The following is a 227,802-nucleotide window of genomic DNA, read 5'->3' as shown; positions in this document are numbered from 1 at the left end:
AGCGATGTTCCATACATTCTCCGATCTTACGGTTCCCGTTGTAGAATACGATAAACTGCGGTGCGGGAATTTTCTGCTGTCTGCTGGAGTATAAAGAAATTCCTTTTTCTTTTATGTACTTCTCGTATTCCTTGGCTATGTACATCAGATCACGCAGCGGGATATTAGGATTGTACGTAGATTGATGCTCCCACAGAAATAAATCTAGATCCAGGATAAATGCCAGATCATTCTTCATACTCATATATATGGCATTCTCCAATGTTACAATCTCCAGCTTGTCACAATCGCTGTAATTTTTCCCGTTCAACGCATTATACAATGACAACAGATTTTTCTTATCCGAAAAAAGCATTCGAAAAATAGTATCCTTGTACTTCCTGTTTGCTACCGGGAAGATGCTCTGCTCCTCCTGCAATCCATTACCAGCTTGTAGTTCCATCATAATAGGTACTCCTTTCCCGGGAGACCTGAACACGCTTATTTCGAAATCTCCTGCTCTTAAATGTTTTTGGATTAAAAGCATAGATTTCTGAAATGTGTTTAGATAATACAAGATAGTGCCAACGCACTTTGATAATTGAAAGAAATATGCTTTATGTTTATCTTAGCACAGTCTGGGCTTTTTGGAAATAAAAAATATATTAAAAATATATAAAATAAATTTTATAATTCAATATTTCTCTTTTTACCTTCTTTCAAAAAAGCATACAAAAAAATGCCTAAATAAAAAAAGCCCCGCAAGGCTATATGTTTCAAATGATAAAAACATATCGCACCTGGCGGAGCTTGTTTGGGTTGTGTTAGAGCGTGCCCCCAAAAGGCTTTCTGCAAGATGTGCGTCACAATTTGTGGGAGATTTTGTCCGGATGAGGGTGCCGTAGCGGGCTACGGCAACTGAATTCGGGCAAAATATACCGCAAAGTGGGGCGTGCAGATTGCGGGAATGATTTTTCAAACAGACTCTAGTTCAGTCTGTAGACGTCTGCGCTTTGCAGTCCGAATGCAAGAGCTTCGGAGTGGCTGCCGCAGTAGATGTCAACGTGGCCGTAAGGGGTTCCAAGATCCTCTACGGTGTATACAGTTCCGTTGATCAGAAGCTGGGTTCCGAATGGTACGCCTGCCATGGCAACGGTTCTGCCTGCTGTAGGAACGGTTCCGCTGGCGGTAAGGTTTCCGGCGGTTCCGCAGCACTGTGCACAGTTGCAGTATGCGGTCAGAGTAAAGTTGCCAAGATAGGTTCCCTGAGAGGAAGAGCTGCTTCCGCTCTCGGATATACTTTCGGAATTATCTGTACTATCGGAAGACGCTGTGTAAGAGTCGTCAGAGGAATCCTCATAATCGCTGTAGGAATCATCGGATTCTGTGTAGTCACTGTCGGATTCACTGTAATCGCTATAGCCGTTATCTGCCTCACTGTAATCTTCCTCAGAAGACTCAGACTGACTGTTATCCTCTGCACTATCGTAATTTTCCTCAGAAGCACTTTCTGCCTGTACAGCAGCCGCTGCTGCCGCTTCCTCTGCCGCACGCTCCGCCTCAGCAGCCTGCATCAGACTGTAGATGCTGCTGTCTGCACTGCTGATCTGTGCGTTCAGAGCACTAATTTCGTCCTGGCTGGCACTGATCTGATAAATGTAGGACTGGATATTGTCGTTTGTATTAGCAGTGAGTACCAGAACCTCCTGCTGCTTGGCGGATTTCTCCGCAAGAAGGTCATTGATGGACTGTGCTTCCTCCTCAGCCTGCTCTTCCTGTGCCTTAATGTCAGCCTGAAGCTTCTTATATTTGTCCAGCATATCACGGTCATACTGGGAAATCTGTGCAATATTCTCGGCACGGTTCAAAAACTGCGCCAGATCCTGAGAGGATAAAAGCAGCTCCAGCATAGATGCACTGCCATTCTCATACATGTAAACAATACGCTTCTTCATATCCTCGTACTGCTTGTCGGATGTGGCCTTGGCCTCTTCAAGCTGTGCCTGAAGAGTTTTCAGCTCGTCCTCTTTCTCTGCTGCCTGGATTCCAAGCTCGGACACGCTGTTGGTAAGCTCTGTATACTGCGCATTCAGCTCTGCCAGATAGCTCTCAAGCTCCTGCTTCTTGCTCTCCAGGGATGCCATATTGGCCTGCTCCTGTGCCAGATCTGCCTGTGCGGCTTCCTTCTGGGCCTGTACGTCTGCAAGCTGCTCTTCTGTGGAAGATGCATATACAAAAGCAGGTGCGGATACGCTCATAATTCCTGTCAACAGTAACGCAAAAACTTTCTTAAATCTCATATATGTAAACACCTCATTATCTTTTTTCTAGGTTTAGTATAACACACTTTGTAATTATTGCAACACTTTATTTAAATTTCGTAACAATTGTGTAATATTTAAGAATTTTCCAAAATGTCATAAGTGCATTTACAGCATAAAAAAATCCCCGCATCTCCTGGATTTCTCCCAGAAATGCGGGGTGTAAAAACCTCTTGTATTATACCGCTGCTTCCTCAGCAGCAGCTTCCTGATACTTCTCGAGAATGATCGTCTGAATCTTGTCACGAGTGGAAGAATTGATGGGATGTGCAATATCCCGGTATTCTCCATCGGTTGCTTTGCGGCTTGGCATTGCGATGAAAAGTCCCTTCTCGCCCTCAATCACCTTGATGTCATGTACTACAAATTCTTCATCAATGGTGATGGAAACTACGGCTTTCATCTTTCCCTCCTTCGCAACCTTTCTCACCCGTACGTCTGTAATGTTCATTTTTGCTGCCCCTTTCCTCTCAACCGCTTCTGCTGCGGTTGAAGTCTTTTTTATTATAAGGTATATCTTTCGTTTTTCTCTACGACGATCTTCACTTCTCCTTCGCCGCTGTAATAAGAGTTGGCACGGATGGTATCCCTGCTCTCTACGATACAATTCTCGATATGTGTATTATCCCCCAGATACACATCGTTCAGGATTACGGAATTCTTAATTACACAGTTGTTTCCAACAAATACATCCTTAAACAGAACGGAATTCTCAACCACTCCGTTTACAATACAGCCGCTGGAGATCAGACTGTTCTTCACCACTGCGCCAGGGTTGTATTTGGCTGGCGGAAGGTCATCGATCTTGGTCTTGATTCCAGGCTCCTGCTTGAAGAAATAGTTGCGGATCTCCGGCTTCAGGAAATCCATGTTGGTCTTATAATAGGATTCCACAGTGGAAATATTGCTCCAGTAGCTGTCGATCTTGTAGCCATAGATTCGCTTCAGATTCTTGTAGCGAATGAGAATATCTTTTACAAAATCATTGCGACCTTCCTGGGCAGCTTTCTCGATAAGCTCGATCAGCTGTCTTCTTCGGATCACATAGATACCTGTGGAAATGGTGTTGTACGGGGAAACCATAGGCTTCTCCTCGAACTCCTCAATCCTGCAGTCCTCATTCATGCGAAGAACACCGAAACGCTCTACCTCGGACGGATCCGGGCATGTGGTGCACACAACGGTAATGTCAGCGCGTTTCGCAATGTGATATTCCAGAACCTTGTTGTAGTCCATCTTGTAAACGCAGTCACCGGAAGCGATTACAACGTAAGGTTCATGGCTGTTTTTCAAAAAACTTAAGTTCTGATAAATAGCATCTGCGGTTCCCTGATACCAGAAACCGTTTTCTTTGGTGATAGTAGGTGTAAATACGAAAAGACCGCCTTGCTTTCTTCCGAAATCCCACCACTTGGAGGAGCTTAAATGCTCATTCAGGGAACGGGCATTGTACTGGGTCAGTACTGCAACCTTCTGGATGCGGGAGTTTGCCATATTGCTAAGGGCAAAATCTATACTTCTATAGCTTCCGGCAATCGGCATTGCTGCAATTGCCCTCTTATCTGATAATTCTCTCATGCGGTTGTTATTACCGCCAGCTAAAATAATACCAATCGCTCTCATGCTTTGTCACCGTCCTTTGCTGCAATTACCTGTCCGCTTTCCAGAATGCCCTCCGGATAATCCTCCGCTTTGGTCACGCCGGAAACCGCCGTGTTCTTTCCAATCTTAACATTGTCCGGAATCACGGAGCCTTCTCCTATGGTCGCAATGCCAAATGCATATACAGCAGGCTTCAGCACATTTGGTGCTTCCTCGCCGCAGCCAAGAACCACGTTATTGCCGATGGTTACATCCTCTGCTACAATAGCCTTGTCCATGTCTACATTCTCGCCGATGGTTGTATTTCGCATAATAATGGAATTCTTAATTACGCTTCCTTTACCGATTACAACGTTCGGCCCGATTACAGAATTATGTATCTCGCCATAAATTTCAGAGCCCTCGCCGATCAGACATCTGTCCAGAACAGCCTCCTCGGAAATATACTGCGGCTGGATAATATCGCCTTTGGTGTAGATTTTCCAGAATTCCTCATAAAGATTGAACTCCGGAATAATATCGATAAGCTCCATATTTGCTTCCCAGTAGGAGCCAAGAGTTCCTACGTCTTTCCAGTAGCCGTTGTACTCATAAGCAAAAAGACGCTGTCCCTTTTCCTTACAGTATGGAAGAATGTGTTTACCAAAATCACAGCTTTGCTGATCCTTCAATGCATAAAGAGCTTCTTTAAGAACCGGCCAGCTGAAAATATAAATACCCATGGAAGCAAGATTGCTGCTTGGATGCTCCGGTTTCTCTTCAAATTCCGTTACGCGGAAGGTCTCATCTGTTACCATGATACCAAAACGGCTGGCTTCCTCAATAGGTACCGGCATACAGGCGATGGTCACATCTGCCTTGTTCGCCTTATGGAAGTCGAGCATAACCTCGTAATCCATCTTATATATATGATCTCCGGAAAGGATAAGCACATAATCAGGATTGTACTGCTCCATATACGCCATATTCTGGAAAATGGCATTGGCTGTTCCTGTGTACCACTCGCTGTTTGTGCTCTTCTCGTAAGGTGGAAGTACGGTTACGCCGCCTTCATTTCTGTCCAGGTCCCACGGAACACCGATACCGATATGGGTATTCAGTCTCAGAGGCTGATACTGTGTCAGAACTCCTACTGTATCAATTCCTGAATTAATACAGTTACTTAATGGAAAATCAATGATACGGTATTTTCCTCCAAAAGCTACTGCTGGTTTGGCCACTTTTTCTGTCAGTACCCCAAGTCTGCTGCCTTGGCCGCCGGCTAAGAGCATGGCAATCATTTCTTTTTTAATCATGCTATCACCTCTTGTTGTAGTTATGATTTATCATTATACCATACTTCTCCTGTTTAGTGAACATTTATTACAATTTTTTTGGTCTCATTTTACTTTTTTTATCGTTATTGTACATGTTTTTTCGACAGCATTCGAATTTGGCTTGTTGCTTTTGGATATTTTGTACAGGAAGAAAGAAATACTTTTCATTTTTCATGGTTCGGGGTATAATAAATGAAAATAAAAACGCAGTTTTCTCATTATGGGAAGCTGTCACATTCATTTTATGAGGAGATTAATATGTATCAGATAGACTTTCATAAACCGCTTCATATTCACTTTATCGGTATTGGCGGAATCAGCATGAGCGGACTTGCTGAGATCCTTCTGGGTGAGGAGTTCAAGGTATCCGGTTCTGATGCCAAGGAGAGCCCCCTTACGGATTCTCTTACGAAGAAGGGTGCACGTATTTTTTACGGACAGCGCGCTTCCAATATTACAGACGATGTAGAGCTTGTGGTTTACACTGCAGCCATCCATCCTGACAACCCGGAATACGCCTGCGCAGTGGAAAAAGGCATTCCTATGCTTACCCGAGCCCAGCTTCTTGGACAGATCATGCGTAACTACGACACACCGATCGCTGTTTCCGGAACTCATGGCAAAACTACCACTACCTCTATGATTTCCCAGATTCTTCTGGAGGCAGACGCAGATCCTACCATCAGCGTTGGCGGAATCCTTCCGTCCATCGGGGGAAATATCCGAGTAGGACAGTCTGAGACCTTTGTCACAGAGGCTTGCGAGTATACCAACAGCTTTTTAAGCTTTTTCCCGAAGATCAGCATTATCCTGAACATTGACGCAGACCATCTGGACTTTTTCAAGGATATTGACGACATCCGTCATTCCTTCCGCAAATTTGCCCAGCTGCTGCCATCTGACGGAGCCCTGATCATCAATGCGGACACACCTCGCTATGAGGAAATTATCGAAGGACTTCCCTGCAAGGTCATTACATACGGCCTGGAACACGACGCACAGTATCAGGCTGCTGATATCACCTATGACAAATACGGTCACGCTTCCTTCACCGTTATGAAGGATGGTAAGAAAGCCGGAAGCTTCTATCTGAAGGTTCCGGGCAGCCACAATGTTTCCAATGCACTGGCTGCGATTGCACTGGCACAGCTTCTTCAGATCCCGGACGAGGTTACCGTGAAGGGACTTGGAAGCTTCACAGGTACAGACCGCCGTTTCCAGTACAAGGGTGAAGTGGCAGGCGTTACCATTGTGGATGATTATGCACATCATCCCACAGAGATCCAGGCAACCTTAAACGCAGCACACAATTATCCCCACAAGAAGCTGTGGTGCGTTTTTCAGCCGCACACTTATACTCGTACCAAGGCACTTCTTCCAGAGTTTGCCGAGGCACTTACCCTGGCTGACCATGTAGTTCTGGCTGACATTTATGCGGCAAGAGAAACCGATACTCTTGGAATTTCTTCCGAGGATCTTCAGGCGAAGATTAAAGAGCTGGGTACTCCATGCGAATACTTCCCTACCTTTGACGAGATCGAGACTTATCTTCTGAACAACTGCGCTCCTGGAGATCTGCTGATCACAATGGGTGCCGGAGATGTTGTGAAAATCGGGGAGCAGCTGCTTGGCAAATAAGATTTGTACGGTATTTCGCCGGTTCCAGCAATAAAATATAAAAATGTTATCCACATCAAAAGAAGCTTGTATTTGCAAGCTTCTTTTTAGTTATCCACATTATCCACATGCTTATGCACATTTTCACATTGTGCTGCATGTGGATTCTTTTGTGCATAATCCACTTAACATAATATTACGACAGAGTTCGACACGAATTGCTATTTTTCTTTATTTTTCAAGAGGTTACAGGTTTCCCATAAACATTATGCGCAACTTGATTTCCACATTATCCACATTATCCACACTGTAATCCACACACATTCCGGCGGAAAAATATTCTATTCTCTTTTAAAAAAGGTTGTGCTATAATGCAGACAACAACCGCAAGGAGAATATCACATGATCACGTTACATAGTACAGAGGCAAATGATGTCACTGTTTTATCCAATGTTTTTATCGACCGTTTTATGCCAAGAGCAGGCGGCGAATTTGTAAAAGTATATATTTATCTGCTGCGCATGCTTGGCAGCCCCCAGGAAGCCTTCGGGCTTTCCCAGATGGCAGATTCTCTGCTTTGTACAGAAGGTGATATTCTCCGTGCACTGAAATACTGGGAGAATGAGAAACTGGTTTCTCTTATATATGAAGGAAATGCGCTGACGGGGATTACACTTCTGACACCGCGGAACAAGGCAGATGAAATTTCTGTAAATGCAGAGCAGGATTTCCCTGTCCAGGAAAATCCTCTGTCAAATTTAGAGAATGCGGCTGCTGTCTCATCACAGGACACTGCATTCCCGGTCCCTGACAGAACTGGATCTTCTTCCTCTTCACCCGCTCCTTCCAAGCCCCTTTCCGAGAGCAGGCATCTTACCCCGGACCGGGTGAAGGAGCTGAAGCAGAACGAAGATATTGTCCAGCTGCTTTACATTGCGGAGCAGTATCTGGGCAAGACCCTTACCCCTACGGAGACCCGCAAGATCCTGTTTTTCTATGATGAGCTGCATATGTCTGTGGATCTTATTGATTATCTGATCGAGTACTGTGTGGGACGGGATCACCGCAGCATCCGTTATATTGAGACCGTAGCCATGGCATGGAAGGAGGAGGGAATCACAACCGTAGAAATGGCCAAGGATTCCACCTCCCGCTACAGCAAAGAATATTTCACCGTTCTCAAAGCCATGGGAATTACCAACCGCAATCCTGCCGACACAGAGATTGCCCTGATCAACACCTGGACCAAAGAGTACGGCTTTACCATGGACCTGATCCAGGAGGCCTGTTCCCGCACGGTTCTTCAGACCGGACAGCCCAGCTTCCCATATGCAGACAAGATCCTGCAAAGCTGGAGTAAGAAGAAGATCCGTACCCTGGAGGATGTACGCCTTCAGGATGCCCAGCACCAGAAGCGCAAGCTGGAAAAGGCAGCCAAGACACCAGCTCCGCTGCCAAAGGCCACCAACCGCTTCAATAATTTCCACCAGCGGGATTACGATTTCGCAGAATACGAGAAGAAGCTCCTGAATAACAGCACCAACTAGAAGGAGAAATTTACATGCCTTTACAGAATTACCAGTACGATACCATTATGCGTGAATATAATCGAAGACAGGCCCAGAACCGCCGCATTCAGGAGGAACACCAGGCAGAGGCCTACGAGAAGATTCCCCGCCTTCGGGAGATTGACGAGGAGGTTGCCACCTTAAGCGCAAGGAAGGTCCGTGCCCTGATCAACCGCCAGGAGAGCGGCATCGATGATCTGCGCAATGATATCGCCCTTCTTTCCCAGGAGAGGACTGCTCTTTTGCTTTCTTCTGGCTATCCGGCGGATTATCTGGAGATGCCCTGCACCTGTCCCATCTGCCAGGATACGGGATATGTAGGCAGCCAGAAATGCTCCTGTTTCAAAAAAGCAGAGATCGAACTTCTGTATACCCAGTCAAATTTGAAAGAAATTCTTGAAAAAGAGAACTTTGACCACTTTTCATTTGCCTTTTATTCTGATACAATAACAAATGATTCAACGGGGCTCACAGAACGCGAGACCGCCCGCCGTGCTTACAATCTTGCGAAGGACTTTGTTGCTGGCTTTGACAATACCTTTGAGAATCTGTTTTTCTACGGCGATACCGGTGTGGGCAAGACCTTTCTTTCCCACTGTATTGCGCATGAGCTTCTGGAGAGTGCACACTGCGTGCTGTATTTTTCCGCATTTGATCTTTTTGATTTTCTTGCGGGCTCTGCATTTTCCAGGAAGAATGATACTCCCGATGATGAACTGATTTTTGACTGTGACCTGCTGATCATTGATGACCTTGGAACGGAGCTGACCAACAGCTTTGTATCCTCACAGCTTTTCCTGTGCATCAATGAGCGGATCATGCGCAAAAAATCCACGATTATTTCCACAAACCTGAAACTGGAAGATTTCTCAGCTACGTATTCTGAGAGAACCTTTTCCCGCATTGCCAGCAATTACCGCATGACCAAACTTGTGGGAAAGGACATCCGCATTCAGAAAATTTTTTTAGGAGGAAAGTAAAGAATGGCACAAGAAGAATTGACTACACTTCCCGTCGGAAGGCTGGGATTAGTTCCTTTGGAAAGCTGCAAGAGTTTAGGACAGAAGGTGGACGAATGGCTTGTACAGTGGCGTAAGGAACGTGAGCATTCAGAAACAGATTCTTTCGCCTTTGAAGGATACAAAAGAGATTCCTATGTGGTAAAGGTTCAGAACCCAAGATTTGGCTCCGGCGAGGGCAAATGCGTTGTTACCGAGTCTGTGCGAGGCGACGATATTTATGTTCTTGTAGATGTATGCAATTACAATATCTCTTACCCCATCGGCAAATACACCAACCTGATGTCTCCTGACGATCATTATCAGGATCTGAAGCGTGTAATTGCAGCAATCGGAGGCAAGGCCCGCCGTGTAAACGTAATCATGCCTTATCTCTATGAGGGACGCCAGAGCAAGCGTATCGGAAGAGAGTCACTTGACTGTGCTACTTCCCTCCATGAACTTATCAATATGGGTGTGGAGAACATCATCACCTTCGATGCACATGACCCGCAGATCCAGAACGCTACACCGCTTCACGGATTTGAGACTGTGCATCCGTCTTACCAGTTTATCAAAGCTCTTCTGAAGAACGAGCAGGGACTTCACATTGACAATGAGCACTTTATGATCATCAGCCCGGATGAGGGAAGCATGAACCGTGCTATTTATCTTGCCAATATCCTTGGAGTCGATATGGGTATGTACTACAAGCGCCTTGACTATTCCAAGAATGTAGACGGCAGACATCCTATCGCCGCTTATGAATTCCTTGGACCAAATGTAGCAGGCAAAGATCTGATTCTCATCGACGATATGATTTCTTCTGGCGAGACTATTCTGAAGATTGCTTCTCTTCTGAAAGAAAGAGGTGCAGGCAAAATTTATCTGTGCTCCACATTTGGACTGTTTACCGACAGCCTTAAGAAATTTGACGAGGCACATGAGGCAGGGGTATTTGACAAACTTCTTACCACTAACCTGGTTTACCAGCCGGAGGAGCTGCTTGCGAAGCCGTATTATATCTCCTGCGATATGAGCAAATATATTGCGCTGATCATTGATACCCTGAATCATGATATGTCTGTCAGCCATCTGCTGAACCCGGTTGACCGAATTAAGCGCTGCGTAAAAAATTATATGGCTCAGTATGAGAAATAAGCTGTTATGTCAGGAGCAACGGGGATTTGGTTTCTGATATCGTAAGAGATAATTAGATTTGAAATCGTTTAAGGCTGAAGTTTTATCAGATAGTGATAAAGCCTCAGCCTTATTTTTCGTGACGGAAACGGGAAAGGCTTTGTTTCCTGTCACATTTTCGTATATTCAATGTGCTCTAGAAGTTCTGTGATTTTAGCATTGTCGGTTCTTATAAATATCTGTCCTGGCTGTTTTTTCAGCCATTTAAGAGCGGACAGTATTTGTTCTTCCGGGCAGCCGCTCCAGAGATCATCCAGCATTACAGGCAGTGTGGTCTTCGCAGCAAGCAGCTCTCCTGCTGCCATACGGATGGCGAAGTAAACCAGCTTCATATCAGCCAGGCTGAATTTCCCCAGTTCTGCCTGACCCTGTTCCGTATCGAGCATAATGTGCTGCTGGTTGTCGCGGAAAACTTCTATGAATTTACCATCCGTCAGCTCTCTTAAGATTCTGGAAGCACGTATGCGGATCTTCCTGCCGCTCTCCCTGTAAATATCCCCGGACAGCGTCCCGATGGTCTCCATTGCAAGATTCAGCGCCTGGATCTCAAGATCCTCAGACCTTGGCAGTGCCGTCTCCGTCTCGTATTCCTGGTAATCCTTCTGAATATTGGTAAAAGCAGTCAGCATCTCATTATAATTTTCATCAAGATCCTCCTGACTGAATTTCAGCTTGTCCTGATGAACCTGCATGCGGGCTTTTTTCTTCTTTTGCTTTGCAAGTTCGCTGCGCAGCCTTCTCCTCACGGAAAAAGAGTAGATGATGGCAATCACAGCGGCAGCCACGCAAACATCCATTCCAACTCTGGACATTTCATCTCCCATCTGGAAGTGTCCCACAAGACCTACAATTCCAACCACAGCTGCGATTACAGCAACTGCAATCATCTCCAGATTTTTCTTTTCCGTTGTACGGATCTGCTCGCCCAGAAGAGTCTCCTCTTCCCTGCTGGCAGAAGAATAGATTTCTGTCTGCTGCTGTGCAACCTGACCTTTCCTGTCCCGGAGCTCATCTAACTGGGATTCCAGTTCTTCCAGTCTGGCGGACATTTTATCCTGCTGGCGCTGTACGTCCTTCTGCCAGCGCTCCTTCTGGCTTAAATAGCCCTTTCTCCACATCTTCAGCATCTGGTCCGCTCTGCCAAGCTGCATGCTGCTGTCCCAGGATTTCTCCAGAGCGCCCAGATAATTGTGAAGCTCTCTTGCAAAATCCGCGGCGGAAGTGCCCTTCAGGGCTTTTACATCTGCTGCATTCTCATATAATTTCTCACTGAGCTTTCCAAAAATCAAGTGGGCAGGAGTGTCTGAGCCTAGTTCCAGAACATTCTCGTTCTCCTGGCAGAAAAGCTGGCAGACGTAGGTCTCTTTTCCAAAATCACGAGTCAGGCGGTAATTTTTCCCATGGTCCTCAAACCAGAGAATTCCACCGTATTCCTGGCCTTGTTCTGGCTGATACCGGGTATAAAGATCGTTTTCACAGCCTTTTCCATACGGGTCTGAAAATCCGAAAAACATGATTTTGATAAAATCAAAAAGGATTTCTCGTTCTTCTTCAGCACAGATCAGGTTCAATCCAGGAGCAAATTCCATTGTACGGTTATAAATGGCACCAAAATTATTGATTGTTATGCGATTTAAGATCATTTATGTGTTCCTCTGTTCATACGCTTGTTTCCAGCAAAGCCTGAAGGCCGTAATACATGGCCTTCTCTTCCACTGTGTTCCTGTTTTTCCCCTGGAAATAGCTGATGTAGTCACCGATCAGGGTACCTGCATACTGCCGCTGCAAAGCTTCCAGATCATAGGCAGGAACCGTCTCATCCAGAACCTCCGTGATATTTCCAAAAGCTTTCAGACGCTCGGGGATCAGAAGAAGCTCGGGCTTTCTTTTTCCCTGAAGGATCACGCGGTAGATATTCAGACCGCCTCTTTTAAAGAGCTCTTCTTTCAGGTTATCCTCAAGGGAAAGCTGTGTGCTTTCGGTATTCACATTCAAAAGAAGCTGCTGGTAGGTCCGCATGGAAAATGGAACAAAGCTGGTCTTTATTCTGCCATTCTCAGCCCGGCCTTCTATATATCCATGCTCTCCGAAATCATTTGGCTTAAGAGGTTCCGGGGCACCGCTGTAAAGGGCTCTATCCCGTATGAGAACCCTAGGCGCATGCGTGTGTCCCAGGGCAGCATAGTCAAAGCCTGCGGCAGCAAGCTTCGCTGCATCAAGGGGACAGTGCTGACGGTCTCCGCCGTGGGCCAGAAGGATATGGATTCCTTCCTTATTTTCCGGACGGATGCCAGCATACAGATCCTCTGTGATTACGGGATGCTCGTAGCTCATGCCATATACATACACATCCAGCTTCTCATCCTTCACACAGGCAACCTTCTCTTTTGCAAAAAACACAACATTGGAAGCCCAGGAAAAGGTTCTGTAAAAAGAGTCTATTTTCATGTAATCCTGATCCCCAGCCATAAGATAAACCCTGGTTTTCGGGATGGATGCAAACAGTTCATTGACTTCCTTCAGTTCGCTTAAAAGGGGCTGGCGGTGAAACAGATCTCCGGCTATAAATAACAAATCCACCGGATTCTCACGGATACCCGTAATAACCCGGCGGAATGTTTCCCAGATTTCATTCTCCCGCTTCTCGCTCCACGGGCAGCCTCTGTCAGGGACTGCCCCAAGATTTACGTCTGCAAGATGAATAAATCTCATTCTTCTACCTCATTTTATAAATCGCAGTTGTTAACTGTTCTCGGGAACGGGATTACGTCGCGGATGTTGCCCATTCCTGTCAGATACATAACGCAACGCTCAAAGCCAAGGCCGTATCCGGAATGGCGTGTGGAACCATATTTACGAAGATCAAGATAGAAATCATAATCCTCTTCTTTCAGTCCAAGCTCATCCATACGTGCTTTCAGTTTGCCGTAGTCGTCCTCTCTCTGGCTTCCTCCGATAATCTCACCGATTCCAGGAACAAGGCAGTCCATGGCAGCTACTGTCTTTCCATCCTCGTTCATCTTCATGTAGAATGCTTTGATTTCCTTCGGATAGTCTGTAACGAAAATCGGTTTCTTAAAGATCTGCTCGGTCAGATAGCGCTCATGCTCTGTCTGCAGGTCACATCCCCAGGATACCTTGTAGTCAAACTTATCGTTGTTTTTCTCAAGAAGCTTGATTGCCTCTGTGTAGGTAACACGTCCGAACTCAGAGTTGGCAACATGGTTCAGACGGTCCAGAAGTCCCTTGTCTACGAAGGAATTGAAGAAGTTCATCTCTTCTGGAGCATTCTCAAGTACATAGCGGATCACATATTTCAGCATGGACTCTGCAAGGTTCATGTTATCCTCGAGGTCAGCGAATGCACACTCTGGCTCGATCATCCAGAACTCAGCTGCATGACGTGTGGTGTTGGAGTTCTCTGCACGGAATGTAGGTCCGAATGTGTATACATTGCGGAATGCCTGTGCAAAGGTCTCGCAGTTCAGCTGACCGCTTACTGTCAGGTTGGTCTCCTTGCCGAAGAAGTCCTTGGAATAATCGATGTTTCCCTTCTCATCGGTAGGGATGTTATTCAGATCCATAGTCGTAACCTGGAACATCTCTCCAGCACCCTCACAGTCGCTTCCTGTGATAAGCGGTGTGTGTACATAGACAAATCCTCTCTCCTGGAAGAACTTATGGATTGCATATGCACAAAGGGAACGTACACGGAACACAGCCTGGAAGGTATTTGTTCTGGAACGAAGGTGTGTGATCGTTCTTAAGTATTCAAGGCTGTGACGTTTCTTCTGAAGAGGATAATCCGGTGCGGAAGCGCCCTCTACTGAAATTTCTGTGGCCTGGATCTCGAATGGCTGCTTCGCCTGAGGTGTAGCTACCAGAGTTCCTTTTACAATAATTGCTGCGCCTACATTCAGTTTGGAAATCTCAGCAAAATTATCCATTGTATCGTGGTAAACGACCTGAAGGGTCTCAAAATATGTTCCATCATGGAGAACAACAAATCCAAAAGTCTTGGAATCACGAACGCTTCGTACCCAGCCGCCTACAGTAATCTCCTGGTCCAGGTATTTCTCCCGTTCTCTGTAAATCTCTTTTACTGTTGTAAGTTTCATAATCTGCTCCTCTTTCTCCTCATTTTTCCAAACACTCGTTTCTCTATAGTATAGACTATTCCTCTTCTTCGCGCAAGGTTATTTTCACAAAAAGAAGACCGCAGATTTCTGCCGGAACTGCTGTTTCCCGGCATGATCATCCTGGTCTTCTTTGGTTCATTGCTTCGTGTTCTCTTGAATTCGTATTCTCTTGTTAGTGCTCGCTTAGATAGTCAAGACAATACTTGAATATCCGCTTATAGGTCTTGGTGGTGTAGTGGAGACCATCATCTACGGTAACATCCACGCCGCCAGCACCGCGATTGGTGCCAAATCCTGTGTTAAGCAGGTAGGAATAGGTATCAATGTAGGTATAGGTTCCATTCAGTCCCGCACTCACAACTGTGTTGAACTTACGCACAACCTCCTCTGTTCTCAGCTTGTTAAAGCCACGTACCTGGATTACCTTGCTGTTAACCGGATTCACTGACATGAAGAACAGCTTGCAGTTCTTTTTCTGCAGCTCTCCGGCAATCTGCTTAAGATACGTTACATAATTATACATCTGCCCCGGATCGTTTACACCCAGATTGAAGATGACTGCTGTCGGTCTCTGTACGGAATAGTAGGCCTGTGCCTTAGAAAGAATACTGTTCATTCCAGTCTCTTTCAGCCAGCTAAGTCCCTGCCCTTCCTGGCACACGAAATCGATATCCTGCAGAACATTGGAATCTGTGCCGAACTGTCTCTGCAGGGTCAGCTGCATGCGCACGGTTCTGGAATCACCCACGAATATGATATGATTATATCCTCTGCTGGTGCTTCCGTTTCCCATTCTCCATCCGCTGCTTGCAAGCAGATCAGAAGAACTTAGCTCTTCTTCTGCTGACCGGTTAAATACTACTGCGTATAATTTCACGTTTCCATTTACAGTAATGGATTCTCCCGCTTCATAACGCGGGGCAACACACTTGCCAGGCTGATAATCCCAGCCCATAAATGTATATCCGGAAGCGTTGCTTACGGAAGGAAGCTTATAAGAAGTTCCGGATCTGACGCTTATGGTCTTATAAACGGCTCCATTGTTCTTGCAAAGCGTTACTGTAGCATTCTTTTTATAAACAGCATAAAGCCTCTGCGATTTCTTGATCCGTATCTTCTTGCCGACTGCATAATTTGCACGGGAAGCATTCTTGCTGGTGCTCCATCCCAGAACCTCATATCCGCTCTTAGCCGGAACGGACGGCAGTGTCAGGTAATCATTCTTGGTAACCGTCGTCTTCAGCTTGGCAAAAGCTGTACTGGAGGAACCATTGCTGTTATAAAATGCAACTGTATAAGTTCCTACTTTTTTGCGGACTGCATACAGACTTAAATTCTTCTTCAAAGTGATCGTCTGACCAGCTTTGTAGGTGATCTTCGTCGCATTCTTTCTGGTAGACCATCCAAGATTCTGATACCCCTTGACAGATGGAACGGACGGCAACTTAATTCTCTTTCCCGCTGTGGTCTTGATCCGAAGCTGATTGTAAACAGGCCTGCCGTTTGTATTCCAGAATCTGGCTACTACATTGGTGGTTGCAGCCTGTACATTATAGGTACCTCCACCGGATCTGCCGCTTCCTGTCAGGCTTCCGTACCATACCAGCGCTGCCAGCAGCAGAACCCAGAAAATCCTTTGCTTTCTTTTATGCTTATCTCTCATAGACACTCCTCTGCTCCATAAATCTGTTTCCGTCACAATGTACACAAAGTGAATCGTTGCTTTTCTATTTCCTGTTGGCTTTAGTATAACGGAAATTCCTTTTTCTTTCAACCAAAATCCAACATGTTTTGTAGTTTTGTTACATTTTTGTTACTTATATGTTGCAAAAGAGCTGTTTCCCATCAAGATTTACAGTGCCTGAACAAATCTCATGAAGGCTTCTCTGCCCTCTTCCGTGCATTTGTATACACCTGCATCTTCCAGGACATGTACAAATACATTTCCCACTTCTTTGTGCAGAATTTCTTCAATGTTATCTTTGTTCAGATGATCGTATTTTGGAAGGAAGCCTTTTACCCAGTCCGCATGCTTCTCAATCTTCTCATTGGAGGAAATATCCTTACCTTCCAGAATGTACTCTGCAAGCAGCTCCAGTTCCTCTTTCAGTCTTGCAGGAAGAACCGCAAGTCCCATAACCTCGATCAGACCGATGTTCTCCTTCTTAATATGATGATACTCTGCATGAGGATGATATACGCCCAGCGGATTCTCCTCTGTAGTGATGTTGTTTCTTAATGTAAGATCCAGCTCGAACATGTCACCTCTTTTACGTGCGATCGGAGTGATGGTGTTGTGCGGTTCTCCGTCTGTTTCTGCATAAATAAATGCAGCCTCATCGGTGTAGCCTCTCCATACCTCCAGCACATGAGTGGCAAGATCCACCAGTCTCTTCTCATCCTTGTGGCGGATACGAAGAACGGAAAGCGGCCATTTTACAATTCCAGCTTCCACATCCTCATAGCCCGGAATCGTTACCGGCTTCTCGATTTCTGCTTTTGCCATAGCAAAGGTATAATGTCCGCCCTGGAAATGATCGTGGCTTAAAATGGAGCCTCCAACAATCGGAAGATCCGCATTGGAGCCAAGGAAGTAATGAGGAAACAGCTTCACGAAATCAAATAGCTTGATAAATGTGTTTCTCTCAATCTTCATCGGAGTATGCCTGCAGTTAAATACAATACAGTGCTCATTGTAATATACATATGGAGAATACTGCATTCCCCACGAGCTGTCATTGATGGTGAGCGGAATGATTCTGTGATTCTCTCTTGCCGGATGGTTGGCGCGTCCTGCATATCCCTCATTCTCCGGGCAAAGAAGGCATTTCGGATAGCTGCTGGATTTAATCAGCTTGGCTGCTGCAATGGCTTTTGGATCCTTCTCCGGCTTAGAAAGGTTGATGGTGATATCCATGGTTCCATAAGGAGAATCTACGGTCCACTTCTGATCCTTCTTTACACGATAGCGGCGGATGTAGTCACTGTCCTGGCTTAATTTATAGAAATAATCAGTCGCTTCTTCCGGGGATTCCTTATATTTTTCCCAGAAAGTGTTCTGAACCTGAGCAGGACGAGGCATAAGACAGTTCATCAGCCTAGTATCAAACAAGTCTCTGTAAACTACGCTGTCCTGAATCAGGCCGCGTTCTACAGCTTCGTCAAGAAGTTCCTTCAGAACCTCTTCCAGATTAATATTGGAGTATTCCTCTTCCGGTTCTGTGTACTCGTCTTCCTTAAAAACATCAAGCAGAAGATTTGTTGTGTAATTTTTCTCGCAGGCAGGAGTCAGTCCTGTCTCAATTCCGTACTGTACCAGTTTTTTGATGTTTTCGCTTAACATTTTTCTGTCCTTTCCTGTTGCTTTATTTTTTATGTCAGGGGGCAAAATGAATTTGCCCCAGCTGCTTCATTGCTCCAGCTCATCAGAAATCCGGATTTTCTATATAACTGATAAAAATATTGCCTGCTGCCTCAAATAATGCAGTGCTGTCATTCATACCATAAGGATATGTCTCTCCCTTCACAGGATCGTAAAGATAGGTGTTGTATTCATCATATCCGACGATCACCACACTGGTATTATCACCGGTTTTGGCAATGACAGGTCTTTGGGCACTGATCTCATAGAGTACGCTGTCCAGGGTACATCCGGAAAGATCAATTACAGTTCCCCCATCTCCAAGGCTTTCCTGTAAAACAGCCACATCCAGGGATGCGCTCTTCATTGCTTCCGGTATGTCATCAAGATTCAGCGTCAGCTTTGTCTTCTTGTTTCCGCGCTCCCATACATACTGCTGGGCGCGGTTCAGTACTACTCCAGTCTGTTCATCTGCCCTTAAAACTGCCTGGGCAGGATCTGTGTATGTGCTGTCCAGACCGCCTTTCGCATATACATAATATACGTTGTCATCCGGCATCTGAGTGTCCAGGGCAATATATTCATCCTTCACACTCTTCATCTTTGAATAGATTACTAATGGTTCCTGGATTTCCGGTGCTTCATCCAGGGACAGTCTGATCTGTGTTCCTGCTCTGGTGCTGCTTACCAGTTCTACAGATACTGTGTTGGCAGATGCCTTTGTATTGTTCAGGATATTATCTTTATCTACTGCCTGATAGCCGCTGCCTGTCTTCTGGGAAAGCTGAAACTCCATTATGGTGCTTCCCATTGTCACATTGGTTATATAAAGTCCTTCCTGATGATATTCCTTTTTTAGGGTTCCGTCAAATGCTTCTATGCGGATTGTATGAATTCCTGTGGTTTCATGGCCATTGCTGTCTGTCACAATATCGCCATCCACCACAATTCCATAAACCATATCCTCATTCATGAATCCGGAAAGCACAAGTGACTGTCCGTCTGACGGCGCAAGGGTTCTGGTTTCCAGGGTTTCAAAATCAATTTCCTTTATGTTTCCGGCACTCTCTCCCTTCTGGATCACCCAGGCTGCATGAGCATTTGTCTCTGAAACCGCGAACTCATCTGTATGAATTCCCTCATCCAGCACCTCGCTGGTTTCCTCTGAAATATTGACTCTGTACAGCTTCTGTGCAAACAAAAGAAACAGAAAATTATCTGTGCTTACGTAAGACAATGTTCCAAGGTCTTCCTTAAGGAACTCATAAGATTCTGTTGATGGAATGAAGACTTTCTCTTCCACCACATTCTGGTCATTGCTGTAGTGGTATACACAGACACCGCAGTATCCTTCCCGGACACCCCGGTTCATATATCCATACAGCACAAAATCCACATCTCCGTTGTCTTCCACACGAATGATCTTAATATCGTGCTTGTATCTTGCATCTCTGAAATCTCCATCATTCTCCTTACGGAAGCTGAAAATTCTGGAAAACTTACCATCTGTCGGAGAATAGGACCACAAATCACCCTCCTGAACAAATGCCAGAACTCCGGCAGTTTCATTCATCATATATTCCACATTCTTATCTCTTACCCCAAGGAGAAGTCCCTTGTCCGAAATATGAATGGAATTCTCGTTGAATACCTGGGATGCACTTCGCTTGAAATCCAGAAGCATAATTCTGGTTTCTGTGTAGCGCATTCTGTAAAACTCTGTTACATCATAAATTTCCTGATTTCCATTATCATCCAGGGCGGCAATCTGATATTCCAGGGAAACACTGGCAGTTGTCTCATTGATATCCTTCACAACCGGGATTCCGCTTCTGTATATCTGCGGGCTTAAATTTCCCCAGCTGATCTGGGCAAATGTGGAATTGATGTCCACATCTGTATAATTGACTGTAGTTCTGGAATTGTCCGGTTCCAGATAACTGGTCAGATCCTCTGCCGCCGCTTTATCCATGCATTTCTCATAAAAGCTTGTGACAAACTTAATATACTGGGATGCATTCACATTGGATCTGGAAACAACGCGGGTATAGTAGTAAGCCGTTCCTTTATTTGTTTCCAGCGAGATCTGCAGGGAATACTCCTGGTTCATCAGAAGGTCACTGCTGATCTTTATAGTCGTGGCCAGATAGCTGTCCAGCTTGTCCAGACTTTTGACCTTGCGGTTTTCCAGTACCTTGCTGCCGTCGGAAGTACGGATCTCATAGGAAAGACTTGTAACCTTCGTATCATAGGGATTCACCACCAGGGACAATTCCTTCGAAGTATCCAGCGGGGTTACACTGTCTCTGGTAAAATCCGACTGCATGGGCTGCGCATAACCGTACATCCTGTTTCCATAGTTTCCGTCAAAATTAACCATTACTTCCGGGAAAACCGGATCATTCATATCAGAGCGGTCATCCGTGGTCTCGCTGTTCAGCAGAAGTGAGCTTCCTGCCACGCCAAGAACAAAAATAAACAGGAGAATCACTGCTCTGCGTAAAAATTTTATCATTTTTTCTCCCCTTAATTTTCTGAATGTACCTCCCCCTCCGGGTACAGAAGTTTTTCCAGTGTCGGCCTGATATGCAAAGCATTCATAAGCTCTGCTGCATCATCCATTTTTCTTTTATTACCAGTTTTTACTGCACGGATCAGAAGATTCTTAGGCGTATGCTCCATGTCGATAAACTCCAGGATCTGAGTCTCATACCCCATACTTTCCAGCAGATTGGCACGAATTCCATCTGTGAGTAAAGCAGACATTCTTTCCTTGAGAATCCCATACTTCAGAATCGGTTCCAGCGTGTCATTCTTAATCTGGCGGTTCACCTCATGCTGACAGCATGGAACAGAAAGGATTACTTTGGCGCCCCACTCTACAGCTTTGGCAAGTGCGTAATCCGTGGCAGTATCGCAGGCATGAAGAGTCACTACCATATCTACAGAAGATACACCCTCATAATCTGCAATATCTCCCTGATAAAAATGCAGCTTCTCATAGCCGTATTTAACAGCCAGCCCATTACATTTCTCAATGACATCTGTTTTCAGATCCAAGCCGATAATATTTACATCATAGCCTTTAAGTTCTCTTAAATAATAATACATGGCAAAAGTAAGGTAGGACTTTCCGCAGCCAAAATCCAATATCGTAACTTCCTTCTGCTGATCCAGCTTTGGAAGAATGTCCTGGATAAATTCCAGAAAGCGGTTGATCTGCCGGAATTTATCATATTTCTGCGTGATGATCCGTCCCTCTTTATTCATAACTCCAAGGTCCACAAGGAATGGAACTGGAGTATTTTCTTTGAGAATATACTGCTTCACACGGTTGTGTGCCAGTATCTGTTTCTTTTCACCAGTCTGGGCAGGCTTGTCTTTCCCAGAAGTACTCTGGTTCTGTGCATTACCGGGATGACGTCTGGTCTTAATGGTTACTTTTCCCTTCTTGCTCACCAGAACAGTACCGTCCAGCGTCATCCCACTGGACTGAAGCTGTGAAAAGTGATGCTGCAGTCCCTCTTTCAGATACTGTATCAGTTCCTCACGGTGATAATTCCTGTGAAGTACTTTCGTTCCAACAGTCTCAGAAACCTGGTAAATCACCTGTCCTTTGATTTCTACAGGACGTATCTTCGCTTTGGAAGGCCCTTCTCCTTTGCTTCCGCTTAATACGGCCTGGCATAACTGCTCATTGATCTGTTCGTCTAAATATTCGTCTATTGTTTTCATCTTTTTAATATTATAAAGCTTCCACTATATCTATTGTAAAATTCTGTTATCATATTTTGCTTCGGTCAGGGCTTCCTTCTTTTAATACCAGCCCCGGCATCTGCGTCTCCGGCACCGTCTGCGTGATATTTCGTGAAATAAAAGCACCTGAACAAGATCCTCCAGAAGACCGTCTGACATAGCTTCCATACCTGCCTGCGGGCTGACATCATCCATGATCTTCCTGCCAAGATGATACAGCATGTAGCGGTCCGGATGTTCATCGTACAGCCTGCTGCCCTCGTAATCCAGAAGATCACATTCTTCTTCCACTTTCTCCTGAATCCTTCTGGCAGTCTCCGGATAATAAGATTTCATCAGGGAAAACTCTTCTTCCTGTTCTTTCTCCCCTCTGTAAAGCATGGGATTGGCATAGCTCGCGTAAAATGGATAAAAATCTTTATATATCATATCAGCATTCTGATTCCTTTTCCATTTCACTTCCAGTATATGCAGCATTCCCGGCAGGCGTTAATTATGCAAGTCTTGCAAGCATATTCAAAGTCAGCTTCACACTGTGCTCGATTGCTTTTTTCTCAAATTCACTGTAATCCATCTGCGCACTTCCGTCTGCCTTGTCAGAAATAGCGCGGATCACAAGGAATGGAATCTCATTGAGATAAGCAGCCTGTCCAATGGCAGCGCCTTCCATCTCGGTTGCGTATGCGGCAAACTCAGATACAATACCGTCCTTCACGCCCTGGTCGCAGACAAACTGATCACCGGATGCAATTCTGCCCTCAAATACCTGGATATCCGGGTTCACCTCGCGGCATACCTCTGCTGCTAACTGGCGAAGCTTCTCATCTGCTGCAAAATAAAATACCGGCATCTGTGGAATCTGGCCTTTGCGATATCCGAATCCGGTAGCATCCATGTCGTGCTGCACAACATCTGTAGAGAGAACAATGTCCCCAATATTGATGTCCTTATTCAGGCTTCCTGCGATTCCTGTGTTGATGATTGCTTCTACTGAAAATACGTCAGCAAGAATCTGCGCGCAGATTCCAGCATTTACCTTGCCAATTCCGGAACGCACTACAACGGCTTTTCTTCCAGCCAGAGTTCCCTCATAAAAATCCATGGAAGCTTTCTTGATAATTCTCACATCTTCCATTTTTTCTTTTAAAATGGCAACTTCTTCTTCCATTGCCCCGATAATACCTATGCTTTTCATTTTGTATTCTCCTGTTGTAAATATAATTTAACATTTATTGCCGCTGTCACAAAGTAACCAGCAGCCTTTTACCTCTTGATTCTTCTTTATTATAACAAAACTTCCCCTTATATCCAACTTAAATTTAGAATGGAAACTTATATTATGTTCTGCTATAATAATAGCTGGATCAGAAACTGATCCGATCCTGTTATTTTATAAAAAACAATTGGAGGAAAAATCAATGGAATATAAGACAAAAGGTGTTTGCTCTATGGCAATCCAGTATGATCTTGATGATGAACAGAAGGTTCACAATGTGAAATTTATCGGTGGCTGCTCTGGAAACACTCAGGGTGTAGCAAAGCTTGTAGAAGGCATGCCGGCTAAGGAAGTTATCGCACGTCTGGAGGGAATCCAGTGCGGCCGCAGACCAACTTCATGTCCAGACCAGCTTGCAACAGCTTTAAAAGAGGCACTTTCTTAATTTAAGTTTTGTATTTTTTGCCCCGGGATTTCCCCGGGGCATTTTTACATTTCATAGATTCGCTGTCTGCATCGGCAGACTCAATTGGCAAATAAAAATCAGATATCCGTTCTGTCCCACTTGTCGCACAGGGATTGAACTTCTCTGGAAAATTTCTCCAGGTCTTTATTAGGGCATCCTTCGTTCTTACGGATAACAGACAACAGACGGTGTCCAAGGGCAAGAAGCTTATTGTATGCCCTTGCAGCTTTAGAAGCCTTCTGAACTGCGGAAGGCTTCTGGATGCGAATTCCCTGCGCCTCGTACAGAAATTCCCCTGTGGCCAGGTCAAATTCCGTTCCGCTAAACGGTGCGTAGGCATCGTATCCCATTTCATCCCGCAGTCTTGCGGAAAATACTTCTGTTACACTGTCTTCTCCATGGGTAACAAAGACTTTCTGTGGTTTTTCTTCGAATGCCTTGATCCAGTCAATTAAACCATTTACATCAGCATGACCGCTGATTCCAGGCATCCGGCAGATCTTCGCCGCCACATGAACCGGCTCACCGAACAGCTTGATCTCCGTTGCCCCTTCGATCAGTGCACGTCCTGCTGTTCCCTCTGCCTGATATCCTACAAACAGAATGGTGCTGTCTTCCCTCCACAGATTGTGTTTCAAATGATGCTTAATTCTGCCCGCATCACACATTCCGCTGGCGGATATAATTACCTTGCAGTCCTCATCAAAGTTGATTGCCCTGGAATCTTCACTGGTAACAGAAATTTTCAGTCCCGGAAAGCTGATGGGATTGATTCCTTTATTGATCAGTTCCATGGCTTCTTCATCGAAGCAGTCATACTTATGCATTCCAAAAATATTGGTTGCCTCATTCGCAAGGGGACTGTCAACAAACACCTTAAAGTTTCCATGACCGTGAACCAGGTTCTCTGCTTTGATCTGTCGGATGAAATACAGCATTTCCTGGGTTCTTCCCACTGCGAAGGACGGAATCACAACATTTCCGCCTCTGTCAAAAGTCTCCTGGATAATGTCGGCAAGAAGCCTTACATAATCAGGCCGCTCTCCGTGGCTTCTGTCCCCATATGTGGACTCCATCACCACATAATCCGCTTTTTTGAAATAAACCGGATCTTTTATCAAAGGCTGATTTTTATTTCCAATGTCTCCGGAAAATACAATGGTCTTTTCCACTCCATCTTCCTGAATATTCACTTCGATGCTGCTGGAACCAAGAAGATGACCTGCGTCAATAAATTTTACCCGCAGTCCCTCTCCAAGAATGATTCCCTTGTCATAAGGACAGCCTACAAAGTTTCGGATCACGCCCATGGCGTCTTCCATGGTATAAGCCGGAACAAACTCCGGTTTCCCCTGGCGCTTCGCCTTACGGTTGCGCCATTCAGCCTCAAACATCTGGATATGGGCACTGTCACGGAGCATAATGTCGCAAAGATTGCAGGTTGCTTCAGTGGCATAGATTGGTCCCTTAAATCCTTTTGCGTAAATTGCAGGAAGATTGCCGGAATGGTCCATATGCGCATGCGTCAGAAGAACAAAATCCAAATCTCCCGGCGGCACAGGAATATCCTTATTCTCGTAGTAATTAGGCCCCTGTTCCATTCCGCAGTCTACCAGAAACTTTTTTCCGGCTGCTTCCAGATAATAGCAGCTTCCGGTAACCTCATGTGTTGCTCCAATAAAAGTGATCTTCATGCAGATTCCCCCTTTTACCCAGAACTTTATTTATTTTTCAGCCAGCCTTCACGGCATAGTGTTATGATCTATAATATGCTCAATGGTACTGACAAATTTCGCATTATCCGCCTGGCTCGCCATACTTCCTGCAAGAAGACCGATTGCTGCAAGAAGGATAAAGCCAGACGCTTTTGCAAGCTTGTACCATGACTTCGGTTTCTCAATTTCAATGGGATGTATCATATTCGAAAGCTCATTGACAAAATTGTTCTCTTCCTGAACAGGATCCTGATCATCCCAGGAATCATCCACAGTTCTGCCAATCTCCTCTAATTCTCTTTCCCATTTATCCATTCCCCGGGATCCGGGAAATTTCACAATTTCTGCTGTCTGTGTATCCTGGCTGTTTTCTTTTTGCAGGCCTTCTTTTTTTACGCGCTGCATAAACCTTTCATAAGCCTTATCAATTTCTTCATCAGAGACTGAAGGCTCATCTGCATGGTCTCCCAGAAGGCTTTTCTCTATCATCTTAGCCTCTCGGAACAGCTCATCTTCCAACAGCTTGTCTACTTCCTCATCCTTTATTTCTTTACTCATTATTTTCTCCCAGATTTTTTTCTTTTCTTGACAATTCCACTGCAAGGGTTCATATTTATTAAATAAAAAATGCTATTCAGGAGGATCCTATGAAACATATTATCCTTACCGGCGGTGGTACTGCCGGACATGTCACCCCGAATATTGCCCTGATTCCTGCTTTAAAGGAAAAAGGTTATGAAATCTCTTACATCGGCTCCTACGATGGTATCGAAAAGAAACTGATCGAGGAGCTTGGAATTCCTTATTACGGAATTGCTTCCGGTAAATTAAGACGCTACTTTGACTGGAAAAACTTTTCAGACCCATTCCGTGTTCTGAAAGGTTATTTTCAGGCAAAAAAACTTATGAAAAAACTGAAACCTGATGTGGTTTTCTCAAAGGGCGGATTCGTTACCGTCCCAGTAGTAATCGCAGCCGGAAAGCGTCACATTCCAGCGATTATTCATGAATCCGACATGACCCCGGGTCTTGCAAACAAGCTGTGTCTTTCTTCAGCTTCAAAAATCTGCTGCAACTTCCCGGAAACAGTAAACAGTCTTCCCAAAGATAAGGCAGTCCTTACCGGAACGCCTATCCGCCAGGAGCTTCTTCACGGAGACAAGGAACGCGCCCGCGCATACTGCGGCTTCACTTCCGAGAAGCCGGTTCTGCTTGTAATCGGCGGCAGTCTCGGTGCTGCTTCTGTAAATGAAAATGTACGGAAAATTCTTCCTGAACTTCTGAAAGAATTCCAGGTTATTCATATTTGTGGTAAGGGAAAAATGGATGAAAGTATCCAAATGACAGGTTATGTGCAGTACGAATATGTACAGGAACAGCTTCCTGACATGTTTGCACTGGCAGATGTAGTGATCTCCCGTGCAGGAGCTAACGCAATCTGTGAACTTGCCGCACTTTCAAAACCAAATCTCCTGATTCCGTTATCTGCAAAGGCAAGCCGCGGTGACCAGATTCTCAATGCCCGTTCCTTCGAACGCCAGGGCTACAGCATGGTTCTTGAAGAAGAGGAAATTACGGAATCCACTCTGATGGAAGCAATCCACAGGCTCTATCTGGATCGTGACAAATATATTTCGGCTATGTCCGCAGGTAAAAATCTGAATTCCATTCAGCATATTGTTGAGTTAATTGAAGAATGTACCCGTTCCTGATTGTTACTGCATACCTCTGCGATCCTGCAGAGGTATGCTTTTTCAGTCAAATTATTCTTTGTCCAGTCTTGCAAGCTCTTCCAAAAGCCATTTCTTGGCTCTGAGGACTCTGTTGTTAACATTGTTTCTTGTATATCCAAACTCCCGTGCAACTTCATCAGTGGAAATGTCAAGCATGACCACCCTCATAAAAATTTCATAATTCACTGGATTCTTCTGATGGAGATTCTCAAATTCCATGGTGATATACTGTGCCTTCTCCATACCGAGCAATGCTGCTTCTGCGCTTTCCACACTTTTATATTGCAGTTCAGACACTTCATTATCAAACATTACTTCCCGCTTCACATAAGATTTTCTGAGATAATCTCTGCCTTTATTGGTTGTTTCCGTGACTACCAGCGAATACAGCTTTCTTTCGCTGGACATATCAAGTCTGTCTTTGATTCTGTAAAAATATAAAAATACTTCCTGTGTAACATCCTCCGCTGTAAAATGACTCTGTACAATTCTGCTTGCAAGTTTAACTGAGACATCATAGTAACGCCTATAAAAAGCTCTGAATTCTTCACTATTCATCTCTCGTACCTTGTCCTGATCAGCAGTTCATTTTTTCCAGAATCTCATTCTTCATTTCGTCAGTTAATGTTCCTGGCTCCCAGGCAATTCCAACCTTGTCGCCCTTATATCTTGGAATCAGATGCATGTGAAAATGAAAGACAGTCTGTCCTGCCTGCTCACCATTGTTCTGAACAATGTTAAAGCCGTCGCAGCCCAGTGCATCTGTCATCTTCGTAGCCATTTTCTTTGCCAGAACCATTGCCTTGGCAGCCATTTCATCTGAAATTTCATAGATGTTGGCAGCATGTGCCTTGGGCAGGATCAGTGCATGTCCCTTGCTTGCCGGGCCCAGATCCAGAATTACTCTGAAATCTTCATCCTCGTATAAGGTTGCTGCTGGAATTTCTCCGTTTGCGATTTTACAAAAAATACAATTTTCCATAGTCTTTTCCTCCCAAAAAAGATATATAAATAATACGTTTGTGAATAGCTAAAATCACATTTTTTATTAAAAAATTTTATAGTTTTTCGTTGTCGAGTATTGTCGATTTTTTCAGTACGATTTTGTTTGTCATTTTTTCACACTGATGTTACACTTCCCATGAGGTGATCTTATGCAGAACAATACATTAAAGGAACCAGATGAATCCCGTCTGCTTCTTTCCAGATTTTCTCATGAAATCCGCAATCCCATTTCCCTGATCAACAGTGAGCTTCAGATGATCGAGGAAACACATCCAGAGGTTGCATCCTACCGTTACTGGAATGATATTATGGATAATCTGGAATACACAAAAATACTTTTAAACAATCTTTCTGAGTATAATAATGCTGACAGGCTTATGCCCCGCAAAACAGATTTCCACAGGTATCTTTCCTCGCTTATTTCCAGCATCCGTCCCACATGTGAGTATCTGGGAATTGCACTGGATGTTCAGATTCCGGATACACTGCCTGCCATTTTCATTGATCAGGTAAAATTGAAGCAGGCCCTTCTGAATCTGCTGCGAAATGCTTCCGAAGCCGTTTCACTTCCTGGTGGAAAAATATCCTTCCATGTGGTCTTGCAGGAAGGCTATATTCACATTTCCATAAAGGACAATGGATGCGGCATAGCAGGAAATCAGCTAGACCAGATCTTCCAGCCGTTTGTAACCTTTAAGGAAAATGGAACCGGGCTTGGTCTGGCAATCACCAGGCAGATCATACAGGCACATGGCGGAAGCATTCAGGTAGAAAGCACTCCCGGCCAGGGAAGTGAATTTCATATTCTTCTGCCGGAAACTTTTCCCGGATGATATAGAAGAGCTGCCAGTATAAATCCGCAGACCAGTCCGCCTACATGTGCTGCATTATCCACGCCCGTACTTGTAAAGCCAAAATACAGGGAAAATCCTGCCATAATCATCATCTGACGTACAGAAATGTCCTGAATGCGTCCGCGGCTTCGGATCACTACATAGAGCATTGCTCCCATCACCGCAAACACTGCGCCGGATGCGCCGGCTGATACTGCGTATTCAGCCTTTTTGGTCTCCATCAGGAGAGAGAAAATATTGCCGCCAAGACCGCCCAGCAGGTAAACCAGGATAAATTTCACTTTTCCCAACACCGGCTCCAGGCGCTGGCCAAGTACAAACAGAACCAGCATATTATTGGCAATGTGATAGATTCCAAAGTGAAGAAACATGCAGGTAAATAATCTGTATGTCTCGCCCTCTTCCAGAATCAGCGGCGGATATGCCGCTCCGCATGCGATCATATGTACAGTATTCTCACTGCCTCCTGTAAAATCTACAATCACAAATATCAGTATATTCAGAAGTATAAAAAGAACCGTCACAGGTTCTTTTTTTATTTCCTCCAAGCAATCACCCCGATGAAAATTTTTCAGTTTATCATAGCATAAGAACTTGCATTATTACTTTCTGATAATAACGTAAGTATAGCACAATTTCTCTGATACCTCAATATTTTTATGGCAGGTTATCCTGGACAAAATGCAGGAAATGTAAGGTTTCTTCATTTATTTCAGAAATACATATCTTGCCTGGGCAAAGTCTACCTCGTCCTGATCCTGAAGGCAGTATTCTTCGGAACTCTTTATCATTTTTCCGTTTACAGAGGTTCCGTTCCGTGAATTCAGATCCGTAAGATAATATTCTCCATCCCGTTTTCGGATTTTTGCATGAATTCGGCTTACTGTGGGAAGGTCTATGACTGCATCTGCTGCCGTTTCCATCTTTCCGATCACAGTCAGCTCTTCCTGCAGATAAATAGTTGCAAGCTCCCCTGGTTCCCGGCTGACTAAAGTTGCCGGGCCAGTGACAATGTTCGCGGACAAAACTACAGTTTCTCCAAAATTGGTTTTCTGGCTTTTGGAAGTACAGCTGCTGTTTTCTGTGTAGATTTCTTCCTGTTTCTTTCCAGTTTTTTCCTCAGTCCTTTCAGTTCCATATGTTTCATCTTCAGATATTTCCATATGCTTCAGGGACTGTTTTCCACACTTTCTGCTTTCCTTTGGCATTGGGGTTTCCTGATTTTCGGATATTTTTTGACCTTTTTTCTTCAACAGCGACAAAATCCAGACATACAGCATACCAATGCCCATAGCCACTATCACACATCCAAGCACGGCTGTCACAGAAATTCTGGGCAGATATCCCAGTGTTTCCGCAATAATCACCAGCAATGCCACGGCCGCAACCGAAAGACACCAGATAAAGATTCCTTTCTCCTGGGATTTTCCGGACTTTCTGCTTTCTTTGGCAGGTTCCTCCTGCCACATAACCTCTTCCGGATTTATATTTATTTCTTCTTGCTCCGTCTTCCCGTTTGGTCTGGCTGAAAAGTCAGTACCGGGGTGCGCAGCAGCAACATCCATAAAGCCCGTGTCTGTTCCCTCTTTGTCCGTCTTTTGCCGGGAAGCTGCATTTATGGCCGAGTCTGTTTTGGCAGTCTCAGAACGTTCCTGGTATAATTCCTGTTTAATGTGTTCCAGATGAAAGCTGTCCTCCAGCGCTCTTCTGTATATTCCGTATCCCAGCATTACAGCCCTGGAATCCTCATGATCAAGCAGCGGAAGAATATATTCTGTCAGCTCCTGAAATTCCTGCCGCACATCCTGGTCGTAACCCGGCAAATAACAGAAATACAGCTGTCTTTTCTCCACATCCACATACATATATTCCGGCTTTAGCAACAGCCTGGACGGATTCAGCAAATACTCCGCCATCTCCTCCATGACCTGCACAAAACCGCCAAGGATCATCTGAAGGTCCTCATATCCAATCTTCTTTTCCTCATATAACGAAAGTACAGACTGTTTCGAAGTAATGTCGAAGCAGACCATAAACTGTCCGTCCACGCCCTGCACCCTGCACTTTAAAACGGACGGAATGGTATTTCCCACCAGCATTCTCATCTGATAGGAGGAAGTGTCTGGCTCTTCTTCCTCGTACAGCACCAGATAATTCCCACTCAGGTCTCTTTTATATTCCGCTTTCATTTTTGCTTATTCCCCCTTTATACTTTCTGATGCACTTTTCACTTTGCGAATCCAGGACACAGGATCTATCACTTTCACAGCTTCCTGAACCTTCAGATGACTGCGAAATCCTCCATAAACGGAAAACGTATCCAAATCATACGTGACCTGTACCTTTTTGCCCTCCTCCGCCTGCACCTTCAGATTTTCACTCCCAAAAAAGCCTGTATTCCCAAGCTCATTTCCTTTTTTCAGCGCCGCTTCCCGGCTGTTTCCGTCTGGAACTGCTGCTTCCATACTTCCTGAAAGAGCAGCCTCGTATGCAGCAGCTGTAAGCCACGCCCTGTTATGTACATAAAAAAACAAATATAGCACCGTCATAATTACCAGCAGGATCACAGGCATTAAAAGTGCCGTTTCTATTGCCATGCTTCCCTTTCTCAACTGCTTTTTCAATAAATCAGTCCTCCTATATATCCAAGCAAAAGAAACGGAACAAAGGGAATCTCGGTCTTTCTTCCAGTGCGCGGCAATATGAGCAGAATGATTCCCCACACACTGCAGCACAAAAGCCCCATCATAAATACACCCAGCAGTTCTCCAAAGGTGAGCACGGTTCCAAGAGCTGCCAGAACCAGTCCGTCTCCCATTCCCACTGCTCCTTTTGAAACTACACTCAGCGCGATCAGTGCAGTGCCAAATCCTACGGCCCCAATCCACTCCCAGAATATAGTTCCGTGCCAGAGCGCATTTATGATTCCAATCACAGCAAATATTCCGGTTGCAAGCAGAGAAACCTCCCTTTTTCGGATATCCTTCCAGCTGTTTATTCCCAGAAACGCAAGCACAAAAATCTGTTCCACTTTCATCCCCTCCATGTTTTTCGTTTCTTTCACAAACATGCAGCACAGTACCTTATCCGCATCTTTTGCAGACAGACAGGTTCGCTGCTTTTGACTCTTTTACCAGACGCACCGTTCTTTTCAGTCCGCTGCAGGTTCTGTCATTGTGAAAACGGTTCCCGGATTTGGTAATGTAAACATAGCTTCCCGGCTTCTGGCCTTTGCTGCAGCTTTCGCAGGCATAATATTTCTCTCCGGAATCATTTCTCTTAGAGGAAACCTCTGACCCTGAAATCCGGGAAACCGACAGCTTCAAATGACTGCAGTCCAGGCTCTTGTGGTATACCGTTCCGGAAGCTGTCACATAGACCATTTTCTCCGGGCTTTCGTTTGGATCACTGGTCTCCTCCCAGCTGGCTCCTGTCCACGCATGGACTTTTACGGAATTGTAATTCCATTTGGCTGGGAGCGGTATGATTCCTGCCACAGGCTTATAGGAATAGACATCCGGAAGCGTAATCTCTTCTGTTCCTCCGCTTACTGCATAGGCGTACATTCCTGCATCCTTGGCATTCTGGCACAGCTTGCTCAGATGCTCTGTCTGAAGCTTGTATAAATCCATAAAAGAAATCATAGTTACCATTGTCAGGAAAAACAGAGGCAGTACCATTGCCGCCTCTACAGTAAGACTGGCTTTCTTTAGCTTTGTACTTAAGTTTTTCAAAAAGGCGCACAAAGACGCTTTGCCGAAAGGGTTCCGCACCAAAGCCGGGGATGCTTTTGCGAAATGGTTTCCCAGAGAACTATTCCTTCTTGTTCTTCGCTCTTTCAGAGTCTGTATATCTTTTTGCATAATCTCATCCAATATTCCCATCTCCTTTTCGGAAAAGCATCTCTCTGCGCCTTTTTCTTTATTTTTAAATATAGTGGTATGCTCTCGTAACCGTAAACGTTTTCCGCTTATTTGCTTTTACATCAGCAGACACTTCCATTGCTGTAATGCAGTGATCCAGCTGAAACCAGTTCCAGTTCTTCGCTTCCTGAACAGAAGTTTCCACCATATCCATGCCGCCATCTATTTTCTTTGCCTTGGAACAGGAAAACAGAAAAACCTGCAGGTAATCTTCGTACGATACTCCTGTCTCATCCGTCCTTCTTATGGTGTCCAGGCTGTCGAACAATGCAGGAAGATTCTGCAGGGACAGCTGCCAGTTTACAGCATTTTTTACAAGAGGGACTTTTCCTCCGTCAAAAAGCTCCCGGACATCCAATATACTTTCCGCAAAAGCCCAGCATAAGATCAGTGCACTTTTGATCACGCCAGCTGCCGGAGGAATAAGAAAACTGGCTGCTATAGCCGCTGCGACAGATGTCACCTGTGCCACTTTCACAGGGTCCGCCATAAGGCCTGCCACATTGATTCCTTCTCTCACACGCAAAAGCTTGTTCGCAACTGCTTTTAAATTGGCTTCATCATTGTCCTTTCCGGCAATTATATATTCGATCTGATAATCCAGGTCACCATTTCCCGGATTTATAAAATTCCCCAGCTTTTCCATCAGGTATTGCTGGTACAGCGCCTGGGACGTAATCGAGCAGTCTGCTTTGACTGAGTCTTCCATAGCAAATCCAGCTTCCAGGTTTCGCCCGGAAACCAGCTTCTCCTTGTCTGCCTTCTTATCTGAAATTGCCTTCCATGGAGATATTACCAGATCAAGGATCCCCATTTTCCGAATGCGGCGGATTGCAGGAATTGGATTATCAACCGGCTCAGGCTCATATCTTTCACCAGTACCAGAGGACGAAGTTCCATCCGAAAAGCCGCTTGAATCCACTGTACCCTGTTCATTATTCGTCATTTCGTCAAGCTTCGCCTGGCTTTTCTCCTGGGCCGAATTCATTTCAGATTCATAGCTTTCAATTGTCCCTTTGTCTTCCAGTTCATTTCCTTTCTTCTCCGCTTCGGTTGTTTTTCTTTCCGTATTCCGGATCTTGTTTAAAAGAAGAGCTGCCCCGTGGCTTCCGAGAGTTTCTTTCATATACTGAACCGCTTGCTGGTAAAAGACCTCACCATCTGCATCTGTCATCAGAAGATAACCGGATATACCGCCCTGCTGCACTGACAATTTCTGACTATTCTGATCCATCACAGGCTCCATATAAGATTCCAGATTATCATACACAGCTGCCAGATTCATTTCCTTTCCCCCGTAAGCCCCATCAACAGCAAACAGGTCATAGTCCTTTAAAAGGTACTTGTTGTATTGTCCAAACAAAGAATATAGTCCAACATCCATACCGTTTAATATTTGTGTTCTTGCCGCTGCCATTCTTACTGACTCGAGTCCTGAGCTCAGTAAAGACAAAATAAGGCCAAGCGTTAGTGCCAGAAAAACTGTAATACTTCCTCTCTTTACCATGGAGCACCTCTCCTTTTTTACTTCATTTTGTTACTGCGGGTTGCTTTAAATCGAGTTGCTTTGTTTGGTGATCTTTGACAGAATATTTTCTACAAGACTGGTAAGCTGGTCTTTAAAGATCATGACCAGACCAATAAGAACTACAAGAATCAGAATAATCTCAACCACACCTACAGCATCTTCCTCCTGCAAAAAATCTTTCGCAAATTCCCGAAGCTTTCTCATCCCTTCACCTCCCTCTGCCTGTAAAATTTCTTTGGGACTGCTTCGGATAAAGTCCGGTGCTTAAGTCCCTCAGATCGGATTTATCCATAAAAGGACAGACAGGCCGGAAGCATGATAATTGCCATTACCACACCAAGCATCAGAACCATGGGGAGCAGAAGCTTTGTTGTCGCTGCTTCTCCAAGAACTTTCGCCTTTCTTTTCCTGTCATCCCAGGCTTCCACAGATTCCTTTTCCAGCATTTCTCCCATCTGGCGGCTGCCTTTCTGGAGATTCTGGATCAGAAGCGTTGCAAAGGTTTTATACTTTACGTGTCCGCAGCGTTCTCCAAAGCGTCTGTAGGCTTCCATTTCGGAAATCCCGCTTTCCATTTCATTGCATGCGGTCACAAGCTCCTCGTACGCTGCTCTTTTTTCATTTTTGCGTTTATAATCTACCGTCATTTTGCGGAATGCATTTCTGACTGTCATACCTGCCTGTACCAGCAGGGTAAATTTCATGATCAGTCCTGGATAATCCATCATCAGTTCCTCATATCTTTTTGCCCTTGCACTCTGCTCTTCCCTGGCAGTCATGACAATGATAGCAAAAGCTGCCGCCATAGTCATAGCTGCAAGAAGATTTCCGGTATTATCGTAAGGAGTTTTCCATTCCAGATTTTTGCCATTCCAGCTGGACGGCAGGTAATAGTAATCTGGATCTGACTTCTGGCTGTTGTATTTCGCAATAAAATCCAGAAGCTTTTTTTCCAGTTTTTCTTCCTCTGTCAGCACTTCCTGCTGCTGGGAATCTTCCTCTTCCATTTCTTTTTCTGGGATTTGAACGTAGATACTGCCTGTTTCTTCTCCTTCCATGGATACCATGAATTTCTCTTCATAAGAATTTTCCTCCTTTTTCAGTTCATAACCATCCTGATAAATTTCTCCGCCGCCTTTGGTACAGGTCATGGCAAGTCCCATTATATTTCCAGTCAATGCAACTGCCAAAAACAGCTTTCTTCCCTTTTGTGTTCCGATTTGTTCCACATGCAGCCATCCAAGCCTGCTTCCTGCCGCAAGGAGAAATAATATAACAAAAATGACAATATGGAGCCACATCCGCTACACCTCGATTTCCACAATTCTCTTGCCCATCCAATACGCAGTTCCATATACAGCCAGGCAAACAGACATGGCGCCAATGCCAAAGGGATTGCCGTAAAGCATATCCAGAAATCCCGGAGATGCCAGCTGAAGATAAAGAATAATTCCTGCCGGCATAAGGCTCATGATCATCTGCTCGGATTTTTTTGCTGCCAGAGTGGATTCGATTTCTTTTTTCACATCAATCTTATCTCCCAGCATACGGGCTACCTTTTGAATGACATTTCCAAGATCACCGCCGCTTCTTTTGGCTGTGTACAAAATAGAAGCAAAATTCTCAATGTCCTCTACCCTGCATCTTTTTCCAAGGTCCAGGAACAGGTCTTCCACCGGAACGCTTACCTTCTGCTGATTTTCTATGTATCGGAATTCGCGCACAATGTCCGCATTTTTCTCATATAACTGCTCCAGATCCCGAACACATGCAGAAACCGCATTTTCTACCGAATAGCCTGCCTGCACTGCCACGCTCATAGAATTTAAGGCATCCCGGAACTGGTAATTCAACCGGCGCTTTCTCTCCCGGATCAGCTGTTTCTTTTTCCATTTCAGATAAAGGACTGGAAGAGGAACTGCCAGAAGCAGCATCCATATATTTTTATAAAACAGATAATCCACCACTAGGCAAAGAATAACACACTCAGACACATATCTGATGATTTCCTTTACCGAATACTGATACTTTTCATAATCCGTGTTTTTACCGTTCATAGTTTCACCCCCGCACGTTCCAGTTTTTCCCGGTGCATCAAAGGCTCCATCTTTACAAGACCTTTTTCTTCCTGCCACTGATATAAGGGCTGGATCTTGATCTCGCCATCTTCATAGCCGCACACCTCCGAGATTTCCAGAAGCTTTCGGGAGCGGTCCCGCATACGTCCCAAATGAATCAAAATGTCCACCCCTGATGCAATCTGCCTGCGCACTGCCTGTAAGGGAAGATCCAGTTCCGCCATCAAAGTCATGATTTCCAGTCTTGCCAGCATATCCCTGCTGCTGTTTGCATGAGCCGTTCCAAGGCTTCCCTCATGTCCGGTGTTTAGCGCCTTTATATGGACTCCCTATGTTCCCATCATGCAGAAATACAATATCTGTACTTAATATACACTGTATATAACGTTATTATCTTGCCATTCCACAGTTGCAAAAAGAAAAGAGAGCCTTTCACAGCCCTCTTTCATATTGACTTTCTCATTCATTTGTCATACTTAACAGTTTGGCAACCAATGTCTCTAAACTTTTTCCCAAAAATGGGACAAAGTCTGGTATTGCACCAAATGCCATCCCAATTATTATCATTCGCCCACATTCTCTTGCAGATTCCAATGCAAATCCATAACTCAAAACACCTGTCAGAATAAATATAATTGATAAAAAGTAAAGCAAAATATTTCCCAACATCATCGGAATTTTTAATAACCAGCGAATCAATGTCATTACTGCAAGAATTAAATATAAAAACACTTTTATTATGTACTTAACCAACATTTTTAATCCCTCACTTTTTTTTCTTTCCGGACAGCAAGAATCTTGCCATCCGGACTTCCTTTTTTTTGCTATCCGGACTTCCACTTTTTTGCTATCCGGGCTGCAAAATTCTTGCTATCCAATGCAGTTCATTATCCTTTTGTGTATATCATTTCCGTCAAAATCATCTCTTCTGCATCATGACAAATGGCATTCATCCTCCTTGTCCATTCCATGTTGTCCTGCCTTTTTAATTTCTCTGTAATTCCTTGTTTCTCCATCATCTGTTTTACTAATTGTTCTTCCCTATCCCTTGCTTCTGCATCAATCTGATTCAAATGCTCGACAAGTTTTCCTTGTAACAACAATATTTGATATTTTGCCTTTCTGTGTTCCTGTAAATAGCTTTTACGAAGCATCCCATATTTCCCATAAGTTGGTTCGATATCTGTAAGTGCCAATTTTGGCAAATAATAATCACCACATAACATATAAGTAAGTCCATTTTTCTCATCATAAATTTCGTTCTGCATAAAATATTCTCCTTTTCTTCCTATAATTGGTCGTACATCTTCAACAGTGTTCCCTTTTTCATTTGACTATATTTCACCTGTAATTCTTCATATTTTTTCTGAAGACTTTCATATTCGTTTTTCGGAACACTATCGGATAATTTCTGTTCTAAACTCTTAATCCGTGCTTCCTGTGCTTTTGCAATAGCATCACTTTTAGGATTTCGCAATATCATTCCCTGTTGTTTTTCCTTCAATTCCATCATGACCTGTTTCACATTCGGATTATTATAGAAAAAACCTCTGGAAAGTCCTGTTAGTTTTGTAAGTTCAGCAACTGAAATTTTTATATTTTTTCTATACATTGTTTCAATAGCTGTTATTGCTGTTTCCGTCATTTCCGCACTTTTTTCTTTTGCCAGTGCTACCATTTTATCGTGTTTCTGCATTTTCCTTTTCCCTCCTGTATTGTGCTAATAATTCATTCATTTCATCTCGTACAGCCTTTGTATCCTCCGCTAATGCTTCGTTTCTTAACCGCCGATAATGTGGTATGGTTCGTGTATCCTTATGCCCCAACAGCCTTGCAATGCTATCATCATCTAATTTCATTTCTGTAAGTTTTACTCCAAAAGTATGTCTAAAACGATGTGTACGAAACTCAAAATAATTTCCATTATCATCCCTGATATCATTTTCATAAATCATGATATTTACATGATATTTCAGCATTGAATCTGTATACAATTTTCCATTATCTTGCAGAAAAATATATTCTGAATCTGGATGCTCCTTTTCTGAAACTTCTATTGCTTTTCTAATCAATTCTGCCAGCTGATTGCTAACTGGTCTTTTATATTTCCTTGTTTTCTGCTGGATAATAGTTATAAAATAATGTCCAGATTTCTCAGATAAGCAATCCCTTCGCAAAGTCAACGTATCCTCTATTCTTGTACCGAGCATCTGATGTATTATTAAACATCTGCCTAACTGGGGCTTTAATTTTGTTAATGCACAATTAAATCTTCTGATTTCTGCATCTGAATACGCTTCTGGTAAAGCGTTGTCATATGCTCTGCAATCACTGGACAGAAAAAGGTTGCATATATTTCCTATTTCCAGTTCACGCCCTATTTCATCCAACAGATTATCCAAAACCGACAGCTCTGTCGTGTAACTGACTGATGTAAGACCAGTATCCGTTTTTACATAAACCAGATAATCTTCTATCATATCCCTGCTAATTTCTGTAAAGTGCTTTACTTCTGGGAATCGATCATACATGAAACTAGCAAACCGACGGAATCCACGCAATTCACCTTTTATACTACCCATTGCTTTTGTCTGGCAGTGGCTATACAATATTTTCTTTATTATCTCTTTAAATTCTTTCTGCCTGATCTCACGAAAATCTAATCTATATCTTCCACGAATCGGATTACTCCTTGGCACAATATCCAACTTTCTCATATCCCATACATCTTTTTCATTTTCTGGAATATCTGCTGTTTTACACTTCACAACATACTCATAATACATTTTCAGAAAAGAAATCTGAGCGCTACTTTGTTGCTCAACATTCCGCCTATCCGGTCTATTTCTTCTAACATACAGCGCCAATCCTTTTTTATATAAAAATGCTTTATAACTTCTCTCCAGTTCTTCCCATTTTTTATCAGTGATGCTACTACAACTTGTACACTTCTCATTCAGAAATTCTTTCAACAGATCAAATCTGTAAATATCATTTACTACTGTTGATAATGACAAACGTCTACATCTATCATCGATATACCCATAAATCTCATCCTGTATCTTTTCATTATGAATCTCTGATATGTAGTACACCCTGTTTTCCTTCCATTTCAGTCCTGCCAACTGTTTTTCTGTAGCTTGTTGATAACAGTCATACGAAATCAAATTAATATTACCTTTCATCATCTTCTGCTCCTTTCAATTTAAATGACTGATTTTTAGAGAAATATTTATCTTCAGCCGATACAATACGTTCCGGCATGAAATCAATGTACTGTTTTGTCATATTCTCACTTGAATGTCCTAGATAATCTCGTACCCCTTGTATAGAAACCCCATTTCCGTACATTGAAGTTGCAAGGTTATGTCTGTAATCGTGTGCTCTAAAGATATAATCTCCGCAGGCAATCCCACGAACCTTACACTCCCGAATCATCTGATTTGAAAATGTCTGTCCATTAAATGCACCACCCTTTTTATTTTTGAATAAATACTCCCCATTTTTTATTCCGTACTTTTTTTCATAATCATTCACCAGTCCAACCAATAAACTGGGAACAGGAATGACTTTTTCTCTCCGCATTTTGCTTTGATATATGCGCATCCAATTCTCATTGCCTTGTGAATAAAAGGCTCCCGATTTTATTGTACAAACCTCGCTTTTCCTAATTCCTGTGCAAAACAAAATCAAATACATCAACTGTAAATGCTCTGGGAATGCCGGCAGCTCCTTAATCAGATGAGCAATTGTTTTTTCTGGAACACTTCTTTCATTGTGTTCTGAAAAACCTTTTTTTAAAAATCGTTCCGGATAAAACTTCAACACTTCAATATTTTTCATTTTCAAAAACTGTAGAAATGTATGCATATGTGTGATATATCGGTTAAAAGTAGAATACTTAATATCGGACTTATCCAAAACAGACACATAACCCTCTATATCTTGTATCTCCAGTTCAGTTACTTTCTTACTCTGTCCATCCAGATATTTTAAAAATTGTGAAATAAAACTTATTGTATTTCGGATATTTGATAAAGACAGATCCGATATCCCGACCAAATATTTTGCGTATAATTGTAAATACCAACGATTTTCTTTTTCGTAAATATTAATAAATGAAAGGCTTTTAACAGGTGAACTAGCATTGATTCTCGATTTATCAAACTGAAACCTATCCATATACCAGATACACGCTCGCCAATTTGTCTCTGAATCTGTCAGAAATAACGTTCTTCTCGCAAACTCAACAATCTTAGAAGCCTGTTTTTTTATAATTTCCGACTCCTTGTTTAAATACAGATAAAATCTGTTTTCGTCTGCCTGTTCCATTTCTTCAATATCATCTATTCCGTACTTATCGCAAAATCGTATAAGTGCTTTTAATGGTTCTAAAAAATATCTTCGATGTCTTTGTACCTTATCCATATTCAGAATTTCACACAGCAATATTTTTGTCTGTCGCACCAACTGTGATGAATGTATCCTCGTTAAGTCCCATAACAAATCATTCTTATCAACCACCTGACGGAAAGATTGTGCTTTCTTCTTATTGGGGACATACAGCAAAAACAATTTGTCTTGCTTAAAAAACTCCTGTTCTACAGAGAAGGGCTTTCCTTGTGAATAGACATCCGGCATATTTTCTATTTTTAAACGATCAAATAAGCTCAGTAATTCCGCTTTATATTTTTCTGAAATATCCTCTTTTTCAAGAGAGTCCATATACATTTTTCTCGTTTCATAGTTAATATCTGCAGTACACTGTATATCTGTATACTGAAAAAATTTGTATAACCGGTTATAGTATTTTGCTTCTCCAGTCGTAACTAAAGATATTTCTTCCTTTAATTTCTCAGGTATTTTTTCCTGATATAACTTCGGAACAATTTTTAATACTGCCAAGGTAATCCCTCCTTCCTTTTACAGAAAATCTGCAATTTGGTATAAATTTTCATTATTTGAGTAGTATTGATCTGTCGCTTCTACCAATCGTTCATTATTTTCACCCAAGTATTTAATGGTAGTTTCAACTTTCTTATGCCCCAGGGCAAAACGAATGTCATTCAAATCCCATCCTTCTTTTCTTCTTTCCTCCGCAAAATAGTGTCGGAGCTGATGCGGATGGGAATTGATATCCGTTTTTTTGGATAGCCTTTTCAACATGCTATACACAGAATCCGCATCTAATGGCTCTCCTTTGTTTTTTCCAGTTAATTTTGTAAATAGATACTCCGAGTTCATCAGACTTTTTCGGTTATCAGAAATGTACTTAACCAAGAACTCAAAAGTTGTATTACTTAACAAAGCCATTCTATATTCTGCATTTTTTGCTCTTGCCAAGTTGGTATTGGATTCACGATACCTTACCCGAACCGTCCTTCTTTCAAAATCAATATCTTCGGTATAATGGATTCCTAGAATTTCCCCTAATCTAAGACCGGTTTCTGCCATCATTGCTATCAGCAATCGATCTCTATCATTCGTACAGGCATTTATCAGCTCCTGTATTTCTTCGGATGTTATTTCTTCCAGATTAGGTTCTTCTTCTTTGAAGAAACCTTTAAACGAATTCACTGCATTTTGATGATTTACTCCCATACTGTCAAAATATGATACTTTTTTTACTCGTAAGACTTTAAGCATTGACAAAACATCTTCCAGTGCCAAAAACTGGTAGTATCTGAAGACTGCACCAAGATACATATTGCAGGTCTTATTGCTCGTCTGTGTATTATGCTCAGTATGCTTTCCACTCTTAACCCAATACAAGAAATCAATAAAATGTTTATTCTGCTCTGAATAGGATAGCAATGTAATCTCATCCAATCCTATCGTTTGCTCCTGCAGATAATTGTAATAATATGAAAGTGCGAAGGCTGCGGATTTTACAGTATTCGGAGAAGTATTAATCTGATCCAGATGCTTCAAATACTTTGATGGAAGGATTTCAATTTCTTCAATATCAGAAATAATCAAAAAACGTGGTCTATTATCTTTCAAAACCGAAACAACCCTATATTTCAATCCACAGCCCTCCTTCCTTTCGTTTTGATTTGTTTGACTTCTTTGACTTCTTAATTCTACATTATACACAAAGAAGTCAAAATGTCAATTACGTTTTTGATTTCTTTGACTTTTATAAGAATATCAATAAAGCATTTTTTGATTTCTTTATGTTTTAAATTGATTTTTAGGGATATAATTGATAAGATAAAATACAAGAAGTCAATTTATACAAAGTCAAAGAAGTCAAGAGGAGATTTGCATGAACGAATTTATATCAAATTCAGGCACACTAATAAATCCTGACAGCGTTTACGATCAGGAAAGATTCATCAATATACTTCAAATCATTTTACAGAAAAAAACACAAAAAGAATTATCTGAACAAACAGGCTTAAATAATGCAACCATTTCACGAATGCTCAACGGTGCCCGATCTGGAAGACCATATAAAAGCACTATTGATAAAATTGCAAAAGCCATTGATGATCCAGAACTTATCCAAGAATTATATGATGCAACGGGATATTCTTCTAAGAAAATACAGGAACGGAAAAAGATAATTGCAGACAATGGATTTTCTCTGGATCTCTCTACTGTTCAGGTGCATGAAAAATTTTTTTCTACCTTAATGCGTGGACTTTCCATGATGACAAGTCTGCATAAAGTTGAATGGACAATAAAATCCGGAACACCCAGATCATACGATTATTTAATTGAATTAAAAGAGGGAACTATAGATTATTGGTATATTAGATATGTAGATAGAATTACTTCTGATGAAGAAAGAAAAAAAGCCTTAACTGCCATTTATGGAGAATTTGCAAAATTGAAATTGGACGGAAAAATCAAAGTTTCTTGCGCCACTCCTTCTTATGAAGATTATGATTATTTTGTTACAATTCCACCATACCAATTAAATACAAATGCTTCAATTATATATTTTGATTCTGAACTCGAAAGATTTGCAGACGAAACCTTTTTAGAGACAGCTTTACCACTTAAAGAAAATATTCCTGTTAAGGATTTTTGTAATCTTACCGAATCACTGATACTATAACTATTTGATTTTATCACAGAGAGAGTTACTTATGGCTCTCTCTTTTTTTACACTTCCTCCTCCCACGTTCCAACTCATTATGGCTAATCATTTTCTAAAGCAAGATCCGCCTGTGTTTAACAATATTGTCTTTCCGACAAATGTTCTTTCATCAGGTTTTTATCTTGCTGGGGATTCCCCAAACCCATTTTTCTATTTATGCCGAGGTCTCAGTATACACTAGAGCAAGATCCACCCCGGTAATACCATATCGCTATTTTAGCAATATGATATTTTCCGGACGTAGGATTCTTGCTGAGGATTGTGCTCCCCAGTTCCTCACATTCAGCATAAATATACACTTGGTTCCCCGAATTTTTCCGGTCACAACACAGGAATATAAAATAGACTAAATATCTCTATATCCCTGTGAAATCACTATGTGATTTTAAAAACAGCAAGGACAGGAAGTGTGGATACACTTCCGCAAAATTGCCAATTTCGGAGCCATATCCAAAATTGAAAAATACATAAAAAATCAAAAATCCGAAACTTTCCTTAATATCCAAATTTATAATTTTTGCAGATTATCAAAAAACCAATATGAAAATTTTACAAATTTTGTACCACCTGTAAAATTCTCATATTGGTTTTCATTCAACTTTTATGGATTTGGAATATTCTATATTTTCCAAATATTCTGTGCATTAGCTAAGAGCCATTCTGCACGATTTTCTATTTCATGTTCGTTCCAATCATTTTTTTGAAGTACGTCATGTAATGTATAAAGTCCGCTCGCACACAAAAGTAAACCTGGTTTATTTTGTCCCTTTCCCGCCTTTTTTACATTCCATGCAGCATCACGTATAGATATTTTTTATTTACCGTATCGTTTGATATCCACCTGTGACAGTGTATGAACAGTGGCTTTAAGCGTTCTCAAATTTACATTCTATTTTTAATACTGTCAAACTTGAATTTTACGGTAGTTAATTCAATTTCAAACGAAGAATTATTACCTGTTTCTTCTTCTCTGCAACCTTCATAGATACTTTTGTAACAAAAGAAAGTTTCTTCCCTAACATCTTCAATGCTTCTGGAAAGAATGTCTTTTCTTCCAATAATTCCATACTACATTTGTTTGCAAATTCTTTGCTATCGTTAATACCAAAATACATAATAGCACTTGCATTTCCTGTACGTTTGATAAACCAGTTCGTAAACTTTAATCCACTCTCACTTGTAGCGTCAAACAACATCTCACCTTTTGGAAATGCTTTTCCACACCCCTTAATAAATGCTATGATTTCTTCTTCATGGAAATATTGGAACACACCTGACACAATTAGCAGTGTAGGAAGCGAATTGTCTATTTCCTTTACCCATTCCAATTTAAACATATCGCCTGCAATGAGCGTTTCATTTTTTCGCTGACCAAATACTTTTTTTCTTGCCTCTATTACTTCTGGCAAATCAGCCTCATACCAATGTACAGTTCTGTTTTCAATCTTATCACTTAAACGGTCATAAGCAGTCTCTAATCCTGCACCAAGATATACAATATTACTTTCTGCGTAACTTTTTGCAAACGCAGTAACTGTTTTGTCCATATTGTAATAACGTGCTACCGATGCCATATTGCTATATTCAGAAGAACCTTTATCTGCACCTTGTGGTAAATACTTCTCCAACTCAAGAGCCTTTTCATCCATAAAATATTCTGGAAATTTTTTAGAGATATTGATTCTTGCCACTAACGGAACAAATAACGTATTTGCAACACCATCAAATTTATTCATAATCTACCTCTTTCTTTAGTTAGTTTTTGCTGACCAATCTAACATATGAAGTTTATTTTGTAAAGTATCTATCACTTAGAAAAATTCAAATTTAATAATTAGTTTTTTTCGCAATCAAAACTCCAACAGGAGCTAAACCGCCATCCACCAAATTCACTTTGACGACTATAAAGCCATAATCCGTAATAAACTCACAAAAATTTTCCTTGTTCCATTCTTTGTATGCTTTAAATCCTGTAATAGACATCAATCGCTTTCGTAAACCACTTGATTTTTTCTCTGCCCATAAGAAGGTTGGTGCGTACAAAATACCATCTTTTTTTAATACTCTACGAATTTCCTGCATTGCTTTTTCAGGCTCTGGCATAATGTGCAGTGCATTTGAAATTACTACACAATCAAAATTTTCATTCTCATATGAAAGTGCCGTTGCATCGGCTACGCAAAAACTAAGTTTTTCTGTTGTACCTCTCCTTTTCGCTTGCTTAATCATATTTTCCGAAAAATCGGTTGCCGTCCAGCTATTAGTACAATCAGACAATGGGAAAGATAGCTGCCCTGTTCCACAAGCTAATTCTAATACATTCATATCAGATTTGAGATAATCTCTAATATATCCGCAGATTGCATTATAAAATTTCTTATCTGACTCCATCAAAGGTGCATATATTTTTGCAAGTCGTTGCCAATAACCCTTGTTTGCCTTGTCTTTCATATCAAAATCTCCATTTTATTCAATAATACAACTTCCGATTTGAATGAGTCCAGCAAGGGGCTAATGCCCCTTATGCTTTTCTCTTTTCTTTTGCTGTTTCATTTCAAACTTTCGCAGTTCTTCTCCTGCAGTGTTTCCTTTGCATCTTCATTGAAATGATAACGGACAACATAGACTGTCTGCCCGATTTTCTTTGTAAATGTGTTCCCCTCTGTTTTTGTATTCATCATTTTTTCCTTTCCTTGAATCCCCGGCAAAGAGTCATTCCATTGTTCTCTGTCAGGACACTATTCTTTAAATCAGGCCCAAAATGGGCACTTCCAGTTTCGTAGGCTACCTATATATAGCCTTTTCATTTTTGCTTGCAAAAAGCCTTGTGATCACAGCACTTTTTTAACGTAAAAATCATTTTAATATGCTTCTATCGTGTTGTTATACTGAGAAGCCCGACAAGGAGTAGGCGCTTAAAGGTCACTTCCAGGCACTTTATAGGCATTAAATAGGCACTTAGAAATACCTGTTTTCCTACTCCTCTTACTTATCCTTGCATTTTTTGATATAGCTTCATCAATTCTGCAACACACTCTTCTTCTGTCATTTTTATGCCAAAGCCATAAGCTGCCATAACTGCCTTATCATTTGCAATATGTGCTTTTCTTAATTCCACTGGCATCGTTAAAGGATCATACAAATCTGCGAGACTACTGTCTGGGAAAAGTGCTCTGGCATCCAAAATTCCATGTGCTGTTTCTTCGATTTTCTGTTTCTGCTGTTCTGTTGGCTCCGGCCATGGAAAATTGTTATATACGATTTTTGCAGAATATCTATAGTCACTCTTTAATCTACCACACACTACTCGCGTCCATGCCATGTGTACGTTAGAGGTAATAATTCCAAATGTATACAAATCAGCGTTTGGAATACACTGGACAGAATCCGTTATAATCGTTTCTGGCGATTCATATCCCATCGGTATATATCTTCTATTTTCCGATGATACCCTTGGTACAATTATATATGGTTCATCTGGCTGTCTAATTTGTTGAAACAATGTTGGTGAATCCGCACTTTTTACAGTAACAGCTTTTGTGCTTTTCAATCGAAATTCACGAACCTGTTGAACACGCTTTTTTATCATCGGCAACTTGTTTAATTCTTTTGGAGAAATATCTCTCAGCCATAAGCAATATCTCTCTTTAGAATTTATAAATTCCTCTGCTCCATAAACCCTGCGAACGAACTTTTTAGATTCTGGCTCATTTTGTATGAGTTCATCTTTTTCGTCTGGTGACAAAAACAAATATCCCCCATCCACTGGTTTATTTCCATTTGTTATCTTAGGGACATTACATAATGGATTAGTACGACTGTTAATAAAAGTAATCGGAGCATCTATTAGGTACGGACTAATTTGTACCGTTTCTTCAAGCGCTCCATTATCATACAAACGACATTTTCCCTTTGACATTGATGTGCTAAAACCTATAATAACGCAATGAACCGCCGCTTTTAATTTTGCCTCACTTCCCCATACAAATGTCCTGTGTGCAAAATCTATATGAATATCAAACTGTTTATATAGTTCAGCCCAAACATAAGCCACCTGCTCTCCCTGTGTAATGGAATTAGTAGAAACAAATGCCGTTCTAACCTCTGAACCCTCCATCATTTTTGCAGCCTTAAAATACCATGCCGCAACATAGTCGATTTTACCTGCCGTTGAAGTTGATTTTCCATTTTCGTCTACATATACATTCTCAATGTCTTTCTTTTGGCTTTCTGATTGATACGAATATCCAACAAACGGTGGATTCCCCATTATATAGGACAATCGTTCTACCGGAACCACTTCATTCCAATCTATCCTAAGTGCATTACCCTCCGTAATATTTACATACGTCTTCAACGGAAGAAAATCATCATTGAAGCCATAGACAATATTTTTGGTTTCTTCCAACATCTGCGATTCTGCAATCCAAAGAGCTGTCTTTGCAACGGTAACAGCAAAGTCGTTGATCTCTATTCCATAAAATTGCTGGATAGACACTTTGATTGGGTTATGGACTTCTCCCAATGTTATCTGACCGCCAACTCTTTCACGAATCACCTCATTCTCCAGCCGCCGCAACGACAAATAGGTTTCTGTGAGGAAATTTCCAGAACCACACGCCGGATCTAAAAACGTGAGAGATGCAAGTTTATTCTGAAATTCATCCAACCTCTTTTCTTTTGTTCTCCGAACAGTAACCGCTTGAATCTCCTTAAATTCTTTTTTCAAATCATCAAGAAACAGCGGATCTATCACTTTATGAATATTCTCTATGGATGTATAGTGCATCCCGCCAGATCTTCTTGTTTCCGGATTTAAAGTAGATTCAAAAACTGCTCCAAAAATAGTCGGTGAAATATCACTCCAGTCAAAATCCTCAGATGCTTTCGTCAAAAGCAGGTCTTTGATTTCTTCTGTAAAAGGTGGGATTTCTATTGTTTCATCTGCAAACAGACCACCATTTACATATGGAAATTGTGCAACATCTTCTTCAAGATATTCATCCCGTTCAGCGATTGGAGTATCCAGCGTCTTAAACAGTTCAATCAATGCTCTCCGGCAATCTTTTACATCATATGCTTCTAAGTAATCATGAAAAATATCCCGATGTTCACCAAATATGCCAGCATCCTCTGCGTACAGACAGAATACTAAACGCACACAAAGAGCGTTCAAGCTCTTCAACTTATGTTCCCTTTTTTCTTTCTGTTCTGCTGATTCCTGTTTTTCATTTCCGTCCGGTATCTTGTATTGCTTCAGGAAAGCATCATAAATCAGACCAACAATATCGCCAGCCTTAATAGAAACTTCCATCTCATGAGATAACTTTTTTACATCCTGCTTTACCAGAAAATCAAGGAGCAGATACTTGCTCTGCAATTCAACCAACGCTATTTTAACAGGTTCCGGTACCCTGGCATTCATATCATATATCCAAATATCCGAAAAATTACAAGTTATGATCCATCTTGCTTTTTCATCATACGGAAGATTGTCATTATAGCGTTTCGCCTGTTCATATGGTGTTAAATCCACATCTCCAGAGTTATGTATTTTCTGATCAAGTGACTTTCCCAGACTTTTCTGTTCAATGATGACATGTGTTTCCGGGATATATACGTCAATCCGCTTTGTATTCCCATTTACGATTACTTTCTTCTCAAAATTTACACGCTCTGTGGGATTTTCCATCCCCATTACATTGGATAAAAATTCCAGCCAATAAGAACGACCATCTTCATCCTCATTGCCACGTCCCATCCATCTATTGATAAACTGGTGAGCCGCTTCTCTTTTTTCAGCGTCTGTCATGCTTTTTTCCTCCTAAATAATCGTGCATTCACAAATCTTTCTCCGACTATTTTTACATATCATATCCACAGTATATCATAAAATTATTACAGAACAGCATTCATATATCATTATTTGTATTGTGTCTGCACACAAGGAACTTCTACCGTCAAATCATAATAATATTGATACATGATCATGTTATCTTTTGCTTCTATATACACTCTCTGAGCTTCTTTCATCAAGTTATTCCAAATATCTTTCCATTCACTAGGAGCTGAATCTAAAAACCACATATTATTAAATGACATTTCTATCGTCCCCCATAAATCATCTTCTTTACGCTCAGTTTTTATATTCATCTGCATATTTCGTGCAATTTCCAATGCATCTTTTTGTAAAAAAGTGAACTTCACTACTTTTTGAGGATCTGGAACTTTCTTAAAACGACGCATATGAGCTTCTGCCTTTTTAATAATTGTTTCCAATTGTTCATCATGCCATTTTTTATCCTCTAGTATCTCTTCTTCTGACATTTGCGCTTTTTCTTCATTAATTTCTCTTTGCATTTCTTCCAATTCACGCTGTGCAATATCATAATATTTCTTTTCAATCACCATAATCTCCCAACTCCATAAAAAAAGAAACAGTCAACATTTTCGTTACAACTGTTTCCTTTATTTTTGAAGTCCCCGGAGCATTTGTATCACTACATTCTGTTCTTTTTCATCAAGATTATTCCAAATATTCAGAACCTCTTGTTGTGATTCTGATAAGCTTACTGGAACATCCATTCCGGCAAAGAATTGTGCCATTGTTACTCCCAGTGCATCACATATCTTTTCTACAGTAGGCATGGTTGGTAAACTTTCTTTAGCAATAATTTTTCCAATCGAAGATTGAGATATACCAGTCAATTGTGACAGCCGATATTTACTCATATCACGTTTTTTACATAAAGCTATAATATTGTCCGCAATATAATCCTCTGTACGCAAGTAAATACACCTCTTTCCGATAGTAGTTACCTTAATTGTAACTAGAAATCCGCAAAAATATTAGAGATGTATCTTACAAGTATTTACTAAGGGAAACAGTAGTATTAAAACAAAAAAAATAGAACTATATAAAGTTGTATTCCATTAATGTCAGCTTATTATCTAAATGCTCATATTCTCTTTGTACCTCTTCAATTTTATCATATAGTTTCAGCACTGTCGAACCCTTTATCATTTTATTTTCTTGGCACATCTGCCGGAATTTTTCTTTGTACCCCCGCAGTATTCTTCCTTTTTCCTCTAATTCCTCCAGTGTTTTAATTTCCTCTTTATCTGCCATGTATTTTCCTCTCAGACATAATTTTTAATACATAAATAATAACCTTTTTTTCACTGTTGTTCAATTATAACTTATCGCCTTTTTCTCCCATCAATCGACAATCTTCTTTTTGCTATATACATATGATATACTTCTTTTTATACAACCAATTACTATTGTATAGCTCACCATTTTTTTCTATCTACAACACAAAAAAGTCAAGTTGTGATGGAAAGGAGGTGAGGACATGGAAATAAATTATGCACTTATAGGCAAACGTATAAGAGAAACCCGCAAACAACGAGGATTGTCTGCCGAGGAGCTGGCTGAAATCGCTGATCTTTCTACTGTTTATATAAGCTATATAGAAAATGCCAAGCGTAAACCCAGTTTAGAATCTTTAATCAAAATTAGCAATGCCCTTGAAATTACTATTGATGAATTACTCTATGGAAACTTGTTATACAATCCTACGGAATATCAAACTGATATCGATTTATTAATGGCAGATTGTACCAGCACTGAAAAACGTTACATATTCGAGGTTCTTTCAGCCATAAAGAATATTTTACGAATCAATGATTGGCATCTATCCTCAAAACACAATTACGATGCTGATAACCCGAATGATTATTAAATCATTCAATAACAATCAAATATCTATTTCTACATAAACCATCCGTTAATCACTTAACTGATGGTTTATGTCTTTTTCAATCCAAAAATTCTATGATAGTTATATCAACTATAAAGGATGTCGCTATTGATGAAAGAAAGTGAAGAACGAAGCAGTAATATTGATGAACAGAAAGCCAGAATCCGGCAAAGATACAAAGGTATTGATCCAGAAGAACTGGAAGTAATTCCGGCACTTCCACCAGAGGATATTTTTAAAACAGAAAAAAAACTACGAGTAGCTGTATATGCAAGGGTATCTACGGATGATCCACGCCAAACATCCTCATATGAATTACAGAAAAATCATTATCAGGATGTAGTAAATAAAAATCCGAATTGGATGCTTGTCGAAATATATGCCGACGAAGGCATTTCAGGCACTTCGCTTCAACATAGAGATGCATTCAAAAAAATGATTGAAGATTGTGAAGCCGGAAAAATTGATTTAATCATAACAAAAAGTGTATCCCGATTTGCAAGAAACGTTGTTGACTGTATCCGATATGTACGAGAGCTTTCTTCACTCCGTCCACCCGTCGGTGTATTTTTTGAAACAGAGCATTTAAATACTCTTGATCCCAAAAGCGAAATGATTCTGTCATTCATGTCAACACTTGCACAGGAAGAAAGTCATACCAAAAGTGAAATTATGAATTCTTCCATTGAAATGCGTTTTCGTCGGGGAATATTCCTTACACCTCCTCTGCTCGGATATGACCAAGACGAAAATGGAGATCTTGTAATCAATCCACATGAAGCTAAAATTGTGCAGCTTATTTTTTATATGTATCTGAATGGAAGCAGTACTCAACAAATTGCCGATTCTTTGACAGAACTCGGTTGTAAAACAAAAAAGAATAATGATGTCTGGTCATCCAGTACCATACTACAAATCCTTCAAAATGAACGCCATTGTGGGGATGTTCTGGCGAGAAAAACATGGACTCCTAATTATCTTGACCATAAATCAAGGAAAAACAATCAAGACCGTAATCAATACAGAAAAGTCGGACATCACGAAGCTATTATCTCCCGAGATGATTTCATAGCTGTTCAAAAATTAATTACAAATGCGAAATATGGAAATAAAGAGATTTTACCAGAATTACATGTGATACAAGAAGGCTCTCTAAGTGGATTTATAAGCATTAATCCAAGATGGTCTGGATTTAAAGCTAGAGACTACTTTGAAGCATCTCAAAGCGTCCTTAAACCGGCAAATATGAATGTACCTGATACAATTACTGCTTCCGCCGGTTCCTTCGATTTAAGAGACTATGAAGTTGCCAGAGGACAATTTTTCTCCTCTGTTGGTCGGATTTCTGTTTCTTTTTCATATAAACAGATCTCTTTTAACAAAGATGCTATACGGAAATTTCCAAACATAAAATTTGTCGAACTGCTAATACACCCAAGCTCAAAACTACTTGCTATCCGACCATGTTCCTCTGAAACAAAAAATAAAGTGCAGTGGTCACGTCTCAAAGATGGTCAACTTATTCCAAAACCAATTTCCGGCGCTGCATTTTTGCCAACATTATACGAGATATTTAAATGGGACAAAAAATGCAAATATAGAATATTAGGAGTTGCCCACCAAAAAGGCAATGAAAATGTCCTTATTTTCAACATGGACGATACAGAAATACGAATACCGACAAGTACCAACGACGTATCCGCCCCCAATAACAACATGCCTGATACAATATCTGATTCTAAGAGTGTGTTAGCTTATCCTGCCGATTGGATGAATAGCTTCGGTAATAATTACTATACTCAGTCTCAAGCGCCAGAATTAACAGAATTTACAGCAGACAAAAACTGGCAGACTGCTTCAGAAAGTAAACCTTATAAAGAACCCGAGCTACAAACCACTCCCAAAGAAACCATTATACAAAATATAAAGAATATTATTACAGAAATTAAAGGAGACACCCAATGAGCGAGCAACCTATAAATCAATGGAATATGACTACAGAACCTTCTGATATGATGAAAATCAACACACCTATGCCAATAACAGTCGCGCCCAGCCCCTCAAATCAAATGGAAGTCATTAACGATGATTCTTTCAGCTATGACGGTTATCAAGTTGTACGTGGCGAATTCTTCGCTCATATTTACGAACCTTCGTTTACGTTTAATAACTACAAGGTATCTGTAAATACCGCCTGCATAAAAAAACTACCCGATGTCAAATATGTGCAAATATTAGTCAATCCCATTGAAAAAAAACTGGCTGTCCGTCCCTGTCGAGAAGAAGAAAAAGACTCTTTTCGTTGGTGTTCCTCTGGAAAAAAGCGTTCGCCAAAACAAATCACCTGTCGAATTTTCTTTGCTAAAGTGATATCTCTCATGGACTGGAATCCTAATTATCGGTACAAGATTCTCGGCAAACTAATTCGTTCTGGCAATGAAATACTGTTCATTTTCGATTTAACTTCACCTGAAATATTTCCTCGTACTCTAAAAGACAATGGAACTGTAACCACTGCTAGGACACCTTCTTATCCTGAAGAATGGAAGAATCAGTTCGGTATTCCAGTGGAAGAACATCAAAAATCAATGCAAGTCAATATATTTGAAGGCTACGCAGTATTTGACATACAAGAAAAGAAGAAGGCAACTGATAAATCCATAGAAAAAGCAAAAGAACCATCAACAGCAGAAAGTGAGGAAAAATCCTATGAACAACAAACACTCTTCCCATCCACTAATATGTATTGACTTTAAAAAGAATCGTATACGAATCCACCGCAATACACTCCGTCAAATTGGTAACCCAGAATATATTCAACTTCTTGTTAATCCTGATCAAAAAATGATAGGTATAAAGGCTAGTTGTGCGGAGGATAAATTGGCACATAAAGTTAAGGATTATTTTGTCATCAATGGTAACAGTTATGAATTGTACAGCCGAGAATTACTATATTCACTTTCCCAACTTAACCTTTCTTGGGAGAAATTTAACATTTTTCGTTTAGAAGGCAATATTTACCCAGATAAAAAAATAGCTCTATTTTCCATGGATAACATCATCACAAAACTGCCACAAACAGAATTCAAATCAGAAATAATGGGAGATGAGTATGCGCAATTATAGTATATATACATTAAAAACAAAACTAGAATTCACCAATTTGTATCAATATCTCAGTGAAAAAGATTATAAACAACTTGAACAACAGATATTATGTCATTCCTATCACACCCCCATCTGCACATGGAATGGTATTGTCATTAATGGTATAGAAGCATATGAATTATTTCGTAAACACAGTATTCCTTTCCGAATAAAAAGACTCCATTTTTCCAGTAAAGAAGATGTAATTTCATGGATATGTACTGACCAACTTAAACGAGAGGATTTAACCAATATCAATAAAAAATACCTGATTGGGAAAAAATATGATGCTGAAAAAATTATAGTTTCAAGACAACTTTCATCTACGAATAAATCTCATATTTCCGGTGCAAGCATCGCAGCAAAAAAAATATCCGAAGAATGTAATGTAGCAATGGCTACCGTTTACAAATATTCTGCTTACAGTAGTGCACTAGATATAATTGATGAAAAAGTTCCGGATTTTGTCAAACGGGTTCGTTCTGGTCAACTCTGGATTTCCCAAGCTAATATTATTGAGCTTTCAGGATTACCAAAAGAGCAACTTTTAAGTCTAAATAACTACCTTCTTGCCGAAAAGATAGAACATCTCAGTTATCATGATATGAAAAGGGAATTACTATGGAATAATTACGCCAAACCGATGTTAAGGAAAGAATCTTCCGTTTCTATTCCTTCAATACGCAACCTGCCACAATTTGATCCAGATGCGGAAATTGCAAGTCTTACATTGACGATTCCCTCGTGGAACAGTTCTATCGAAAGAGTATTAAAAGTTTCAGATTTTAAAATTGCATCTGATACAGCAAAATATAAGCTTAAATATCAGCTTATGTGTCTAATATCAACCACAAATAATATTTTAAAAAAATTGGAGGAAATATAATTATGGATGGAAATACCGAAGATTTACAAAAGTTTGTTCCCCAAGTGCATTTTGAGCAAATACCTATTAAAAATTTATGTTCAAATCAAGATTATCAACGTAATCTTTCCATCAAACACGTTCAGCGTGCTGCAGCTAATTTTGACCTTTATCAGATAAACCCTGTAAAAGTAAGTAGACGTGATGGGATAAATTATGTGTTCAACGGACAACACACTATAGAGATTGTTGCTCTCGTCTCTGGATCAAGAGAAACTCCTGTCTGGTGTATGGTTTATGATGATCTTGTTTACACCCAAGAAGCAGATATTTTTGCAAATCAGATGAAATATGTCAAATCGTTATTACCTTATGAAATATTCATGGCTAATATTGAAGCTGGTAATGATAGAGAACTTATTATTCGTGACCTTGTTGAATCATATGATCTTACTATTACTTCTTCCTCTCGCCCCGGAGGTATATGTGCTGTATCCACTTTAATTAATATCTATGAAAAATATGGTTTTCACACTCTTGATCGTGTTTTACGCCTTTGTGTTGCCACATGGGAAGGTGCGCCTATGTCCTTTAGTTCCAATATGCTTAATGCTATTGCCCGTCTGGATAATGCTTATGGAGAAACAATGAAAGATGACACCTTCAAAGAAAAAGTTGGGCGTGTCTCTGTCAGAGAAATCAGTCGTACTGCCAGAGAACGTCGTGCCGGTTCATTAGGATTCGCAGAAGCTCTTTTACTAGAATACAATAAAAAATCCAAGTATTCACTTCCTTTTGAGAAATTATACACTCATAAAACACCCAAAAAAAGAGAACCATCAACTGAAGATGAATCCGGTCAAAGTTCCACTCCAGAAGGTCAGTTAGATTTATTTTCTACGGATCAAGAGAATACTCAGGCTCTGCCAAACGAATAGCGCAGAGCCTTCAGCCTTTAATTCTATCCATACTTTCAAAAGAACACCCTGCTTTAAGGCTCTCTTTCATGCAATCACTATTTTATCTTATCCCAAATTCATCAACCGCTCCATCCGCCACCTTATATATGAATACCCATTCCAAATATTTGCTTTTACCGGATACTCTTTCCTGTAAACAAATACAGTGTGATATTTAACAAAATGTATTCTACACCAATTATGTATATCTTTCATATATATGTTATTTATACCATTCATCCACTGTTCTAAAGCCCATATGTCTTTATCTGACACTAACTCCATTATGAACAGTACATTATAATATTGAATGACACCTACTCTCTTCCTTTCCTCTATTAACCTTTTACACAATAACCTATACTTAATGTTCATATCGTTCCTATGCCCCTCCCTCTAATCTATATTTTCCATCCTTATATACGTTATATATATAATTATTATATAGTACATATAAGCGCCTGCAGCATGTCCATAGCTTCTCCGCCTCTGACCTCTCCAACAATGATCCGGTCCGGACGCATTCGCAGTGCAGAGCGGATCAGATCCCGGATGCTGACAGCCGGTGCACCGTTGACGGTGGCTGCTCTTGCCTCAAGGCGGACCAGATTTGCAATTCCCTGGATTTTCAGTTCTGCATTGTCCTCAATGGTGATAATCCGTTCATCCCTGGGAATATATTCAGACAGTGCACCGAGGAAGGTGGTCTTGCCGCTTCCGGTACCGCCGCCAATCACAATCGAGTAACGGGCCTTTACCAGCTTCTCCAGAAATTCGGCGCATTCAGGTGTCACGCTTCCCAACTCGATCAGCTTCTCCATGGTGATGGGCTTGTCTGGAAAACGACGTATGGTGAGTATAGGACCGTTTAATGCTACCGGATAAATAACCACATTGACACGCGCTCCGGTCTCCAGCCTTGCATCCACAATGGGACTGGATTCATTGACAATACGGTTGCATTTGCCTACGATCTGCTGGATCACATCCTCCAGTTTTTCCTGGTCCGTAAAAGACTTCGGCCATTTGGTAAGCCTGCCTTTTCGCTCCACAAAAATGGAATCCGGACCATTAACCATGATTTCCGTCACAGTCTCATCCTCGATCAGTTCCTGCAGTACATCTAGCTTCCGCACAGAATAGAAAAGTTCCTGGCGAAGCTGAACCTTCTCCTTCAGGCTTACGCCCGATTCCCGCAGACTGTCCAGAATCAGTTCGTCAATGGTCTCCAGGATTTCCTGATCAGTAAGTTCCTGGCAAACATCCAGTTTTTCCATCAGCATCTGTCTCAGTTTTCGAAATGTTTCCTGACTCATTCTCTTTCCTTTCTCAGAATCTCCCTGACATAATCTCCAAGTTCACTCCACAGAAGTCCCTCAATATAATTCTCCGGAGCTGCATTACCCCCGTGAAAGGGCAGATGCATCTTTGTAGTTCTGGCGAGAATCTGAGGATAATCCCAGATTCTCACCAGGTTCTCAAACTGGGAAATCTTGGATACGGATACCGGATCAGTCAGAACCGGCATATAAATTCTTTTACACATATCCAGCATTTGAAAAATACCGTCAATGGCTCCGCCTATATCCAGAATCACCACCTCATAGCTGCTGTGGCTGACAATTTCCTTTATCAGATTTTCCCAGTCTTCCCACTCCGTTCCCCGTATGTCCTCCGGCGTGCGCACAGGCGGTATGTAATCCAGATTATTCACTGTCTGTATCATTCCGTTCATTTTATAGATCAGATTGCCGTTCTCCTGCCGCACGAAATAAAGAAGATCGCTCAGGTTCTGGGAAAAGCCTTTTCCCATCAGCTCCTCAAAGCCTGCGTATTCTTCAAGGTTCAGGTACAAAACCGCCTTCTCCTTCGCCAGGATCTGTCCCAGTGTCAGCGCAAATGAAGTCTTGAGACAGCGCCCCACCGGGGAATAGATCCCATATATCACCGTAGTCTTCTTCAATACCGGAAAAGCAACTGGCGTCACTGCTTTCTCTGCTCCGTAGCATGCCATTACTTCCCTTACCACATCTGATGATGCCTGATACTTGTATACACTTGGATATCGGTCCAGTTCTGGCGGGTGCACTCCCTCCGAAAGTATAACAATCTTACCAATTTCCAACTCCTGCACCTGACGGCACATTGCCTTCTGGGAAATCAGCAGCAACTCAATATGAATGTTTTTCCCGTAGGCGATCAGACTCTCCACTGTGGTAAATGCCTGAATCTCAAATGGTATGTTTTTCTTCTGATTGAGATAATCCATAAAGTTCAGGGCATAGTCTACTTCAAGGTCACAGACTGCAAAAATGTTCTTTTTCAATAGACACCTCCTGCATAAAGCAATGCACTTAGAAATATGGGAACTGTAAAGTGAAAATTCTCCAGCGGCATGCCGCTTTTACCATAGGGTTTTCTTTTTCCTGTTTTGAAAAAATCGCTGACATAGCAGAATAAATATTGGATTCTCTGGCAAAGGATGCCGCCAGAGATCATAAGAGCCGCTGAAATTACAGCGCCGATCAGAAAGGAATACGCAATGCATCTAAGAATTGTCCCCGGTCCCAGTACGCTTCCCATAACACAGAAAAGCTTGATGTCGCCAGCGCCCAGCATTCTGAATAGAAACAGCCAGCCAAGTACCAGAAAGGGGGTGCATGCTCCGAAGCTCCAGGCTATGAACCCGCCCGTTCCTCTCTCCATAAGCTGCACGGTCAGGCTGATAACCAGACAGAACAAAAGCCACGCATTATCTACTTTCGCCCGCTGGATATCCATCACCACCGCACCTCCTGCGGCAATGGCAGGAAAAATCATATAAAAAAGCATAGATGGATTTCTCCCTTCTTTCCTGTCAGTTTTCTTCTCAACTACAGAAGGGTCCTCTTTGGTATTTCCGGTTCGTAATTGTAATCTTTCATCTTCAGTAGAATAGGGAATAGTCGGTCTGATCAGACGACTTTCGATACCAGATGACTTCTGGTGAGTCTTATTATAGGGGCTGGTTTTGTATTTGTCCAGTCCTTTTTTCCAAAATTTTATAAAAAAACTATAAATTCATTTTTAAAAGGAGTATACTGGTTTCGGGAGGTATTATTATGACAATAATGACATGTTTTGGGGATAGTATTACAGACTGCGGTCATTGCTTTTCCCCCGATTTTCTTGGAGATGGATATGTAAAGATGCTGGCAGAACGTTTTCACCGGGAGGGCTATGAGATCCAGATGCGCAACTGCGGAACAGATGGATTTACTGTGCAGAGACTGCTTCAGCGGGTAAAAACAGACAGTACAATTATTGGCAATCTTGCAGCCGTTTTGATTGGAATAAATGATATTGGAATGATGATGAACACAGACCGCACGCCTGCCCAGCAGGAAGAAATGATGGGTTCTTTTCAGGAACATTATCTTGAACTTTTAACAATATTGACAAAATCCAGTTGCAGCGTCATTCTTATGGAACCTTTTGTTTTTTTCCTGTCCTGCTTTTTATGAGAACTGGAAGCCTCTTCTTCAGAAAATGAGCCAGATCATCCGAACGCTTTCCATACAGTTCCGCCTTCCGTTTCTTTCTCTGCAAAAGGAGCTGGACGAAGAAGTGCGCAGATATGGATATTCCGCCATCACCACAGACGGAGTTCATCTTACCCGCCAGGGCCAGCAGTTCCTTGCTGACCGTCTTTACAGTTGCATTGCAGAGCACAATTATGTATAATTACCATCATAAATAAAACAAAGAAGGTTTTTTAAATGGATAAAATAATTAAAGAAATCGAAGATATGTCGCTGAATGCATGGCCCTCTCATAAAATGGAACTTTATGACGGATGGATTCTTCGTTTTTCTTATTTTTATACGCATCGTACCAACAGTGTGGAACAGTTCGGCACCTCCACGCTTTCCTGGAGAGAAAAGGTATCTTTCTGTGAGCAGGAATATGCCCGTCTTGGAAGCCCTGCTATTTTCAAGATCAGTCCGCTGGTTTCCCCGGATTTTGATTATGTTCTGGAAAACCGCGGCTATGAGATTCAGCATACCACCAATGTTATGGCAGCTGATCTGGAGCATGCGGATTTGTCCGCTTCCTATGATCTGGTAACGCTTACGGATGACATTCCGGATATCTGGATTGAGAGTCTTTTCGATTTAAAGGGAACCATAAATCCGGTTCACCGGGCAGTGGTTCCTTCTATGTATCATGCAATTGTGAAGGATACTGTCTGTGCTTCTATCTGGAATAATGGAAAAATCATTGCCACAGGGCTTGGCATTCTGGACCGTGATTACATTGGCTTATACGCCATTCATGTACGGGAGGATTTCCGCCACAAGGGATATGCACGCCAGATCTGCACTGCACTGCTCAAAGAAGGAAAGAAAAGAGGTGCCACACGTGCCTATCTTCAGGTCGTAGAGGGAAACACTCCTGCGCGCAGCCTTTATGAATCCCTTGGGCTGAATTTTGTCTATACATACTGGTTCCGCGTTCAGACCCAGACTGACCGTGTCTAAACAATCAAGTAATTATGTGATTTTGTTTCAATTTTTTTCAAATACTTAAATCGTAAAAGACTGTGAACCGTGCCGTCAACAGGGCACATCTTCACAGTCTTTTTTGGGGGAATCGTATTTTTATAAAATACTATATTTGATTTTTATTGGGTAATGCTGTTAAGTTATGTATTTATAAATGAATTACTCAGTCTTATACTGTCTTTTTCTGCAGATTGGCTGATCTTACATTTCCTACAACCATGCTGGTCAGCGGGCTGAAATAAAGAAGACTGGTCAGCACGCAGTAAATTGGAGTCATAATTGCAAACTGCACAAGACGTCCCGGCATGATCGCATAAAAATTAGAACCGATCATGACAAGACCTGCAGTGGTAAATCCAAGGGTTCCTACCACACCGGAAATTACGATTCCTGCGCACATGATCACAGTTTTCACCTTGCGGCTCTTCTCAGCCATCAGCTTGCCTGCTGCTCCGGCAACTACGCCCCAGGTGATTGCAGATAAAGTGATCAGAGGATTCACGCCATAGCCTTTCATGAAACATCCGATGATGTCTGCCACGCCGCCTTCTACACCGCCTGCAACAGGCCCCATCCAAAGACCGGCAAGTACAGTTGCGATAGTTCCAAGTGTAATACGGTATACACCAAGGTCAATTACCAGCACACGGGATAAAACCAGCTGGATTGCAACCAGCAGTGCCAGAAATACAAGCGTCTTAACGCTCCATGTCTGTTTGTTTTTACGCATAATAAAAACACCTCCATAATGATTAAAATAACAGAGTAGTTACCATAAATAATAATCCCTCCACATTATGAGATGTTCTCATATGTAGCAACGGGTGCGGAAAATATATCGTAAGCAGCCTACTGCTTTTCGTTTCACGGCGACTCCCCAGCCAGTGAACACTTGACGCATAAATTCCTACTTCGCTATTATTTATTTAAGCCGATTATAGCACAAAATATGGAAATTTCAATACGTTTTTGTTATAATATTCACACTGAATGACGGATTATAGTTTCGCAATTGACAGTGTATTTTGTGTATACTCCTTCGCTTTTGGCATATTCTAAAAGTAATCTCTGTTAAGAGTAAATTTCCAGAAAAAGGAGTCTTTATATGAGCACAAAATATTCTGTCCAATTACAAGAAAGCCAGCAGCCTTCCTGCCATAATCCGTACAATGTTTTTTATGATAATTACCTGAATACCAATGCCACTACAGAATGCACAGGACTGGGCTACCGTATGCCGCACACCCGCGAAGAATGGGATGCCTGCCGACAGGTTTTTGATTTTCTTCCTGTGCCATTTCTGGATTCGGAGGATATGAAACACTAATGAAAAAATTTACCCAGCTACTTGTTTGTTCCTGTGCACTGCTCTCACTATCCGGATGCGTAGTCCGCGATGCCATTACCGACTATGTAGACACTTCACAAAATACGGTCCAGGAAACTTCAGAAGCCCCAGGACAGCGTGTCTATATGGATGAAGTCAAAGGCATCCTTCAGGACTTTACCGGTGCTGCCCTGACTATGAGCAGCCAGGAACAGACCTATATCTTTGATTTATCTGAGGCCACGCTTGAGTGTGAAGACGGCATGATCACCGGAGATGAGATCAGCGTGATCTATGAGGGACAGCTTTCCAGCGAAGATACCAGCACAGTGAAAGCCCTAAAGGTCGTCGATGACTTCCACAAGAAAAATCAGCTGGAAGTACGCAAGGCTTATGGAGAAGTACAGGGACTGACACCGAATACCATCACCATAAAAGATGAACAAGGAAAGACAGCCACCTATCCAATAACCGGAACTGAACAGTATTATCAGGGCGGTATTCGGCAAGGTGCGTGGGTCTATATCAATTTTAAAGGAGAATTTTCATCCGGGTCTGATGGGGATGCGTCCCTGAATGCCAGCCATCTGAAGGTATTAAGTGTCTCCGACATTGACCCTCTGACTTTGCCGGATCCTACACCAACCCTGGAGCCAACTCAGGAGGCTTCCACAGATGTTCCCCAGGAGCAGCAGCTTCATGCAACTGTCCAGAATATTTCTTCCAATATCCTGACTGTATCTCCTCCTGGTTCTGACAGTTCCCTAAATATAGATTTGTCGCAGATCCCCTCTTACTTCAAAGGAGGTACTGCACCTGGCTCCTACGTGTCCATCACGTACCAGGGACAATATCAGGAAAATACCCTGGATGGCGTCACCGTCACTGCTGTCACAGGAGATGATCCGGATTCTTTCAGAAGCCGAGGTCTTACCTATACAGTCAACGGTACCATTATAGGGCATACCTCCAATACCGTAACCATTCAGACCGGGGACGGTGCAACGATCACCTGCTTTACAGAAGGAGCATCGGACACATCTACCAGCGGTCTTGCTGCCGGCGCCAACATCCTCATTACCTTTGATCCAACGAAATCAAAACAATCCAATATCTACACATCCATCAAGATTCAGGACGCTTAAAGGTGTCCTGAATTCTTTTTTCTCCGTCTCGCAGCCAGTCTTTCATTTGTTCCGTCTCTCCCAGAATTTCGCAAAACGCACGGTATTCTTCAAGAAGTCCGGTTCCATGAGGCACCATATAAGCGCCGGCATCACTTCCAAGTGCTGTTTTTACTTTATATTGATATGCCAGCTGCAGATTCTCTTCCGCAAGACTCACAATGGGCTGCAGGACCTGATCTTCATATCGTCCGCAGTTTCGAAGATTGCGTATAGTTACAAGGGTTGGTACCCATACTGTATTACTGTCTGCAAGCATTCGTATAGTTTCTTCGTCAATATAATTGCCATGCTCCACAGAATCCACACCTGCCTCTACAGCAGCCTGTACTCCATAAACTCCATTGGTATGACTCATTACTGCCATGCCTTCCCCATGCGCAATGTGTACCATCTCATGCACTTCTTCCCTGGAAAGAGGCGTTCCAGTCACCTTTCCATGGTTGTGAAAATCCAGAAGTCCGGTGGTCATGATTTTAATAAAATCAGCCCCCTGTTCTTTCGCTTCCCGGACCAGAGCTGCATATTCTTTCATATTATCAAAGCCTTTTCCTACAATGGAACCATAGTGCCCGTTTTTGTGGATGGCAAAAACAGGGGTGCGGTAATCGATTCCGTATTCTTCCGCCAGCATTTTGGCTCTTCTGGAAACACCAACGGCGTCTCCGCCGTCCCGCACAAAGGTGATTCCCTGTTCCTGATAAGCCTTAAAATTTCTTCGGATTGCTTCCTCGTTTACCGCTTCTTTGTGGAGTGAGATTGCTTCCTTGTAGTTTATTCCATCCATAATAATATGAGCATGACATTCCCCAAACATTGTATTCCCCTTTTTTGTCACTTATCATTCTTCGAAAAAAGCACGGATTTCTTTCTCCGATGCCTGGACAGAACCCTGAACGAAAAATGGCTTGCCGCCTCCGCGGCCATTCAGTGCAGCGTTCATATCTTTGGTAAACTGGCGAAGGTCTCCATCTTTCTCACCCATGGCATACTTATAGCTGCCATCTGCATTTCTGGAAAATACTGCACAGCGGCCCTTGCAAACCTGCAGAACAGCATCCGCAAGCTTCTGGACGCTTCCAGCTTCCATTCCGTTCTCAAACAGCAGCGGATTCTCGCAGTCATTCCATTTAGCAGCTTCATTCACAATAAAATTCTCTTCCAGACTGTGCACTCTTCCCTTCAGGGCAAAATTCTCATCCTGAAGTCTTGCAACTGCCTGCGCAGTCTTATCCATCTTGGCAGAAAGCTTCACGGAAATCTGACGGTTCTGTTCGTTTACCATGTTCAGATAGTCAAGCACCCTTCTGCCGGATATCATTTCCATACGCACACCCTCGCGGAACTTGACCACAGAAAGGAGCTTCACCATTCCAATCTCACCGGTACGAGTTACATGGGTTCCACAGCAGGCGCAGGTATCTGCTCCCGGAAATCTGACAATACGCACCCAGCCGGAAAGCTCTTTCTTGCTTCTGTATTCCAGTTCCTTAAGCTCTTCCTCTGATGGGTAGAAAATTTCTACTTCCTGGTTCTCCCAGATGATCTGGTTGGCTTTGGCTTCAATCTCTGCCATCTGTGCTTCGTCCAGCATTCCGCTGAAATCAATGGTAATCACATCGCTTCCCATATGGAAGCCCACATTATCATATCCAAAAGCTTCGTGTACCAGGCCGCTTACAATGTGCTCACCGGAATGCTGCTGCATAAGGTCAAATCTTCTGGCCCAGTTAATCTGGCCCTGAACTTCCGTTCCTGGTTCCAGAGCACGGTCTGTGTAGTGGATCAGCTCTCCGTTCTTCTCGTGAACGTCTGTGACTGCTGCCTCTCCTAAGGAACCTGTATCGCCTGGCTGTCCGCCGCCTTCCGGATAAAAGGCTGTCTGATCCAGAATTACCTCATATCCTTTCTTGCCCTGGCGGCATTCCAGTACTTTAGCTGTAAATTCTTTTTTGTATACATCTTCATAATATAATTTCTTTGTCTCGTACATGGCGGGTCCTTCTTTCTGTATTTCTAAACAGACTTATTGTCTGTGACGATTATAGTCTATTTCACCATTCCTCGCAATTCTGAAATTTTTATAAATTTTTTCTGAAAAGCTGAAGTACTTTTCTTTTCTGGCGCGTTATAATAAGAGAACGGACAGGAAGGGGGCTGATAGCATTTTACAGGAACAATATCTGGAATATCTGATTGAGCAATATCAGAATTTAATTTATTCCATTTGTCTGAAATCAGTAGGCAACCCCTTTGATGCAGAAGACCTCAGTCAGGAGGTATTCCTGTCCGCCTACAAAAATCTGATTCATTTCGATGGTCAGTATGAAAAAGCATGGCTCAGCAAAATTGCAGTACATAAATGTCTGGATTTCCTGAAAGCTGCCGGACGGCGGCAGGTTCCAACGGAAGACATTTACTTCTCACAGCTTCCGGATTCAGCACCCCAGGCATCACCGGAAGAAGAATGTCTGCTGTCTGATTCGGAACAACAGGTATTCAGAATGTGTGATAGTCTGAAAAGCCCTTACCGTGAAATTGCGATCTCGCATTTCTGCAAACAAATGTCCGTAGCAGAAATTTCGCAAAAGGAAGGAAAGAATCCGAAGACAGTTCAGACACAGCTTTACCGTGCCAAAAGTATGTTAAAAAAATTGTTAGCAGAAAGGAGCGATTAGATGCATATCAATAATAATGACCTTGAAAAATTTCAAAACGATGTTATGAATACAGACGAAATGATCTCATTTCTGGAGCATCTGGATCAATGCGATTACTGCCTTGAGCAGTTGATCGAACATTCTGAACAGGACACTCAGACAGTCGCTCCCGCTTATATGAAAGAAACGATCATGAAACGTGCCACAGCCCCTGATACCCGTGCCAGGAAGGCCGCTGTAGACACCACCCATAAAATGCGGATTTTCTATGAAGGACTTCGAACTGTAGTAGGGGTAGCACTGGCACTGGTTATGCTTCTTAGCCTGGGACAGGCAAATTTCTTCACGCCCCAGGTACCCAAATCGGCAACCGAAGCCACTGCCGCCAGACAGGAAGCCCGAAGTTCTCTGCGCAGCTTCTCCAACAGTCTCACAGACGGACTATGCAGCGGTTCGCAAAAGCTTGCTGAGTATATTAATAATCTTTCTAATACAATCACAAACGGAGGTAACTAACATGCCAAAACAAAAACGCGGATTCTTACTTTTTATCTGCTCCCTGATTCCAGGTGCCGGAGAAATGTACCTGGGCTTCTTCAAACAGGGAATCAGCATTATGACGCTTTTCTGGGCAATCGTTGCAATTGCAGGAGGATTCAGTGCAGAATTTCTGGTTATCTTTCTTCCTGTAATCTGGTTTTACAGCTACTTCCATGTACATAATCTGAAAGAACTTCCGGAAGAAGAATTCTACGCCATCGAAGACAGCTATATCTTCCATCTGGATCAGATCTTCTCCGGCTTCCATAATACTTCTTCAAGACAGCTGAAAGCAGCCTCTGTTCTTCTGATTGTCTTCGGAGCCGCGATCGTCTGGAACGGTGTCAGCGATCTGCTTTACTGGATTCTTCCAGACTTCCTTGGAGGCCTTGTACAAAGTATTATGTATCAGATTCCATCTATTGTCATCGGACTTCTGATCATACTCGCCGGCTATCAGATTCTTACCGGAAAAGTAAGATCTTTCCAGAAGCAGCCAGAGGATACCGCCAATGTCCCTACTGAGAATATTTCCGAAAAGCCAGTTCTTCCACATATAGAAAATACAGAAGATGCAGACAAAGAGTAAAGTTTACCGCCGATGATTTCTAGTTCATCGGCGGTAATTTTATGGAAATTTCTCCAAAAGAAAGCTTATTTCTGGTGCCGTCTGCTTCTTCTACAAGAAGCCTGCCATCCTCACAGATAGACAGCGCTCTGGCACTTCTCCTGTTCTTGTTATCTATAATTGTAATATCGTGTCCCGGAACAATATTATGTGCTGCGTATTCCTGAGACAGCTTCAGATCCTTAGTTTCACTGAGAAGGTGGTTCACAATCTGCGCCACCAGGCGGTTGCGGTCTGCACTTCGGGCGGCCTGCTGATCCGGATAAATACCTCCTGCCACTCCCCGGAGCTCTTCGGAAAGGGTTTCCTGGTTTACATAAAGATTCAGTCCAATTCCCACAATAGCAAACTCAATGCTGCCGCTCTCAAAATCTGTCACGGCCTCTGTGAGGATTCCGCAAACCTTGCGATCATCCTTATAAAGGTCATTCACCCACTTAATTCCAAGTTCAATGCCGCACACTTCCTTCACAGCCTTGTATACGGCTGTCGCTGCCGCAGTGGTGATCAGAAGGCTTCCCTCCAGGGTCTCATCTGGTTCCAGAATCACACTGAGATAAATCCCGCTTCCCTTCGGTGAGTAAAAACCTCTGCCTCTGCGTCCTCTTCCAGCTGTCTGCTCCATAGCTACCACAAAGGAACCATGTCCTGCCAATCCGCTTACTGCAGCCTGTCTGGCTTCCAGATTCGTAGAACTGATCTCATCAAATATTTTAATCTCTACCTTAGGCTGATCAAGAAAAAGACGAATACCCTCCGCTGAGATCAGATTGCTCTCCTTGGCAAGAACATAGCCTTTATTCGGTCCTGCCTCTATGGGGTATCCCTCCTGACGCAGGCTCTTCACAGCCTTCCACACAGCTGCTCTCGTACAGGAAAGCTCTCGTCCAATATCCTCTCCGGACAATGTCTCACCTTTGTGCTGCTCTAATAATTCCAAAAGTCTGGATTTCACCGTCATGCTTTTATCCTTCATAATTCTCCAGGGCTTTCTTCAGAAAGTCCCGGTATTCTTTACGCACATTCTCCGGTGAAAGTAATCTGACGCTGCTGCCAAGTGCTGCAAGCCATCCATAAAACTGGGTGCTCACATTTACCTGCACTCTGGTAACGGAGTACTCGTTGTCCTTGGCCATAACCATAATGTCCTGGCCAAATCTGTCGATCATGACTCCAACAAGATGATTCTCAAATTCCAGGCTGATATTCTCTTCCCGGCCGCCAAACATCCCGAAAGTACCGGCAGCAAATCTGGCGCTGTCAAACCTCTCGAAAAGCTCCTCCCCATTCCTGCTGTCCTTCTCCATGACGATCTTCAGCATTTTGTCAACACGATAATGCTTGACGATTCCGCTCTTCTCATCAATTCCAATGAGGTAGTAATTCTCGTCCTGCCAGATCATCTGCCACGGACTGATTTGATAGCGCGCTCCGCCCTTCTTCAGCTGACGCTCCTTGGATACGGTCCATTCTGTATACTGGAAGCTGATCTGCCTGTTCTGAGAGATGGCTCTGTGGATCTCATCTATGTTGTAGTAGATATTCTCATTTGTATTCTTCACACGGTTCTGTACGATCACCTGCCGCTGCAGATCCTTGGCCTGGTAAATACTGGTAAGACTCTCAAGCTTCTGGATAAGCTGACGGGATTTGCCTGTGGTAAGAAATCTGGAGGACTGGACTGCATCAACAAGCAGTTTCAGCTCTGCAACCTCAAACTCACGGCTGGCAAGATAAAACCCCGACGGTCTTTCCCTGCGATTCATAATATCCATACCGAACACGCGCAGAGTCTCAATATCATCGTATATGGTCTTGCGTTCTGCATGAATTCCGAAATTCTCCAGATAAGCAATCAGGTCCTTCACACTCATGGGATGGGCTTCGTCTGTCTTCTCCGCAAACACCCGCATGAGATATAAAATTTTCATTTTCTGCTGGAAAGATTTCGGCATGATCCTTACTCCTATTTATCCGTCAATACTGCTACGACTCCAGAATATAATACCATAAAAGCAAAGAGCAGAGCAATAATATCTGCCCCATGAAAATCATAATTAAATATCATGGCACCTCCTATCATGATCTCCAGAGTAATAAAGATGCCGAGCACCATCGCTGTGCTTCCTGAGAACTTCTTCGTACTGTCCTTCTCCTGCACAACATCCATATAGCCTTCTGCAAGTGCCGCCTTCCTGTGACTGGTTCTTCTCCCTAAATTCCACATAATCTCTTCCTCCTCTGATTCATGCAGTGTCTGTCCGCAAGCAACATGTATCGAACATATTTTCCGAACATGTTTTCTTTTATGTACTTAGTCTACCACAATATTAGTCCTATAAAACGGCACGAAATCATTTTATTCGAATATCTGTTCGTTTTTTTGTAAACATGGAGGAAATTCTGCAAAAAAATATCACCGCATACTGCTCTATACCTTAAAACAGCAAACGGTGATATCCCGCATATTAAAATATCCGAATCCTAAATGTTAGAATCCTGTTTTTACATAAATCCGGCAAAAACAGACGCTGTGATAACCGTCAGAAGACCGGCAACCGCAATTGCAAGGCTGCTCATGGCACCTTCTACCGGTCCCATTTCCATAGCCTTGGCAGTACCGATAGCGTGAGCGGATGTACCAAGCGCAAGCCCTTTCGCGATAGGCTCCTCGATTTTTGCGATCTTGCAGACTGCCTCTGCGATCACATTTCCAAGTACTCCGGTGATAATAATAACTGCAACGGTAATGGTCACAAGACCGCCCAGTTCCTCAGATACGCCCATTCCAATGGCTGTTGTAATGGACTTGGGAAGCAAAGTTACATACTGTGAATGGGAAAGTCCGAACAGCTTTGCAAAAACCAGAACGCTTACCATGCTTGCCAGCACACCGGAAACGATCCCGATAATAACCGCCTTCAGATTCTTGCGAAGAAGAGTAAGCTGTCTGTACAGGGGCACTGCAAGGCACACAGTAGCAGGAGTGAGCAGATAACTGATATACTGCCCGCCTGCATTGTAGGTCTTATAGTCCACCTGCATCAGCTGCAGCACGCCCATAACGCACAAAATCGCAATCAGAAGAGGATTAAACAATGCCATCTTGAACTTTTTCTTCAGCAAAAGTCCAATCTCATATCCTACCAGACTTACTGCTGCCCCGAAAAACAGGGAATTCTCAATAAAAGATATCATTTCTTCTCTTTCCTCCTGTCTTTTTTGATTACAAACTGGGTACTGCGTCCCGTAACTACCATTACGATCACAGTTGTCAGAATTGTAATGATCACAACAGGAAGCCAGATGGGCTGCAGGTCTCCCCATGCTTCCAGAAGGCCTACCCCTGCCGGTACAAACATAACCGGCATAATTTCAACCAGAAAATCTGCTGCGTCTTCCACCTGTTCCAGCTTCAAAATTCCGCTTGTCAGTGCACCCAGCATCAGTACAAGCCCATAAACGCTGGCTGGTACCGGAAGGGGCAGAAGGATATGTAATCCCTCCCCTAACGCTGAAATCAGCAGAATAATACAAAATTGCCTGAGATATTTCACTTTTTGTCTTCCTCCTCGCTGTCTCCACAAAGAAGTCCATTTGCAATTTCCAGATACGGCTGCAGTTCCTCCAGTGTAGCCCGTCCATTCCGCTTCATCTTCGTCACGCCCGGGTAGCTTGCCGGTATGGATTTGGTCATATTCCCATCGCCGTAGACCTTAACCATATCTCCGTTTTCCAGAGTGTCTCCGGCAATCAGCTTGTCATTTCTGTTATAAATTCCTTCCTTGGGAATATCTGCCTTGAAAACCGTCTTTTTGTCCATATCCACGAATACCATTTCTTTCAGTACATCTCCGGCTTCTACGTAGATCGCGCGGATGGCTTCCTGCTCAAGGCGGGCTTCCTCCTGCTTATCCTTCTCAGCCTGCTTCGCAACAAGATTCCAGAAGGATCCTCCTACTACGCCAAAGATTACCAGAAGAATGATTATTCCCACAATGAATTTCACATCGTTTTCTTTTTTCTCCACTGCAAATCCTCATTTCTTTCATGGCATTTTTTTGTCTGCCCCATTATACCTTTTCTACAGTTAAAATTTCAATGTCATCTTTCGACAATTATCAGGCTGCTTTTGGGCTTTTTTTCTACAGCCGTTCCTTTTGAAGCACGATTTTTTCTACTTCCCAGGAACCATTTTCCACAGTCATCACTGCCATTGTCACCTCGCCGCCAAATCGGTTTCTCCCGCAGCTTCCCGGATTCAGCCAAAGCCGTCCGTCAATTTCCTGACAGAAATATTTATGGCTGTGCCCAAAAATTACCACCTGAGTATCCCCAAGCTCCCATGCCGCATCCTTTCTGTCATGGACCATGAAAAACTTTACATTTCCAACGGAAAAGTTCAGGCTTCTCCTTAAATTCTGCGCCCAGTATCCGTCATTGTTGCCGCGCACCACATACAAGAATCCCATAGTACGCAGCTCATCCAGTATTTCCGGCCTGTCCACATCTCCTGCATGGAAAATATAAGTGCAGTCCTTCAATCGCTCTTTCACTTCTTCCCGAAGAAGCCCATGGGTATCTGAAATAATCCCCATTTTTATTTTTTCTGACATATCCGGTTCCTCCCGTTATGGTTTATTATCATTCCTCGAACAGACGGATTTTTCCATATTCTCCGTCAAATCCAGGTGTGCAGATTACCTTTCCATCTCTTAATCTTTGAATTCCGGACGCGATTCTGGTGCCGTTTTCCCGCTCTATATCTGCTATAGGAACTTTTCGCAAAATTGCAAATTCCGGACCAAATTTCTGAAGCATTTTCTCGTATTCTCCGGTTACGGTTTTGGTTGCAGGAGACTTTCCCACACAGGCGGAAATCACCTCCGGAAGGGGTACAATACTCTCAAAAGGTCTGGCATTTTCTTTCACAAATCCGGCATCCCGGTCTGCCAGTTCCATGATTCTATGGTCTACCCCTATGGTTAGTTTCTTCCCGCATACCGGACATTTTCCGTGGTATTTTTCTGCCTCCTCGGGACTTAAACAGATGTGGCATTTCCGATGTCCGTCGTAATGATATTTCCCCTCTTCCGGGAAAAATTCCAGGGTTCCTTCCAGGCCTTTTCCATACTGAATGGCACCGTGAAGCCCCTCATAGGAAAGATCAATGTCCAAAAGATTGGCCTCTCTTCCCAGCTTGGAAGGGGAGTGGGCATCTGAATTTGAGATAAGCTGAAGTCCGTCAAGAGCAGATAAGCGCCAGTTCATCAGCGGGTCGGAAGACAGTCCGGTTTCCACAGCATGCACATAAGGAGTCAGATCCTCAAAGCACTCTTCCATGGTATCAAAGCCGGAAAAAGCTCCGAATAATGCGAAATGCGGAGTCCAGATATGAGCCGGAACCAGCATTCCCCGGGGACAGTTTTCCAGAAGCATCTCAAGAAGATCATGGCAGTCCAGGCCGAGAATGGGCCTGCCGTCTGAATGGATATTTCCGATTTTTTCCAGGCTTTCTGCCATTTGATCTGCCGCTTCAAGGCCTGGCAAAAGCAGTACATTGTGAACCTTCCGGCACTTTCCATTCTTTTTATAAATAGAACTGATCTCACCTGTTACTACAAAGCGGGGTGCCTGTCCGGGAAGGTTTCGTGCCTCTTCCAGCACATATTCGTCCTTCAGGCGATATAAGCCTTCCTCTGCAGGGATCAGTTTTTCTTTTAGTTCTTCCCTCCATGCAGGGTGGGTAAAATCCCCTGTTCCAATAAGGGTAATCCCCTTTTTCCTTGCCCAAAGATCCAGATATTCCGGGGTTCCAAGCTTGCTGGTAGCCATGGAATATCTGGAATGAATGTGAAGATCTGCAATTACTTTCACTGTATTTTGCTCCATTTCTTATCTAAAATTGGTTACTTAGACTCCTGCATGCCAAGCTCCATCAGCTTCCAGCCGTTGTCCTTCAGCCATTTTTTCTGCTCCTTATAACCGGGCAAAACTGCGCTGACTTCGTTCCAGAATGCCTGGGAATGGTTCATCTGTCTGCGGTGGCAGAGCTCATGGACAACCACATAATCGAGCACCTCTGGCGGTGCCAGAATCAGCAGCCAGTTAAAGTTCAGATTTCCATTTGCACTGCAGCTGCCCCATCTTGTTTTCTGCTGGCGCAGGGTAATTCTTCCGTAGCTTACCCCTATTTTTCCTGCAAAATAGGCTGTGCGCTCTGGAATTTTCCGGCAGGCTTCCTGCTGCAGACGGGTTCGTTCTTCCTTTGAAAGTCCCGGAACTGTTTCTCTTTGCACTTCCCTTTTCTGGATTTTCTCCAGATTTTTCAAAATCCATTCCTGCTTCTGCTCAACAAATCTGCGGATTCTCACCTGGGATAATCGAAGAGGTGCACGGACGATGATCTGACCATCCGATTTGATTTCCAGACTCATGGTTTTTCGCTGGCTTCGGATGATCTGATAGGAAATCTTCTCATTTAGCATAAGATATTCTCCATATAATCATTCATCTGCTGATCCAGGATTTTCATCTTTTCCAGAGTATCTTTTTCTTTATAATCCAGCCGCCATATGATCCTGGAAATGTAATCCTCTTCCTTCATGATCTGCCAGGTTTCTTTGAAATTCAGGTCATAATACTGCGCCACATAGGACACCCAGTAGTCCACAGATGTCACACGGTCCGGAGACAAAACAGCTTCTTTTTTCAGACAGGATTCCCATACCTTTGGAGAGATCAGCCCCTCTCTGGCTTTCTCCTGGGGAACCCCGATCATTGCCTCAACGGACTCCTGCAGCTTAACCCGGCAGTTGTCCAGCTTATCTGCATCGCGGATCATTTTTGCATGGAAAAGGATTCTTTCATCTGTAATTCCTTCCAACTTAAAATCGCTGTGTCTGGCGATTGCTGTATGGATAATCTCATCGAATTCCGGGTCTGGAAGGAATCTGCGGATCATAGGGTTTTCCCCTTCAAAAAGAAGCTGTGCGCCAAACGCTGCATGATCCATCGTGTCCGGGGAAAAGCTGTTATACAGGCGCAGCTGCTCGAATCTTCCAATGTCATGAAGCAGCGCGATCAGCTCTGCCAGCTGCTGGTCTTCTTCATTTAAATGCATTCTTTTGCCAATTTCACGGGCACTTTTTACCACGCCATAAGTGTGAACAATCTTTAATTTTATTTTCTCATCTTCTCTGTCATACTCATCTAAATACGCTTCAAATGCGTCTCTTGCCTGTTTAAAATCCAGTTTCACGGTCATGTTCCTCTCTATCTTTTAGGCTTATTACAGTGTCATTATAAACTACCACAGTTGCTTTTCCAATACTATCCGCAGTTTTTCAAAATTATTTTCCCGGACACTTTACAGGGTGTATCAGGCTTGCACCTTCTTCACCTGTAACGTATAATGGGAGCAACGGCACATACTATAAGGAGGTCATGATGGCAGAGAAGAAAACAGAAATCTCCCCAAATGTTGACGAGACCATGAAGGAACTGGAGACTCATGGTTCTTTTGAGCTGCCTGTGGAAACCTATACAGATAACTGCGTGATTTTCCGCTCCCTTTACAACCACTGGCATAAGGAAATGGAGATCATCTGCATCGACCAGGGAAGCGGCCTTGCAAGGCTGAACCGGGAGACCCTGCGCCTGAAGGAGGGAGATCTTCTTATTGTAAACAGCGGGGTTCTTCATGGAATTAAATCCGATTCCCGGCATATTTTATATTACAGAAGCGTTGTGTTTGACCTTAGTTTTCTGGCCGGACCTGCAGGAGATCTCTGCCAGGAAAAGGTGATTTCCCTTCTTATGGAAAACCGGGCGGAATTCACTCACCTGATCACCCGTTCCCATGAAAACTACGGCAACATTTTCCATCTCTTCTGTGAAATCCATCAGTGCCATAAGGACAAGCCGCCTTTCTATTATATGAAATTAAAGGGGCTTTTTTACGGACTTTTTTATGAAATGCTTGCAGGAAATTATATTATTACCACGGATGCAGAGCAGAACAGAAATCTTTTATCCATAAAAAAGGTGTTGGACTACATCAGTGCCCACTACCGGGAGCCTTTGTCTGTTAAAGAATTATCAGGGCTTTCCAATTACAGTGAATTTTATTTTATGAAGCTTTTTAAGCAGTATACTGGAAAAACGGTAGCCGCTTATCTGAATGATTACAGGCTTGAGAAGGCAAAATCCCTTCTTCTGCATACAGATGCTTCGGTCACGGACATTGCTCTTGACGTGGGCTTTAACAATACCAGCTATTTTATAAAAAAATTTCAGGAGGCCAACCAGCTTTCCCCTCACAAATTTCGCAAAAAAATGTCATAACAGAACAGTTTTGTTGTATTTTTCTTTCATCTGCATATGCTAATATAACACCATCAAACACAGGTAATCGCTCTTGAAAGGAGAAAATTATGGAAGCTTTAAAAACTATGATTCAGGACATGTTTGGCAAAGACTGCAGCGCATGTACCAACCAGGAAGTATACGAAGCCCTTCTCACATACACCAAAAAACAGCTTGCTGCAAAGGGCTATCATGAGGGAAAGAAAAAAATCTATTATATCTCTGCAGAGTTCCTTATTGGAAAGCTTCTTTCCAACAATCTGATCAACCTTGGCATCTATGATGAGGTTGCAGAATTCTTAAAAGAGAGCGGCAAATCCCTTGCTGAGATTGAGTCCGTTGAGCCGGAACCATCTCTTGGAAACGGCGGACTTGGACGTCTGGCTGCCTGCTTTTTGGATTCTATCGCAACACTTGGACTTCCTGGAGAAGGTATCGGACTGAACTATCATCTGGGACTTTTCAAACAGGTTTTTGAGAACAACCTTCAGCATGAGGTTCCGAACCCATGGATCACTCCTGAGTCCTGGCTGACTGCTACAGATGTGACTTACATGGTTCCGTTCAGAGGCTTTTCCCTGAAATCTACTATGTATAATATTGATGTTGCAGGCTATGAAAACAAAGCAATCCATCTTCGTCTTTTCGATATTGACCTGGCAGATGAGTCCATGGTTCATGACGGAATTGCTTTCAACAAGAAAGACATTCTGCACAACCTGACACTGTTCCTGTACCCGGATGACAGCGATGAGGACGGACGCAAGCTTCGTGTTTACCAGCAGTATTTCATGGTAAGCAACGCTGCACAGCTGATTCTGGATGAGGCAGTTTCCAAGGGAAGCAATCTTCACGACCTTGCTGATTATGCAGTTGTTCAGATCAACGATACTCACCCGAGCATGATCATTCCGGAGTTTATCCGTCTCCTTGGAGAGAAGGGAATCGGCTTTGATGAGGCTGCTGATATCGTTTCCCATGTATGCGCATATACCAACCATACTATCCTGGCTGAGGCTCTTGAGAAATGGCCGATCCACTATCTGGAGGATATTGTTCCGCAGCTTGTTCCGATCATCCGCAAGTTAGATGAGAAGGTTAAAGCAAAATATCTGGCTGAGAATCTTGCTATTATTGACAGCAATAATCTGGTTCACATGGCTCATATGGATATTCATTACGGATTCTCTATCAACGGTGTTGCTGCTCTTCATACCGAAATTCTGAAGAACTCTGAGCTGCATCAGTTCTATGAGATTTATCCGGAAAAATTCAATAATAAGACCAATGGCATTACATTCCGCAGATGGCTGATGTACTGCAACCAGCCTCTTGCAAAATATATCTCTTCTCTGATCGGAGATGGATACAAGAAAAATGCAGATGAGCTGAAAAAGCTGCTTGCTTTCAAGGATGACCAGAAGGTTCTGGATCAGCTGCTTGCAATTAAGGCGGATGCGAAGAAAATCTGCAAGGATTTTGTTCTGGAAAATACTGGTGTCGAGATTGATGAGAACAGTGTTTTTGATATCCAGATCAAAAGACTTCATGAGTACAAGCGTCAGCAGCTGAATGCGCTGTATATTATCTATAAATATCTGGAGATCAAGGGCGGCAAGAAGCCGGAGAGACCGATTACTTTCATTTTTGGTGCAAAGGCTGCTCCTGCTTATTATATCGCTAAGGATATCATTCATCTGCTTCTGACTCTGGAGACTTTGATCCAGAATGACCCGGATGTGGCTCCTTATATGAAGCTTGTTATGGTTGAGAACTACAATGTGAGCGCAGCTGAGAAGCTGATTCCGGCTTGTGATATTTCTGAGCAGATTTCTCTTGCTTCTAAGGAAGCCAGCGGTACCGGAAACATGAAGTTTATGCTGAATGGTGCGGTTACTCTTGGTACCATGGATGGTGCAAATGTGGAGATCAGTGAGCTGGTTGGCGAGGATAATATTTATATCTTTGGTGAGTCCAGTGATGAGATTATTAAGCATTATGAGAAGGCCGATTATAATTCCCGTGCGATTTATGAGGGGGATGCTGATATTAAGAAGTATGTGGATTTCATTGTCAGCGAGCCGATGCTGAAGATTGGTAAAGAGGAGCATTTGAGAAACTTCTACAACGAGCTTCTGAATAAGGACTGGTTTATGACTTTACTGGATCTGAAGGATTATATTAAGGTTAAGGATCAGGTGTTTGCGGATTATGAGGATCGTAATGCGTGGGCGAAGAAGATGCTTGTGAATATTGGGGAGGCTGGATTCTTCTCTTCTGATAGAACGATTGAGCAGTATAATAAAGATATTTGGCATTTGAACTAAATAAAGTATTCAAGGCGGACGACATCCAGAAGCGGCAGGATTGTTATATTTTGTACAATCTTGACGCTTCTTTCTATTCTTGATTTTCACTTGTAGGAAAATGGAGTGTAGAGGGTTAAATGTCTTTATAATACTGCGGGGAAATTACATCGCATTCTTTGCAGGTGCAGCCGTTGCGGTAGCCGTCGCAGCAGGCGGAGCTGGAGCAGTACATGTGGGTGTCGTTGATGTAGAAAAGGCCGGCGTACTGGGCGGAGGTGCGGTAGGCTTTGGTTTGTTTCTTGTTGTCGGCGTAGTAGATGCCGTTGGAGATGAGCATGTTCTCCGGGGTATAGTCGGTAAAGTCGAAGTAGTCCGCCTGGATGCCGTGGTTGGGGACTTTGACGCACCAGTAGTGTTCGTGGAGGGGCAGGGCGTCATCATAGTTGGCGGCGATCATTTCCATGTATTTCCCTGGAATGTCTCCGGTGAAAAGAACGTTCATTTCTCCGTCTGTGGTGCTGTGAAAGACCAGACTGATCTTGTTTTTGAACTGGCGGAGGTTGAGTTTTGCAGCTTCAAAGGTCTGGAGCATCTGGATGACTGACGGGTCTTCTCTTAAGTCACGGAACTCGCATTCCAGAGCGTAAGCGTTGGTTTTGAGGGTTCCGCAGATAATCTGGCGCAGTTTGTCCGCGAAAGTTTCAAGGCGAAGCAAGGCTTCTGTAAACTCGTTTTCTCTGTTTGATACAGCGTTCTCTCTTTTCTCTAAAGACTGAATGTAGGCATAATTCTCGGCGGTTTCCTTCTCAATCACGCTGCAGTCTGGCCAGAGAACCTGGTATTTGCTCTCGAAGATATCTCCTCTTTTCAGAAATTCAATATTCTGGGGCTGTTTCACCAGGGCTTCCACGAAGGCATAAAGGCTGATCTGTTTGCTGGGGAGATACGTATTTTTCATAAGATCGGAAAGCAGAAGAAGGGTGAGGGTTCGGCTCATGGAGGAAGCAGAAAATATGTCTGGAAGGTAAATTTTGTTAAAGTCATTGCTTCCCCTGTACTTTTTCAGCATGTAAAGAAGGCCGGATATATGGTCCAGCTGAAAATTGGTCAGTAGAAGGCTTTTGTGGGAAATGGTGGTAAAATCTGAGATGATCACATCAAAGATATCACTTCTTGGGTGTCCGTCAATCCGGTTATTGCTGGTTCCGAAATCTACCAGAAGACTTCCCTTGCGGTCCCGCAGACAGAAGCAGTCGCCGCAGCCTACATTATACATACGTACTTTCATTTTGCATTTCCTCCCCCGTATTTCGCACACGAATTGCAAAGGCCGCTTTGCAGCGGAATCGTTCGTGAATATTTTCTATGTTACTGTTCACGGGTAATGTTCCGCGAGGTGTTTTTTGTGAACAAAGTTCACAGAAAACCCGAGGATTGCGGCGCGAAATCATGCAAAGCATGATTTCTGTGCATCGCGAAGCGTGTTACTGGGCACGGAGTGAACAGTGACTTTCCATAATTTTAGCATAAAAACAGGACAGCGTAAACTTGCAAAATTGCAATTTTCCCATTACAATATACACAGAACTTGCCTTAAAATAATAACGGAATCTGTAAGCATCCAGATTCTCAGAAAGGAATTTTATGACAAAAGAAGAACTTGCTCTTGAAGTGATAGATCGGTTAAAAAAAGAATATCCTCTGGCGGACTGTACCCTGGATTATGATGAGGCGTGGAAGCTTCTGGTAAGTGTGCGGCTGGCAGCGCAGTGTACGGACGCAAGGGTAAATGTAGTGGTTCAGGACCTGTACGCCAAATACCCGGATGTAGCCGCACTTGCATCTGCTACACCGGAAGAAATCGAGGCAATCGTAAAGCCCTGCGGACTGGGAAAAAGCAAAGCCCGTGACATCAGTGCCTGCATGAAGATCCTTCACGAGAAATACCAGGATAATGTTCCATGCGACTTCGATGCCCTTCTTGCCCTCCCCGGAGTTGGGCGAAAAAGCGCCAACCTGATCATGGGAGATGTGTTTGGCAAGCCTGCCATTGTCACAGATACCCACTGCATCCGCCTGACCAACCGAATCGGCCTTGTAGACAACATCAAAGAACCAAAGAAAGTGGAGATGGCACTTTGGAAAATCATTCCGCCGGAAGAAGGCAATGATTTCTGCCATCGCCTGGTCAACCACGGACGTGAAGTCTGTACCGCAAGAACCAAACCTTACTGTGACAGATGCTGCCTGGCAGACATCTGCGCAAAAAACGGAGTCAGCTAAAAAGAATCAAAAATCACCGGAAAGCCACGTCTTTATGGCTGCTCCCCGGTGATTTTTTTCAGGAAAAATAAAAATATTTTCTCAAAGGTCATGCTCACAAATATAATCACAATGGTCCAGGCAAACAAGTCCGGTGTTTCCAGATAGACCTTAGATTTGTATAATTTTTCACCGATGGAACCGGTGGGAATTCCGATGACTTCAGCGGCAATTCCAGCCTTCCAGCAAAGCCCAAGTCCAAGCTTGCAGGCCGTAGCTGCATAAGGCATAACCTGGGAAAGATAAACAAATTCTACCTTTTTCCCAAGCCCTGCGCCAAAGGAATCTGCCATTTCCAGAAGCTGCTTATCCGTCTGCCGCAGGCCCTCCAGAAGGTTGGTGTAGACCACTGGAAAAACCATAAGAAAGGAAATAAAAACGGATAAATTTCTGGATGGAATCCAGATCAGGCACAGGATAATAAAGGAGGCAACCGGAGTGGCTTTGATCACTGTAATCAGCGGATCCATGAGAATTTCCACTGCAGAAAACCCATAGGAAAGTGCCGCCAGCAAAGTTCCAAGAACCAGCGCCAGGGTAAATCCAAGAACGATCCTGCCAAAGCTGAATCCGATAGATCTCCAGAAATCTGCGGTCACAATCAGCTGCCCAAGCCTTCTTATAACAGAAACAGGAGATGCCAGAAGGATCTCCTGTTTCAGCCACATGCTGGCAAGCTGCCAGACCAGAATCCAGACGGCAGCTGCCAGTATTTTATAACATAACCGATGTTTTTTTATCTCATTAGCGTTTGTAGTAGAAGTCCTCATCCGGCAACTGGCCTCCGATGATCTCCGGATTCTGCTCGTTTAAGGTGTTCAGATAACCGGAAAGAATGGTCTGCATTTCATCACCCTCCATAAATACAATGCTGCACTGTGGAATGGCTTTTACTGCTACTTCAGCAGAAATAATGTCGTGGTTTCCAATAATCTCAGCGGCTGCCTCCGTATCAGAATTTACAAATTCCACAGAGTTCTTATATGCATCCATAAAGGCATCTACGTCTGCCTCATGCTCTTTGAGATAGTCATTTCTTGCAACTAAAACACCAGTTACCAGCTTGCTTCCATCTGTCACAGAAGACTCCCACAGATCGTTCAGATCCAGAGCAACGCGAAGGTTCTCATTCTTCATAAGCGCTGTGGTTACAAATGGCTGAGGAAGAAGTCCCACTGCGGTCTGATCCTCAGCAAGGGCTGCTACTACCTCTGCATGTTCGGACTTGTACTCAATGGTTACGTCCTTCTCAGGATCCAGTCCGTTGGCTTCCAAAACAGAGGTTAACGCATACTCGGGTGTAGCACCTTTGCCGCTGGCGTAAATGGTTTTGCCCTTCAGATCCTCTACAGACTGAATGGAATCCCCGTTCTCCACAAGGTAAAGAACTCCAAGTGTGTTCACTGCCAGTACGCTGATGTTTTTGTCTGTTTTCTGATATAAAACAGAGGCAAGATTGGAAGGAACTGCCGCAATATCAACCTGTCCCTGAACGATCATCGGGACGATTTCATCCGGTGATGCCACAATGGAAAATTCATAATTCTCATCATCCAGAAGCTGTGCCATTCCCATTGCGGTAGGCCCCTTAAGAGCGCCAATTTTCATAACAGAATCGTCTGTATCCGTCTGTTCTGTCTCCTCTTCACTCTCTGCATTCTGTTCTTCTGTCTGCTCTTCTGCAAAAACCAGATTTGCACTGCACATACTTCCGGTCAGTGCTCCCACACCAAGTGCTGCTGTCATAATCCATGATACTGTTCTTTTCTTCATAAGACTGTCCTTTCCGGGTCCTGTGAGGATCCAGCTTCCATATTTTTGATACATTTGACATGTGCCTGAAAGGTTTTATGACTTATATTGTCTGAAGAAAAGAGTCAGGCGGTCCAGAGCTTTCGCCAGTACAAGTGCTTCGTTTTCATCCAGAACATCCAGCACGGCATCTGTCATCTTACGGTGAAATTCCGCATGATGATGGTAGGCTTTTCTTCCCTTCAAGGTAAGATGGATAAATACCACGCGCCTGTCCTGTTCACTTCTCTCTCTTGTGGCGTATCCCTTCTTTACCAGACTGTTCATAGAGGTCGTCAAGGAGCCTACGGTGATGTTCAGCTTGGCAGCAATGTCAGACATTTTGTTTCCGCCAAGACCAACTGCCTCAATGATATGCATATCATTATTTGTGATATCCTTGTATTCCTCCGTAATGATTGCCTGCTCTTCCAGCTCCATGATCTCGTTAAACAGATGCACCAGTACATCATTAATAACTTCCCTGTTTTCCACTCTCTTCTCTCCTGCATATGCGCTGTCCGCTTCCGCCGGCAGCCTCCTGTATTTTCTGTAAAACATCCAAGCAAATATTTACGGTAAGTATATCACAATCTGGTATATTTTTCTACAATTTTACAAATTTCTAAAACGATTATAACGCTTATTCAGTAATTTTTCCAAATCATATGCACAATATGTATCCAGAAAACCACGGACTCGTTTCTCCAGAACTTCCATTGTCTCCATCATATTCTCTCTGGTAAGGGGCTCTTTTTCCGGAATGATCTGTTCAATCATTCCAAGATCTTTTAGGTCAGAAGCAGTCAGCTTCATCACTTCAGCTGCCTCTTTTGCCTTTGTGCTGTCTTTCCATAAAATGGTGGCAAAGCCTTCCGGGGAAAGAATGGAATAGATGGAATTTTCCATCATCCAGACCTCATCTCCTACGGCAAGTGCAAGGGCTCCGCCGCTTCCTCCTTCTCCGATCACAATGGACAGAATCGGCACTTTAAGACCGGATAACTCAAAAAGATTGCGGGCAATTGCCTCTCCCTGCCCACGCTCTTCTGCCTCAAGCCCGCAGAACGCACCTGGGGTATCCACCAGGCAGATTACTGGTCTTCCGAATTTTTCAGCCTGCTTCATAAGGCGCAGGGACTTGCGGTATCCTTCCGGGGAAACCATGCCGAAATTATACGCAATATTCTCTTTGGTTCCGTTTCCTTTCTCCTGTATGATCACGGTTACAGGCTTTCCATCGAAGTATGCAATGCCTCCGATCAAAGCAGAATCATCCCCGAAAAGACGGTCTCCGTGAAGCTCCAAGAAGTGGTCAAACAGCCATGGAATGTAGTCTTTTCCAGTTGGCCGTTCTTTACTGCGGGCAAGGAGAACATGCTCCCAGGCGGACTTTTTTGCAGGAGAATAGGACTCTTTATTTGCTTGCTCTGCCTTCTCATCCCTGTTATCTGCAGCATTCTCGCAATGCATTTTCAGAAGCTGTGCCAGTGTTTCTTTCATATCCTTTCGCTCTACAATCTGGTCGATAAAGCCGTGTTCCAGAAGAAATTCTGACTTCTGAAAGCCCTTTGGAAGCTTCTGACGGATGGTCTGCTCGATGACTCTCGGCCCTGCAAAACCAATGAGTGCACCTGGTTCTGCAAGAATAATATCCCCCAGCATGGCAAAGCTTGCCGTCACCCCTCCGGTGGTTGGATTGGTCAGAACACTGATGTAAAGAAGCCCTGCATCGCTGTGTCTTTTTAAGGCCGCAGAGGTCTTGGCCATCTGCATTAAGGATACGATTCCTTCCTGCATTCTCGCCCCTCCGGAGCAGGCAAACAGCACCACAGGAAGCCTTTCTTCCGTAGCTTTTTCCACTGCCCTGACAATTTTTTCGCCTACATTTTCTCCCATGCTTGCCATGAGAAAACGGCTGTCGCATACACCAAGAACTGCAGATACACCGCCAATTTTCGCCCTTCCTGTGACAATAGCCTCGTCAAGGCCCGTCTTTTCCTGAAGCTTTTTCACCTTATCCGGGTACCCTTTATAGGACAGAGGATTGCTTATCGGCATGACCGAATCCCACTCTTCAAAGGTTCCCTCATCTGCGATCATTTCGATTCTTCGCCTTGCATGAATGCGGAAATAATTGCCGCAGTGAGGACAGATGTAGTTGTTCTTTTTTACCTCATCTACAAAAACAGCGCCCTTGCAGGCATTGCATTTTTTCAGCATTCCATCCGGCACTTCCGGCTTCGTTTCCTGCCTTGCGCTAGCAGATGAATTTGTGATTGTACGTTTAAAGGCATACTTAAGCTTCATTTACCTTCACTCCTCCGATCTGGTGACTTTCCAGAAAACCAATGTCAAAAATGCCTTTCTGATAGTCCGGATCGTTCATGATTTCAAACTGATAATCTACATTTGTGTCAACGCCCTGGATGATCACTTCCCCAAGCGCACTCTTCATTTTTGCAATTGCTTCCTCGCGGTTATTTCCGTGTACGATCAGCTTTGCAAGCATGGAATCGTAATAAGGAGGGATCTGATAACCGCTGTAAATTCCTGTGTCCACGCGGATTCCCTGACCGCCTGGCAGGTGCAGATCCGTAATGGTTCCAGGGGACGGACGGAAGTTTTTCCATGGATTTTCCGCATTAATGCGGCACTCAATGGCATGTCCCTGTATCTGAATATCCTTCTGGGAAAAGGACAGCGGCTGACCGGAGGCGATCTTTAACTGCTCCTTCACAAGGTCCAGACCGGTAACCCATTCTGTCACCGGATGCTCCACCTGAATGCGGGTATTCATCTCCATAAAATAGAATTTTCCCGTCTTTTCCAGAAGAAATTCAATGGTTCCGGCATTCACATAATGAGCTGCTTTTGCGGCTTTCACAGCAGCCATTCCCATCTGGTTTCTCAGTTCTTCGGACACTGCCATGGAAGGGGATTCCTCGATCATTTTCTGATGGTTTCGCTGGATAGAACAATCCCGTTCTCCAAGATGAACCACATTTCCCTGACTGTCTGCAAGGATCTGAAATTCAATGTGTCTTGGGTGCTCCACAAAGTGCTCAATGTACATAGTTCCATCCCCAAATGCAATCTGGGATTCCTTCTGTGCGGTGAGAAATGCCAGTTCAAATTCCTCTGGGGAAAAGGCTGTACGCATGCCTTTCCCGCCGCCTCCAAGGGCTGCTTTTATGATGACAGGATAACCAATTCGGTCTGCTTCTCTTGCTCCTGTCTGCACATCCAGAATAGCCTCTGTGGTTCCCGGAATTACCGGAACTCCAGCTGCTTCCATAGTATTTCTGGCAATCTGTTTGTTTCCAAGATTCTGGATCACCTGTGAGGGCGGACCTACAAAAATAAGATTGCATTGCTCACAGATCTGGGCAAATCTGGCATTCTCAGACAGGAATCCAAAGCCCGGATGTATGGCATCTGCACCGGATATGATCGCCGCGCTGATAATGCTTTCCATATTCAGATAGCTTTTGGCAGAGGCACCTGGACCGATGCAGACTGCCTCATCTGCAAGCTGTGTGTGCAGGCTGTCTTTGTCCGCTTCTGAGTAAACTGCAACAGCCTCAATTCCCATTTCCCGGCATGCCCGGATGATCCTTACCGCAATCTCCCCGCGGTTGGCAATTAACAATTTTCTGATCATATTCTCACCCTTCTGAGCACCTTTTTACCCTACCATAAAGGTAAGCTCAGCCTTCACAACAAGCTTTCCATCAACTGTGGCAATGGCCTCGCCAACGCCCATAGGCCCTTTCTGCTTGATTACTCTCATTTCCAGCTTCATCTTATCTCCCGGCTGCACCTTGCCCTTGAAACGGCACTTGTCAATGCCGCCAAAATAGGCAATCTTGCCCTTGTTTTCCGGCTTGGAAAGGATGGCAACCGCGCCAGTCTGCGCCAGCGCTTCCACGATCAAAACACCTGGCATTACAGGCTCCTGGGGAAAATGTCCCTGAAAGAAATCCTCACGGAAGGTTACACATTTGTATCCTACTGCGAACTCTCCCGGCTCATAATCCTCAATATAATCCACCAGAAGAAAAGGGTGGCGGTGAGGAAGAATTTCCTCGATCTGTTTTATATTTAAACGGTTCATATCTGCTCCTTATCTGATGCAAAATAACGGCTGTCCATACTCCACAGGCTGCCCGTTTTCCACATAAATTTCTGCAATTTCTCCATCAAAATCACTTTCTATATCATTCATCAGCTTCATTGCTTCCACAATGGCAAGAACCTGCCCTTTTTTCACTTTATCTCCGATTTTCACGAAGGGATCTGCATCCTCGGAAGGAGCTGCATAGAAGGTTCCAACCAGGGGAGATTTCACAATATTCCCGCTGGATTCTGCCTGGAAAGCTTCCTCATGATCATTAGAATCTGTGGATTTTTCCACGCTGGAAAATCCCCCGCCAGACGCAGCCTTATTCACCGGAGCTTCCACAGTCTGTCCCTGCATTCCTGCAACGATCACCGGGGCAATTTTATTATTTAAAGACAGCTTCATTCCATCGCCTTCATAGCAAAAAGACTCCAGATGAGATGCCGATACATGGTCAATTAACTTTAAAATCTGTTCAAATTCCATTGTATTTTTCTCCTTTTGAGACAGCTTTTATTGGTACTTTTTCAGCAGAAGAACTGCATTATGTCCGCCAAATCCAAGGGAATTGCTCATGGCATACTTCACTTCCTGCTGTGACGGTCCATCGATGCAATAGTCCAGATCCAGCTCTTCTTCTGTTTCCTTTGTACCCACTGTCTGGTGAATAAATCCTTCCTCAACAGACTTGGCACAAACTACAAATTCCACTCCGCCGGCAGCTCCAAGAAGATGGCCGATCATAGACTTTGTGGAGTTAATTTTTACCTTTTTGGCGGCCTCACCAAGGGCTGCTTTGATGGCTCTTGTCTCAAAAAGATCGTTGTGATGGGTTCCGGTTCCATGAGCATTGATATAATCAATTTCCTCTGGTAAAGCCCCCGCTTCCTTCATTGCATCTGTCATGGCCCGGGCAGCTCCGCTTCCGTCTTCAATAGGAGAAGTAATGTGATAAGCGTCTGCAGTTGCCCCGTATCCAACTACCTCTGCATAAATCTTTGCATTTCTTGCTTTGGCATGCTCCAGCTCTTCCAGGACCACCACGCCGGCACCTTCTCCGATGACGAAACCGCCTCGGTCCTTGTCAAAAGGAATGGATGCGCGGTAAGGATCCTGGCTGGTGCTAAGGGCTGTCAGATTGGTAAATCCGGCTACTCCAACCGGACTGATTGCCCCTTCGGTACCGCCTGCCAGCATCACTTCTGCATCTCCGTACTGAATGGCACGGTATGCGTCACCGATGCAGTGGGTTCCGGATGCACAGGCCGTTACCACGTTGGTGCATTTGCCTCTGGCACCTGTTGCAATGGATACATTTCCCGCTGCCATGTTGCTGATCATCTTTGGAACAAGAAGTGGATCAACCTTAGAGGGTCCCCTTTCAGCCAGCCTTAACGCTGCATTTTCCATTGCCTGAAGGCTTCCGATTCCAGAGCCTACGATGACGCCAACACGGAAGGGATCTTCTTTTTCCATGTCAATTCTGGCATCTGTCATCGCTTCCTTTGCGGCCGCTACTGCATACTGGGAAAACAGCTCCATTCTTTTCGCAGACTTGAAATCCATGTAATCTTTTGCATTAAAATCCTTCACTTCTGCGGCAAGCTTTACCTTGAAATCTGCGGTATCAAACTTTGTGATTTCACCGATTCCAACCTTTCCTGCTTTCACGCTTTCCCAGAAGGCTTCCACATTATTTCCAACAGGAGTGACCGCACCAAGTCCGGTTACCACTACACGTCTTTTATTCATAACATTCCTCCGTCTACACACAAAACCTGTCCTGTAATGTACTTTGCTTCCGGGGATGCGAAAAAGGCAGCTGCTTTCGCCACATCCTCCGGCTCGCCAAAGGTTCCCATAGGGATATTTTTCAGGGTTTCTTCTTTTACCTTATCAGGAAGCACATCTGTCATGTCCGTTCTGATAAAGCCAGGAGCAATGGCATTTACCGTGATTCCTCTTGATGCAAGCTCCTTTGCCGCGGTCTTGGTAAGACCGATGATTCCAGCTTTTGAGGCTGCATAATTGGCCTGTCCCGGGTTTCCGCCAATGCCTACAACAGATGCCATATTAACAATACGGCCGCTTCGCTGCTTTAGCATTTGTCTTGCTGTATGGCGAATGCAGTTAAAGGTTCCCTTAAGATTTGTGTCCACAACCTTGCAGAAATCTTCCTCGCTCATTGCCATCAGAAGCCCGTCTTTGGTGATTCCTGCATTGTTTACCAGGATATCGATCCGTCCATATGTTTTCACGATTTCTTTGATAAAAGTACCGCAGGCATCAAAGTCTGCCACATTGCACTGGCTGATTTCTGCCTGTCCGCCGTCCGCCTGGATTTCAGCTTTTACCGCCTCTGCTTTTTCTTTGGAACCGTTATAATTAATGATTACAAATGCTCCCTGTCTGGCAAGCTCAAGGGCAATTGCCCTTCCAATTCCACGGGAAGCGCCTGTCACAACTGCGATTTTTTTCTCTGCATTCATGTTTTCTTTTTACTCCTGTATGTCAGTTCTCATATAAAAATGTTCGGGCAAAAAGACCACTTCGCCCTGCTGTTTTCCTGTTTTATCTGCTGCCTAAAATCTCTGCGATCTGATCTAAATCTTCCACTTTCTGAATGTTATAAGTTTTCACATCCGGTGCGATTTTTCTCATAAAACCAGCCAGGGTTTTGCCCGGGCCGATCTCTACAAAGGTGTCCACACCTTCTGCCAGCATCTTTTCCACACTCTGCTGCCAGCGCACGGAAGAAGAAATCTGCTTTGCAAGAAGCTCTTTTGTCTGGCTGATATCTGTTACACATTCCGCTGTTACATTGGTCACATACGGGATCTGAAGAGCGAAAAATTCCACATTTTCAAGCTCCTTTGCAAGCTCTTTTCCTGCATTTTGAAGCAGGGATGAGTGGAATGGGCCGCTTACTGCAAGGGGCAAAACCCGTCTTGCGCCTGCTTCTTTGAGCTTCAGGGAAGCCTCCTCTACAGCCGCCTTTGGTCCTGTAATTACGATCTGTCCTGGACAGTTATAGTTGGCAATTTCCGCTTTGGTATCCTTGATTGCGCTCTCGATTTCCCATGCGCCAAGCCCCAGAACCGCAGCCATGGAGCCTTCTCCTGCCGGCACTGCCTGCTCCATCAGAATGCCCCTTTTTCTTACGGTTGTGATGGCGTCTTTCACGCTCATTCCGCCGGAAACAGCAATTGCACAGTACTCCCCAAGACTTAAGCCAGCGGTTACATCCGGGTGAAGCCCGTATTCTTCCACTACTTTTTCCATGGCAAGGCAGGTGGTGACAAGAGCCGCCTGGGTATATTCGGTAAGGTCAAGCCTTTCATTTTTTTTGAAGCAAAGCTCCTTCATATCCAGGGAAAGCCACTGGCTGGCCTGGTCAAAAATCTCCTTTGCAGAAGGAAATTTCTCATAAAAATCCTGTCCCATTCCAGCCTTCTGTGCTCCCTGTCCCGGGAAAAGAAATGCGATCTTACTCATAAATTCCAGTTCCTTTCAGCAGTTCATCTGTCTCTTTTACCAGCTTCTGGATCAGGTCATGACAGCTTAACTGCTCTTTCACAAGCCCAGCGCTCTGGCCTGCCATAACGCTTCCCATTTTCACATCTCCGTCCACAACAGCACGGCGAAGACTTCCCAGTGTCATCTGCTCCAGTTCCTCAAAGGGTACTCCCTCAGCCTCTTTTTTCAGGTACTCCTGGGTCATCTGATTGCGAAGGGCACGAACCGGATGACCGGTGGAACGTCCGGTTACTTTCGTGTCAATGTCCTTAGCTTTCAGAATCATATCCTTATAATTCTGATGGGCCCAGCACTCTTCTGTGGCTACAAAATGAGTACCCATCTGCACGCCCTTTGCACCCAGCATAAAGGCTGCCGCAATGCCTCTTCCATCTGCGATTCCCCCTGCTGCAATCACCGGAATGCTCACTGCATCCGCAACCTGCGGCACCAGAACCATTGTGGTGGTCTCCCCGATATGTCCGCCGGATTCACAGCCTTCCGCCACAACCGCATCTGCACCGCAGCGTTCCATTCTCTTTGCGTGGGCAACGGAAGCGATTACCGGGATGATCTTCACGCCTGCTTCCTTCCACATTTTCATGTACTTTTCCGGGTTGCCGGCACCAGTGGTAACCACCGGAACCTTTTCCTCTACAATAACTTTTGCAATCTCATCTGCGTATGGACTCATCAGCATAATATTAACGCCAAATGGCTTGTCAGTAAGCTTCTTTACCTCCTGTACCTGCTGGCGTACCCACTCAGCCGGGGCACTTGCAGCACCGATCAGGCCAAGTCCGCCAGCCTCAGAAACAGCTGCTGCCAGGTGGTATTCTGCCACCCATGCCATGCCTCCCTGAATGATGGGATATTCAATTCCAAGTAATTTCGTCACTTCTGTTTTCATAAAAATCTCCATTCTGTAACCAGTACATCGAATATTAAGTAACCGTCATATTGACGCAGGATGATTACTGGCGGCTCTGAAGGTATGCTTCCACATCCCCTATCGTCTTAATATTCTCCAGATCCTCTGTTGGAATCTCCACCTCAAACTCTTCTTCCAGTGCCATTACCATCTCAAAAAGATCCAGGGAATCTGCTCCAAGGTCTTCCTTAAATGAAGTCTCTGCTGTCAGTGTGTTTACGTCTGCTCCTAATGAATCTGCTGTGATTTCTTTGATTTTTTCTAACATTTTATTATTCTCCTGTTCTGTTTTCTTCTATTATTTTATGCTGCAAAATGAGTATTTTCTCTCTTGCTTTTTTCTCTATATCAGCCATTTCAGCAGGCTTGCCCCATAGGTAAGCCCCCCGCCGAAACCGGAAAGAATGATCCAGTCTCCGGCTTTAAGTCTTTCCTTTTTCTTCCATTCATCCAGAAGAATGGGAATGCTTGCAGAAGAAGTATTTCCCAGATTTTCTATGTTCATGGGGAATTTTTCCAAAGGTTCTTTCATATGCTTTGCCACAGATGAAACAATTCTTGAGTTAGCCTGATGAAGCATATAATAACGGATTTCTTCCTTTGTTTTTCCTGCCTGCTCAAGGACCTCCTGGATCACCTCCGGCACCTTTGAAACTGCAAATTTGAATACTTCCTTTCCATCCATCTGCATGTAAGTGGGCGTAAGGTCTGCATTTTCTTCTGCAAATCCCGGCTGATTTCTGCTGGCACAGGTAAGCGCGCCGCCGTCATTTCCAATGGAATGAGTGGCCTGAACGTACACCGCCGACGGATCTGCTTCCAGCACCACAGCCCCGGCTCCATCGCCAAACAGCACGCAGGTGCTTCTGTCCTGCCAGTTGGTGAGATGGGAAAGCGCCTCCGCTCCGATCACCAGAGCTGTGCGGTAAATCCGTCCGCCCAGATAGGCCTGTGCCGTATTCAGCGCCAGCAAAAATCCTGTACAGGCACCATTTAGATCAAAGCAGGTTGCGTGAACCGCGCCCAGCAGTTTCTGCACCTCGCAGGCCGCACAGGGCATGATTTTTTCCGCGGACATGGTCGATACCAGAATCAGATCAATTTCTTCCGGCTTCATTTTCGCATCTGCAAGTGCAGCCTCGCCGGCCTTTGCCGCCATATAGGAAACGGTTTCTTCACCGGATGCAATGTGCCGCTGCCCGATTCCTGTGCGGCCGCGGATCCATTCATCGCTTGTATCCATCATGTGGGACAGCTTGTCATTGTCCCACACCTGAACCGGTATGTAGGAACCGGTCCCTTTTATTTTTCCAGTCATAATACCTCCTGGTATGTGATGCTTTAATTATTTTGCTTTAAAATAGTTTGATTATCAAAGTATATCACAGTTTTTTCATTTGTCAATATTTATTTTCAGCATAATTTCGGGTGGAAAAGGGGTTGTACCTTTTGGCATCCGCCGTTATAATGGTCGTATAAACGTTATTGTTCCTGCTGCATGGACGTGTGGCCAGACGGTCATATGCCATGTATTAAAAATCTCAGGAGGATGATTTCATGCGAAGAAAAAACAGTTTGATAATACCGGCTGTGCTGGCATTTTCCCTGTGTACCGTGACCGCAGTTCCTGTACTGGCAGAGGATGCGGCGCAGACGGAAGCAGAAGCTGATACCGCTTCTGATGAGGCTTCTGATGCCGCAGAAGACACAGCTGACACCCCCTACGAAAAAGGCACCATCACCGAAACAGACTATCAGAGCGAATGGCTGAATCTGAAGTTTACCCCACCGGAAACCGTTGTCATGAATACAGAAGAAGAATTAGAATCTGTTATGCGACAGGGCCAGAGCACGCTGGAAAAATCTTCCGGCATGGAGCTTGGTGAGGATGCTTTGTCCGGCACCGTTTATGAAATGATGGCTTCCTCTGTCTCCGGTTTTCCCAATGTTTCCCTGGTAGTAGAGGATGCTTCTCTGGAAAATATGACCGTAGACCAGTATTTCCTGGCTGCTCAGCAAATGCTGGACGCTACACAGATGGGATATACTTATTCAGAAGTTACAGACGCACAGATTGGCGGACAGGATTTCCGCGTTATGGAAACCAGCGTCACCATCAATGATTACGAAGTTCTTCAGAAATACTGCACACGTAAACAGGGAGGAAAGTTTGTCTCCATCATCTTATCCTACACCGCAGATACTCAGACAGAAGCAGATGAAGTCCTGGCAGCTTTTACTCCACTAAATGCTGATACGGAGGCTGCTCCCGCAGAATAAAAAAATGGTATATACTCCCCTAACCATCAAGGCCATGAAGCTGGCATACAAGGCTCATGAAGGCCAGTTTGACCAAAGCGGTGTCCCTTATATTTTTCACCCCATCCATCTTGCAGAACAGATGGAGGATGAAACCACCACATGCATTGCCCTGCTTCATGATGTCCTGGAAGATACACCCCTTACAGTCCAGGATCTGGAAAAAGATTTTTCGGAAGAAATTGTGCAGACAGTCCTTCTGCTTACCCATGCTCCTTCCGATGATTACCTGGACTATGTCCGCAGACTTTGCCAGAGTCCTCTTGCACGGAAGGTAAAGCTTGCTGATATTGCACATAATACAGATGAGACACGGCTTTCCGGCACCACGCCCGCGCCGGAGCAGCTGAAGCACTGGCGGACCAAGTATGCCGCCGCACTTAAAATTATCCGGGAATATGAAGCGGAACATGGTGTGTGAAATAAAAAGGTACCATATGCTTATTAGATTTTCATCCGATAAACATATGGTACCTTTTTATTTCACACCTAATATTTTCTCTACCAGTTCCCTGTGCGGCCGGTCCTTATCCGCCTGGAACACTGCCGCATGGTTCAGATCCGCACCGCCGTCTGTATATGCCGGGAACAAAAATCCGCATTCCGGCGCACCTGGCTCGTACTCATCTGCCAGCGGACAGATCACACAGATCAGATATTCAAAAACTGCCTCCGATTCCCACAGCCGTTCCTTGTCCGCGGCTTTCGCGGGAATATCGTACCTGTCGTGAAACATATAAACTGCATAGGACCTGCGGCTCTGGTAGTGCTCCATCACCAGATCATAGAAGCTGTCCATCAGAGCGTCATTTTTCAGTCCGCATTCCCGCAGCGCCATGAGAAGCTGCCACACTGTGCCCGGGCGCATATCCTCCTGGGAAAATTCATAACGCTTCAGATTCACATTGGTTGCCGCAAAAGGAACTGCTTTTGCCAGCTCTATATTCCGCTTCTTTTCTTCCGCGGACAGCTTCAGGAAATTCACATTAAAGCTGCCGTCAAAGTCGCCGTCCCCATCTACATAGCAGCCTGCAATGCGGGTAAACGAGCATCTGGAAACATTCATTCTTCTGGTCAGCGCCAGCATGTCCTCACGGTCAATTTTATTTGCCATAATTTTCTCCTGTGCGTGGGATAATCCGTTTTTTCCATTTTATCATTACGGCGTCCTTTACACAACAGAATTATCTGGTAGTTTCCAGCGCCTTCTTAATCCTCTCCAATGCCTCCGTCAGCGTAGCCCTCGGGCACGCCACATTGATTCTCTGGAAGCCCTCGCCAGCCTTGCCGAAAATCTTTCCGCTGTCCAGCCACAGGCCTGCCTTATAAATAATCAAATCTTCCAGCTCGTCCACGCTAAGCCCGATCTCCCTGAAATCCAGCCACACCAGATAAGTTCCCTCCAGGTCTGTCATTTTCACGCCTGGCAGGTTCTTCTCTACATAATCCTTAGTATAGACAATATTACTTTCCACATAGGCATGCATCGCCTCATACCACTCTTCCCCTTTGGAATAAGCGGCCTCCACAGCCACCAGTCCAAGCACTCCAAGCTGGCTGATTCCAGCTGCATCCAGCTGTTTCTGGAATTTCCTGCGCAGCTCCGGATTTGGGATAAAAATATTGGAGATCATCATACTTGCAAGGTTAAAAGTTTTGCTTGGAGAAGTACAGGTAATGGAAATGTCCTGAAACTCTTTTTTCACTCCGGCGAAAACCTGATGCTTTCCCTTAAACACAAAGTCCTGGTGAATCTCGTCACTCACCACGATCACTCCATGTTTCACACAGATATCTCCAAGCTTTTCCAATTCTTCCCTGGTCCACACTCTTCCAACCGGATTGTGAGGATTGCACAGGAAAAACAGCTTCACATGTTCCTCTGTAATCTTCTTCTCCAAATCCGCAAAATCAATATGATAGCGGTTGTCCTCTCCCTGGTAAAGATTGCTGCTTACCACTTTTCTGCCGTTGTCCGTGATTACCTCAGAGAAAGGATAGTACACCGGAAGCTGGATCAGAACGCTGTCCCCAGGCTGTGTGTACGCCTTCACCGCCATAGCAAGGGCAAACACAACGCCCGGCGTCTTGATCAGCCACTCTTCCTCTGGCTCCCAGTTGTGATAGGTTTTCATCCAGTTTGCCACGATTTCAAAATAAGGAGTCTGCACCTCGCTGTATCCGAAAATGCCCTCTTTCGCTCGCTCCACCAGCGCATCTTCCACGTAAGAAGAGGTCTCAAAATCCATATCTGCCACCCACAAAGGCAGCACATCCGCCGGCTTTCCTCTCTTTACCGCAAAGTCATATTTCAGGCATCTGGTATTTTTTCTGTTTATGATTCTGTCAAAATCAAGATTTCTTTCCGCCATTTAATTCTTCCTCTGTTTCTGCAAATACTTTCTCCAGTTCTTCCAAAAGATCCTGTGCATCCTCGATTCCTACGGAAAGACGAAGGGTACTTCTGGTGATTCCGTTGCGCTCGCGAATCTCCTCCGGAACGTCTGCGTGGGTCTGTGTGGTAGGATAGGTGACAAGAGTCTCCACTCCGCCAAGGCTTTCCGCAAATTTGATCATCCGAACCTTTGACAAAATAGAAAGGGCAAATTCCGGGCTTTCCAGCTGGAAGGTCAGCATGGAGCCGAAGCCTCTTGCCTGTTTTTTCATAATCTCATGGCCTGGGTGCTCCGGAAGTCCCGGATAGATCACCCTGGTTACTGCCTTCTGGGTTTTCAGCCATTCTGCAATTTTAAACGCATTTTTCTGAGCCTGCTCCATGCGGATTCCCAGGGTTTTGATTCCTCGAAGGATCAGCCAGCTGTCAAAAGGCGCCAGCCCGGAACCTGTTGTTTTGATCAGAAAACGAAGCTTCTCGCTGATATCCTCCCGGTTTGTCACCAGAAATCCAGCCAGGGTATCGTTATGTCCGCCCAGGAATTTGGTTCCGCTGTGCACCACAATGTCAGCTCCCAGATTCAGCGGATTCTGGAAATAAGGGGACAAAAATGTATTGTCCACAATAAGAAGCAGATCATGTCTCTTCGCAATGTCTGCCAGTGCTGCAATATCCGTTACATTCATCATAGGATTGGTAGGAGTTTCAATATAAATTGCCTTTGTGTTCTCATTCACATAGCTTTCCACGTCTTCTTTCCAGCAGTCGATCCTGGAAAACTGAAGCCCGTTTTTCGCGGAAACATTGTCAAAAAGACGAATGCTTCCTCCGTACAGGTCTGCGTCCACAATCAGGTGATCTCCAGGCTTAAACAGCTCCATTACCAGCGTAATGGCTGCCATTCCTGTGGAAAAGGCCAGCGCGTCGATTCCGTTTTCCAGAGTTGCCACGATTCTTTCCAGGTGCTCTCTGGTTGGATTCTGCAGTCTGCTATAGTCAAAGCCTGTGCTCTGTCCTACTGCCGGGTGTGCGTAGGTTGCAGTCTGATAAATGGGAAAACTGATGGAGCCGTAATTGTTGCAGCAGCCTTCCTCTTCTTCTAAATGTAAACACTTTGTATTGATTCCTCTTGCCATGATTCTCCTCCAGCTCCGTCTGATGTGATGTAAAAATTCCCAGCGAATGCTGAGAATTTATTTTCGTTTCTATCTGTACCTATCATAACAAAACAGGCGTATTTTGCATAATTCATTTTCCCTTGAGTTCGTTATAGAATATAGCTATACCAATTTATACTATATTAGATGGATTTTATTGCTAGAGCGTGTTTGAAAAAGGCTTTCTGCAAGATGTACGTCACAATTTGTGGGAGATTTTGCCCGGATGAGGGCGTCGTAGCGGGCTACGACAACCGAATTCGGGTGAAATATACCGCAAAGTGGGGCGTGCAGATTGCGGGAATGATTTTTCAAACAGGCTCTAGAATGCAGCTTCCTGCATCAAAATACCATCTGCACCAGCAGCATATACAAAACGGTTCCTCCGCCGATACTAAGCAGCGTATTCTTTTTCCATTTATGCAAAAAGACGATAAACAAAATCGCAATGGCTTCTGGCAGTCCGTAAGTTCCGCTTCCCGGCACATCCTTCAGGCAGTATACCACCAGAAGCCCGATTACCGCATAGGGAAGCACATTGCCAAGATGGCGGATAAATTCCGGCGGTTCCTTTCCTTCCGGAAAAATAAGAAAGGGAAGAAAACGGGTGACCATCGTTCCAAGAACCACGCATACAATGGTGATAATTCCCTGTGTAACTGTCATTGTCATGCTTTCTTCGCCTCCTTTTTCTTTTCCAGTCTGCGCTGGATCTCAAAGCACGCTATAATGGAAAACATTGCCGGAATGATGAAGTAGCTGCTACCTTAAATGCTTTTTTCTTCATATGTTAATCTTTCCTCTAGCCTGGCGTTACAGCAAAGAGCTGAAGGTTTCCCTTCAGCTCTGCGCAGCCAGTTCCTGAATTGCTTCTGTCAGGATGGTGTATTGTTCTTTCACCTGCTCATAAAGCTCGTCGCTGCCTTCTGTCTCTCTTCCTCTAAGTACCTCAGTCAGCTCTGCGCTTACCTTGTACAGGCTTGTAAATCCAAGATTCAGGCAAACACCTTTCAGTGTATGTGCTGCACGGAAAGCCTTCTCTCCGTCCTTGGCAGCAAGACCATCTGTCAGATCCTGAAAGCTTGGATCATTGAGGAATTTCACTGCAAAACGTTTCACAAGTGCTTCACTTCCAAGTCTTTTCAGGACTCCATCATAGTCTGAACCGACCTTCTCATAACATTCTTTTACTGTCATTTCAGCCTCCTTATTCTTTTGTTCCGGCTTTTCTTATGGGCAACTCCCGATCAATTCCTGCGGGGACAAAATTCGTTTCTTCACTTTATTATAGTGAAGAAACCGAAATTTGTCTACTGTTTGTATGCAAAACTCGTCGGATTTTGTTAGGAAAGCCTAATAACAAGCCACCTGCCACTTTATTAAGCGTCGGATCTGGAATAGGAATTTTTCATCTGGTTGCTGAGCTCATAAAGCACTTTATCCAGGGTTGCAGACGCCTCTTTTTTCAGCATATCTGCAATGGCCTGGTTGGCTTCCTGGCGAAGTGCCATTCGCTTGGCAGCGTCAGATTCTTTTTCCAGAAGGGCATCATACTGGTTGATCAGCTGATGGCCTTTTGCCATAACGCTCTCCTGGTAGCGCTCAATGTGAAATACAGAGCTTCTGTAGGAAGCATCTGCCATAGCTCCGATTATGCGGCTTACCCAGTAGAAATTGTCTGTTGTTACCTCTTTCGTTGTACTGGAAAGATAGTCCGGAGTGGTATCGATAGTGGCATAAAACGGCACCAGTACATTAAAGGCATTGGACGCAAACGCAACCCATTCCAGAATATTGCTATCTTTTTCCATTCCAGGACGCATCTGGATCACAGACAGGAAATCAGTGCGGTTCACGCCGATGGAACGAAATGCGCCTCTTTGTGCCTTGTCGCCATAGGATGCGTACGGATCGTAAGGAGTTCCCTGATAATGAGAGGACAGCACATATTTCACATCTTCCACAGTAATCTTTTTCTCCGGAACCATGCACCATGGCAGATCATCTGAATATGGGGTAAAATCAGCGTTTGGTCCGTCCCACACCTTTGTTCTCGGATTCAGATAGCGCTCCATAAACCACGCTCTGGGAGTGTTGTAAACGTGGTCTGCATCGTCATGGCTTCCGAAAGCATCTCTTGGATTAAGCACGCCGTCCATGGAAAGATCCAGGTGGTTTTTCTCTATAAATTCCCGCATGCCAGCAGAGCACATATATTCTTCCTGCTGGGAAAGAGCGTCCTCCAGGTCGAATTCGTCCAGTCCAAGCTGGTTTGGCATCACTACGTAAACGTCATCCGGCACTTTTCTTGCAATCCAGTGATGGCCGCCGATGGTCTCCAGCCACCAGATCTCGTCCTGATCCTGGAAGGCAATTCCATTCATCTCGTAGGTTCCGTACTGCTCCAGAATGCTGCCAAGTCTCTGCACTCCCTCTCTCGCGCTGTGGATGTATGGCAGAACCAGGGAAACAATATCTTCCTCTCCGATTCCTCCGGCTACCTCTTCTTTTCCATCTTCTGCCGGCTGATAAACCACCAGCGGGTCTGCTCCAAGCACACGGGGATTGGAGGTGATGGTCTCCGTGGCAGTCATGCCTACATTGGCCTCATTGACGCCGCTTGCCGCCCACACGCCTTCTCCTGCTACCGCATTTGGCACAGAGGTGTAGCGCATTGGATTGTCCGGAAGGTCGATCTCCACATGGGAAATTACGGATTTATATTTTCTCGGCTGTTCCTCTGGGTGAACTACCACGAATTTTTTCGGTGTATAATGTCCGGCTCCGGAATCGTCATTTCTTGCAATCATGGTGGAGCCATCATAAGACGCATTTTTTCCAACTAAAATTGTTGTACAAGCCATTTGTTTTTCCTCCTGAAGTTCCGATTCTGACCTTATTTTCACTTACTGCTCTGCAAGCATTTTCTCAGAATCTTCTGCAGTCTATGTTATCACAATCTGTGTTATTAGGGAATACTCCAAACCTTTCAGTGAAAAAGATTCTCGTTTCCCTGTTTTTTCCACTAATTTATCTGTTGTAACCTTCCCTCTCAGGCTTTATACTAAAGCTAGCTGCCACATTGACTTGGCTGATGTTTTATATTTTTCACCTATAAAAAAGGAGTTTCCCTATGCCAACCGCAAAAGAATACCTTCCTGTTTTTCTGGATATGGGAGACGCACTGCTTGGAAGCGGTGCGGAAATTTTTCGTGTAGAAGATACCCTGAACCGCATGGGCTATGCCTGCGGTGCAACCCAGATGAACGTTTTTGTTATTACTTCAAGCATTGTCGTCACCATGGAATTTCCAGGTGACGGAGCCAGAACCCAGACACGCCGGATTCGTGAAAATGGGGGAAATGATTTCACCCGGTTAGAACAGCTCAATGACTTAAGCCGCCATTTCTGCAGACAGCCTTTTTCCGCCAGGGAACTGGAGCGGAAGCTGGACCAGATCAAAGCCGACAAACCGCTGCCGCTTCTGAATCTGGCGGGAAGTATTCTGGCAGCCTTCAGCTTCGCCCTTTTTTACCAGGGAAGCATCCCGGATGCCGTAACTGCCAGTCTGGTTGCCATACTGATCTGGAGTTTCCAGCGGTATCTCCGTCCGGTGTGCATGAACGAAGTTACCTTCCAGTTCGCCGCATCCTTTCTTTCCGGCTGTGTGATCTGCGGGGCTGTCCTTCTTTTTCCAGGGCTTCATATGGACAAAATTATGATCGGGGACATTATGCTTCTGATTCCCGGACTGATGTCCACCAATGCCATTCGGGATGTTCTCATCGGCGACACCCTGTCCGGCATCATCCGGCTGATTGCGGCTCTGCTTCTTGCCGCAGCACTGGCGCTGGGATTTATGGGCGCAATTCTTTTATTTGGGAGGTTTGGACTTTGAATACACAGGCCATCATTCAGCTGATCACAGGAGCTGTGGGCTCCGTTGCCTTTGGAATGCTCTTCCATATGAAAAGCAAATATCTGCCCCTTGCCGGCGCAGGCGGATTTCTTAGCTGGCTGGTTTTTCTTATTGGGAAAACCATATGGGGAAGTGTTTTTTTGCCTACTCTTCTGGCTGGATTTATTGCGGATCTGTATGCGGAAATCCTTGCCCGGATCTGTAAGGAAACTTCCACTTCCTTTTTCGTTACTTCTGTAATCCCACTGATTCCCGGAAGCACGCTCTACTACTGTATGAACAGCATCATGGAGGGAAACACCATGCAGGCCCTGGCATATGGTCGGGATACTTTTTTGTTTGCATTTGGAATTGCGGCAGGAATGAGTATTGGATGGGCAATCTGTTATTTTTTCAGAACTGTAAAAAGCAAATGAGCCACTGGGATTTTTATCCGCGAGAGGCTCATTTGCTTCTACATTTTTTCTGTCAGCTTTTTAATTTCAACCTTACGGTTTCGCCAGCCTTTTTTCCATATCATGAGAAATACCTGAAAATCCAGGCTGTCTCTGGCTGTGGTAAAAGGCTCTTCCCGCAGCACTTCCGCTTTCACCCCCTGCTCTGCCAGGTTTTGCTGCAGCATTCTGGCTTTTTCCAGCAGGCTGTTTAGCTGTTGATCTGCTTTTTCACCAAAGGAACGGTTCGGATAAACGGCCGCTTCCTTTTTTAATTTTTCTGTGAGAAGATCAATGACAGCTGTATGGCGGTTCTGGTGCAGAGCTCCTGCCACCAAACGGGCAATCACTGGCTTTGGAAAACGTTTGTAAAAAGCCAGAAGCCGCAGCAAAGAACGGTCTTTCACCTCTTCTGCCAGCTCTTCCATAGTCTCAAAAGCTGCCTCAGAGGGAACCCAGGGCTCCTCTTTTGGCACAATGTATTTCGCCGGGACTGCCGGATAACAGCAATAATTCAGCGGAGGAAAATCAGCCAGCTGGACCAGCTTTTCCTCTTCTTCCGTGCAGAATTCCTCTCCAAGATATTCCAGCTTATCTCTTGCAATGGCAATCCGATATTCCAGCTGCCTTAAATATTCATAGCCGGGAACCCAGAAGTGGCCAATCTCCCCGTAGTTGTACAGATGCACTTCCAGATCCAGGTTTTCGAAAAACAGAGTCACCACATTTTCTCCCTGCCATACGGAAAGCACATATTGGTCATCTTCTTCGCTGAGGGAAGATTTCAGTGGGCCTTCATAACCCTCCAGGTAATTTCCTGTAAGCCGTACTTTATCAAAAATAAGAAAGCTTTCTACTGCATCATTCATCAAATATACAAGGCGAATTTTATTTTCCTCTATCAGAAGTTCAAACTGCTGTTGCTCCAGAAGCTCCTCCAGCATTTCAAATGTATCATACATAAATTTGTTACCTCTTTTTCCCAGGTTGATTTTCATTATAAAGACCTCTCCCATAATTGTCAAAAATTCCTGCGTGAAGGACTTTGGGCAGGTGCATGGAATGTTACAGTTCACTCCGTGCCCAGTAACACGCTTCGCGATGCACAGAAATCATGCTTTGCATGATTTCGCGCCGCAATCCTCGGGTTTTCTGTGAACTTTGTTCACAAAAAACACCTCGCGGAATATTACCTATGAACAGTAACCATGGAATTTCTATATAGTTATAAAATAGATAGCATACAATTTACAGCTTACATTTTTCATATAATTTCTATATACTTTATACTATGAATAAATAGCGTAAATACCCGGGGAATGCCATATTTTGCCCTGGTTGAAAACGGATTGGAGAATGAATATGAATCAGATCGACTATGAAAATTTAGGAACCCGAATGAAAGAGCTTCGAATCAAAATGAAGCTGACTCAGGCAGAAGTTGCCAGAGCTCTGAACGTAACCCCAGGCTACATCAGCAACGTGGAGAACAACCGTACCGCTATGTCTCTGCGTATCCTGATCTACTACGCAAGACTGCTGAATATTTCCCTGGATTCCCTCATCGGCAGAATTGATTCCGAATACCGCGAGACCGCTCTGGACCGTGAGATTTCCGAGCAGGTACATAAGCTTGAAATCCCACAGAAACAGAAGCTTCTCAAGACCATGAAGGTATGGATGGACGAGGATTAAATTTTCTGCTGCAATCTATTATCCCTTAAGTGTCTGCCCCATAAGCAGGCACTTATTTTCTTGTGCGAAAAGAGCCGCAATGTTATAATTTATCTGATTTCGTAACTGTACAGTTACCTGCTTTCATTAACAGGAAAGGAATTGTTTTCACTATGTTTCAGTGTCAACGCGGATATACGCTTCGAAAAATAAAAGGAGTCAGTCATCTCCTTCCTTACGGACAGCAGATGGCGGATCAGAAAAAGGGAATGATTCTCAACGAGACCGGGACTTTTCTGTGGAACGTGATCCAGCATACAGAAGGTTCGGACCCGGAAACGCTGGCGGAAATGCTGGCGCGGCTGTATGGTCTTGGGGAAGAAGCTTTCCCGGAGGTCTTAAATGATGTCAATGACTTTTTGTCGCAGATGACCGCTCTTGGAATGATAACCGAAAGCCTTAAGCCCATTTCCCATGCATGCACTGCCAGCATGAAAATTGCCGGGCTTTCTATCAATTTCTACGGTCCTGTCCAGCTTCTTGGCGACCGCTTTGCGGATTTTTATGTTAACCATCCGGCAGATGAACCAGATCAGGAAATTGAATTTATAACAAGGTCCCCTGCCAGCCACAATTATGGGCAGGTGCTTCTTCGCAATTCGGATATGACTATTTTTGAAAACAGCGACCGCTATGTGGTTTTGTTTCCTCAGATGTCAAATATTCATGAGGTACATATGACCCTGGACGGCAGCTATGTTCGGTTCTACTGTTCCAATGCAGTCACAGATCAGACGACAGAGAATCTTTTTCATGCTCTTCGTCTGTTTTTCTTGTTTCTTGCACAACAAAAGGGATTGTTTGCCATTCATTCAGCATCCATACTTTACAGAGAAAAGGCATGGCTTTTTTCCGGGCACTCCGGCATGGGCAAATCCACCCACACCGGGCTCTGGCATCAGCTTCTTGGCACACCCTTTCTCAATGGTGATCTGAATCTTCTGGGAATCCATGAAAACCGAATCATGGTTTACGGCATTCCCTGGTGTGGTACTTCCGGAATTTATACCATAAAGACCTATGTGCTTGGAGGAATCGTCCTTCTCGGCAAGGATCCTGCCAGAGATTATCTTGAAGAGCTTTCCCCCTCGGACCAAATCCTCCGGGTAATGCAAAGAATGATCTCCCCAGCCTGGAAAGAGAGTCAGCTGACCAAAAATCTTTTCTTTGCCGAAGAAATCGCAAATCGAGTTCCCGTACTCCATTTGTTTTGTACGAAAAACCAGTCTGCTGTAAAAGTCATCCGAGAAGAGATTGACCAACTGGAGGTGCTCCATGAAAAATAAGCTCCAGCTGATCTGGAAACATCTCAGGCAGGGAACACTGCAGAAAATGTGGCGGCAAACGCTCTGGATCTATCAATATGGAAGGCGTTACTGGAAATCCATGATTCTGTATACACTCCTTGGAATTACAGGCTCCTGCGTTTCTCTGGTTTCCAGTCTGATTTCCAAGGATCTGGTAGACATTATCACCGGACATCAAACCGGAAAGCTGCTCTCCACCTTTGCTGCAATGATCGGTTTTTCCATAGCTAACATTCTGGTTTCCCAGGCATCCGGCTATGCATCTACCTTCATCAGCCTTAAGGTGGATTCCGAGATTAAGAACGACATTTTTGCAAAAATACTGATTACTGACTGGGAATCCCTGACAGATTACCACACCGGAGACCTGGTCACCCGCTGGAGCTCAGATGCTTCCAATATCTCCAGCGGAATCCTGAACTGGATTCCCAACCTGATCATTTATACCTTCCGTTTCATCAGTGCCCTGGCTGTAGTCTTGTACTATGACCCCACCTTTGCCTTATTCGCCCTTCTTGGAATTCCTTTCAGTGCTCTGATGTCCCGTCCCCTTCTTAGGCGGATGCGGAACAATAATGAAAAAAGTGCTGCTATGAATGCCAAGATGTACGGCTTCAACCAGGAAGCCTTTTCCAATATCCAGACCATCAAGGCCTTTGACCTGATCCAGTTTTATACAGAAAAGCTGAAATCCCTGCAAACGGAATACATTGGCATGCGCCTGGAATTTCAGAGGATGTCCATTCTCACCTCTGTGCTTATGTCCATTGTGGGATTTATTGTATCTTACAGCTGCTATGGATGGGGAATTTACCGTGTGTGGAGCAATGTTATCAGCTACGGAACCATGACCATGTTTCTGTCTCTGTCCGGCACATTGACAAGCTCTGTAAACTCTCTTGCCAGCCTGGTTCCATCTGCTATTTCCCTGACGATTTCCGCCGGACGTCTTATGGACATTGTGGAAATGCCCCAGGAGGATTACAGTCAGGATGATGCTGTAAATACTTTTGAAAAAAAATATCGTTCAGAGGGCTTCGGTCTTTCCATGGAGCATCTGAACTATACTTATCGTTCCGGAACTCATGTGTTCGCAGACGCTTCTCTGGAAGCATACCCTCATGAGATCGTAGCTCTGGTAGGGCCTTCCGGCGAGGGAAAAACAACTATGCTGCGGCTGATTCTTTCCCTTTTGTATGCGCAAAGCGGCACCTTCCATATCTGTGCCGGGCAAAATCATGAAAAACAGGTTCCTATGTCACCGTCCACCAGAAAGCTGTTCTCCTACGTACCTCAGGGAAACACCATGTTCTCCGGCACCATTGCAGAAAATATGCGAAATGTAAAACCAGATGCCACAGATGAGGAGATTGTAGAAGCTCTAAAGCTTGCCTGCGCGTGGGATTTTGTGGAACAGCTGCCCGATGGTATCCAAAGCGTTGTGAAGGAACGGGGCGGCGGCTTTTCAGAGGGGCAGGCACAACGGCTTTCCATTGCAAGAGCACTGCTTCGCAAGTCACCCATTTTGCTTCTGGATGAGGCAACCTCCGCACTGGACGTAGCTACAGAGCGCAAGGTGCTTCGAAATATTATGCAGGATACTTATCCAAGAACCTGCATTGTGACAACTCATCGCCCAACCGTGCTGAATATTTGTACAAGGGTTTATGCTATAAGGGATAAAAAGTGTGAAGTGCTTGATGAAGTGGAAATTGAAAAAATGATGCGGGAATTTTAAAAGAGACGCAGAATCCGTAGTGGGTTCTGCGCCTCTTCTTTTTAGTTCACTGAATAAGTAAATCCTGTCATCTGAAGATCATCAATGCTTGTTCCATGATTCAGATGAATTCCGATAGTCAGCGGATTCGATGCTGTACTTGCAAATGTAAAGGTAGCAGTGTTACCGGACCAGGATGTCTGAACAGAAGCATTGTCTGTCTCGGCCTGATCTACAGTGTCATTGAAGGTAACATTTAATGTAATCGTTCCATTTATGCCAGACCAGTTAGCCATTGCAAGTCCCTTGCCGCCATTTGTTCCCCATCTGTCCCAAACACCGTGATAAGTCACATTCAGGGTTCCTGCAGCACCACTGGCTGCATACACACCCTCTGCCATTCCGGAATCTACAGATACTACAGGTTTCTTATATGTGTTCATCATAAATATCTCCTCTCTTTTGAAATACTTTTTTATTATTCTGATGCCTTTTTTTATGTTTTTATAATAATTACTAAATGTCTCAAAGTCAAGTATTTATAGGAATTTCTCACCATTTCCATATAATTTTTGTCTGTTTTTCAGACACGTTCCATCCCTTTTCTTGTGAATTCTTTTATCCAATGCTATAATGATCCTATCAGAATCTCCCTAAAAGTTTTAGAACATATTTGAAAGGACAGCTATGAATACAAAAGACAGCTCAAACCAAATAGATATGGAACAGCTTCTTCAGGATGGAAATATCCTGAAGCTCAAGCCTCAGGGCTACAGCATGTACCCTCTTTTCATTCCCGGCAGAGATGAAGCTCTGATCCAACAGGCAGCTTTGGAATCCCTTCGTAAAAATGATGTGGTTCTGTATCGCCGGGATCATAGTATTCTTGTCCTGCACCGCATCTGCCGCATTGCGCCTGAGGGGATCTACATGGTAGGTGACAATCAGTCTGAGGTGGAAGGTCCTCTTCGCCCGGATCAGATACGTGGAAAGCTGGTAGGCTTTATCCGGAATGGAAAAAATTTTTCTGTCAAAAATCCACTTTACCGTTTTCTTTCCTTTCTCTGGCTTACCATGCTTCCCATACGGCCTGTATGCTTCCGGCTGACAGCCTTACTGCGCAGACTGCTGCAGCACGCCCCTTTTGCATAAGGTTTCCACTACCATTTGCACATCCTCAAGAACCTCTTCCTTTTTTATTCCATATTCACGGCTCACCAGATCAGCCAGCTCTTCCACAGAAGCTGCCTGATCTGCATGCAGATAAATAAAGCCTGCTGTCTCGCTTAAAGAGATTACCTCATTTACCTGCTCTGCCAGTTCTCCTGTGGGCAGCAAAACATATTCCTCTTCCAGTTTTTTTATTACATACCCTGCTGTTTTTTTCACAATATCTACCTCTTTATTTTCATGATGTTGGGGTCAAAAGGTTTTTTGACCTTTTGACCCTGGTATCTTTTCATAACATTGCCAGTTTCCGGCAACCATGATATACTTTACTATCATGTAACTTAGGAGTCCGCTATGCAGTCCATCTACGAAACTTACCTGAAAATCATAAAAAATACCTGTTCCGGCTCTGCACTTCCTGTATGTGTTTCACCGGAAGACAAAGCCGATATAGCCCGTCTGGCAGAGGAAAACTGCACTGTACCATTTGTGCTTCCATACTGTCGGCACACCAGCATCTATCCAGTCATGCTTCAAAGAACCAAAAGCATGATGCTGAACTACTATCAGATTGAGCAGTTTACCAGACGCACCCTTTCTCTTCTTTTGGAGCATAACATCAGCTGCATTCTCCTTAAGGGAATCAGTCTGGCAAATTATTATCCGGTTCCGGAATACCGAAAGCTGGGAGATCTTGACCTCTATCTTCCAGAACCCGGCGATCTGGCCAAAGCCAAAAAGCTTCTTGAGGAAAATGGCTACAGAGATGAGCATGAACTCAGTGATCACCATATAACCTACCGTTACACCTTTCCAGCTACGGGACGAAGCTTTACCCTTGAGCTTCACTATCGCGTAGTAGGCATTTACCAGTATGCTCGCGCTAATCAGATTGTAGACCAGGTATTCTCAGCTGAGAATCTCCAACCTGATACAGACATCATAAACGGCCAGCCATACCCGGTTCTTCCCCCTACCCAGTATGTGTTTTACATGATCCACCACATGCTTAAGCATTACCTTTACAGTGGTTTCGGAATCCGTCTGCTCTGCGATTTCGTATTTTATCTCAGAAAGCATGAACAGGACATTCATTTTGATCAGCTTCATGCGTGGTGCAGGGAATCCCGGATCAGCCATCTTTATGAAATTGTTTTGGAAACCTGCCGCATCTATCTGGGCCTTCCTGACACAATAGATTCTCAGGTTCATTACAGTCCCCAGGACTGCGAAGCATTCATTTCCAGAATTCTGAAGGATGGGGATATGGGTACAGATGTTTCCACCACACTGGTGGGAAGCACCTCCTACCAGAAGGTCAACCTGATCACCTGCTTCCGGGAAGGTCATATACAGATGAAGGTCCGCTTTCCAAAAGCCAGCCACGTTCCGGTTCTGTGGCCAGCTTTGTGGATAATTACTTTTTTCTGTTTCATGAAAAACACTTATCTTGTAAGAAACACAACCCTTCGGGAAACACTCCGGGATTTTAAAAAAAGCAATCAGAAGACAAAGCTGATCAAAATATTTGAGAACAGTGATTCCTGAAACGGAGTCACTGTTTTTATTCTCTGAGACCGGTATCCGACAGCCGTTCATCCACTCTGTTATTAACCAGTATCTTAATACCAAATGCCAGACTCAAATAGCATTTTAGCTTCATTCCCACAGAAAATCCACGTACCATGATTCTCCATAAGCCTTGCTGCAAATTTCTTTTCTCCGCTGCAAGCTTTGCAAAGCTCTCTTTGGCAAGCTTATCCTGACCATATAGCTTCAGTATTTTTCGAATACGCCACACAGAGGGCTTTCCTTTTTGATATTCCGCTTTGGCATCAAAAAAAGAAGCAAAAAGAATCGTATACCATATCAGATCCTCATAGCGGGACAAATACCCTTCCCTGCCCTTCAGCCATTTCTTAAGTGTCCCGGCAATTCCCAGCCAGCACTTTCCGCAATCCGGATCATAACGATAGGAAACAGACGCCTCATTCCTTCGATAAACATATCCCACGTCCTCAATAAACCCATATCTTGCACCAGCGCAATAACACTGCATATTAAACAGCTTATCCTCCCCATACTGAAATTCAGAAAATTCCAGCTGCTTTTCTTCCAGGAATGCTCTCCTGTACAGCTTCCCCCATACATAAGAAAGGGTTCCCACTGAAAAAAATCCGCAAAATCGAAACTCCTCCGTGTCTCTGCTATACCTTGAAAATGTTCTGTGTGTTGCCGCCGGAAGAATTCGCTCCTTCCATAAACGTACGTAATTACTTACCAGAATATCGGTATCCGTCTGCTTTGCAATATTCACATAACGATCAAAAACCAGTTCATCAGGCAGATAATCATCGGAATCCAGAAACAGGATATACTCCCCTTTGGCTGCCTGCAGTCCCAGATTTCTGGCACTTCCGATTCCCTCGCAGCCATTGTACAGCGCATAGATATTTTCATATTTTTCTGCATAGGCCTGGGAAATTTCCAAGCTTTTGTCTTCGGAATCACTGACCACCAGATAAAGCTCCCAGCTTCGGTATTTCTGCAGGCGCACGCTCTCCACAGCTTTTTCCAGATACTGCTCGCAGTTATATACTGGTACGATCACAGATATCATTCCCTGTTCCCCTGTCATGACTGCCTCCTCCCACGAATCTGCAATATTTTTCTGAGAACATGATGTAAAAGCCCTTCCATTTTTTTCCAGTTTTCTGTTTTCCTGTAAACCACCCAAAGCAGCAGGTTTGGCACGGTCACACAGATAATCCCTCTGTAGATCAGGGAGACAAATGGCCCGCCTGTAAAAAGCCTGCATATAAGCTCTGTTATCCACCATACGAAAGCCATTACGGCAAGATATACACCATATTTTATAAAAAATGTGGATATCGGTTTTTTCAGCCTGTATTTGTATATCACATAGGGCTCTACCCACACGGAGGTAAGCACAGTACTGAAAAAGGTTCCTACAAAAACGCCAACAACGCCAAAGTGCGTAACCAGGGCAATTGATATTCCCAGGTTCAAAGCAGCCTCAGCAACGGCCTTATACCGGTCATACCAGAACAATCCCATGGATTCTTTAAAAATCAATACTGCACGTCTTGTTCCATTGATAAAAAAGTTAATACACAAAACCAGCACGATTTCCCGCTGGAACAGATACTGACTGCCAAATGCCAGCTCCACAAACGGATTCAGCATTTCAAACAGGCAGATTCCTGCAAAGCCAAAGACCCAGTAGCCCATGAAAAACAGCTGGTCAAATACTTTCCCTACACGTTCCTTATCCTCTGTAACTCCCAGGTTTCCCACACTGGCTGCCACTCCAAGAAGTGCCTGCTCCAGCACCTGTCTTATGGAACCGATTACCAGATAATAGTTTGAATAAATTCCGGCAGTCACAACACCTACAAAGCTGGAAATCAGAAGGTTATCTGTATTATTGACAATTACATTTCCCAGCTTATGCATCAGCATAGCCTTCACATTTTTCAGAATATCCTGGCGTTCTTCTTTGGGAAGCTTTTTGGTACAGGGCTCCTTAAGATAGGGAAACAGTGCATCAGCCTTTTTGGACATACATATATTGCCGGAAATGGTACATACTACAGCCACGATCAGAAACAAAACAAAATTCCCGGTAGTCAGAAGCACAAGAATCTGACAGATATCCTGAAGTACCAGAAAGCCATTATGATTCAGGACTGTAATATAATTCATCTGATGAGCATCCACCAGCGTTTTTTTGTAAATCAGCAGATAAGAAACTACAGAATTCAATAAATACAGCAGATAAATCAGTACAAGATGATCAACATCCGGCCGGTCCTTCATCAGTACATTGAGAAATGGAATGAGACAAAGACCTGCTGTCAGCACAAAAGCTGCTGTCATCCTGTAGAAGGTACGAAACATCCGCATCAGGATTTGCTGCTTTTCTATGTCCTTTTTCGCAATAGGTCCATAAAGGGCATAGGTAATAGCAGTCCCAACGCCAAGCTCTGACAGGGACAATATATTTAATATGTCCGTAAACAGGCCGTTAATCCCTACATATCCTTCACTTAAGGTTCTGGTAAAGATTACCCTGGTAAAAAAACCCATAAGGATTGCCGCGGCCTGCGCTGCAAATGCAACGGTTGTATTCATAACAGAATATTCTGTTCGGGATTTTGATTCCAACTTCTTCAATCCTTTCGTCTAAGCGCTGACACCGCCTAAAATTTTTTCAGATTACCTACTTCCTTGGTATCCATCTTCAAAAGCTTCTCCCGAAGCCATGCAGAGGATATGGAAAAAGTCATTCGAAACATATAGAGAAACGGTTTCAGTCCTGAATGCATACTTACTCCTGTTGTCCGCAGATGCATTACAGCAGGAATCTCCCTGATATGAAAACCAAGCAATAGCATCTGCATCAGCATATTTGCATCCGGATACTTGTCATCAAAATGATTGTATCTGGAATAAAAAAGAAAGGTTCTCCAGCTCAATCCCTGAAGTCCTGTAGTTGGATCTGTAATATCTCTGCCAGTCCCCAGCTTCAGAAGTGTCCGAAACCATACGATCGCAATCTTTTTAACTGTGGAAACAGGAAACTCCGTGCTGCCGTCCATGAATCTGGAACCCAGCACAATATCCGGAAAATTCCCATCTGCATCCGGGGTTTTCAATGCTTTATATAGTATAGGAATATTGCAGACATCATGCTGACCATCTGCATCCATCTGTATTACGTAACGATATTTTTTACGAACTGCATATTTATATCCAAGCTGCAGTCCGCTTCCATATCCAAGATTAAACACATGTGTGACAACTGCATGGTTTCTCTTCTTTACAACCCAGTTTGTAAAATCCGATGAAGCATCATTCATAACCAGTATATCTGCAATAGATGCAATTTCCGGCTGCTCAAGCTGCTGAAGAAGATTTACGATTGTCTTTTCTTCATTATAAGCTGGAATTATAATTAATAACTCTTTCTTGGTTTCCATCTATGTTCACTTCTTTCGTTAAAATTCAAAATATTTCATTACATCCGTCTGCTCCGGCATTAGCTTCACAGATGCCCGTTTCCCCAACTCTTTACGCTTCTTTTCGTCTTCCAGAAGCAGTTTTATCTGCGCACATACCGCTTCCGGTGTCAAACTGCACATCATTCCGTCAACACCTTCTACAACCTGCTCCCGATTTCCGCTGCAATCTGAGACAAGGATTGCACATCCAAGAACCTGAGCTTCCTGAATCGCAATGCTCTTCCCCTCAAATCTGGTTGCATGGACATAAAGATCGCACTGTGCATAATATGGGTAAGGATTCGCTGTTGCTCCAAGCAAAATAAATTCCTTATCTAGACCAAGCTTATGTATTTTCTCCTGAAGCTTTTCCCGCAGTTCTCCTTCTCCAAGCACATACCACCTGGCCTTTATTCCCTGATCCTTCAAAAGCTTCATGGCATCTATAGAGATCTCATATGCTTTCTGCGCTGTCAGCCTGCCAACAGTAAGTATTCTTTTTCCATCATAGGAATCTTCAAAGCCACCTGGAAGAAGCGATTTTCGTTTTATCTCTTCCTGATCAATCAAATTATGAAATACTCTTGTTTTTAATGTACATTCCGGATAAACGGCAAGAAAGCTTTGCATTACTTCTTTCGACACTGTAAAAATCCGGTCAAAATCCAGATAACATTCCCTGTCCAGTTCACGCGTATAGCCTGCATATCCGTAGTCTACATGCAAAAATGTGCACTTTTTTTCTGCCTGTACATGGTCATGGACAAAATAGGCAGAGCCACCCTCCAGGTACGCAATTGCTATATCATAGTGTTCTTTCAGCTGCTGCCCACTGTCTGACATTACCCTCCACAAAAGCTTGTCCGGATATATTTTTCTTTTTTTCCCCATTGTATAAACAGCCTTGATAAGATAAGAAAAATTTCGAAATACTGCCCCTCTGATAAAAAGCCGCTTCAGTATATTTTTATTCAGGATTTTTTTCCCTGAGCGAGATAAAACAGAAGCATCCCGATAGCTTTTGTTCAGAATCTTGACATACTCCGGAAGCTGATGGATCAGCTCGCCCTGGTCCATGAGAACATACAGTGACGTTTCATACTGATCTGGTGTAAATTTTTTCAAAAGCTCCAGAAGGGCTTTCTCAGCGCCAGCGCCTCCCAGTGTATTGATCACAAACAATACCTTTTTCATACTACCGCTCATCACTCCTTAAGGATTCTTTATTCATCGCTTCTTTTATCTCTTTTAGTTCTTTCATAAGCTTCTCGCTGTCCTGGTTCAGAAGGGACAGCTGCATAGCCAGCTCCTGATTTCTACGCATAAGAATGGATACCTGGGTACTGATAAACCACAAGCCCCACACAGCACTTAAAACCATAAGCAAAATCAGGATCAGGACTCGCTTACTCACATAATGATCCAGCTGATATGGCTGTAAAAGTAATCCGGCTATGATCATCAGGCAGGACAAAATAGCCCAGACCAGACAAAATGGTTCTGTCATTTTTCTTTTTGCCAGAGAGAACACAGCCTTCATAAGGAGAACAACTCCCAAAATAATTATAAAAGCCTTCAATAAATTACCAATATCCACTTCCTTATCCTCCTTTATCCTTCGTATCGGTCAAATACCTTTGGCGACGGGCACTCACCCTTCTGCTGCTTCAGCAAATGTCCGCTGCAAAAAATATGCACATCCAGATTTTTCTCCATCCAACGCAATCTCCAATATGCTACCGTCCATCCCGTAAAGCTTCCCGCAGTTAGTCCCATTCCATACCACACCTCCGAAAAATGTGTGGAAATCAGGCTTCCCACAAAGGTCACTGCACAAAATGACAATGCAGTCAGTACAGAACCTGTCAAGTCGTTAAAATAATATAGAAAAATAATTTCCGCATACATCAAAAACAAAATAAAATATCCTGCAGAAAGGCACGGATAAATCCTTAAGGTCATTCCTCCAAATCCAAGCTGTGGAAGAAAAATCATGCACAGCAGGAAAATCACAAGTGTAATAATAAACTGCACTCTGGCAAGACTCATCAGTTCTTCTGAGAGCATTCGGAACATTCTCTTTTTGGTAATCTCAATATCTGCCCCTCTGCCTCCAATCACCGCTTCTGAATACGCCTTATATCTTTCATGAAAATTCATTTCCACCCTGCTGATAAAAATAACACTGGCTGAAATATTTGTAAACATGGCAAGACAGGTGGCCATATCATATGTTGTCACACAAACAAAGCTTTCGACTACTATTTTGCGAAGGTCTGTTGTCCAGAATACAAAATTGTGCACGTATAGTCCTAAGGTATAAAGAAAATTGGTAGCTACCAGCGGCCAATAATCTCGGAAATATTTTAAGACCTCCCTGTATTTCCCGCTGTTTTCGCGGAAATAGCTGCGCACCACCGAAAATTCCAGGCAGGCAATCAGCCAGAATCCAATGGTTAATGCCAAAAGCATCCCATAAGTAATACTCCAGGAAAGAATCCTTACAAACCAAAAGGAAAGCAATACAGTAACTGTCATACCGATTATAAAGAAAAAGGAAATCTTCTTATAATCCTTGCATATGGAAAGATACAACATGGAATAAAACACCAGAACTAAGGCAATATAGCCGCAATACCCTGTAAACACATAAATAATGTCTACTTTTCCCACCAGATATTCATGTACACAGAAAGCAATTCCCACTAACGAGCTAAGCGTAATGTTCAGTATCATCCCAACATAATAACAGGGTAAAATATCCTCAAAGGTTTCCTGATAAATCACATCTGACATATAGCGGGACAATACAGAATTAAAAGGAGAGGCTGTAAGCAGCGCAAATATAAAAATGTAAAGCACCGTGCAGGAGAACAATTCTCTTGTTGTATAACCCACGGAATCAAATCCCAGAAGCTTTTCCATAAAACAAAGGGCACCGATCACGGTCAGCATAGGTGCAATCGTCACTACTGTACTATATCCAATTCCTATAATATCCGTTGTCAGTGTATTTTTTCCATATATATTATTTAACTTAACACCAATTCCAGCCATACATGTACTCCATCCTGCACTTTGTCAGTTTTTTATCTCAAAAGGCTCTTCTGACCAGGAAAGCCCGTGTTTCTTTGCAAACTCTTTATAAATATCTTTGTAAACCTCTTTCATCTGCTCAATCCTGTAAAATCCGTTTACCCGCCGCAAACCGTTTTGCCCCATTCGCTCACGTTCTTTTGGATTCTCGGCAAGCTTTATCATTGCCTGCGCAATCTCCTCAATATTCATAATGTGGGTAAGAATTCCGGCGTCACCCAGTCCGTCATTATTTCCAAAAATCAGTTCCCGGCAATTTCCCACATCAGTAGCAATTACAGGTATTCCTGCTGCATAGCTTTCCAGAATCGTAAGCGGCTGCCCTTCACTGATACTGGTCAAAATGGTGAAATCCATTCTTCCAATATAATCCCTCACGTTGATCCTGCCGGTGAATATAATATCCTTAATTCCAAGAGTTTCTACCAGATCAAAGCATTCCCCGGCATATTTCTCATCCTCATCGGTTGGGCCCATAATCCATAGCTTCAGCTTCGGTACCTTTTTTTTCGCAAAGGCAAACGCCTGAATCATCGTCTTTACATCCTTAATCGGTGTTACCCTAAGAACTGCTCCCACATTTATTGCATCCTGATCCTCTTCGGTTTTTCCCGGAATTTCAAGAAAACCGTTCACATTTATTCCATTTGGAGTTATACGTATCTTCTCTTCGGGACATCCCAGATCCATCTGAAGCAGTCTGGCGCGAGCATACAGGCAGGTAACAATATCTGCCCTTTCATAGGCAAGCAAAGACATCTTTTTAAATTGTTCAATCCAGATATTTTTGTAAGCTCCTTTTACCCACTCAGCCTTGATCAGTTCTTCTTCTCTCTCTCTGGTATAAATTCCATGCTCTGAGATCAACAGTGAACTGTCATGGAAATGAACAGCCATGCTTCCAAGGACTCCTGCATATCCGGTTGCCACACAGTGATAAAGATCCGCCTTTGGTATATTCATCTTTAATACCCAGAACATAGGAAGATAAATAGAGCGTAAGGTCCATAAAAAATCAGAAAATATAATACCAGAATATTTTCTGTTGTAGCATTCCCTGGCAATTTGAAAGAAATCCGGCCCCATCAGTAAATCATCTATGGACAGATTTTTGCGTTGAAACAAATCAAACAGAATATTCCAGTCTGTTTTTCTGTTCAGAACCATATTCAGCATCTCTGCATATTCTTTTTTCGACAAACGGATATGCTTCCTGTTTTTCTGTCTTTTTTTCCCGTTATTCCACTCACAATCCTCCAGATAAACTTCATACACCTGTGTTACATTTTTCGGAAGTTCATATACAAATTTACCTCTTGAAGATCTGTTCGCTATAATTGTTAATAAAATAAATTCAATATTTGGAAATGACTGAATCAGGCTGTTGATCCAACCGGAAACACCGCCGACCACATATGGATAACAGCCCTCTGCCACAATGCAAACCTTCATTTTTTTCTCCACCGTTCCTGCAATTTTATTTCCACCGTTGTATCTTCTGCGCAGATCAGATAGGCATCCTCCTGGATTTTTATCTGGCTTCCACCTTGTATATCTGCGATTTCCTCTCCATGTGTTCTGAGAATAAACCAACTTCCTGCCAAAGAGGTTTGCAGGATTATTTTATTTTCTTCTCTTTGCTCACTGTAATCCAGGTTCAGGAATGTTCTGGTTCTTGTATTACTCTCTGAAAGTGTAGTACTTGCAAAACAGGAAAACTCTTTCCAGTATGTGAGAAGGTTGCTGGAAAAACGCTTCTGCATTATTTCCCAGCGGTCGGTATCCTTCTGCGGCCAGAAGATATCATACATATTCAGCATAACATTTGTATATCCAAGCGCACTCTGAATACTTCTCATACGAATATCGTCACTGTATGTATAATTCATTCCATCGCTTGTAACAGACTGCAGCGTTACGAAATCTGAGCAGTAAGAAAGTACAGGTTTTTCTTCTGTGTATTCACAAATCAAAGTACTTACATTTTTCAGCAGTTCTGTATTCTCCAGCTGCAGAACATAATTGATATTTTTTGCTTCCGTAAAGGCAGTTCCATATATATAACTGCTATTTTCATTTTGAAAAAATTCGGCATCCTTTTTCAGTTTTTCTTCAAAAGAAGCTGTATTCTGATACTGCAAAGAAAGTCCTGCTTCCGCATTTTGTTCTTTCATCTGCTGAAGATAGAATTTCAGGTTCCGGGCATCTGGCTCTATGCCATCCTCATAATCTGCCTGCGGCTGAATAAAGCAAGTCATTTTCCTGCCGCTTTTTTCCACAATAGAAATCAGGGAAGACCACATAACATCTCTGGCAATTCCAGTCATAGACTGGCTGTAAAGCTTCTGCATTTCTTCATTATTTTCATCTGCAAAAACAGGAAAATTCACCATTGAAAGATTCTGTGCATTTACTACGGGATATAGAGTATACTCTGAGCCTTCCGCAAGCATACCGTCAAGAAGCCCAAGAGCTGTGCTGTCTTTCATATAATCTCCTACTACTGCGAATACACTGCTATTATTCAGTCCGTTTCTCCAGATCAGACTTGGAAGCTCTTCATTTCTCACATTTTCACCAGAGCTTTCATTAAGCAGTCCCATCATATAAGTTGTGGTTCCGCTTCCAAGCTGGTACCATGGAACCTTCAGCTGCAAATCCTGCCTTTCCTTTTCATCCTCTTCCTTACCAGCTTCATAAACCACACTTCCGCCAAGCAAAAGTCCATCAAACAGTTTTACCCCGGTTAGAGTCGTTTCATTAGCAGCAACTTTTTTAATTCCCAGGAAATCCATTAATTTAGGAATGGCTTGTATTAGTTCCGGATTTTCCAGACAGCCAAATACTACTATGACTCCCTGGCTTTCCATTTTTTTCAAAGCCTTCAGATCATTTCCAATCGCACGCTTTTCAGATTCCAGAATAATCATTTCCGGTAGCTCTTCTGCTCTTTCCTTCAGATCTGATGCAGATTTCTCAAAGCAAATTTCTCTTTTGGCATAGGTACACCATCTGCTTACTGCTACTGCCATATCACAGGATTCATCCCCTATAAAAACGATTTTTTTCCGCTTCTCAAAAGCTTCTGTACCCTCTTGTGCTGAAGCCTTCCATTCATTTTTTCCATCTGCTGCCTTTGGTGAAAAATAGGAGTTCGTATCATAGGCATTCTGCTGATCTCGCATAACAACTGAAAACTGAAATAAAAACAGCAGTACAAGCATCATAATTACAATACTGAAATATTTTCTTTTCGAAACCATTGTTTCTTTCCGTCCTTTTTATTTCACATAAATGTTCGGATCATTTCCAGAGTTTCATTATCAATGGCAATTTCTGATTCCTTTAGTTCATCCATTACACGAAAAAAATTATCCCGGTCATTGCAGGAATAAAACAGCTTCAGCTGACAAGTAAAGCTGGACAAGGCTCTTGGATATTGTTTCATGGAACGCTGGCACCATTTACCACAGGTCTCATATTCCTTTACGTCCAGAAGGCTCTGACATATCTTTTCATACATCGTACTGCTGATTTTCTGAGAATCCAAAATCCATGCCTTTTCCAGAACCTCATCCATACGTTCTGCCATAGAATGCTGTTCCAGATCTGTAAGTACCTTTTGCTCTATAATAGGATTCATATACTCAATCAGATGAATACAGTTCTCTGCCTGCTTCTCGTCCTCAACCAGGCACAGACGGTATCTTTCATGAACGCCTGTACGAAAATCATTTAATACCTCCTGAAGAACCGATGCCGCATAATGAGCAGTTTCTGAATCTTCACTGTTTAGCGCCAGGGCAATAGCGGAAAGAGAATGTTTATAGTCTCCTCTGATCACATTCATCATAAGTGTTCGCAGGCTTTTTTTGTCTGAAACCTCCAGAGCCTCTTCCAGTGCCACCATATTTTTTTCTACATCCTCATCAGGTCGTTGAAGGGTATCTGTCCGTTCCTTGCTAAATACCACATCCGAAAGATCCATTCCCTGCGAAGCAAAAAGCTTATATAGTAAAAAGGAGCCTGATAGGAACAGCGGTCCTACCACCGGACAAAGAAGCATCATTCCTGCCTTCATCCATATGCTGGCATATTTTTCTTTTCTTCTTAGGTTCTCAAAGATCAGATAAATCACAACAACCACCAGATTTATCAGCATTAAAAGGATAAAATATCTCATTCTTTGTGACATACTGCTATATTCTCCACAACCTCCGTATTATATCCGTTCCTGTCAAATCGTTCCTGAACAAAGACAGCATTTGCTCTGGTTGTGTTTGCAAGAAGCACATACAGATTGCCGTCTGTCATCATACCAAGATAATCACTGTCTCTAAGGTGACTTGTCATTATTTCATCAATTTCCATCTGGCGATCTGGTGAAATACATATCTTTAGTAATACACATTCTGCCAGATTTCTGGTTTCTGCATTCATATATGCCTGAACCAGCGGCTCAAAGGCCTCCGGGCTGAGAATTCTGGAGCCTTCTTTATACCTTTGCGCTTCAAGAGCCTGAATATAACGCTGAGCTCTAAGAACTGCATTCTGAATCATGTAGCTGACTACAGTAAGGAAGTTCGCCTGCCCCAGAGTCATTTTTTCCCAGCTCAGTCCCCACAGCATTATAATCATCTGAATTTCATCATCTTCAAAAATTGCACACGCCATCTGCGGATACTGATCATTCATCCTTTTATTGATATATACTCTTTTTTCACTCAGAGCCTCATAAACCTCTGTCATGTCTTTATATCTGATGGAATTCCCAAGACTCCTTGCTTTTTTCGAGCTTGCTGAAAAAATACGGGCATAATCTTTATTCACCACATTATAAATAGCCGCATCTTTCGTTTGCATCAGTTTCGTTAACATTTCTACAGCATAGAAAATTACTTCATCTGGCATATACTGATCCAGTTTCGATGTAATAGAGTAAATTTTACCAATACTATCCTTATGATCAATCAGCTGCTGCTCCATAACTCCCTTTACACGAACATTGCTCTCATTAATGTCCTTGATATCTGCAATCTGTCTGGATAAATGTTCCTCCAATTCCTGACTCTCCATGCGCATTGTTCGGATCTGATCTCGCATATATCCTACTACCAGTCCCAAAATAAACAGCTGTGCCACCCATACATAAGTATTATAATCCAGAAGGATCTCTAATCCACTTCTTGTATACATCTGGCGGAACATATATCCGGCTACTGCAAGTATGGCAGAAAAGGTAGCCTGCTGCTGTCCATATATAATAGCAAACAGAAGAACATATAAAAGAAAGGGATCCAGATTGGCAAAATACCTGCTTCCAACTGTTCGGTTATTCAACATAAAAAAGGGAATAAAGCATATCAGATTTTCTGCAAAGGGAACCAGCACACTTAACAGCCATTTCCATTTATTCCACAGCTTCTGCCACCAGGACAGCTGAAGCTGATCCTCCTCCACAAACACAGCCTTATGCTTCAGCATATATGCTGCCATTTTCTCAATGATCTCATCCGGCTTTGCAAACGCATGCACGCCATATTCTTTTTCAAAGCATTTCCCGGACAGTACACATCTGCTTATATCACCTGAAGTTGTAATAACATTTGCTGTGCTATTCATAGCTTTCTGAACCATTGAAGCCAGTTCCAGTTCACTTACCACATGATCAGAGGACAGCTGATACAAAAATTTCTCATGAAGTTTATTTTTTACCACCTGATAAATAAATTCTACTGCATCATCCTCATATAAAAGAGAAAAGGAATGCTTCTCATTGGCCTCTATATATCCATTGCGCATACAGTCCAGGCACATACGCGCACAAATATTATTGATATCTTTTTTGTCTCTGGGAATACTGTAAAGATGATCCAGTCTCAGCACTACAATATCCAGATTCCTTTTTTGTCTGAAATTATCACAGATTTCTTCAGCCTGGGCAATGGTATCTGCACGCAATCCAGCACTGGAGGTCGGTGTTTCTTCTATGATTTCATCCCTGTAATCTCCGCTATATACTTCGTCGGATGACAGAAAAATCACTTTTCCCTTCTTAGCTGCTGAGAGTGCAACCAGAATGTTCATCAAATGGGAAGTAAATCGAACCGTTTCCTGTTCTGCTTCATTCCAGGAATAGTTTGTATCAAATGCTCCCATAAGAATGGTCACATCCGGATTCACGCTTTGCACAATTTCCCCCAGATTTTCACTGTCATATGGAAATTCATATTTTTCGAATACTTTCTTGTATTTGTTGTGTCTGTATTTATCTCCGGTCAGTATATAGACTCTATGTCCTTCCTTGCGAAGCTTCAAAATCAGACTATCCACGAGACTACAGGAGCCTCCTGCCAAAAGAATATTCATCTTTTTCCTTTCTCATCTCATAAAGTTACATTTCAAATAAAGATTTCTGGCTCAGTCGTTGTTCCAAGGCCCCGTTGATTTCCTTCTGCACCTTCTCAAAATCAATTGCATAATTGCTGTCATTCAAACATACCATAGGAATTTTGTGTTTTTCAATTGTTTTTGTCAGTTTGAGATTTTGATTCTCCAAATTAAAGTAACCACATAGCTTCTGCACATTTTGCGGAACAAAATCCCCCTGCAGCTTCTGGTATTCCCTAAGTACATACTGGCTTACATCCTCTTTATGGCGGAAGGCATGGCTGCACACACTTGTAAGCAGCTCCGGCTCCAGATTCCATAATGTTTCATAGGTACTTTTCTTTAAAGGTGAAGGACCATGTACTGTATAGAATCCGGTAAAGCGTGGAAATGCCAGTTCCATAATATTATATAAAAAATATGCCGGTGGATATCCTATATGAAAATAAGCTCCGGGCTGTTTCATCATATTAGGCCGCTTTTGAAAATATTTTGCCAAAAGCATTGTATTGTTCAGATAAATGTAAGGCATAACCGGATCGTCAATATTCGCCACATCCGGCTGAAATGCCAGCATGTCAACCGGTTTTCCATCCTGAAAAAAGTCCGTTTCTTTAACCTTGTCTACAAAAAACATATCGTCATTGAAATAAACAAACTTTTCCGAAAGACCTTTTATTCTGTGAAGATTCCATTCAATAGTATGGGAATTAAAAGTAGGTAAAAAATCTTTCGGAATAAATTCGTCATGTCTGACAATATTCAGCTTGGGATGTGCTATATTCAACCAATCCGGAATATGTCCCCAGGTCACAAAGTGTACTTTCCTCACCCAGGGAGCAAACTGTTCCACTCCTCGGAACCAGTATTGCAGATTATCCCAATCCCGGTATCGTTCTTTTCTGTTGTCTGTTTTCTGTATCTGTTCAGATGCCTGTGCTGCCAGATTCCGCTGTCTTTTCCATGCCGGATCATTTCCGTCAACCCAGGTAATCACAAAATCAATCTCTGATTTCTCTTCTTGTTTTTTCATAAGTCACCACAAAAAATTCTTTCCAGATTTATATTCACACTGCATTGCAAATCGAACATTCATTTTTCCTGTCATTGGATCTTCCACGCCAACGCTTATGTTATATTTTTCTCCTGCAAGCTTCAGAAGCTCTTCTGTTTTCAATAAAGTAGAGGTATGAATTGATTCGCCGGGAAGAACCGATGGCAGAAGAATTTCAACCTGCTTCTTTTCTATTGTGTTCCCAGTTTCATCAGTTACATAAAGCCAAACCTTCCAATTTTTATAAAACGGTGCAGTTCCATTGTTTTCCCAGGTAAGCTCCAATTTGGCACCACCAGGACTCCAGGACAAAATTGCTTCTGAAATCCATAAACGATAGCCCATATTTTTCAAAACAGTTTCATATCCCTGCAAAAATCCGGGATTTGCTGCATTTGGTCCCAAGAAGGTAGTATGCGATTCCCGAATCAGCTCTACGGTTTGAGAAAGGCTGGCTTCCAACATTTCTTCCATTGAAAGCGAACTGGTAAGCTCTCCGCCTACAGGAGCCGTTTTCCAGAAATCTGTCATAGAAACCAGAGCTTTTTCTTCATTTGTCTGGCTAAGATCACCACCAGCTTCAATTTCATTAAGCCATGCCGCCGTCTCACTTGGTTCCCCTGTCATATCATTATAAAGACCTGTTTTGTATTTTGCAGCATGAGAAAAGGGTCTTCGCATCAGCAGCATTGCCTCAGGAAAGGCATCCACCCAGGGCGACACATACTGTTCCCTCACATCTTCCAGTGGAAGCCTCTGAATTCCTGCGCTATAATTCACATGCCATTCTCCCCAGTGTCCAAGACTTCCAAGCTCAATATAGCTAATCAATCCATCCTGTCCCCAATGTTCTCCCATCGCTTCCACAGCTTTTCTGTGATATGCAATAAATTGTTCCTTGTTATAATCCGGGGAAAATCCCTTTCCAAATTCCACATCATACCAGGTTCCTGCCTGATCTGTTTTTTTATACAGCCATTCAGGAATATCCATATGCTTCTCTGCTCCCGGCACATCGCAGACAAATCTTAATACAATGTGTTTTCCTTCTTCGCGCCAGCGGTCAAGCTGATTCTCTTTCTCAATTTCTTCCCAGTTGTACTTTCCCTCTTCCGGCTCCAGTTCTGCCCAGGTAACATCCATATATAGCAGAGAAACATCCTCACGAACCTCTGCATTCCATGCGCAAGGGGCATAACCCATAAGTGGGTTTCCAAAAACCTCTTCTGATGGTTCATATTTTTGGATATTCCGCTGAGACAATACACAAATCGCAATACCTGTTATCATAAGCAATACCGTGCCAAACAGCAACCACTTCCATCGTTTTATTTTCAATATTTCTTCGCTCCTGTTTCAGGAAAATTTTATTCTCCCAAATTATATAAATGTTCCGGATTTTGCTTCACTACATAACATATAAAATCTTCATCTTCATAATAAACCTTAAGTTCATAAGGAAAGTGCGTTTTAAATTCCTGACACCAGTAATACATCTCCGATTCCAGAATCCTTCGGTTTCCAATAATAGAATAAGCGTCAGAAGCTTTACCCATAATTGTAAGTGATTCGCCTACCAGCTCCTCTGAAATCTCTCCGTGTTCAATATTATCTCCTACGCTTAAAACCGCAGTAGTATATTCATAATACTTTGTATATTTATCTTGCGCAAGCCATCTTGGTCCTGAAAAGAAATGATACTGCGCATAATAAATAGGATTTTTCTCTATATAGAAGAAAAGATATTCTGTAGGAATATAATAATCTTCCTGCTTGGATCTGTTATAAAATTCAAGAACTTCCTCATGTCTGGCCTCTTCTATTGACTGGTACATTTCCTCTGTTGTAGATATAATTGTATAGCTGTACTGAGGATAATCATCCATAATTTTATTTGTCAGTTCCACTGCTGAATTGTATCGTGTCAGTTCATAATATAAGTAGCCGTGAAACACTCCGAAATAATTTGTCCCTGCATAAATAGCCAGCACTCCTGCGAAGCTGATCTGGGGCATAAAGCATCCGATCTTTGTTTTTTCCAGCAGAAAAAACAGTTCGTCTGCAGGAATTGCCATCATTGCCAAAAGCAGAATCTGTTCCGGTAAACATAATCTTGCTCCTGCAATGATTTCCGGCAGTCCAAGAAACGGTGCTGCATAAAGAATCATAAACAAAACAGATGCAAATGTGATCCCTGCATACATTTCAAAAGGAATTTTTTTGAAACGTACGATAGTAATTCCCATATTTATAATACTAAGTAGTACAGCTGCCAGCGTAAAACCAATCAGCCAGTTCGCTCGGTTACCTCTGTAAAGCTGCGCATAACCATACCGATAAACTGCCTTTATATTGTCCCAAACAGTCTGTATTATTTTTTCTGCGAGAGAAGTTTTTGTCACCTCTACGTCTGTTTCATTTTTATCTGTTGCTTTTACCTGATTATGAAGCTTTGACTGCCCTGATAAAGGAGCTTCATTACTATCAGCTTCTGCAGCCTTATTTTCCTCAGTTTTTTGGCCTTGTTCCGTAACAACCTGTGCAGCTTTCGTTCTGCCCTCTTTGGTATCTGTACCATTTATAATGTTCATTCCCCAGTTCAAAGAGCCCTGAAGGGGAATTCCAGAAGCAAATGCCAGCACCATAGGTGTTGTAGAAATAATCACTCCTACAAGTATCGCAGCAGCCAAAGACCAGAAATTTCTTTTCCTGAAAATTCTGTTAATGCCAAAAACAGCAAAAGAAGCGCACAGAAAAAATGCCATGATTGTAACATAAAAATGAAGTGCGAGAGAAGCGGCCAATGAGGTCATAAATAAAAACAGATTCTCATCAAAGCCTCTTTTTTTATTTCCGTTTTCGGTATTTCGCCTCATAAAACGGACAAGATACATTACACACAAAAACAGGGTATATAAACCAAATTCCTGAGGAATGGTATACTGCAAACGGGATATTCCATAAATCTCATCCACACAGACCACATCTATTGTAAGAAATGCAGCCAGTATCAGATAAACCGTATATTTGGATCTTAATGTCTCTCTGAACAGACAATAAACCGCTGCCAACAAGGCCGTCACATGAATCTCTCCCAGAAACAGCAGACAGCTGTATATGGATACTCCAAACAGCGCATCCATACAATAAACAAAACAGTGCATTGCCTCCGGATAGACTCCTGCCGAAAAAATCTGCCCTTCCTTCAATCCATAGATCCAGGCATGATGAACATACATATCTCCCCAGCCATAGGAGTGATTCTGAAAGGCTCCATAAGAAAAATAAATAATTGCAAAAACCATAAGAACACTTAAAATGCTGTATTCGATTTTTTTTCCTTTTGTCTTCTCATCTAATTTTCCAAGCAAACCTGCAATAAGTGCTTTACACTCTCTTAGCAGATCTGCCAAAAGGGATTTCCACCCCAGGGTTCCTGCAAGAAGAGTCTGAAGCTGCCTGGATACATACTTCCGTAATTTTCCCTCGCGCAAAATTGATGCTGCAAAAATCCCATAAAAAGCGGCAAATACAATCCACCCTTTTAATATATGAAGCAAGCCCAATCCCAGGACAAGCGTGTTAAGCAACAGAACAGAAACTGTAGAGCAGAAGGCAAAACGAAAGGTCAGGCTTTTCCCGGATAGCTTTTTCCGAAAAACCACAGATGGCCATACATACATCAAAAAAGCATATCCGATAAACACTTTGATAAATTCAAGGATCCAATAAGCCATTCTTTTGCGGTACTCTCCTTTGTTTTTAGTAAAATCCTCATTTTTTTGATTTAGTATACCACATATTATTTTCACATTAAATGTTTATATTGGCAAGGGAAATAAAAATTCCGCCTTTAAATCAGCGTAAAATTACATAAAAATCACAAAAACACCATCCTGTCAAAGGAAATGCTCATTCATTTATACCAAAAGATCTCCTGAGGAAATTTCCACCCACAAGAGATCTTTTTGTATATTTTTTCACACATTCTTATTTATTTCTTATAGTCCTCTACATTTTCCTGTGTGACCTTATGATATGGTGTCCGGACATATTTTCCATCAATTAATGGAATACTATCCTTATCTCCATTGGTTGCAATGGCAAATGCAAGATTCAGCATTTCCCGGGCCTGCCCTTCTTTATCATTATAAACAGTTCCCAGCATTTCGCCATTTTCAACTGCCAAAAGTCCCGCATCTGTGCCATCAATTCCCACAACCCCCGGCCAGTCTTCTCTGGGAATCTGGGAATCACGCAGCGCATCTGCACCAACATAATACAATTCACTCCAGCGTTCCAGATCCTCTGCAACCAGCTCACGGTTAAAAAAGATAATCGGCACCTGCTTGTTCTCTGCCAGATCAGTAATTGTTGTGGGCTCTGTGCGGTCAACCAGATTTACACATATCACATCACAGCCCTTCTCGATCAGACTTTTCACCTGCTCATTTTGTGTCAGCTGGCTCTGAGAAGCATCCATCACCTCCACATTGATTGCAACGCCGGTTGCTTCCTCTTTGTCCGCCGCGTACTCTGTAAACTTCGTCATCATTTCCGAAATAAATGTGTCATACTAATCATATGTGCGAGCTGTGAAATCAGCATAGCTGATTTCCCCTAAAGTGTGTTTGAAAAATAAAAGTTGCACAAAACATATATTCGTTTACCCTTTTTCATGTTAAAATAAAGAAAAAGGGGTGTTGATTATGTTGCGCCGATACGAATTAACCGATGATGAATGGAATCGTGTTGCTCCCTTACTGCCACCTGAAAATTCTGGAAAGCAAGGTCGTCCTTCAAAATGTAATCGGACAATTCTAAATGGAATTGTTTGGATTGCTCGCAGTGGGGCTCCCTGGCGGGACCTCCCAGAACGTTATGGGGCCTGGCAAACGGTTTATTCCCGTTTTCGTAAATGGATTGAAGATGGCATCCTTGATAATATTTTTCGTGTCTTGAGCTTAGAAGCTGAATTAACGGAACTATCAATTGATGCCTCTATCGTCCAGGCTCATCAGCATAGTGCTGGAGCAAAAAAAGGGGGCCATCAAACGAAATTGGACACAGCCGTGGAGGAGCCAGCACAAAAATCCATGCAGTTGTAGATGCATACGGTTATCCGGTTTATTTTATGATCAGCGAAGGGCAGCGTAACGATATTAATTACGCAATCCCTTTGTTAGATCATGTCGACACAAACGGAAGCAATGTATTAGCTGACCGTGGATACGATAGCAACAAGCTGATTGGCTATATTTATACCCACGGTGGAGAGCCAACAATTCCTTCTAGAAAAGGAGCTAAGTTTGATCGTTATTGCGATTGGTGGCTTTACAAAGAGAGACATTTAGTAGAAAACTATTTTCTCAAATTGAAAGCGTTCCGTCGAATAGCTACGCGTTACGATAAACTGGCTTCAACCTTCTTAGGAATTATATGCATTGCCTCAATATTAATTTGGTTAAAATGAACAACTTAGAATGTTTTTCAAACACGCTCTAGCTCTCGTAAAAAAATAAACCGTGTAGAACATAAGCGTTCAATTACACGGTTTATTTTTTACTATTCTTCTTAATGACAGCTGTGACTTCCACATCCATGCTCTCCGCATGTATGTCCTTCCCCGTGGCTATGTTCGTGGTGAGAACACTTCACATCCGGATTATACTCAAGTGTTTCATTGAGAAAAGCTTCCACCGCCTTATCCGCATCTCCGGAAACTCCTCCGAAAAGCTTAATGCCTGCTGCCGCTAATGCTGTCTGTGCGCCGCCTCCAATTCCGCCACAGATCAAAACATCTGCATGCAATGCATTAAGAAATCCTGCCAATGCACCGTGTCCGCTTCCATTCGTATCTACTACCTCTGAATGTACTACTTTTCCTTCCTCTACATCATAAATCTTAAATGTCTCTGTGTGTCCAAAGTGCTGAAAAATCTGTCCGTTCTCATAGGTTACTGCTATTCTCATTATACCTTCTCCTTTTTCTACTGCATATTTTTGATAAATCTCCTGCTTGTAACATTCTCCAAAGCTGCAGTTGTTACTTTGACCATCGCAGATTCTGAAATCCCCGCCTTCGATTCTAAGTGGATGTCCGTCAATGAGTGCATCTGCTATTTTCTTCCTGGCAATCTCGTAAATTCGTTGAACCGTTGTTCTTGCGATCTGCATAGATACTGCACACTGCTCCTGGCTATAGCCTTTCTTGTCCAGAAGGCGGATTGTCTCATATTCATCTACAGTCAGAACAATAGGTGCTTTTTTCTCAGTATCGTCTGCCGGAAGGAATTCTAAAACATTGGGAAAATGGCATACTTTTCTGCATTTTACTGGTCTTGGCATAAACTGCTCCCTTCTCGCTTTTCTTACATATTAACTCTATTATGGGCATATGTCAATTATATAATTGACGTTTCTCCCTAAAACAAGTATACTATACAAAAGGAGATAACTATTATGAGCTTTGAAAATTATTTTCCGATATGGAATGAATTAAATGCAGCACAAAAGAAACTAATTTCGAACAGTTTAAGCGCACGACAGGTAAAAAGAGGAACAATTATCCATAACGGCAGCCTGGATTGCACTGGATTATTACTGGTTAAATCCGGACAGCTTCGAACTTATATACTTTCAGATGAAGGACGGGAGATTACACTTTACCGCTTGTTCGATATGGATATGTGTCTCTTATCTGCCTCATGTATCATGCGTTCTATTCAATTTGAAGTGACTATTGAGGCAGAAAAAGATACTGATCTTTGGATAATCCCTGCTGAAATCTATAAAAGTATCATGCAAGAATCTGCTCCAGTTGCAAACTATACCAATGAGTTAATGGCTACCCGTTTTTCTGATGTCATGTGGCTGATGGAACAGATCATGTGGAAAAGCCTGGATAAACGCGTTGCTTCTTTTCTATTAGAAGAAACATCCATCGAGGGAACCAATGAACTAAAAATCACCCATGAAACCATTGCCAACCACCTTGGTTCCCACAGGGAGGTTATCACTCGAATGCTCCGATATTTTCAGGAGGAAGGGCTTGTCAAACTATCCCGTGGTAAAATCACAATTCTTGATATAAAAAGACTGGAGGTGCTTCAAAAATCATAAAATAATAAATACTTTCAATTTTTTAATAATCCATTCCACATGCATGGGCTCTTTCAATTAATGCACGATCATTAACCACTGCATCATAGAAGCGAAATCCGCCAGAGAAGTTGTATGTTTCATAGCCGTTCCCTTCCAGAATACGACTGGCAATATAGCTGCGCAGCCCACTCTGGCATATCAGATAAACGGGTTTTCCCTTCTCAATTTCATTGATACGTTCCCTTAGTTCATCTACAGGAATATTTTTGAATCCATCAATATGACCTCTGCTGAATTCAGCTACAGTTCTTACATCCAGTAACACAACACTTTTATCTTCAGGAATGGTGTCTACATCTTCCAAATGCCACTGTTTCAGGGTTCCTGCTGCTATGTTGTCTATCATGAAGCCAGCCATATTTACAGGATCCTTAGCAGATGAGTACGGCGGTGCATATGCAAGATCCAGATCTTTCAGCTGGGTTGCCTTCAGTCCTGCATGGATTGCTGTTGCCAGCACATCAATACGTTTATCGACGCCTTCATATCCAATAATTTGTGCACCAAGCAAACGATAGGTTTCCTTTTCAAAAATCACCTTCATAGTCATCACTTTGCCGCCTGGATAATAACCGGCATGACTCATAGGAGAAAGAATCACTGTATCTACATGTAATCCTGCCCTTTTGGCATTGGTTTCATTAATACCTGTAGTGGCTGCTGTCATATCAAATACTTTGATAACAGAGCTTCCCTGACTGCCTAAGTAACGACTATCGCCTCCGCAAATATTATCAGCAATGATCCTTCCCTGTTTATTGGCAGGTCCTGCCAAAGAGATCAATGCATCATCACCAGTAACATAATGTTTTACCTGAACTGCATCACCTGCAGCATAAATGTCCGGTACAGAAGTTTCCATCCTGTCATTCACTATAATACTTCCCTTGATACCAAGCTCCAGGCCAGCCTCTTTTGCTAATGCTGTGTCCGGTGTAACTCCAATTGCCAGCACTACCATATCCGCATGAAGAGATGGATTATCTTTCAACAGAATCTCTACTCCATTGTCCTTTTCTTTAAATCCTTCTACTGTATAGCCCAGAACCAGTTTTATTCCATGCTTTCTCATTTCACTATGAATCATGGATGCCATATCCGAATCAAAAGGATTCATCAGCTGCTTAGGACGTTGAACAATCGTAACCTCCATGCCAAGCTCCCTCAAGTTTTCTGCCAGTTCTAAGCCAATAAAACCACCGCCAGCCAGTACGGCAGATTTTGGATGATTCTTATTAATATATTCCTTGATTCGGAAAGTATCTTCCACTGTACGAAGTGTAAAAAGTTTATCAATACCTGCTCCTTGAAGCTTCGGCTGCGTAGGCTTTGCACCTGGAGAAAGAATAAGTTTATCATAATTTTCTTCAAATATTTCATCATTCGCCAAATTCTTTACTGTAACAGTCTTACGATCCGAATGTATAGAGATAACTTCATGATGAATCTTCATATTGATACGAAATCTTTTAAAGAAATTCTCTGGTGTCTGCAGTGTAAGTTTTTCCGGGTCTGTGATTACATCTCCAATGTAGTATGGAAGTCCACAATTTGCATAAGATACGTATCCGGATCTTTCAAATACAGTAATTTCAGCATATTCGTCCAGTCTTCGTATTCTTGCTGCGGCTGTAGCTCCACCGGCTACGCCTCCTATAATTACAATTTTCATCTTGTTTTTTCACCTTTCCTGAGTAAACAGAAATACCCATTAGAGCATTTCTAAAATTGTATTCTTTGGTCTCACGCCTGAAACTCTTTGGACAATTTTTCCGTTCTTCATGACTACTAAAGTCGGGATACTCATAATACCGAACTTATTTGCCAGTTCAGGTTGTTCATCTACATTAATTTTCCCAACTTTGATGTCAACACGTTCACTTGCAATCTCCTCGACGGTAGGAGCTACCATACGACAGGGAGCGCACCAAGGAGCCCAAAAATCGAGCAGTATAGGCTTATCGGAATTCATTACCTCGTTCTGAAAATTATTTTTATTGATATTAATTGCAGACATTTTACAGTCCTCCTATCTTTTTCTTTTATGGCTTTATTATAATCTGAAGTTCATTTGTTTTCTGTGATAACATCACCATACCTTTCCAGCTCGTTTCATCGTAAGCAGGAAATACAAAAACAAAGAGACCAGAAATGCCTGTTTTCAAGGCTTTCCAGTCTCTAAATGTGTGTATTTTATTATTCAAACTCGGCAAGTCCAAAGATATTCTTAAACATATTTATTTAAGTTTTGTATCTTTTTTGCCATTATTTTATTTCAGTTGCATATATTATTTTGGCTTGCTGATTTTCTGTTGCCAATTTGTTGCCAGCTTCATTATAACTGATGCGAAAATGTTGTACAACCTTTATTTTGAGAACACTGCATCATTTCTGGAAAGTAGATACACACAATATTGATTCATGCTGATTCCTTCCCGCTGAGAATGTTCTGCCAGTGATCTGTGCAGACTTCGTGGAATTCTCAATTTAAACTGCCCAGAATAATCTTCCAAACTATCTGGTTCATGAATCTCTACGCCTTCTTCTAATGCAGCTTCAATCCATGCTTTTTTTGCATCCAGTGCATTTGCTACCGCACTCTCCACTGTCTCACCACAAGTAATGCAACCAGGCAAATCCGGATAAGAAACTACAAATCCGCCTTCATCTTTGTCTTCCACAATTTCCATACGATAGGACATTGCCATATAATCATTCAGCGTCTTCATCATTCTTCGCCTCGCTTTCTACAATCTGCCTTACCATTTCCACATATACTTTCTTGATTGGTTCGTGCTTTGGTATTGTAATTGGCATACACCCTTGTTTTCTGAAAGTGTAATGACTGCTTCCACTTCTTGGTGCATTCATTTCGTATCCGTAGCTTTCCAATACCTTCCGTAACTCATCAAATCGGAGGTCTTTCGATAAATTGCATATACGTGTTATCAGTTTATCCCACTTTGACATTTGTTATACCTCCTACGTATATTATATGTGGTGTCGTATATGGTGTCAATCTTTTTATGTATTATACATTATTTTTATAAAAATCACTATGAGAATTTTGTCTTTAAATACCTTACAAATTCAAGTGCATCCTCATGCATTTGTTTTATATCAGAAAAAGATTTCCCTCTGATTCTATTACTTGTAAATTCAACAAAGGTCTGGTGAGCAATAAGATTACGAATTGCAAAAATTTCCTGAAATGCCTTTAGTTGTCTTTCTTTCTCTTCGTTACCATTTATTTCATTATATACTTTATCCTGAAATTTCTCTCCAAAAAATTTCAATGGTTCTAACATCCGTTTTACTTCCGGTAACTGTCTGCAATCTCCCGAATCTTCAATTCTTCCAAAAGAAAATTTCTGATATACACTTTTATCTCTTTTGTCATTATCAAACCCATGTGGTCTGTCTCCATATCTATCAGACTCTCGCTGTGCATAATTTGTATATGCCTCTTCGGCAACCTCGCGGCCTACATCAGTCAGATGGAGAAAATGATCTTCGTCCATAGTGAGAAAGCCGCCGTCCCGCAAGGTAGCCACTGCATTGCACACGCTGGGTTTTGACACCTCCATGTGCCGGGCTACATCTACGGAGCGCACCATACCGAGTTTCTTTTGGAGAACAAGGATAGTTCCCAGGTAGTCCTCCCCGGACGCATGAAGTTTCATCTGAACCTCCTTTACTGAGCCAGCTTCCAGCCGATGGCCTCCTGTCTGGCCGATACAAAATCGGCATACAGGCCCTTTTGCTGGATCAGCTCCGCATGAGTGCCGCGCTGGACGATATGAGCGTTGTCCAGTACAAGGATCTGATCGGCGTTGCGGACGGTTTTCAGACGGTGGGCAATCATGATGATGGTCTTGTCATGGGTCAATGCCTCGATAGCCCGCTGCAATTCATCCTCATTCTCCGGGTCAACGCTGCTTGTTGCCTCGTCCAAAATGATGATAGGTGCGTCCTTCAGCATGGCGCGGGCGATGGAAATCCGCTGTTTCTCGCCACCGGACAAAGTACCGCCTATGGTAATCTTTCCGGCATTCACATCCCAAAAACGGGCAATCAGGTTGCACATCGTTGTCTTTCCTGCCCCGGAAGGGCCGACAATGGCCGTAGTCGTTTTTTCGGTAATGGTAAAGCTGACCTGACTATGCCCAAACGCTGTATGAAAAGAAGCTGCTGACCTATCCGAGAACGGACAGCCAAAGCCCACGTTACGGCTTTGCATGACAGCCGGATTGAAACCGAGGCCCGGCGCATCGTGGATAAGCTGAAAGATCTGTCCGCGCCCAACAGCCCCAACAAGACACATTTTATGGTGGAGATCTCACCGCACTTTGACGCACTGGCTTCCACCAAGGACAATGACCGGCTCTTTGCCATGCTGCCCTATAAGTCCCTGTGCTTTACCAGCATAAAAGACCGACACGGGGTATATGCCATGATTAACAAAGATGAGCGCCGTGATGTGAGTATTCGCAAGCCCCGGCCATCTATCCGCAAGCAGCTTGCCGACAGCAAACAGGCCACCAGCCCGAAAAAGGCGGCGGCCAGAACCAAGAAAAATGAATTGGAGGTATGAGGAATGATGCACTTTACCGTGGAAGAAGAAAATTTGATCTGTATGTACCACAACGCAGACCGACGCAGGACGATAGGCAAGATTACCGCAGCCATGCCGGGTATGGACGGGGATAGGATAAAGTATTCGCCCACCTCTGCAAACGTGCGGGAGAAGCCTTGAAACTGGCGGTTATCAGCCCCGAAAGGCGTAGGTTACAGTCATTATTAGCCCCCGAAACAGGTACAGACGCGCAGCGGGTGTATCTGTTTCGGGGGTGTGCAGGTGATAGCCGCAAAGCGGCGTAAGAGGGTGCAGCCCTCTTGATCGTTATTCTTGTTCCAGCGGGAAGCTCGGCAACGCTTCCAGCAGCTTTTCTTGTCCGTCCATCCTGATACCCCCGTCAGATTGATTTTTTCCATGATACCATATCTGGGAGTATGGAGCCAGAGAAACCGGCGATTTTCTGCTGGTAAATTCTACGCATTTAGAGCGGCACTATGGCGGGGATAGGATAAAACACTCACATACCCCGCCGACTATGCGGGAAAAACCTTGAAATATAGGGCTTTTTAAGGCCCTAAATGCGTAGGTTGGTGCTTTGTTGCGATATGCTCCACGGTTACGGTGTATTGTTCATATTCTGTTTTCGGGAATCTTTATGAAATCTTCAAAATTGCCCGGTATGCTATCCGTAAAATCAAAGAAAGGACTTGATTATATGGATATGATTTTGAAAACGACTGACCTCTGCAAAAATTTCAAGGGGCAAATGGCAGTAAACAATGTGTTACTGAACATCCGGCGCAACTCGGTTTATGGTCTGCTGGGGCCGAATGGGGCTGGCAAATCCACGATCTTAAAAATGCTCACCGGCATTTTGCGCCCCACATCGGGAAGCATCGAGTTTGACGGCCACCCGTGGAAGCGGAATGATCTGGAGCATATCGGTGCTTTGATTGAGATGCCCCCGCTTTACGAAAATCTGACTGCATACGAAAATCTCAAAGTCAGAACTACATTGCTCGGCCTGGACGATGCACGAATTAACGAGGTATTGCAAATTGTCCAGCTCACGAATACCGGCAAGAAACGGGCCGGGCAGTTTTCTCTTGGTATGAAGCAGCGGCTTGGTATTGCTATTGCATTGCTGAACAGTCCCCAGCTTTTGATTCTGGATGAACCGACTAACGGCCTTGACCCTTTAGGGATTGAGGAACTTCGAGAGTTAATTCGCTCTTTTCCCTGCAAAGGGATTACAGTTATTTTGTCCAGCCATATTCTGTCAGAAGTCCAGCAGATTGTAGATCATGTGGGTATCATTGCTGGCGGCGTCCTTGGATATGAGGGAGAGCTTCGCGCCGGTGAAGATTTGGAACAACTCTTTATGGATGTTATTCGCAGAAATGGTAAGGAGGGATATTAAATGGAGATGGCATATATTCAGGCAGAGAACCTAAAGCATAAGAGAACTTTCACAAAAACGCTGATCGTTCTGGCCCCGTTTGTAACTGCGCTTATGAACTTTTTTGCCCCTCTTTGGTTCCAGCTCAATTCTTATAATTGGTGGTATAACCTGCTTTATCCTGGATTCCTTACGCTCACCTGTGCCTTGATTGAACAGCGGGATAATGGCAAACTAAAATATCGTGCCGTTGCTTCATTGCCTGTTTCGCAGAACAAAGTCTGGAAAGCAAAAATTGGAGTGGCCGGTATTTACTCCTGTGTGGGGAATTTCATTTTCCTGGCGCTAAATCTATTGGGCGGTTTTGCAATATTAGTTATCAACGAAATTCCCCTGACAATCGGAATTTGGCAGGCTGCGGCCGGAACAGCTTGTATTGTCATTGCAAGCCTATGGGAAGTTCCGCTGTGCTTATGGTTATCAAAAAAAGTTGGTATCTTTGTCACGGTTATTCTTAATGCCGGACTTGGAAGCGTTTTAGGGATTTTCACGGCTACAACCTCTTTGTGGATGATCTGCCCGTATAGCTGGGTGCCGCATCTTATGATTTCCGTGTTAGGTATTTTGCCTAATGGTGAGCCGGTTGCAGATCAGAGTACGGCAATGGCATTTTGGATGATTATACTTGTATTGGTCATTTCGCTGGCCTGGTTTGCGGCGCTGTCATTTTTAACTGCAAGATGGTTTGAGAAAAAGGAGGTGGAGTAACTATGGTATCTGTGGTTCGCTGCTGGAAAGCAGAATATCAGAAGTGTAAACATAGCATTTTGCTCTATATGCACAGCATGATTCCGATTATATGTGCGGCGATTTTTGCGGGTTACTATCATATATCCAGATGGGAACTGGCAACCAAAATCAGTGCCTATCTGGAAGTGCTGGCCGTTGCGTTCCCGTTTCTGATCGGCATTATTGTGGGTCTGGTTGTTCAGATTGAAAATCAGGCCGGGCATTATCAGCTTTTGTTGGGAACAATCCCATCTCGCATGGCAACGTATATTGGTAAACTTGGTTTTCTGATGATCTGTGCTTTTGGCGCAACATTTTTAGCGTTAGGAACATTCGCTGCACTATATAGGGATGCTCCGGCAAGCCTTTACCTGAAAGCAGGGATTCTATTGTTGATTACCATGCTTCCCATTTACCTGATTCATTTGTTTGTGGGAATGAGCTTCGGAAAAGGTGCATCTATGGGATTGGGAATTGCAGGGAGTTTAATAGCTGCCCTTATGATAACAGGGCTTGGTGACGCTACATGGAAATATATTCCCTGGGCCTGGGGCGTTCGTGCTATGGATTACACTGTGCTTGCATGGGATAGCCCCCAACTGTATGCACAGGTAAAAACCGATTTTTTCAGCGGTATAATTATTTCTGTATGCTGCACTGTTTGTCTGCTGATTGCCAGTTTGGTTTGGTTTCATGATTGGGAGGGAGGTAAAAACAGTGAATAAAAAGTGCCTGTTTACCGTGGTAATTGTGCTTGTAAGTCTTATATGCTTATCGGCCTGCGGTGCGCTCCGCGATACCGCCGATAAAAATAAGGCGTTAAATGAATCTCTGCCGTATTATGAGCTGAACGCCGCAAACTATGATGAAATTTCATATAACGGCCTGACATATACCATAACGGATGAATGTCTTGAAATGTCAGAACTGCAAGAAGAAATCGGGCAGGTATCGAAACGCTTCAAAAATGTGGCGGGGGAAGATTTCAGTTTCGGCTACGTTTACAGTATTGTGGATGTGGATATAAGCAATGCCGTAGCTGTAAATATCAACAATGAATATCGGAAAGCTGACATTAAAAATAATGATGAGTAACCTCGACAATGTGGTATAATAGGTCGGGAGGTGATTTTTTGACCCACTTACTTGTAGTTGACGATGAAGTTTCTATCTTGGAATTGATTAAGAACAGTTTGAGGAAAGATGGATATTTGATAACAATCTGTCAAAATGCGGATGATGTAGACATCAAAAAGCTGCATTTCTATGACCTCATTCTTTTGGATGTGATGATGCCTGGCACAGACGGGTTTGAGTTTTGCAAACAGATCAGGAATATGGTAGACTGCCCGATTCTCTTTCTGACCGCAAAGACATTAGAGGAAGATATATTGTTTGGATTGGGCATCGGTGCGGATGATTATATTACGAAACCTTTTCGTATTCAGGAGCTTCGCGCCCGTGTCGCGGCACATTTACGCAGAGAAAAAAGGGAGCATCACAGCACACTTTCATTTGAGCCTGATATAAGATTTGACCTTTCCGCAAAGGTACTGTATGTTTCAGAACAGCCGGTTCCCCTTACCAAAAGCGAGTATTCAATCTGTGAATACCTTGCGAAAAACCGGGGACAGGTTTTTACAAAAGAACAAATCTATGAAGCCGTTTTCGGGTTTGATGGAATAGGCGATAACTCTACGATCTCAACGCATATAAAAAATATTCGTGCGAAATTGGAGCATTTCAAAATAAGTCCGATCAGCACCGTATGGGGGATAGGATATAAATGGGAGTGAAAAAGAAACCTACATTGAAAATATTGTTTCGCCAGTTTGCTATCTCCCTCATTGTCATGCTGGTAGCGGCAATTATTGTCCCTTCTGGTTTGGAGGGACTTGCTGTAAATGCTGGATTAGCTACAAGAGCAAATCTAAGTGAATTGCAGGTAAAAGAGATCATTCCAACGCTGACGATTGCCCCGGATATTACAAAGGTTGTGATTCCACAGGGATGCGGCTACTTAATTCTGGACAAGAACTTTAATGAGCTTTACAGCAATATGGACGATGATGAAAAAGAAATTGCCCTGCTGTACGCAAAGGGAGAATATATTGAATATGCTACGGGGAGGCAGTTTGCACTTGTTGTCCGGGAAAACGAATTTTGCGTTTTAAGGTATTATATTGGTTCTCAATTTACAGTGTCATGGCTACCGGAATATTTTCCATCTCCTGACACGCTTGCGTTTATCCTGATGGCTGTAAATTCGCTGCTGGTCATTATCATACTGACCGCCAGATTTGCTAAAAACCTGCGTACACAACTGACCCCGCTTTTTGAAGCAACTGCGGAGGTTTCAAAGCAAAACCTTGATTTTGAAGTAGGACACGCCAAAATCAAAGAGTTTGAAGATGTCCTTGCATCTTTTTCAGATATGAAAGATAATCTGAAAATTTCGTTAGAACGGCAATGGAAAACCGAACAGACACAGAAAGAGCAAATCGCCGCGCTTGCCCATGATTTGAAAACGCCTCTGACGGTTATTCAAGGAAATGCTGATTTACTCACAGAAACAAATCTTGATGATGAGCAACGATTATACGCTGGTTACGTCGTGGAAAGCTCCGGCCAGATGCAGTCATATATTCAAACCCTGATTGATATATCACGGGCGGCGGTTGGTTATCAGCTCCATATTGAAAGTATAGACTTGCCAGCGTTCATGCAGCACTTGTTCGGTTATATGGAATCACTATGCCGGACAAAAGAAATCCGGCTGCAAATGAATACTGTTTCACTCCCTCAAATGCTGAAATTTGATAGGGTGCTGATAGAACGTGCTATTATGAATGTTATCAGTAATGGGCTGGACTACTCCCCGCAAGGCGGAACGCTTTATGTGGATGTTCAGAGTAACAACGGTTTCGTGGAAATTTCAGTCACAGACGAGGGAACGGGGTTTTCTAAAGAGGCATTATGCCACGCACAGGAACGGTTCTATATGGGCGATCAAAGCCGCAATTCAAAGTTACACTTTGGTATGGGTCTATATATTACAAATTCGATTATGGAACAACATAATGGTCAGCTTATTTTAGAAAATTCAAAAGAAACCGGCGGCGCAAAGGTTACTATGAAACTTCCTTGCTGATTTTCCGATAGTGTAATGGACGTCTTTTATGTCCGTCCATTTTTCAAATCTTTATGGAATCTTCAAAAATTCCTCTTATCATGTATCTAAAGAAAAAACATCTGCCCAGCGGCAGAAAAGAAAAAAACCGCTGCTTTCTTTCTGTCATTCCCAGCAGTTAAAGGCATGGCGGCCCACGGGAGGACGCCGCCATGCTGTTTTACTATCATTATAATCTAATCCACTTCTACCGCTTAAAAAAAGCCTTACCCCGCCACGGGAATATTCCGGCTATGAGTATGAACTATACCATGTAAGAAAACAACAAAACGCTTCAAATCGTCGCCCGGTAGGTTTACGACCTGCCGGGCGATTTTTGTCGATTTTCGCGGATTGTCATTTCCGGCAAAAAATCAGATGGAAAAGGAGGCGGTCAGCAGACCAGGGCCAGCATAGGTCCCTGACAACGGACAGGATCATCCTGCTCACTCCCCACGGAAAGGGGGTGAGAAGATGAAAGTTACCCCTGATGATTACGGGAGGCGCTGCCAGTTTGACCATTTTTGCAAGCTGGTACTGTACCATGAAGCCGTTGACTACTTCCGGGAAAGGAAGCGTCAGCGTGGCCGGGAAACATCCTTTGAAACGCTGCCGCTTTCGGAACTTGACACGCTATGCACGATAGATCAGTACCCCAGCGACAGTTTTATATTTCCGGCCTATGGCTGTGAGCTTCAGATCAGCGACGGGCTGGTGGCCGCTGCCTTTGCCAGCTTGCCCCAGCCGGGACAAAGCATCTTGATACTGCATTGTGTCCTGGAACTGACGGACTGCGAGATCGGCGCGGTGGTGGGAATGTCCCGCAGCGCCGTCCAGCGGCACAGGACTAAGACGCTGGAAACCATGAGAACAAGACTGACGGGAGGTATTGCAGAATGAAGCAGGCCAGATATAAGGAGCCTTTGCCCCTTGCAGTGATCGAGGCGGCCCGCGCCGGTGACGCCGGGGCCTTGTCCTTAAAGTGCTTGCGGGTCTTGAAATTGATGGTATGCCCTAAATACTCTCGTTTTTTTAAAATGTTCACGATGGTAGATGATCCCCATCCATAGGGGTCTTTGACCGGCTTTGAACGGTTCACACCCTCGGTGAAGCGGGCAAGGTGTACGACAGGAATTTCAATCCGGTCTGTGGATAATTTGCAGGCGATCTGGTAAGGCCCATATCACTCCAGCGTGAGGGAGAATATACGGCGTACCACTTCGGCAGCTTCCTCATCTACCAGCCAATGCTCCCGTTTTTCGTCCCATAAGTAGCCGTAAATCACAGTGCCGGTCAGGTGCTTGCCACTCATGCCTTTTGACTTAAACACAAAGCGGATTTTCCGGTTGGTATCACGGGCGTAAAATTCATTCATAATGTTGCGGAACGGGGTAAAATCGTCATCGCCTTTCAGACTGTCCACACCGTCGTTGATGGCAATCAGACGAACGCCTCGCTGCCGCAAAACCTCCATAACTTGACCGACCTTCAGATAGTCGCGTCCTAACCGGCTCATGTCCTTGATGACGATTGCCTCTACACGCCCTGCCTCCACTTCCTCCATTATCGCCAAAAATCCGGGGCGGGCAAAATCCTCTAACATCTGTTTTTGGTTGGATATGGAGTTGCTCTCGCCCTGTAACTCATTGTCCCGGCTCAGGTGCTCGTACAGTGGGGTAATTTTTTCATTTCTCATGGCTGTACCTCCTGAAACAAAAATGCTCTAAGTGATTGCTTCACTAACCATGACAAAATCATGATTAAGAAGTCACTTAGAGCATATATCACCCGATTTCATGATATCATTTCTAATACAGATTTTACCGTATTTTTCAGATTCAGTCCGTCTTTTAATCCCAACCGATAGAAAAACTCTTCTGTATCTGCTCCACTGCTGAAAATTGCATTACAGTATTCCGTAATCACTTCTTCCTGTTCTGGGGATAACGTTTCCAGTAATTTCTGGTATTTCTTATCAATCTCACTTACTGGCTCTTTATCCTGCATTAACTTCCATTCTGAATATGCTTTCCCCATATGCTCTGTAATTGTCAGATTCACAAATTCCTGCACTTCCTCTGGTATGGTACTCGTAGATTCCTGTTTATCTTTCTTTTTATCATTTGATTTTTCAAGTGTCGTGTCATCAATATAACGAATGATTTCTCGAATATTTGACTTCATCGACTGCAGATATCCTTTCATCAGCACAGCTACTTTTCTAGCATCCGATTTTTCGGTTTCTTTTTCCAGCATATAAAACTCTTCCAGTTCTTTCAGGATATCGCTGAACCATGGAGTTAATATCATTGAAAAAAGGGTATAAAAAAACAGTCTGCCCTGACGGAAAATATTTCCATCAAAACAAACTGTTCTTCATATTCACACTAATTATATTTTCTGAGCATAGCTACTTTTTGCGAAAATCTCAGATAACTCCGGAAAGAAAACAAAGAAAAAAAATATTTTTTAACTCCATTTGCACTCCACTGGAACATCCAGACAGCCCGCAAAACCTTTATTTATGGGCTTTTTCGCAATTTAGTCCGCTACTCAAACTCGGCAAGTCCAGAGATGTTCTTAAATATATTTGTTTAAGTTTTATGTCTTTTTTGCCGTTATTTTATTTCAGTTGCATATATTATTTTGGCTCGCTGATTTTCTGTTGCCAATTTGTTGCCATTAGATTGATTATAACCCTGTTTCTCTTTGAAAGCAACTACTATGTAAATTTTTCCACGCCTCTTGTAATTCTTCTTTATTTGTTTCATACCAATCTTTTATTTCAGTGACCATTTGGTATGTCCATTTCTTCTTACCATCTTTATATAAGTTTCCATCACTCATTTTAAATACTGCTGAAAACTCATTACAACTTACATGAAAATGTGGTGGGTGATATTCAAATTCATTGGCACGTACCTCAACAAGGTACTTTCTTCCAATTCTCCATGTCTTTATTTCTGGCTCACGCTTCCACCACTCTAAAGAATATATATTATCAATATTATACGTACTCTCTGTATCATTATATTCAACACAAAGAGGAAGTTTCATACGAGAATACGCTGGATGAATAAACGATATTATAATTCCCTCGTTTTCTATTGCATTTGTAAAACAATTTCTCTCTTCAAAATATTCTCTATACTCTTCATCAAATTGATACTCTTTTACCTTTAAATCAGAAGCAGAATCGGCACCATAAAAAGGTTCTTCGTAAGCAATCTTCATTAACTGCATTTGTAACTGTGCAATTTCTGATGAACGTTCATTCCTCTTTTTAGGTATATTCGTCAAGCATACCCCTTTACAGATTTCTGATTGCCAAAATGTATCCTTCTTCCATATGATATTTTCATTTTTGTCTTTTATTTTATTTAAAATAGGAAAAGTATAATTTCTAAGAGATTCAAAAAAATCTTCCACACTCGCAAATTGTCCTCTCAATGAATATTCATTCAAATAATAATCCATTTTCTTTCGTAGACTCCTTTTCCTACAATCCAAACATTCTATTCAAGTCAATTTCAAACTGATCAAACAAATCATCTATATCCATGTCTTCATTGGTTCCTACTATTTTTCCATATTCTTTAAATATAATTGGATTGCACTGTGTCTCATATTGTTCATTCATTGCAAAAAAATTAACAGAAATATCTTCTTGTTTCATACTTCCATTGGCAACGCCTACTCTTAATCCATTAAAGATATGATCACTATGTGTTTCAATGAATAATTGACGGCCTGATTGACTAACAAAATACAAAAATTCACATAATTTTGACTGAGCTTTTGGATGCAAATGAATTTCTGGATTTTCTATAATTATAACAGAATCACTTTCCGCACCCAGACACAAAATTATAATACTTATTAAATAACTAATTCCAGACCCAACATTTACCGGTCTACAGTACAACGCTTCGGAGACTGCATTAGCGGGATTATTGTTATATTTTACCTGTAGATAATTTGTTTTTTTTAAATCACTTATATACAATGTAGTACCTATAATATCATTCAACCAATAATTTACTTGATCCAATAAAGTATTAGTAAAATCTGTATCCTTTACAACAAGATTATCATCAACTATCATACCCTCGTTTTGTAATAAATAGGCTAATGCGTACTCTCCATCTATTCCAAAGTCACTATCATTTAACATATTTTTAGCATATATGTCATTGACACCCATTCGATGACAAGACAAATAATGAAATCCAAAATCCTCCAATAACAAATCTGATTGTTCTGGATCATCATATTCTCCACCCAATAAAAGTTCTGTCACAGATATATCGTCCGAAGATGTACATACTTTATATGCCTCATTTTCCTTGTCCTCAACAAATTCTACCCAAGCTGGCTTCGTTTTGCCCTTTTCTAATATTTCAATCTTTATTGAGGAATTTGGCATATAATAATTTCTTACTTCTCTAAAATCTCCTATGGAAATATATTTCCCATTAAGACTCCTTTGAGTCAATGCTAATAATGCATGTAAAAATGTGGATTTTCCAGATGAATTTGTTCCCACAAACAAATTTAATTTTGAACATTCAACACTCAAATCTTTGATAGATTTTAAAGCCAGAATATGAACTTTATCAATCATCGCTTATCTCCTTACATAATTTTTCCATCAATTGAAATCTTCCATATACTTTCATAGTATTATCCCTACTATTTCCGATATAATACAAAAACTCTTCACTACTTATTACAGTTTTTATTTTCTCTAACAGTTCTTCTCTTGATACTGCAATATTATTCTTTGGTAATAATGTCATAAAATATAGTGTAGTTTCAAAAATATTCATATTAATTGGTTTTGATTCATTGTTTTCTTTTCTAAATGCACCTTTTCCTAAAATATCTCTTGCCATTTCTAAACTCTTTATAGTAACTTGTCTAATTTCTTCTAATTCTTCCAATGATGACTGATTTAACTTTGTCAATGTAGTTTCTATCAAATCGTCCAGATTGCCTGTATATTCATATTTTTTTCCATCTTTAAATAACAAGTCATTAAAAAACAAATAAAATGCTAAAAATCTTGTAACTAAATAAGAGCCTTTCATCCTTCGATCTTTTTTATACTCAATACGTGTAGTTTGCAAAAATTCCTGTGATGCAACTACTTCAGTTATCATATTTAACCCTCTGCCATGATACAGAGCATTTCTAATTTCTTGCTTATTTAATTTTGTTCCCCCCCTATTAACTCTATCAAAAATATCAAATAATATTTTGTCCGGCGTAGGTGGTAAAATCACATGTGAATATACTTGGTAATCTTCCAACTGAGACTGATATATTCCCAATTCATCTACCAAATCCTTGAATTTTTTTCCATTCAAAAATTTCAATATCTTTAATGATTTTAATGGAAAACCATCACTTAAAAAATCAAATAATGTTGATAATCTTTGCTTTCCGTCAACCACTACATATGTAGAATTGTTCTGCTGTTTGAAATAAAATATTGGTAATGGTAAGCCCATTAAAATACTTTCTATCAATTCACACTTCTGTTTAGGACCCCAAACTTCATTTCTTTGAAAATCAACTTCTAATATCAATTGCTTTTTCTTATATTTCCTGTAAAGTTCATATATTGAAAAATCCTTTTTTGTTACCCTAACAGACTCAAAAATTGGCTTTTCCTCATCTCCAAAGTACTCTAACTCATTTAATTCTTCTTCATTTTCCAATAAAACTTCATCTTCTATTGACATTTGACTCATCCCTGCCTCCCATTTTAATTAAAAAACACAATGTATCAGAGCACCCGAATCGTTATCATCTCATCAAGTCCAATCTCTCCAATATCACATTCTTCTTTTCCACGAAGATATGTCTGCATATGGTAAAACATCATACACTCCCTAAGGTATTTCAACAACTCTTGTGTCCGACGTTTATATCCATATGCTTTTAATAATGTCCGTAGTTTCATTCTCACATAATCTTGTCCGTCCAAATAAAGAATCTGCACTCGTTTCATTTTGAAAAATAAATCAATATCAAAATAATCCGTAATGAAGGCTTCTTCTTCCATATCCTTACCAAAAGAATGAAAATCTTTCTGAATAGTTGGAAACTCCTTATCTATTTCTGGTTTGTCGCACAAATAATCTGTCCAATAATGCACATCCAAATATAATTGACGCAAATTTGTTCGATAATATGGACTTAAATATTGATTATCTTCTTTCCAAATTTTTTCCAACATGATACTCGCTGTCTTAGTTCCAATATCCAGACTATGTATGATACAAGCAAAATCAAATGAATCATAATATAGCTCAATCAATTTTATCCCCCTTCAACCCATTACATTGTCTACAAAGTATCTGCAAATTCTCTGCCACAGTTTTTCCACCTTTATTCATCGGTATCACATGGTCTACCTGAAAGAAAATACGGTCTTTGCCTTTTGCTCCACAACAGGCACAGGTATAATTTCCATCTGTATCTTCTGATTTAGCAAATGCTGTATCCCGAAGATTTTTTTCCAGTTCCGGATTTACCTTTCCAATCTCGAACAATGGTAAATCCTCCAGTTTTCTAATACCTCGCTGCACGTTTTCTTCTTCGTCATAAATATGCGGATTAGACAGTTTTGTTAACTCTATATCCAGTTGTCTCCAGAAATACAATTTTCGTCCAAAAAACAATTTTAACAAATTATCATCACTATTTTCCCATAAGGCATTTACATATTCTGTTTTCTGTCTCTGCCCCATATCCTCATCCCAAATATGTTTTGCAATCGCAGCAACATCTAACTTGCTTCTGTCTATATCATCAAATGAATAGAACTGTGGCGAAGTTTCGTACTGGGCATAATATTTCAAAATTCGTATCACATCTTTTTCTTCATATGGTGGTATCATTTCGCCTAAGAAAAACGTGTTTCTACATTGCTCTGCCATTTCTTCAAGCAATTCTTCTGCCGGATATTCCTCTTCACACTGAAAACTTTGGAACAGACTTGGTAAGCCTTTCATCAATTCTTCATATGCTTTTTTCGTACTGTCATATACCATTACTTGATAGGAAGAATCCACTCCATTTTCTTCTAAATAGGCAAACGCATACATTCCAATCGGAATTCTTTGTACAAATGGTACTTTTTCTAATACTGTGGTATCTACAGAATCGTCAAGCACAGAAGCAAACTCTTCTATTTTAGAAATCGCTATCATGCGTAATTCATGCTTCATATGCTCTGTTGAATTATCTGTAAATTCATTATTTCCACTGAACAGACTGTCTGGATTTACCCATGCAATATGTTCATTCCAATTATCTACAAAAGAAACTATATATGCTGAAGAAGTTCCGCCAGCAGCTTCTCCTCTAAGTGCCCGTCCTATCATCTGTGTCATAAGGATTGTAGAAACAGTTGGTCTTGCTAAAAATACTGTTTTGGTTTGTGGCAAGTCCACTCCCTCTGTCAAAATATTTACATTCACAAGTACCTTTACTTTTCCTTCTCTATATTCTTCTAATTTCCTCTCGTTGTCTTCTCTGCTGATTCTCACTCCTGTCACAGAATCTTTTACATCAGACACAATGAACTCCGACTTTATTCCCTCTTTATTAAACAACGCACTTAGATGAATTGCATGAACTACATTGATTGCAAATACTATCGTCTGTCCATACTCTTTCTCTTTTGCCTTGTATGTCTGGACAATCAACTTGTTTCGTGCTGCACTATCTGCCATTTGTCCTGCTACATCTTCCGGCAATACGTCCAATCGTTGGATACTCTCCCAACCATTCAAACCTAATGATTCTCCATACATTTCATCTGTGTAATAACTTTCAAAAATAGGTTTTGATAAAATGCGTCGATTTATCAACTCTTTTAACCCTATCTGATATGTAATACCTATGTTTCCATGAACCGCCTTTCCACCTTGTAAACCGTCCTCATAAATTTTTGCCAAAAGTCCCTGTTCCCCATCAGCAGTACGGAATGGTGTAGCAGTCAATCCAATCAATTTTACATTTGATACCTTTGTTTTTACATAATCAATTACTTTTCGATAAGTTTTAGCAGTAGAATGGTGTGCTTCGTCTACAATTAAAAAGATTTCCTTTTCGCCCTCGATCCATACATCTAAGCACTGTAAATTTCTACCTATGCTATCCTTGCTCATAATCAACAAATTGTCCGTGGGTTGAATATCAATAGTTCTATCATGGGTAGATGCACCAGATATAATCCTATACTGGAAGGACGGAATATGTGGTATTACCTCTGAATACGCAAACTTCTGAAAAGATTCTGCTGCTTGGTCAAGTAACATCTGACGATGTGCAATCCATAATATTTTCTTTTTCTGATCCAGTGCATTTCTTAAAAGCCACATAGAAGCTGTGTACGTTTTTCCTCCACCAGTAGGAAGTACAATCATAGTGCTGTACTTCGCATTTTTATTCATAATATCGAGATTTTCCATTGCACATTTTTGATGTTCATATGGTATTCTTGCATTTGCTCCCTTTTTGGGAAACACTTTTCCAAATGACTTTACTTCTATGTAATCTTTTTCCATCATTCGTCCCCTCCAAATTTATTATATTTTACGCATTTACCATTCGTTGCCTTTTCTGTGCTTCAATCAAGGTATCTCGTAAATCAGTCTCTATCTCTATCATTTTCACTTCAATATCGAATTGTCTGATACATTCCGCAAGAACAGATGTACCTTTTAATTTTTTCATCTCATCTTCATCACATACTACAATAATTTTTCTGTATATCTTTCCCTCAATTTTTTCAAGGAGAAGCATTTTCAGAATATCATTTGAAATCTTATTATCCTGAGCTTTCTTGGGTTTTCCAATATGTGCAAAAATTTCTCCAATTATCCCATCCGCTTTAGAATAAAAATCGGGTTGCATAAATGTATTGCCTACAAAGATTTTCGCATTTTCTACCAGCTCTATGCCCAACCAGTCATTTACCTTCTGAAAAATTACCTGCTCTGCCATTTGTTGCTCAATAGAACTTGATTTTTCTTCTTTTTCCATGACAACCCTCCTCAAAATTGTAATAAATACATAAATAGTTTACCACATACATTTCCATAGTTCCATTATAATGCGCCATAAAATCGTAAATAGGGCAGTCACTGACCGCCCTCTAATCTACGCATATACAATTTCTTTCAGCACTACTTCCTCTGCACAATGTCGGATATTATTACACATCCTCACCCACAACATCTGATTCTCCGCTTTCAACTGTTCCGTCGCTCCCTGCTTTTCTTTCATCTGCTCCACCAGTCTGTCCATCATCTGATTACACTCCTCATCAATCTGATGCAGATGTTCATTTAACTTCCCGGCAAGTACCAGCTCCAAATACAAGCCTTTCCGATGCTCTTTCAAGTAAGCTTTTCTCAACATTCCATATTTTCCAATCGGATACTCTGTCTCTTCCGGGAGATACAGGTCTGGATAATACAGATCGTCCTCTCCTAAAGTATAGCCAATTCCATTTTCTCCCATAATGTGTTTTTCCATGATTGTCCTCCTACCTTGCTCCCCGGTCTTTATTCTGTTTGCGGGTGTGCTGTTTATTTTTCTGTTCATTCTGTATTTCCTGTTTCTTTTCTGCCAGCTTCGCCCTAATACTGTGTGCTAATGGCTCTTTTCCTGTTTCTTTCTTCCATTTTTCTATTGCAGTTCGATACTCGCTATACTCAGTTTGAGAAACTTTAAAATCTTTCAAAAATTCCTGTACGCTTCTGTAACCGATTTTCTGTACAATCCTTGGAAGATAGTCTTTCATATTCCTGATCTGGCTTGTCAGTTCATCAATTTCTTCCTGCAATGCTTTTTTCTTCCTTCCCTTAAACCATCCCTTGACTTCTGACAGTTCTTTTTTCTTTGCAGAAAGCTGTTTTTGTTTCTGTTGAATTGCAGTATTTTGTTCGTCCAGTTCTTTCTTGACTTTGAAAAATTTCGGATATTTTGATGCAAGCCTTGTCATTTCTGGCTGCTTCGGTTCTGCCTTTTCTTCTTTTATCTTCACACTTTCTGGTACGATATTTTCTGCAATCCTCTCTGTTTGCTCAGGTTCCGTTGTTCCTGCCTGTGCCACGTTAATCTGTTCCGACACTTCTCTGGATTTTTTAAACAGCACACTTTCTATCAAAAATTCCAGTGTTTCAACCGCCACTGCTATAACTCTGCCAAATAATCCCGGACTGTTTCCATGACTGGCAATAGATTTCTTAATTGATTCAGTAATTTGTTTTCGCTTCACTTCCAATATCTGCGGTTCTGATACTCCGCTGATCAATGCCATATCAACAGCTCTGTTCCATTCCTGACGTTTCCGATTATCGACTTCTATCTCATACGCTTTTGGATTGTTCTTTCCAATTTTCTTCGTTGCAAGATACACGCCACCACGCTCAAATACCTGTAGTTTCTGTTTCTCGTCCTGCACATAAATATTGATTAAATCTGTATAAGAATGCTTTACCTCATCCAGAAATGAATTACTCTTGAAGCGTTCCTCTTTCACTGTAAACAATTTTTTCTCATATACTTCACCTTTTTTCACGATACTGCAGCCTTCTCGGATCTCGCCATCTTCTCCTAATATCTCTTTCTTGGTTCGGACATGTTTTCCATTTTCATCATAAAACATATTTCTGCTGGCAATCTTAATGATTGGTTCATCCAATAGCTTCCGTTCTGCAAATATCAAATGAATGTGATAATTGGTCTTTCTTTTATTGTGGTGTAAAGCAGCAATACACTCTGTTCCATAATTCTGTTTAAAATGATTTGTAAAAAGTTGCAACAATCTGTCTGGCTGAAATTCTGTAAAGCTCTCTGGCAAAGCAATGATCAATTCTCTTGCCTCAATACATTTTCCTTCTGTTCCGCTTTTTTTAAATTCTTCCTGATTACACTTTGCAAGTTCTCTCCAGAATTTCCGTTCTGTAGTTTCATAAACCGCATAAAGATTTTCCTGTTTTGCATGACTGGATATATAAGTGATTCTGCCTTTTACATTGCTTAGTTTTGTCATTTGAATAAATGAATTTCTTCCGATAGGCACTCCCTCCTTGTCTTCGGCAAAGTAAATTCTGCCATATTATTTGTGAGTGGATGCATCGGCATCCGTTTACGAACTATCCGCCTGTCGGTGGAACAGCTCCCGGCAGGGCGAAATACCCTGAGTACAAATCTTTGATTTGTGCGATGGGTGTATTTCGCTCTCAAACGCCGAGGGCTTTGTGAGATGCTTCTTACATCTACCACAACTTGGCTTTCGCTTTTCATTTTGGGCGTATCCGCCCTCTTTTTTGCCCGTATCCGGGCTTATTTTTTCACGAACAACAAACCGACTATTACTCTTCCTGTCTGCTTTATTCCGGTATCCTTGCCCGTACATACTCCAGATCTCCACAATACGGTGTTCCAACCAAATACCATTCCCTCGCCAAATTCATTTCCATTCGTGTCTTTACCCACTGATCATCAACCAGAACTTCCAGGCATTCTCCACAGTGAAATCCCGTATCAATCCATAAGTCTGATGACAATAATCCATATCTTTTGTTATAACTGTTGTAACCTAATCTTCCTTCTCTCATTGTGTCATTCTCCCTTCATTTATCTTTTCCGCAGGGACGCCCTGAATCAGGGCCCCCTTTTGAAAATATCCTTGCTTCGCCAGCCAACTCCCGACTGCACCTTCCCTGTTTTCTCCTTGTCTGCTATCTACAGGTGCGTGCCACGCTCCTGTCATTAGGTAATCAAGCAGAACCTTTACCATCGAAAGTCCTCATGCATTCCGCACTTATCCAAATACTCTTGTCTTGCCTTTTCCCGTTCTTCTTCTGTTGCTGCTGTTTTAAAGGTTGTATAAAGTTCTCTTTTTACCATACTGTCTAATTTTTCCATCAATGCATTTTCTATCTCCGGCAAATATTCCTCGTTCCCGGCAAGATGATACTGAAACAATGCCAGCAATAAATCTTTTGGTATCTGTACCTGTGATTTTCTTTCCATGTTTCTCCTTTCCGTGACGGTCGTGACGATAGTGACGATATTTTCACTACCGTCACGCTATAGAAAATACCGTCACAACCGTCACATATCGTCACGCTTGTTTTCCGACAAAGGTTAATCTAATTTTTCTTCCGTCGTGTCCCCGCTCTGTTTTATACTGGATTCCATATTCCAGAATCAGTCGTTCCAGGCTGACATTTAATTTTCGTGATAAGGCGTTCGGCTGCATTTCCACTTGCAATACTTCCACAAGCTCTGTTGCTGTTCCTGCCCACTCTGGCGTAATTTCTGTTACAAGTTCTTTGATTTTTTCCAATAATGGATCTTCTGGTTCTTTCCAAAGTTCTGTTTCTGTCTTGGTAAGTTCCCAGACACATCTCTCCCGGTTAAAGTTCAACCACAGTTTCTGATCCTGCTGGTCACGCCCTGCCACTTCCAGAACTGCTTTATTATCTGTCCGTTTTTCTTTCTGCATGACGAACGCTCCATCCGCAGCCCCCAGCAATCCATTCGTACCGGAAATCATATCAAAACTATCGGAAGATTCCATTTTTCTTGTATGATGCACTACCAGAAAACAGATCCCATATTTATCACTGAATGCTTTCAGCTTTGTTACAATCTCGTAATCGCTAGCATAACTGAATTTATCTCCACCGACCTCTCGAACCTTCTGAAGAGTATCAATGATAATCAATCTTGCATCTTTATGCTCTGTCACAAACGTTACAAGCTGTCTTTCCAGTCCGTCATTAAGCGATTTGGATTTTGTAGCGAAATAAAAATTCTCACTGCCTTCCATTCCAAACATCTGTGATAATCGCTTCTGTAGTCTTGCATAATCATCTTCCAGTGCCAGATAGAGAACCGTTCCCTGTCTGACTGAAAAGCCCCACAATGGAAGTCCTTTACTGATGTGATACCCGATCTGTGCCATGAAAAATGATTTCCCGATTTTCGGTGAACCCACAAACAGGTAAGTTCCGTTATACAGAAGTCCATCTACAATCGGCAGTTTTGGCGGATATGCGGTATCGTATAATTCCATCATAGAAACTGTTTCCAGATCATTCGGATTCTTTTTATTTGCTGATTTTGCTGTATTTTCCGCACTATTTGTGGCTTGCAGATTGCCCTTGCCGGGCAAATCTGCTATACTTTGGTTGGTTTTAAAATTTTGTAATGGCTGTTCCACATCTGCGCCAACAGATGCAATCGGAGCAGTCATTTTTTCTTTTGCTGTCATTCATTTTCCCCTTTCAATCCATACAATGTCTCTGCGACCAATCTCAGGGTACTTAACAACTCTTCATTTTCTTCACTGCATTTTTTCAGACGTTTCAGTTCTTCATAAATCTCTGCCATCTGATTTCGCAATGCTTTATACACTCTTGGGTTCCCCTGTACCACAATTTCTCGATCAGTTAATCGTTTTGTGATATAATCCTGCTTGCTAAGTCCTGATAATCGGACACATGCATCAATCTGCTCTGCTTCTTCCGGTGATACCCGGAATGCTACGATTTTGTTTCTCCATCTTCCTTTACTGTCCAGATTTTTCTCCATTTGATTTTTCCATCCTTTCAATATCCAGCTGTGCTGCCATCTGTGTCTGCTCACTTGGAAACAGATGCGCATATCGGTAACGGTATCTTTATACACGCCCTTTGGGAACATCAGTAAATCTTTCTGTAAATCAGTAACCCATGACGCCGTGTTTGGATCCGGAAAAAATACGTTCCCGGCCTCAAAATATGGTGTCACTGAAATAGCTCTCTCTTCCTTGCTGCCGCGTGGATTGAACGGTACCAGGCCAGAGACTTCTTTCCCCAGCACATCCATAACCGCCGGGCCGTTTGCCTTGTCCTCAACAACCTTTGCCCTGGCTTTTGGCCACTTGGCTGTCATATCCCGAACCGCTTTCACAGACTGGGTAAAACTCATTTTCTCGTTTACCAGGTCAAATACATAAACGTTGGGTCCGCTCCGTCCCATCACGTAACCGGCAACCTTAGCGCTGCCGTCGCTGTTTTTAAATGCCATGTCCCAGCTCTGTATGATCATGTTACAGTGTGGGGCTGTTGTGTAATAGTGCTGCAACCAGGCCTTTTTGAAGACGTTACCGTCTGCCGGTGCCGGCCGCTGCTGCATCTGTCCGGAATACTGTAAAGAGCCCATGCTCTTTTTTAGTCCGGCCAGGGATTCCTTGTCGTATCGTTGGGGGTTCAGGATGTCCCCCTCTTCCCTTATGAGCTGCTTGCCGCTTTTTGGGAATGTTATTATTGTCTTTTTCTCTGCCTCAGCTGGTAAACACAAATGTTCATAGCCCAGGTTTTCTGCCAGCACATAACCGGTCAGGTCCATTTCATGTAATCGCTGCATAACGATAATGATCGCGCCGTTCTTTGGGTCGTTCAGTCGTGTCTGCAGTGTGTTCTTGAAAAAATCTATGGTGTTTTGCCGCTCTGTCTCACTGTTGGCCTGCGCTGGGTTCTGCGGGTCGTCAACTATGATTATGTCGCCACCCTCACCAGTCAGTGCACCGCCGACAGAAGTTGAAAACATCATACCTTGATGGGTGTTCTTAAATTCGTTCTGCCGGTTTACGTCGTCTTTCAATTTTACAATGTCGCCCCAGTTCTCAGTGTACCAGGGAGACTGTATAATATCACGGCTCAGTACGTTGTGCTTACGGCTCAGGGAATCACTGTACGAAACCTTAATAAATCTTTTCTCAGGTGCCTGGGTCCAGGCCCAGCAGGGGAAGCACACCGTTACATTTATGCTTTTCATGTGTCGGGGCGGGATATTTATCACAAGCCGCTTTATTTCCCCGTCCCTAACAGCGTGCAGGTACTCACATATCAGATCAATGTGCCAGTTCGGTATATACGTGGTGCCCGGCTCAATAATCGGCCAGGACTGCTGTATAAACTCCGATAGGGACCGCTCTGCCCGTTCCCTGCGAATCCCTTTTAACAGGGTTCCTGGGTCAAACTGGCTGCTATTTATGTAGCTTTCCCAGTATTTGCTCAAGGTTTTCCAGCTCCTCGTCTGATAGGTCGGACATGTCCGGAATGCTGCCGCTCAGTTCCAGGCCGCCGCTGTGCTCAACGGTTGCCTTTGCGCTCACGGCTATGCTCTCCGCACTGTCGCCGCGGCTCATTCTTTCTATCTTCACGCCGACGTCTGCCAGTCGGGCAATGTCCTGTGCAGACAATTCATTATCCGGGAGGGCTATCAGGCCACGGGTGGCTTTATTCAAAAGCTGCACGCCCAGTTTTGCGTGTAGATCGTGCATTTTCTTGATTTCCTGCTCATTCTTGAAGCGTTCCAGCTCGGTCATGTAAACATCATAGGCCGCTGCGCGTTCTACCCAGTTCCACTGCGTACTCAGCTTTTCAATGCTGCTTTTGCTTTTCATTCCCATAGCATCTGCCAGGCGTCGAATGCTTCTTTTCTCCGGTTCCCGTCCCTGGGTTCCGTATGGCATATCTCTGTACTGGCAAAACTTTTGGTAATGCTGCGACTTCTCGCCCTCCTGCTGCTCCCATAGTTCAGGCGCGTCTCTCTTTGCTGCCATGTGCTGCTCCCTCCTTTCTCCAAAACATAAAAAGAACGGCCATGGTGGCCGCCCTCTCAGGTGTTACTCTTTGCCAGGGACATTGATGTCCTCAGCAGCTTCCGGCGTTTCTTCCGGATCCGGCATATTTGCCTTTATATTTTCCTCATTCAGCTGCACGTATGCGTATTCTTTTCCGTCCCTGGTGCATGTAACGCCAGCATTGCCGGTATAGCTTACATACCGCCGAATAATTCCATCACAATAGGTTGGGCTTAACTCTACCAGCCTGGCCTGTCTCTCAGTCATTTCTGCGCCGATCAGCGTGAAGCCAGAACCGCCGAACAGGTCCAGGATAATGTCTCCCGGATCCGAGCTGTTCAGTATCGCCCTTGTGGCCAGCTCCACCGGTTTCTGTGTCGGGTGGAACGTCGCCGTATCTCTTGCCACTTCCCAAACGGCTCCCTGCTTATCTTCCGGGTATAAGAAAACGCTTTTATCTTCCTGCAGTCTCAGGTACCGGATTTTCTTTCCCTTTGGTACCTTGTCAGAAATAAAAGCCTTGCCTCCTGCTCCGTCAGTTACAACAATGCCACCGCTCAGGGTGGTTGCCATGCCTGCATCATCCCGGAGGGTTATCTTCCAGCAGGTGTTGTTGCTACGATCCCCGCACCACTTGGCCGTATGTCCTGCTTTCTCTGCATAAAACATAGGCTCGAAGTCTCTCAGGTAATCGGTACCGCTCAGGTTGTGGTTGTTCTTCAACCAAATAAGATATTGCTTTTCTAACAGGCCTGCGGCTGTCATAGCGTCCTCAAAGTCCCTGCGGGTATCAGTCGCATGATAAATGTAAAATGCAGCATCTGGCTTGCTGTACTTCACGGCGTTCTTAAATGCCGGAATCAACAACTTTCCGAGGAGGTCGTCGTCGGTCAGCTCGTCGTTTGCGATCATGCCGTTGTTTTCAATCTGCTGTTTCTGTCTCTTCCCGTTTCCTCCGCCACCATCCAGGCTTATGCCATACGGTGGATCAGTGTTCACGCACTGCGCCAGTTCATCCCCCAGCAGCTTCTGCAGGGTTTCTGGCTTGGTGCTGTCTCCACAAATCAGGCGGTGCTGCCCCAGGTGCCAAATATCTCCGGCATGGGTCATGGGAATGTTTTTCGGTGGCGGTACGGTGTCCTCTCCGTTGTTCTCCGTATCGTCCACACCTCCCAGGGCGTTGAGCAGATCTTCCAGGTCCTCCTCTGTGTAGCCACTCATTTCCAGCGGTATCTCCCCGGTGTCCATCTGCTGCAGCATGTCTGCCAGCGCCGAGGTGTTCATTTCACTCAGTTCCGCCAGGCGGTTGTCTGCCATCAGATCAGCGTACTCCTCTGCCTCCGAGGCGTATTCCTGGTATTCAACAGGCACAACACTGGCCTGCATGGACTGTGCAGCTTCCAGGCGTCCGTGGCCGGTCACAACAAAGCCGCTGCGTTTGCTCACTGTAATAGGTTTCCTCCATCCCTGCCCCTTGATAATGGCAGCCAGCAGTGCGACCTGCTTAGGTGGATGGGTGTTTGGGTTTCCAGGGTTCGGAACCACTTTGCCAATAGGTACCAGCTCGTCAAAAGCACAAAAGACCTTTACACCCTCCGGCGTAACGGCCCTTGCTTCCGCTTCGGTCTGGTAGTTGGCCACGTTGTTGAAATAGTTCTCAACCTCGTCTTTTTTCTTCTTTCTTGCCATTTCTCCAATTCCTCCACTCTATCATTTTAACATCTATGTAGTGCATTGAAAATGTCTACTTTTTGCACCGTGCAGGCACTATGCAAGTCTTATGCCATCAATGCCGAAAATCAGGGCAGACAGCGGCTTTACAGCCTTTCCCAGGTCACTGTAATAGGTGCGCTTTTCTACACAATTTTCGCGTGCAATTTCTTCTGCACTCTTCTTTTCCGGCGCGATATATGCAGCGTGCAAAATCCGGTACCGGCGCATTTCCTCTGCCTTGCCGCTCTGCTCGCATGATATCCGGTACAAGTTCAGCATTTCGTCAATGTGTGTCAGTATGATCAATGTGCGCTGCTGACTCTGCTTAATGCTGCCAATATAATAATTGTCCTCGTACTCGAAGCTGTCCAGGCCGTCCAGAATGTCCAGGGCGCTCTCTTTTGCCTTGCGGCCATTAAATACTGCACCGCTCACATGTTCTTTCAGATTCCGGTAATTTGCCAGCAACAGGCGTGTGTTGTGCAGTCTCCGGCTATATCTTCCTTTTGTCTGCTCCTTTTTGCCCTCTTCCAGGCGTCTCTCCGCCGCTGCCGTGCCTGCTTCTACGCCTATGCGGATAGCTTCATCAATAGCCCGCTGGCTCAGCACCTCGTACACCCCTGCCAGTGCGCCAGGCTCTCTGCTGGTTCCTCTTACCTCTTCTTTCTCTTCCACGCTCTGCTCCATTACTCTCTCCATTCTGGATCAGCCTCCTCTCCTAACCATTCATCAATACGTTTTTCCTGCGCCTCCCTCAATAAAGGGCTTAAATACATTGTCGTTTTCCAGCACATCCGTTTCAGTGCTTTTCTCAGCTGCTCGCGGTCTGCCAGTTTCAACATATCCTCATTTGTCTTGACCTTTTTCAGTTTTTCCTCATACATGGTATTGGCTGCGCACAACGCCCATGTGATCAGGCTCCCGGCTCCCAGCAATGCGCCGGCCACAAATGCTGCTATAATTTCCATGTCGGCCTCCTCTCCGATATGTTCCCGACATAAATGTCGGGATCAATCTATGTCCCAGTTTCTGTTGTCCCATATCTTTATGCCGTGTACCATTCTTCGGACGGTATAGCACACGCCCCAGCATTTCAATTTCTTAAAATACGCCTTTTCTCTCCATGTCAGCGGCCAGATTCTGCCTTTCAGCAGTGTAACCTCAACGGTACCACGATTGTTATCAACCATAACCCGCACCCGTTTAAATCCCAGCGCCTCAAAGAAATCTGTCATATACATGGCTTCCATAGCGCAATCCATTTTTCCCATAATTCTCATGCTCTCCTGCCTGTCCGGGCGGCGTGTTTCCACGCTCGCCCATAATATTTATTGACTTATCCACACTATCCCAAATTCTTAGGGGGATAACTAAATGGGAAATCCTGCACCAGTTCCCCGGTAAAATAAGGGGCCAGGTTATTTTTCAAAAATACCTTGCTACCGTGTGCCTGGGAAAATTCAAGGATATGCTGCACCCATTCTGCCTGTGGTATCGTTTTATTTTTCTGCTGGCCAGTCTCAGCTCCGACAATGATCCAGGGCGGCGCATAAGTTCCTTTTGTTTCACTGCGTATAACCCACGATGCATCAAAAGTAAAATCCTCCTGTATAGGCTCAATGCTTAAAAACCAGTTATACGTGCCAGGCTCAAACCAGGCATACTGCTGATCTGGTCTTGTTACTGTCGTGCCATACCAGAAATTTCCCTGCTGCGGCAGCTTTCCTGCTTCTGCCAGCTGTATGTATCTCTGTGGGTTCTTTGTCAGAAACAAATACGTGTGCCACGGCGCGGCTTGCGCCGCCCCGAAAACTCTCCGGATCCATTCATCCGGTACCCACTCCCCGAATAGGTCGCCCATGCTTACCACAAATATAACCGCCGGTTTCTTTTTCTGTGCCGGCATAGGCAGGCAATACTCCCGAAACATAGGTTCGAACTTTACCGGGAACGGCGTCACTTTCCCGATCTCGTTTTTAAAAGGCTTTTCCAGCACCCAGCGGGTTCCTCTTTCGTCCCACTCTTTTCTCAGCTGCTCAGATGTTTTGTTGATCAGCACATTACCAGAAAATCTGTTCGCCTGCTTAGCTGCGTAACAATACAGGCAGCCATGCTGACATCCTGTCACGGGATTCCATGTGAAATCACACCATTCAATCAGGCTTTTGTTCATCATGTCTGCTTTCCTCCTTAAATATTAAAGTTACATTTATGTATTCAGCCTCCGCAACAGGACGGACTGTAATACTATATCCCTCTTGTGGCTTCTGCTTTCTGATAAACGAAAATGTTTCTGTTAGTGTATTTCCGAAATAAACTGCATATTCCACACCCTCGTCTAACTCCAAAATAAGCGGTAAAAACTGAATTACTTCATCCGGGTGTTCAAAAGCATTTTTGTTTATTCGGATATTCCCCCGTAAATCTGTGTAAACATAGCTGTATATCTGTGGAGCGTAATGTACCAATGCTTCCTGCACAAACTGTTCAATCCCCCACGTGCTACGAGAAACCGATATGTTTGCTATATTCGCAATAGTTGTTTTCAGGTCAATCAATGTGCCATTATATACGATCATCGTCTTGCCCTCCATATCCCACGTTTCCTGCTATTTTGTCCACATCGTCGCGGGCTTTCTTACTGTTCTGGTAGTCCTCGAACCTTTCCAGGTCCATTTCCTGCCGTTCCGGATTGTATGTAATGTGCAAAAATGTATCGCACCCCAGGCACCTGCCTACGCCGGTATTGATTCCCATCTCCATTGCCAGGCTTTTGCAGATCCAGTTTTCTTTACCGCACACCGGGCAAATTCCTTTATATCTCTGTCTTGTGTCCTTTGGTTCATGGCTTTCTGTGTCCTGTGCCATGCGATCAATAATTTCTCCCATGCTCAACTGCTGCTCCTTTCCGGCTCTCTCCATGCTCCTGAAGCTTCTCCGCACCACACACGGCGCCCTTCTGCTGTTTCCATGGTTATAAGCCCATCACGGAAGCGGTACCCGTTTACAACCTTGCCGCGGGTCCATTTCCCATCTATAAACATTTCAATTTCTGCGCCCTCAGTATAATAAAACGGCTCTTTCATCCGGCTCCTTTCCCAGGCAGCTTGCGCTGCCTGTGTCTTATTGTGTGATATATTTTGGATTTTAGAATAGCACCCTATCTGTATTCTTTGCCGGTTCCTTTGTCTCTCAGTGTGATCCGGCCTACAACCTCAAAACCAGCAAGCTCAGCTGTCTGCTTCATTACCGGTATAAGATCGTTTATTTTTGCCATACGTTCAGCTTCTCGCTGTTTTTCTTCCCTGCGCATGTTCCCCCAGGCCCCTCCGAATGTTGGATCTGGATAACCTTCCCCGTTTTTATTTACTCTATCTGTACCCACGTTTCTCCGCCTCCTCTGCTATCGGACAACCTGTGCAGGTTCCCCTTTCCATTACAAAAATACAATTTTCATCTGTCAGTGCACAAATTGGCTGCTTTTCTTTGGTCTCTTCTTTCTCTTTCTTCTTCTCTCGGTGTGCGTCCATGGCAATGATCACAATTACCCACGCAATGCTCAACACGGTCAACGCTCCGATTCCGGCCAAAATATTGATAATTATCTGCATTACTCTTTTACCTCCGCCAGGTTTATCTTTGTTTCTTCCACCAGCTTGTCCCGGAGGCTCTTAATCGTGTGCTTGCCGTCCTCAAATTCTTTCAACAGGTCCATGCAGCCATCATAATAATTTTCCAGTCGCTGCTTTCCCCAGCCTTTCTGCTCATGCAGGTATGTCATGCCGAACAGGAGAAGCATGTCCAGAGCAGTCTCCGCTCGCTGCTTTTCCTTGCCTTTCTCGATCTCCTGCACTCTCCGGACGGCTTCGTTGGCCGTTTTCTGTTTCAGTTCATAAATACGATCCGGCGTCATGCGGATACTTTCTTTTCTCTCTTGCCGCTCCTTGGCTCTGCGTTCTTTTCTTCCCATAGCCGCCTCCTACTCTACCAGGTGGCTTACATCCTCAATATTCAGGATGTTTGCGTCGTGCAATACCAGGCTGCTGCCAATTCTCTCCGGAGTGCCGTAATACTCAACAATTTCTTTGCGGCTTCGATCATATACCAGCACGTTTTTTGGTAATCTGCTCAGCTCCTCTACCTGCTTTTGCAGGCTCAGGCACATCAGGCCTGCGCTGATCACAATCGTCCAGACTGCTTTTAATATTCCCGCTGCCTTTTTTCTCATGCTTGCTGCTCCTTTCTGTTAGAGCCAGGCTTCCACAATTTGCAGGCTGTCCTGTTCTATCCGATTTACGATCCGCATCCGCTCCGGCTTTGCCTCTCTTATGTCCTCTAATGTGTCCGCCAGGGCTATCAGGTGCGTACTTTTCCGGCCATCAAACAGGCGTGCCACAAAAAGACCCGGATAGTCTTTCGGATCCTCATACACGACTATCATAGGCGCCCCCTGTGGCATCACTGCCCGGATTAATCTCATGTTAAATTGTGTTATTACCTGGTCCTCTGTTCTCATTTTTCGTTTCTCCTCCTGCTATTTTGTCAATTATTTGCAGGTACTGGAGGCCATAAAAACCGCCTGTATCAACTTCCCAGTCTGGAAGCAAATCTTCTGCCTTTGCGCTGGCTGTTCCCGGTGTCTCCCAGGTCCATCCATACTGCTGCACAATGGCAATTTCTTTTTGCTTTGTTTTCTTGTGTCTCTCCCGACAATCGCGAGCTGCTTTCCAGAAGCTCCACGGTACCATAAAAAACCGATTCATGCCAAAACTTACGGCCACAAAAGCAAGTTGCCTGCCCTCTCCCTCCATCCATGCGTCTAAATACTCCGCCTGGTGGTCCTGGACGGCCGAGAAATCAATTCTAGCTCCCTGGGTGTGCTTTGCCTCGACCGCCACTGGGATGTCCCGGAAACGGCCCAAATAATCCACACAACTCTTGCGTTCTACCTTGCAGTTTGCAACTTGGCCATGTGCCCCGCGGAGCGGTATAAACTCCGTGGGGACCTTGTGCATGACTGCTATGCCTTTGGCCTGGTATTTCTCGTTTGCAAAATTGATAAAATCCTCAAATGGTTTGCCGCGGTTCGCCTTGCTGGCGTCCCTCCTGTATGTACCAGAATCCCATGCCATTGATCACGCCTCCTTTTCTGCGAAATCGTCCGGCATTGTGTCCAGGATTCTCTTTAATTTAAAAATTGTACCGTTGCCGATTCCATTGCCGGATCCGGTCTTTTTTTTCAGCTCCTGGAGGAATCGCTCAACCGCTGCTTTTCCTCCGGTGCTTTTGCCCTTAATGGCCTTTACTGCATTTTCTGCATTTTTTCTGGCCTCTGCTTCCGCTTTGTTGGCTTTTGCTTTGTACTTAGCGACCTCAGCCTCCAACTCTTCGATTTCTGCCTTATGTACGGCCTCCTGGTCTTTAGCTGGCCCCGCCTGTTCTTTCTGGCTATTCACATAATCAACCAGCTGCTGGTCTGTCATTTTACGGAGCTTAGTGGCTTCCCTGTGCGTTTCTCGCTCCTGCTGTGTCATTCTACAACTCTGTTTTTTCATGTTCTTTCTCCCTCTGACTTTTTTCATAACATTTATCACACGCGAACCGGTTTCCTTTTCCGGATACGCTGATCACAATCGGTATTCTGTTCATGGCCAAATGCCGGCCACAAATAAAACAGGTCTTAAATCCCTGTGTTGGAACTCCCAGGCGTTCCCGCTGCTGTATAAATTCGCCCACCGTGCAGTCAAATACGCCTGGGTAAAATTCTACGTTGTACGTTCTTTTGGCCGTTACTGTCTTTGTATACTCCATAGCTCAGTCCTCCCTCTTTCCTTTCGGGTGCTTCCGGCCAGTCTGCCCTTTTGGTCGCCTCTTGCTTCTGCCTGGGTGCTTTGTTATCCGCTGCGGTTGTTGCGGCTCTGGTTTGTGTTCTGGCTGCTTTTTCTTGCTTCCTGCATCCAGGAGTAGCAACGCCCCGCATATGATCAGGACAGCCAGGGCGACCAGCTCTAAAACAAAAATTATTGTTGTCAATGGTTCTTCCTCCTCAATGTCCGCTCCGCAACATGCAAAATAACAATTCTGTCATGGAGCGTTTTCTCGGTCCATAGCGGCACGGTAATATGACCGCCAGTTTCCACTGTCTTACCTCTGCGTCTAACGGTGTGGGTTTCTCAAATTCGTCTGTCGCCTCCGCCCAGTCCGGTATTGCAACCATTACGCCGAAGTAGTTGGAGGATTCTGGAAACTGTTCACGCATGTGTTTGGAAAATTTCCCGCTGCGTAAATCCGGTAAAATATCCTTGTAGCACTCCATTGTGGTTACAATATAGTTTTTCTCTCCCAGGAAGTTTAGGCCGTTCCCACTGTAAACATCTTCTTTGCAGCTCTTTATCTCGTAACAGGTAAATATGCCCTTTTCTATCCCGGATATGGAGCACTGATCAGCTGGGGAAAATTGCATGTAATCAACTCTTTTTGCTTCTCGTCCCCATGGGTCAATGCTTACCTCACTGGCCCAGTGCTTCCCAGCTCCTCCAAAACGTGTGTTTATAAGTAACTGGCCGAGGAACTTTGTTGTTTCCTTTCTGTCCATCTTCACACCACCCTCATAAATCTCTCGCGGATCCGGTCAGCCCAGGTACTGTTGCGAATTGTAGTTCCTGCCACGCGGTACCTGCTGCAGGTTTCGACGGCCATGCCGCCGTATTCACATTCTGGAAACGCCGTCACAAAGCCGGGGAGGTTTGGGTCTACTGGTATGCAATATTCACATGTGCAACACCATTTCCCTGCCAGCGCTTTCTCATGCAGCTGTCTGGCTTGCTCCTCCATCTTCTTGTTGTATTCCGGATCCAGACCAAAAATCTGTTGTATCTTGTTCAAAACAATCTCCTTTTCTTTTTCTTGCCGCCGTTCCTGGCCATGATCCCGCCGTGCATTTTTAACCAGTTGTTTGTAATTCTCATGCCGTACATAAGACTTAACACATCCAGGTGGCCGATCTGCAGCTTGCCCTCAATAGTTCCGGTTGTGTTCCTGGTGACCGTTGCCACCGATTTTGTCGGGACTTCCGCTGTTACCTGTACGCCCCACTCAACAATGCCGCTGTCAATGTCGGCAAGTTTACGGCCATCCTTGGTATATAAAGCTCCGCTTTTAAAGTTCATGCTCGCTTTTCTCACGCTTCCGCCTCCCGTCTCACGCCTCGGATACCCAGGCTTCCGTTGTACCCTGCTGTTTTCAGGTCTTTTTTCATGGCCTTGTATTCTCTATCCAGTGCCGCGCCGGTTGCTCTGCTTCTCAACATTACGACGCCATCTTCCAGCGTCGCGTCTTTACCCTGTTCGATCAGGTGTTTCACTGCCTCATACTTGTCCATTTTCCTGCGCCTCCAATATCTTCCGGGATTCTGCCACCGCCTGGCGATCCACATCATTGTTGTGCTGGTTCTTATCGTGTCCCTTTACCCATATAAACCGGATACTGGTAAATTTCTGCCGTTCCCTCATAAGTTTCCGCCAGAGGTCCCGGTTCTTTTTCATAGCAAAATGGCCGTTCATGGTTTCCACCACATAGTTGCTGTCTGAATACACTTCAACCGGTATCGTTTTATCAGTTATACTTTTCATAGCTTCCAAAACCGCCTGCATTTCCATACGGTTGTTAGTTTCTCCTATCGCTCCGCCGGACTTCATGCGAGCCTGGCCTTTATACATCAGCTTGCAGGCCCAACCGCACCCGGAACCAGGGCGACCGTTGCTCAGGGCGGAACCGTCGGTGTAAACGGTTATTTTATCCATTGTCCCGTCCCTCTCCAGCTCCGTTTGCGTACTGTTCGAGCTTGTCTCTCATTCCCAGGCGCTGCACTGCGGCCACCAGGCCGTATGCCAGGCGTACCAGGTCAAACGGTTTCACGTTCAGCATTTCAACCGATAAATCGTCGCTGCCCTTTTCCAGGTCCACACAACACCCGCTTTGAATTTCCTTTGTGCTGCCGTCACTGTATCTCACTGTAATGCCGGCAATATCACGGCTCTTTTCTTCTCCCATGACTCTCATTCCTCCGTTTCTTTTAACTGTCTAATTTTCGCTTCCAGCGGTATTGCAGCATATTTATTTTTGGGGTATCTCTGATACTCAGCTCTAACCGCTTCGCGATTGTAAAGGTTGTCGTATTTCATTGCTAATCGAAGCGAAATGTCAGAACCTTTTCCCGTTAATGTAATTTCGGACTTGTCCATATATTCAAAAAATATTTTCCACATGCTGCTCAATCCTTTCTTTTGCAATCTGGTAATATTCCGGATCCAGCTCTATCCCTACAAATTCCCGTCCGGTATTCAGGCAGGCAACGCCGGTGCTCCCAGCTCCCATGCAGTTGTCCAGGACTGTCTCTCCTGGGTTCGTGTAGGTCTTGACCAGGTATTCCAGCAGGTCCACGGGCTTCTGCGTCGGGTGTAGGCGCTTGGACTTGTCCCCGGTGCTGTATTGCAGCACATCCACCGGATACCGGTCCGTGGAGTCATATGTATAGTTTCTTTCCTCCCGGCCATAGCAGCTGCTGCCGTCCGATTCCCTGGTTCCGTATGCCGTCGCTGTCTTTCTCTGGTGCCCGTGCGTCATTTGCGGGTTATAGGTCGGCGGCTTCCGGTAAAATATTTCTATGTTTTCGTGGGTTCTCAGTGGCATTTTCTTGGCGTTCATAAATCCGCTGGGCTGTGTTTTTCTCCATATCCATTCATAGCGGTACATGGCTTTGTTGCTGCTGATCAGCTCTGTGGTAAAAGGTTGTGCGCTAAAAAGTGCAATGGCGCCGTTTTCCTTTACCACTCGCCGGTACTGTTCCCACAACTCCTGCAAGTTGATCGGAGCGTCCCACCGGCAGCGTGTTGTGCCATATGGCAGGTCACTCAGTACCATGTCAATGCTGCTGTCCGGGATCCGGTTCATAAGTTCCAGGCAGTCGCCTTGTAATAGTGTTGCTTTGCTCATTAACAAGGCCCTCCCTCTGCTCCATGGAATGCTCCGGCCGGATACATCCACGGGCCATCAACAAAAATGTCTGCTGTTTCAAATTCTCCGCTTACCAGGCTATGCAGTGCCTTGGCGTCTCCGTGGTATACGCAAGACTCCGCGTCTCCCACAAAGCTATCCAGGTCCTTTTTATTGTCCAGGGTAAAGCCGAGGATTTCTTCATCTTTCTTTAAAAGCTCGTATTCCTCCGGCATTATTTCCCGAATTCCTGCAAACAATGGCGGCGTTGAGAATATGCACATTGCACAACTGCACCGGTTCCAACCGGCTCTATAACACGGGTGTGGGTTTACCTTGTGGCGTTTCAATACTTCCCACACGTCTTTTTCCGAGTAATCAATAACCGGGCGCCACTGGTGTACCAACCTGTGGGCTTTGGTTGTGGCATTGGTTCTGTGTATTTCCATTTCATTGTACTTGGAGCGCCCTGCTGATTCTCCGCGGCGTTCTCCGGAAACAACCAGTATTTTTACATTCTTGCTGGTCTTATCCAGGTTTGCTGTAACACTGTCCTGCACGACGGCTTTCAAGTTTCCACTGCACCAGCGGCCTTGATGGGTTCCGCCCTTGGCCGGGAACTTCTGGCGTTTCTCGCCTATTTCTTCAAGCTCTCCCAACTGGCTCAGGTTGCTCATAACAGAATCTGCAACCATAATTTTCAGATATGCACTGCACCAGCGGCGGCTTAAATCTCCCGTTTTCGCTGGGAACTTCATTCTGTAACCGTATTCTTTGAGCTTCTCCTCCATTTCCTCGGTGGCGCTCTCTTTCAGTTCCCGGCACTGTATGTATTTCCTGGATAACTTGCACCGGCATATCTCCCCGGTGTCCGGGTCCATCCACTCGACCGGTTCGCTTGCGCCGATCCTGTAAAGCTCTCCAAAAAATCCATTTACCCGCCACGATAACCTCAGCGGTACCTGCTCAGCTTCTGCAAATGCTTTTACATAATTTTGTGTACAGCGCCAGTCCATTCTCCGGGATGGGTGCCCGCCGTCTATGTCGTGGTGCCATAGCTCAATTTTTTCTTTCGGCACGCCCAACTCAATGAGTTTGTAATAACATGCTATGCTGTCTTTTCCACCGGATAATAAAACCGCGATCATGTCGTACTCTTCCAGGGGGAGAAGTTCTTCCAGGCATATTTTTTTCATGTGTTCGGAGTCCTGTCGGCCTGGCACTCTCGGCTTTATCCGTATGCCCTGCCCGTATATCGGCGCATCTTCATGGCCGTATATAACAGGAGTGTCCTTTGTACAATCCAGGTCTTTTATATATCCTGTGTTCTCCATCAGCGCGCCCTCCAACTCTCCCACGTCATATCAATCCCGACGCATGTCTCTTTCAGGCGGTCCAGGGTTTTCTCTGCGTTCCTGCTGTCTCCGCTCTCCGGAGTCATACGCTGCACCAGCTCCGGGCCGCTGTAATTTGTTGTGATGATCGTCGGCATATATCCCTCATACCTGGCGTTTATAATGGCAAATATCTTGCTCACGCCCCACTCCGTCGGCTGCTCGCTGCCTATGTCGTCAATGATCAGGAGCGGCACATCCTCGTACTGGCTCAGGATGTATGCTTCGTCTACGTCACTGCCAGCTGCCTTGTATGTTTCCCGGATCCTGTCCAGCAGGTCAATCATGGTCATGCAGATGCAGGCCGTTCCCTCACTGATCAGCTGGTTTGCAATGGCCGCTGCCAGGTGGGTCTTTCCGGTACCATACCCGCCTGCCATAAACAGGCCGTTGCGCTCAATCTCCGGCGGCGTTACGTGGTTGCGGTCGTTCTTGACTGGGCGCATACGCTGGAAGTTGTCGGCGTACTTCTTTGCCTGGGTGTATGCCTGGCGGCGTCCCTGGGTGTCCTGGACAAAATTCTCAAAACGTCTGTTCTGGAATCTTGCTTTCATGCCGCTGCGCTCCATCATACTACGGAACCGCTGCATTTCTTCCTCCCTGGCTTTCTGTTCTGCCTCAGCTGCCTTGCGGGCCTCTTCCTTTGCATCCCAGTCTTTCCAGAAGTCCTGCGCCTTGCTGCATGTGCAGCGCTCCGGGCGACTCTTCCATATGATCACATGTCGCGGCGCTACCGGGCTAACCAGGCCGTAATATTCCAGCTTTCTGCCACAATACTTGCAGCTTACTGTTTCCGGTACCGGCTCCGGCACGCTGTACCCCTCTCTCAGAGCTTCCGCGGTGCTTATGCTGTACTTGTCCGGCTTAGTAGTCTCCGACTGTGTGGAACCCTGCTGTATGGCTTCCTGCGGCATTGCTGCCATTGTTGCTGTGCTCATTTACGCTTACCTCCTCGCTTATATCCTCCCAGCGTCCTTGATTCAACCAGGTCAACGGCATAGGCACATACCCGCGTTTCCAGTCGCTGCTCTGCTTGCTTACCTCAATGGCGTGGAGTATATGCTCAGTCATTTCCTCGTCTGGCTTGATCAGCTTCCACTTCTTCCAGCACGCCGGTTTTGCTCTCTTCCGCACTGCCGGAAAGGCGTCCCAAAATCTGCAAAAGCTCTTTTCCAGCGGCGTCTTGGCTGTTTTCCAGTCAGGACTCTGCTGTCTTTTACCTGGCTTTGCCTCTTCCTCGTTGTCAAGCTCCTCCGGTTCCGGGGCGGTCTGTTGCTCGGCAACGACCGTATGTTTTTTAGTATCAGGTATCAGAGAATCCGGTATCAGAGAATCAGCAGGGCTTTTCTTGTGCTGTTCTTGTGTTTGCACTGTACTTGCACCGTGCATGTATTGTGTTTTTGTGTTTTCCTGCTCTTTTTCGGTCTGATAAGTCCGGAGGTCTTGGCTGTTTTCAGCTGTTCCCGTGCGCCCTTTTACGTGGATTCCTGCCACAACGCCTAGGCCCATATCCTCGCCGGGTGCAGGTATTACACTGGCCTGCTCTTTACAGTGCGGATTCTGGTGTTTCAAGAAGTTTATTACCTGTATGTATTTCTCTCCTGCGATCTCGTATCGCTGTATAAATCCGTTGTCATTCAGCTGCTGCAGCATGGTGTCAACATCATCTGCAGTCACATCATCATAGCCCAGCAGCTCCTTTTTTATCCGCTTGGGGCGGTCCTGTAAACGCCCCTCACGGTCCGCCAGGCACCACAAGCCTATAAATAATAGGCGGGTCAATGCCGGCAGTTCTCCCAGGATTTCATTGTCAAAAAATCCAGGCTTAATGTTCCTTGCTCTTGCCATTGTTCAGACCTCCTTTAGCACAAGTACACTTCTTTGCCTGTCAGGGCCTGCACGCGCCGCTTGAAGTCTGCGGCCTGGCTGTTGTCATTGCTCAGGTGTAACAGGTAAACCTGCTGCAGCCTGCTTAAATCAAACGATTCCAGCGTTTTTATAACTGTTTCAATGTTCATGTGCGAGCCTATGGTTCTTTTGGCTCTGGCAGCATGTATACGGCCCTCTTTTACGTTCTGCTCCATTGTCTCAGGGTCGTAATTGGCTTCCATCATTATGTGAGTCAAGCCTATAAAGGTATATTTGATGTAAACCGTATCAGTAAAGTAAAGTACCTTTTCCCCGGTCACTGTGCTCCGGATCAGGAAGCCCAGTGGCTCCGGTACGTCATGCTCAACATCAAAGGGAAGTACCTCAAACGTTCCTGCATGGAAGCTTTCCAGTGCTCGCACCGTGCAAATTCGGTGCCCGGTTAGGTTTGCCATGTCTGCTGTTCCCTGGCTGGTGTAAATATTCACGCCCATGCGAGCCAGCGCCTTTGCAGCTTTTACATGATCCCCGTGGCCATGTGTCACAAGACAGCCACTCAACTGTGACACCTTATAACCACATCCGGCTTGTATCTGTGCCAGCGGGATCCCCGCATCCAACAGCAAACTGCTTTGCCCGTCACTTATGTAATAGGCGTTGCCGCTGCTGCCGGATGCAATAGGGTTAATCAGCATTAAAACGTTGGTCCTGCTGCGCGGGTTGCTGTGTTGCGTGCCGCGGTGGTGTTACGTGCAGGCTGTGGCTGCGCCTGCTGCTTTGTAGGGTTTCCCAGGTCAAGAGCCTGCTGTCCTCCGTCGTCGGTCAAAAAGGCCGGCTGTGCTGGCTTCTGTGGTGTTTCCTGGGCTTCCGTGTCAATTACAACCTGGTTTGCTTCTGCATCGATCACTTCCTGGGTTTCCATCTGCGCCAGTCTGATCTCCTGCATACGCATGTACTCATAGGCGTCGTCAATCTTTTTCGGATCCCTTGGCATGTTCTTGGCGCTGTAAACCTCACGCTTTACGGTCTTGAGACACATTTCTTCAAACCAGCCCTCTGTTTCAACTTCCACTTTCTGGCCTTTCTCCCAGGCTGTTTTTTTGCCTCCCCAAAACTCTCCGGAAGCCTTTTCCGGCTTACGTTTTAAAATATCTTTCAGGGTCATGATGATCAGCTTGTTCTTGGTCGGCTCCGTATACTCAATATAGCCAAATCCTCCAACGATTCCCCCGCGGTCAAATGCGTTGTTGATCTCAAAATCATAGCTTTCAACTCGGTTTTCTCTGTTCTTTTTCAGTGGCTTAAAGGTATCTGTGCTGTAAACCAGCTCTACGGTAACGGATACCGGCTTTTCCAGTGCGTACTTTTCAGCAATGTACTGGATTCCGTTATATCCAGGCATCAGGTTGACCACGTACATCTTTGTGCCGGTTCTGGTTGCGCGATTGTTATCTTTAAACGGGATAGCGCTCAGGTGGTTGTCCTGCATCATATCCAGCCCCATGCGAGCATAGTGCACAACGTCCAGCGCCAGGGCGTTCAGGTCTACCGTGTTCCAGTTGATCGGATCCGGATTGTCCCACTTGTGATCCTTGTTATTTTCATTCTTGCTTACGCGCTTCTCCTCGGCCATCTTTAATGCTCTGTCAGTCGCAATAAAATAACCCTGGATCAGCTGTCTCTGGTAATCAGTTACCTGGATGCTTCCGGCCACGTTGCTGCCGAACTCCTTTAAAACCTTGTTTGTAAAAGCCTCGCTGTTGCTCAGGCTCTCTGTTTTCTGTACTGTCATTTCGTTTGCCATGTTCTACTCCTCCATATTCTTAAATAAATCGTCAAAGGTCATTTGTCCGGGTATCGGTTTCTTTTCATCTTCCTCAGCTTGTGCCTTTGCAGCGCACTGGCAACCATACCCTTTTTCTACTGCTTCCGCGCTGGTCAGGAGTCTGCCGCACCGCTTACACCTGCGGGCGCGGATTGTAAAAATTTCGCCGTCCATTAGTTGCCTTTCGGTACTTTCGTCATAAACACAATGCTTTTCGTGTTCTTGCGGAAAGTATCTGCAATATTTCCTGCGCCAGGTACCGTTTTCTTGTAGGTACTCGCCAGTTCTTCCAGTGCGGCAATGATCAGCGGTGCCTCGTCCGGGTCCAGTGCTCCAACCTCTGTATTAAACAGGTTTGTCCAGTAATTCATGCCGTTAGTTAATTCCTTGTTAAATTCTCCAAAATCCTGCTTTTCTACGGCTTTCTTAAAACCATTCATTAAAAACTGCGGGTGTACTCTTGTCATGCTCACTTGTCTCCTCTCTCAAATCTCAGGGTCTTGTCTGGTTCGGATACCACCAGGCGGATAACCTGTGTTTCTGTATGTGTCAGCTTTGTAACAGACTCCGCATTGTCCACAAAGACCGGAAGCTCTACGCCGTAATACTCGGCCAACGTGTCAATCAGTTCCAGGCCTGCATTGATACGTGCTGCGTTGTTCGCGCTCTTAAATGGCACCAGGCCAGTTTTACAAGGTACCAGGGCCTCACAATCGTCTGCAATGCCGCCGTTCTGCTGTTCGATAAACAACCGGAAACGCAAGGTTTTAAAGCGGCTGTTGATTTTCTCGTCCAGGAGCTTTGTTTTCGCTTTTACAAACTGCTCGCAAAGGTAAATGCCTTTCTGAAGCTGCTCATATTTCGCTGCCAGCTCCTCCTCTTTCTTTTCCAGCTGGGTGATTCTCTCGTCCTGTTTCTTAACCATTGCCAGCTGTGCCTTTTTGCTCTGTTCAGCTTCCAGGCGAGCGTCCAGTTCTTTCAGCTGTCCGCTCAGCACATTGTCTGCCTCAGCAGCTGCCGCTCTGACATCTTTCAGTTTTTCCTGCAGGCTCTCAATCTGCTCTGTAAACTGCCTGTACTCGGCTGTGTCCTTATAGTCCGTTGTTGCAAGTACCGCTTTTTCAGCTGTTGCCAGGTTCTGCGCTGTTTCTGCTTTCTTCTCTTTCAGTTCCACCAGGCGAGCGTCCAGGGCTTCAATTTCGTCCTGCTCTTTCTTAATCATGCCGCTGCTGCACTCTGTCATGCCGCGCTTGTTGATTGTTTCCAGGTTCTGTGCCTTGGCTGTATTGAAGTTTTCCTTTGCTTCCTCAATTTGCTCTGCCGGAAGCTGCTGGCCGCATGTCGGGCAAATCTCCGATCCGGTCCATTCCTTTTCATTTTCCTCATTCCACTCCGCCAGGAGCTGCTCTCTTCTGCGGTTCAGGCGCTGGATTTCGTTTTCATGCTCGCGCTTGTCCTGCTCGGTGTGCATGATATCCGTTTCAATGGTACTTGCCATATAGCGGAGGTTGCTGATCCGCTCGTAGGCTCCTTTGTTTGCCTCGGCTTCTGCTCTCACATGTTTGGCCTCTCCGGCAGCTCTCTGGCTTTCCAGTTCTGCGATCTGCTGTCGGATGGTTGTTGTCGCTCCGGATTCTCTGGCAGCCCTCTGGCTTTCCAGTTCCCGGCGCTTCTCTTTAATCTCTGCCATGGTGTTGTCAATGGTCTGTGCATCCAGGCCCGCAACGTCCGGCTTTGCTTTCTCTGCCTCGTCAATACGCTGCGGGATGTCGTCCAGTTCTTTGTCTGTCAGGTTCTTCTCCTTTGCGGCAATGGCTCTGTATTCGTCCACGGTATAATAATTTTCTGCCTTTCCAGGCTTGCGGAGCATTTCCGGAAGTTCTCTCAACAGGTCGCCCTGGCTCTCAATAACCTCATTAAAATCCGCATCCCCGCACACCTGTAACAGGATTTTGCGGCGGTCTGCTACTTTCATGTTTTCCAAAAAGTAGTTGTAAGAGGTCAGCATCTTTGCCAGTTCTTCATCATGGTAAATTTCCAGCAGATTCTTTTTAAACTGGGTTTCGCTTACCGGTACCCCGTCCATGCTGTAATCTGTTGTGTGTCCGGATAACACTGGCTGCGGGTTTCCTTTAATGGTCTTGTAAACTTCGTGGTAATCTTTTTTCAGTACCATTTCTGAACCGTCTGCCAGTTCCACGGTCATTTCCACGCTATGGTGCAGGTTATGGCTGCCGGTGGTTTTTGGTGTGTAGTTCTTTTCTGTGGTGCTCGGCTTGCCGTACATCAGCCAGGTAAAGGCATTGTATACGGTGCTCTTGCCGGTTCCGTTATCGCCATAGATCGCGCTGCTTTCGCCCTGCGGGTCAATTTCCAGTTCTTTCACGCCCTGGAAGTTTTCCAGTCTCATTTTCAATATCTTCATGCCTTAGCTCCTTTCATGCTCTGCACGGTCGCTTTCATGGCCACCGCCATATTTTTCAGTTGTTCATGCAGCTTTTCAAATGTCTCCGGCTCAATGCCTGTGAAGCTGATCCCGTCGCCCTCGTACACATCCGTAACAAAAAGCACGTTCCCAACAATCCGCTGGCCATGCTGGTCAACTCCGTACAAATAGCTGCCGATCAGGTTTGTCTCATTGTCCTTGAGCAGTCCCTCCTCGTCGATCAACATGCTCACGCACTTGCTATTGCTTCTTTTTACGTGGTTGCTGTGTCCCAGCTCGTTGTACAGTCTTACCGGCATAACGTGCTCGATCATGTCGCACCCGTTCCCGATCAGCTCGTACAATGCTCGATTTTGTTCTCTCATGTTTCCCTGCGGAAAATCATGTACAGTAACTTCTAAATCTGTGCTAACCTTAATAATTTTGCTCATTTACGATTCCTTTCTCTCATGCTATAATAAGCACAAGCGGTTATTTGATAACTGCGGGTTTCATGCCTCGGACGCTTTGGTCGGTGTCACCGGGGCATTTTCTTTGCACAATTCCATAAAAGCAAGGCTAAAAATTTCCCAGCTCAACGCTGCCTTTGCCTCCTGGATCAGCTGCTCTCTGTAATATGGTTTGCGGCGTTCTCCGTTCGCATCCCCGTATCTGCTTATTATGTACTGCAGCTTTCTGTCTGCGCGTTCCTGCGCTTTCTGCTCAATACTCTCCTCCATTGTCCTCAATAGCTTCTGCCTCCTGTCTTGCTTCTCTCAGGCCAATTTCACGGCCCCATAAAAACATCATTGCCAGTGCCGGAAATACTAAAACCTCGCCGCCCAGGCCTCCGGTTCTGCTGTCCATCACTGCAAACACCATAAGCCCGATCTTTACCAGCGCGCCCCCGGTCAGGATCATTGCTCCCAGGTTAATGCCTGCCGCAATACATCTTTCCAGCTTTACGCGGCGCTTGATGGCTTCCTTTCTCGGTGCCAGCTTTTCCTCAACTACAAAGACCTCTGTTTCTCTGTGCATTACTGTCTTTCTTGTCATGTTGTTCCTCCTTATACATCCAGCAGCGTTTTCTGCTCCGGTTCCTCAGCTTCTGTTCTCTGTGCTGCCTTTCCGATGATCGTCTTGGCTCTGTCCTTAAATGCCTCAATCTCTTCCAGTGGTACGTTTACCGCTGTGACCATTCCCTGGCTTGTGTTGTCCGGGCTTACCACTGCAATATCCACAATGTCGCCAACCTCAACCGGTGCCGGTGTGTAAAATGTGTACTCTCTTCCGGATGGCTGTCCGGCTCTTAAATATTTGAGCTTAATTACGTTTGTTTTCTCCATCTTCCTTGCCTCCTGCTTTTCTGTATTTCATAAATGCCTTCCAGTCGTCGCTTAATACCAGCGCCGCGGCCTCGCATATAATGACATGTTTTACAAGTTCCAGGCTGTCCAGCTGTGCGTTTTCAGCTCCTGCAAATCCCTTTTTCTTTGTGTACCCGATCAGGGTATCAACTGCCTGCTTCAATGCTTCCGGGTTGCTTTCCTGGTGCTCTAAAAACTTCCATGTGTTATCTGCCATCAATACATCCTTTCTTCCAGGTACCTCCTGGATACTCGGCCGGCTGTTACAATCTTGCCTTTTGCTTCCAGCTCTTTATTTAGCTGTCGCATAATCTTGTATGCGTGGCTTTCTGATATATCCAGCATGGCTGCCACGTCTGCCACTCTCAAAAACTTAGGTGGTTCTTTTGTAGCTGCTGCCGTTCTTCCCATGCTCCTGCACCTCTTTTCTTAATCCGGATACCCTTTGCGGGCTTCAATCTTTTCTATGGCGGCCAGCATTTCATCAACCTTTTGCCGGGCTTCTGTAAACCGTCTTTTTATTTCCGGTACCATTTCAAGCTCCTCCGGTGTTATTACCCCGTCCTCAACAATCTCTGCAAATTCTGTGAGGGCGTCTTGCATGTCGTCCATGTGTCTCCTCATTCGGAGCACGCATCTTTCTGGCGGCATGTCGCTGATCTCCGCGATTCTGTCTTTTCCCAACGGGCACTCATTAGCACAATACCAGGCTCTCAATTCCGGCTCCGCGTATGCGTCAGCCATAAGTGCCACAACCGTGTTTGGGGTTTTTGTTATGTCCAGCTCGTACTTTTTCAGGCTGTCCTCTGTAACCCCTGGCAAGTAGTCAACAACTCCGGCTCTCGTCAAGAGCTTTTCGTTGTACTTTGCCGCTTTCAGTCGTGCCTGGCAGTACCTGTTGCCCGCCGCTTTTGTTACTCGGCTTTGCATTTATTCCTCCTTTTTCCAGTGGTATCATATTCTTAAAGCATGAACTTAATCTGGAAAAAAAACCGCCAATTTTTCTAAATCTGTCATATGCAGAAAATCTGCGATTTTATTTGCGGTTCCTGTATCAATGGCATACAGGCCTACTTCCATAGAGCAGTAACAGCTTTTGCTTTTATAGCCAATAGCCTCCGCCACTTCTGCCTGTGTCTTGCCTCGATTTTTCCGGATTTCTCTCAGTAGTTCAAGGTTTGCACGCTCTTTACTCATTCTTTTCAGCTCCTCTCGCATTCTTGTTTTGAGATTCTATTTTGTTTTTAATCTTTGTATTGCGAACCTCTTAACTGTAAGATACATCTTATTTTAAGAACTGTCAAGCGTTATTTATCTTGTTTTAAGATATTTTTATAGTGCTATTGGATTTTCATGGCGAATATGGTACATTATTCATAATAGTTCATGTTTTAAGAACTTAATAAGGAGGTAGCGTTATGGCTACTATGCAAGAAAGAATTAGAAAATTGCGCGTTGACGCCCATCTTACTCAGCAGGAACTTGGTGCCGTCTTAGGTGTTGCAAAAAATACTATTTCTCAATACGAAACCGGGCGGAATGCTCCTAACGACGATATAAAAATAGCCATGGCAAACTATTTCAATGTTTCCATGGACTACTTAATGGGCAAAACAGATGTTCCAGGGTTTGATTCTCGCACTCCTCCGGTAATCGCAACAAAAGTTACTGAATCAGGTATAAACATGTTTCACACATACCTAGATCTGTCCGCTTCTAATCAATTAAAAGTAAACGACTACGTTCAAATGCTCAGCGAATGGGAGTCTGTATACAACGGCAAAAATGGTAAAAAATAATAGGAGGGCTACTATGAAAAAGAAATTATTATTTGTTTCCTTAACAGCAGTATCACTAACTTTATCTCACCCTATCGGTGTCATAGCCTCATCAGAAGTAAAAAACGAAACTTCTGATTCTGCCAATCAGAGCGAAATATCTTTTAGAGGCCTCCCTTGGTGGGGCACAAAGCAGGACACAGAAAAAGTTTTAGTTGAAAGCGGAGCGGAAATACTGTCCGCTGCTTTTGAAAATGATATTCTTCGAATGGGTGGGATAGACTTCATAAATACCACTTCCGGCAAGGACAGGGTTGATGGCGGCGGAATAGTAAGCCGATATTCCGGAATTGAAGTTGCAGGTTATAAACCTAGTGATACATATGCATGTTATATATACCAACTGAACTCCGATGGCTCCATCGACAAAACAAATGAAAACGCTTTATTTTACTTTGGCTGGTATACTTTCAGTTCTAACGACTACATTGACGGCGAGGGTGTTTATAATGATTTAAGTCAAAAGCTCACCTCTTTATACGGTGATGGCGAGGTTAATGATGAAAGTGATTATAACACAACCACAACTTGGCAAGACTATTCCAATAATCAAATCCGTTTACTACTTGGCGGCAAAACTAATGATGCTAAATATGTAACATTAGGTTACATGGCTGCGGACGCTGATTCAAAATTGGATGAAATGCAAGCATCCCTTAATGCAGAATCCGCATCTCAAGAAGCGCAACTACGCGAGGAAAACAAAAATAATACTTCTGGTTTATAAAAAATAGAAAACATTTGCTGAATATTCAAAAAATGCTCGCGGGCACCGGTCGGCTGCTCAGCAACGACCGTATGTTTTTTAGAATCAAGAATAGGGAATCAGGATTCAGGATTCAGCACGGCTTTTCTAGTGTCTGCATTGTACTTGCACCGTGCTTTAATTTTTAACATGGAGGTTCGTATGGAAAATTTAGAAATGCTTACGGGCACCTTTCCAGTTGCTCCGGATCAGCTGGCGCATGATCTGGCCGTCGCAAAGCTCATTAAAAGCGGCACGGTACCGGCCTCAGCTTCCGGCTATACTTATTATGGTGCCTATATTAAATATTTACGGGAATTTGAAACAGTCATAGCCAACCGCATCCCGGAGGAGTCCGAAAATGTCAGTGGCTAAAGATCCCAAAACCGGCAAGTGGTACAGCAAATTCAGGTACACCGACTGGACCGGTAAAAGGGTGCAAAAGAAAAAAACGGGCTTCATAACCAAACGGGAAGCCCAGGAGTGGGAACGCGAATTTCTTACAAAAGCGGCTGCATCTTGTGACATGTCGTTCGCTTCCCTGGTAGAGCTGTATATGGCAGATTGTAAAACCAGGCTGCGCGCCACCACCTGGGAAAATAAGCAGCACCTTATTACAAAAAAACTGCTGCCCTATTTCGGCAGCACACCAATAAACCAGATCACGCCGCTCATGATCCGCAACTGGCAAAACACACTTATGGAGCTGCGGCAGCCAAATGGTAAACCGTACTCAAAAACGTACCTCAAAGCTATCAACAACCAGGTTGCTGCCATTCTTAACTATGCCGTCAAATACTACGGCCTCCCAGGCAGTCCGGCGGCGGTTGCTGGCAGCATGGGAAAATCAAAAGCGGATACAATGCTGTTCTGGACCGAGGACGAGTTCAAAACTTTCATTCAGGCCATAGACAAGCCAACGCCATACTGCGCTTTTAATGTCCTGTTTTATACCGGCATCCGCGAGGGGGAATTGCTGGCGCTCAGCTTGTCCGACTTCGATTTCACTAATCAGGTGCTGCATATTACTAAAAACTTTGCAGTGGCCAATGGCCAGGAAGTCATTTACGAGCCAAAAACACCAAAAAGCAAGCGCGATATTACCCTGCCGGATTTTCTTTGTGCTATTGTTCAGGATTATGCTGGCCGGCTTCTGGAATACGATCCGGACGACCGGCTGTTTCCATTTACAAAAAGCTGGGTAAACTCCCAGCTCCGTGCCGGCTGTAAAAAATCCGGCGTCAAGAAAATTCGTGTGCATGATTTCCGTCATTCTCACGCCAGCCTGCTCATTCACATGGGCTTTCCTATCCTGGCCGTGTCGGAGCGCCTGGGACACGAAAAGGTACAAACCACACTTGAACTTTATGGCCATCTGTACCCGGATGTGCATGGTAATGTGGCCCAGCAGCTTCAGGACAGTGCCGCCGCTGATCTGTCTCCGGCAGCATGGCAAAATGCACAAAAAAGCCTATAATTTTGGAATGTGGTACACTTCTGGTACACTTGAACAAAACAAAAGCCCGGAAACCCTTATTTTTCAATGGTTTCCAGGCTTTTTGCAATTATTCAAACTCCTTTGCGGACAGCATTTCATGACACGCAAAGGCTGTTATTAGAGACTTACGCTTCGAACATGTGTTCTGATTTTGTACTTTTCGCACAGCTTATGAAGAAATAAACTCCAAAATAACTCCATTCTACTCTTTGTTATTTTGTTGTTCTTCTCTTGCGTACAGGAGATCCAATGCCTGACATACAACACCACTCATGCTCTGATAGTGTCTTTCTGCATACTCAACAAGTCTCTGTTTTTGTTCTGGAGTCACCCGTACTCGTATGTTTTCTTCTTTGCCATCTTTTGGTGTTTTTCTAGCCAAACATATCACTTCCCTTCCACAAGTACAGTTTACTACTGATTACTACAAAATGTCAATCTGTTTTTGTTATTTATATATATATTCCCTTGGACTAATCTTGAGATATCTTGGACTAGTCTTGGACTAATTTACTTCTCACTCCTGTAGATCTTTATCTACAATCTCCCAGTAACCATTCTTTGGAGATCCATGTCTTATAAGAATACCATACTCTTTTAACTTCTTAATATTGTTCTCAATATTTCGACTGGCAACCCCAATTTTTTCAGCTAACTTAACTGCTGATAATTGATGATCTTCTGAAAGTAACTTTATAATCTTTTGCTGTGTATCGTTGAGGTCTGTTCTCCACACTACCTCCGATGCTTCTCCGATGCTTCTCCGATGCTTCTCCGATGTTTCTCTGATGTTTTCTTTTTCATTTGTCATCGGAAATGAATTACGGAACAGCTCTACCCGAAACATATTATCGAATTCCTGAAATCTCGGCTTCAAAAGTCCATACTCTTCTGCTGCATTAAGGATTCTTTTTATTCCGCTTCCCCATGCCTCTACAAGTCCCATCTGACTGAATATATTGGCAATGCCTTTATTCCGGATCTTCGAATGACCATTCATGACTTCCTCATAAGTCAATCCGTTATATAATCCACCCGGAGAAGTCACCTCCAGTCTGTCATCATAAACTGCGACCTGAATACAGGATTCGTCTAACAGGTTACGGTGACAATGGGCATTAATAATCATTTCCCTAATTGCTTCCGGCGGTAGCTCATATTTCTCTTTTCGCACCAATCCATCAATCGTTGCTCCAAGCCGAATATTTCTCAATACAAAATCTACTGCTTCTTCGATTTGTGTGTAAATCGGTCCTGTAAATTCTCTCTTATCCAGAAACACTGCACGATCTGTTCCCTTGAATACCGCACATTGTGTTTTAGAAAATGAGAAATAATCTGATGTCAGCAATGCATAGGCATTCGTTGCCAGAAGCTGTCCCTCACTCTGCTTTAAGATTTTCCAGTTTATCAGCTGCTCTTTCTTTACAGAATGTTCTGACATTCCTGCTTTCTTCCGGAACTTTTCGATATCCAGACAAAGTTTCTCTGTTGCTTCCTCTGAAACAGGATAACCCACACAAGTAAGCTCATCCCATGAGATTCTGGCACCTTCCATTTCCAGCTCTTTTATCTTCTCTGGAAATGCCTGTCTTGATGTACCTGCTACACGGATATAAGTGCCATTATCTTTTCCCTTTGATTTCAGATAATATGGTCTATTCTTTCCTGCTTCTACTGATACAACAATAACTGTTTTCCCATTTACCGTCTGCGGCTCAATATCAGGAATGATCTGCGGCACACAGGAATCAGAAACTGCATTGGCAATTCCATCCATCAGCTGAAACAACACATCATTTTCCACACCAACAATCTGGTGTGTTTTATCATCTACTCCAACAATCAGCTTGCCACCTTGTGTATTGGCAAAAGCTACGATTGTCTTCATGTACTTTTCACTTTTATCAGGTAAGGATACCTTGTACTCAATATTTTTCGATTCCCCGGAAAACATAGTATCTTCTACCATTCTTTCACTCCTACTCTATACTCGCACCACTGGTACGAATAATTCTATTTCCAGAGCAATCTTCTCTGGATCATTAACACTATTATACGTTCTATTCTTCTTTTCTATCAAGCAAGAAAACAAAACAGTTCATTTCTTCTTACCATTTTCTTCTGTTCTTTTTTGATGCCAGATAAAGTCTCGTCATCTCATCCATGAAAATAGTTTTGTCCTCATTGGTCATAGTTCCACTGGCAAATAAAGCAGCTACCTGTTCAAGAATCTGCCTTGCCTGTTTAGCACCAGCATATTCACTTGGCTCATCATTACCCAAGCACACGGTTTCATTATCATTCATAAGATAAGAAACCTGACACTGAAATGCATCTGCCAGTTTTTGATATAAACTACTCTGCTTCGGATATCGTCCTTCAACTTCCCAAGATCGAATTGTTCTATGAGAAACGCCCACCATATCACCCAGCTTTTGTTGAGTCATTTTTTTCTCTTTTCGCAACTTCCTAATTTTATCACCAAATGTTGTCATAAGTATACATCTTTCTCCTATGAGTTTTGTACATGCTTTATTTTTCTAACCACAATAAAAGTATATCATTATGCAAATAAAAAGAGAACCCGACATCACAAGCAAATTTGATGATGCGGGTTCCCTCTTTATAGATCAATACCTTTTATTTTTTCATCTTATGATCCGATGGCAATCTCACTTCTTAATGACAACTGTGGCTTCCACATCCATGCTCGCCACATGTATGTCCTTCCCCGTGGTTGTGCTCATGATGAGAACATTTCACATCCGGATTATACTCAAGTGTTTCATTGATAAAAGCTTCTACTGCTTCATCCGCATCTCCGGAAACTCCTCCGAAAAGCTTGATGCCTGCTGCCGCTAACGCTGTCTGTGCGCCGCCTCCAATTCCGCCACAAATCAAAACGTCTGCATTCAATGCATTAAGAACTCCTGCCAATGCGCCATGTCCACTTCCATTCGTATCTACTACTTCTGAATGTACTACTTTTCCTTCCTCTACATCGTAAATCTTAAATGTCTCTGTGTGTCCAAAGTGCTGGAAAATCTGTCCATTTTCATATGTTACTGCTATTCTCATGATACCTTCTCCTTTTTCTGCTGCATATTTTTTGTAAATTTCCTGTTTGTAACATCCTCCAAAGCTGCAGTTGCCGCTCTGACCGTCACAGATTCTGAAATCTCCGCCCTCAATTTTGAGTGGATGCCCGTCGATAAGTGCATCTGCGATCTTTTTCCTGGCGATCTCGTAAATTCGCTGGACCGTTGTTCTTGCGACTTGCATAGATGCTGCACACTGCTCCTGACTGTAACCTTTCTTGTCCAAAAGACGGATTGTCTCGTACTCATCTACCGTTAGAACAATGGGTGTTTTTTTCTCAGTATCATCTGCCGGAAGAAATTCTAAAACATTGGGGAAATGACAGACTTTTCTGCATTTTACTGGTCTCGGCATAAACTGCTCCTTTCTCGCTTTTCTTATATAATAGCCCTATAAAAGGCATATGTCAATAATGTTTTTGACATATGCCTTTTATGAATCACCTTATAGTATTACTTCTTTTCATTATTTTTTAATTTACAGATACCCTGCGTCATTGTTCCCATTGGACAAAATGTACACCAGGTTCGTGGCTTATATAACACCATTACGATCAACCCTAACAACAAAGATGTAAGCATCAAACTATAAAATCCAAAACTAAACTGTGCCACCCAATCAGCTACTGTTCCGGCAGTGTATGTCCATCCCCACGGAACACGGAAGGTCCAGAATAATTTGATGGCTTCACGCAAGGATGATGATCCGGCACCAACTAAATATGTCTGAAATACCATATTCCCAAACATTGTAAGGAAAAATATCAAAAAGCCGTATCGGAACCATTTTGAACTCATCCATCGCGGGGTTGGTTTATTTCTTGAGCATTTTAAATCCCCACCGAGCTTACTAAAAAGCTGGCCACGTCCACACAAATGATTACAGAAAAATTTATTTCCACCGAATATCGCTATTCCTAACGGCAACAGGAAATCAATCATCCCAAACCAAGCAAACAAAATATTAAAAAAACCGAGAGCAAAATAAAGGATCGCCCATATCCATAAATAATCATACCAATGTTTCTTTTTCTTCACATCGCTGTCCTCTCTTTCATTTCAATACAACCTGCCGGACAGGACTTTGCACATTTTCCACATCCTACACACACTGTTTCTTCTACCACAGCATAACATCCATGGTAAACTTTGACAGCTGCCAGCGGACAAGTATTTTCACATACTCCGCAGACAACACATCTTTTTTTATCGACACTTGCCATTCTTTTTGCCAATGCTTTGTTCCCCTTTCAAATTTTGTATCTCTATTGTACCTGAAAAAGGTAAATCCTTCTGTGATATTATTACATAAGAATTTACCTTGAACGCTAATCATTACAATGACATATTTTTATTATACATTACCTTTATATTTATATATGATGTTTAGAATTTCCTCAGTTGTTCGAATAATTTCTTTTTGTTTTTCTTTCATTGTTATAGATTTGCTTTCTTCTTCAGCTAACGAAGAGTAAAGGTGAATGGTATTAGCATGATTCCATATCTCATCGTAAATTTTCTCGATTTCATCAGCACTCCGAAATGCCTGGTCTGTTTGCATTTGCAAGTGTTCTCGTTGCTCTTCCAGATGATTCATCCGTTCTTGTAACTGATCCCTTTCTTTCTGCAATCGATCATGTTGTGCTTGCAGTTGATCTATTTGTATTTTAATTTCGCTCATCTTTTCTTTCTGTCTCCGCATAAGCATCATCAAATATACAACTACAACTACAAATACAAATAATAGTATTATGTACAGCATAAACTTCTCCTCACGACACATATATTTCGACGGTTTTCCGCAAATCAACTATTGATAATGGCATAGAAAGAACAGTTAGTTTTCCTGAATTCTTTTTAATTTCAACAGCATCAGGATTGCCTGTGATTAAAATTACAGGTGTTGTCCTGTCCGCACGCCATGGCTGATTCGGTTGGCTCGTCATATCTTCGGTAACAATCCAAAGATCCGGCTTATGTCTGCCTAATCTTGTTTTAGCACTTTCCGGTGTGTAAAACAGCATGATCTGATCTGAAATAAATTGCAATGTTTCTTTTAATCCTTTTGCATAACGTTCACTGCCACAGACCAGTGCAATAATAGAAGCAGCTTTCTTTTTTTGTGTTACCTGAATAAAATCCAAAACTGGTGTATTATAGAGACTAAAGTCTTTTTCCAAATGAACTTTATCATAATAATTCTTTGCTGCCTTGCACATCCTCAGACAAAACTGTTCTATGTCTATACGAATATCGTTTCCGTTCTCCTGTATGTTCATACTTTCCAACTGACAAACTGACATTCCACAGTTTAGTCCAAGATGAAAGCGTATATTATTTTCATCATTCAAAAATCCTTTATTTTGATGAAGATATTCACATCGAAGCTGCCAACAGCGTTCTCCGCAAATATATGGCTTTTCATCGGATTGAGATAGTTTAAAGTAGTCCCCTGCATATTCATCAAACCAGCGAATATACTGGGTTCCCACATCACGGGTCGGATTCTTTTGCCGATCCAGCATAACCCGGCCATCTCGATAATGTTTAACAATTTCCGGGAAAGCAATACCTCCGCAAATATCTGGCAAAGTCAATGCCAATGCCAGTGCAGACTGCCATCGTCTATCTACAATATTCAGTTCTACTTCTTCAATTCGGTCCAAAAATGTAAAACTGACATCTCCCTGCATTATTTATCCCTCCCTCATATTCACAACAGTCATGTACTATAGTCAGTATATTTTTATTTATGGCATATGTCAATTATGTAATTGACGCATCTAAAAAAAGTAAGTATACTATGTTCGTAAAGGAGATAACTGTTATGAGCTTCGAAAATTATTTTCCACTATGGAATGACTTAAATACAGCACAGAAAAAAGTAATTTCAGACAATTTGATTACACGGGATGTAAAAAAAGGAACGATCATTCACAACGGAAACCTGGATTGTACTGGATTATTACTGGTTAAATCCGGGCAGCTTCGAACTTACATACTTTCAGATGAAGGACGAGAAATTACACTTTACCGCCTGTTCGATATGGATATGTGTCTTTTATCCGCCTCATGTATCATGCAGTCCATTCAATTTGAAGTAACCATTGAAGCAGAAAAAGATACTGATCTTTGGATCATCCCTGCTGAAATCTATAAGGACATCATGAAGGAATCGGCTCCCGTCGCAAACTATACCAATGAATTAATGGCTAGCCGTTTTTCTGATGTCATGTGGCTGATTGAACAGATCATGTGGAAGAGTTTGGATAAGCGTGTTGCTTCATTTCTTTTAGAAGAGACCTCTATCGAAGGAACAAATGAACTGAAAATCACTCACGAAACTATCGCAAACCATCTTGGTTCCCACAGGGAAGTGATCACTCGAATGCTTCGATACTTTCAGGGCGAGGGTCTCGTCAAACTCTCACGCGGCAAAATCACCATCCTTGATTCGAAAAGACTGGAAACACTACAAAGATCATAAAACTGTTTTTCTATGACATCTAAAGAATCCTCCATTTATCAGAATTGTGAAAGTCATTCTAATAAATGGGGGATCTTTTTACGCTACAAGTAAATTATAAAATTATTGTGATTATTTTTTAATAATCCATACCACATGCATATGCCCTTTCAATCAGCGCACGGTCATTAACCACTGCATCATAGAAGCGGAATCCACCGGAGAAGTTGTATGTTTCATAACCGTTTCCTTCCAGAATACGGCTGGCAATGTAGCTGCGCAGACCACTTTGGCATATCAAGTAAACAGGCTTTCCCTTCTCAATTTCATTGATACGTTCCCTTAGTTCATCTACAGGAATATTTCTGAATCCATCCATATGCCCCCTGTTAAACTCACCTACAGTTCTCACATCCAGCAATACAACACTTTTATCTTTAGAAATCTTATCCATATCTTCCAGATGCCATTGTTTTAAGGTACCTTTTGCTATATTGTCTATCATGAATCCTGCCATATTTACAGGATCCTTGGCAGAGGAATACGGCGGTGCATATGCAAGATCCAGATCTTTCAGCTGGGTTGCCTTCAGCCCTGCATGAATTGCTGTTGCCAGCACATCAATACGTTTATCAACTCCTTCATATCCAATAATCTGAGCACCAAGCAAACGATAAGTCTCTTTTTCAAAAACCACCTTCATGGTCATCACTTTTCCACCAGGATAGTAACCGGCATGACTCATAGGAGAAAGAATTACTGTATCTACATCTAATCCTGACTTTTTGGCATTGGTTTCATTGATACCTGTAGTGGCTGCTGTCATATCAAATACTTTGATAACGGAGCTTCCCTGACTGCCCAGGTAACGGCTGTCACCACCACAAATATTATCAGCGATGATCCTGCCCTGCTTGTTGGCTGGTCCGGCCAAAGAGATCAGCGCATCATCACCCGTAACATAATGTTTTACCTGAACTGCATCACCTGCTGCATAAATATCCGGTACAGAAGTTTCCATTCTGTCATTCACTACGATACTTCCCTTGATGCCAAGTTCCAGACCAGCTTCTTTTGCTAATGCTGTGTCTGGTGTAACTCCGATTGCCAGCACCACCATATCAGCCTGAAGGGATGGATTATCTTTTAATAGAACCTCTACTCCATTGTCCTTTTCTTTAAATCCTTCTACTGTATAGCCCAGTACCAGTTTTATCCCATGCTTTCTCATTTCATTATGGATCATGGATGCCATATCCGGGTCAAATGGGTTCATCAGCTGCTTAGGCCGCTGGACAATTGTAACATCCATGCCAAGCTCCCTCAAATTTTCTGCCAGTTCCAGACCAATAAAACCGCCACCTGCCAATACAGCCGATTTTGGATGATTCTTATTTATATATTCCTTTATCCGAAAAGTGTCTTCTACAGTACGAAGTGTAAAAAGTTTATCCATACCTACTCCGGGAAGTCTCGGCTGTGTTGGCTTTGCACCTGGAGAGAGGATCAGCTTATCATAGTTTTCTTCAAATATCTCACCATTCTCTAAATTTTTCACTGAAACCGTTTTTCGTTCCGGATGTATGGAGATAACTTCATGATGAATTTTCATGTTAATACGGAATCGTTTAAAAAAACTCTCTGGTGTCTGTAGTGTAAGTTCTTCCGGGTCTGTGATCACGTCTCCGATATAATATGGAAGCCCACAATTCGCATAGGATATGTATCCGGATCTTTCAAACACAATAATTTCTGCATGTTCATCCAATCTTCGTATTCTTGCTGCAGCTGTAGCTCCTCCGGCTACACCGCCTACGATTATTACCTTCATCTTATTTTTCCACCTTTCCTGAATAAGCAGCAATGCCACCAATATTATTTACTTTAGAATATCCCATTCGTTGCAACATCCCAGTTGCTTGACGACTTCGGGCTCCGGAATAACAGTATACAAACAGCGGTATTTCTGTATTCTTCACTACCGAAACAACATTGTTAAGTTGTTGCAATGGCACATTTTTACTTTCTGGTATATGCCCTTCCTGATATTCCTGCGGCGTACGAACATCCAGCAGAACTGCACCAGCAGTCTTTTTATATTCCTCTATCCCTTGATTAATATTCGCCTGTTTTAAAAAATCAAAAAATCCCATTAACGCACCTCCTTAAAGCATCTCTAAGATTGCCTTCTTAGGTCTTGCCCCTGAAACTTTTGTTACAATCTTCCCATTCTTCATAACCACCAAAGTTGGAATACTCATAATACCAAATTTACTTGCCAGTTCTGGCTGCTCATCCACATTGATCTTTCCAACTTTGATATCAGGGCGTTCACTTGCTATCTCCTCTATGATAGGAGCCACCATACGACAAGGAGCACACCAAGGAGCCCAAAAGTCTAAAAGAACGGTTTTCTCGGAATCCATTATTTCATTCTGAAAATTATTTTTATTGATATTAATAGCAGACATTTTACAGTCCTCCTTGTTTTTTCTTTTGTGGCTTTATTATAATCTGAAATTCATTTGTTTTCTGTGATATCATCACATTATTATCATGATTAATTTTTAACTAATTTATTTTTTCATCTTATGATCTGATGGCAGTCTCACTTCTCCGGTCCTTTTCTTCATAATAGAATTCTGTGTTTCCATCTGTGTTGGAATATAATCGCTTTCCTGCAGAAATGCACCAGCCGCCTCAGCATATGATTCATATCCAGCTGCTTTCATCCTCTTTAACATTTTTGCCAAAGCACTTTTCTTGTCTCTACTTACCTGACGTGTGCTGATGCCCAGTTCCTCTGCTGTTTCCTTAACCTGTTTTCCCATGATAAAATAATCGCTCACGATTTTCTTTTCTTTCTCTGTCAGATCACTGAAGAGTTCTTTGAAGAAGATCTCAGTTGTGATATCCGATGCAATATCACGTCCACTATCTGCGATAAAGTCTGTCGCACAACCGTTCTCTGATTCTAATCCACAAAATAATACTGTATTATTTCTCTGATGCTGCTGATCGAACATATAATGTTCCTTATTATAAGAAATATTAAGAACTTCCAGCTCCTCTGCAGTAATATTAGCGTATTTCACCTTCTGGTATCTGTCGTAAAATGTGTATTTTCTTTTTTCCATGATTGTTCCTCCGATTTGTCGTTTTTGTTGATTTGTGACAAATCGAAAATCATGGATATCTGGCATAATGCCTGCCTCTTCCCTGCATCTTGATATGCTCTTCCTTTCCGGCATCTACCTGTTAAAAAGGAAGCTTTTTCAAATCTGCAACCTGTTTTTGGGTATAAAAAAAGGCCATGCCCTTCCGGGCACAGCCTGACGCCTTATAATTTGAGAAAAGAAAAACCTCCGCAAACATTACGTCTGCGAAGGTCTATTTCTCTCAGCATATCAATTCTAACATGCACGTATTTTCATTGTAATACCATTCACATGCCAGTTTACTGTCAGTTCACTGCCACTTTACTTCCACTTTTCTTCCAGTTTATTTCCTCCATCTTATTCTGTATCTTTTCCGGTCGTGTAAATGCCCAGAGCATTGTTGCATACAACCGGATTGCTTTCTTACGGTTTCGATAGTAAGTGGTGCTTGGCATATCATCCAGCATCAGCATCACATCTTCATTGGTATTTCCTGCTTCAAAATATCTATATTTCAAAAGCCGATAATACAGCTGTCCATTCTTTGGATAATCCCTCAAAGCTATCAGGGAATCTCTCATTATTTCCAGCAAACAGAGATTCATATCATTATTCAGAAGCTTTTCCTGAATTCTGCGTTTCTCTGCAGTCGCATCGAAATCTACCAGATCATATAACATTTCCTTCAGATGCTTCCCTTCTTCTGCATACATTTCATAATCTATATCCACAAGATTCTTCTCAATACGGAACATTACCTTGGTATACTGACTCAGCAATAATTCCGTATTCTTATAAGCATCCTCTGCCACTTCTTCCATATTGATAAACATATCCTGTATTCTCTGCATAATTGTCCTCCTTCCCGACCGCTTCCGCGGCCAGACCAATCATTGTATTGTTTGTTCCATTCACAGTCTGTCACTGTCCTAACATCTCTTCATGCAGATTCCGCAGAAATATCCGCTGTGGGATAGCTTCTATTTCTGGCTGACCGGCAACTGTATGATCTATTGAAAGCAATCGGTTCTCACGGGAAAGGATGTATCCCCGACTGCTGATGTTCTCATCGAATATCTATCTCTCCAAAGGGGGCCCTGATTCAGGGCTCCCTTTGGAGCACGTTACAATATTTTGTATTACAACTATTTTGTTCGTTTAAACATTGTAGCTTTATTGTATCTTGATTTCTTAACATTACCGTTTGCAATATAAACTCTTTCCACATTTTCAAATGGTTTTTTGCCAATAGACTGACCAAACAATCTACCAAGCTTTGCCCGATTAACATTAGGCTTCCCCTCTTTTGTCATCGGAATATTGCGAAATGTTTCAGATGCATCATATAACTCGAATTCATCATTGATATTTAATGTTGAAATATATTCTTCTATTTCTTTAAAAACAATATCTTTAAGTGCAATATAATCTAGTGTTTCGCTATTCTTTGTTTTATAATTTTTTTTCAATATTCTAATAATAATTTCTGATACATTAACACCTGCTTTTTTAGCATCATTTAACAACACCTCTTCCAGTTCCTTTGGAATGTAAACCTGACATCTCATATTATCTACCTCATTTTAAAGCTCACATCATCACTACCACATTTCCAATGATACCAAAAGTAAAGCTAGTGTCAATACTACTTTTTAAATCTATTTAAATCTATTTACGTTCCATAAACCATCTGTAATTTTCTTCATAAGTCAGATGACAGATTTTCCCGCCCACCTGACAGGTATAACGATATCCGGTTCCACCAGCTTTTCGACTGGCACAACGCTCCGGTTTTGAAACCTTATCAATCGCATACTTACGTCCATCTTCCCAGACAAACGCTGTAGGGATCAATTCTCCTTCCCGGCTAAATACCGCCAGGACATCTACATACACTTTAGCTGTCATTACAAAACACCTGCTCTCTCCTATCCATGAAAATATGCTTGTGGATGAACCGTATGTTCCTTAGCATTCAGCTGTGCCAGTATCTTATCCTGATACATAAATGCTCTCTGAATACTCTGATAGCCAAACCTTCCACGGATCTCATCTACCACCTGGTCCATCTTTTTGATTTTTTCTCTTTTTGTTTCATCCATAAATAAATCAAGCTGATAAGGCATCTCTTCTGATACCAGATCACATCCTCGAACACCAAGACTACGAATCGGATGTTCCCAGTTATAATTTTTCTGAAATAACTCAAATGCAGTTCTGGCAATTTCTTCTGTAAGATTACTTGCCCTGTCCAGCTTGCACTGTCTCGTGAAATGATACAGACCATTATCCCGAATCGAGATTTCTACTGTCCTGCATTGAAAACCATTTTCACGCAGCCTGGCTCCTACACTCTCTGAAAGAGCCATCAAAATAATCTTGACATCCAATTCACTAACAAGATCTCTTGGCGTTGTTGTGCTGTTCCCGATAGACTTGATTGGTGCTTTATATCCTTCTACCGAAACTGGAGTTTCATCCCATCCATTTGCAAAGGTATGAAGTACCAATCCCATCTTTCCAAGATATGTTTCTAATATAGAAGATTCTGCTCCTGCCAAATCTCCAATCGTACAAATGCCAAGTTTCTTCATCGTCCGTTCAGTACTTCGTCCGACCATAAGTAAATCTCCTACTGGAAGTTTCCATGCAATATCCTTGTAATTGTCTTTGGAAAACTCTGTAATGGCATCTGGCTTTTTATAATCAGAACCGAGCTTTGCAAATATCTTATTCCAGGAAACACCAATACTTACGGTAACACCTAGTTCATATTTAATCCGACTGCTGATCTCTTTTGCAATCTTCATTCCGTCTCCCTTGACAGAAGTGCTGGCAGTTACATCCAGCCAGCTTTCATCAATCCCAAATGGTTCTCTCTGATCTGTGTATTCACTGTAAATCTCCTGTGCCATTCTGGAAAACCTCAAATAAAGATCCATGCGAGGCGGTACAAAAATTATTTCCGGGCAAACCTGCCTTGCCTGCCACAATGCCATACCTGTTTTTACTCCGGCTCGCTTTGCAATATAATTCGCAGTCAGCACAATTCCATGTCTTGCTTCCGGATCGCCCCCAACTGCCATCGGCTTTCCGGCAAGTTCCGGATGATGCAACATCTCGACACTTGCGTAAAAGCAATTCATATCTGAATGAAGAATTGTCCTGCTCATAACATTCACCTACCAGTCTAAAAATCGTAATAAAACTTCTTTGCTTCATATTGACTTTGTGAAGTTTTTGAATTATAATTTCTACTAACTTCACGAACATTTGTTTGTATTTTATACGTGATAATGAACTCTGTCAATAGTTTTTATAAAGTTGATGAAGTTACGATTTCAAAAACTTGGAAAGGATCCCACTATGAATTTTTCAGACAAGATTAAATTTCAACGAGAACAGAATCATCTGACGCAGAAAGAACTTGCAGAACTGGTCGGCGTATCACAGCGTGCAATCGCAGCTTATGAAAGTTCCGGCACCATCGCACGAATCTCTACTATGAGAAAGCTCGCTCATGCATTAAATGTCTCTTATGATTATTTAAAACATGACGAGATTACAGATCCTTCTTATGGAATTGAAAAAATGGATTATATTGATGAAGTCAATGGACAGCTTGGTGAAAAAGGAGCCAAGGACATCAATGAGATTCTCGAAGCCAACCGTGCTCTTTTCGCTGGTGGCGAACTTGACGAAGAAGCAAAAGATGCTTTCTATCAAGCTGTAACCAAAGCATATCTTTCCTGTAAGATGGAAGCTAAAAAGACATTTGGACGGAAAAAGAAAAACACTGAAACGGAAAGTGATTCATAGGTGTCCGTATTTTCGTACAGCACTTTTGCTACTCTATACTTGTAGCAAACTATCTTATGAAATATCGAGGTGTTTTTATGAGTTCAAAATGTATAAGAGACACTGTTAATAAAGTAAAAACAAAATATCAGGAAAGTGATCCGTACCGCCTTGCAGCCGCTATGCATATTATTGTTAAGAAGCTTCCGCTTGGAACTGATCCAAACTGTTGTAAAGGCTTCTGTATGCGGGAATGTCGAAAGACCTGCATCGTCATTAACAGCGATCTGCCGGAAATCATACAGCAGATTATCCTGATCCACGAGATTGGGCACGCACTCCTTCATCAGAAAACCCTTCAGATCAAGTGTTTTCATGATTTTGAATTATTCGATGGAGTATCACAATGTGAATATGAAGCGAATTGCTTTGCCGCTGATTATCTTCTGGAGGATGAAGATGTCCTGGAGATGCTTAACGCTGATATGTCATTTTTCCAGGCTGCAGCTGAACTGAAAGTTCCACCGGAACTTCTTGATTTCAAATTCCGAATGATGAAACGTAGCGGTGTTCAGATTGTAGATTCTCCGATTACTTCCAACAGTGACTTTTTAAAAGATATCCCTACTTCGGGAATAATAGAAAATTACTAAATATGCTATTTTTGAAAAAGGAGATTTTTGAAAATGATCAACTTAAATAAACATAGAATAGACTTTGGAAAAGGGGATGTAGGCATTGGTGTCATCGGTAACACTACAGATTCCGCACAACTGGCATTTTATAATCAGAGTGCACGTCCCATCCATATACTCAAGAATCCAGATCAGAATCCTGGGTTCGAACCCATGGAATTTAAAGAAGAACCTTTTATCATGAGCTTCTCCAATCCTGAAAGCATTGATGCAGTTATTTCAATTTTACAACGTGCCAAATATATTAATTTCACTTCCAAAAACGAACCGCAAAAAACAGAATAGATGAATGATGTATCTTATAAAGAATGGCTGTCTTTTCTCCAATGAGCAGGCAGCCATTTCTCATGTAATTCTTTAATACAAGTCTCCCACATATCCATCTGCTTCCAGATGCATATAGCACTCGTCCACCTTCTCTGATTCCAGAATCCGCAAAACGTGTTCCATACCTGTAGCAAGTTCTTTTGTTTTTAACTCTTCCAGCGGAATCCAATAAACTCTTCCTTCCTCAGAACTCTTTAATTCTCCGGTAAACTTATCCGCTTTATACAAGGTAATAACATAGTGCACTCCGCTCTTATGCCAATGATATAATCCTCCAAGCTTCGGTGCTTCAACCGTAAGTCCTGTTTCTTCCCAGACTTCCCGAATCATAGATTTCTGAAAAATCTCATTTGCTTCTACGTGACCGCCTGGAAAAGTTGTACCGGTATAGCTATCATTTACTTTATCCAGAGCCAGTACATTCCCTTTATGATCCTGAATCATACACATATTCATAAAACAGACCTTCTCAATCTGACTCTCTTCTTTTTCATTCAGAGATTTTCTGACACGTTTGTTGATATCCGATCGTTTGGATTTATAATGCTTGAAGACCTCTCCATACGGAATCCAGATTTCTGCATCTTCAATTTTTTCATAAACAGAATCCACCACTTCTTCCAGATGTTTGTCACTCGGAAAAGTACATTTTTTCATATAATAATCTCTGGTTGCCTGAAACATCCATTCCGCAATCTTTTCTTTCTGCTTCATTTTTAACTGGGAATACTTCTTATTCGTTTGCAGTAATCTCCCATCTATCATCTTATGGTTTTTCCGTGACATCGGTTTGACCTCTTTTCTTCTTTTTCATTCAGATTTTACTATACCACAGAATCATGCTTGCGTCATACTTCTGAGCTTCGATGTCCTCTTTTTCTTCTCTCAGTACCTTATTTATAGAGGGTTCTTTTTTAAGACTCTCTTCCGGCGGCTGTGCCACCGGTAAATAGCAAGGACAGGAAGTGTATATACACTTCCGGAAAACCAGCAATTTAGGGAACCCTGCCCTAAATTAAAAACACAGAAGTCACTACTTCGAAGAACCAAAGAAAGGAGAATCTGCCTATGGCAAAGAGAAAAAGAAATATACAGATTTTGTTTTGTGTTTCCCCAGAAGAAAAAAAGCTTATTCGTAGAAAGATGATTGAATCAAAGACAAAAAATATGGGAGCTTATCTTCGTAAAATGGCAATCGACGGTTACATCGTCAACACCGATACCACTCCACTGAAGAAACAGTATGAGGAAATGCATAAGATCGGTGTGAATATTAATCAGATTGCCAAAAAAGTAAACAGCACCGGTGATCTGTATCCGGAAGAAAAGCAAGAATTAAAAGAGATGGTGAAAGAATTATGGCGTATCTTAAGATCTTCCCAATTAAAGTAACAGACAAGAAAGCTCTGGACTACATCACGAATCCAGATAAAACAGATGAAAAACTGTTAGTTTCCAGTTTTGGCTGTTCCCCGGAAACTGCAGATCTTGAATTTTCTATGACAAGAGAAATGGCAAAAAAGAATGGAATGGACAAAGGTGATAACCTGGCATTTCATCTGATCCAGTCATTTAAACCTGGAGAAGTTGATGCCGAAACTGCCCATCGCTTAGGGCAACAATTTGCAAACGAAGTACTGAAAGGAAAATATGAATATGTGATAAGCACCCATGTTGATAAAAATCATATCCATAACCACATCATCTTTAATGCAGCAAGTTTTGTTGATCATCACAAGTATGTTTCCAATAAGCGGAGCTACCATAAAATCTGCCGGATCAGTAATCGTATCTGCCATGAAAATGGACTTGCCACCAGTATGCCAACCGGAGAAAAAGGCAAAAGTTATAAGGAGAACATGGAATATCATCGTGGCACCAGCTGGAAAGCCAAGCTACGTGTTGCAGTTGATAAAGCAATCTGGACTTCCATCAACTATGAGGAATTTTTACAAAAAATGCAGTTAGCCGGATATGAAGTCCGACAGGGAAAACACCTGTCCTTCTGTGCACCGGAACAGAAAAACTTCACTTATATGAAATCTCTTGGAAGCTATTATTCAGAAGAAAATGTCCGCATCCGTTTGGCAAAAAACCGTAACAAAATAAAAGCTCCAAGGCATCTGTCCAGAGAAGCTCGCCTGTATATCAATATCTCCACTTATGTTACGACCGGCAATCGAGAAGGATTTGAACGATGGGCAAAACTAAATAACCTGAAAGAAGCGGCACGCACCTTCAACTATCTTTCCGAAAATAACCTGCTGAATTATGAAGATTTCCAACAGCATGTTTCTGATGTTGATGCTTCTGTTAAAGCGGCTGATCAAAGAATAACGCAAATCAACAGTGAGCTGAGCACACAGAAAATCATTCAAAAACACTGTGATTCTTACCGTCTCTGCCGAAAAGTGATTGAAGATTGCAAATCTGCTAAAAATCCAAAAGCATACCGAACCAAACATCAAGCAGAATACCAACTGCACGATTCACTAAAAAAAGAGCTTCAGGATCTCGGTGTTACCAAAATCCCAAGCTCTAATAAAATCCAGAAGAGGATAGAAAATCTTGAATCTGAACAAGCTGCTACTGTCCGGGAAAAACAAGAATTGCAGAAAAAGCAGAAGACACTGAATATCATTAGACAGAATTTCACAGCACTACTTAATGCTCCGGAGATGCAAATTCCCATATCAGAAAAAGAGCTAACTCTCTAAAAAGAAGGAGGTACCTACTTTAACGGTGCCTCTTGCTTTTCGTCTAATCTATTTATATCTTCCTCTTTATGCAATTTCCCATATTACAGTTGCCGTATCAATAACATTAATATCGTCTGCCTCAATATCTATATCATATGCTCCCGGTGCACTCATTTCACATTCCGTACACTCCATTAATCTCATTTCATTCAATGGCTTTGTTACAAAATCTATCTCTCCCCAAGAATAATCAATTGCCTGTATTTCACCCAATTTCACATTTGCTGCTGTTGTAAGCACCTGTGCCTTTTGAATGGAATCCTCGATTGCTTTATGTAACAGCTCATTTTTACATTTTTCTACATCTGCCACTGTATACTCAATAGAAAACTCTGGCCTTAATGAGCTATGAGCCAAAGCGTAAAGGACTTGCCCTAATCTTTTATTATCAGCTGCAAACTCTATTTTCATATGGTGATTATACTTATAACCTTTAAATCTTCGCTTCCAGCTCTTATCTCTGTCCTGATAGCTTTCATATTCTGTATCGACATTAAAATATACTGTTTTAAGGTCTTTTCTCTGAAAACCAAGTTTCTCAAACAAATCCTTGAGAAGCTCTGTATCTTCTGTTGACCTTCGGAGAGTATCTTCATATTCTTTGCAAAGTTCTTCCTTGTTGACATATAACCGGATTTTATCCGGCTTTACTGCTATTTTCCCTTTTCCTGTAACTTTAATTGTTCTCATCATCTTTGCTCTTCCTTTCATTCTCATTATATTCATACCCATTGATTAAAAGCTCTATCATCTTCTTTGTCATCTGAATATACTTACCAAACGGATTAATCACAATTCCATTCACCTGTTCCCAATTAAGTGCCAGACGAAGTATTGATTCAATAGACTGATTCATCTGCACATTTCCAGCAGAACCCTTATGCATCTCTTCAGAAGATGTAAATACTCCAATCCATTCTTTTTCATCAAAATCTTTTACAGTCTCTATTTTAAGTCTTACATCATGGTCAAGCGAAATCGTGTCACCAGCCTTTACTTTACTTATCTGTTCTTCCGACATAAAAGGATTTTCCGTGATATATGGAACAATAACTTCTCCTGCCTGCTGCATTCTTGTTACCATAACTTCCATAAATAACAGCATTCCATTTTTATCCTGCTGAATATAATACTGGTCGATTGCTGCCTCAATCATCTGATTTGCCTGTGTCTCATCCACTTCATCTGAATAAGTATCCACGCTCCTGCCAAGTACATGATCAAATTCATCAAGAACATCCGTCATCAGTCCCTTATCAATCCGGCTTTTACACTCTGCAATCAGCACAGCTGGGATCCCATAAAATGCTTCTGCAATACTTCCTGTAATAGCACCAAGCGTATCCGTATCTCCACCAAGTGATACTGCATTCCGTATGGCATCCTCAAAATCTTTGGATTCCAGAAATGCGATGATTGCCTCTGGTACTGTTTCCTGACAGCTTTCAACATGATGGTAGTAGGTTCGGATATTATCCAATGTTCTACTCAGATCATAATGAAATTCCCTCTCGATATAAGTTTTGATTTCTTCTTTTGAAGATCCATTCCTTGCCATATATATTGCACTTGCAGTTGACTCTGCACCCTTTATACCTTCTGGATGATTATGTGTCACATTCGCTGTAGCTCTAGCTACCTCTCTGGTTCTTTCCATCGAATCATAAAGCCAGCCTACTGCTGACACTCTCATGGCTGAACCATTTCCATAGCTTCCGTATGGCTTCGGATTATTTTCTTTAAGCCAATGTCTGAAGCTTCCACCATAGCCTGCATGTGGATATCTTTTTCCCCAATCCTGCATATTGGATGCTACCGCATCTTCAATTTTCTTTACTGCTGCTTCCGGTCCGACTGCCAGGAGAGCTTCTCCAACTGCTATTGTCATAACAGAATCATCTGTAAAGCCACAGCCTTCACTAAACAAATCAAAATTCTTTGTTTTATCACCTCTGTCAAACTCAAACGGACTTCCTATAATATCTCCTAAAATTGCTCCGTACATATATGCCTCCAATTCCCGGATTACTCCGGCACCTCTCTTTCTCTGTTACAATATGAGTATAATTAAAAGGCATCTTCATATGGTCGCTGTTTGGGCGACACTTTCAGAAAATAAAAATGCCGGTACAATATTGCACCGACACTAATTTCTCTAATATTTTTCATTTTGTTCTGACCATACTGGCGTACCATATTTTTTTCTTGCCACATCGCAAATTGCCATTAAAGCATAATAATTAACCCGATTAGGATAATGCACAGCAGGGTGATAATAATCAAGCACCAATGTATCCTTCCAAAGCGCCAACATATTATCCCATGTATCATCATTCTGTAATTCTTCCCCTAATACAAGTTTCAATAGACTGAGATTATTCCCACATACAATGATATCCGGTTGTATAATTTCCAATTCACGCTTTATTTCCAGCCTGTCTTCAAGTGCGTATTTTTTCAAATCTTCATATTCAGATTCGCTTCCGCCATTGCTTTTTTTCACATTGACCACTGCAATACGGTCTATGATTTCTTTTTCCTTAGAACGTAATACTTCATCGTCATACTCACAGATATTATCGTTAAATGCATTATATATTGCCTGTGTCCATATTGCTACCTTTCTCCACATAGTCCATGGACGTTCACAATCATGCAAATCTTCTACCAGATTATAACCATTTTCATTAGAAGTGTATGCTTCCTTTAAGAAATAACATACTCTTGGTGTATGCTGTGCTTCCCATTTTTCTTCACACACTATACCATCTCTGATAAAACGCTTATATCCATTATTTTTATGTTTTTCTTCCCAATTGTCCATTAAAAGTTTTATATCTGTCTCTCTACTCATGAATATTTTCTCCTATACTCCAAGAATTTCATTCGTATACTTAAACAATGTTACATTCAGCTGCATAATATCATACTGCTTATCTATAATAGCCTTCTGCACGATCAGATCCACCTTACTGCTTGGACTAAATGCCCAGTCCGCTCTGGCAAGTAAATCTCTTGACTGTTCCAGATCAAGCTGAAGTGCAATACAGAGTGCCATTACTGTCTTTTTCTTTGGATGATAATTCTGATCACACTGAATCTTTGAAAAATGTTTCCTATCAAGGTTTCATGGCATCCTGTTTCTGTGATGCCAGCATAGTTTCTTTTTTATTGAGGACACGAATCTCATCCCCATTTTCATTGACACTCTTATCATAGATACGAACATCTTTCAGATTCAGTGTATCTTCCAGAATCCGGTAAGCATTTGCCCTCTCGGTTCCATACGTTGCATAGGCAAACGCATTTCTTGGACTGTCTGCATTTTTCCCGGTAATCCGCCACTCACCATTCACCTCAGAATATTTTACCTGTATCTCCTTCTGTGCAAGATACCACGGAGTATGAAGCAGTTCCCTCATAAAGTCCTGATAATCCGATGGTTCAATCCAGGTTGCTCCAATCCTTACTTCGATTTCAGATGCTTCCAGTTCTCTTGGCTGAACTGCTTCCAATGCACGGACATTCGGTGTGAATTCCGGGTGATTCTCTGCAAAGGTTCTTGCTGTGTTTAACTTCTCCCTGACATTTCCAGATAAATACTCATCTCCACTCTCCCACTGGTCTGTCAGTGGGTTCTTAAATATAACTCCAACCAGTTCCTCCGTGATTTTTTCTTCTGTCTTTCCTGTCAGCTGTGCCATATAGGACAGATCCACCTTTGCTCTTTCATTCAATGATAATGCTAAGGCTTCTGTCGCAGTTTCCACACTGGTTACCGCCACTGCCTTTTTGATGGTTCGTTTCGTAAACATGTCTGCTTTTCGCTTCAATGTTCCATCTTCGTTCAGGTCTTCCAGAGAACACAACAGACAATAAGAAGCGTCATCAGAAAACGCCCGCTTGTTTGCATTACTTCCGATGACTCCATACTTTGCTGTGTAAGCATCATATACTTGATTCAATTTCTCCTGCTGTTTGTGAATTTCTTCATCTGTTACGGATTCTTCCATCTGCATGGCAATCAGTTCACGCACCGTGTCTCGGATCTCCACCATACCTTTTACACGTTCTGCAGTAGCGGCAGGCATCTTTACCTGATTCATCAGAGAGTTAACACGGTAATATACCTGATCATCTACAACCGCATAACTGTAATTACGAACATTCGGATCTGCCGGGATACTCTCTGGTACATCATCCAGTTCTGCATCCACATCAACTGCAGGTGCCATATTTCCATGAATATTCCTGACAGCTTCTGCAAGCTGGACTTCAAGATCAGCACCTTCTATCGGCATACAGGTTGTTTCCATACCATACGGACCGGATACCTCTTTCATCTCACCCAGAATCATTTCCGGATGGTCTGCAAAATACTGATTGACCGTAATTCCATTGGCATCACTTCCAAGATTCACCCACTCCGGCATCTCTTTTGTCATGCTGTCACGCTTCTGGAAGAATAAAATATCTGCACTGACTTCCGTTCCTGCATTTGCTTTGAATGCTGTGTTCGGCAGGCGGATGGCTCCAAGGAGATCGGCACGTTCTGCCAGATACTTTCGGACTTCCGGTGATGCTTTATCCATGGTTCCTTTTGTTGTGATCAAAGCTGCCACACCACCCGGACGCAACTGGTCGATTGTCTTTGCCAGAAAATAATCGTGAATCATAAAATTATAGCGGTCATATTGCCTGTCATTCACTTTATAAGCTCCAAATGGCACATTTCCGATTGCCACATCGAAGAAATCATTCGGATAATCTGTCTTCTCAAAACCTTTAATCTGGATATTGGCATCTGGGTAAAGCAGTTTTGCAATTCTACCGCTGATACTGTCCAGTTCCACACCATAGAGTTTTGACTGGTTCAGCTTCTCAGGAAGCATTCCAAAGAAGTTACCAACACCCATGGATGGCTCCAGGATATTTCCTTTTGTAAATCCCAGATTTTCCAACGCCTGATACATACTTTCAATCACGATTGGCTGTGTGTAATGGGCATTTAAGGTAGAAGCTCTGGCTGCTGCATATTCTTCCGGTGTAAGGACTGTCTTTAATTCCAGATATTCCGTCTCCCATGCGGATTTTGTTTCATCGAAAGCATCAGCAAGACCTCCCCAGCCTACATATCGGGATAAAATCTCCTGTTCGTCTGGTGTGGCATTGCGGTTTTCTTCCTCGCATTTCTTTAAAAGCTGGATTGCCATGATATTAGCACGGAACTTTTCCTTTGGTGTTCCCTGTCCCAGTTCATCATCTGTGATATGGAAGTTTGTTGCTGAAATATCAGACTGTTCTGGTGTTATATCTTCCTTTTTTTCTGCATCTTCTACTGCTTCCGGTTGTGTCTCAACTTCCGACGGTTCCTGATTTTCCTCTCGTATTTCCTGCTGATCAGAGCCTTCCTGCTCCACTTCCAAAGCCTGCTGAGCTCCTTCCAGATCCGCCTGTCTCTGTGCTTCCTGCCGTTCTTCATACTTTTCCAGTTCTTCCGGTGATAAGAAATCATCGGTGCGAATCAGCTGACGGACACGTTCTGCAACCTTATTCCACTTTAATAGAACTTCTACATCTGGACTGCCAATCTTCCCTTTCGCAAGTTTTAATCCTTTCGCATCATGGGAAGCATCGGATTCATACGCTCCCGGTATCCCAGGTGCTGCTCCACCTGTACCATACTCATTTTTCAGAAACTCAGCTGCATCCTTTATATCGTGATGTTCCATGAAATACTCATAGATCCGATTCCGTCCTCCGGCAGTGATCCCGCCTCTTCTAAGGACTGCATCTATCTCATCCTGTGTGATAAAGGAAAGGGCCGGACGTTCGACCGTAAATTTCTGGTCTACCCAGGAACGCTCCCTCTGGAGATCCTGAAAACGCTGGAAATATTCCGGATTATGCTGAATCTCCCACCTGCGATAATCTTCTGGATTCTCATCCATATCTTTCTGCAGCCATTCAAAGCGATGGGCAATTGCATCTGCTTCCGCTGAATCTGTCCAAGCTTCCCGCACGACATCCTGCCAATCCGAATATGATTGCTGCTCCTCCCGGTTTCTGCTGGTATCCCGAAAATGGAGTGCAAGAAGATTGGTCATTTCTTCCTGCTCCTGTTCAATGGCGTTATTGGAAATCAGATTATCCACGTAACTTCTATCCTCATACATATCCCGGATTCTGTCCGCCGCTTCTTCCCACGTAACCATGCGATCAAAGTTTCTTCTGGCGGAATCTCCCCGTCGGATACGGATACCATCATTGTCATACCAGATACTGATTTTCTGTCCATCTATGGTAAATCCTTTTCCACCTGTTTCATATTCCTCCTTCAGGAAGTTCTGCATTTCTTCATTATCCAGACCTTCAATCAGTCTTGCCGTAATATGAAACAGTGTATTTTTCTGTCCACTTCCCGTGCGGAGAATATCATCTACTACTTCATCAGAAATAAGAAAAGCGGCTGGCTGTTCTAATGCAGCTGCCGCTTTCCTTATTTCTCCTAACTGTTCCTCTTCTGTCGGGAACAGACTTAATTGTAAATAATCTCCTGAATTACCAGTTCCTCTGCCTGTGCTTTGATCTGGTTCATGTGTCTGGTCCATGCCATCCCGTCTGCCATTTTGTCCGGTGCCGGGTTTTTCTCCAGAAGTTCTGACATCAGGTTGTCTACTCTCTGCCTTGCCTGGCTGTCGATTTCCATCAGATGACTGTCCAGACGGTTCTGTAAGGTCAGAATGTTGAATCTGGCTACTTTGTGGTTTCTCAGATACTCTTTCCTCATCAATCCGTACTTCCCGATCGTTCCTCTCGTCTCCTCCAGACTGATATCCGGAATCTGGTACTCTCCATTCTGGCTGTAAGTGATCTCTCTCATGCTCTGTTTCCTCCTTATTTTCTCCTCTATCTTCTGTGTTCCTTGTTTTACTTTCACGAATTAACGTGTTAAATTCATTATAAGCTACTTCTTTTTCTTTTGCAACCGTTTTCAGATCTTTTTCCAAGTCATTCAACACATATCGTCCAATCTGCATCAATACCGGTCTGCTGATCTCATTCACAGAACTTCCAAGGTGTCCAATAACCTTTAACTGGTTAAAATCTGTAATATGACGAAAATCCTCTGCATCAAGATATTCCTGCACATCCAGTCCGCATCGGTTCAGTAACACATACCAGACACTGTTTGTCATCAGTTCCCGGAACTCCACTTTCTGATTCTGTTCATCCAGATCTTCCAGAAAAGTGCCGGCTACATCCATTTGCAGTTCGTCGAAAGCATCCGGCAACCAGGCCTGCACACTTTCTTCTGCCGCCTGGTGAAGAACCTCTGCTAATCCTCCCTCTGTTGCTTCCAGTGCCAGCCGCTCCTGCAGATAATCTGCCACCAGTTGTTCTCCTTCTGGATTAAGATTCCATAACTGCGGATCTCTGCCCAGATTTTTTACCTTATAAGTATCCTGCACATCAAAAACATATCGGAGTTTCGTTTTTGGTCCGGATGTGTTATCTATCAGGGCAATTCCTTTAGACCCCTTTTTAATCCATCGGTACATCTTCTGGTTCCAGATTTCCATGGATGCCACGGCTGTTGCTCCCGGACGCTGTGCATAGATCAAGAGCTGTTCCGGAAAAGTGTACCGGTACAGCCTGGATGCAGTATTTAGAAACCGCATCCATTCCTGCGGATTGGCAGCAACATCCTTTGCCACTTCCTCCGTCAGAAGTTCCATTGCATATAATTTATTTGCCATCTGTTACTCCCTTTCTTCTTCCCACTTTTCTTCTACAACATCGGCAATCCGTTCCATTGCCCTTGTCATAGAAGGAAAATTACTACTGTTACTTGCTTTTCCAATCTGATCAATAAGAAATTCCGGCATATCTGCAAGTGCTCCGGCAATCATAGCCTTTACCCGGATATCCTCCAGCATAAGAAGCTCTTTTACACCAAATTCTTCACCAAATACATCCTGATATCTCCGTAAGTCATCCAAAAGATATTCCGGTTTTAAATCTCTATCCATTTCCTTTCTTTTATCATCACCATATAAACACCAGTCCATATTCTTTTCTCCTCCATCTTCATAAAATTAGGGACTGCTCACACAGTCCCCTCAAAATCATCGTTATTTCTCGTTATAATACTGAGGCAAGGTCTTTCGCCCTATTCTTTGGGATTGTATCTGTCCCTTTTGCTTTGATCTCCGCCTTGGCTTTCTCCAGTTTTCCATGGATTCCACCTTTTGCTTCTGTTCTCCCAGTTGCTTTTTCTGCTGCTTTTTCTTTCTCCAGACGTGCTTCCCTGCGTTCGGCATTTTCCATAACTGCTGTCTTTCCATCACAGAACTGAACCTTATCCGAAAGCTGTTCCTGCCTCTCTACCTGCGTCTCATTGACTTCCTGTACCATGGCATTTAATTCCGGTACTTCAAACATTCCGTTATCAGGAAGAATCAGCACCTCATGAATTGAAGAGGGAAGAACAAAATAATCACTTCCCAGGCATTCACCGATCTGCTTACGAATATCTTCCTGCAGTAACAGTGATGCACCATTCATTTTTTGTGCATTTGAAAGACAGAACATTGGATTTTCCATTGCTTCAACATTCAGTTTTTCATTCAAAAGATTTTCTGCTTCTTCACCAAAAATCATGGATTTTATCATTTCATTCATGTCCATCAAAACAACACCACGATTTCTGTCTGCCGCCACTGCATCTGCCTGGATTTGTTCTGCTGTCACACCCCATTCATTCATAAGATTGACAGTAACCGGAATACTACCAATTCCTCCCTCGTTTTCTTCCACATTCACTGCGTAATATGCTGCAAAATCTCCATGTTCGGTAACAACTTTATCAGCCAGGCGTTCTTCATTCCATTCCCGGTCACAGATTCTCACCTGTAATTTGTCCTTCATTTTTTCATAATCCAAAATATCCGGAAGACCCATATTGATAAATGCCGCTTTGTCCTGCACTTCAATACGCATATCTGCCACATCACCCACACAGGAATCCAGATTTTTTCCATTGACATATTCCATATAAAGAGAATCCAGATATACCATCGGCACAGCTCTTTGATCACCCTGTGGAATTGAAATGCCAGTCAACCTTAATCCATTATTTTTTGCAACTTCTTCAATACGGATTTCTCCATTCTGATATGAATCCGGCAAATAGTCTTTTACATTATCTTTGACATATTCATAAAATTCTTTTCTGTTCATCATACGCTTTTACCCCTTTCTGATCATGTGATGGTTCATTCTTTTCCTGCTGACCATCTGCTCGGCTTTTTTCTGATAAGCCATCATTCTTTTTAAAGTTCTCTCCTGGTTCTTTCTTGCTTCCTGTCTCTTTTCCATTGTTTTCATCATATTTTTCTGTCCCTTTCTGTGAATTTTTGTATTTTAAAGGGAGCCCTGATTCAGGGCCCCCTTTACTGAGGATTACTGTTTTCTGATTTTCTTTCTGCTGATATAAAGTCCTGCCATGCCTCCGGTAGAGATAAGCAGAAGCAGAATCGGCAGCCAGATATTTGTGTTATCTCCTGTCTTCGGTGCATCTGATACCTTCGTCTCTTCATGGGACTGCGGCACATCTGGTGTGCTTGGTGTTTCCGGAACTTCCGGTTTCTCATTTGTCAGATTGAAAGTAACTTCTACAACCGGCGTACTGTCGTCTGCGTAGGCAAATGTCACTTCATGCTTGGTCTGATCCAGTGTGTATCCATCCAGTGTTTTTGTCTCCACCAGATAATACTTGATTGCTGTATCATATTTGCCGTTCTTGAATGCGGCAATCTCATACAGCTTACTCTCGGCATGACCGGCAGCATCTGTTTTTAAGGTTTCCAGGACCTTTCCTTTGCTGTCACGGAATTCAAATTCTACTCCTTTCAGCGGTTCCCCAGATGATTTATCTGTCTTATTGAGAATGACTTTTCCCTTGGCAGTATCATCTTTCATAACCACTTTCTGGATTTCTCCAGTATCCTTCACCTCAAATGTCACATCCGATGTCAAAAGATATCCTTTTGGTGCCTGTTCCTCTCGTAAGGTGTATCTACCAATTGGCAGTTTTTCAATATAGTGTGCCTCCTCTGTGGAAGTCCAGCTCTCTACTACCTGATCGTCCTTATCAAGAATCGTTAGTTTTGCACCAGGAATCTCTGTATCTCCTGTGATATCTGTCTTGCTGATCTGAACCTTGGTCACATCATCTTTCATCTCATGCTTCTGAATCTCAGCTGTATTCTCAACCGTAAAGGTAATGCTCTCTGCAGTAACATATCCGTCTGCCGGTTTTGTTTCCGTCATGGTATACTCATTACCTACAACAAGTTCTTTGATCACATGAGATTCTTCTGTAGAAGTCCATTCATCCACAACATTTCCATCTGCATCCGTCACTTTCAGGTGTGCACCTGGAAGTTCTTTGCCTGTGGTCAGGTCTGTTTTTGTCAGTTCCACTGTGGTCGGCTGATTTTCAAACGTAAAATCATAGCTTACTTCTGCCTGATCTTCTCCGGCATATTCAAAGGTAAACTCCTGCACTTCTTCCGTTGTCACAAATCCGTCCGGTGCACTGTTCTCTTTTACATAATATTTTCCATCTACTGGAAGATCTGCCGCAAAAGTGATCTGTCCTTTCTCATCGGTTGCTTTCTGCTCGATGAGGGAATCTTTCTCAAGCAACACATCTCCGTTTACATTTTTGATATCTTCACTGGTATAAAGGCCGAAGACGCCGCCTGCAAGAACACGGTCTGTATCTTTTTCTTTCTTCAGAACAGTAACCTTTACTTTCTGACGGGTATTCTGCCATTTTTCATCATAAGTGATTACCGGTGTGTCCTGATCACGGTAGGAAAGATCAACATATCTCGGTTCTCCATCCAATACATAGCCATGGGCAGTTTTAACTTCTTTCACATAGTATTTGCCTGCCGGGAGATTATCCATCTGTGCAATACCATTGGAATCTGTAGTAATAGTTCCTACTTTTTCATCTGCTTTGTAATAATCTTTGCTGACACCATCTGCCGCTTTGATATCTTCCGCAGCAAATACATCGAAAGTCACATCTGTAAGGCTTCCGGTTACATATTCGAAGAGATGCTCCACAGTGCCTTTTACATTGTCCAGAAGTGTCACTTTATCCAAAAATTCTCCATTTTTGTTGATGATTAAAAGTCCTGTCGGCACTTCATCTTTCATCTCTACCTTCTGAATCTCTGCGGTATCTTCCAGTGTGAACTTCACATCCGTTGCTTTCAGATATCCATACGGTGCGATTTCTTCACGAAGGGTATATTCCTCCCCAACGGTCAGTCGTTTAATCACATGTGGCTGGTCTTTTACAGAAGTCCACTGATCTACGACATTCCCCTCTCTATCAAGAACGGTGAGTTTTGCTCCATCCAGTTCCACACCTGTTGTCACATCTGATTTTGTAATTTCAACCGTTGTCGGCTGATTCTTCTTCACTGTTTTCAGTTTTACTGTCTTCACGTCCTGTCCCTGATAAGAAGCATCCAGATTCAGAACTTCATCGGAAGAAACGAATCCTGCCGGTGCCTTTAACTCTTTTACATAATACTGTCCGAGTGGCAGATCCAGCGTACAGGAAGCAATTCCATCTTTATCAGAAGTCATTTCCTGTAACAGGGTATCAGCGTTGACAATGACTTTGCCTTCTGCTTTGATATCATCTTTGTTATAAATGCCAAAGACTGCACCTTCTACCGTTGCTCCGTTTTCTGCATCCTGTTTTTCTACCTGGATTGCAACTTTCTGTCTGTCATCACCAACAGTCACTTCCTGTTCGATCACAGGTGTATCCTGATCTGCATAGACAAATGCTACATCCGATCTGTCATGGTTCAGAACAAATCCTTCCGGTGCTGTTTTTTCTACCACATAGTAAGAACCAAGCGGCAGGTTATCTGCAACTGCTTTTCCGTCTTCCCCGGTCGTTACCGTTGTTACCAGAGCATCTTTTGCATAAATCAGCTGTCTGTTTCCATTTTCATCTTTCTGATAATCCGGTGTGTAGATATTTTCCGCTGCATAGACGTTAAACTCTGCACCTTTCAGATATTTTTCTTCATAAACAAAATCCTTTTTGAATCCACTCAGCATCTCACCTTTTTTATAGATCGTCAGCTTTCCTTTTACCGGATGATTCTCGTAATCAACTGTGATAATGGCATCGCCGCTTTCTGAATCCATCTGATAAGCAGTGTTTGCATCAACAGCAATCTCCATATAATTCTTGTTGATTGTGTACCCTTCCGGTGCGTTGACTTCCTCAATCCGGTAATGTCCGATTTTCAGGTTCTTTGGCATGATCAGATAACCCTGACTGTCTGTAAAATAGGACTTGTGTGTGGTTGTCACAGGATAAGTAGTTACCTGCTCCACATATTTTTTGTTATCCAGGTCATATACCTTAAATTCTGTTCCTGCAATCAGGACTGATTTCTTTGTTTCATCGTCTTTTTTCACAATTTTCAATTTTGCCTTGAACTCTTTGTCCAGAAGCACACGCCAGATCTGTGGCTCATTCGGATGGTTCTCTGTGATATTCACTTCAAAATCATCGACTGGCTTGTAATTGTGTGGTGTTGTTGTTTCACGGACAATATAGCTTCCAAATGGTAATGGAATACTGCAGGCATAACCTTTTTCATCTGTAAAAATCTCAGTAGCTCCGTTTTCTCCACTCACTACTGGTTTAGCAGAATCAAAATCATAGCTTCCATCTGCTTTCTTTGTAAGGGAAGATTTCAGATAAACTGTAAATCCGGCTCCGGATAACAGATCTGCATCGGTCTTTCCATTGTTGGCTGCTTTGATAATCTGGAACGGCTGCTTGATCACCTGTTCACTGGAAATGCATTCTCTTTTTACTTCTGCAGTCATATCACCTTCATAACTACATTCAAGATCATGTTCTTCTGTATCTGCCAGGTATCCGGTCGGTGGTGTGATCTCCTTGACGTAATATTTGCCAAGATATAAGCCATCTACAGAAGCCTGTCCTTTTTCATCCGTTGTAAGAGAAGCCACCTGTTCCCCTGCTTTATAAATCACACCGGTTGCTCCATCCGGATGCACGATATCTTCACGGGCATATAATCCGTAGACTGCACCTTTCAGTGTTGCATCGCCCTGCGGAACGGCTTTTCCTGTTTCTTTATCAACTTTGAATAAATTGATTTTTGCTGTCACACGGTCATTGCTGAAGGTATGGGCGAAAGATACGGTTGCTTCTTTATCATTGGTGTAAGAGAACTTGAACGTATACACGTCTTCTGTATTTCTTACATAGCCTTCTGGTGCCTGGTCTTCTTTTACGGAATAGGAATGATTGATAGGCAGATCTGCTGTGAATTTTGCCTTTCCATCCTCACCGGTAGTGGCTTTCTCAATCAGGGTGCCTTTCTTTACAACAACTACACCATCTGCATTTTTGATATCGTCTGCCGCATACAGGGCGAAAATACCACCTTCCAGCGGTTTCTTTGTATCTTTATCCTGTTTTACTACAGTGACTTCTGCTTTCTGACGCTCATTGTTGAAGGTGACATCCGCAAATACAACTTCTTTATTCTGTCCGGCATAAGTCAGCGTCACTGTCTTTTCTTCGCCGCCATTATAGAAGTTGTCCGGTGCTTTTGCTTCTTTTACCACATAAGTTCCTAGATGGAGATTCTTCAGGGTAACAGAGCCATTCTCACCTGTTGTCAGATTTTCTTTCACCAGATCACCTTTGCTGTACACTTTTGTACCATACGCAGTCACAATATCTGCTCCGGCATACACGTTGTAAACAGCATTTTTTTGTCTGCGGTTCTCATAATGGAATACGGTTCCACTCTCACTGACTTCTGCTCCGGTAAGCACCTGACCTTCTTTATAAACAGTAAGCTCTGCAAGCTGCTCCTTATTTTCCACGGTTACAGCTGAGGTCTTACTTGCTACCAGTTTTACATTTGTTGCCGTTGCATTTACTACATATCCCTGTGGTGCTGTGATTTCTTTCAGATAAACGGTATCCTGTGTCTTGATAATCGTAACAGAGGATTTTCCATTCTTATCTGTTGCAGGCATCTGAGTGATCAGCTTTGTACAAGCCTCATCGCTGTAAACGCCAAATACTGCACCTGCAAGATTGACATTCGCTGTATCGTCTTTCTTTACGATTTCGATCGTAGCCTGTTCAATCCATGAGACCTTTAAGCTTACATATTTTTCATCAGCAACACCTTCTCCAAATACAAATGCCAGATCCTGAACACTTGCATTCGTAGTCAATTTATATGCTGAATAATCTTTTGTAATACTTCCCTTCATTTTTGCAGAAAAAGTATCACTTACATCTCTTGTCTGTGTCAGAGGAGCTGAGAGATAAAACGTGGTTCCTCCTCCAATTGTTACGCTTGCACCTGCCGCACTTACGGTTCCAGTAGATACATTATGGAGCTTTACTCCTTTTGGTAAGTCCATTGTGATTTTCTGCTGGGAAGATGCGTTGAACTTAATGTTCTCCGTTCTCTGAACATTTCTATCTACATAAGCTTTTACATCCGGCTTTGAAAATGACATCGCTACATCTGGTATTTCCGGCTTATTCACACAATAATTATAGAGTTCTTTTGCCAAAGCCTCTCCTGTAGCATTGGTTCCGTAAAATGCATCACTGCTTCCGTTGGCATATGATGCAGCCATGTGAATGATGATGAATCTTTTTCCTTCTGAAAAATCCGTGTGTTTATTCGCAAAAAAGCTTTCGCTCCCTGCGGCATCTGTGCCGTAATAACACACTTTTGCTAACGCCTGATTGTCTCCAATCTTTGTAATTGTATAATTTCCAGATCCAGGTCCTGGCTTAGCTGGCTGTACACAATACGCAATTGCTCTGACGTTTCCGTAGCTGATATAGTACGGCTCTGTCAGATAGGTTCCAAGATTATAATCTGCATATCTATACAGTGGTCCTTTTTCAATTGTTACCTGCTGTGTACTTCTTGCTGAATAAGCTGAAACTGCTTCAAATGTTGCAATCTCTCCCTCTTCCATAGCATCAAGATCCACACCTTCGTCTCCTGCCTGTTCCAAAACATCATGAAGCTCTAACCCTGATTCTTCATCATAGGTATCCTGATTCTGTGCCTGCTCTACTAAATCATCAAATTCATCAGCGCCAATATCGGTAATCTCCGAGTCTGATTCTGACTCCTCCGCTTCTTCTGTCTGCTGTTCACTGCCAGCTGTTTCGGACTCAGTCACTGCTTCACTCCCTGCCGCCTCTGTCTGTACTTCTGTTTCTTTATCACGCACAATCAGTTTTCGGCTGATCTGGTACTTCGGATGCTCCTGATTTACCGGTTCCACATAATAGACCGCTTTGTAAGTGTCCACATGATCTGTCGTAAAATCCTCATTCTTGTCATTCTTTGCTTCCTCAAATGTCACTTTGACCTTGTTATCATCCTTGATTTCCAGTCCCGTGTAATCTGATTTCACATCAAATACACTGCCTGTTTCAATTTCATAATCTTTGGCAGTCACCACCTCATCTTCATCCAGAAGGTCTTTCACTTCCTCATAAAGTGGAGGTTTTTCCTCTGGTTGGATCTCCGCTGCATATGCAGTCATCGGAGATAACACTGTACTAAGCATTGTCATGCCTGCCAGCAAGCCAGATACTACTTTTCTAAAATTACCTTTTTTCTTCATGCTAAGGTCCTCTCTTTCATATATTTGTATTAAAACAGACAGTCCTTAGACTGCCTGCAATACACTGCTTATCGTTGCGGGAAACTCAGATTGAACTGCACATTTCCCTCGCCGGGATCAACCATCTCCACTGTTGCTTCATACTGTCTCCCTGTTTTTCTGGATACCAGATCCTTATAATGGATTTTTCCTTTAGACAGGAACTTCTTTGCTGCCGCCTTATCCATCTTTTTCCCCTGGCTTGCAAGGAATTTATCATTCTTCCATAAGGCAAAAGCACAGTTCCGGTCAGAACAGTAAAAGTTTACTTTTCCTTCCCTGACATCAGCTCCACAGCGGGGACATTTGCCAATGACTTCTCCTTTTGCTTTTCCCTGAAACTGCTCTTTCTTTTCTTCTGAAATCCCCTGATATCTGGCAACCAGTTCCTGCATCAGCTCTGTAATCCCATTTAGGAATTCATCTGCTGTCCCTGTATTCTGGGCAATGTGATTCAATGCCATTTCCCACTCTGCTGTCATCTTCGGAGATTTAATCTCATCCGGCAGAACCGTAATCAGTACATTGCCATCATCTGTTGGCACCAGATTTTTCTTTTCCCTTTTCACAAAGCCAGACTGAATCAGTTTTTCAATGATTGCTGCCCTTGTTGCCGGTGTGCCAAGTCCTTTCTTTTCTGTATTTTCGGTCAGTTCTTCATTCCCTGCACGTTCCATCGCAGAAAGCAGGGTATCTTCTGTGTACTGTTTCGGTGGCTGTGTAAAATGCTCCGATACAAAAGAATCACAAGGACCGTAATGCTTGCCATCCCAGATATCCAGCTCCGGCTCTTCTTTTTCACTCTTTACGCCAAAGAACTGTTTCAATTTATTTTCGATCGACTTGAATCCTTCCTGCTTTGTTTTCTTTGCTGAGAGATAAAACGTATGATAATTACAGGTAATCTGGCATTTATGGCTTTCATAAATATAAGGATCTGCGGTTGCTGTCAGTACCCTGGCACTGATCAGATACAAAATCTTGCAGTTTCGTTCTTTCAGTTTACCTATATCTGCCTTTGCTACTTCCACGGTCGGGATAATCGCATGGTGATCGGATACTTTCTTTGAATTTAATACCTTACTCACGTCCGGTTGATATTCCAGACCTTCAGCATAAGGCATTTTCCCAAATAACATCTGAATCAGAGTTTCTGTACTTTCTCCCATCTCATCTGTCAGATACTGGCTGTCTGTTCTCGGATAAGTGACAAGCTTCTGCTCATACATCTCCTGCACAGCATCCAATGTCTGCTGTGCGGTATAGCCAAACATTCTGTTAGCTTCCCTCTGCAGGGTGGTCAGATCATAAAGCTTCGGAGGGCGGACCGTTTTCTCTTTCACATCATCCTTCTCCACTTCGCACATGCGCTCCTGACACTCTGCAGCCACTTTATCTGCATCTTCTTTTTTCTGAAAATTCTCTGTGACCGCATCCATATCGTCAAATTTGATATGAGCCATATAATATTTCTCTTTGGTAAATTCCTTGATCTTCTGATTTCGATCCACGATCATGGCAAGTGTTGGTGTCTGTACTCTTCCAACTTTCAGATTCTGGTTATACAGAACAGAAAAAAGACGGCTCGCATTGATTCCCACCAGCCAGTCAGCCTTTGCCCTGCAAAGAGCTGACTGATAGAGACTGTCATAACACGAACCGTCTTTTAATGACGCAAATCCATCTTTAATTGCCTGTTCTTCCATGGAAGAGATCCAGAGTCGCTTCATCGGCTTTTTACATCCTGCCTGCTCATACACCAGACGGAAGATCAGCTCACCTTCACGTCCTGCATCAGTGGCACAGATCACTTCATCTACTTTGGAATCTCTCATAAGTTTCTTTAAGATTCCAAACTGCTTTTTCGTACCTTCCAATACCTTATGTTTCCAACATTCTGGCACAATCGGCAGATCATCATATCTCCATTTTTTATATTTTTCATCGTATTCCGATGCATCACATAATCCAACCAGATGTCCTACGCACCAGGAAACGATATAACCGTTTCCCTCCACGTAGCCATCTTTTCTTGTTCTGGCTCCAAGCACGGAAGCCAGTGCCATCGCAACCGATGGCTTTTCTGCAATCACTAATTTCATTTACTCCTGCTCCTCTTCTTCATCTTCTAGTACCTCATCATTGAAATCTTCATCTTTCAAAACTTCTGTCCCTGCATTTTCCTGTTCTTCCTGCTCATCTGCATCGTCTACCTCCCGTTTTTCTGACTCTGAATCTTCGGATTCATTTTCATCCTCTTCCATCTCATCTTCATCATCATATTCATGTTTCGGTTTGTAGACTTTCAAGTAATAACCACCTGCCGCAGCTCCAACAGCAACCAATCCGATCAGTAGATAAGTCCCTGCCAAACTTTTGTCTTCTGGCATCTGAATTTCATCCTCTACCTTATCTTTCTCATCTGTCTCTGTCGTTTCCGGCTTTTCTTCTTCAGCCTGTTTCTCTGGTTCTGCATAAACAATATCTACTTCCGGAAGTGTCACAGAATCAGAAAGTGTGAAGTTCATCAGGTCTTTCTCACTGACTTCGGTAAGGAAATACACATTATCCTGAGATTTTGAATTGTCGATGATCAGATAAAAAATCTTACCACTCTTAGTTGAAATGGTATAAAACTCTTTTGTGCCTTCCGTAGCTGTTTTGGTAACAGAATCTGCTGTCTCGCCTTCTTTATTAAGCTGTTCCTCAATACCTGTCACTGTCCGATCATCCACAGTTCCTTTTGCATCTGTTGGCTCAGAAGCCTGTGCATCCTGCGGAAGTGGTGAAGTCGTTGTTTTCTCAGTCCCAGTTGCATCTGCACTGGTCGTGGTTGCCATCGCACCATTGCTGTCACCTGAAGTTTTCTGTTTCTCTGCCTGCTTCTTTGCCCATTCATAATAAGGATTCTGCAACACATACTTTTCAGAAGTATTTCCGGCACCATCCGTTACCGTGATTTCAATCTGTTTTGTTGTAAAATCTTTCTGTGTCAGTTGCACTCTCAGCATTCCATCCTTCAGATCTGTATAAGTGGTGCCATTAACTGTCACAGAAGTAATGCCGGAAACGGTATCATTTCCCTGAATCGTCAGTACACCATCTGTCAGAGATGCAGAAAGCGTAGGCTTTTCTGTGTCATAACACTTAATAGAGCGATTCTGCTCATAGACCTTCCCCTCACCATCTGTCACACGCACATAGACCGTCTGATTACCAGTAATGGAAATACTTCCATTCCCTGTCACATCCTGCCAGCTTCCGTCTTTCCCAGCTTTCGCTTCAATTTTTGTGATAGAAAATCCTTCTGGCATATGACTGGCATCCACAGTAATTGCGACTGCCGTTTCCCCCTGTCTCCAGCCATCTGGCTTTTCAATCGTAATTGCGGGTGCTGTATTCTCTGCCGCTAACACACTCTGTGTCTGCAACATAGGCGATGTCAAGCAAAGAATCGTTGTTGCCGCAAGCAATCCTTTTTTCACGCTATTTTTAGATTTCTTCTGTTTCATCTTCTCTAAATTCATCATCAGACCTTGTTTCCTCCTTCTGTATTTCTACCCTGCCGGGCAGTTCATTTTTCATTCTCTTTTTGAAAGCTTCCAGCTCTGGAATGCTCATATCCATTGCACGGATAATTTTTACAATTTCCAGATTTTCCGCTTCTGTTTTTGCTATCTCCGCAGCCTTGAAACGCTTTAAATCTGCTTCATATCTGGCTTTGGATGCTTCCATTTTTTCCTTGGCTTTCTCATAATCTGCCGTTGCTTTTTCAAGACTTTTCATCGCTTCTCCTTTCCGGACGGCTGTTACACCGCCCTTTTCCTTACCATCGTCCGAATCCATAGAAATGACTCTGCCAGTATGGAGAGTTGATGGACGTATACTGCACCGGATGCCCACAATGGATCATCTGACCATTGCCCACATAGATTCCGATATGCGTTACCGGAACTCCTGCATCGTAAGTACCTGTAAAGAAGATCAGATCTCCTGGCTGTGCTTCTGACTGAGATACCGGCGTACAAATGTCATACAATCCCTGTGCCGTTAATCTTCCTGTATTCCTTACACCTGAATGTGTCAGGCAGTAACTTACGAATCCAGAACAGTCAAATCCACTTGGCGAATATCCACCCCACACATACGGTGTCCCAAGATATCTCGCTGCTTCATTTAACAAACGCTGTGCTGCTTCACTGGTATATTCATTGCCGCCAAATCCTGCCCCTTCTCCTGTTTCCAGATAAAAGATCGGGTTTAACCGCTCTCCATTTTTCAGAAGTTCAATGTGAAGATGGCTTCCTGTAGAATTTCCAGTATTTCCTACAAGCCCTATCTCATCACCTTTCGTGACGGATGCTCCTGCAGATACACTCCGGCTGCTTAAATGTGCATACCGCAGTTCATAGCCTTTACTGTCCTTGATCACAACATAATTGCCATAGCTGTCGTTATAAGCAGAAGTTGTAACCGTTCCGGTCAGCCCTGCCATTACTTTTGTCCCTTCCGGTGCTCCGATATCCATACCATTATGAAGCTGATTTGCTCCTGATATTGGATGAATCCTGTATCCATAATAGCTGGTCACACTGGAATACCAGTTAAAATCAACCGGTGTTGCAAACATCTGCAAGTTGCCTTTTGTATCGTTGTAGGCACTGAACAGTTCTTTCTGGAAAAATCCCAACCTGTCCTGACAGATTGACATCAGGTTTCCACTATTTAAGGTGACATTCAGCACATCTACATCTCTTGTCCTGGTCACTTCCACTTCATTGCTTCCATTATCATCTGCCAGATAACATTCCCATGTTTGATGTCCATGTGCAGATGCTGCCGCATGACTGTCATAATAGACATCAAACTGTACACCGTATCTTGCGAAAGCTCCGGTATCTTCTACGGTATATTCGACACCATTCATAACTACCTTTGTTCCCATTGGTACAAACGGATTGGAAGCATCTACCGCTAAGGTATGATTGGCAGTTGGATATGCTCCACTGGCAGTCGGTCCTCCGCTCCAAATACCACAACAGATTGGGCAGTTGCAATAGCCACTGGTAACAACCTGTCCCAAAGATTCTCCAACCCTTACTGTCGCAGTCTCTGTCACAGTCTCATTCACTGCTTCAGTAGTCAGATGGTATTGCTCTGCAAACAACGCATCCAGTTCTGGCTTCACCTGCTCAAACGTAAACTCCTCATATTTTGCAGACAGGTAACTGATCAGGATAAACGGATCATGCTCTATCGGACCAATATCATAGCGGTACTCATCATGCCCCGGTTCTTCCGATTCCATGTTGTTGATCCGCTCCTGCAGATTAGCTTCCAGCTGTGTGTAATACAGTTCCGCTTCCCGGATTGCCTGATCCGATGACAGATAACTGGTTCCGGTATAAGTGATCACATTTTGTAAAAACACTGCAGAGCAAGACGTGACATTCGTTATGATCAGAAACATCAATCCGATCAGAACTGCTACACTGATATACACCTTCCGGTTTTCTTTAAAGAAGTTGGTGACTTTGCCGCCAATCTTCTTGATATAATCAATCGTACCTTTTGTAGCTGTTCCTACTGTCTGTTCACTTCTCTTCGCTTTGGCATAATCCCGTTTGATCTGTTGCTTCTGAATCTGTTTTTTCAGTTTCTTCTGCTCCTGACGGGCTGCAGCCTGTGTCTGTTTCTCTGCCTGTCTTTCAAGTCTGCTTCTTTTTCTGGATGCCCTCTGTTTCCTGCGTCTGGCACTTCTCTGTTCCAGCCGGTAAACACCTTCGCCGCTTTCTTCTAACTTATGGGCACCTTCTACCGCCGCATTATCATCTTCATTTTTGCTGATCTCACGGTGCAATGCTGCGGAAGTTGCACTTCCTGCTTTCTTGACAACAGAAGTTTTTTCAGTTTTCACAGATTCCCCTTCTCCAAACTTCAAGCGGGATTTCTTCTTTCCAGGAGCTTCCCCTTCATTTGCCTGATAGACCTGTGCTTTCTTGGAATGCTGCTTTGCTTCCTTTTTCTTTCTTGCTTCTTCATAAGAAAACTTTTTGGCTTTTTCTTTCTGTTTCTGATGGCGGAAATTGACTCCATCCGTATCCATCTGGTTCAATTTCTCCATATCTTTGTCATTTTTCACAGAAGCACCAGTTTCCTCATAAGCAAACTTCAAACGTTGTTTTTGTTTTGGCTTTTTGCTGCCACCTGTCTGATTTCTCCGGCTGTCTCCTCTGTTTTCTGATAGATCAGCACGTTTTTCTTTCAGTCTCCCTGACTGTCCGGCTTCGGATTTTTCTGCAAGTCTGGATTCTTTTCCGACTTCAGCACGGATTCTTTTTCTATTTTGCTGTTTACTACACTGTCCAAAATCCTCACTTTGCTTCTCTGTCCGTATCAGTTCCGGTGCATCTCTGGATTTTTGCACAGAGGGTCGAATATTTTTCCCACTCCGTTCAGACTGGCGGGGAGACTTATCCACAAGGTTTTCTTCTTTTTCCCCCTGTTTTCTTCCCATCTGCACATCACCGACACGGTTACTGACACGAACAGAAGATTTATCTGTCAGGTTTTCTTCCACCAGACCATCCTTGGTCATCTTCTGGACTTTCTTGTCTCTGACTTTCATTCTCTGTTCTGCCACTGATTACTCCTCCTTCTTCGGATACCCTTTCCCTGCCTGTAATAAACAGAGAAAAGCGATGCCAAATACAGCACCGCCACTAAAAGTTAATACATATGAAATTGCTCGTACCATTGCTTTCTCCTTTGATTTAACCTGCTTCAGAAGTCTCCTCTAAGCGGGTTGTCATGATTTTATAGAGGGAATTCTTCGGGAATCTGTCTACAAATGGGATAATGACATTTCCATAGAACAGAAGTCCTTCACCCTCATTGCTGTTGGTTACATAGGACAGCTGAGTTGGTGAGATATTCAGCTGTTTTGCCAGAATCTGCCTGTCTCCGGAAGCCTGGTTCAGCATATAAATAAAATCTGAATTTTCAAATATATTCTCGATTTCCCTGGAAGACAGCAAATCCTTAATATTCTGGGTGATGCCCGTTGGAATACCACCCCATTTACGGAATCGCTTCCAAATCTCCACGCTGTAGGCTGCAGTTTGTTCTTCTTTTAAGAGAAGATGGAACTCGTCCACATAGTATCTGGTGGATTTATGGGCAGAACGGTTCATCGTTACCCTGTTCCAAACCTGATCCTGGATGACGAGCATCCCAATCTTTTTCAACTGCTTACCAAGTTCCTTGATATCAAAGCAGACAATGCGGTTATTGATATCCACGTTTGTCTGATGGTTAAACACATTCAAAGAACCTGTAACATAGATTTCCAACGAAGTGGCCAGTCGCTGTGCTTCTGGCTCTTCCTGTTTTCTCAGAAGGTTATATAAATCCTCTAGGATTGGCATCTTCTCCGGTACGGGATTGGCAAGATATTCCTGATAAACCAACCGCACACAACGGTCAATGATAGTTTTTTCTACCGGCTCCAGTCCATTCTTTCCTCCAACAATCAGCTCACACAACGACAGAATAAAATCTGCTTTCAATGACAGTGGATTATCTTCCTCGGAATAGTTCAGGTTCAGATCCATTGGATTGATATACTGGTCAGATACCGGAGAAACCCGTACCACCTGCCCGTGCAGTGCCTGCACAAGTGCCGAATATTCGGCTTCTGGATCGCAGACGATGATATCATCTTCTGTGATCAGGAAGCAGTTTGTAATTTCTCTCTTTGCTGAGAAGGACTTACCGGAACCTGGTGTACCAAGAATCAGTCCATTCGGGTTCTTCAAACGTTTTCGATCAACCATAATCATGTTGTTGGATAATGCATTCAGTCCATAATAAAGAGCCTCCCCTTCCTGAAACAGTTCCTGTGTCGTAAACGGCACGAAGATCGCTGTTGAAGATGTGGTAAGCCCTCTCTGAATTTCAATCCGATTGACTCCCAGCGGAATACAGGACATGAGTGCTGCTTCCTGCTGATAATCCAGCTGTTTTAAGGAACAGTTATATTTCTGTGCGATTCCCTGCACCTGGAAAATATTGTTATCCAGCTTCTGACGCTTCTTTGCGGTATTCATTACCAGAACCGTCACAAGGAACATTCTCTCATTTCTGGACTGCAGATCTTCCAGCAGGTTTTTCGCCTCTTCTCCATAGGTTATAAGGTCCGATGGAAGCACGTCCATATCATAACCGGAACGTACCGCCCGTTTCTGCTCTTCAATCTTCATCTTATCCAGATCTGAAATCTTACTCTTGATCATCTTGATTGCAGAACTCTGGTCAATGGACTGGATATGAATGTTGACATTGATGCTGTCATCCACATCCAGGAAATCTGCAAGCATCCGGTCTGTAAGCTCCGGTGCAAGAATCTGCAGGTAACTCACACTTCCCAGCGTTCTTCCCATCAAAAATGTCTGATTCTTGGAAAAGTTAAAGGAAGTCGGTGCAATAAAATCTTTGGTCTTTAATCCGGTTTCCGGAAGCATCTTATACTGGAACTTAAATGGTTCAATCCGATCCTGGTTGAACACATGATACATAATCTCCAGCCTTTCCAGACCATTCAGGGAATGTGCCTGTGCTCCCAGGACCTTAAAGTTATTTAAGATATCTGTTTCGACTCTTTCAAGCCTTGGCCTTGCCACCTTCAGGCTTTCTGCTTCGATTCCAAAAGTGATATACTTTGTCTTCACCAGACCATTATTTCCCTTGGAAAGCTGATTCTTCAACATGGTACGGTATTCTTCACGAATGGCATTGAAGTCATCGTTCTGATCCGGAATGTCAATGCTTTTCTCAAATTCTGCCACATCCACCTGCTGATTGATAAAAGACAGCTGCACACTGATGGAAGAATCAAAGTAATTTAAGAAATCACAATAATTCTCAAATATCGTAGTCTTATCCTCATTTAAAGCAAGCTGATAGTTGATGTCATAAAACTGAATCGTCTTGGAGAAAAAGGTCTTTGTCACCTGGCAAATACCATCCTGCAGCATCCGAATATACGGAATACTCTGCTGTGCTGTTGTAGGAATGTTTTTCTGTTTCCTGCGGTCCCGTTCCTGCTTCTTCCTACGCTTTTCCTGTTCTCTTTCTTTTCTGCTTTTTTTGTTTCTTCTTTCCTGACGGTTTCTTTTTTCCGCCAGGGACAGACGCTCCTGCTGAGCCTCCTGCTTTGTCTTTTTTGCCATCCGGCACACCCTCCTTTTTTACAAGGGTGGAAATCTCCTGATAAAAATTTTCTGTCTTATATGGTCTTACTGCCGGACAGATAAACTTCTGTCGAATGATATTTGCCACCACTTTTTCAAAGGGAAGACCGTCTTTTTCATACATTGCCATGAAGAAAAACGGAAGCATGATCGTTACCATCAGGATGGCTGCGATACTGGAACCGATTGGTTTTCTCATGAACAGATAAAACGGAATTCCCGCAACTGCGGCAAGTGAAAAGAAAATCAGCTGCCGCTTTGTCAGATTTAACGCTACTTTTGTTTTGACCTTTGTAAGGTCTTTGGGTACTGGTACATACGCCATGTATGTGCTCCTTTCCTGCCCGTTAGTGGGCATTGAATATTGATTTGCTAAGGCTTCCGGTCTTGAATAATGAAAATGCAAGAATCACGGTATAAGCCGCTACTGAAAACATTGCTGCATGAAGGTCACTGGATATGGTCATTGCATTTACTAAAACTGCATAAATTCCCACACAGACCATCATGAAGAATCCCTGAAATGCCAGTGCGAACAAGCCTTTTAAATAGTTGTTTCCGATATTGCCCCATTCCTTATTGGTCATGGTGGCAAACGGAATTGGTGCTATGGAAGTATAAAGGTAAATCTCTATCATTCTTCCGTATAAAATAACGGTTATAATGATCGACAGAATCCGCATGGTAATACTGATCAGCAGCGTTTCCATGGATAACAAGAACAAATCCCCCAGTTCCATATCTTCCAGTGCATCCACAATCCTTGTGATTGCTTCCGATGCGTCCACTGCTGTGTTTCCGGAAATTACTCCGGCGGCATTGTTGACCACATGCTGGCCAACGTCAAAGACCGCCATCGTGATATTGAACGTATTCGTCACCAGATAAATGGCTACATACGCCTTAAAGATCCAGAGGAAAATGTTGTAAGTCTCAAATTCATGGAAATTGTTTTTCTGCGTTACCATCGTAATCAGTTCATAGCACAGGACAAATGTGATGATCAGTCCCGCAATGGGGACAATCACCGTTTGGGAAATGTTCTGGATCAGATTGAAGATTCCGGCATTCCATCCCTGCGGTGTCTGTCCCACCTGCCCGGCTATGGTTCCCACCTGCTCATTGACAGACGTGAACATGTTATCCAAACAGGACTTGATAAGCCCGATCAGGATATCCTTTATCGCTTCCGTAATTCTCTCAATGATGGTGTTCATCTACCACTCCTCTTAAGAGAACAATGTTGCCAGCTGTGGAATCAGGGTAGTTCCCAGCAGCATGATTCCGGCACCAGCCATCAGCTGTTTGATGCCCTGGCTCTTAGCACCGGGATTGTCGTTTCCATATCCTTCCAGAAGGTTTACGACACCCCACACGCCAAGACCTGCGCCGATTGCGACTACAAGAGTTTTTAAAGTTGTAATTGCACTGCTAAAAAATGCCATATACATTCACCAAAACTGACTTCTTTCAGGTGTTTACGGGAACGAAAATACACCGACTAAAAAGCCGGTGCACCTAATGTCAGTTATTCCTTTCCTCATTATTTTCTGTTCATTCCCAAGGTTACTCCGACAGTTCTACATGAATTACTTCCACCTCTTCTTCAGATTTCGGTGTGTACTGCGGATTTAACTCTTTCTCTACTTTGTACCGGTTCTTCTCGTTTTCATCTGCAAGAAGCCGATAGTTTTTGTGTTTCGTGATATCATATTTGTCCGAGAAAAATGGTCTGGCCCCACGGATCTGCAGGATACATTTTCCACCATCCATGACTGCAATCTCATCTTCTGTCATCAGCTGTTTGCCTGTTTTCTGGTAATTCAATCCAAAGGACTTCTGATTGCTCCTCGTTTCCGAAGTGTTATACAGGTCAATGGTTTCCTTACCCAGAAGCTCGCTCATTTCCTTTAAGGTAGTTTTCTCTTTTCCTCCAAGAAATAGTGTGGTATCACAGTTACCCAGAATAGTATCTGCACTATCCTTATACATTGCCTTTAGCTGACTCTGTGACTGCAAAATAATAGAAGCAGAGATTTCCCTGCTTCGGATGGTTGCAATCAGCTTGTCAAACTGAGGAATTTGTCCAATATTGGCAAACTCATCAGCAATGACACGCACATGAACTGGCAGTCTTCCACCATATTCATCATCTGCTTTGTCACAAAGCAGATTGAAAAGCTGTGACTGTAACATGGCAATCACAAAGTTAAATGTTGTATCTGTATCGGACATAATCAAAAACAAGGCTGTCTTCCTGTCCCCGATCTTATCCAGTTCCATTTCATCATAAGACATGATCTCACGAAGTTCTGCTATATCAAATGGTGCCAGCCTCGCACCACAGGAAATAAGAATACTTTTGGCTGTTTTGCCAGCCGCCATTTTGTATTTTTTATACTGTCTGACCGCAAAGTGCTGCGGATCTCTTTCTTCCAGTTCCTGGAACATCATATCCACTGGATTCTGGTAAGTTTCATCCTCTTCACGGGTTTCGCTTTCATTCAAAAGATCCAGAAGGGTATTCAGATTCTTTTCCTCTTCATCTCCTTCATACCAGATAAAAGCAATCAATGCCGTGTACAACAGCTTCTCTGCTTATAGTGATAGGTAAGGTTTTGATATTATCTCCACCTTTTCCCCCACTTCACACCGGACATGCGACTTTCACCGCATCCGGCGCTCCATCGATTGTCTTCACGAGACATTTAATCAGTCACCAAATTTAAGTTTTATATTATTGCTGACAGGTTCGCCTGCTCTCGCAGACTATTGATTTTCACGAGCATCTTTTTTGTGATATTGAGTGTTTTTATCAGGTCTTTTATTACTGCTTGGGGCAGTTCTTGTAACAGAATCAGATATTTTTTGTGAATCAGAACCATGTTTTTATATCTTTCAAATCCACCAAGTGCTCTTGGTACTTTGAGCCATACAGCTACATGTTCCGCATCTGCGAATTCTTCTCCACTGATTGCACATTTTCCCTTTTGAGCAGAAAATAAAGATATTTTACTGTCATGGTATTCTGTGCTATGACCAACGGATATTTTTTCTCTCAGTCCTTTCAGAACATACTGATTAAGGTTAAGTTCTGTATGAATCGGAGCACGACCTTCTTTTGTATAACTACAAACGATTGATCGCTTCGCCATCGGTATTTTATTTTTGATGAATGCAATCGGATAGATCATCTGGTCAATTCCTGAAACATATCGAATCATTTTTGACTGTCCGAATCTTTCCTTTTCTGCTTGGGTGATAGTTCCACCCTCATGTTTTAGCATACTTCCTGTTTCTGTATTTAACCTGTTCGTCAAAACTGTCATTACTCGCCTATGGAGTTCTCTGCAATCAATACTGATACAGGTGGCAAGCTGATAGTAATTCTGTATGCCTAACACCATAGAGTTATATAGCTGAATTTCTGATAAACAACTTTTTTTCTCTCTGGGTTTTGCGATGTTTTTCGCTTGTTCCACTAGCTTTGCTCTTTCAATTTCAACCTTTTTGTCACAGATTGCCGACTGCACCACATATTTATGATGCTTCAGCCTTACCCTTATTTTGAATCCAAGAAACTCTGACCACCGTTTTCTGGTGTTCACAATCCTTGTTTTCTCAGGGGACACCTCTAATTTCAACCTCTCTTCAATCCACGCCGTAACCGCTTCTTTTGTCCTGACTGCGTCCTCTTTCGTTCTACAGAAAATCCTAAAATCATCCGCATACCGAATGATATGCATTTCTTTCATTTCTGTGTTTTTCATAATCCTATAACCATGGCTTTTATCAAAAACTTTAGTTTTTCCGATTATTCTTTCTCGCCCTCTGCTTATAGCAATCGGATTTTCCTCCCATTGACTAGCTATCCACCAATCCAATTCATTTAGAACGATGTTTGCCAGTAGTGGTGAGATAATTCCTCCCTGTGGTGTACCCTTGTTGGGCAGTACCGTTGTATTATCGGGCATTTTAATTGGAGCTGTTAGTATTCGCTTGATAATAAAAATCAGCGTTTTATCATGGATACCCAGCGACCATATCTGTCTGATTAACTTGCTATGATTTACGTTATCGAAAAATCCTTTAATATCAAACTCAATAACATAATGAAGATTCATCATTTGAAGCATGGTGTAGGTTCTGTTAATGGCATGTTCAACGGATCTATTCGGACGAAATCCATAACTATTATTGCAGAACTTTGCTTCGCAGATTGGTTCCATGATCTGCTTGATACATTGCTGTATCAACCTATCCCATATGCATGGGATTCCCAGCGGACGTGTTTTTCCGTTTGGTTTCGGGATATCTTTCCGTCTTACAGGCTTTGGTCTGTAGCCGTGTTCGCTTCCCGTAACAATAAATCTCACTCTTTTTACCACATCATCAGGAGTTTGACTCCCAATATCTGTGATGTTCTTTTTGTCTGTTCCTGCCGTGTAGCTGCCTTTGTTCGCTTTGATGTTTCGGTACGCAAGTAAAATGTTATCCCTGCTCAGTATCAAATCCATAAGATTCTCAAATACTTCACCGTTCTGACTTTTTTGATATAGTTCATCAAAAGTACCTTGCATTCCGTAGTACTCCGCATGACGCAGGTCATCTACACATAATGTTTTACTTTTCTTTGGCATAAGGCATCACCTCCTCTCGAAAGTGACCCTTTTGGTCTTACTCGTAATCCTTATCATTAGACTGAATAATGCCTGTTTATTTCAACCGACTTGTGACCATTCCTCCGAGTTCCTCTTTTTCGCAGAACTCATCATAAGTTCGATCACGGCTTTTCAGCACCAGTTCACCTGCTTATTTTCTTCGTCAGGCTATCCTCTAATGGAATCTGGTGCCTTTCCACGTTCCGATAATCCTATCTGTACATATATCCTTAGATCTCTGCTATAGTCCTGTCAGCTTGGATGTGCCTGTAACACAACATGGTCGTTCGTAGGGCGAATTTCTACTGAACCACACTGACTGCGCTTTAACGCACCCATACATTTCTATATGGTCTTCTTTTAGAACCGTACATTCGCAGTTTTCGTCAGTTTACTCGCCAAAGTAAACATTCTAATCATAGATATTTTATAGATCCTAGACCTATAGGTAGCGCACCCCACCTCTGGGGCGTTTTCGAGAATCTTTTGGCAGATTCCTACGACTACTCTCGGTCGTTGTCACGGAGCTTCTCACCCCAACCATTACAGCTGACGCAAGTCCGTCAAGGATAGACGTTTCAGGGCGTTACCCCATCATTCCACCTATCGGATTACCAGTTCACAGACTGGTTATGATTTAATAAACCAACACTGTGCGCAGACTTTTTACCGCCTGCGAACGTGTCGCACTCACCCAAAAATCTTCGGAAGCTTTTTCCCCTTCGCCTTTGGTATTAACAATAATTGTTGTAACCAGCTTCAGGATATCTTTTTCAGACCGTATATAAGCAAATGGATTGTAATGAAGCGATTTGGAAAAGTTGATAGTATTCAGAACCTTAATCACATATGGTTCGTGTACCACTTTTCCTGATTTATCTTTCATAATATTTCCATTCTTATCTTTCTTAGGTGGTCCCTTTGCTAACATCTTCCCGCACTCCTCGATCAGAGTGCCTTTCGGATCTGTAATGACCATGGAACAGTTCATCTGCATGACTGACGGCTTAACGAAAAATCGAGTTTTTCCGGAACCACTGCCGCCAATGACCACTATATTTTTATTTCTTGCATACTTTGGCTGTTTAGGTCTACTTTCCATAGTCAATGCTTCTGTTGCTGTTAATGGAATATTCATCCAGGGATCTTCCGACATATAAGGTTTAATATCCTCAGCGTTTCCCCATCTGGCTGAACCATACTCGATTCCTTTCCGGAGTTTCTTTGCATCTGACTGTTTCTGCCATACCAGTAATTTCAGAATGACAGCTGCTACAATTCCTGTCAGCATATCACGCCAGTTAAAACTTGGCTGCAATCCAGTAAGAATCCTGTCTGCATGTTCCATCGCATATAATAGCTTGTTCCCAATATCTTCTCCCAGACTGTTTCTGTAAAGAAATGATGCCCGATTTGTATAAAAAGCAGTTAAGATATATGGGATATTGGTAAGAACCAGTTTCTTTTTATCCAGGGCGGACAGCCTGACCCTGATCTTATTCTTCCATTTTTGCATCAGATTTTTACCGATTTGCTTTTTCATCGGCTCTGCTCCTGATGCCGGTTCTTTACTTTGTCCTTCGATTTCTTTGGCATCATTGCTCTGTAAGTTGCAAGACGCTTGTGAATAGAAGGCTTATTCGCTTTTTGAATCTGTTTCTGGGAAAACTCACGGAAAGCAGCATTGAGGGCATCCTGATCACGTCCTTTAAAAAACACCAGATACATCGGTGGATCTTTACTCTTATCTTTTTTCAAAGCATAATTGATCCCGTATTTTCTGGCATAACGTTCAAAGGACTTGATATTCTTATTTGTGATCTCGATATTGACCATCCCGGCATTTTGTTTTGCCAGCTCTTTTACCGTGACCTTTCCCTGTTTCGGCTGATTCTTCTTCGCTTTCTTCTCTACCGATTTCTGCTTCTGATGACGCAGATAAGCAGCAAGAACCTTTTTCAATAAATCTGCTGTTACTTTGGTAGTCCGAATGCAGAACGTGACCGTTTTCTGAGTTACCTCTTCCTGCATGATTTTCCCTCCTTTCAGCGATTTAACTGCTGTCCAGATCTGTAATCATGGCAACCGTCGAGTAGACTTTGTCTCGACTTTTTCACATCCTTTCATCATATATTGTTTTGCGATGAGAGGTTCAAGTCTCAAAAGCCCCTCAC

The 227,802-nt window shown here is 43.1% G+C and carries 242 protein-coding genes, 12 pseudogenes and 1 riboswitch (1 of these 255 only partly in view); of the genes and pseudogenes, 55 read left to right on the top strand and 199 right to left on the bottom strand.

All coding sequences use genetic code 11. The features are described 5' to 3' along the window. The 6 genes and pseudogenes from OCV70_RS08895 to OCV70_RS08875 all read right to left on the bottom strand — a co-directional run. On the bottom strand, nt 1–442 hold the 5' portion of the coding sequence (locus OCV70_RS08895; protein WP_416795308.1) for an RpnC/YadD family protein. Its footprint begins 518 nt before the window's first position; 442 of the gene's 960 nt are visible here — the first part of the coding sequence; the start codon lies at nt 440–442; its stop codon lies off the left edge, out of view. A gap of 246 nt (nt 443–688) precedes the next feature. After that, a pseudogene (locus OCV70_RS19705) lies at nt 689–898 on the bottom strand (DUF6783 domain-containing protein); the annotation flags it as partial. Between the two features lie 67 nt (nt 899–965). Further along, entirely contained in the window at nt 966–2,279 is a 1,314-nt protein-coding gene (locus OCV70_RS08890) for a PcsB-like coiled-coil domain-containing protein (RefSeq protein ID WP_117854570.1), read from the bottom strand. Between the two features lie 199 nt (nt 2,280–2,478). Further along, nucleotides 2,479–2,751, bottom strand: coding sequence for a septation regulator SpoVG (gene spoVG, locus OCV70_RS08885; protein ID WP_021925982.1), 273 nt, complete (start codon nt 2,749–2,751; stop codon nt 2,479–2,481). Between the two features lie 53 nt (nt 2,752–2,804). Next, nucleotides 2,805–3,923, bottom strand: coding sequence for a glucose-1-phosphate adenylyltransferase subunit GlgD (glgD, locus tag OCV70_RS08880; protein WP_021925981.1), 1,119 nt, complete (start codon nt 3,921–3,923; stop codon nt 2,805–2,807). Further along, nucleotides 3,920–5,197 carry a glucose-1-phosphate adenylyltransferase gene (locus OCV70_RS08875; protein ID WP_117854572.1) on the bottom strand — a complete coding sequence of 426 codons (1,278 nt, stop codon included), beginning with the start codon at nt 5,195–5,197 and terminating at the stop codon, nt 3,920–3,922. The genes glgD and OCV70_RS08875 overlap by 4 nt, the downstream gene beginning before the upstream one ends. 279 nt (nt 5,198–5,476) lie before the next feature. On the opposite strand from OCV70_RS08875, the gene murC reads away from it, so the two are divergent. The 4 genes from murC to OCV70_RS08855 all read left to right on the top strand — a co-directional run bounded on the left by murC (nt 5,477) and on the right by OCV70_RS08855 (nt 10,563). Further along, nucleotides 5,477–6,856 carry a UDP-N-acetylmuramate--L-alanine ligase gene (gene murC, locus OCV70_RS08870; protein ID WP_262579632.1) on the top strand — a complete coding sequence of 460 codons (1,380 nt, stop codon included), beginning with the start codon at nt 5,477–5,479 and terminating at the stop codon, nt 6,854–6,856. A 381-nt stretch (nt 6,857–7,237) separates the two neighbouring features. Continuing rightward, on the top strand, nt 7,238–8,383 hold the full coding sequence (locus tag OCV70_RS08865; protein ID WP_021925978.1) for a DnaD domain protein: 1,146 nt from the start codon (nt 7,238–7,240) through the stop codon (nt 8,381–8,383). Nucleotides 8,384–8,397: 14 nt separating this feature from the next. Next, nucleotides 8,398–9,384 carry an ATP-binding protein gene (locus tag OCV70_RS08860; RefSeq protein WP_021925977.1) on the top strand — a complete coding sequence of 329 codons (987 nt, stop codon included), beginning with the start codon at nt 8,398–8,400 and terminating at the stop codon, nt 9,382–9,384. A gap of 3 nt (nt 9,385–9,387) precedes the next feature. Continuing rightward, a complete protein-coding gene (locus OCV70_RS08855) occupies nt 9,388–10,563 on the top strand; it encodes a ribose-phosphate pyrophosphokinase (protein WP_021925976.1) in 1,176 nt (391 codons plus the stop codon). Between the two features lie 149 nt (nt 10,564–10,712). On the opposite strand, the gene OCV70_RS08850 is transcribed toward OCV70_RS08855, so the two are convergent. From OCV70_RS08850 to OCV70_RS08810, 9 genes are all read right to left on the bottom strand, one after another. Then, nucleotides 10,713–12,245, bottom strand: a complete 1,533-nt coding sequence (locus OCV70_RS08850; RefSeq protein ID WP_021925975.1) for an AAA family ATPase — start codon at nt 12,243–12,245, stop codon at nt 10,713–10,715. Nucleotides 12,246–12,261: 16 nt separating this feature from the next. Continuing rightward, nucleotides 12,262–13,314, bottom strand: a complete 1,053-nt coding sequence (locus OCV70_RS08845) for a metallophosphoesterase family protein (RefSeq protein WP_021925974.1) — start codon at nt 13,312–13,314, stop codon at nt 12,262–12,264. 14 nt (nt 13,315–13,328) lie between these two features. Then, on the bottom strand, nt 13,329–14,720 hold the full coding sequence (gene asnS, locus OCV70_RS08840) for an asparagine--tRNA ligase (protein ID WP_021925973.1): 1,392 nt from the start codon (nt 14,718–14,720) through the stop codon (nt 13,329–13,331). 193 nt (nt 14,721–14,913) lie between these two features. Further along, nucleotides 14,914–16,404 carry an InlB B-repeat-containing protein gene (locus OCV70_RS08835; RefSeq protein ID WP_021925972.1) on the bottom strand — a complete coding sequence of 497 codons (1,491 nt, stop codon included), beginning with the start codon at nt 16,402–16,404 and terminating at the stop codon, nt 14,914–14,916. Between the two features lie 189 nt (nt 16,405–16,593). After that, nucleotides 16,594–18,084, bottom strand: coding sequence for a UDP-glucose--hexose-1-phosphate uridylyltransferase (gene galT, locus OCV70_RS08830; RefSeq protein WP_021925971.1), 1,491 nt, complete (start codon nt 18,082–18,084; stop codon nt 16,594–16,596). A gap of 82 nt (nt 18,085–18,166) precedes the next feature. Then, entirely contained in the window at nt 18,167–20,617 is a 2,451-nt protein-coding gene (locus OCV70_RS08825) for a hypothetical protein (protein ID WP_021925970.1), read from the bottom strand. Nucleotides 20,618–20,628: 11 nt separating this feature from the next. Then, a complete protein-coding gene (locus OCV70_RS08820; protein ID WP_021925969.1) occupies nt 20,629–21,837 on the bottom strand; it encodes a class I SAM-dependent methyltransferase in 1,209 nt (402 codons plus the stop codon). Nucleotides 21,838–21,918: 81 nt separating this feature from the next. Beyond that, entirely contained in the window at nt 21,919–22,287 is a 369-nt protein-coding gene (locus OCV70_RS08815) for a hypothetical protein (protein ID WP_021925968.1), read from the bottom strand. A gap of 64 nt (nt 22,288–22,351) precedes the next feature. Then, nucleotides 22,352–23,053 (bottom strand): 5'-methylthioadenosine/adenosylhomocysteine nucleosidase, encoded by a 702-nt coding sequence (locus OCV70_RS08810; RefSeq protein ID WP_021925967.1) that lies wholly within the window; start codon nt 23,051–23,053, stop codon nt 22,352–22,354. 208 nt (nt 23,054–23,261) lie between these two features. Here OCV70_RS08810 and OCV70_RS08805 point away from each other — a divergent pair, with 208 nt between their 5' ends. Beyond that, nucleotides 23,262–23,519 carry a TIGR03905 family TSCPD domain-containing protein gene (locus tag OCV70_RS08805; RefSeq protein ID WP_470255898.1) on the top strand — a complete coding sequence of 86 codons (258 nt, stop codon included), beginning with the start codon at nt 23,262–23,264 and terminating at the stop codon, nt 23,517–23,519. Nucleotides 23,520–23,617: 98 nt separating this feature from the next. On the opposite strand, the gene OCV70_RS08800 is transcribed toward OCV70_RS08805, so the two are convergent. Continuing rightward, nucleotides 23,618–25,234 carry an MBL fold metallo-hydrolase RNA specificity domain-containing protein gene (locus OCV70_RS08800; protein ID WP_021925965.1) on the bottom strand — a complete coding sequence of 539 codons (1,617 nt, stop codon included), beginning with the start codon at nt 25,232–25,234 and terminating at the stop codon, nt 23,618–23,620. A 48-nt stretch (nt 25,235–25,282) separates the two neighbouring features. After that, nucleotides 25,283–25,813 (bottom strand): hypothetical protein, encoded by a 531-nt coding sequence (locus OCV70_RS08795; protein WP_021925964.1) that lies wholly within the window; start codon nt 25,811–25,813, stop codon nt 25,283–25,285. An 89-nt stretch (nt 25,814–25,902) separates the two neighbouring features. Between OCV70_RS08795 and OCV70_RS08790 the strand changes: the two genes are divergently transcribed. After that, a complete protein-coding gene (locus tag OCV70_RS08790) occupies nt 25,903–26,967 on the top strand; it encodes an undecaprenyldiphospho-muramoylpentapeptide beta-N-acetylglucosaminyltransferase (protein WP_021925963.1) in 1,065 nt (354 codons plus the stop codon). Nucleotides 26,968–27,018: 51 nt separating this feature from the next. Here the strand turns inward: OCV70_RS08790 and OCV70_RS08785 are convergent, their stop codons facing one another. Next, nucleotides 27,019–27,546 (bottom strand): RNA polymerase sigma factor, encoded by a 528-nt coding sequence (locus tag OCV70_RS08785; protein WP_262579630.1) that lies wholly within the window; start codon nt 27,544–27,546, stop codon nt 27,019–27,021. A 19-nt stretch (nt 27,547–27,565) separates the two neighbouring features. Further along, the gene (locus OCV70_RS08780; RefSeq protein ID WP_021925961.1) at nt 27,566–27,970 is read right to left on the bottom strand and encodes an HIT family protein; all 405 of its coding nucleotides are present in this window, start codon (nt 27,968–27,970) and stop codon (nt 27,566–27,568) included. A gap of 172 nt (nt 27,971–28,142) precedes the next feature. On the opposite strand from OCV70_RS08780, the gene OCV70_RS08775 reads away from it, so the two are divergent. Then, nucleotides 28,143–28,826 carry a sensor histidine kinase gene (locus tag OCV70_RS08775; RefSeq protein ID WP_021925960.1) on the top strand — a complete coding sequence of 228 codons (684 nt, stop codon included), beginning with the start codon at nt 28,143–28,145 and terminating at the stop codon, nt 28,824–28,826. On the opposite strand, the gene OCV70_RS08770 is transcribed toward OCV70_RS08775, so the two are convergent. From OCV70_RS08770 to OCV70_RS08695, 16 genes are all read right to left on the bottom strand, one after another. Continuing rightward, on the bottom strand, nt 28,793–29,395 hold the full coding sequence (locus tag OCV70_RS08770; RefSeq protein ID WP_021925959.1) for a rhomboid family intramembrane serine protease: 603 nt from the start codon (nt 29,393–29,395) through the stop codon (nt 28,793–28,795). The genes OCV70_RS08775 and OCV70_RS08770 overlap by 34 nt on opposite strands. A 159-nt stretch (nt 29,396–29,554) precedes the next feature. After that, nucleotides 29,555–31,036 (bottom strand): DUF6382 domain-containing protein, encoded by a 1,482-nt coding sequence (locus tag OCV70_RS08765; RefSeq protein ID WP_117854580.1) that lies wholly within the window; start codon nt 31,034–31,036, stop codon nt 29,555–29,557. 6 nt (nt 31,037–31,042) lie between these two features. Further along, nucleotides 31,043–31,471, bottom strand: coding sequence for a TadE/TadG family type IV pilus assembly protein (locus OCV70_RS08760; RefSeq protein ID WP_021925956.1), 429 nt, complete (start codon nt 31,469–31,471; stop codon nt 31,043–31,045). After that, entirely contained in the window at nt 31,468–31,878 is a 411-nt protein-coding gene (locus tag OCV70_RS08755; protein ID WP_173766523.1) for a prepilin peptidase, read from the bottom strand. Before OCV70_RS08755 ends, OCV70_RS08760 begins: the two co-directional genes overlap by 4 nt. 52 nt (nt 31,879–31,930) lie before the next feature. Next, complete coding sequence (locus OCV70_RS08750) at nt 31,931–32,731, bottom strand: hypothetical protein (protein WP_117854582.1); 801 nt, start codon at nt 32,729–32,731, stop codon at nt 31,931–31,933. Between the two features lie 43 nt (nt 32,732–32,774). Continuing rightward, nucleotides 32,775–34,187, bottom strand: coding sequence for a DUF5702 domain-containing protein (locus OCV70_RS08745; RefSeq protein ID WP_244096226.1), 1,413 nt, complete (start codon nt 34,185–34,187; stop codon nt 32,775–32,777). Between the two features lie 135 nt (nt 34,188–34,322). Next, entirely contained in the window at nt 34,323–34,502 is a 180-nt protein-coding gene (locus OCV70_RS08740) for a Flp1 family type IVb pilin (protein WP_021925952.1), read from the bottom strand. Between the two features lie 80 nt (nt 34,503–34,582). Next, nucleotides 34,583–35,527, bottom strand: coding sequence for a type II secretion system F family protein (locus OCV70_RS08735; RefSeq protein ID WP_243000381.1), 945 nt, complete (start codon nt 35,525–35,527; stop codon nt 34,583–34,585). Nucleotides 35,528–35,602: 75 nt separating this feature from the next. After that, nucleotides 35,603–36,355, bottom strand: a complete 753-nt coding sequence (locus OCV70_RS08730) for a type II secretion system F family protein (protein ID WP_021925950.1) — start codon at nt 36,353–36,355, stop codon at nt 35,603–35,605. Then, entirely contained in the window at nt 36,352–36,696 is a 345-nt protein-coding gene (locus OCV70_RS08725) for an ATPase, T2SS/T4P/T4SS family (RefSeq protein WP_330385706.1), read from the bottom strand. The genes OCV70_RS08730 and OCV70_RS08725 overlap by 4 nt, the downstream gene beginning before the upstream one ends. 139 nt (nt 36,697–36,835) lie before the next feature. Continuing rightward, complete coding sequence (locus tag OCV70_RS08720) at nt 36,836–37,132, bottom strand: hypothetical protein (RefSeq protein ID WP_015525616.1); 297 nt, start codon at nt 37,130–37,132, stop codon at nt 36,836–36,838. 131 nt (nt 37,133–37,263) lie between these two features. Then, nucleotides 37,264–37,644 (bottom strand): TnpV protein, encoded by a 381-nt coding sequence (locus OCV70_RS08715; RefSeq protein ID WP_008374212.1) that lies wholly within the window; start codon nt 37,642–37,644, stop codon nt 37,264–37,266. Between the two features lie 20 nt (nt 37,645–37,664). Beyond that, entirely contained in the window at nt 37,665–38,072 is a 408-nt protein-coding gene (locus OCV70_RS08710; RefSeq protein WP_008374214.1) for a DUF6262 family protein, read from the bottom strand. Beyond that, nucleotides 38,056–39,564, bottom strand: a complete 1,509-nt coding sequence (locus tag OCV70_RS08705; protein ID WP_243861651.1) for a tyrosine-type recombinase/integrase — start codon at nt 39,562–39,564, stop codon at nt 38,056–38,058. The genes OCV70_RS08710 and OCV70_RS08705 overlap by 17 nt, the downstream gene beginning before the upstream one ends. After that, a complete protein-coding gene (locus OCV70_RS08700; protein ID WP_055164289.1) occupies nt 39,551–41,281 on the bottom strand; it encodes a tyrosine-type recombinase/integrase in 1,731 nt (576 codons plus the stop codon). The genes OCV70_RS08705 and OCV70_RS08700 overlap by 14 nt, the downstream gene beginning before the upstream one ends. Nucleotides 41,282–41,299: 18 nt before the next feature. Beyond that, nucleotides 41,300–42,403 carry a tyrosine-type recombinase/integrase gene (locus OCV70_RS08695; RefSeq protein ID WP_262579629.1) on the bottom strand — a complete coding sequence of 368 codons (1,104 nt, stop codon included), beginning with the start codon at nt 42,401–42,403 and terminating at the stop codon, nt 41,300–41,302. A gap of 241 nt (nt 42,404–42,644) precedes the next feature. Here OCV70_RS08695 and OCV70_RS08690 point away from each other — a divergent pair, with 241 nt between their 5' ends. Then, entirely contained in the window at nt 42,645–43,442 is a 798-nt protein-coding gene (locus tag OCV70_RS08690; RefSeq protein WP_055171284.1) for a helix-turn-helix domain-containing protein, read from the top strand. 968 nt (nt 43,443–44,410) lie between these two features. Here the strand turns inward: OCV70_RS08690 and OCV70_RS08685 are convergent. The 7 genes from OCV70_RS08685 to OCV70_RS08655 form a co-directional block, all read right to left on the bottom strand. After that, on the bottom strand, nt 44,411–45,220 hold the full coding sequence (locus OCV70_RS08685; RefSeq protein ID WP_055145176.1) for a class I SAM-dependent methyltransferase: 810 nt from the start codon (nt 45,218–45,220) through the stop codon (nt 44,411–44,413). Nucleotides 45,221–45,311: 91 nt separating this feature from the next. After that, nucleotides 45,312–45,935: a class I SAM-dependent methyltransferase gene (locus OCV70_RS08680; RefSeq protein WP_262579628.1), complete on the bottom strand. Its 624-nt coding sequence runs from the start codon at nt 45,933–45,935 to the stop codon at nt 45,312–45,314. 98 nt (nt 45,936–46,033) lie between these two features. Next, nucleotides 46,034–46,165 (bottom strand): transposon-encoded TnpW family protein, encoded by a 132-nt coding sequence (locus tag OCV70_RS08675; protein WP_081016822.1) that lies wholly within the window; start codon nt 46,163–46,165, stop codon nt 46,034–46,036. Nucleotides 46,166–46,473: 308 nt separating this feature from the next. Further along, a complete protein-coding gene (locus OCV70_RS08670) occupies nt 46,474–49,296 on the bottom strand; it encodes a DNA methyltransferase (RefSeq protein ID WP_055145180.1) in 2,823 nt (940 codons plus the stop codon). 110 nt (nt 49,297–49,406) lie between these two features. After that, nucleotides 49,407–49,895, bottom strand: a complete 489-nt coding sequence (locus tag OCV70_RS08665; protein ID WP_055145183.1) for a hypothetical protein — start codon at nt 49,893–49,895, stop codon at nt 49,407–49,409. A 57-nt stretch (nt 49,896–49,952) separates the two neighbouring features. Further along, nucleotides 49,953–50,273, bottom strand: coding sequence for a helix-turn-helix domain-containing protein (locus OCV70_RS08660; protein WP_013976760.1), 321 nt, complete (start codon nt 50,271–50,273; stop codon nt 49,953–49,955). A 124-nt stretch (nt 50,274–50,397) separates the two neighbouring features. Next, the gene (locus tag OCV70_RS08655) at nt 50,398–50,613 is read right to left on the bottom strand and encodes a hypothetical protein (RefSeq protein ID WP_129794637.1); all 216 of its coding nucleotides are present in this window, start codon (nt 50,611–50,613) and stop codon (nt 50,398–50,400) included. A 226-nt stretch (nt 50,614–50,839) separates the two neighbouring features. Here OCV70_RS08655 and OCV70_RS08650 point away from each other — a divergent pair, with 226 nt between their 5' ends. From OCV70_RS08650 to OCV70_RS08625, 6 genes are all read left to right on the top strand, one after another. Further along, nucleotides 50,840–51,229, top strand: a complete 390-nt coding sequence (locus OCV70_RS08650) for a helix-turn-helix domain-containing protein (protein WP_008374249.1) — start codon at nt 50,840–50,842, stop codon at nt 51,227–51,229. 129 nt (nt 51,230–51,358) lie between these two features. Beyond that, nucleotides 51,359–53,212 carry a recombinase family protein gene (locus tag OCV70_RS08645; protein ID WP_055145187.1) on the top strand — a complete coding sequence of 618 codons (1,854 nt, stop codon included), beginning with the start codon at nt 51,359–51,361 and terminating at the stop codon, nt 53,210–53,212. Next, nucleotides 53,209–53,997, top strand: coding sequence for an integrase (locus tag OCV70_RS08640; RefSeq protein WP_262579627.1), 789 nt, complete (start codon nt 53,209–53,211; stop codon nt 53,995–53,997). The genes OCV70_RS08645 and OCV70_RS08640 overlap by 4 nt, the downstream gene beginning before the upstream one ends. Next, nucleotides 53,957–54,373 carry a hypothetical protein gene (locus OCV70_RS08635; protein ID WP_044999283.1) on the top strand — a complete coding sequence of 139 codons (417 nt, stop codon included), beginning with the start codon at nt 53,957–53,959 and terminating at the stop codon, nt 54,371–54,373. The genes OCV70_RS08640 and OCV70_RS08635 overlap by 41 nt, the downstream gene beginning before the upstream one ends. Next, on the top strand, nt 54,360–55,280 hold the full coding sequence (locus OCV70_RS08630; RefSeq protein ID WP_055145197.1) for a hypothetical protein: 921 nt from the start codon (nt 54,360–54,362) through the stop codon (nt 55,278–55,280). The genes OCV70_RS08635 and OCV70_RS08630 overlap by 14 nt, the downstream gene beginning before the upstream one ends. Nucleotides 55,281–55,282: 2 nt before the next feature. Then, nucleotides 55,283–56,197: a DUF6551 family protein gene (locus OCV70_RS08625; RefSeq protein WP_055155695.1), complete on the top strand. Its 915-nt coding sequence runs from the start codon at nt 55,283–55,285 to the stop codon at nt 56,195–56,197. Nucleotides 56,198–56,658: 461 nt separating this feature from the next. On the opposite strand, the gene OCV70_RS08620 is transcribed toward OCV70_RS08625, so the two are convergent. From OCV70_RS08620 to OCV70_RS08610, 3 genes are read right to left on the bottom strand one after another with little or no spacing between them, the layout of a single operon-like run. After that, complete coding sequence (locus OCV70_RS08620; protein ID WP_330385705.1) at nt 56,659–57,534, bottom strand: TadA family conjugal transfer-associated ATPase; 876 nt, start codon at nt 57,532–57,534, stop codon at nt 56,659–56,661. Continuing rightward, nucleotides 57,531–58,544, bottom strand: a complete 1,014-nt coding sequence (locus tag OCV70_RS08615; RefSeq protein WP_021925948.1) for a P-loop NTPase family protein — start codon at nt 58,542–58,544, stop codon at nt 57,531–57,533. The genes OCV70_RS08620 and OCV70_RS08615 overlap by 4 nt, the downstream gene beginning before the upstream one ends. Next, the gene (locus tag OCV70_RS08610; RefSeq protein ID WP_021925947.1) at nt 58,541–59,050 is read right to left on the bottom strand and encodes a prepilin peptidase; all 510 of its coding nucleotides are present in this window, start codon (nt 59,048–59,050) and stop codon (nt 58,541–58,543) included. Before OCV70_RS08610 ends, OCV70_RS08615 begins: the two co-directional genes overlap by 4 nt. A gap of 269 nt (nt 59,051–59,319) precedes the next feature. Between OCV70_RS08610 and OCV70_RS08605 the strand changes: the two genes are divergently transcribed. The 3 genes from OCV70_RS08605 to OCV70_RS08595 are packed head-to-tail and all read left to right on the top strand — an operon-like array spanning nt 59,320 to nt 60,738. Next, nucleotides 59,320–59,721, top strand: a complete 402-nt coding sequence (locus tag OCV70_RS08605) for an SGNH/GDSL hydrolase family protein (protein ID WP_262579625.1) — start codon at nt 59,320–59,322, stop codon at nt 59,719–59,721. A gap of 25 nt (nt 59,722–59,746) precedes the next feature. Then, nucleotides 59,747–59,941: a hypothetical protein gene (locus OCV70_RS08600; RefSeq protein WP_262579623.1), complete on the top strand. Its 195-nt coding sequence runs from the start codon at nt 59,747–59,749 to the stop codon at nt 59,939–59,941. 35 nt (nt 59,942–59,976) lie between these two features. After that, nucleotides 59,977–60,738, top strand: a complete 762-nt coding sequence (locus OCV70_RS08595; RefSeq protein ID WP_021925945.1) for a GNAT family N-acetyltransferase — start codon at nt 59,977–59,979, stop codon at nt 60,736–60,738. Nucleotides 60,739–60,931: 193 nt separating this feature from the next. On the opposite strand, the gene OCV70_RS08590 is transcribed toward OCV70_RS08595, so the two are convergent. Then, the gene (locus OCV70_RS08590; RefSeq protein ID WP_021925944.1) at nt 60,932–61,492 is read right to left on the bottom strand and encodes a folate family ECF transporter S component; all 561 of its coding nucleotides are present in this window, start codon (nt 61,490–61,492) and stop codon (nt 60,932–60,934) included. Between the two features lie 86 nt (nt 61,493–61,578). Then, nucleotides 61,579–61,679: riboswitch (THF riboswitch) on the bottom strand. A 188-nt stretch (nt 61,680–61,867) separates the two neighbouring features. On the opposite strand from OCV70_RS08590, the gene OCV70_RS08585 reads away from it, so the two are divergent. Together OCV70_RS08585 and OCV70_RS08580 are read left to right on the top strand one after the other, a co-directional pair. Beyond that, nucleotides 61,868–62,089 carry a hypothetical protein gene (locus tag OCV70_RS08585; RefSeq protein ID WP_021925943.1) on the top strand — a complete coding sequence of 74 codons (222 nt, stop codon included), beginning with the start codon at nt 61,868–61,870 and terminating at the stop codon, nt 62,087–62,089. Continuing rightward, nucleotides 62,089–63,234, top strand: coding sequence for a hypothetical protein (locus tag OCV70_RS08580; RefSeq protein WP_021925942.1), 1,146 nt, complete (start codon nt 62,089–62,091; stop codon nt 63,232–63,234). Before OCV70_RS08585 ends, OCV70_RS08580 begins: the two co-directional genes overlap by 1 nt. Here the strand turns inward: OCV70_RS08580 and OCV70_RS08575 are convergent. Together OCV70_RS08575 and OCV70_RS08570 are read right to left on the bottom strand one after the other, a co-directional pair. After that, on the bottom strand, nt 63,215–64,090 hold the full coding sequence (locus OCV70_RS08575) for an amidohydrolase family protein (protein WP_021925941.1): 876 nt from the start codon (nt 64,088–64,090) through the stop codon (nt 63,215–63,217). The two genes, OCV70_RS08580 and OCV70_RS08575, sit on opposite strands and share 20 nt — an antisense overlap. Before the next feature lie 24 nt (nt 64,091–64,114). Further along, complete coding sequence (locus OCV70_RS08570) at nt 64,115–65,266, bottom strand: alanyl-tRNA editing protein (RefSeq protein WP_021925940.1); 1,152 nt, start codon at nt 65,264–65,266, stop codon at nt 64,115–64,117. 94 nt (nt 65,267–65,360) lie between these two features. Between OCV70_RS08570 and OCV70_RS19700 the strand changes: the two genes are divergently transcribed. Genes OCV70_RS19700 through OCV70_RS08555 form a run of 3 tightly spaced genes read left to right on the top strand, consistent with a single transcriptional unit; the run spans nt 65,361 to nt 67,062 of the window. Next, nucleotides 65,361–65,951, top strand: a complete 591-nt coding sequence (locus OCV70_RS19700) for an RNA polymerase sigma factor (protein ID WP_317259459.1) — start codon at nt 65,361–65,363, stop codon at nt 65,949–65,951. Continuing rightward, entirely contained in the window at nt 65,952–66,449 is a 498-nt protein-coding gene (locus OCV70_RS08560; protein ID WP_021925939.1) for an anti-sigma factor, read from the top strand. Nucleotide 66,450: 1 nt separating this feature from the next. Beyond that, on the top strand, nt 66,451–67,062 hold the full coding sequence (locus tag OCV70_RS08555; RefSeq protein ID WP_021925938.1) for a hypothetical protein: 612 nt from the start codon (nt 66,451–66,453) through the stop codon (nt 67,060–67,062). Nucleotides 67,063–67,081: 19 nt separating this feature from the next. On the opposite strand, the gene OCV70_RS08550 is transcribed toward OCV70_RS08555, so the two are convergent. The 10 genes and pseudogenes from OCV70_RS08550 to OCV70_RS08505 form a co-directional block, all read right to left on the bottom strand. Continuing rightward, nucleotides 67,082–68,077 carry a biotin--[acetyl-CoA-carboxylase] ligase gene (locus tag OCV70_RS08550; protein ID WP_243000382.1) on the bottom strand — a complete coding sequence of 332 codons (996 nt, stop codon included), beginning with the start codon at nt 68,075–68,077 and terminating at the stop codon, nt 67,082–67,084. After that, on the bottom strand, nt 68,067–69,056 hold the full coding sequence (locus OCV70_RS08545; RefSeq protein ID WP_262579622.1) for a helix-turn-helix transcriptional regulator: 990 nt from the start codon (nt 69,054–69,056) through the stop codon (nt 68,067–68,069). Before OCV70_RS08545 ends, OCV70_RS08550 begins: the two co-directional genes overlap by 11 nt. A gap of 11 nt (nt 69,057–69,067) precedes the next feature. Continuing rightward, nucleotides 69,068–69,328, bottom strand: coding sequence for a hypothetical protein (locus OCV70_RS08540; RefSeq protein ID WP_021925934.1), 261 nt, complete (start codon nt 69,326–69,328; stop codon nt 69,068–69,070). Between the two features lie 278 nt (nt 69,329–69,606). Next, entirely contained in the window at nt 69,607–70,299 is a 693-nt protein-coding gene (locus OCV70_RS08535; RefSeq protein ID WP_021925933.1) for an LrgB family protein, read from the bottom strand. Next, the gene (locus tag OCV70_RS08530) at nt 70,296–70,658 is read right to left on the bottom strand and encodes a CidA/LrgA family protein (protein ID WP_021925932.1); all 363 of its coding nucleotides are present in this window, start codon (nt 70,656–70,658) and stop codon (nt 70,296–70,298) included. The genes OCV70_RS08535 and OCV70_RS08530 overlap by 4 nt, the downstream gene beginning before the upstream one ends. Continuing rightward, the gene (locus OCV70_RS08525) at nt 70,655–71,131 is read right to left on the bottom strand and encodes a hypothetical protein (RefSeq protein ID WP_021925931.1); all 477 of its coding nucleotides are present in this window, start codon (nt 71,129–71,131) and stop codon (nt 70,655–70,657) included. Before OCV70_RS08525 ends, OCV70_RS08530 begins: the two co-directional genes overlap by 4 nt. A 115-nt stretch (nt 71,132–71,246) precedes the next feature. Continuing rightward, nucleotides 71,247–71,717 (bottom strand): metallophosphoesterase family protein, encoded by a 471-nt coding sequence (locus OCV70_RS08520; protein WP_021925930.1) that lies wholly within the window; start codon nt 71,715–71,717, stop codon nt 71,247–71,249. 31 nt (nt 71,718–71,748) lie between these two features. Beyond that, nucleotides 71,749–72,993 (bottom strand): annotated as a pseudogene (locus tag OCV70_RS08515) (endonuclease Q family protein); the annotation flags it as partial. 17 nt (nt 72,994–73,010) lie between these two features. Beyond that, nucleotides 73,011–73,589, bottom strand: coding sequence for a M48 family metallopeptidase (locus tag OCV70_RS08510; protein ID WP_195587791.1), 579 nt, complete (start codon nt 73,587–73,589; stop codon nt 73,011–73,013). Beyond that, entirely contained in the window at nt 73,583–74,356 is a 774-nt protein-coding gene (locus OCV70_RS08505) for an HD domain-containing protein (protein ID WP_416795307.1), read from the bottom strand. Before OCV70_RS08505 ends, OCV70_RS08510 begins: the two co-directional genes overlap by 7 nt. Before the next feature lie 194 nt (nt 74,357–74,550). On the opposite strand from OCV70_RS08505, the gene OCV70_RS08500 reads away from it, so the two are divergent. Continuing rightward, on the top strand, nt 74,551–75,447 hold the full coding sequence (locus OCV70_RS08500; protein WP_262579620.1) for an AraC family transcriptional regulator: 897 nt from the start codon (nt 74,551–74,553) through the stop codon (nt 75,445–75,447). Nucleotides 75,448–75,536: 89 nt separating this feature from the next. Continuing rightward, nucleotides 75,537–77,795: a glycogen/starch/alpha-glucan phosphorylase gene (locus OCV70_RS08495; protein ID WP_117854597.1), complete on the top strand. Its 2,259-nt coding sequence runs from the start codon at nt 75,537–75,539 to the stop codon at nt 77,793–77,795. A gap of 115 nt (nt 77,796–77,910) precedes the next feature. On the opposite strand, the gene OCV70_RS08490 is transcribed toward OCV70_RS08495, so the two are convergent. Beyond that, on the bottom strand, nt 77,911–79,065 hold the full coding sequence (locus OCV70_RS08490) for a ComEC/Rec2 family competence protein (RefSeq protein WP_021925924.1): 1,155 nt from the start codon (nt 79,063–79,065) through the stop codon (nt 77,911–77,913). Between the two features lie 356 nt (nt 79,066–79,421). On the opposite strand from OCV70_RS08490, the gene OCV70_RS08485 reads away from it, so the two are divergent. Continuing rightward, a complete protein-coding gene (locus tag OCV70_RS08485; protein ID WP_021925923.1) occupies nt 79,422–80,060 on the top strand; it encodes an endonuclease III domain-containing protein in 639 nt (212 codons plus the stop codon). 32 nt (nt 80,061–80,092) lie between these two features. Here the strand turns inward: OCV70_RS08485 and OCV70_RS08480 are convergent, their stop codons facing one another. The 13 genes from OCV70_RS08480 to OCV70_RS08420 form a co-directional block, all read right to left on the bottom strand. Continuing rightward, complete coding sequence (locus OCV70_RS08480) at nt 80,093–80,869, bottom strand: ABC transporter permease (protein WP_021925922.1); 777 nt, start codon at nt 80,867–80,869, stop codon at nt 80,093–80,095. Beyond that, nucleotides 80,844–81,872: an ABC transporter substrate-binding protein gene (locus tag OCV70_RS08475; RefSeq protein WP_021925921.1), complete on the bottom strand. Its 1,029-nt coding sequence runs from the start codon at nt 81,870–81,872 to the stop codon at nt 80,844–80,846. Before OCV70_RS08475 ends, OCV70_RS08480 begins: the two co-directional genes overlap by 26 nt. Before the next feature lie 75 nt (nt 81,873–81,947). Continuing rightward, entirely contained in the window at nt 81,948–82,385 is a 438-nt protein-coding gene (locus OCV70_RS08470; RefSeq protein WP_021925920.1) for a MarR family winged helix-turn-helix transcriptional regulator, read from the bottom strand. Between the two features lie 120 nt (nt 82,386–82,505). After that, nucleotides 82,506–84,200 (bottom strand): acetyl-CoA carboxylase carboxyl transferase subunit, encoded by a 1,695-nt coding sequence (locus OCV70_RS08465; protein ID WP_021925919.1) that lies wholly within the window; start codon nt 84,198–84,200, stop codon nt 82,506–82,508. Then, entirely contained in the window at nt 84,190–85,554 is a 1,365-nt protein-coding gene (locus tag OCV70_RS08460; RefSeq protein WP_021925918.1) for an acetyl-CoA carboxylase biotin carboxylase subunit, read from the bottom strand. The genes OCV70_RS08465 and OCV70_RS08460 overlap by 11 nt, the downstream gene beginning before the upstream one ends. A 24-nt stretch (nt 85,555–85,578) precedes the next feature. Then, entirely contained in the window at nt 85,579–86,007 is a 429-nt protein-coding gene (gene fabZ / locus OCV70_RS08455; RefSeq protein ID WP_117854603.1) for a 3-hydroxyacyl-ACP dehydratase FabZ, read from the bottom strand. Between the two features lie 9 nt (nt 86,008–86,016). Further along, nucleotides 86,017–86,499 carry an acetyl-CoA carboxylase biotin carboxyl carrier protein gene (gene accB, locus OCV70_RS08450; RefSeq protein WP_117854605.1) on the bottom strand — a complete coding sequence of 161 codons (483 nt, stop codon included), beginning with the start codon at nt 86,497–86,499 and terminating at the stop codon, nt 86,017–86,019. Between the two features lie 27 nt (nt 86,500–86,526). Beyond that, on the bottom strand, nt 86,527–87,765 hold the full coding sequence (gene fabF / locus OCV70_RS08445) for a beta-ketoacyl-ACP synthase II (RefSeq protein WP_021925915.1): 1,239 nt from the start codon (nt 87,763–87,765) through the stop codon (nt 86,527–86,529). Then, the gene (gene fabG / locus OCV70_RS08440) at nt 87,762–88,502 is read right to left on the bottom strand and encodes a 3-oxoacyl-[acyl-carrier-protein] reductase (protein WP_021925914.1); all 741 of its coding nucleotides are present in this window, start codon (nt 88,500–88,502) and stop codon (nt 87,762–87,764) included. The genes fabF and fabG overlap by 4 nt, the downstream gene beginning before the upstream one ends. Before the next feature lie 82 nt (nt 88,503–88,584). Then, a complete protein-coding gene (gene fabD / locus OCV70_RS08435; protein WP_173766504.1) occupies nt 88,585–89,508 on the bottom strand; it encodes an ACP S-malonyltransferase in 924 nt (307 codons plus the stop codon). After that, the gene (fabK, locus tag OCV70_RS08430; RefSeq protein WP_021925912.1) at nt 89,501–90,439 is read right to left on the bottom strand and encodes an enoyl-[acyl-carrier-protein] reductase FabK; all 939 of its coding nucleotides are present in this window, start codon (nt 90,437–90,439) and stop codon (nt 89,501–89,503) included. The genes fabD and fabK overlap by 8 nt, the downstream gene beginning before the upstream one ends. Before the next feature lie 64 nt (nt 90,440–90,503). Then, nucleotides 90,504–90,728 carry an acyl carrier protein gene (acpP, locus tag OCV70_RS08425; RefSeq protein ID WP_021925911.1) on the bottom strand — a complete coding sequence of 75 codons (225 nt, stop codon included), beginning with the start codon at nt 90,726–90,728 and terminating at the stop codon, nt 90,504–90,506. Nucleotides 90,729–90,803: 75 nt separating this feature from the next. Further along, nucleotides 90,804–91,778 (bottom strand): beta-ketoacyl-ACP synthase III, encoded by a 975-nt coding sequence (locus tag OCV70_RS08420; RefSeq protein ID WP_173766502.1) that lies wholly within the window; start codon nt 91,776–91,778, stop codon nt 90,804–90,806. A 239-nt stretch (nt 91,779–92,017) separates the two neighbouring features. On the opposite strand from OCV70_RS08420, the gene OCV70_RS08415 reads away from it, so the two are divergent. Together OCV70_RS08415 and OCV70_RS08410 are read left to right on the top strand one after the other, a co-directional pair. Then, on the top strand, nt 92,018–92,740 hold the full coding sequence (locus OCV70_RS08415; protein WP_173766500.1) for a hypothetical protein: 723 nt from the start codon (nt 92,018–92,020) through the stop codon (nt 92,738–92,740). A 4-nt stretch (nt 92,741–92,744) separates the two neighbouring features. Then, nucleotides 92,745–93,200: an HD domain-containing protein gene (locus OCV70_RS08410; RefSeq protein ID WP_117854617.1), complete on the top strand. Its 456-nt coding sequence runs from the start codon at nt 92,745–92,747 to the stop codon at nt 93,198–93,200. Between the two features lie 57 nt (nt 93,201–93,257). Here the strand turns inward: OCV70_RS08410 and OCV70_RS08405 are convergent, their stop codons facing one another. The 7 genes from OCV70_RS08405 to OCV70_RS08380 all read right to left on the bottom strand — a co-directional run bounded on the left by OCV70_RS08405 (nt 93,258) and on the right by OCV70_RS08380 (nt 99,195). Then, nucleotides 93,258–93,866, bottom strand: a complete 609-nt coding sequence (locus OCV70_RS08405) for a DUF4317 family protein (protein ID WP_173766560.1) — start codon at nt 93,864–93,866, stop codon at nt 93,258–93,260. A gap of 97 nt (nt 93,867–93,963) precedes the next feature. Further along, entirely contained in the window at nt 93,964–95,151 is a 1,188-nt protein-coding gene (locus OCV70_RS08400; RefSeq protein ID WP_021925906.1) for a MalY/PatB family protein, read from the bottom strand. Continuing rightward, nucleotides 95,132–96,310 (bottom strand): trans-sulfuration enzyme family protein, encoded by a 1,179-nt coding sequence (locus OCV70_RS08395; protein ID WP_021925905.1) that lies wholly within the window; start codon nt 96,308–96,310, stop codon nt 95,132–95,134. Before OCV70_RS08395 ends, OCV70_RS08400 begins: the two co-directional genes overlap by 20 nt. A 159-nt stretch (nt 96,311–96,469) precedes the next feature. Further along, nucleotides 96,470–96,646 carry a DUF6783 domain-containing protein gene (locus tag OCV70_RS19695; protein WP_317259457.1) on the bottom strand — a complete coding sequence of 59 codons (177 nt, stop codon included), beginning with the start codon at nt 96,644–96,646 and terminating at the stop codon, nt 96,470–96,472. Nucleotides 96,647–96,673: 27 nt separating this feature from the next. Further along, a complete protein-coding gene (locus OCV70_RS08390) occupies nt 96,674–96,997 on the bottom strand; it encodes a branched-chain amino acid transporter permease (protein ID WP_117854660.1) in 324 nt (107 codons plus the stop codon). A 174-nt stretch (nt 96,998–97,171) separates the two neighbouring features. After that, nucleotides 97,172–97,528, bottom strand: coding sequence for an Hpt domain-containing protein (locus OCV70_RS08385; protein WP_021925903.1), 357 nt, complete (start codon nt 97,526–97,528; stop codon nt 97,172–97,174). 182 nt (nt 97,529–97,710) lie between these two features. Continuing rightward, nucleotides 97,711–99,195, bottom strand: a complete 1,485-nt coding sequence (locus OCV70_RS08380; protein ID WP_186901211.1) for a C69 family dipeptidase — start codon at nt 99,193–99,195, stop codon at nt 97,711–97,713. A 269-nt stretch (nt 99,196–99,464) separates the two neighbouring features. Between OCV70_RS08380 and OCV70_RS08375 the strand changes: the two genes are divergently transcribed. Both OCV70_RS08375 and OCV70_RS08370 read left to right on the top strand, forming a co-directional pair. After that, on the top strand, nt 99,465–100,229 hold the full coding sequence (locus tag OCV70_RS08375) for a threonine/serine exporter family protein (protein WP_021925901.1): 765 nt from the start codon (nt 99,465–99,467) through the stop codon (nt 100,227–100,229). Next, on the top strand, nt 100,226–100,666 hold the full coding sequence (locus OCV70_RS08370; protein ID WP_207725596.1) for a threonine/serine exporter family protein: 441 nt from the start codon (nt 100,226–100,228) through the stop codon (nt 100,664–100,666). Before OCV70_RS08375 ends, OCV70_RS08370 begins: the two co-directional genes overlap by 4 nt. Nucleotides 100,667–100,704: 38 nt before the next feature. Here the strand turns inward: OCV70_RS08370 and OCV70_RS08365 are convergent, their stop codons facing one another. Beyond that, a complete protein-coding gene (locus OCV70_RS08365) occupies nt 100,705–101,682 on the bottom strand; it encodes a DUF3878 family protein (protein ID WP_021925899.1) in 978 nt (325 codons plus the stop codon). A 364-nt stretch (nt 101,683–102,046) separates the two neighbouring features. Between OCV70_RS08365 and OCV70_RS08360 the strand changes: the two genes are divergently transcribed. The 3 genes from OCV70_RS08360 (at nt 102,047) to OCV70_RS08350 (ending at nt 105,463) form a co-directional block, all read left to right on the top strand. Further along, complete coding sequence (locus tag OCV70_RS08360; RefSeq protein WP_021926638.1) at nt 102,047–102,379, top strand: helix-turn-helix domain-containing protein; 333 nt, start codon at nt 102,047–102,049, stop codon at nt 102,377–102,379. 152 nt (nt 102,380–102,531) lie between these two features. Next, nucleotides 102,532–103,704 carry a PqqD family protein gene (locus tag OCV70_RS08355; RefSeq protein WP_021926639.1) on the top strand — a complete coding sequence of 391 codons (1,173 nt, stop codon included), beginning with the start codon at nt 102,532–102,534 and terminating at the stop codon, nt 103,702–103,704. Next, on the top strand, nt 103,694–105,463 hold the full coding sequence (locus OCV70_RS08350) for a peptidase domain-containing ABC transporter (protein ID WP_262579595.1): 1,770 nt from the start codon (nt 103,694–103,696) through the stop codon (nt 105,461–105,463). The genes OCV70_RS08355 and OCV70_RS08350 overlap by 11 nt, the downstream gene beginning before the upstream one ends. A gap of 41 nt (nt 105,464–105,504) precedes the next feature. Here the strand turns inward: OCV70_RS08350 and OCV70_RS08345 are convergent, their stop codons facing one another. After that, on the bottom strand, nt 105,505–105,888 hold the full coding sequence (locus tag OCV70_RS08345; RefSeq protein ID WP_021926641.1) for a hypothetical protein: 384 nt from the start codon (nt 105,886–105,888) through the stop codon (nt 105,505–105,507). Between the two features lie 241 nt (nt 105,889–106,129). On the opposite strand from OCV70_RS08345, the gene OCV70_RS08340 reads away from it, so the two are divergent. Next, the gene (locus tag OCV70_RS08340) at nt 106,130–106,594 is read left to right on the top strand and encodes a S24/S26 family peptidase (RefSeq protein ID WP_262579593.1); all 465 of its coding nucleotides are present in this window, start codon (nt 106,130–106,132) and stop codon (nt 106,592–106,594) included. Here OCV70_RS08340 and OCV70_RS08335 read toward each other — a convergent pair. Further along, complete coding sequence (locus tag OCV70_RS08335) at nt 106,556–106,831, bottom strand: PqqD family protein (protein ID WP_021926643.1); 276 nt, start codon at nt 106,829–106,831, stop codon at nt 106,556–106,558. The genes OCV70_RS08340 and OCV70_RS08335 overlap by 39 nt on opposite strands. Nucleotides 106,832–106,966: 135 nt before the next feature. On the opposite strand from OCV70_RS08335, the gene OCV70_RS08330 reads away from it, so the two are divergent. Continuing rightward, on the top strand, nt 106,967–108,160 hold the full coding sequence (locus OCV70_RS08330) for a nucleotidyltransferase domain-containing protein (protein WP_262579592.1): 1,194 nt from the start codon (nt 106,967–106,969) through the stop codon (nt 108,158–108,160). Between the two features lie 16 nt (nt 108,161–108,176). Here the strand turns inward: OCV70_RS08330 and OCV70_RS08325 are convergent, their stop codons facing one another. From OCV70_RS08325 to OCV70_RS08260, 14 genes are all read right to left on the bottom strand, one after another. Continuing rightward, nucleotides 108,177–109,250: a glycosyltransferase family 2 protein gene (locus tag OCV70_RS08325; RefSeq protein ID WP_262579591.1), complete on the bottom strand. Its 1,074-nt coding sequence runs from the start codon at nt 109,248–109,250 to the stop codon at nt 108,177–108,179. Continuing rightward, on the bottom strand, nt 109,247–110,800 hold the full coding sequence (locus OCV70_RS08320; RefSeq protein ID WP_244096224.1) for a lipopolysaccharide biosynthesis protein: 1,554 nt from the start codon (nt 110,798–110,800) through the stop codon (nt 109,247–109,249). Before OCV70_RS08320 ends, OCV70_RS08325 begins: the two co-directional genes overlap by 4 nt. A gap of 35 nt (nt 110,801–110,835) precedes the next feature. Continuing rightward, nucleotides 110,836–111,615, bottom strand: coding sequence for a glycosyltransferase family 2 protein (locus OCV70_RS08315; protein WP_173766482.1), 780 nt, complete (start codon nt 111,613–111,615; stop codon nt 110,836–110,838). Nucleotides 111,616–111,633: 18 nt separating this feature from the next. Beyond that, nucleotides 111,634–112,830 (bottom strand): glycosyltransferase, encoded by a 1,197-nt coding sequence (locus OCV70_RS08310; RefSeq protein ID WP_262579589.1) that lies wholly within the window; start codon nt 112,828–112,830, stop codon nt 111,634–111,636. 1 nt (nt 112,831) lies between these two features. After that, nucleotides 112,832–113,233, bottom strand: a complete 402-nt coding sequence (locus tag OCV70_RS08305; RefSeq protein ID WP_262579588.1) for a hypothetical protein — start codon at nt 113,231–113,233, stop codon at nt 112,832–112,834. A 14-nt stretch (nt 113,234–113,247) separates the two neighbouring features. After that, a complete protein-coding gene (pelG, locus tag OCV70_RS08300) occupies nt 113,248–114,693 on the bottom strand; it encodes an exopolysaccharide Pel transporter PelG (protein WP_173766476.1) in 1,446 nt (481 codons plus the stop codon). 24 nt (nt 114,694–114,717) lie between these two features. Then, nucleotides 114,718–116,184 carry a GT4 family glycosyltransferase PelF gene (pelF, locus tag OCV70_RS08295; RefSeq protein WP_173766474.1) on the bottom strand — a complete coding sequence of 489 codons (1,467 nt, stop codon included), beginning with the start codon at nt 116,182–116,184 and terminating at the stop codon, nt 114,718–114,720. After that, nucleotides 116,181–117,995, bottom strand: coding sequence for a DUF2194 domain-containing protein (locus OCV70_RS08290; RefSeq protein ID WP_173766472.1), 1,815 nt, complete (start codon nt 117,993–117,995; stop codon nt 116,181–116,183). Before OCV70_RS08290 ends, pelF begins: the two co-directional genes overlap by 4 nt. A 23-nt stretch (nt 117,996–118,018) precedes the next feature. Beyond that, nucleotides 118,019–118,927 carry a hypothetical protein gene (locus OCV70_RS08285; RefSeq protein WP_244096223.1) on the bottom strand — a complete coding sequence of 303 codons (909 nt, stop codon included), beginning with the start codon at nt 118,925–118,927 and terminating at the stop codon, nt 118,019–118,021. Next, nucleotides 118,912–121,101, bottom strand: coding sequence for an NAD-dependent epimerase/dehydratase family protein (locus OCV70_RS08280; protein ID WP_173766470.1), 2,190 nt, complete (start codon nt 121,099–121,101; stop codon nt 118,912–118,914). Before OCV70_RS08280 ends, OCV70_RS08285 begins: the two co-directional genes overlap by 16 nt. Nucleotides 121,102–121,126: 25 nt before the next feature. After that, complete coding sequence (locus OCV70_RS08275) at nt 121,127–122,155, bottom strand: stealth family protein (protein WP_173766468.1); 1,029 nt, start codon at nt 122,153–122,155, stop codon at nt 121,127–121,129. Between the two features lie 3 nt (nt 122,156–122,158). After that, entirely contained in the window at nt 122,159–123,514 is a 1,356-nt protein-coding gene (locus OCV70_RS08270; protein WP_244096222.1) for a DUF4832 domain-containing protein, read from the bottom strand. Between the two features lie 29 nt (nt 123,515–123,543). Beyond that, entirely contained in the window at nt 123,544–125,913 is a 2,370-nt protein-coding gene (locus tag OCV70_RS08265) for a hypothetical protein (RefSeq protein WP_173766466.1), read from the bottom strand. Between the two features lie 257 nt (nt 125,914–126,170). Continuing rightward, nucleotides 126,171–126,740 (bottom strand): substrate-binding domain-containing protein, encoded by a 570-nt coding sequence (locus tag OCV70_RS08260; protein ID WP_262579636.1) that lies wholly within the window; start codon nt 126,738–126,740, stop codon nt 126,171–126,173. A gap of 145 nt (nt 126,741–126,885) precedes the next feature. On the opposite strand from OCV70_RS08260, the pseudogene OCV70_RS08255 reads away from it, so the two are divergent. Further along, nucleotides 126,886–127,649: pseudogene (locus OCV70_RS08255) on the top strand (IS5 family transposase). 101 nt (nt 127,650–127,750) lie between these two features. Here the strand turns inward: OCV70_RS08255 and OCV70_RS08250 are convergent. Beyond that, nucleotides 127,751–128,524, bottom strand: a complete 774-nt coding sequence (locus OCV70_RS08250; protein ID WP_262579586.1) for a DUF134 domain-containing protein — start codon at nt 128,522–128,524, stop codon at nt 127,751–127,753. 114 nt (nt 128,525–128,638) lie between these two features. On the opposite strand from OCV70_RS08250, the gene OCV70_RS08245 reads away from it, so the two are divergent. After that, complete coding sequence (locus tag OCV70_RS08245) at nt 128,639–129,298, top strand: Crp/Fnr family transcriptional regulator (protein ID WP_262579585.1); 660 nt, start codon at nt 128,639–128,641, stop codon at nt 129,296–129,298. 22 nt (nt 129,299–129,320) lie between these two features. On the opposite strand, the gene OCV70_RS08240 is transcribed toward OCV70_RS08245, so the two are convergent. From OCV70_RS08240 to OCV70_RS08215, 7 genes and pseudogenes are all read right to left on the bottom strand, one after another. Then, nucleotides 129,321–131,012, bottom strand: a complete 1,692-nt coding sequence (locus OCV70_RS08240) for an FAD-dependent oxidoreductase (RefSeq protein ID WP_262579584.1) — start codon at nt 131,010–131,012, stop codon at nt 129,321–129,323. 39 nt (nt 131,013–131,051) lie between these two features. Next, entirely contained in the window at nt 131,052–131,357 is a 306-nt protein-coding gene (gene trxA, locus OCV70_RS08235) for a thioredoxin (protein WP_262579583.1), read from the bottom strand. 349 nt (nt 131,358–131,706) lie between these two features. Further along, the gene (locus OCV70_RS08230; RefSeq protein ID WP_117567313.1) at nt 131,707–132,069 is read right to left on the bottom strand and encodes a type II toxin-antitoxin system HicB family antitoxin; all 363 of its coding nucleotides are present in this window, start codon (nt 132,067–132,069) and stop codon (nt 131,707–131,709) included. After that, the gene (locus OCV70_RS08225; RefSeq protein ID WP_055054195.1) at nt 132,053–132,310 is read right to left on the bottom strand and encodes a type II toxin-antitoxin system HicA family toxin; all 258 of its coding nucleotides are present in this window, start codon (nt 132,308–132,310) and stop codon (nt 132,053–132,055) included. Before OCV70_RS08225 ends, OCV70_RS08230 begins: the two co-directional genes overlap by 17 nt. An 86-nt stretch (nt 132,311–132,396) precedes the next feature. Next, nucleotides 132,397–132,735: pseudogene (locus OCV70_RS19350) on the bottom strand (HEPN domain-containing protein); the annotation flags it as partial. Between the two features lie 54 nt (nt 132,736–132,789). Then, nucleotides 132,790–133,023: pseudogene (locus OCV70_RS08220) on the bottom strand (metal-dependent transcriptional regulator); the annotation flags it as partial. Nucleotides 133,024–133,034: 11 nt separating this feature from the next. Further along, nucleotides 133,035–133,496: pseudogene (locus OCV70_RS08215) on the bottom strand (ATP-binding cassette domain-containing protein); the annotation flags it as partial. 60 nt (nt 133,497–133,556) lie between these two features. Between OCV70_RS08215 and OCV70_RS08210 the strand changes: the two are divergent. The 9 genes and pseudogenes from OCV70_RS08210 to OCV70_RS08170 all read left to right on the top strand — a co-directional run. After that, nucleotides 133,557–133,934, top strand: a pseudogene (locus OCV70_RS08210) (hypothetical protein); the annotation flags it as partial. Nucleotides 133,935–133,937: 3 nt separating this feature from the next. Continuing rightward, a complete protein-coding gene (locus OCV70_RS20310; protein WP_110102918.1) occupies nt 133,938–134,096 on the top strand; it encodes a transposon-transfer assisting family protein in 159 nt (52 codons plus the stop codon). A gap of 538 nt (nt 134,097–134,634) precedes the next feature. After that, nucleotides 134,635–135,339 (top strand): lantibiotic protection ABC transporter ATP-binding protein, encoded by a 705-nt coding sequence (locus tag OCV70_RS08200; protein ID WP_262579635.1) that lies wholly within the window; start codon nt 134,635–134,637, stop codon nt 135,337–135,339. After that, entirely contained in the window at nt 135,340–136,086 is a 747-nt protein-coding gene (locus tag OCV70_RS08195; protein ID WP_262579581.1) for a lantibiotic immunity ABC transporter MutE/EpiE family permease subunit, read from the top strand. 2 nt (nt 136,087–136,088) lie between these two features. Next, nucleotides 136,089–136,832 carry a lantibiotic immunity ABC transporter MutG family permease subunit gene (locus tag OCV70_RS08190; RefSeq protein ID WP_262579580.1) on the top strand — a complete coding sequence of 248 codons (744 nt, stop codon included), beginning with the start codon at nt 136,089–136,091 and terminating at the stop codon, nt 136,830–136,832. Beyond that, nucleotides 136,825–137,202, top strand: a complete 378-nt coding sequence (locus OCV70_RS08185) for a NisI/SpaI family lantibiotic immunity lipoprotein (RefSeq protein ID WP_262579579.1) — start codon at nt 136,825–136,827, stop codon at nt 137,200–137,202. Before OCV70_RS08190 ends, OCV70_RS08185 begins: the two co-directional genes overlap by 8 nt. A gap of 38 nt (nt 137,203–137,240) precedes the next feature. Continuing rightward, the gene (locus OCV70_RS08180; RefSeq protein ID WP_262579578.1) at nt 137,241–137,903 is read left to right on the top strand and encodes a response regulator transcription factor; all 663 of its coding nucleotides are present in this window, start codon (nt 137,241–137,243) and stop codon (nt 137,901–137,903) included. Continuing rightward, nucleotides 137,894–139,258, top strand: a complete 1,365-nt coding sequence (locus OCV70_RS08175) for a sensor histidine kinase (protein ID WP_118286031.1) — start codon at nt 137,894–137,896, stop codon at nt 139,256–139,258. The genes OCV70_RS08180 and OCV70_RS08175 overlap by 10 nt, the downstream gene beginning before the upstream one ends. A gap of 492 nt (nt 139,259–139,750) precedes the next feature. Further along, on the top strand, nt 139,751–140,176 hold the full coding sequence (locus OCV70_RS08170; protein ID WP_173768475.1) for a sigma-70 RNA polymerase sigma factor region 4 domain-containing protein: 426 nt from the start codon (nt 139,751–139,753) through the stop codon (nt 140,174–140,176). A 70-nt stretch (nt 140,177–140,246) separates the two neighbouring features. Here OCV70_RS08170 and OCV70_RS08165 read toward each other — a convergent pair. The 57 genes and pseudogenes from OCV70_RS08165 to OCV70_RS07885 form a co-directional block, all read right to left on the bottom strand. After that, nucleotides 140,247–140,972 (bottom strand): annotated as a pseudogene (locus OCV70_RS08165) (recombinase family protein); the annotation flags it as partial. A 98-nt stretch (nt 140,973–141,070) separates the two neighbouring features. Next, nucleotides 141,071–141,532 carry a hypothetical protein gene (locus tag OCV70_RS08160; protein WP_243280859.1) on the bottom strand — a complete coding sequence of 154 codons (462 nt, stop codon included), beginning with the start codon at nt 141,530–141,532 and terminating at the stop codon, nt 141,071–141,073. Nucleotides 141,533–141,967: 435 nt separating this feature from the next. Continuing rightward, nucleotides 141,968–142,753, bottom strand: a complete 786-nt coding sequence (locus OCV70_RS08155; RefSeq protein WP_173767863.1) for a DUF4160 domain-containing protein — start codon at nt 142,751–142,753, stop codon at nt 141,968–141,970. Nucleotides 142,754–142,775: 22 nt separating this feature from the next. Continuing rightward, nucleotides 142,776–143,900 (bottom strand): AAA family ATPase, encoded by a 1,125-nt coding sequence (locus tag OCV70_RS08150; protein WP_173767865.1) that lies wholly within the window; start codon nt 143,898–143,900, stop codon nt 142,776–142,778. Beyond that, the gene (locus OCV70_RS08145) at nt 143,893–145,023 is read right to left on the bottom strand and encodes a DUF262 domain-containing protein (protein WP_244096268.1); all 1,131 of its coding nucleotides are present in this window, start codon (nt 145,021–145,023) and stop codon (nt 143,893–143,895) included. The genes OCV70_RS08150 and OCV70_RS08145 overlap by 8 nt, the downstream gene beginning before the upstream one ends. A gap of 44 nt (nt 145,024–145,067) precedes the next feature. Continuing rightward, nucleotides 145,068–145,601, bottom strand: a complete 534-nt coding sequence (locus OCV70_RS08140; RefSeq protein ID WP_173767869.1) for a hypothetical protein — start codon at nt 145,599–145,601, stop codon at nt 145,068–145,070. After that, nucleotides 145,594–147,861: a DEAD/DEAH box helicase family protein gene (locus tag OCV70_RS08135; protein WP_202031104.1), complete on the bottom strand. Its 2,268-nt coding sequence runs from the start codon at nt 147,859–147,861 to the stop codon at nt 145,594–145,596. The genes OCV70_RS08140 and OCV70_RS08135 overlap by 8 nt, the downstream gene beginning before the upstream one ends. A 25-nt stretch (nt 147,862–147,886) precedes the next feature. Then, a complete protein-coding gene (locus tag OCV70_RS08130; protein WP_173767871.1) occupies nt 147,887–148,336 on the bottom strand; it encodes a hypothetical protein in 450 nt (149 codons plus the stop codon). Nucleotides 148,337–148,453: 117 nt separating this feature from the next. Then, nucleotides 148,454–148,831, bottom strand: a complete 378-nt coding sequence (locus tag OCV70_RS08125) for a TnpV protein (protein WP_173767873.1) — start codon at nt 148,829–148,831, stop codon at nt 148,454–148,456. Between the two features lie 10 nt (nt 148,832–148,841). Next, entirely contained in the window at nt 148,842–150,353 is a 1,512-nt protein-coding gene (locus OCV70_RS08120; RefSeq protein ID WP_173767875.1) for a MobA/MobL family protein, read from the bottom strand. Between the two features lie 340 nt (nt 150,354–150,693). Continuing rightward, the gene (locus OCV70_RS08115; protein ID WP_005340457.1) at nt 150,694–150,921 is read right to left on the bottom strand and encodes a DUF5348 domain-containing protein; all 228 of its coding nucleotides are present in this window, start codon (nt 150,919–150,921) and stop codon (nt 150,694–150,696) included. A gap of 175 nt (nt 150,922–151,096) precedes the next feature. Then, complete coding sequence (locus OCV70_RS08110; RefSeq protein WP_173767877.1) at nt 151,097–151,339, bottom strand: complexin-2; 243 nt, start codon at nt 151,337–151,339, stop codon at nt 151,097–151,099. A 91-nt stretch (nt 151,340–151,430) separates the two neighbouring features. After that, nucleotides 151,431–152,585, bottom strand: coding sequence for an AAA family ATPase (locus tag OCV70_RS08105; protein ID WP_173767879.1), 1,155 nt, complete (start codon nt 152,583–152,585; stop codon nt 151,431–151,433). Further along, on the bottom strand, nt 152,582–152,905 hold the full coding sequence (locus OCV70_RS19690) for a plasmid mobilization protein (protein ID WP_173767881.1): 324 nt from the start codon (nt 152,903–152,905) through the stop codon (nt 152,582–152,584). Before OCV70_RS19690 ends, OCV70_RS08105 begins: the two co-directional genes overlap by 4 nt. Nucleotides 152,906–153,019: 114 nt before the next feature. Then, nucleotides 153,020–153,382 (bottom strand): annotated as a pseudogene (gene terL / locus OCV70_RS19685) (phage terminase large subunit); the annotation flags it as partial. A gap of 961 nt (nt 153,383–154,343) precedes the next feature. Continuing rightward, a complete protein-coding gene (locus OCV70_RS08090) occupies nt 154,344–154,922 on the bottom strand; it encodes a hypothetical protein (RefSeq protein ID WP_015525437.1) in 579 nt (192 codons plus the stop codon). A gap of 63 nt (nt 154,923–154,985) precedes the next feature. Beyond that, nucleotides 154,986–156,632 (bottom strand): site-specific DNA-methyltransferase, encoded by a 1,647-nt coding sequence (locus tag OCV70_RS08085; protein ID WP_262579570.1) that lies wholly within the window; start codon nt 156,630–156,632, stop codon nt 154,986–154,988. Between the two features lie 78 nt (nt 156,633–156,710). Next, complete coding sequence (locus OCV70_RS08080) at nt 156,711–157,355, bottom strand: hypothetical protein (RefSeq protein WP_114001878.1); 645 nt, start codon at nt 157,353–157,355, stop codon at nt 156,711–156,713. Next, nucleotides 157,343–157,624: a hypothetical protein gene (locus OCV70_RS08075; protein ID WP_114001879.1), complete on the bottom strand. Its 282-nt coding sequence runs from the start codon at nt 157,622–157,624 to the stop codon at nt 157,343–157,345. The genes OCV70_RS08080 and OCV70_RS08075 overlap by 13 nt, the downstream gene beginning before the upstream one ends. 42 nt (nt 157,625–157,666) lie before the next feature. Then, on the bottom strand, nt 157,667–157,927 hold the full coding sequence (locus OCV70_RS08070; RefSeq protein ID WP_262579569.1) for a hypothetical protein: 261 nt from the start codon (nt 157,925–157,927) through the stop codon (nt 157,667–157,669). A 74-nt stretch (nt 157,928–158,001) separates the two neighbouring features. After that, nucleotides 158,002–158,832: a DUF5131 family protein gene (locus OCV70_RS08065; RefSeq protein WP_147238617.1), complete on the bottom strand. Its 831-nt coding sequence runs from the start codon at nt 158,830–158,832 to the stop codon at nt 158,002–158,004. After that, entirely contained in the window at nt 158,810–159,235 is a 426-nt protein-coding gene (locus OCV70_RS08060) for a hypothetical protein (protein ID WP_262579566.1), read from the bottom strand. Before OCV70_RS08060 ends, OCV70_RS08065 begins: the two co-directional genes overlap by 23 nt. Then, complete coding sequence (locus OCV70_RS08055) at nt 159,222–159,545, bottom strand: hypothetical protein (protein WP_262579565.1); 324 nt, start codon at nt 159,543–159,545, stop codon at nt 159,222–159,224. Before OCV70_RS08055 ends, OCV70_RS08060 begins: the two co-directional genes overlap by 14 nt. A gap of 2 nt (nt 159,546–159,547) precedes the next feature. Beyond that, nucleotides 159,548–159,742, bottom strand: a complete 195-nt coding sequence (locus OCV70_RS08050; protein WP_110103660.1) for a hypothetical protein — start codon at nt 159,740–159,742, stop codon at nt 159,548–159,550. Between the two features lie 74 nt (nt 159,743–159,816). Further along, the gene (locus tag OCV70_RS08045) at nt 159,817–160,041 is read right to left on the bottom strand and encodes a hypothetical protein (RefSeq protein WP_262579562.1); all 225 of its coding nucleotides are present in this window, start codon (nt 160,039–160,041) and stop codon (nt 159,817–159,819) included. Then, nucleotides 160,028–160,267, bottom strand: a complete 240-nt coding sequence (locus tag OCV70_RS08040; protein WP_262579560.1) for a hypothetical protein — start codon at nt 160,265–160,267, stop codon at nt 160,028–160,030. The genes OCV70_RS08045 and OCV70_RS08040 overlap by 14 nt, the downstream gene beginning before the upstream one ends. After that, nucleotides 160,267–160,626, bottom strand: coding sequence for a hypothetical protein (locus OCV70_RS08035; protein ID WP_015525427.1), 360 nt, complete (start codon nt 160,624–160,626; stop codon nt 160,267–160,269). The genes OCV70_RS08040 and OCV70_RS08035 overlap by 1 nt, the downstream gene beginning before the upstream one ends. A 9-nt stretch (nt 160,627–160,635) precedes the next feature. After that, a complete protein-coding gene (locus OCV70_RS08030) occupies nt 160,636–160,884 on the bottom strand; it encodes a hypothetical protein (RefSeq protein WP_262579559.1) in 249 nt (82 codons plus the stop codon). A gap of 18 nt (nt 160,885–160,902) precedes the next feature. After that, nucleotides 160,903–161,172: a hypothetical protein gene (locus OCV70_RS08025; protein WP_015525425.1), complete on the bottom strand. Its 270-nt coding sequence runs from the start codon at nt 161,170–161,172 to the stop codon at nt 160,903–160,905. Continuing rightward, nucleotides 161,138–161,788 (bottom strand): Holliday junction resolvase RecU, encoded by a 651-nt coding sequence (locus OCV70_RS08020; protein ID WP_262579556.1) that lies wholly within the window; start codon nt 161,786–161,788, stop codon nt 161,138–161,140. The genes OCV70_RS08025 and OCV70_RS08020 overlap by 35 nt, the downstream gene beginning before the upstream one ends. A 3-nt stretch (nt 161,789–161,791) precedes the next feature. Beyond that, on the bottom strand, nt 161,792–162,211 hold the full coding sequence (locus OCV70_RS08015; RefSeq protein WP_147238619.1) for a hypothetical protein: 420 nt from the start codon (nt 162,209–162,211) through the stop codon (nt 161,792–161,794). Continuing rightward, nucleotides 162,192–162,467, bottom strand: a complete 276-nt coding sequence (locus OCV70_RS08010; protein ID WP_114001887.1) for a hypothetical protein — start codon at nt 162,465–162,467, stop codon at nt 162,192–162,194. Before OCV70_RS08010 ends, OCV70_RS08015 begins: the two co-directional genes overlap by 20 nt. Nucleotides 162,468–162,470: 3 nt before the next feature. After that, nucleotides 162,471–162,689 (bottom strand): flagellar basal body-associated FliL family protein, encoded by a 219-nt coding sequence (locus OCV70_RS08005; RefSeq protein ID WP_262579555.1) that lies wholly within the window; start codon nt 162,687–162,689, stop codon nt 162,471–162,473. A gap of 13 nt (nt 162,690–162,702) precedes the next feature. Further along, the gene (locus OCV70_RS08000) at nt 162,703–163,251 is read right to left on the bottom strand and encodes a hypothetical protein (protein WP_015525421.1); all 549 of its coding nucleotides are present in this window, start codon (nt 163,249–163,251) and stop codon (nt 162,703–162,705) included. 2 nt (nt 163,252–163,253) lie between these two features. Then, nucleotides 163,254–163,541, bottom strand: a complete 288-nt coding sequence (locus OCV70_RS07995) for a hypothetical protein (protein WP_262579553.1) — start codon at nt 163,539–163,541, stop codon at nt 163,254–163,256. Then, the gene (locus OCV70_RS07990) at nt 163,538–163,840 is read right to left on the bottom strand and encodes a hypothetical protein (RefSeq protein ID WP_262579551.1); all 303 of its coding nucleotides are present in this window, start codon (nt 163,838–163,840) and stop codon (nt 163,538–163,540) included. Before OCV70_RS07990 ends, OCV70_RS07995 begins: the two co-directional genes overlap by 4 nt. After that, the gene (locus OCV70_RS07985; RefSeq protein ID WP_015525420.1) at nt 163,837–164,037 is read right to left on the bottom strand and encodes a hypothetical protein; all 201 of its coding nucleotides are present in this window, start codon (nt 164,035–164,037) and stop codon (nt 163,837–163,839) included. The genes OCV70_RS07990 and OCV70_RS07985 overlap by 4 nt, the downstream gene beginning before the upstream one ends. Then, a complete protein-coding gene (locus tag OCV70_RS07980) occupies nt 164,024–164,458 on the bottom strand; it encodes a ribonuclease H family protein (RefSeq protein ID WP_015525419.1) in 435 nt (144 codons plus the stop codon). Before OCV70_RS07980 ends, OCV70_RS07985 begins: the two co-directional genes overlap by 14 nt. Beyond that, nucleotides 164,451–164,708 (bottom strand): hypothetical protein, encoded by a 258-nt coding sequence (locus OCV70_RS07975; protein ID WP_262579550.1) that lies wholly within the window; start codon nt 164,706–164,708, stop codon nt 164,451–164,453. The genes OCV70_RS07980 and OCV70_RS07975 overlap by 8 nt, the downstream gene beginning before the upstream one ends. Nucleotides 164,709–164,713: 5 nt before the next feature. After that, nucleotides 164,714–164,923 carry a hypothetical protein gene (locus tag OCV70_RS07970; RefSeq protein WP_262579548.1) on the bottom strand — a complete coding sequence of 70 codons (210 nt, stop codon included), beginning with the start codon at nt 164,921–164,923 and terminating at the stop codon, nt 164,714–164,716. Beyond that, nucleotides 164,904–165,650, bottom strand: coding sequence for a DNA-methyltransferase (locus OCV70_RS07965; RefSeq protein ID WP_114001896.1), 747 nt, complete (start codon nt 165,648–165,650; stop codon nt 164,904–164,906). The genes OCV70_RS07970 and OCV70_RS07965 overlap by 20 nt, the downstream gene beginning before the upstream one ends. Next, nucleotides 165,650–166,846 carry a phosphoadenosine phosphosulfate reductase domain-containing protein gene (locus OCV70_RS07960; protein ID WP_262579546.1) on the bottom strand — a complete coding sequence of 399 codons (1,197 nt, stop codon included), beginning with the start codon at nt 166,844–166,846 and terminating at the stop codon, nt 165,650–165,652. The genes OCV70_RS07965 and OCV70_RS07960 overlap by 1 nt, the downstream gene beginning before the upstream one ends. Before the next feature lie 137 nt (nt 166,847–166,983). Then, complete coding sequence (locus OCV70_RS07955; RefSeq protein ID WP_262579544.1) at nt 166,984–167,982, bottom strand: ATP-binding protein; 999 nt, start codon at nt 167,980–167,982, stop codon at nt 166,984–166,986. After that, nucleotides 167,909–168,892: a hypothetical protein gene (locus OCV70_RS07950; RefSeq protein WP_262579543.1), complete on the bottom strand. Its 984-nt coding sequence runs from the start codon at nt 168,890–168,892 to the stop codon at nt 167,909–167,911. Before OCV70_RS07950 ends, OCV70_RS07955 begins: the two co-directional genes overlap by 74 nt. 14 nt (nt 168,893–168,906) lie before the next feature. After that, nucleotides 168,907–169,608 carry an MBL fold metallo-hydrolase gene (locus tag OCV70_RS07945; protein WP_262579541.1) on the bottom strand — a complete coding sequence of 234 codons (702 nt, stop codon included), beginning with the start codon at nt 169,606–169,608 and terminating at the stop codon, nt 168,907–168,909. Beyond that, nucleotides 169,608–170,717, bottom strand: a complete 1,110-nt coding sequence (locus tag OCV70_RS07940; protein WP_262579539.1) for a recombinase RecT — start codon at nt 170,715–170,717, stop codon at nt 169,608–169,610. The genes OCV70_RS07945 and OCV70_RS07940 overlap by 1 nt, the downstream gene beginning before the upstream one ends. Nucleotides 170,718–170,720: 3 nt before the next feature. After that, entirely contained in the window at nt 170,721–170,912 is a 192-nt protein-coding gene (locus OCV70_RS07935; RefSeq protein WP_015525409.1) for a DUF6011 domain-containing protein, read from the bottom strand. Further along, entirely contained in the window at nt 170,912–171,205 is a 294-nt protein-coding gene (locus OCV70_RS07930; protein ID WP_110103684.1) for a hypothetical protein, read from the bottom strand. The genes OCV70_RS07935 and OCV70_RS07930 overlap by 1 nt, the downstream gene beginning before the upstream one ends. A 2-nt stretch (nt 171,206–171,207) precedes the next feature. Continuing rightward, a complete protein-coding gene (locus OCV70_RS07925; protein ID WP_262579535.1) occupies nt 171,208–173,163 on the bottom strand; it encodes an ATP-binding protein in 1,956 nt (651 codons plus the stop codon). Next, nucleotides 173,160–173,615 carry a hypothetical protein gene (locus tag OCV70_RS07920; protein ID WP_262579534.1) on the bottom strand — a complete coding sequence of 152 codons (456 nt, stop codon included), beginning with the start codon at nt 173,613–173,615 and terminating at the stop codon, nt 173,160–173,162. The genes OCV70_RS07925 and OCV70_RS07920 overlap by 4 nt, the downstream gene beginning before the upstream one ends. Before the next feature lie 60 nt (nt 173,616–173,675). Next, a complete protein-coding gene (locus OCV70_RS07915; protein WP_262579533.1) occupies nt 173,676–173,912 on the bottom strand; it encodes a hypothetical protein in 237 nt (78 codons plus the stop codon). After that, nucleotides 173,887–174,219 carry a hypothetical protein gene (locus OCV70_RS07910; RefSeq protein ID WP_110103687.1) on the bottom strand — a complete coding sequence of 111 codons (333 nt, stop codon included), beginning with the start codon at nt 174,217–174,219 and terminating at the stop codon, nt 173,887–173,889. The genes OCV70_RS07915 and OCV70_RS07910 overlap by 26 nt, the downstream gene beginning before the upstream one ends. Nucleotides 174,220–174,230: 11 nt before the next feature. Then, a complete protein-coding gene (locus tag OCV70_RS07905; protein WP_110103688.1) occupies nt 174,231–174,509 on the bottom strand; it encodes a hypothetical protein in 279 nt (92 codons plus the stop codon). Next, complete coding sequence (locus tag OCV70_RS07900) at nt 174,487–174,747, bottom strand: hypothetical protein (protein ID WP_262579528.1); 261 nt, start codon at nt 174,745–174,747, stop codon at nt 174,487–174,489. Before OCV70_RS07900 ends, OCV70_RS07905 begins: the two co-directional genes overlap by 23 nt. After that, nucleotides 174,747–174,941: a helix-turn-helix domain-containing protein gene (locus OCV70_RS07895; RefSeq protein WP_015525402.1), complete on the bottom strand. Its 195-nt coding sequence runs from the start codon at nt 174,939–174,941 to the stop codon at nt 174,747–174,749. The genes OCV70_RS07900 and OCV70_RS07895 overlap by 1 nt, the downstream gene beginning before the upstream one ends. Before the next feature lie 18 nt (nt 174,942–174,959). Continuing rightward, entirely contained in the window at nt 174,960–175,460 is a 501-nt protein-coding gene (locus OCV70_RS07890) for a hypothetical protein (protein ID WP_262579522.1), read from the bottom strand. 45 nt (nt 175,461–175,505) lie between these two features. Continuing rightward, a complete protein-coding gene (locus OCV70_RS07885) occupies nt 175,506–175,727 on the bottom strand; it encodes a helix-turn-helix transcriptional regulator (protein ID WP_262579521.1) in 222 nt (73 codons plus the stop codon). 221 nt (nt 175,728–175,948) lie between these two features. On the opposite strand from OCV70_RS07885, the gene OCV70_RS07880 reads away from it, so the two are divergent. The 4 genes from OCV70_RS07880 to OCV70_RS07865 all read left to right on the top strand — a co-directional run bounded on the left by OCV70_RS07880 (nt 175,949) and on the right by OCV70_RS07865 (nt 178,590). Continuing rightward, nucleotides 175,949–176,329, top strand: a complete 381-nt coding sequence (locus OCV70_RS07880) for a helix-turn-helix domain-containing protein (protein ID WP_262579519.1) — start codon at nt 175,949–175,951, stop codon at nt 176,327–176,329. 13 nt (nt 176,330–176,342) lie between these two features. Beyond that, nucleotides 176,343–177,095 (top strand): hypothetical protein, encoded by a 753-nt coding sequence (locus tag OCV70_RS07875; protein WP_262579518.1) that lies wholly within the window; start codon nt 176,343–176,345, stop codon nt 177,093–177,095. Nucleotides 177,096–177,275: 180 nt separating this feature from the next. Then, nucleotides 177,276–177,488, top strand: a complete 213-nt coding sequence (locus OCV70_RS07870; protein WP_262579516.1) for a hypothetical protein — start codon at nt 177,276–177,278, stop codon at nt 177,486–177,488. Beyond that, complete coding sequence (locus OCV70_RS07865) at nt 177,475–178,590, top strand: site-specific integrase (RefSeq protein WP_262579515.1); 1,116 nt, start codon at nt 177,475–177,477, stop codon at nt 178,588–178,590. Before OCV70_RS07870 ends, OCV70_RS07865 begins: the two co-directional genes overlap by 14 nt. A gap of 223 nt (nt 178,591–178,813) precedes the next feature. Here OCV70_RS07865 and OCV70_RS07860 read toward each other — a convergent pair whose 3' ends face one another. The 8 genes from OCV70_RS07860 to OCV70_RS07825 all read right to left on the bottom strand — a co-directional run bounded on the left by OCV70_RS07860 (nt 178,814) and on the right by OCV70_RS07825 (nt 184,405). Then, nucleotides 178,814–178,993: a hypothetical protein gene (locus OCV70_RS07860; RefSeq protein WP_028086473.1), complete on the bottom strand. Its 180-nt coding sequence runs from the start codon at nt 178,991–178,993 to the stop codon at nt 178,814–178,816. 135 nt (nt 178,994–179,128) lie between these two features. Further along, nucleotides 179,129–180,583 carry an RNA-binding domain-containing protein gene (locus OCV70_RS07855; RefSeq protein WP_114001563.1) on the bottom strand — a complete coding sequence of 485 codons (1,455 nt, stop codon included), beginning with the start codon at nt 180,581–180,583 and terminating at the stop codon, nt 179,129–179,131. 139 nt (nt 180,584–180,722) lie between these two features. Further along, on the bottom strand, nt 180,723–181,109 hold the full coding sequence (locus OCV70_RS07850; RefSeq protein ID WP_044924454.1) for a helix-turn-helix domain-containing protein: 387 nt from the start codon (nt 181,107–181,109) through the stop codon (nt 180,723–180,725). A 184-nt stretch (nt 181,110–181,293) separates the two neighbouring features. Continuing rightward, a complete protein-coding gene (locus OCV70_RS07845; protein ID WP_073106964.1) occupies nt 181,294–182,067 on the bottom strand; it encodes a DUF134 domain-containing protein in 774 nt (257 codons plus the stop codon). Between the two features lie 98 nt (nt 182,068–182,165). Then, on the bottom strand, nt 182,166–182,750 hold the full coding sequence (locus OCV70_RS07840; RefSeq protein WP_114001564.1) for a 4Fe-4S binding protein: 585 nt from the start codon (nt 182,748–182,750) through the stop codon (nt 182,166–182,168). Continuing rightward, a complete protein-coding gene (locus OCV70_RS19680) occupies nt 182,747–182,935 on the bottom strand; it encodes a 4Fe-4S binding protein (RefSeq protein WP_114001582.1) in 189 nt (62 codons plus the stop codon). Before OCV70_RS19680 ends, OCV70_RS07840 begins: the two co-directional genes overlap by 4 nt. 131 nt (nt 182,936–183,066) lie before the next feature. After that, the gene (locus OCV70_RS07830) at nt 183,067–183,393 is read right to left on the bottom strand and encodes a hypothetical protein (RefSeq protein ID WP_222891074.1); all 327 of its coding nucleotides are present in this window, start codon (nt 183,391–183,393) and stop codon (nt 183,067–183,069) included. A 91-nt stretch (nt 183,394–183,484) separates the two neighbouring features. Next, nucleotides 183,485–184,405, bottom strand: a complete 921-nt coding sequence (locus OCV70_RS07825) for a response regulator (RefSeq protein WP_114001565.1) — start codon at nt 184,403–184,405, stop codon at nt 183,485–183,487. Nucleotides 184,406–184,515: 110 nt separating this feature from the next. Between OCV70_RS07825 and OCV70_RS07820 the strand changes: the two genes are divergently transcribed. After that, nucleotides 184,516–185,199: a Crp/Fnr family transcriptional regulator gene (locus OCV70_RS07820; protein ID WP_114001566.1), complete on the top strand. Its 684-nt coding sequence runs from the start codon at nt 184,516–184,518 to the stop codon at nt 185,197–185,199. Between the two features lie 118 nt (nt 185,200–185,317). Here the strand turns inward: OCV70_RS07820 and OCV70_RS07815 are convergent, their stop codons facing one another. From OCV70_RS07815 to dinB, 8 genes are all read right to left on the bottom strand, one after another. Further along, on the bottom strand, nt 185,318–187,009 hold the full coding sequence (locus OCV70_RS07815) for an FAD-dependent oxidoreductase (protein ID WP_118439903.1): 1,692 nt from the start codon (nt 187,007–187,009) through the stop codon (nt 185,318–185,320). A gap of 1 nt (nt 187,010) precedes the next feature. After that, nucleotides 187,011–187,331, bottom strand: a complete 321-nt coding sequence (locus OCV70_RS07810; RefSeq protein WP_028086465.1) for a rhodanese-like domain-containing protein — start codon at nt 187,329–187,331, stop codon at nt 187,011–187,013. A gap of 12 nt (nt 187,332–187,343) precedes the next feature. Then, entirely contained in the window at nt 187,344–187,649 is a 306-nt protein-coding gene (gene trxA / locus OCV70_RS07805; protein WP_028086464.1) for a thioredoxin, read from the bottom strand. A gap of 105 nt (nt 187,650–187,754) precedes the next feature. Beyond that, nucleotides 187,755–188,315, bottom strand: a complete 561-nt coding sequence (locus tag OCV70_RS07800; RefSeq protein ID WP_171030321.1) for a sigma factor-like helix-turn-helix DNA-binding protein — start codon at nt 188,313–188,315, stop codon at nt 187,755–187,757. 326 nt (nt 188,316–188,641) lie between these two features. Continuing rightward, nucleotides 188,642–189,187, bottom strand: a complete 546-nt coding sequence (locus tag OCV70_RS07795; protein ID WP_026650125.1) for a hypothetical protein — start codon at nt 189,185–189,187, stop codon at nt 188,642–188,644. Between the two features lie 294 nt (nt 189,188–189,481). Then, nucleotides 189,482–189,904: a hypothetical protein gene (locus OCV70_RS07790; RefSeq protein ID WP_095906916.1), complete on the bottom strand. Its 423-nt coding sequence runs from the start codon at nt 189,902–189,904 to the stop codon at nt 189,482–189,484. A gap of 100 nt (nt 189,905–190,004) precedes the next feature. Then, nucleotides 190,005–190,244 carry a hypothetical protein gene (locus OCV70_RS07785; RefSeq protein ID WP_095906917.1) on the bottom strand — a complete coding sequence of 80 codons (240 nt, stop codon included), beginning with the start codon at nt 190,242–190,244 and terminating at the stop codon, nt 190,005–190,007. 20 nt (nt 190,245–190,264) lie between these two features. After that, nucleotides 190,265–191,509 carry a DNA polymerase IV gene (dinB, locus tag OCV70_RS07780; RefSeq protein WP_095906918.1) on the bottom strand — a complete coding sequence of 415 codons (1,245 nt, stop codon included), beginning with the start codon at nt 191,507–191,509 and terminating at the stop codon, nt 190,265–190,267. A 193-nt stretch (nt 191,510–191,702) separates the two neighbouring features. Between dinB and OCV70_RS07775 the strand changes: the two genes are divergently transcribed. From OCV70_RS07775 to OCV70_RS07765, 3 genes are all read left to right on the top strand, one after another. Beyond that, nucleotides 191,703–192,155 carry a helix-turn-helix domain-containing protein gene (locus OCV70_RS07775; protein ID WP_095906919.1) on the top strand — a complete coding sequence of 151 codons (453 nt, stop codon included), beginning with the start codon at nt 191,703–191,705 and terminating at the stop codon, nt 192,153–192,155. Between the two features lie 77 nt (nt 192,156–192,232). After that, nucleotides 192,233–192,787, top strand: coding sequence for an ImmA/IrrE family metallo-endopeptidase (locus OCV70_RS07770; RefSeq protein ID WP_055182584.1), 555 nt, complete (start codon nt 192,233–192,235; stop codon nt 192,785–192,787). Between the two features lie 33 nt (nt 192,788–192,820). Next, the gene (locus OCV70_RS07765; protein WP_026650130.1) at nt 192,821–193,114 is read left to right on the top strand and encodes a hypothetical protein; all 294 of its coding nucleotides are present in this window, start codon (nt 192,821–192,823) and stop codon (nt 193,112–193,114) included. A gap of 72 nt (nt 193,115–193,186) precedes the next feature. Here OCV70_RS07765 and OCV70_RS07760 read toward each other — a convergent pair whose 3' ends face one another. Beyond that, the gene (locus OCV70_RS07760) at nt 193,187–193,942 is read right to left on the bottom strand and encodes an 8-oxo-dGTP diphosphatase (protein WP_049946956.1); all 756 of its coding nucleotides are present in this window, start codon (nt 193,940–193,942) and stop codon (nt 193,187–193,189) included. A 282-nt stretch (nt 193,943–194,224) separates the two neighbouring features. On the opposite strand from OCV70_RS07760, the gene OCV70_RS07755 reads away from it, so the two are divergent. Next, entirely contained in the window at nt 194,225–194,548 is a 324-nt protein-coding gene (locus OCV70_RS07755) for a MobC family plasmid mobilization relaxosome protein (protein ID WP_026650133.1), read from the top strand. Continuing rightward, complete coding sequence (locus tag OCV70_RS07750; RefSeq protein WP_114001569.1) at nt 194,515–195,873, top strand: relaxase/mobilization nuclease domain-containing protein; 1,359 nt, start codon at nt 194,515–194,517, stop codon at nt 195,871–195,873. Before OCV70_RS07755 ends, OCV70_RS07750 begins: the two co-directional genes overlap by 34 nt. 66 nt (nt 195,874–195,939) lie before the next feature. Here the strand turns inward: OCV70_RS07750 and OCV70_RS07745 are convergent, their stop codons facing one another. The 21 genes and pseudogenes from OCV70_RS07745 to OCV70_RS07645 all read right to left on the bottom strand — a co-directional run bounded on the left by OCV70_RS07745 (nt 195,940) and on the right by OCV70_RS07645 (nt 227,659). Beyond that, nucleotides 195,940–196,608, bottom strand: a complete 669-nt coding sequence (locus tag OCV70_RS07745; RefSeq protein ID WP_114001570.1) for an SIMPL domain-containing protein — start codon at nt 196,606–196,608, stop codon at nt 195,940–195,942. Continuing rightward, nucleotides 196,592–197,920, bottom strand: coding sequence for an ADP-ribosylglycohydrolase family protein (locus OCV70_RS07740; RefSeq protein ID WP_262579504.1), 1,329 nt, complete (start codon nt 197,918–197,920; stop codon nt 196,592–196,594). The genes OCV70_RS07745 and OCV70_RS07740 overlap by 17 nt, the downstream gene beginning before the upstream one ends. Before the next feature lie 150 nt (nt 197,921–198,070). Next, entirely contained in the window at nt 198,071–198,769 is a 699-nt protein-coding gene (locus OCV70_RS07735) for a hypothetical protein (protein WP_049946888.1), read from the bottom strand. A gap of 12 nt (nt 198,770–198,781) precedes the next feature. Then, a complete protein-coding gene (locus tag OCV70_RS07730; protein ID WP_262579502.1) occupies nt 198,782–198,973 on the bottom strand; it encodes a hypothetical protein in 192 nt (63 codons plus the stop codon). Between the two features lie 67 nt (nt 198,974–199,040). Next, nucleotides 199,041–201,206, bottom strand: a pseudogene (locus OCV70_RS20145) (N-6 DNA methylase); the annotation flags it as partial. A 2,472-nt stretch (nt 201,207–203,678) separates the two neighbouring features. Next, nucleotides 203,679–203,987, bottom strand: a complete 309-nt coding sequence (locus tag OCV70_RS07720) for a hypothetical protein (RefSeq protein WP_026648905.1) — start codon at nt 203,985–203,987, stop codon at nt 203,679–203,681. Nucleotides 203,988–204,060: 73 nt separating this feature from the next. Then, entirely contained in the window at nt 204,061–205,161 is a 1,101-nt protein-coding gene (locus OCV70_RS07715) for a DUF5688 family protein (protein ID WP_026648906.1), read from the bottom strand. Nucleotides 205,162–205,167: 6 nt separating this feature from the next. Continuing rightward, entirely contained in the window at nt 205,168–205,308 is a 141-nt protein-coding gene (locus OCV70_RS07710; protein ID WP_164651566.1) for a hypothetical protein, read from the bottom strand. A gap of 72 nt (nt 205,309–205,380) precedes the next feature. Next, nucleotides 205,381–211,677, bottom strand: coding sequence for a SpaA isopeptide-forming pilin-related protein (locus OCV70_RS07705; protein WP_262579497.1), 6,297 nt, complete (start codon nt 211,675–211,677; stop codon nt 205,381–205,383). A gap of 68 nt (nt 211,678–211,745) precedes the next feature. Continuing rightward, nucleotides 211,746–213,818, bottom strand: coding sequence for a DNA topoisomerase 3 (locus OCV70_RS07700; RefSeq protein WP_262579496.1), 2,073 nt, complete (start codon nt 213,816–213,818; stop codon nt 211,746–211,748). Further along, nucleotides 213,819–215,246, bottom strand: a complete 1,428-nt coding sequence (locus OCV70_RS07695; protein ID WP_028086446.1) for a CD1107 family mobile element protein — start codon at nt 215,244–215,246, stop codon at nt 213,819–213,821. After that, nucleotides 215,209–215,562, bottom strand: coding sequence for a DUF4315 family protein (locus OCV70_RS07690; RefSeq protein WP_227163109.1), 354 nt, complete (start codon nt 215,560–215,562; stop codon nt 215,209–215,211). The genes OCV70_RS07695 and OCV70_RS07690 overlap by 38 nt, the downstream gene beginning before the upstream one ends. Further along, a complete protein-coding gene (locus OCV70_RS07685) occupies nt 215,543–218,344 on the bottom strand; it encodes a CD1108 family mobile element protein (RefSeq protein WP_118440831.1) in 2,802 nt (933 codons plus the stop codon). The genes OCV70_RS07690 and OCV70_RS07685 overlap by 20 nt, the downstream gene beginning before the upstream one ends. A 145-nt stretch (nt 218,345–218,489) precedes the next feature. Then, a complete protein-coding gene (locus tag OCV70_RS07680; RefSeq protein ID WP_173705535.1) occupies nt 218,490–220,946 on the bottom strand; it encodes a VirB4-like conjugal transfer ATPase, CD1110 family in 2,457 nt (818 codons plus the stop codon). After that, the gene (locus OCV70_RS07675; protein ID WP_044956137.1) at nt 220,828–221,292 is read right to left on the bottom strand and encodes a PrgI family protein; all 465 of its coding nucleotides are present in this window, start codon (nt 221,290–221,292) and stop codon (nt 220,828–220,830) included. The genes OCV70_RS07680 and OCV70_RS07675 overlap by 119 nt, the downstream gene beginning before the upstream one ends. 22 nt (nt 221,293–221,314) lie before the next feature. Continuing rightward, nucleotides 221,315–222,184, bottom strand: coding sequence for a VirB6/TrbL-like conjugal transfer protein, CD1112 family (locus tag OCV70_RS07670; RefSeq protein ID WP_005344182.1), 870 nt, complete (start codon nt 222,182–222,184; stop codon nt 221,315–221,317). A gap of 12 nt (nt 222,185–222,196) precedes the next feature. After that, nucleotides 222,197–222,412: a Maff2 family mobile element protein gene (locus OCV70_RS07665; RefSeq protein WP_017144663.1), complete on the bottom strand. Its 216-nt coding sequence runs from the start codon at nt 222,410–222,412 to the stop codon at nt 222,197–222,199. 121 nt (nt 222,413–222,533) lie between these two features. Then, nucleotides 222,534–223,565: pseudogene (locus OCV70_RS07660) on the bottom strand (VirD4-like conjugal transfer protein, CD1115 family); the annotation flags it as partial. A 134-nt stretch (nt 223,566–223,699) separates the two neighbouring features. Next, entirely contained in the window at nt 223,700–225,607 is a 1,908-nt protein-coding gene (gene ltrA, locus OCV70_RS07655; protein WP_154781075.1) for a group II intron reverse transcriptase/maturase, read from the bottom strand. 700 nt (nt 225,608–226,307) lie between these two features. Further along, nucleotides 226,308–227,171, bottom strand: a pseudogene (locus tag OCV70_RS07650) (type IV secretory system conjugative DNA transfer family protein); the annotation flags it as partial. Continuing rightward, nucleotides 227,168–227,659 (bottom strand): PcfB family protein, encoded by a 492-nt coding sequence (locus tag OCV70_RS07645; protein ID WP_026650181.1) that lies wholly within the window; start codon nt 227,657–227,659, stop codon nt 227,168–227,170. The gene OCV70_RS07645 and the pseudogene OCV70_RS07650, both read right to left, overlap by 4 nt. Between the last annotated feature and the right edge of the window lie 143 nt (nt 227,660–227,802).

The organism is Blautia acetigignens (assembly GCF_025566865.1).
Lineage (GTDB): Bacteria > Bacillota > Clostridia > Lachnospirales > Lachnospiraceae > Blautia_A > Blautia_A acetigignens.
Note: the sequence above shows the minus strand (reverse complement) of the source record. Positions and strands in the feature narration are given on the sequence as shown.

Excerpts from the sequence above, each read along its gene's own strand:
- fabG (WP_021925914.1), bottom strand. The coding sequence starts at position 88,502 with ATGAATGCAGAGAAAAAAATCGCAGTTGTGACAGGCGCTTCCCGTGGA.
- OCV70_RS08810 (WP_021925967.1), bottom strand. The coding sequence starts at position 23,053 with ATGAAAAGCATAGGTATTATCGGGGCAATGGAAGAAGAAGTTGCCATT.
- OCV70_RS08765 (WP_117854580.1), bottom strand. The coding sequence starts at position 31,036 with ATGAAAGCGGAATATAAAAGAGACCTGAGTGGGAATTATCTGGTGCTG.
- pelF (WP_173766474.1), bottom strand. The coding sequence starts at position 116,184 with ATGAAGGTTTGCATTGTGGCAGAGGGCTGTTATCCATATGTGGTCGGC.
- OCV70_RS08825 (WP_021925970.1), bottom strand. The coding sequence starts at position 20,617 with ATGATAAAATTTTTACGCAGAGCAGTGATTCTCCTGTTTATTTTTGTT.
- OCV70_RS07930 (WP_110103684.1), bottom strand. The coding sequence starts at position 171,205 with ATGACAAGAGTACACCCGCAGTTTTTAATGAATGGTTTTAAGAAAGCC.
- OCV70_RS07885 (WP_262579521.1), bottom strand. The coding sequence starts at position 175,727 with ATGAGTAAAGAGCGTGCAAACCTTGAACTACTGAGAGAAATCCGGAAA.
- OCV70_RS08580 (WP_021925942.1), top strand. The coding sequence starts at position 62,089 with ATGAAAAAATTTACCCAGCTACTTGTTTGTTCCTGTGCACTGCTCTCA.
- OCV70_RS07965 (WP_114001896.1), bottom strand. The coding sequence starts at position 165,650 with ATGAGCAAAGCAACACTATTACAAGGCGACTGCCTGGAACTTATGAAC.
- OCV70_RS07685 (WP_118440831.1), bottom strand. The coding sequence starts at position 218,344 with ATGAAAGTCAGAGACAAGAAAGTCCAGAAGATGACCAAGGATGGTCTG.
- OCV70_RS07745 (WP_114001570.1), bottom strand. The coding sequence starts at position 196,608 with ATGATGAGAACAATTAAAGTTACAGGAAAAGGGAAAATAGCAGTAAAG.
- OCV70_RS08275 (WP_173766468.1), bottom strand. The coding sequence starts at position 122,155 with ATGAAAAAACAAGAAGAGAAATCAGAGATTGATTTTGTGATTACCTGG.
- OCV70_RS08625 (WP_055155695.1), top strand. The coding sequence starts at position 55,283 with ATGGATGGAAATACCGAAGATTTACAAAAGTTTGTTCCCCAAGTGCAT.
- OCV70_RS08225 (WP_055054195.1), bottom strand. The coding sequence starts at position 132,310 with ATGTCAAAGTGGGATAAACTGATAACACGTATATGCAATTTATCGAAA.
- OCV70_RS07955 (WP_262579544.1), bottom strand. The coding sequence starts at position 167,982 with ATGAGCACAGCAACAATGGCAGCAATGCCGCAGGAAGCCATACAGCAG.
- OCV70_RS08415 (WP_173766500.1), top strand. The coding sequence starts at position 92,018 with ATGCGAAGAAAAAACAGTTTGATAATACCGGCTGTGCTGGCATTTTCC.
- OCV70_RS08560 (WP_021925939.1), top strand. The coding sequence starts at position 65,952 with ATGCATATCAATAATAATGACCTTGAAAAATTTCAAAACGATGTTATG.
- fabK (WP_021925912.1), bottom strand. The coding sequence starts at position 90,439 with ATGAAAACAGAAGTGACGAAATTACTTGGAATTGAATATCCCATCATT.
- OCV70_RS08015 (WP_147238619.1), bottom strand. The coding sequence starts at position 162,211 with ATGAAAAAACAGAGTTGTAGAATGACACAGCAGGAGCGAGAAACGCAC.
- OCV70_RS08050 (WP_110103660.1), bottom strand. The coding sequence starts at position 159,742 with ATGAAAGAGCCGTTTTATTATACTGAGGGCGCAGAAATTGAAATGTTT.
- OCV70_RS07975 (WP_262579550.1), bottom strand. The coding sequence starts at position 164,708 with ATGGGAGAAGAAAAGAGCCGTGATATTGCCGGCATTACAGTGAGATAC.
- OCV70_RS07850 (WP_044924454.1), bottom strand. The coding sequence starts at position 181,109 with ATGACAACATTTGGTGATAAAATTAGGAAGTTGCGAAAAGAGAAAAAA.
- OCV70_RS08860 (WP_021925977.1), top strand. The coding sequence starts at position 8,398 with ATGCCTTTACAGAATTACCAGTACGATACCATTATGCGTGAATATAAT.
- OCV70_RS08090 (WP_015525437.1), bottom strand. The coding sequence starts at position 154,922 with ATGGCAGCAAAGAGAGACGCGCCTGAACTATGGGAGCAGCAGGAGGGC.
- OCV70_RS08620 (WP_330385705.1), bottom strand. The coding sequence starts at position 57,534 with ATGAGTCAGGAAACATTTCGAAAACTGAGACAGATGCTGATGGAAAAA.
- OCV70_RS08365 (WP_021925899.1), bottom strand. The coding sequence starts at position 101,682 with ATGAAAATCAACCTGGGAAAAAGAGGTAACAAATTTATGTATGATACA.
- trxA (WP_262579583.1), bottom strand. The coding sequence starts at position 131,357 with ATGTCTGCAATTAATATCAATAAAAATAATTTTCAGAACGAGGTAATG.
- OCV70_RS07905 (WP_110103688.1), bottom strand. The coding sequence starts at position 174,509 with ATGGAGAAAACAAACGTAATTAAGCTCAAATATTTAAGAGCCGGACAG.
- OCV70_RS08200 (WP_262579635.1), top strand. The coding sequence starts at position 134,635 with ATGGATATGATTTTGAAAACGACTGACCTCTGCAAAAATTTCAAGGGG.
- OCV70_RS08645 (WP_055145187.1), top strand. The coding sequence starts at position 51,359 with ATGAAAGAAAGTGAAGAACGAAGCAGTAATATTGATGAACAGAAAGCC.
- OCV70_RS08085 (WP_262579570.1), bottom strand. The coding sequence starts at position 156,632 with ATGGCAAGAAAGAAGAAAAAAGACGAGGTTGAGAACTATTTCAACAAC.
- OCV70_RS08640 (WP_262579627.1), top strand. The coding sequence starts at position 53,209 with ATGAGCGAGCAACCTATAAATCAATGGAATATGACTACAGAACCTTCT.
- OCV70_RS08290 (WP_173766472.1), bottom strand. The coding sequence starts at position 117,995 with ATGGTTTCGAAAAGAAAATATTTCAGTATTGTAATTATGATGCTTGTA.
- OCV70_RS08340 (WP_262579593.1), top strand. The coding sequence starts at position 106,130 with ATGAATACAAAAGACAGCTCAAACCAAATAGATATGGAACAGCTTCTT.
- OCV70_RS08845 (WP_021925974.1), bottom strand. The coding sequence starts at position 13,314 with ATGAGATTTATTCATCTTGCAGACGTAAATCTTGGGGCAGTCCCTGAC.
- OCV70_RS08125 (WP_173767873.1), bottom strand. The coding sequence starts at position 148,831 with ATGGAAAAACACATTATGGGAGAAAATGGAATTGGCTATACTTTAGGA.
- OCV70_RS19690 (WP_173767881.1), bottom strand. The coding sequence starts at position 152,905 with ATGGAGAAAAATCTGGACAGTAAAGGAAGATGGAGAAACAAAATCGTA.
- OCV70_RS08190 (WP_262579580.1), top strand. The coding sequence starts at position 136,089 with ATGGTATCTGTGGTTCGCTGCTGGAAAGCAGAATATCAGAAGTGTAAA.
- OCV70_RS08780 (WP_021925961.1), bottom strand. The coding sequence starts at position 27,970 with ATGGAAAATTGTATTTTTTGTAAAATCGCAAACGGAGAAATTCCAGCA.
- fabF (WP_021925915.1), bottom strand. The coding sequence starts at position 87,765 with ATGAATAAAAGACGTGTAGTGGTAACCGGACTTGGTGCGGTCACTCCT.
- OCV70_RS08145 (WP_244096268.1), bottom strand. The coding sequence starts at position 145,023 with ATGTCAATAGAAGATGAAGTTTTATTGGAAAATGAAGAAGAATTAAAT.
- OCV70_RS07810 (WP_028086465.1), bottom strand. The coding sequence starts at position 187,331 with ATGGGATTTTTTGATTTTTTAAAACAGGCGAATATTAATCAAGGGATA.
- OCV70_RS08630 (WP_055145197.1), top strand. The coding sequence starts at position 54,360 with ATGCGCAATTATAGTATATATACATTAAAAACAAAACTAGAATTCACC.
- OCV70_RS07910 (WP_110103687.1), bottom strand. The coding sequence starts at position 174,219 with ATGACAAGAAAGACAGTAATGCACAGAGAAACAGAGGTCTTTGTAGTT.
- OCV70_RS08855 (WP_021925976.1), top strand. The coding sequence starts at position 9,388 with ATGGCACAAGAAGAATTGACTACACTTCCCGTCGGAAGGCTGGGATTA.
- OCV70_RS08575 (WP_021925941.1), bottom strand. The coding sequence starts at position 64,090 with ATGTTTGGGGAATGTCATGCTCATATTATTATGGATGGAATAAACTAC.
- OCV70_RS07870 (WP_262579516.1), top strand. The coding sequence starts at position 177,276 with ATGGAAAATTTAGAAATGCTTACGGGCACCTTTCCAGTTGCTCCGGAT.
- OCV70_RS08075 (WP_114001879.1), bottom strand. The coding sequence starts at position 157,624 with ATGGAAATTATAGCAGCATTTGTGGCCGGCGCATTGCTGGGAGCCGGG.
- OCV70_RS07920 (WP_262579534.1), bottom strand. The coding sequence starts at position 173,615 with ATGAGCAAAATTATTAAGGTTAGCACAGATTTAGAAGTTACTGTACAT.
- OCV70_RS08325 (WP_262579591.1), bottom strand. The coding sequence starts at position 109,250 with ATGACAGGGGAACAGGGAATGATATCTGTGATCGTACCAGTATATAAC.
- OCV70_RS07670 (WP_005344182.1), bottom strand. The coding sequence starts at position 222,184 with ATGAACACCATCATTGAGAGAATTACGGAAGCGATAAAGGATATCCTG.
- OCV70_RS07715 (WP_026648906.1), bottom strand. The coding sequence starts at position 205,161 with ATGATGAACAGAAAAGAATTTTATGAATATGTCAAAGATAATGTAAAA.
- OCV70_RS07985 (WP_015525420.1), bottom strand. The coding sequence starts at position 164,037 with ATGGACAAGTATGAGGCAGTGAAACACCTGATCGAACAGGGTAAAGAC.
- OCV70_RS07645 (WP_026650181.1), bottom strand. The coding sequence starts at position 227,659 with ATGCAGGAAGAGGTAACTCAGAAAACGGTCACGTTCTGCATTCGGACT.
- OCV70_RS08820 (WP_021925969.1), bottom strand. The coding sequence starts at position 21,837 with ATGAAAACAATAGACGAATATTTAGACGAACAGATCAATGAGCAGTTA.
- OCV70_RS07775 (WP_095906919.1), top strand. The coding sequence starts at position 191,703 with ATGAATTTTTCAGACAAGATTAAATTTCAACGAGAACAGAATCATCTG.
- OCV70_RS08550 (WP_243000382.1), bottom strand. The coding sequence starts at position 68,077 with ATGAAGGATAAAAGCATGACGGTGAAATCCAGACTTTTGGAATTATTA.
- OCV70_RS08545 (WP_262579622.1), bottom strand. The coding sequence starts at position 69,056 with ATGCCGAAATCTTTCCAGCAGAAAATGAAAATTTTATATCTCATGCGG.
- OCV70_RS08480 (WP_021925922.1), bottom strand. The coding sequence starts at position 80,869 with ATGAGGACTTCTACTACAAACGCTAATGAGATAAAAAAACATCGGTTA.
- OCV70_RS08745 (WP_244096226.1), bottom strand. The coding sequence starts at position 34,187 with ATGGCAGCGGCAAGAACACAAATATTAAACGGTATGGATGTTGGACTA.
- glgD (WP_021925981.1), bottom strand. The coding sequence starts at position 3,923 with ATGAGAGCGATTGGTATTATTTTAGCTGGCGGTAATAACAACCGCATG.
- OCV70_RS08080 (WP_114001878.1), bottom strand. The coding sequence starts at position 157,355 with ATGGAGAGAGTAATGGAGCAGAGCGTGGAAGAGAAAGAAGAGGTAAGA.
- OCV70_RS08380 (WP_186901211.1), bottom strand. The coding sequence starts at position 99,195 with ATGGCTTGTACAACAATTTTAGTTGGAAAAAATGCGTCTTATGATGGC.
- OCV70_RS07720 (WP_026648905.1), bottom strand. The coding sequence starts at position 203,987 with ATGGACTGGTGTTTATATGGTGATGATAAAAGAAAGGAAATGGATAGA.
- OCV70_RS07900 (WP_262579528.1), bottom strand. The coding sequence starts at position 174,747 with ATGGCAGATAACACATGGAAGTTTTTAGAGCACCAGGAAAGCAACCCG.
- OCV70_RS08065 (WP_147238617.1), bottom strand. The coding sequence starts at position 158,832 with ATGATGAACAAAAGCCTGATTGAATGGTGTGATTTCACATGGAATCCC.
- OCV70_RS07890 (WP_262579522.1), bottom strand. The coding sequence starts at position 175,460 with ATGCAAAGCCGAGTAACAAAAGCGGCGGGCAACAGGTACTGCCAGGCA.
- OCV70_RS07855 (WP_114001563.1), bottom strand. The coding sequence starts at position 180,583 with ATGGTAGAAGATACTATGTTTTCCGGGGAATCGAAAAATATTGAGTAC.
- OCV70_RS07735 (WP_049946888.1), bottom strand. The coding sequence starts at position 198,769 with ATGAGTAGAGAGACAGATATAAAACTTTTAATGGACAATTGGGAAGAA.
- OCV70_RS08710 (WP_008374214.1), bottom strand. The coding sequence starts at position 38,072 with ATGCAGAAACACGATAAAATGGTAGCACTGGCAAAAGAAAAAAGTGCG.
- OCV70_RS08675 (WP_081016822.1), bottom strand. The coding sequence starts at position 46,165 with ATGATGAATACAAAAACAGAGGGGAACACATTTACAAAGAAAATCGGG.
- OCV70_RS08775 (WP_021925960.1), top strand. The coding sequence starts at position 28,143 with ATGCAGAACAATACATTAAAGGAACCAGATGAATCCCGTCTGCTTCTT.
- OCV70_RS08655 (WP_129794637.1), bottom strand. The coding sequence starts at position 50,613 with ATGGCAGATAAAGAGGAAATTAAAACACTGGAGGAATTAGAGGAAAAA.
- OCV70_RS08040 (WP_262579560.1), bottom strand. The coding sequence starts at position 160,267 with ATGCAGATAATTATCAATATTTTGGCCGGAATCGGAGCGTTGACCGTG.
- OCV70_RS07945 (WP_262579541.1), bottom strand. The coding sequence starts at position 169,608 with ATGCTGATTAACCCTATTGCATCCGGCAGCAGCGGCAACGCCTATTAC.
- OCV70_RS08105 (WP_173767879.1), bottom strand. The coding sequence starts at position 152,585 with ATGACAGCAAAAGAAAAAATGACTGCTCCGATTGCATCTGTTGGCGCA.
- OCV70_RS08330 (WP_262579592.1), top strand. The coding sequence starts at position 106,967 with ATGCAGTCCATCTACGAAACTTACCTGAAAATCATAAAAAATACCTGT.
- OCV70_RS08495 (WP_117854597.1), top strand. The coding sequence starts at position 75,537 with ATGGAAGCTTTAAAAACTATGATTCAGGACATGTTTGGCAAAGACTGC.
- OCV70_RS07765 (WP_026650130.1), top strand. The coding sequence starts at position 192,821 with ATGATCAACTTAAATAAACATAGAATAGACTTTGGAAAAGGGGATGTA.
- pelG (WP_173766476.1), bottom strand. The coding sequence starts at position 114,693 with ATGGCTGGAATTGGTGTTAAGTTAAATAATATATATGGAAAAAATACA.
- OCV70_RS07820 (WP_114001566.1), top strand. The coding sequence starts at position 184,516 with ATGTTCGTAAAGGAGATAACTGTTATGAGCTTCGAAAATTATTTTCCA.
- OCV70_RS08375 (WP_021925901.1), top strand. The coding sequence starts at position 99,465 with ATGCCAACCGCAAAAGAATACCTTCCTGTTTTTCTGGATATGGGAGAC.
- OCV70_RS07785 (WP_095906917.1), bottom strand. The coding sequence starts at position 190,244 with ATGACAGCTAAAGTGTATGTAGATGTCCTGGCGGTATTTAGCCGGGAA.
- OCV70_RS08035 (WP_015525427.1), bottom strand. The coding sequence starts at position 160,626 with ATGGGAAGAAAAGAACGCAGAGCCAAGGAGCGGCAAGAGAGAAAAGAA.
- OCV70_RS07665 (WP_017144663.1), bottom strand. The coding sequence starts at position 222,412 with ATGGCATTTTTTAGCAGTGCAATTACAACTTTAAAAACTCTTGTAGTC.
- OCV70_RS07675 (WP_044956137.1), bottom strand. The coding sequence starts at position 221,292 with ATGGCGTATGTACCAGTACCCAAAGACCTTACAAAGGTCAAAACAAAA.
- OCV70_RS08345 (WP_021926641.1), bottom strand. The coding sequence starts at position 105,888 with ATGATGAACACATATAAGAAACCTGTAGTATCTGTAGATTCCGGAATG.
- OCV70_RS07730 (WP_262579502.1), bottom strand. The coding sequence starts at position 198,973 with ATGGCACTCTGTATTGCACTTCAGCTTGATCTGGAACAGTCAAGAGAT.
- OCV70_RS08670 (WP_055145180.1), bottom strand. The coding sequence starts at position 49,296 with ATGACAGACGCTGAAAAAAGAGAAGCGGCTCACCAGTTTATCAATAGA.
- OCV70_RS19680 (WP_114001582.1), bottom strand. The coding sequence starts at position 182,935 with ATGGCAAGTGTCGATAAAAAAAGATGTGTTGTCTGCGGAGTATGTGAA.
- OCV70_RS08395 (WP_021925905.1), bottom strand. The coding sequence starts at position 96,310 with ATGGCAAGAGGAATCAATACAAAGTGTTTACATTTAGAAGAAGAGGAA.
- OCV70_RS07880 (WP_262579519.1), top strand. The coding sequence starts at position 175,949 with ATGGCTACTATGCAAGAAAGAATTAGAAAATTGCGCGTTGACGCCCAT.
- OCV70_RS08650 (WP_008374249.1), top strand. The coding sequence starts at position 50,840 with ATGGAAATAAATTATGCACTTATAGGCAAACGTATAAGAGAAACCCGC.
- OCV70_RS07795 (WP_026650125.1), bottom strand. The coding sequence starts at position 189,187 with ATGCAGAGAATACAGGATATGTTTATCAATATGGAAGAAGTGGCAGAG.
- fabD (WP_173766504.1), bottom strand. The coding sequence starts at position 89,508 with ATGAGTAAGATCGCATTTCTTTTCCCGGGACAGGGAGCACAGAAGGCT.
- OCV70_RS08405 (WP_173766560.1), bottom strand. The coding sequence starts at position 93,866 with ATGCTGGCGCTGACCAGAAGAATGAATGTTTCCAGATGCTCGTTTACC.
- OCV70_RS07695 (WP_028086446.1), bottom strand. The coding sequence starts at position 215,246 with ATGATGAATTTAGAGAAGATGAAACAGAAGAAATCTAAAAATAGCGTG.
- OCV70_RS08475 (WP_021925921.1), bottom strand. The coding sequence starts at position 81,872 with ATGAAGAAAAGAACAGTATCATGGATTATGACAGCAGCACTTGGTGTG.
- galT (WP_021925971.1), bottom strand. The coding sequence starts at position 18,084 with ATGTTAAGCGAAAACATCAAAAAACTGGTACAGTACGGAATTGAGACA.
- OCV70_RS08730 (WP_021925950.1), bottom strand. The coding sequence starts at position 36,355 with ATGAACGGTAAAAACACGGATTATGAAAAGTATCAGTATTCGGTAAAG.
- OCV70_RS08410 (WP_117854617.1), top strand. The coding sequence starts at position 92,745 with ATGGTATATACTCCCCTAACCATCAAGGCCATGAAGCTGGCATACAAG.
- OCV70_RS08485 (WP_021925923.1), top strand. The coding sequence starts at position 79,422 with ATGACAAAAGAAGAACTTGCTCTTGAAGTGATAGATCGGTTAAAAAAA.
- OCV70_RS08150 (WP_173767865.1), bottom strand. The coding sequence starts at position 143,900 with ATGATTGATAAAGTTCATATTCTGGCTTTAAAATCTATCAAAGATTTG.
- OCV70_RS08635 (WP_044999283.1), top strand. The coding sequence starts at position 53,957 with ATGAACAACAAACACTCTTCCCATCCACTAATATGTATTGACTTTAAA.
- OCV70_RS08555 (WP_021925938.1), top strand. The coding sequence starts at position 66,451 with ATGCCAAAACAAAAACGCGGATTCTTACTTTTTATCTGCTCCCTGATT.
- OCV70_RS08685 (WP_055145176.1), bottom strand. The coding sequence starts at position 45,220 with ATGAATAAATTTGATGGTGTTGCAAATACGTTATTTGTTCCGTTAGTG.
- OCV70_RS08385 (WP_021925903.1), bottom strand. The coding sequence starts at position 97,528 with ATGACAGTAAAAGAATGTTATGAGAAGGTCGGTTCAGACTATGATGGA.
- OCV70_RS07790 (WP_095906916.1), bottom strand. The coding sequence starts at position 189,904 with ATGAGATGTCAGGTTTACATTCCAAAGGAACTGGAAGAGGTGTTGTTA.
- OCV70_RS08605 (WP_262579625.1), top strand. The coding sequence starts at position 59,320 with ATGACAATAATGACATGTTTTGGGGATAGTATTACAGACTGCGGTCAT.
- spoVG (WP_021925982.1), bottom strand. The coding sequence starts at position 2,751 with ATGAACATTACAGACGTACGGGTGAGAAAGGTTGCGAAGGAGGGAAAG.
- OCV70_RS08025 (WP_015525425.1), bottom strand. The coding sequence starts at position 161,172 with ATGAGAACAGAGGACCAGGTAATAACACAATTTAACATGAGATTAATC.
- OCV70_RS08500 (WP_262579620.1), top strand. The coding sequence starts at position 74,551 with ATGGCAGAGAAGAAAACAGAAATCTCCCCAAATGTTGACGAGACCATG.
- OCV70_RS08000 (WP_015525421.1), bottom strand. The coding sequence starts at position 163,251 with ATGGACAGAAAGGAAACAACAAAGTTCCTCGGCCAGTTACTTATAAAC.
- OCV70_RS07925 (WP_262579535.1), bottom strand. The coding sequence starts at position 173,163 with ATGAAGATATTGAAAATGAGACTGGAAAACTTCCAGGGCGTGAAAGAA.
- OCV70_RS07825 (WP_114001565.1), bottom strand. The coding sequence starts at position 184,405 with ATGCAGGGAGATGTCAGTTTTACATTTTTGGACCGAATTGAAGAAGTA.
- OCV70_RS08030 (WP_262579559.1), bottom strand. The coding sequence starts at position 160,884 with ATGAGAAAAAAGGCAGCGGGAATATTAAAAGCAGTCTGGACGATTGTG.
- OCV70_RS08600 (WP_262579623.1), top strand. The coding sequence starts at position 59,747 with ATGAGCCAGATCATCCGAACGCTTTCCATACAGTTCCGCCTTCCGTTT.
- OCV70_RS08110 (WP_173767877.1), bottom strand. The coding sequence starts at position 151,339 with ATGGAAAGAAAATCACAGGTACAGATACCAAAAGATTTATTGCTGGCA.
- OCV70_RS08175 (WP_118286031.1), top strand. The coding sequence starts at position 137,894 with ATGGGAGTGAAAAAGAAACCTACATTGAAAATATTGTTTCGCCAGTTT.
- ltrA (WP_154781075.1), bottom strand. The coding sequence starts at position 225,607 with ATGCCAAAGAAAAGTAAAACATTATGTGTAGATGACCTGCGTCATGCG.
- murC (WP_262579632.1), top strand. The coding sequence starts at position 5,477 with ATGTATCAGATAGACTTTCATAAACCGCTTCATATTCACTTTATCGGT.
- OCV70_RS08055 (WP_262579565.1), bottom strand. The coding sequence starts at position 159,545 with ATGGGAGAAATTATTGATCGCATGGCACAGGACACAGAAAGCCATGAA.
- OCV70_RS08750 (WP_117854582.1), bottom strand. The coding sequence starts at position 32,731 with ATGGGAATATTGGATGAGATTATGCAAAAAGATATACAGACTCTGAAA.
- OCV70_RS07980 (WP_015525419.1), bottom strand. The coding sequence starts at position 164,458 with ATGGATAAAATAACCGTTTACACCGACGGTTCCGCCCTGAGCAACGGT.
- OCV70_RS08570 (WP_021925940.1), bottom strand. The coding sequence starts at position 65,266 with ATGTACGAGACAAAGAAATTATATTATGAAGATGTATACAAAAAAGAA.
- OCV70_RS08690 (WP_055171284.1), top strand. The coding sequence starts at position 42,645 with ATGAACGAATTTATATCAAATTCAGGCACACTAATAAATCCTGACAGC.
- OCV70_RS08060 (WP_262579566.1), bottom strand. The coding sequence starts at position 159,235 with ATGATCGTATATAATGGCACATTGATTGACCTGAAAACAACTATTGCG.
- OCV70_RS08315 (WP_173766482.1), bottom strand. The coding sequence starts at position 111,615 with ATGGAAACCAAGAAAGAGTTATTAATTATAATTCCAGCTTATAATGAA.
- OCV70_RS07700 (WP_262579496.1), bottom strand. The coding sequence starts at position 213,818 with ATGAAATTAGTGATTGCAGAAAAGCCATCGGTTGCGATGGCACTGGCT.
- OCV70_RS08135 (WP_202031104.1), bottom strand. The coding sequence starts at position 147,861 with ATGATGGAAAAAGATTACATAGAAGTAAAGTCATTTGGAAAAGTGTTT.
- OCV70_RS07705 (WP_262579497.1), bottom strand. The coding sequence starts at position 211,677 with ATGAAGAAAAAAGGTAATTTTAGAAAAGTAGTATCTGGCTTGCTGGCA.
- OCV70_RS07750 (WP_114001569.1), top strand. The coding sequence starts at position 194,515 with ATGGCGTATCTTAAGATCTTCCCAATTAAAGTAACAGACAAGAAAGCT.
- OCV70_RS08585 (WP_021925943.1), top strand. The coding sequence starts at position 61,868 with ATGAGCACAAAATATTCTGTCCAATTACAAGAAAGCCAGCAGCCTTCC.
- OCV70_RS08115 (WP_005340457.1), bottom strand. The coding sequence starts at position 150,921 with ATGAGAGAAGGAAGATTAGGTTACAACAGTTATAACAAAAGATATGGA.
- OCV70_RS20310 (WP_110102918.1), top strand. The coding sequence starts at position 133,938 with ATGATGCACTTTACCGTGGAAGAAGAAAATTTGATCTGTATGTACCAC.
- OCV70_RS07950 (WP_262579543.1), bottom strand. The coding sequence starts at position 168,892 with ATGGCAAGAGCAAGGAACATTAAGCCTGGATTTTTTGACAATGAAATC.
- OCV70_RS08265 (WP_173766466.1), bottom strand. The coding sequence starts at position 125,913 with ATGGCTTATTGGATCCTTGAATTTATCAAAGTGTTTATCGGATATGCT.
- fabZ (WP_117854603.1), bottom strand. The coding sequence starts at position 86,007 with ATGAACCGTTTAAATATAAAACAGATCGAGGAAATTCTTCCTCACCGC.
- OCV70_RS08800 (WP_021925965.1), bottom strand. The coding sequence starts at position 25,234 with ATGAAGATCACTTTTATTGGAGCAACACATGAGGTTACCGGAAGCTGC.
- acpP (WP_021925911.1), bottom strand. The coding sequence starts at position 90,728 with ATGTTAGAAAAAATCAAAGAAATCACAGCAGATTCATTAGGAGCAGAC.
- OCV70_RS07875 (WP_262579518.1), top strand. The coding sequence starts at position 176,343 with ATGAAAAAGAAATTATTATTTGTTTCCTTAACAGCAGTATCACTAACT.
- OCV70_RS07960 (WP_262579546.1), bottom strand. The coding sequence starts at position 166,846 with ATGAAAAAAATATGCCTGGAAGAACTTCTCCCCCTGGAAGAGTACGAC.
- OCV70_RS08875 (WP_117854572.1), bottom strand. The coding sequence starts at position 5,197 with ATGATTAAAAAAGAAATGATTGCCATGCTCTTAGCCGGCGGCCAAGGC.
- OCV70_RS08715 (WP_008374212.1), bottom strand. The coding sequence starts at position 37,644 with ATGCAGAACGAAATTTATGATGAGAAAAATGGACTTACTTATATGTTA.
- OCV70_RS07935 (WP_015525409.1), bottom strand. The coding sequence starts at position 170,912 with ATGGACGGCGAAATTTTTACAATCCGCGCCCGCAGGTGTAAGCGGTGC.
- OCV70_RS08890 (WP_117854570.1), bottom strand. The coding sequence starts at position 2,279 with ATGAGATTTAAGAAAGTTTTTGCGTTACTGTTGACAGGAATTATGAGC.
- OCV70_RS08420 (WP_173766502.1), bottom strand. The coding sequence starts at position 91,778 with ATGACTGGAAAAATAAAAGGGACCGGTTCCTACATACCGGTTCAGGTG.
- OCV70_RS07710 (WP_164651566.1), bottom strand. The coding sequence starts at position 205,308 with ATGATGAAAACAATGGAAAAGAGACAGGAAGCAAGAAAGAACCAGGAG.
- OCV70_RS07770 (WP_055182584.1), top strand. The coding sequence starts at position 192,233 with ATGAGTTCAAAATGTATAAGAGACACTGTTAATAAAGTAAAAACAAAA.
- OCV70_RS08360 (WP_021926638.1), top strand. The coding sequence starts at position 102,047 with ATGAATCAGATCGACTATGAAAATTTAGGAACCCGAATGAAAGAGCTT.
- asnS (WP_021925973.1), bottom strand. The coding sequence starts at position 14,720 with ATGAAACTTACAACAGTAAAAGAGATTTACAGAGAACGGGAGAAATAC.
- OCV70_RS08850 (WP_021925975.1), bottom strand. The coding sequence starts at position 12,245 with ATGATCTTAAATCGCATAACAATCAATAATTTTGGTGCCATTTATAAC.
- OCV70_RS08490 (WP_021925924.1), bottom strand. The coding sequence starts at position 79,065 with ATGAAAGTACGTATGTATAATGTAGGCTGCGGCGACTGCTTCTGTCTG.
- OCV70_RS08010 (WP_114001887.1), bottom strand. The coding sequence starts at position 162,467 with ATGGAGTATACAAAGACAGTAACGGCCAAAAGAACGTACAACGTAGAA.
- OCV70_RS07815 (WP_118439903.1), bottom strand. The coding sequence starts at position 187,009 with ATGAAGGTAATAATCGTAGGCGGTGTAGCCGGAGGAGCTACAGCTGCA.
- OCV70_RS08355 (WP_021926639.1), top strand. The coding sequence starts at position 102,532 with ATGTTTCAGTGTCAACGCGGATATACGCTTCGAAAAATAAAAGGAGTC.
- trxA (WP_028086464.1), bottom strand. The coding sequence starts at position 187,649 with ATGTCTGCTATTAATATCAATAAAAATAATTTTCAGAATGAAATAATG.
- OCV70_RS08460 (WP_021925918.1), bottom strand. The coding sequence starts at position 85,554 with ATGATCAGAAAATTGTTAATTGCCAACCGCGGGGAGATTGCGGTAAGG.
- OCV70_RS07845 (WP_073106964.1), bottom strand. The coding sequence starts at position 182,067 with ATGCCGAGACCAGTAAAATGCAGAAAAGTCTGTCATTTCCCCAATGTT.
- OCV70_RS08230 (WP_117567313.1), bottom strand. The coding sequence starts at position 132,069 with ATGAAGACGCTGAATGATTATATGGCAATGTCCTATCGTATGGAAATT.
- OCV70_RS08680 (WP_262579628.1), bottom strand. The coding sequence starts at position 45,935 with ATGAAAGACAAGGCAAACAAGGGTTATTGGCAACGACTTGCAAAAATA.
- OCV70_RS08240 (WP_262579584.1), bottom strand. The coding sequence starts at position 131,012 with ATGAAAATTGTAATTATAGGAGGCGTAGCCGGTGGAGCTACAGCCGCA.
- OCV70_RS08120 (WP_173767875.1), bottom strand. The coding sequence starts at position 150,353 with ATGACAAAACTAAGCAATGTAAAAGGCAGAATCACTTATATATCCAGT.
- dinB (WP_095906918.1), bottom strand. The coding sequence starts at position 191,509 with ATGAGCAGGACAATTCTTCATTCAGATATGAATTGCTTTTACGCAAGT.
- OCV70_RS07830 (WP_222891074.1), bottom strand. The coding sequence starts at position 183,393 with ATGAGCGAAATTAAAATACAAATAGATCAACTGCAAGCACAACATGAT.
- OCV70_RS07680 (WP_173705535.1), bottom strand. The coding sequence starts at position 220,946 with ATGGCAAAAAAGACAAAGCAGGAGGCTCAGCAGGAGCGTCTGTCCCTG.
- OCV70_RS08665 (WP_055145183.1), bottom strand. The coding sequence starts at position 49,895 with ATGGTGATTGAAAAGAAATATTATGATATTGCACAGCGTGAATTGGAA.
- OCV70_RS07760 (WP_049946956.1), bottom strand. The coding sequence starts at position 193,942 with ATGTCACGGAAAAACCATAAGATGATAGATGGGAGATTACTGCAAACG.
- OCV70_RS08350 (WP_262579595.1), top strand. The coding sequence starts at position 103,694 with ATGAAAAATAAGCTCCAGCTGATCTGGAAACATCTCAGGCAGGGAACA.
- OCV70_RS08465 (WP_021925919.1), bottom strand. The coding sequence starts at position 84,200 with ATGAAGCTTAAGTATGCCTTTAAACGTACAATCACAAATTCATCTGCT.
- OCV70_RS08520 (WP_021925930.1), bottom strand. The coding sequence starts at position 71,717 with ATGTCAGAAAAAATAAAAATGGGGATTATTTCAGATACCCATGGGCTT.
- OCV70_RS08280 (WP_173766470.1), bottom strand. The coding sequence starts at position 121,101 with ATGAATATTCTTTTGGCAGGAGGCTCCTGTAGTCTCGTGGATAGTCTG.
- OCV70_RS08170 (WP_173768475.1), top strand. The coding sequence starts at position 139,751 with ATGAAAGTTACCCCTGATGATTACGGGAGGCGCTGCCAGTTTGACCAT.
- OCV70_RS08720 (WP_015525616.1), bottom strand. The coding sequence starts at position 37,132 with ATGTTGGTTAAGTACATAATAAAAGTGTTTTTATATTTAATTCTTGCA.
- OCV70_RS08250 (WP_262579586.1), bottom strand. The coding sequence starts at position 128,524 with ATGCCAAGACCAGTAAAATGCAGAAAAGTATGCCATTTTCCCAATGTT.
- OCV70_RS08790 (WP_021925963.1), top strand. The coding sequence starts at position 25,903 with ATGAAACATATTATCCTTACCGGCGGTGGTACTGCCGGACATGTCACC.
- OCV70_RS07800 (WP_171030321.1), bottom strand. The coding sequence starts at position 188,315 with ATGGAAAAAAGAAAATACACATTTTACGACAGATACCAGAAGGTGAAA.
- OCV70_RS08245 (WP_262579585.1), top strand. The coding sequence starts at position 128,639 with ATGAGCTTTGAAAATTATTTTCCGATATGGAATGAATTAAATGCAGCA.
- OCV70_RS08160 (WP_243280859.1), bottom strand. The coding sequence starts at position 141,532 with ATGCTGGAAAAAGAAACCGAAAAATCGGATGCTAGAAAAGTAGCTGTG.
- OCV70_RS08835 (WP_021925972.1), bottom strand. The coding sequence starts at position 16,404 with ATGAGAGATAAGCATAAAAGAAAGCAAAGGATTTTCTGGGTTCTGCTG.
- OCV70_RS07690 (WP_227163109.1), bottom strand. The coding sequence starts at position 215,562 with ATGGATTCGGACGATGGTAAGGAAAAGGGCGGTGTAACAGCCGTCCGG.
- OCV70_RS07895 (WP_015525402.1), bottom strand. The coding sequence starts at position 174,941 with ATGGGAAGAACGGCAGCAGCTACAAAAGAACCACCTAAGTTTTTGAGA.
- OCV70_RS08705 (WP_243861651.1), bottom strand. The coding sequence starts at position 39,564 with ATGATGAAAGGTAATATTAATTTGATTTCGTATGACTGTTATCAACAA.
- OCV70_RS07940 (WP_262579539.1), bottom strand. The coding sequence starts at position 170,717 with ATGGCAAACGAAATGACAGTACAGAAAACAGAGAGCCTGAGCAACAGC.
- OCV70_RS08310 (WP_262579589.1), bottom strand. The coding sequence starts at position 112,830 with ATGAAAAAGGTATTGTTTGTGATCAATACACTGGGAGGCGCTGGCGCT.
- OCV70_RS07755 (WP_026650133.1), top strand. The coding sequence starts at position 194,225 with ATGGCAAAGAGAAAAAGAAATATACAGATTTTGTTTTGTGTTTCCCCA.
- OCV70_RS07740 (WP_262579504.1), bottom strand. The coding sequence starts at position 197,920 with ATGTACGGAGCAATTTTAGGAGATATTATAGGAAGTCCGTTTGAGTTT.
- OCV70_RS08535 (WP_021925933.1), bottom strand. The coding sequence starts at position 70,299 with ATGATATCTTTTATTGAGAATTCCCTGTTTTTCGGGGCAGCAGTAAGT.
- OCV70_RS08815 (WP_021925968.1), bottom strand. The coding sequence starts at position 22,287 with ATGATATATAAAGATTTTTATCCATTTTACGCGAGCTATGCCAATCCC.
- OCV70_RS08785 (WP_262579630.1), bottom strand. The coding sequence starts at position 27,546 with ATGAATAGTGAAGAATTCAGAGCTTTTTATAGGCGTTACTATGATGTC.
- OCV70_RS08155 (WP_173767863.1), bottom strand. The coding sequence starts at position 142,753 with ATGGATTATTATTTGAATGAATATTCATTGAGAGGACAATTTGCGAGT.
- OCV70_RS07865 (WP_262579515.1), top strand. The coding sequence starts at position 177,475 with ATGTCAGTGGCTAAAGATCCCAAAACCGGCAAGTGGTACAGCAAATTC.
- OCV70_RS08795 (WP_021925964.1), bottom strand. The coding sequence starts at position 25,813 with ATGAGTAAAGAAATAAAGGATGAGGAAGTAGACAAGCTGTTGGAAGAT.
- OCV70_RS08610 (WP_021925947.1), bottom strand. The coding sequence starts at position 59,050 with ATGCTTTTTTATATGATTTTTCCTGCCATTGCCGCAGGAGGTGCGGTG.
- accB (WP_117854605.1), bottom strand. The coding sequence starts at position 86,499 with ATGGAATTTGAACAGATTTTAAAGTTAATTGACCATGTATCGGCATCT.
- OCV70_RS08865 (WP_021925978.1), top strand. The coding sequence starts at position 7,238 with ATGATCACGTTACATAGTACAGAGGCAAATGATGTCACTGTTTTATCC.
- OCV70_RS08195 (WP_262579581.1), top strand. The coding sequence starts at position 135,340 with ATGGAGATGGCATATATTCAGGCAGAGAACCTAAAGCATAAGAGAACT.
- OCV70_RS08070 (WP_262579569.1), bottom strand. The coding sequence starts at position 157,927 with ATGGGAAAAATGGATTGCGCTATGGAAGCCATGTATATGACAGATTTC.
- OCV70_RS08285 (WP_244096223.1), bottom strand. The coding sequence starts at position 118,927 with ATGTCACAAAGAATGAGATATTTTATCCTTTTAATGCTGATAAATCTG.
- OCV70_RS08590 (WP_021925944.1), bottom strand. The coding sequence starts at position 61,492 with ATGCGTAAAAACAAACAGACATGGAGCGTTAAGACGCTTGTATTTCTG.
- OCV70_RS08020 (WP_262579556.1), bottom strand. The coding sequence starts at position 161,788 with ATGGCATGGGATTCTGGTACATACAGGAGGGACGCCAGCAAGGCGAAC.
- OCV70_RS07970 (WP_262579548.1), bottom strand. The coding sequence starts at position 164,923 with ATGTGGAAAATATTTTTTGAATATATGGACAAGTCCGAAATTACATTA.
- OCV70_RS08130 (WP_173767871.1), bottom strand. The coding sequence starts at position 148,336 with ATGGAAAAAGAAGAAAAATCAAGTTCTATTGAGCAACAAATGGCAGAG.
- OCV70_RS08540 (WP_021925934.1), bottom strand. The coding sequence starts at position 69,328 with ATGTGGAATTTAGGGAGAAGAACCAGTCACAGGAAGGCGGCACTTGCA.
- OCV70_RS08595 (WP_021925945.1), top strand. The coding sequence starts at position 59,977 with ATGGATAAAATAATTAAAGAAATCGAAGATATGTCGCTGAATGCATGG.
- OCV70_RS08390 (WP_117854660.1), bottom strand. The coding sequence starts at position 96,997 with ATGACAGTTACACAGGGAATTATCACCATTGTATGCGTGGTTCTTGGA.
- OCV70_RS08510 (WP_195587791.1), bottom strand. The coding sequence starts at position 73,589 with ATGCTAAATGAGAAGATTTCCTATCAGATCATCCGAAGCCAGCGAAAA.
- OCV70_RS08740 (WP_021925952.1), bottom strand. The coding sequence starts at position 34,502 with ATGAGAAAGCTTCGGGAATTTGCGAAAGATTTTTTGCAGGAGGAAGAT.
- OCV70_RS08400 (WP_021925906.1), bottom strand. The coding sequence starts at position 95,151 with ATGGCGGAAAGAAATCTTGATTTTGACAGAATCATAAACAGAAAAAAT.